At 67.9% G+C, this 227,454-nt stretch carries 207 protein-coding genes, 1 tRNA gene, 4 pseudogenes and 1 riboswitch (2 of these 213 only partly in view); of the genes and pseudogenes, 100 read left to right on the forward strand and 112 right to left on the reverse strand.

What is annotated here, in order from left to right:
- The 4 genes from CFB50_RS14080 to CFB50_RS40625 form a co-directional block, all read left to right on the forward strand.
- Positions 1–348, forward strand: partial view of a DUF192 domain-containing protein gene (locus CFB50_RS14080; protein WP_069248670.1) — the 3' portion only. It extends 153 nt beyond the left edge of the window; the window shows 348 of its 501 coding nt (coding positions 154–501); its start codon lies beyond the left edge, outside the window; the stop codon is at positions 346–348.
- A gap of 216 nt (positions 349–564) precedes the next feature.
- Positions 565–2,676 carry an elongation factor G gene (gene fusA, locus CFB50_RS14085; protein ID WP_069248671.1) on the forward strand — a complete coding sequence of 704 codons (2,112 nt, stop codon included), beginning with the start codon at positions 565–567 and terminating at the stop codon, positions 2,674–2,676.
- 163 nt (positions 2,677–2,839) lie between these two features.
- Entirely contained in the window at positions 2,840–3,850 is a 1,011-nt protein-coding gene (locus CFB50_RS14090; RefSeq protein ID WP_179254192.1) for a HoxN/HupN/NixA family nickel/cobalt transporter, read from the forward strand.
- A 290-nt stretch (positions 3,851–4,140) separates the two neighbouring features.
- Positions 4,141–5,931: a hypothetical protein gene (locus CFB50_RS40625; RefSeq protein WP_306427273.1), complete on the forward strand. Its 1,791-nt coding sequence runs from the start codon at positions 4,141–4,143 to the stop codon at positions 5,929–5,931.
- A gap of 27 nt (positions 5,932–5,958) precedes the next feature.
- Here the strand turns inward: CFB50_RS40625 and CFB50_RS14105 are convergent, their stop codons facing one another.
- On the reverse strand, positions 5,959–6,804 hold the full coding sequence (locus tag CFB50_RS14105) for an aldo/keto reductase (protein ID WP_089446274.1): 846 nt from the start codon (positions 6,802–6,804) through the stop codon (positions 5,959–5,961).
- A gap of 166 nt (positions 6,805–6,970) precedes the next feature.
- Between CFB50_RS14105 and CFB50_RS14110 the strand changes: the two genes are divergently transcribed.
- Positions 6,971–7,717 carry a GntR family transcriptional regulator gene (locus tag CFB50_RS14110; protein WP_011352976.1) on the forward strand — a complete coding sequence of 249 codons (747 nt, stop codon included), beginning with the start codon at positions 6,971–6,973 and terminating at the stop codon, positions 7,715–7,717.
- A 21-nt stretch (positions 7,718–7,738) separates the two neighbouring features.
- Here the strand turns inward: CFB50_RS14110 and CFB50_RS14115 are convergent, their stop codons facing one another.
- A complete protein-coding gene (locus CFB50_RS14115; RefSeq protein ID WP_089446275.1) occupies positions 7,739–9,130 on the reverse strand; it encodes a CoA transferase in 1,392 nt (463 codons plus the stop codon).
- A gap of 426 nt (positions 9,131–9,556) precedes the next feature.
- On the reverse strand, positions 9,557–9,880 hold the full coding sequence (locus CFB50_RS14120) for a DUF2917 domain-containing protein (protein ID WP_089446276.1): 324 nt from the start codon (positions 9,878–9,880) through the stop codon (positions 9,557–9,559).
- A 217-nt stretch (positions 9,881–10,097) separates the two neighbouring features.
- Between CFB50_RS14120 and mdtD the strand changes: the two genes are divergently transcribed.
- On the forward strand, positions 10,098–11,534 hold the full coding sequence (gene mdtD, locus CFB50_RS14125; RefSeq protein WP_089446277.1) for a multidrug transporter subunit MdtD: 1,437 nt from the start codon (positions 10,098–10,100) through the stop codon (positions 11,532–11,534).
- Between the two features lie 192 nt (positions 11,535–11,726).
- A complete protein-coding gene (locus CFB50_RS14130; RefSeq protein WP_089446278.1) occupies positions 11,727–13,001 on the forward strand; it encodes an EAL domain-containing protein in 1,275 nt (424 codons plus the stop codon).
- Between the two features lie 22 nt (positions 13,002–13,023).
- Here CFB50_RS14130 and CFB50_RS14135 read toward each other — a convergent pair whose 3' ends face one another.
- The 3 genes from CFB50_RS14135 to CFB50_RS14145 all read right to left on the reverse strand — a co-directional run bounded on the left by CFB50_RS14135 (position 13,024) and on the right by CFB50_RS14145 (position 15,283).
- On the reverse strand, positions 13,024–13,626 hold the full coding sequence (locus CFB50_RS14135) for a methyltransferase domain-containing protein (protein WP_089446279.1): 603 nt from the start codon (positions 13,624–13,626) through the stop codon (positions 13,024–13,026).
- Positions 13,627–13,719: 93 nt separating this feature from the next.
- Positions 13,720–14,766, reverse strand: coding sequence for a 2-dehydropantoate 2-reductase (locus tag CFB50_RS14140; RefSeq protein ID WP_089446685.1), 1,047 nt, complete (start codon positions 14,764–14,766; stop codon positions 13,720–13,722).
- Positions 14,759–15,283 (reverse strand): Mpo1 family 2-hydroxy fatty acid dioxygenase, encoded by a 525-nt coding sequence (locus tag CFB50_RS14145; RefSeq protein ID WP_089446280.1) that lies wholly within the window; start codon positions 15,281–15,283, stop codon positions 14,759–14,761. Before CFB50_RS14145 ends, CFB50_RS14140 begins: the two co-directional genes overlap by 8 nt.
- A gap of 81 nt (positions 15,284–15,364) precedes the next feature.
- Between CFB50_RS14145 and CFB50_RS14150 the strand changes: the two genes are divergently transcribed.
- Positions 15,365–16,072, forward strand: a complete 708-nt coding sequence (locus CFB50_RS14150) for a Crp/Fnr family transcriptional regulator (protein ID WP_089446281.1) — start codon at positions 15,365–15,367, stop codon at positions 16,070–16,072.
- Positions 16,073–16,158: 86 nt separating this feature from the next.
- Positions 16,159–17,370, forward strand: coding sequence for a chromate efflux transporter (chrA, locus tag CFB50_RS14155; RefSeq protein WP_089446282.1), 1,212 nt, complete (start codon positions 16,159–16,161; stop codon positions 17,368–17,370).
- A 105-nt stretch (positions 17,371–17,475) separates the two neighbouring features.
- On the opposite strand, the gene sodB is transcribed toward chrA, so the two are convergent.
- Both sodB and xseA read right to left on the reverse strand, forming a co-directional pair.
- Positions 17,476–18,054 carry a superoxide dismutase [Fe] gene (sodB, locus tag CFB50_RS14160; protein ID WP_011352986.1) on the reverse strand — a complete coding sequence of 193 codons (579 nt, stop codon included), beginning with the start codon at positions 18,052–18,054 and terminating at the stop codon, positions 17,476–17,478.
- A gap of 231 nt (positions 18,055–18,285) precedes the next feature.
- The gene (gene xseA, locus CFB50_RS14165) at positions 18,286–19,668 is read right to left on the reverse strand and encodes an exodeoxyribonuclease VII large subunit (RefSeq protein WP_089446283.1); all 1,383 of its coding nucleotides are present in this window, start codon (positions 19,666–19,668) and stop codon (positions 18,286–18,288) included.
- A 450-nt stretch (positions 19,669–20,118) separates the two neighbouring features.
- Here xseA and lpxK point away from each other — a divergent pair, with 450 nt between their 5' ends.
- From lpxK to CFB50_RS14190, 5 genes are all read left to right on the forward strand, one after another.
- On the forward strand, positions 20,119–21,147 hold the full coding sequence (gene lpxK / locus CFB50_RS14170; RefSeq protein ID WP_069248685.1) for a tetraacyldisaccharide 4'-kinase: 1,029 nt from the start codon (positions 20,119–20,121) through the stop codon (positions 21,145–21,147).
- Entirely contained in the window at positions 21,128–21,322 is a 195-nt protein-coding gene (locus CFB50_RS14175; RefSeq protein WP_010090898.1) for a Trm112 family protein, read from the forward strand. The genes lpxK and CFB50_RS14175 overlap by 20 nt, the downstream gene beginning before the upstream one ends.
- A gap of 109 nt (positions 21,323–21,431) precedes the next feature.
- Positions 21,432–22,217, forward strand: coding sequence for a 3-deoxy-manno-octulosonate cytidylyltransferase (gene kdsB / locus CFB50_RS14180; protein WP_069248686.1), 786 nt, complete (start codon positions 21,432–21,434; stop codon positions 22,215–22,217).
- Positions 22,218–22,425: 208 nt separating this feature from the next.
- Positions 22,426–23,088, forward strand: coding sequence for an adenylate kinase (adk, locus tag CFB50_RS14185; RefSeq protein ID WP_011352990.1), 663 nt, complete (start codon positions 22,426–22,428; stop codon positions 23,086–23,088).
- A 283-nt stretch (positions 23,089–23,371) separates the two neighbouring features.
- Positions 23,372–24,130, forward strand: a complete 759-nt coding sequence (locus CFB50_RS14190) for an SDR family NAD(P)-dependent oxidoreductase (protein ID WP_089446284.1) — start codon at positions 23,372–23,374, stop codon at positions 24,128–24,130.
- Positions 24,131–24,194: 64 nt separating this feature from the next.
- Here the strand turns inward: CFB50_RS14190 and CFB50_RS14195 are convergent, their stop codons facing one another.
- Positions 24,195–25,037 (reverse strand): SirB1 family protein, encoded by an 843-nt coding sequence (locus tag CFB50_RS14195; RefSeq protein ID WP_089446686.1) that lies wholly within the window; start codon positions 25,035–25,037, stop codon positions 24,195–24,197.
- A gap of 8 nt (positions 25,038–25,045) precedes the next feature.
- The gene (gene murJ, locus CFB50_RS14200) at positions 25,046–26,596 is read right to left on the reverse strand and encodes a murein biosynthesis integral membrane protein MurJ (protein WP_089446285.1); all 1,551 of its coding nucleotides are present in this window, start codon (positions 26,594–26,596) and stop codon (positions 25,046–25,048) included.
- A gap of 304 nt (positions 26,597–26,900) precedes the next feature.
- On the opposite strand from murJ, the gene rpsT reads away from it, so the two are divergent.
- Positions 26,901–27,173 carry a 30S ribosomal protein S20 gene (gene rpsT, locus CFB50_RS14205; protein ID WP_006482211.1) on the forward strand — a complete coding sequence of 91 codons (273 nt, stop codon included), beginning with the start codon at positions 26,901–26,903 and terminating at the stop codon, positions 27,171–27,173.
- A 143-nt stretch (positions 27,174–27,316) separates the two neighbouring features.
- Positions 27,317–28,342: an IS110 family transposase gene (locus CFB50_RS14210; protein ID WP_089445757.1), complete on the forward strand. Its 1,026-nt coding sequence runs from the start codon at positions 27,317–27,319 to the stop codon at positions 28,340–28,342.
- Between the two features lie 351 nt (positions 28,343–28,693).
- Here the strand turns inward: CFB50_RS14210 and CFB50_RS14215 are convergent, their stop codons facing one another.
- Positions 28,694–29,014, reverse strand: a complete 321-nt coding sequence (locus CFB50_RS14215; protein WP_089426173.1) for a DUF3579 domain-containing protein — start codon at positions 29,012–29,014, stop codon at positions 28,694–28,696.
- A 413-nt stretch (positions 29,015–29,427) separates the two neighbouring features.
- Here CFB50_RS14215 and argF point away from each other — a divergent pair, with 413 nt between their 5' ends.
- Positions 29,428–30,357 carry an ornithine carbamoyltransferase gene (gene argF / locus CFB50_RS14225; RefSeq protein WP_089446687.1) on the forward strand — a complete coding sequence of 310 codons (930 nt, stop codon included), beginning with the start codon at positions 29,428–29,430 and terminating at the stop codon, positions 30,355–30,357.
- A 90-nt stretch (positions 30,358–30,447) separates the two neighbouring features.
- Here the strand turns inward: argF and murB are convergent, their stop codons facing one another.
- Complete coding sequence (murB, locus tag CFB50_RS14230; protein ID WP_089446286.1) at positions 30,448–31,497, reverse strand: UDP-N-acetylmuramate dehydrogenase; 1,050 nt, start codon at positions 31,495–31,497, stop codon at positions 30,448–30,450.
- A 137-nt stretch (positions 31,498–31,634) separates the two neighbouring features.
- On the opposite strand from murB, the gene CFB50_RS14235 reads away from it, so the two are divergent.
- A complete protein-coding gene (locus CFB50_RS14235; protein WP_039368282.1) occupies positions 31,635–32,120 on the forward strand; it encodes a YajQ family cyclic di-GMP-binding protein in 486 nt (161 codons plus the stop codon).
- A gap of 79 nt (positions 32,121–32,199) precedes the next feature.
- Here CFB50_RS14235 and plsY read toward each other — a convergent pair whose 3' ends face one another.
- Both plsY and ybaK read right to left on the reverse strand, forming a co-directional pair.
- Positions 32,200–32,838, reverse strand: a complete 639-nt coding sequence (plsY, locus tag CFB50_RS14240) for a glycerol-3-phosphate 1-O-acyltransferase PlsY (protein WP_089446287.1) — start codon at positions 32,836–32,838, stop codon at positions 32,200–32,202.
- 108 nt (positions 32,839–32,946) lie between these two features.
- Positions 32,947–33,438, reverse strand: a complete 492-nt coding sequence (ybaK, locus tag CFB50_RS14245; protein ID WP_027789278.1) for a Cys-tRNA(Pro) deacylase — start codon at positions 33,436–33,438, stop codon at positions 32,947–32,949.
- A gap of 245 nt (positions 33,439–33,683) precedes the next feature.
- Between ybaK and CFB50_RS14250 the strand changes: the two genes are divergently transcribed.
- Positions 33,684–35,246: a class I adenylate-forming enzyme family protein gene (locus CFB50_RS14250; protein ID WP_089446288.1), complete on the forward strand. Its 1,563-nt coding sequence runs from the start codon at positions 33,684–33,686 to the stop codon at positions 35,244–35,246.
- 48 nt (positions 35,247–35,294) lie between these two features.
- Here CFB50_RS14250 and xerD read toward each other — a convergent pair whose 3' ends face one another.
- The 3 genes from xerD to queG all read right to left on the reverse strand — a co-directional run bounded on the left by xerD (position 35,295) and on the right by queG (position 38,012).
- On the reverse strand, positions 35,295–36,245 hold the full coding sequence (xerD, locus tag CFB50_RS14255) for a site-specific tyrosine recombinase XerD (RefSeq protein ID WP_089446289.1): 951 nt from the start codon (positions 36,243–36,245) through the stop codon (positions 35,295–35,297).
- A complete protein-coding gene (locus CFB50_RS14260) occupies positions 36,245–36,712 on the reverse strand; it encodes a methylated-DNA--[protein]-cysteine S-methyltransferase (RefSeq protein WP_034190552.1) in 468 nt (155 codons plus the stop codon). The genes xerD and CFB50_RS14260 overlap by 1 nt, the downstream gene beginning before the upstream one ends.
- Before the next feature lie 64 nt (positions 36,713–36,776).
- Positions 36,777–38,012 (reverse strand): tRNA epoxyqueuosine(34) reductase QueG, encoded by a 1,236-nt coding sequence (gene queG, locus CFB50_RS14265; protein WP_089446290.1) that lies wholly within the window; start codon positions 38,010–38,012, stop codon positions 36,777–36,779.
- A gap of 17 nt (positions 38,013–38,029) precedes the next feature.
- Between queG and tsaE the strand changes: the two genes are divergently transcribed.
- Both tsaE and CFB50_RS14275 read left to right on the forward strand, forming a co-directional pair.
- Positions 38,030–38,584, forward strand: coding sequence for a tRNA (adenosine(37)-N6)-threonylcarbamoyltransferase complex ATPase subunit type 1 TsaE (gene tsaE, locus CFB50_RS14270; RefSeq protein ID WP_089446291.1), 555 nt, complete (start codon positions 38,030–38,032; stop codon positions 38,582–38,584).
- Positions 38,566–40,086 (forward strand): N-acetylmuramoyl-L-alanine amidase, encoded by a 1,521-nt coding sequence (locus tag CFB50_RS14275; RefSeq protein ID WP_089446292.1) that lies wholly within the window; start codon positions 38,566–38,568, stop codon positions 40,084–40,086. Before tsaE ends, CFB50_RS14275 begins: the two co-directional genes overlap by 19 nt.
- 45 nt (positions 40,087–40,131) lie before the next feature.
- Here the strand turns inward: CFB50_RS14275 and CFB50_RS14280 are convergent, their stop codons facing one another.
- Entirely contained in the window at positions 40,132–41,010 is an 879-nt protein-coding gene (locus tag CFB50_RS14280) for an EamA family transporter (protein ID WP_179254199.1), read from the reverse strand.
- A 247-nt stretch (positions 41,011–41,257) separates the two neighbouring features.
- On the opposite strand from CFB50_RS14280, the gene CFB50_RS14285 reads away from it, so the two are divergent.
- Both CFB50_RS14285 and trxA read left to right on the forward strand, forming a co-directional pair.
- Positions 41,258–42,139: a pirin family protein gene (locus CFB50_RS14285; protein ID WP_069248700.1), complete on the forward strand. Its 882-nt coding sequence runs from the start codon at positions 41,258–41,260 to the stop codon at positions 42,137–42,139.
- Positions 42,140–42,191: 52 nt separating this feature from the next.
- Entirely contained in the window at positions 42,192–43,040 is an 849-nt protein-coding gene (gene trxA, locus CFB50_RS14290; RefSeq protein WP_069248701.1) for a thioredoxin, read from the forward strand.
- Between the two features lie 113 nt (positions 43,041–43,153).
- On the opposite strand, the gene CFB50_RS14295 is transcribed toward trxA, so the two are convergent.
- Positions 43,154–44,011, reverse strand: a complete 858-nt coding sequence (locus tag CFB50_RS14295) for a tRNA threonylcarbamoyladenosine dehydratase (protein ID WP_069248702.1) — start codon at positions 44,009–44,011, stop codon at positions 43,154–43,156.
- 110 nt (positions 44,012–44,121) lie between these two features.
- Here CFB50_RS14295 and pdxH point away from each other — a divergent pair, with 110 nt between their 5' ends.
- From pdxH to CFB50_RS14310, 3 genes are all read left to right on the forward strand, one after another.
- Positions 44,122–44,766 carry a pyridoxamine 5'-phosphate oxidase gene (gene pdxH / locus CFB50_RS14300; protein ID WP_069248703.1) on the forward strand — a complete coding sequence of 215 codons (645 nt, stop codon included), beginning with the start codon at positions 44,122–44,124 and terminating at the stop codon, positions 44,764–44,766.
- A gap of 121 nt (positions 44,767–44,887) precedes the next feature.
- Positions 44,888–46,108, forward strand: coding sequence for an SAM-dependent methyltransferase (locus CFB50_RS14305; protein ID WP_069248704.1), 1,221 nt, complete (start codon positions 44,888–44,890; stop codon positions 46,106–46,108).
- Positions 46,109–46,131: 23 nt separating this feature from the next.
- A complete protein-coding gene (locus tag CFB50_RS14310) occupies positions 46,132–47,391 on the forward strand; it encodes a DUF72 domain-containing protein (RefSeq protein WP_089446293.1) in 1,260 nt (419 codons plus the stop codon).
- 42 nt (positions 47,392–47,433) lie between these two features.
- Here the strand turns inward: CFB50_RS14310 and msrA are convergent, their stop codons facing one another.
- Positions 47,434–47,994 carry a peptide-methionine (S)-S-oxide reductase MsrA gene (gene msrA, locus CFB50_RS14315; protein ID WP_046544550.1) on the reverse strand — a complete coding sequence of 187 codons (561 nt, stop codon included), beginning with the start codon at positions 47,992–47,994 and terminating at the stop codon, positions 47,434–47,436.
- 580 nt (positions 47,995–48,574) lie between these two features.
- Between msrA and CFB50_RS14320 the strand changes: the two genes are divergently transcribed.
- The 3 genes from CFB50_RS14320 to CFB50_RS14330 all read left to right on the forward strand — a co-directional run bounded on the left by CFB50_RS14320 (position 48,575) and on the right by CFB50_RS14330 (position 51,457).
- On the forward strand, positions 48,575–49,981 hold the full coding sequence (locus CFB50_RS14320) for a selenium-binding protein SBP56-related protein (protein ID WP_069248706.1): 1,407 nt from the start codon (positions 48,575–48,577) through the stop codon (positions 49,979–49,981).
- A complete protein-coding gene (locus CFB50_RS14325; protein WP_089446294.1) occupies positions 49,978–50,643 on the forward strand; it encodes a hypothetical protein in 666 nt (221 codons plus the stop codon). Before CFB50_RS14320 ends, CFB50_RS14325 begins: the two co-directional genes overlap by 4 nt.
- A gap of 304 nt (positions 50,644–50,947) precedes the next feature.
- Positions 50,948–51,457, forward strand: coding sequence for a flavin reductase family protein (locus CFB50_RS14330; protein ID WP_069248708.1), 510 nt, complete (start codon positions 50,948–50,950; stop codon positions 51,455–51,457).
- On the opposite strand, the gene CFB50_RS14335 is transcribed toward CFB50_RS14330, so the two are convergent.
- On the reverse strand, positions 51,444–51,944 hold the full coding sequence (locus CFB50_RS14335) for an Lrp/AsnC family transcriptional regulator (RefSeq protein WP_006477992.1): 501 nt from the start codon (positions 51,942–51,944) through the stop codon (positions 51,444–51,446). The two genes, CFB50_RS14330 and CFB50_RS14335, sit on opposite strands and share 14 nt — an antisense overlap.
- Before the next feature lie 130 nt (positions 51,945–52,074).
- Between CFB50_RS14335 and kynB the strand changes: the two genes are divergently transcribed.
- From kynB to kynA, 3 genes are all read left to right on the forward strand, one after another.
- Entirely contained in the window at positions 52,075–52,716 is a 642-nt protein-coding gene (gene kynB / locus CFB50_RS14340; RefSeq protein ID WP_089446295.1) for an arylformamidase, read from the forward strand.
- Positions 52,717–52,741: 25 nt separating this feature from the next.
- Positions 52,742–53,995, forward strand: coding sequence for a kynureninase (gene kynU / locus CFB50_RS14345; RefSeq protein ID WP_373452959.1), 1,254 nt, complete (start codon positions 52,742–52,744; stop codon positions 53,993–53,995).
- 78 nt (positions 53,996–54,073) lie between these two features.
- On the forward strand, positions 54,074–55,006 hold the full coding sequence (kynA, locus tag CFB50_RS14350; protein ID WP_069248711.1) for a tryptophan 2,3-dioxygenase: 933 nt from the start codon (positions 54,074–54,076) through the stop codon (positions 55,004–55,006).
- Positions 55,007–55,036: 30 nt separating this feature from the next.
- Here the strand turns inward: kynA and CFB50_RS14355 are convergent, their stop codons facing one another.
- From CFB50_RS14355 to mdlC, 4 genes are all read right to left on the reverse strand, one after another.
- On the reverse strand, positions 55,037–56,434 hold the full coding sequence (locus CFB50_RS14355) for an MFS transporter (RefSeq protein ID WP_089446296.1): 1,398 nt from the start codon (positions 56,432–56,434) through the stop codon (positions 55,037–55,039).
- A gap of 266 nt (positions 56,435–56,700) precedes the next feature.
- Positions 56,701–57,639, reverse strand: coding sequence for a ketopantoate reductase family protein (locus tag CFB50_RS14360; protein WP_089446297.1), 939 nt, complete (start codon positions 57,637–57,639; stop codon positions 56,701–56,703).
- A 14-nt stretch (positions 57,640–57,653) separates the two neighbouring features.
- The gene (locus CFB50_RS14365; RefSeq protein ID WP_089446298.1) at positions 57,654–59,105 is read right to left on the reverse strand and encodes an aldehyde dehydrogenase; all 1,452 of its coding nucleotides are present in this window, start codon (positions 59,103–59,105) and stop codon (positions 57,654–57,656) included.
- 38 nt (positions 59,106–59,143) lie between these two features.
- Positions 59,144–60,751, reverse strand: coding sequence for a benzoylformate decarboxylase (gene mdlC / locus CFB50_RS14370; RefSeq protein ID WP_089446299.1), 1,608 nt, complete (start codon positions 60,749–60,751; stop codon positions 59,144–59,146).
- A 99-nt stretch (positions 60,752–60,850) separates the two neighbouring features.
- Between mdlC and CFB50_RS14375 the strand changes: the two genes are divergently transcribed.
- The 4 genes from CFB50_RS14375 (at position 60,851) to CFB50_RS14390 (ending at position 65,979) form a co-directional block, all read left to right on the forward strand.
- Positions 60,851–61,762, forward strand: coding sequence for a LysR family transcriptional regulator (locus CFB50_RS14375; RefSeq protein WP_089446300.1), 912 nt, complete (start codon positions 60,851–60,853; stop codon positions 61,760–61,762).
- 187 nt (positions 61,763–61,949) lie between these two features.
- Positions 61,950–63,344, forward strand: coding sequence for a D-arabinitol 4-dehydrogenase (gene dalD, locus CFB50_RS14380; protein ID WP_089446301.1), 1,395 nt, complete (start codon positions 61,950–61,952; stop codon positions 63,342–63,344).
- A gap of 83 nt (positions 63,345–63,427) precedes the next feature.
- Entirely contained in the window at positions 63,428–64,909 is a 1,482-nt protein-coding gene (xylB, locus tag CFB50_RS14385; RefSeq protein ID WP_089446302.1) for a xylulokinase, read from the forward strand.
- A gap of 65 nt (positions 64,910–64,974) precedes the next feature.
- Entirely contained in the window at positions 64,975–65,979 is a 1,005-nt protein-coding gene (locus CFB50_RS14390; protein WP_089446303.1) for a sugar-binding transcriptional regulator, read from the forward strand.
- A 43-nt stretch (positions 65,980–66,022) separates the two neighbouring features.
- Here CFB50_RS14390 and CFB50_RS14395 read toward each other — a convergent pair whose 3' ends face one another.
- Entirely contained in the window at positions 66,023–67,270 is a 1,248-nt protein-coding gene (locus tag CFB50_RS14395) for an MFS transporter (RefSeq protein WP_089446304.1), read from the reverse strand.
- Positions 67,267–68,463 (reverse strand): serine hydrolase domain-containing protein, encoded by a 1,197-nt coding sequence (locus CFB50_RS14400; RefSeq protein ID WP_089446305.1) that lies wholly within the window; start codon positions 68,461–68,463, stop codon positions 67,267–67,269. The genes CFB50_RS14395 and CFB50_RS14400 overlap by 4 nt, the downstream gene beginning before the upstream one ends.
- 113 nt (positions 68,464–68,576) lie before the next feature.
- Here CFB50_RS14400 and CFB50_RS14405 point away from each other — a divergent pair, with 113 nt between their 5' ends.
- The gene (locus CFB50_RS14405) at positions 68,577–69,461 is read left to right on the forward strand and encodes a LysR family transcriptional regulator (RefSeq protein ID WP_089446306.1); all 885 of its coding nucleotides are present in this window, start codon (positions 68,577–68,579) and stop codon (positions 69,459–69,461) included.
- Positions 69,462–69,487: 26 nt separating this feature from the next.
- On the opposite strand, the gene CFB50_RS14410 is transcribed toward CFB50_RS14405, so the two are convergent.
- The 8 genes from CFB50_RS14410 to CFB50_RS14445 form a co-directional block, all read right to left on the reverse strand.
- Entirely contained in the window at positions 69,488–70,597 is a 1,110-nt protein-coding gene (locus CFB50_RS14410) for an ABC transporter ATP-binding protein (RefSeq protein ID WP_089446307.1), read from the reverse strand.
- 62 nt (positions 70,598–70,659) lie between these two features.
- Positions 70,660–71,346, reverse strand: a complete 687-nt coding sequence (locus CFB50_RS14415; RefSeq protein WP_089446308.1) for an HAD family hydrolase — start codon at positions 71,344–71,346, stop codon at positions 70,660–70,662.
- Positions 71,343–72,194: a carbohydrate ABC transporter permease gene (locus CFB50_RS14420; protein WP_011353034.1), complete on the reverse strand. Its 852-nt coding sequence runs from the start codon at positions 72,192–72,194 to the stop codon at positions 71,343–71,345. The genes CFB50_RS14415 and CFB50_RS14420 overlap by 4 nt, the downstream gene beginning before the upstream one ends.
- A complete protein-coding gene (locus CFB50_RS14425) occupies positions 72,191–73,144 on the reverse strand; it encodes a carbohydrate ABC transporter permease (protein WP_069248726.1) in 954 nt (317 codons plus the stop codon). The genes CFB50_RS14420 and CFB50_RS14425 overlap by 4 nt, the downstream gene beginning before the upstream one ends.
- 99 nt (positions 73,145–73,243) lie before the next feature.
- Positions 73,244–74,569: an ABC transporter substrate-binding protein gene (locus CFB50_RS14430; protein ID WP_089446309.1), complete on the reverse strand. Its 1,326-nt coding sequence runs from the start codon at positions 74,567–74,569 to the stop codon at positions 73,244–73,246.
- A gap of 58 nt (positions 74,570–74,627) precedes the next feature.
- Positions 74,628–75,992: a D-tagatose-bisphosphate aldolase, class II, non-catalytic subunit gene (locus CFB50_RS14435; protein WP_089446310.1), complete on the reverse strand. Its 1,365-nt coding sequence runs from the start codon at positions 75,990–75,992 to the stop codon at positions 74,628–74,630.
- Positions 75,980–76,936, reverse strand: a complete 957-nt coding sequence (locus CFB50_RS14440) for a sugar kinase (protein ID WP_089446311.1) — start codon at positions 76,934–76,936, stop codon at positions 75,980–75,982. Before CFB50_RS14440 ends, CFB50_RS14435 begins: the two co-directional genes overlap by 13 nt.
- Before the next feature lie 96 nt (positions 76,937–77,032).
- Positions 77,033–77,809 carry an L-iditol 2-dehydrogenase gene (locus CFB50_RS14445; protein WP_089446312.1) on the reverse strand — a complete coding sequence of 259 codons (777 nt, stop codon included), beginning with the start codon at positions 77,807–77,809 and terminating at the stop codon, positions 77,033–77,035.
- Positions 77,810–78,136: 327 nt separating this feature from the next.
- Here CFB50_RS14445 and CFB50_RS14450 point away from each other — a divergent pair, with 327 nt between their 5' ends.
- Genes CFB50_RS14450 through CFB50_RS14465 form a run of 4 tightly spaced genes read left to right on the forward strand, consistent with a single transcriptional unit; the run spans position 78,137 to position 81,240 of the window.
- Entirely contained in the window at positions 78,137–78,598 is a 462-nt protein-coding gene (locus tag CFB50_RS14450) for a Fur family transcriptional regulator (protein WP_011353040.1), read from the forward strand.
- A 46-nt stretch (positions 78,599–78,644) separates the two neighbouring features.
- Entirely contained in the window at positions 78,645–79,559 is a 915-nt protein-coding gene (locus CFB50_RS14455) for a metal ABC transporter solute-binding protein, Zn/Mn family (protein WP_089446313.1), read from the forward strand.
- A 15-nt stretch (positions 79,560–79,574) separates the two neighbouring features.
- Positions 79,575–80,465, forward strand: a complete 891-nt coding sequence (locus CFB50_RS14460; protein WP_089446314.1) for an ABC transporter ATP-binding protein — start codon at positions 79,575–79,577, stop codon at positions 80,463–80,465.
- Positions 80,458–81,240: a metal ABC transporter permease gene (locus CFB50_RS14465; RefSeq protein ID WP_089446690.1), complete on the forward strand. Its 783-nt coding sequence runs from the start codon at positions 80,458–80,460 to the stop codon at positions 81,238–81,240. The genes CFB50_RS14460 and CFB50_RS14465 overlap by 8 nt, the downstream gene beginning before the upstream one ends.
- 138 nt (positions 81,241–81,378) lie before the next feature.
- Here CFB50_RS14465 and fghA read toward each other — a convergent pair whose 3' ends face one another.
- From fghA to CFB50_RS14485, 3 genes are all read right to left on the reverse strand, one after another.
- Positions 81,379–82,227, reverse strand: a complete 849-nt coding sequence (fghA, locus tag CFB50_RS14470; RefSeq protein ID WP_089446315.1) for an S-formylglutathione hydrolase — start codon at positions 82,225–82,227, stop codon at positions 81,379–81,381.
- 16 nt (positions 82,228–82,243) lie between these two features.
- Positions 82,244–83,350 carry an S-(hydroxymethyl)glutathione dehydrogenase/class III alcohol dehydrogenase gene (locus tag CFB50_RS14475; protein WP_011353045.1) on the reverse strand — a complete coding sequence of 369 codons (1,107 nt, stop codon included), beginning with the start codon at positions 83,348–83,350 and terminating at the stop codon, positions 82,244–82,246.
- A gap of 275 nt (positions 83,351–83,625) precedes the next feature.
- On the reverse strand, positions 83,626–85,077 hold the full coding sequence (locus CFB50_RS14485) for a xylulokinase (protein WP_089446317.1): 1,452 nt from the start codon (positions 85,075–85,077) through the stop codon (positions 83,626–83,628).
- 439 nt (positions 85,078–85,516) lie between these two features.
- Here CFB50_RS14485 and CFB50_RS14490 point away from each other — a divergent pair, with 439 nt between their 5' ends.
- On the forward strand, positions 85,517–86,893 hold the full coding sequence (locus tag CFB50_RS14490; protein ID WP_166897537.1) for a nucleobase:cation symporter-2 family protein: 1,377 nt from the start codon (positions 85,517–85,519) through the stop codon (positions 86,891–86,893).
- Positions 86,894–87,255: 362 nt separating this feature from the next.
- Here CFB50_RS14490 and CFB50_RS14495 read toward each other — a convergent pair whose 3' ends face one another.
- Genes CFB50_RS14495 through CFB50_RS14505 form a run of 3 tightly spaced genes read right to left on the reverse strand, consistent with a single transcriptional unit; the run spans position 87,256 to position 93,269 of the window.
- Positions 87,256–88,779: an efflux transporter outer membrane subunit gene (locus tag CFB50_RS14495; protein WP_089446319.1), complete on the reverse strand. Its 1,524-nt coding sequence runs from the start codon at positions 88,777–88,779 to the stop codon at positions 87,256–87,258.
- Positions 88,779–91,979, reverse strand: coding sequence for an efflux RND transporter permease BpeB (bpeB, locus tag CFB50_RS14500; RefSeq protein WP_089446320.1), 3,201 nt, complete (start codon positions 91,977–91,979; stop codon positions 88,779–88,781). The genes CFB50_RS14495 and bpeB overlap by 1 nt, the downstream gene beginning before the upstream one ends.
- Positions 91,980–91,994: 15 nt before the next feature.
- Positions 91,995–93,269 (reverse strand): efflux RND transporter periplasmic adaptor subunit, encoded by a 1,275-nt coding sequence (locus tag CFB50_RS14505; RefSeq protein WP_089446321.1) that lies wholly within the window; start codon positions 93,267–93,269, stop codon positions 91,995–91,997.
- Positions 93,270–93,670: 401 nt separating this feature from the next.
- Between CFB50_RS14505 and CFB50_RS14510 the strand changes: the two genes are divergently transcribed.
- The gene (locus CFB50_RS14510) at positions 93,671–94,312 is read left to right on the forward strand and encodes a TetR family transcriptional regulator (RefSeq protein ID WP_069248739.1); all 642 of its coding nucleotides are present in this window, start codon (positions 93,671–93,673) and stop codon (positions 94,310–94,312) included.
- A gap of 97 nt (positions 94,313–94,409) precedes the next feature.
- On the opposite strand, the gene CFB50_RS14515 is transcribed toward CFB50_RS14510, so the two are convergent.
- Positions 94,410–95,075, reverse strand: a complete 666-nt coding sequence (locus CFB50_RS14515; RefSeq protein WP_089446691.1) for a cysteine hydrolase family protein — start codon at positions 95,073–95,075, stop codon at positions 94,410–94,412.
- A 152-nt stretch (positions 95,076–95,227) separates the two neighbouring features.
- Between CFB50_RS14515 and CFB50_RS14520 the strand changes: the two genes are divergently transcribed.
- The gene (locus CFB50_RS14520) at positions 95,228–96,244 is read left to right on the forward strand and encodes a helix-turn-helix domain-containing protein (protein WP_089446322.1); all 1,017 of its coding nucleotides are present in this window, start codon (positions 95,228–95,230) and stop codon (positions 96,242–96,244) included.
- Positions 96,245–96,286: 42 nt separating this feature from the next.
- Here CFB50_RS14520 and CFB50_RS14525 read toward each other — a convergent pair whose 3' ends face one another.
- The 6 genes from CFB50_RS14525 to CFB50_RS14550 form a co-directional block, all read right to left on the reverse strand.
- A complete protein-coding gene (locus CFB50_RS14525; RefSeq protein WP_089446323.1) occupies positions 96,287–96,994 on the reverse strand; it encodes a CoxG family protein in 708 nt (235 codons plus the stop codon).
- 28 nt (positions 96,995–97,022) lie between these two features.
- On the reverse strand, positions 97,023–97,382 hold the full coding sequence (locus CFB50_RS14530; protein WP_069248742.1) for a DUF427 domain-containing protein: 360 nt from the start codon (positions 97,380–97,382) through the stop codon (positions 97,023–97,025).
- Between the two features lie 132 nt (positions 97,383–97,514).
- The gene (locus tag CFB50_RS14535; RefSeq protein ID WP_069248743.1) at positions 97,515–97,952 is read right to left on the reverse strand and encodes a carboxypeptidase-like regulatory domain-containing protein; all 438 of its coding nucleotides are present in this window, start codon (positions 97,950–97,952) and stop codon (positions 97,515–97,517) included.
- Between the two features lie 105 nt (positions 97,953–98,057).
- Positions 98,058–99,542: a DegQ family serine endoprotease gene (locus tag CFB50_RS14540; protein WP_069248744.1), complete on the reverse strand. Its 1,485-nt coding sequence runs from the start codon at positions 99,540–99,542 to the stop codon at positions 98,058–98,060.
- 111 nt (positions 99,543–99,653) lie between these two features.
- The gene (locus CFB50_RS14545) at positions 99,654–101,000 is read right to left on the reverse strand and encodes an ATP-binding protein (protein ID WP_069248745.1); all 1,347 of its coding nucleotides are present in this window, start codon (positions 100,998–101,000) and stop codon (positions 99,654–99,656) included.
- Positions 101,001–101,003: 3 nt separating this feature from the next.
- Positions 101,004–101,666: a response regulator gene (locus CFB50_RS14550; RefSeq protein ID WP_021164091.1), complete on the reverse strand. Its 663-nt coding sequence runs from the start codon at positions 101,664–101,666 to the stop codon at positions 101,004–101,006.
- Positions 101,667–101,852: 186 nt separating this feature from the next.
- Between CFB50_RS14550 and dacB the strand changes: the two genes are divergently transcribed.
- The 3 genes from dacB (at position 101,853) to CFB50_RS14565 (ending at position 105,929) form a co-directional block, all read left to right on the forward strand.
- Positions 101,853–103,385 carry a D-alanyl-D-alanine carboxypeptidase/D-alanyl-D-alanine endopeptidase gene (gene dacB / locus CFB50_RS14555; RefSeq protein WP_089446692.1) on the forward strand — a complete coding sequence of 511 codons (1,533 nt, stop codon included), beginning with the start codon at positions 101,853–101,855 and terminating at the stop codon, positions 103,383–103,385.
- A gap of 403 nt (positions 103,386–103,788) precedes the next feature.
- Positions 103,789–104,703, forward strand: a complete 915-nt coding sequence (locus CFB50_RS14560) for a sterol desaturase family protein (RefSeq protein ID WP_089446324.1) — start codon at positions 103,789–103,791, stop codon at positions 104,701–104,703.
- A 95-nt stretch (positions 104,704–104,798) separates the two neighbouring features.
- A complete protein-coding gene (locus CFB50_RS14565; RefSeq protein ID WP_069248748.1) occupies positions 104,799–105,929 on the forward strand; it encodes an SGNH/GDSL hydrolase family protein in 1,131 nt (376 codons plus the stop codon).
- Between the two features lie 81 nt (positions 105,930–106,010).
- Here CFB50_RS14565 and CFB50_RS14570 read toward each other — a convergent pair whose 3' ends face one another.
- The 6 genes from CFB50_RS14570 to pyk all read right to left on the reverse strand — a co-directional run bounded on the left by CFB50_RS14570 (position 106,011) and on the right by pyk (position 112,809).
- Positions 106,011–107,039, reverse strand: coding sequence for an L-threonylcarbamoyladenylate synthase (locus CFB50_RS14570; protein ID WP_089446325.1), 1,029 nt, complete (start codon positions 107,037–107,039; stop codon positions 106,011–106,013).
- Positions 107,040–107,050: 11 nt separating this feature from the next.
- Positions 107,051–108,247, reverse strand: coding sequence for a 5-(carboxyamino)imidazole ribonucleotide synthase (locus CFB50_RS14575; RefSeq protein ID WP_089446326.1), 1,197 nt, complete (start codon positions 108,245–108,247; stop codon positions 107,051–107,053).
- A gap of 90 nt (positions 108,248–108,337) precedes the next feature.
- Positions 108,338–108,859: a 5-(carboxyamino)imidazole ribonucleotide mutase gene (purE, locus tag CFB50_RS14580; RefSeq protein ID WP_039360624.1), complete on the reverse strand. Its 522-nt coding sequence runs from the start codon at positions 108,857–108,859 to the stop codon at positions 108,338–108,340.
- 16 nt (positions 108,860–108,875) lie between these two features.
- A complete protein-coding gene (locus CFB50_RS14585) occupies positions 108,876–109,766 on the reverse strand; it encodes a phosphoribosylaminoimidazolesuccinocarboxamide synthase (protein WP_089426236.1) in 891 nt (296 codons plus the stop codon).
- Positions 109,767–109,990: 224 nt separating this feature from the next.
- A complete protein-coding gene (gene fba, locus CFB50_RS14590; RefSeq protein WP_034189083.1) occupies positions 109,991–111,055 on the reverse strand; it encodes a class II fructose-bisphosphate aldolase in 1,065 nt (354 codons plus the stop codon).
- Between the two features lie 317 nt (positions 111,056–111,372).
- Entirely contained in the window at positions 111,373–112,809 is a 1,437-nt protein-coding gene (gene pyk / locus CFB50_RS14595; RefSeq protein WP_089446693.1) for a pyruvate kinase, read from the reverse strand.
- Here pyk and CFB50_RS39995 point away from each other — a divergent pair.
- Positions 112,808–112,936, forward strand: coding sequence for a hypothetical protein (locus CFB50_RS39995; protein WP_256093618.1), 129 nt, complete (start codon positions 112,808–112,810; stop codon positions 112,934–112,936). The genes pyk and CFB50_RS39995 overlap by 2 nt on opposite strands.
- A 157-nt stretch (positions 112,937–113,093) precedes the next feature.
- Here CFB50_RS39995 and CFB50_RS14600 read toward each other — a convergent pair whose 3' ends face one another.
- The 3 genes from CFB50_RS14600 to CFB50_RS14610 all read right to left on the reverse strand — a co-directional run bounded on the left by CFB50_RS14600 (position 113,094) and on the right by CFB50_RS14610 (position 115,645).
- On the reverse strand, positions 113,094–114,290 hold the full coding sequence (locus CFB50_RS14600) for a phosphoglycerate kinase (RefSeq protein WP_089446327.1): 1,197 nt from the start codon (positions 114,288–114,290) through the stop codon (positions 113,094–113,096).
- Between the two features lie 279 nt (positions 114,291–114,569).
- Entirely contained in the window at positions 114,570–114,893 is a 324-nt protein-coding gene (locus CFB50_RS14605) for an AzlD domain-containing protein (RefSeq protein WP_069248754.1), read from the reverse strand.
- Positions 114,890–115,645, reverse strand: a complete 756-nt coding sequence (locus tag CFB50_RS14610) for an AzlC family ABC transporter permease (RefSeq protein ID WP_089446328.1) — start codon at positions 115,643–115,645, stop codon at positions 114,890–114,892. The genes CFB50_RS14605 and CFB50_RS14610 overlap by 4 nt, the downstream gene beginning before the upstream one ends.
- Positions 115,646–115,838: 193 nt before the next feature.
- Here CFB50_RS14610 and CFB50_RS14615 point away from each other — a divergent pair, with 193 nt between their 5' ends.
- The 6 genes from CFB50_RS14615 (at position 115,839) to CFB50_RS14640 (ending at position 120,407) form a co-directional block, all read left to right on the forward strand.
- A complete protein-coding gene (locus tag CFB50_RS14615) occupies positions 115,839–116,762 on the forward strand; it encodes a branched-chain amino acid transaminase (protein ID WP_083265912.1) in 924 nt (307 codons plus the stop codon).
- Positions 116,763–116,812: 50 nt separating this feature from the next.
- Entirely contained in the window at positions 116,813–117,007 is a 195-nt protein-coding gene (locus CFB50_RS14620) for a zinc-finger domain-containing protein (RefSeq protein ID WP_006749970.1), read from the forward strand.
- Positions 117,008–117,155: 148 nt separating this feature from the next.
- Complete coding sequence (gene waaF, locus CFB50_RS14625) at positions 117,156–118,193, forward strand: lipopolysaccharide heptosyltransferase II (RefSeq protein ID WP_041492938.1); 1,038 nt, start codon at positions 117,156–117,158, stop codon at positions 118,191–118,193.
- A gap of 115 nt (positions 118,194–118,308) precedes the next feature.
- Positions 118,309–118,755: a nuclear transport factor 2 family protein gene (locus CFB50_RS14630; protein WP_006749968.1), complete on the forward strand. Its 447-nt coding sequence runs from the start codon at positions 118,309–118,311 to the stop codon at positions 118,753–118,755.
- Positions 118,756–118,789: 34 nt separating this feature from the next.
- Positions 118,790–119,827, forward strand: coding sequence for a hydrolase (locus tag CFB50_RS14635; protein WP_089446329.1), 1,038 nt, complete (start codon positions 118,790–118,792; stop codon positions 119,825–119,827).
- On the forward strand, positions 119,820–120,407 hold the full coding sequence (locus tag CFB50_RS14640) for a DUF2946 family protein (RefSeq protein ID WP_089446330.1): 588 nt from the start codon (positions 119,820–119,822) through the stop codon (positions 120,405–120,407). The genes CFB50_RS14635 and CFB50_RS14640 overlap by 8 nt, the downstream gene beginning before the upstream one ends.
- 39 nt (positions 120,408–120,446) lie before the next feature.
- On the opposite strand, the gene CFB50_RS14645 is transcribed toward CFB50_RS14640, so the two are convergent.
- Positions 120,447–122,141 carry a M48 family metalloprotease gene (locus CFB50_RS14645; RefSeq protein WP_089446331.1) on the reverse strand — a complete coding sequence of 565 codons (1,695 nt, stop codon included), beginning with the start codon at positions 122,139–122,141 and terminating at the stop codon, positions 120,447–120,449.
- A gap of 270 nt (positions 122,142–122,411) precedes the next feature.
- On the opposite strand from CFB50_RS14645, the gene moaC reads away from it, so the two are divergent.
- Positions 122,412–122,900 carry a cyclic pyranopterin monophosphate synthase MoaC gene (gene moaC / locus CFB50_RS14650; RefSeq protein ID WP_089446332.1) on the forward strand — a complete coding sequence of 163 codons (489 nt, stop codon included), beginning with the start codon at positions 122,412–122,414 and terminating at the stop codon, positions 122,898–122,900.
- Positions 122,901–123,046: 146 nt separating this feature from the next.
- Here the strand turns inward: moaC and CFB50_RS14655 are convergent, their stop codons facing one another.
- The 9 genes from CFB50_RS14655 to recA form a co-directional block, all read right to left on the reverse strand.
- The gene (locus CFB50_RS14655) at positions 123,047–123,397 is read right to left on the reverse strand and encodes a TonB family protein (RefSeq protein ID WP_089446333.1); all 351 of its coding nucleotides are present in this window, start codon (positions 123,395–123,397) and stop codon (positions 123,047–123,049) included.
- 453 nt (positions 123,398–123,850) lie between these two features.
- Complete coding sequence (locus CFB50_RS14660; RefSeq protein WP_089446694.1) at positions 123,851–125,629, reverse strand: PglL family O-oligosaccharyltransferase; 1,779 nt, start codon at positions 125,627–125,629, stop codon at positions 123,851–123,853.
- Between the two features lie 153 nt (positions 125,630–125,782).
- A complete protein-coding gene (locus CFB50_RS14665) occupies positions 125,783–126,379 on the reverse strand; it encodes a pilin (protein WP_069248768.1) in 597 nt (198 codons plus the stop codon).
- A 97-nt stretch (positions 126,380–126,476) separates the two neighbouring features.
- Complete coding sequence (locus CFB50_RS14670) at positions 126,477–127,181, reverse strand: TerC family protein (protein WP_089446334.1); 705 nt, start codon at positions 127,179–127,181, stop codon at positions 126,477–126,479.
- 156 nt (positions 127,182–127,337) lie between these two features.
- Positions 127,338–128,219, reverse strand: coding sequence for a succinate--CoA ligase subunit alpha (sucD, locus tag CFB50_RS14675; protein ID WP_006477916.1), 882 nt, complete (start codon positions 128,217–128,219; stop codon positions 127,338–127,340).
- Between the two features lie 69 nt (positions 128,220–128,288).
- On the reverse strand, positions 128,289–129,455 hold the full coding sequence (sucC, locus tag CFB50_RS14680; RefSeq protein ID WP_011353083.1) for an ADP-forming succinate--CoA ligase subunit beta: 1,167 nt from the start codon (positions 129,453–129,455) through the stop codon (positions 128,289–128,291).
- Between the two features lie 68 nt (positions 129,456–129,523).
- A complete protein-coding gene (locus CFB50_RS14685; protein WP_089446335.1) occupies positions 129,524–130,132 on the reverse strand; it encodes a DUF2889 domain-containing protein in 609 nt (202 codons plus the stop codon).
- A 146-nt stretch (positions 130,133–130,278) separates the two neighbouring features.
- On the reverse strand, positions 130,279–131,148 hold the full coding sequence (gene recX / locus CFB50_RS14690) for a recombination regulator RecX (protein WP_089446336.1): 870 nt from the start codon (positions 131,146–131,148) through the stop codon (positions 130,279–130,281).
- Positions 131,148–132,221 carry a recombinase RecA gene (recA, locus tag CFB50_RS14695; RefSeq protein WP_089446337.1) on the reverse strand — a complete coding sequence of 358 codons (1,074 nt, stop codon included), beginning with the start codon at positions 132,219–132,221 and terminating at the stop codon, positions 131,148–131,150. Before recA ends, recX begins: the two co-directional genes overlap by 1 nt.
- A 186-nt stretch (positions 132,222–132,407) precedes the next feature.
- Here recA and CFB50_RS14700 point away from each other — a divergent pair, with 186 nt between their 5' ends.
- The 6 genes from CFB50_RS14700 to CFB50_RS14730 all read left to right on the forward strand — a co-directional run bounded on the left by CFB50_RS14700 (position 132,408) and on the right by CFB50_RS14730 (position 137,731).
- On the forward strand, positions 132,408–133,136 hold the full coding sequence (locus CFB50_RS14700) for a response regulator transcription factor (RefSeq protein WP_041492943.1): 729 nt from the start codon (positions 132,408–132,410) through the stop codon (positions 133,134–133,136).
- A 17-nt stretch (positions 133,137–133,153) separates the two neighbouring features.
- Positions 133,154–134,710, forward strand: coding sequence for a sensor histidine kinase (locus CFB50_RS14705; RefSeq protein ID WP_089446338.1), 1,557 nt, complete (start codon positions 133,154–133,156; stop codon positions 134,708–134,710).
- 236 nt (positions 134,711–134,946) lie between these two features.
- Positions 134,947–136,605, forward strand: a complete 1,659-nt coding sequence (locus tag CFB50_RS14710; RefSeq protein ID WP_069248773.1) for an MFS transporter — start codon at positions 134,947–134,949, stop codon at positions 136,603–136,605.
- Positions 136,606–136,763: 158 nt separating this feature from the next.
- Positions 136,764–136,840 (forward strand) — tRNA-Met (locus CFB50_RS14720).
- A 168-nt stretch (positions 136,841–137,008) separates the two neighbouring features.
- Positions 137,009–137,383, forward strand: a complete 375-nt coding sequence (locus tag CFB50_RS14725) for a hypothetical protein (RefSeq protein ID WP_089446340.1) — start codon at positions 137,009–137,011, stop codon at positions 137,381–137,383.
- A gap of 18 nt (positions 137,384–137,401) precedes the next feature.
- Positions 137,402–137,731: a hypothetical protein gene (locus CFB50_RS14730; protein WP_144020656.1), complete on the forward strand. Its 330-nt coding sequence runs from the start codon at positions 137,402–137,404 to the stop codon at positions 137,729–137,731.
- Between the two features lie 60 nt (positions 137,732–137,791).
- Here the strand turns inward: CFB50_RS14730 and CFB50_RS14735 are convergent, their stop codons facing one another.
- From CFB50_RS14735 to CFB50_RS14745, 3 genes are all read right to left on the reverse strand, one after another.
- Complete coding sequence (locus tag CFB50_RS14735) at positions 137,792–138,592, reverse strand: hypothetical protein (RefSeq protein WP_144020657.1); 801 nt, start codon at positions 138,590–138,592, stop codon at positions 137,792–137,794.
- Positions 138,593–138,955: 363 nt separating this feature from the next.
- Positions 138,956–139,930 carry a LysR family transcriptional regulator gene (locus CFB50_RS14740; RefSeq protein ID WP_069248776.1) on the reverse strand — a complete coding sequence of 325 codons (975 nt, stop codon included), beginning with the start codon at positions 139,928–139,930 and terminating at the stop codon, positions 138,956–138,958.
- Between the two features lie 186 nt (positions 139,931–140,116).
- Positions 140,117–141,088: a GlxA family transcriptional regulator gene (locus CFB50_RS14745; RefSeq protein ID WP_089446343.1), complete on the reverse strand. Its 972-nt coding sequence runs from the start codon at positions 141,086–141,088 to the stop codon at positions 140,117–140,119.
- 117 nt (positions 141,089–141,205) lie between these two features.
- On the opposite strand from CFB50_RS14745, the gene CFB50_RS14750 reads away from it, so the two are divergent.
- Together CFB50_RS14750 and CFB50_RS14755 are read left to right on the forward strand one after the other, a co-directional pair.
- On the forward strand, positions 141,206–141,889 hold the full coding sequence (locus CFB50_RS14750; protein WP_089446344.1) for a DJ-1/PfpI family protein: 684 nt from the start codon (positions 141,206–141,208) through the stop codon (positions 141,887–141,889).
- Between the two features lie 67 nt (positions 141,890–141,956).
- Positions 141,957–142,268, forward strand: a complete 312-nt coding sequence (locus CFB50_RS14755) for a cupin domain-containing protein (protein ID WP_089446345.1) — start codon at positions 141,957–141,959, stop codon at positions 142,266–142,268.
- Positions 142,269–142,346: 78 nt separating this feature from the next.
- Here the strand turns inward: CFB50_RS14755 and CFB50_RS40000 are convergent.
- Positions 142,347–142,462, reverse strand: a pseudogene (locus CFB50_RS40000) (PAAR domain-containing protein); the annotation flags it as partial.
- 414 nt (positions 142,463–142,876) lie between these two features.
- Here CFB50_RS40000 and CFB50_RS14760 point away from each other — a divergent pair.
- The 3 pseudogenes from CFB50_RS14760 to CFB50_RS14770 form a co-directional block, all read left to right on the forward strand.
- A pseudogene (locus tag CFB50_RS14760) lies at positions 142,877–143,821 on the forward strand (LysR family transcriptional regulator).
- A gap of 51 nt (positions 143,822–143,872) precedes the next feature.
- Positions 143,873–144,115, forward strand: a pseudogene (locus CFB50_RS40520) (DJ-1/PfpI family protein); the annotation flags it as partial.
- Positions 144,112–144,420 (forward strand): annotated as a pseudogene (locus CFB50_RS14770) (cupin domain-containing protein); the annotation flags it as partial. The pseudogenes CFB50_RS40520 and CFB50_RS14770, both read left to right, overlap by 4 nt.
- A gap of 61 nt (positions 144,421–144,481) precedes the next feature.
- Here the strand turns inward: CFB50_RS14770 and CFB50_RS14775 are convergent.
- On the reverse strand, positions 144,482–144,766 hold the full coding sequence (locus tag CFB50_RS14775; protein WP_048242675.1) for a PAAR domain-containing protein: 285 nt from the start codon (positions 144,764–144,766) through the stop codon (positions 144,482–144,484).
- A gap of 156 nt (positions 144,767–144,922) precedes the next feature.
- On the reverse strand, positions 144,923–145,315 hold the full coding sequence (locus CFB50_RS14780) for an MAPEG family protein (protein WP_089446346.1): 393 nt from the start codon (positions 145,313–145,315) through the stop codon (positions 144,923–144,925).
- Between the two features lie 422 nt (positions 145,316–145,737).
- On the opposite strand from CFB50_RS14780, the gene CFB50_RS14785 reads away from it, so the two are divergent.
- On the forward strand, positions 145,738–148,839 hold the full coding sequence (locus tag CFB50_RS14785) for a transglycosylase domain-containing protein (protein WP_089446347.1): 3,102 nt from the start codon (positions 145,738–145,740) through the stop codon (positions 148,837–148,839).
- Between the two features lie 34 nt (positions 148,840–148,873).
- Here the strand turns inward: CFB50_RS14785 and CFB50_RS14790 are convergent, their stop codons facing one another.
- Complete coding sequence (locus CFB50_RS14790; RefSeq protein WP_089446695.1) at positions 148,874–149,221, reverse strand: GFA family protein; 348 nt, start codon at positions 149,219–149,221, stop codon at positions 148,874–148,876.
- Positions 149,222–149,376: 155 nt separating this feature from the next.
- On the opposite strand from CFB50_RS14790, the gene CFB50_RS14795 reads away from it, so the two are divergent.
- The gene (locus CFB50_RS14795; protein WP_069248784.1) at positions 149,377–149,622 is read left to right on the forward strand and encodes a DUF1272 domain-containing protein; all 246 of its coding nucleotides are present in this window, start codon (positions 149,377–149,379) and stop codon (positions 149,620–149,622) included.
- Positions 149,623–149,649: 27 nt separating this feature from the next.
- Here CFB50_RS14795 and CFB50_RS14800 read toward each other — a convergent pair whose 3' ends face one another.
- A complete protein-coding gene (locus CFB50_RS14800; RefSeq protein WP_083265915.1) occupies positions 149,650–150,333 on the reverse strand; it encodes a FadR/GntR family transcriptional regulator in 684 nt (227 codons plus the stop codon).
- Between the two features lie 163 nt (positions 150,334–150,496).
- Between CFB50_RS14800 and dgoD the strand changes: the two genes are divergently transcribed.
- Positions 150,497–151,645: a galactonate dehydratase gene (dgoD, locus tag CFB50_RS14805; RefSeq protein ID WP_011353101.1), complete on the forward strand. Its 1,149-nt coding sequence runs from the start codon at positions 150,497–150,499 to the stop codon at positions 151,643–151,645.
- Between the two features lie 154 nt (positions 151,646–151,799).
- Here the strand turns inward: dgoD and CFB50_RS14810 are convergent, their stop codons facing one another.
- Positions 151,800–152,732 carry a CopD family protein gene (locus CFB50_RS14810; RefSeq protein WP_089446348.1) on the reverse strand — a complete coding sequence of 311 codons (933 nt, stop codon included), beginning with the start codon at positions 152,730–152,732 and terminating at the stop codon, positions 151,800–151,802.
- Between the two features lie 379 nt (positions 152,733–153,111).
- Between CFB50_RS14810 and CFB50_RS14815 the strand changes: the two genes are divergently transcribed.
- The 3 genes from CFB50_RS14815 to CFB50_RS14825 all read left to right on the forward strand — a co-directional run bounded on the left by CFB50_RS14815 (position 153,112) and on the right by CFB50_RS14825 (position 156,792).
- Entirely contained in the window at positions 153,112–153,876 is a 765-nt protein-coding gene (locus CFB50_RS14815; RefSeq protein ID WP_046544481.1) for a c-type cytochrome, read from the forward strand.
- Positions 153,877–153,895: 19 nt separating this feature from the next.
- Entirely contained in the window at positions 153,896–155,194 is a 1,299-nt protein-coding gene (locus tag CFB50_RS14820; protein WP_069248787.1) for a c-type cytochrome, read from the forward strand.
- A 134-nt stretch (positions 155,195–155,328) separates the two neighbouring features.
- Positions 155,329–156,792: a DEAD/DEAH box helicase gene (locus CFB50_RS14825; RefSeq protein WP_089446349.1), complete on the forward strand. Its 1,464-nt coding sequence runs from the start codon at positions 155,329–155,331 to the stop codon at positions 156,790–156,792.
- Here CFB50_RS14825 and CFB50_RS14830 read toward each other — a convergent pair.
- From CFB50_RS14830 to CFB50_RS14840, 3 genes are all read right to left on the reverse strand, one after another.
- Complete coding sequence (locus CFB50_RS14830; protein WP_089446350.1) at positions 156,786–157,292, reverse strand: hypothetical protein; 507 nt, start codon at positions 157,290–157,292, stop codon at positions 156,786–156,788. The genes CFB50_RS14825 and CFB50_RS14830 overlap by 7 nt on opposite strands.
- Positions 157,293–157,363: 71 nt before the next feature.
- Positions 157,364–158,191 carry a ferritin-like domain-containing protein gene (locus CFB50_RS14835; protein ID WP_039360322.1) on the reverse strand — a complete coding sequence of 276 codons (828 nt, stop codon included), beginning with the start codon at positions 158,189–158,191 and terminating at the stop codon, positions 157,364–157,366.
- A 328-nt stretch (positions 158,192–158,519) separates the two neighbouring features.
- Positions 158,520–160,160: a gamma-glutamyltransferase family protein gene (locus CFB50_RS14840; RefSeq protein WP_089446696.1), complete on the reverse strand. Its 1,641-nt coding sequence runs from the start codon at positions 160,158–160,160 to the stop codon at positions 158,520–158,522.
- 222 nt (positions 160,161–160,382) lie between these two features.
- Between CFB50_RS14840 and CFB50_RS14845 the strand changes: the two genes are divergently transcribed.
- Both CFB50_RS14845 and CFB50_RS14850 read left to right on the forward strand, forming a co-directional pair.
- On the forward strand, positions 160,383–161,162 hold the full coding sequence (locus CFB50_RS14845; RefSeq protein ID WP_089446351.1) for a DeoR/GlpR family DNA-binding transcription regulator: 780 nt from the start codon (positions 160,383–160,385) through the stop codon (positions 161,160–161,162).
- A gap of 301 nt (positions 161,163–161,463) precedes the next feature.
- Entirely contained in the window at positions 161,464–161,661 is a 198-nt protein-coding gene (locus CFB50_RS14850; RefSeq protein ID WP_011353109.1) for a hypothetical protein, read from the forward strand.
- 91 nt (positions 161,662–161,752) lie between these two features.
- On the opposite strand, the gene CFB50_RS14855 is transcribed toward CFB50_RS14850, so the two are convergent.
- Positions 161,753–162,121, reverse strand: a complete 369-nt coding sequence (locus CFB50_RS14855; protein ID WP_089446352.1) for a hypothetical protein — start codon at positions 162,119–162,121, stop codon at positions 161,753–161,755.
- A gap of 162 nt (positions 162,122–162,283) precedes the next feature.
- Here CFB50_RS14855 and glpD point away from each other — a divergent pair, with 162 nt between their 5' ends.
- The 3 genes from glpD to CFB50_RS14870 all read left to right on the forward strand — a co-directional run bounded on the left by glpD (position 162,284) and on the right by CFB50_RS14870 (position 166,215).
- Positions 162,284–163,807 (forward strand): glycerol-3-phosphate dehydrogenase, encoded by a 1,524-nt coding sequence (glpD, locus tag CFB50_RS14860; RefSeq protein WP_069248792.1) that lies wholly within the window; start codon positions 162,284–162,286, stop codon positions 163,805–163,807.
- A 106-nt stretch (positions 163,808–163,913) separates the two neighbouring features.
- Positions 163,914–165,416, forward strand: a complete 1,503-nt coding sequence (gene glpK / locus CFB50_RS14865) for a glycerol kinase GlpK (protein WP_089446353.1) — start codon at positions 163,914–163,916, stop codon at positions 165,414–165,416.
- Positions 165,417–165,498: 82 nt separating this feature from the next.
- Positions 165,499–166,215: an MIP/aquaporin family protein gene (locus CFB50_RS14870; protein ID WP_006484467.1), complete on the forward strand. Its 717-nt coding sequence runs from the start codon at positions 165,499–165,501 to the stop codon at positions 166,213–166,215.
- Positions 166,216–166,310: 95 nt separating this feature from the next.
- On the opposite strand, the gene CFB50_RS14875 is transcribed toward CFB50_RS14870, so the two are convergent.
- Genes CFB50_RS14875 through CFB50_RS14885 form a run of 3 tightly spaced genes read right to left on the reverse strand, consistent with a single transcriptional unit; the run spans position 166,311 to position 168,993 of the window.
- The gene (locus CFB50_RS14875; RefSeq protein ID WP_089446354.1) at positions 166,311–167,561 is read right to left on the reverse strand and encodes an NAD(P)/FAD-dependent oxidoreductase; all 1,251 of its coding nucleotides are present in this window, start codon (positions 167,559–167,561) and stop codon (positions 166,311–166,313) included.
- Positions 167,562–167,565: 4 nt separating this feature from the next.
- Positions 167,566–167,874 carry a non-heme iron oxygenase ferredoxin subunit gene (locus CFB50_RS14880; RefSeq protein WP_089446355.1) on the reverse strand — a complete coding sequence of 103 codons (309 nt, stop codon included), beginning with the start codon at positions 167,872–167,874 and terminating at the stop codon, positions 167,566–167,568.
- 36 nt (positions 167,875–167,910) lie between these two features.
- Complete coding sequence (locus tag CFB50_RS14885) at positions 167,911–168,993, reverse strand: fatty acid desaturase family protein (protein WP_089446356.1); 1,083 nt, start codon at positions 168,991–168,993, stop codon at positions 167,911–167,913.
- A 172-nt stretch (positions 168,994–169,165) separates the two neighbouring features.
- Here CFB50_RS14885 and CFB50_RS14890 point away from each other — a divergent pair, with 172 nt between their 5' ends.
- The 5 genes from CFB50_RS14890 (at position 169,166) to CFB50_RS14910 (ending at position 174,212) form a co-directional block, all read left to right on the forward strand.
- Positions 169,166–170,230 (forward strand): LacI family DNA-binding transcriptional regulator, encoded by a 1,065-nt coding sequence (locus CFB50_RS14890; RefSeq protein ID WP_089446357.1) that lies wholly within the window; start codon positions 169,166–169,168, stop codon positions 170,228–170,230.
- A gap of 156 nt (positions 170,231–170,386) precedes the next feature.
- Positions 170,387–171,409 carry a xylose isomerase gene (locus CFB50_RS14895; protein WP_089446358.1) on the forward strand — a complete coding sequence of 341 codons (1,023 nt, stop codon included), beginning with the start codon at positions 170,387–170,389 and terminating at the stop codon, positions 171,407–171,409.
- Between the two features lie 38 nt (positions 171,410–171,447).
- A complete protein-coding gene (locus CFB50_RS14900) occupies positions 171,448–172,275 on the forward strand; it encodes a TIM barrel protein (RefSeq protein ID WP_089446359.1) in 828 nt (275 codons plus the stop codon).
- 71 nt (positions 172,276–172,346) lie between these two features.
- Positions 172,347–173,333: an inositol 2-dehydrogenase gene (iolG, locus tag CFB50_RS14905; RefSeq protein WP_089446360.1), complete on the forward strand. Its 987-nt coding sequence runs from the start codon at positions 172,347–172,349 to the stop codon at positions 173,331–173,333.
- 192 nt (positions 173,334–173,525) lie between these two features.
- A complete protein-coding gene (locus CFB50_RS14910) occupies positions 173,526–174,212 on the forward strand; it encodes an HAD family hydrolase (RefSeq protein ID WP_069248801.1) in 687 nt (228 codons plus the stop codon).
- A 99-nt stretch (positions 174,213–174,311) separates the two neighbouring features.
- Here CFB50_RS14910 and ribB read toward each other — a convergent pair whose 3' ends face one another.
- From ribB to CFB50_RS14925, 3 genes are all read right to left on the reverse strand, one after another.
- Complete coding sequence (gene ribB, locus CFB50_RS14915; protein WP_039360016.1) at positions 174,312–175,022, reverse strand: 3,4-dihydroxy-2-butanone-4-phosphate synthase; 711 nt, start codon at positions 175,020–175,022, stop codon at positions 174,312–174,314.
- Positions 175,023–175,140: 118 nt separating this feature from the next.
- Positions 175,141–175,289: riboswitch (FMN riboswitch) on the reverse strand.
- 185 nt (positions 175,290–175,474) lie between these two features.
- Positions 175,475–176,176 carry a helix-turn-helix domain-containing protein gene (locus CFB50_RS14920; RefSeq protein WP_089446361.1) on the reverse strand — a complete coding sequence of 234 codons (702 nt, stop codon included), beginning with the start codon at positions 176,174–176,176 and terminating at the stop codon, positions 175,475–175,477.
- A 218-nt stretch (positions 176,177–176,394) separates the two neighbouring features.
- On the reverse strand, positions 176,395–177,570 hold the full coding sequence (locus tag CFB50_RS14925) for an MFS transporter (protein WP_089446362.1): 1,176 nt from the start codon (positions 177,568–177,570) through the stop codon (positions 176,395–176,397).
- Positions 177,571–177,714: 144 nt separating this feature from the next.
- On the opposite strand from CFB50_RS14925, the gene CFB50_RS14930 reads away from it, so the two are divergent.
- The 8 genes from CFB50_RS14930 to lnt all read left to right on the forward strand — a co-directional run bounded on the left by CFB50_RS14930 (position 177,715) and on the right by lnt (position 186,044).
- A complete protein-coding gene (locus tag CFB50_RS14930; protein ID WP_089446363.1) occupies positions 177,715–178,656 on the forward strand; it encodes a LysR family transcriptional regulator in 942 nt (313 codons plus the stop codon).
- A gap of 216 nt (positions 178,657–178,872) precedes the next feature.
- Entirely contained in the window at positions 178,873–180,246 is a 1,374-nt protein-coding gene (miaB, locus tag CFB50_RS14935) for a tRNA (N6-isopentenyl adenosine(37)-C2)-methylthiotransferase MiaB (RefSeq protein WP_039360028.1), read from the forward strand.
- Between the two features lie 25 nt (positions 180,247–180,271).
- The gene (locus CFB50_RS14940; RefSeq protein WP_069248806.1) at positions 180,272–181,318 is read left to right on the forward strand and encodes a PhoH family protein; all 1,047 of its coding nucleotides are present in this window, start codon (positions 180,272–180,274) and stop codon (positions 181,316–181,318) included.
- Between the two features lie 144 nt (positions 181,319–181,462).
- Entirely contained in the window at positions 181,463–182,239 is a 777-nt protein-coding gene (gene ybeY, locus CFB50_RS14945) for an rRNA maturation RNase YbeY (protein ID WP_069248807.1), read from the forward strand.
- 12 nt (positions 182,240–182,251) lie between these two features.
- Complete coding sequence (locus CFB50_RS14950) at positions 182,252–182,884, forward strand: gamma-glutamylcyclotransferase (protein ID WP_089446364.1); 633 nt, start codon at positions 182,252–182,254, stop codon at positions 182,882–182,884.
- 70 nt (positions 182,885–182,954) lie between these two features.
- A complete protein-coding gene (locus tag CFB50_RS39515) occupies positions 182,955–183,107 on the forward strand; it encodes a hypothetical protein (RefSeq protein WP_166896662.1) in 153 nt (50 codons plus the stop codon).
- Positions 183,108–183,415: 308 nt separating this feature from the next.
- A complete protein-coding gene (locus CFB50_RS14955) occupies positions 183,416–184,303 on the forward strand; it encodes an HlyC/CorC family transporter (RefSeq protein ID WP_089446365.1) in 888 nt (295 codons plus the stop codon).
- A gap of 52 nt (positions 184,304–184,355) precedes the next feature.
- Positions 184,356–186,044: an apolipoprotein N-acyltransferase gene (gene lnt / locus CFB50_RS14960; protein WP_089446366.1), complete on the forward strand. Its 1,689-nt coding sequence runs from the start codon at positions 184,356–184,358 to the stop codon at positions 186,042–186,044.
- 52 nt (positions 186,045–186,096) lie between these two features.
- On the opposite strand, the gene CFB50_RS14965 is transcribed toward lnt, so the two are convergent.
- Positions 186,097–187,752 (reverse strand): hypothetical protein, encoded by a 1,656-nt coding sequence (locus CFB50_RS14965; RefSeq protein WP_089446367.1) that lies wholly within the window; start codon positions 187,750–187,752, stop codon positions 186,097–186,099.
- 321 nt (positions 187,753–188,073) lie between these two features.
- Between CFB50_RS14965 and glyQ the strand changes: the two genes are divergently transcribed.
- Genes glyQ through CFB50_RS14990 form a run of 5 tightly spaced genes read left to right on the forward strand, consistent with a single transcriptional unit; the run spans position 188,074 to position 193,516 of the window.
- A complete protein-coding gene (gene glyQ / locus CFB50_RS14970) occupies positions 188,074–189,078 on the forward strand; it encodes a glycine--tRNA ligase subunit alpha (protein WP_011885965.1) in 1,005 nt (334 codons plus the stop codon).
- Positions 189,079–189,100: 22 nt separating this feature from the next.
- Positions 189,101–191,200, forward strand: coding sequence for a glycine--tRNA ligase subunit beta (gene glyS / locus CFB50_RS14975; RefSeq protein WP_089446368.1), 2,100 nt, complete (start codon positions 189,101–189,103; stop codon positions 191,198–191,200).
- A gap of 10 nt (positions 191,201–191,210) precedes the next feature.
- Positions 191,211–191,774 (forward strand): D-glycero-beta-D-manno-heptose 1,7-bisphosphate 7-phosphatase, encoded by a 564-nt coding sequence (gmhB, locus tag CFB50_RS14980; protein WP_089446369.1) that lies wholly within the window; start codon positions 191,211–191,213, stop codon positions 191,772–191,774.
- 43 nt (positions 191,775–191,817) lie between these two features.
- Positions 191,818–192,582, forward strand: a complete 765-nt coding sequence (locus CFB50_RS14985; protein WP_011353136.1) for a lysophospholipid acyltransferase family protein — start codon at positions 191,818–191,820, stop codon at positions 192,580–192,582.
- Positions 192,583–192,628: 46 nt separating this feature from the next.
- Complete coding sequence (locus tag CFB50_RS14990; protein ID WP_089446370.1) at positions 192,629–193,516, forward strand: M48 family metallopeptidase; 888 nt, start codon at positions 192,629–192,631, stop codon at positions 193,514–193,516.
- Positions 193,517–193,624: 108 nt separating this feature from the next.
- Here the strand turns inward: CFB50_RS14990 and gloA are convergent, their stop codons facing one another.
- Positions 193,625–194,014 (reverse strand): lactoylglutathione lyase, encoded by a 390-nt coding sequence (gloA, locus tag CFB50_RS14995; RefSeq protein WP_069248815.1) that lies wholly within the window; start codon positions 194,012–194,014, stop codon positions 193,625–193,627.
- 395 nt (positions 194,015–194,409) lie between these two features.
- On the opposite strand from gloA, the gene CFB50_RS15000 reads away from it, so the two are divergent.
- Positions 194,410–195,345: a DMT family transporter gene (locus CFB50_RS15000; protein ID WP_089446371.1), complete on the forward strand. Its 936-nt coding sequence runs from the start codon at positions 194,410–194,412 to the stop codon at positions 195,343–195,345.
- A 95-nt stretch (positions 195,346–195,440) separates the two neighbouring features.
- On the opposite strand, the gene rsmA is transcribed toward CFB50_RS15000, so the two are convergent.
- From rsmA to CFB50_RS15020, 4 genes are read right to left on the reverse strand one after another with little or no spacing between them, the layout of a single operon-like run.
- A complete protein-coding gene (gene rsmA / locus CFB50_RS15005) occupies positions 195,441–196,268 on the reverse strand; it encodes a 16S rRNA (adenine(1518)-N(6)/adenine(1519)-N(6))-dimethyltransferase RsmA (protein ID WP_047852199.1) in 828 nt (275 codons plus the stop codon).
- A 49-nt stretch (positions 196,269–196,317) separates the two neighbouring features.
- The gene (pdxA, locus tag CFB50_RS15010; protein ID WP_089446372.1) at positions 196,318–197,307 is read right to left on the reverse strand and encodes a 4-hydroxythreonine-4-phosphate dehydrogenase PdxA; all 990 of its coding nucleotides are present in this window, start codon (positions 197,305–197,307) and stop codon (positions 196,318–196,320) included.
- An 11-nt stretch (positions 197,308–197,318) separates the two neighbouring features.
- Positions 197,319–198,677: a peptidylprolyl isomerase gene (locus CFB50_RS15015; protein ID WP_089446373.1), complete on the reverse strand. Its 1,359-nt coding sequence runs from the start codon at positions 198,675–198,677 to the stop codon at positions 197,319–197,321.
- 51 nt (positions 198,678–198,728) lie between these two features.
- The gene (locus CFB50_RS15020) at positions 198,729–201,089 is read right to left on the reverse strand and encodes an LPS-assembly protein LptD (protein WP_089446374.1); all 2,361 of its coding nucleotides are present in this window, start codon (positions 201,087–201,089) and stop codon (positions 198,729–198,731) included.
- A gap of 223 nt (positions 201,090–201,312) precedes the next feature.
- Between CFB50_RS15020 and CFB50_RS15025 the strand changes: the two genes are divergently transcribed.
- Entirely contained in the window at positions 201,313–202,362 is a 1,050-nt protein-coding gene (locus CFB50_RS15025; protein ID WP_089446375.1) for an aminoglycoside phosphotransferase family protein, read from the forward strand.
- Positions 202,363–202,393: 31 nt separating this feature from the next.
- On the forward strand, positions 202,394–203,113 hold the full coding sequence (gene murU / locus CFB50_RS15030) for an N-acetylmuramate alpha-1-phosphate uridylyltransferase MurU (protein WP_089446376.1): 720 nt from the start codon (positions 202,394–202,396) through the stop codon (positions 203,111–203,113).
- Positions 203,114–203,337: 224 nt separating this feature from the next.
- Here murU and CFB50_RS15035 read toward each other — a convergent pair whose 3' ends face one another.
- A complete protein-coding gene (locus tag CFB50_RS15035; protein WP_046546241.1) occupies positions 203,338–205,209 on the reverse strand; it encodes an ABCB family ABC transporter ATP-binding protein/permease in 1,872 nt (623 codons plus the stop codon).
- A gap of 175 nt (positions 205,210–205,384) precedes the next feature.
- Between CFB50_RS15035 and CFB50_RS15045 the strand changes: the two genes are divergently transcribed.
- Complete coding sequence (locus tag CFB50_RS15045) at positions 205,385–205,780, forward strand: acyl-CoA thioesterase (protein ID WP_041492954.1); 396 nt, start codon at positions 205,385–205,387, stop codon at positions 205,778–205,780.
- 44 nt (positions 205,781–205,824) lie between these two features.
- Here the strand turns inward: CFB50_RS15045 and CFB50_RS15050 are convergent, their stop codons facing one another.
- Positions 205,825–206,307 (reverse strand): nitrate reductase associated protein, encoded by a 483-nt coding sequence (locus CFB50_RS15050; RefSeq protein ID WP_089446377.1) that lies wholly within the window; start codon positions 206,305–206,307, stop codon positions 205,825–205,827.
- 115 nt (positions 206,308–206,422) lie between these two features.
- On the opposite strand from CFB50_RS15050, the gene fdhD reads away from it, so the two are divergent.
- Positions 206,423–207,265, forward strand: coding sequence for a formate dehydrogenase accessory sulfurtransferase FdhD (gene fdhD / locus CFB50_RS15055; protein ID WP_373452960.1), 843 nt, complete (start codon positions 206,423–206,425; stop codon positions 207,263–207,265).
- Positions 207,266–207,324: 59 nt separating this feature from the next.
- On the opposite strand, the gene CFB50_RS15060 is transcribed toward fdhD, so the two are convergent.
- The 18 genes from CFB50_RS15060 to CFB50_RS15145 form a co-directional block, all read right to left on the reverse strand.
- Complete coding sequence (locus tag CFB50_RS15060; RefSeq protein WP_089446378.1) at positions 207,325–208,092, reverse strand: enoyl-CoA hydratase; 768 nt, start codon at positions 208,090–208,092, stop codon at positions 207,325–207,327.
- A gap of 92 nt (positions 208,093–208,184) precedes the next feature.
- Positions 208,185–209,384, reverse strand: a complete 1,200-nt coding sequence (locus tag CFB50_RS15065; protein ID WP_039360089.1) for an acetyl-CoA C-acyltransferase — start codon at positions 209,382–209,384, stop codon at positions 208,185–208,187.
- A gap of 27 nt (positions 209,385–209,411) precedes the next feature.
- Entirely contained in the window at positions 209,412–211,847 is a 2,436-nt protein-coding gene (locus CFB50_RS15070; RefSeq protein ID WP_089446379.1) for a 3-hydroxyacyl-CoA dehydrogenase/enoyl-CoA hydratase family protein, read from the reverse strand.
- 113 nt (positions 211,848–211,960) lie between these two features.
- Positions 211,961–213,748, reverse strand: a complete 1,788-nt coding sequence (locus CFB50_RS15075) for an acyl-CoA dehydrogenase C-terminal domain-containing protein (protein WP_089446380.1) — start codon at positions 213,746–213,748, stop codon at positions 211,961–211,963.
- Positions 213,749–213,806: 58 nt separating this feature from the next.
- Positions 213,807–214,406: a TetR/AcrR family transcriptional regulator gene (locus CFB50_RS15080; RefSeq protein WP_006751498.1), complete on the reverse strand. Its 600-nt coding sequence runs from the start codon at positions 214,404–214,406 to the stop codon at positions 213,807–213,809.
- Positions 214,407–214,607: 201 nt separating this feature from the next.
- Positions 214,608–215,882: a cardiolipin synthase ClsB gene (gene clsB / locus CFB50_RS15085; protein WP_089446381.1), complete on the reverse strand. Its 1,275-nt coding sequence runs from the start codon at positions 215,880–215,882 to the stop codon at positions 214,608–214,610.
- Positions 215,879–216,373 carry a dihydroneopterin triphosphate diphosphatase gene (gene nudB, locus CFB50_RS15090; RefSeq protein WP_089446382.1) on the reverse strand — a complete coding sequence of 165 codons (495 nt, stop codon included), beginning with the start codon at positions 216,371–216,373 and terminating at the stop codon, positions 215,879–215,881. Before nudB ends, clsB begins: the two co-directional genes overlap by 4 nt.
- Positions 216,374–216,532: 159 nt before the next feature.
- Positions 216,533–218,335, reverse strand: a complete 1,803-nt coding sequence (gene aspS / locus CFB50_RS15095; protein ID WP_069248828.1) for an aspartate--tRNA ligase — start codon at positions 218,333–218,335, stop codon at positions 216,533–216,535.
- A gap of 67 nt (positions 218,336–218,402) precedes the next feature.
- Complete coding sequence (locus CFB50_RS15100; RefSeq protein ID WP_069248829.1) at positions 218,403–219,053, reverse strand: DUF502 domain-containing protein; 651 nt, start codon at positions 219,051–219,053, stop codon at positions 218,403–218,405.
- A 61-nt stretch (positions 219,054–219,114) separates the two neighbouring features.
- Positions 219,115–219,462: an FmdB family zinc ribbon protein gene (locus CFB50_RS15105; protein WP_011353158.1), complete on the reverse strand. Its 348-nt coding sequence runs from the start codon at positions 219,460–219,462 to the stop codon at positions 219,115–219,117.
- 95 nt (positions 219,463–219,557) lie between these two features.
- Positions 219,558–220,184: an SAM-dependent methyltransferase gene (locus CFB50_RS15110; protein WP_089446383.1), complete on the reverse strand. Its 627-nt coding sequence runs from the start codon at positions 220,182–220,184 to the stop codon at positions 219,558–219,560.
- A 17-nt stretch (positions 220,185–220,201) separates the two neighbouring features.
- The gene (gene ubiB, locus CFB50_RS15115; RefSeq protein ID WP_069248830.1) at positions 220,202–221,779 is read right to left on the reverse strand and encodes a ubiquinone biosynthesis regulatory protein kinase UbiB; all 1,578 of its coding nucleotides are present in this window, start codon (positions 221,777–221,779) and stop codon (positions 220,202–220,204) included.
- 13 nt (positions 221,780–221,792) lie between these two features.
- Complete coding sequence (locus CFB50_RS15120; protein ID WP_089446384.1) at positions 221,793–222,419, reverse strand: ubiquinone biosynthesis accessory factor UbiJ; 627 nt, start codon at positions 222,417–222,419, stop codon at positions 221,793–221,795.
- Positions 222,420–222,582: 163 nt separating this feature from the next.
- Positions 222,583–223,617: a Tim44 domain-containing protein gene (locus tag CFB50_RS15125; RefSeq protein WP_089446385.1), complete on the reverse strand. Its 1,035-nt coding sequence runs from the start codon at positions 223,615–223,617 to the stop codon at positions 222,583–222,585.
- Between the two features lie 41 nt (positions 223,618–223,658).
- Positions 223,659–224,390, reverse strand: a complete 732-nt coding sequence (gene ubiE / locus CFB50_RS15130; protein ID WP_039360112.1) for a bifunctional demethylmenaquinone methyltransferase/2-methoxy-6-polyprenyl-1,4-benzoquinol methylase UbiE — start codon at positions 224,388–224,390, stop codon at positions 223,659–223,661.
- A gap of 53 nt (positions 224,391–224,443) precedes the next feature.
- On the reverse strand, positions 224,444–224,857 hold the full coding sequence (locus CFB50_RS15135) for a gamma-butyrobetaine hydroxylase-like domain-containing protein (protein ID WP_089446386.1): 414 nt from the start codon (positions 224,855–224,857) through the stop codon (positions 224,444–224,446).
- A complete protein-coding gene (locus CFB50_RS15140) occupies positions 224,854–225,297 on the reverse strand; it encodes an HIT family protein (protein ID WP_089446697.1) in 444 nt (147 codons plus the stop codon). The genes CFB50_RS15135 and CFB50_RS15140 overlap by 4 nt, the downstream gene beginning before the upstream one ends.
- An 85-nt stretch (positions 225,298–225,382) precedes the next feature.
- A protein-coding gene (locus CFB50_RS15145) for a DUF3683 domain-containing protein (RefSeq protein ID WP_089446387.1) crosses the window boundary here: on the reverse strand, positions 225,383–227,454 show its 3' portion. The gene runs 1,954 nt beyond the window's last position; 2,072 of the gene's 4,026 nt are visible here — the last part of the coding sequence; its start codon lies off the right edge, out of view — the gene reads right to left on this strand; it ends in the stop codon at positions 225,383–225,385.

Raw genomic sequence — 227,454 nt, forward strand, 5'->3', positions numbered from 1 at the left:
CGCGCCGGCATGTACGTGATCGACGCGGCCGTCGCCGCGAACGACCCCGACCGCGAACAGGGGCTGATGTACCGTTCGCAGCTCGCGCCGAACGAAGGCATGCTGTTCGTGTTCAACGAGAACGCGGTGCATTGCTTCTGGATGAAGAACACGCTGATTCCGCTGTCGATCGCGTTCGTCCGCGCGGACGGCACGATCACCGACATCGACGAGATGAAGGCCGAGACGACCGACAACCACTGCCCGCGCAACAACGGCGTCTATGCGCTCGAAATGAGCAAGGGCTGGTTCGCCGCGAAGGGCATCAAGCCCGGCATGAAGCTCGAAGGCCTGCCGAAGGCCCAGTAACGGCCATTGCCGCGGCGCCGTGCCGCGCACCGACCGAAGCCGGCCGCCCGTTGCGCGCCGGCTTTTTTTCGCCCGCCGGCGGTGGCGCCCGGCTTGATTCCGCCGCTGCCGGCCGCATCTGCAAAAGCCACGCGCAAGCGCTATGCTTTAAGTCTCGCTTGTCCAGCCCGGGCCGCCACTGTCGGCCCGCTTACATCCGAACCTAAGGAGGTTCACGTGCCCCGCAAAACCCCCATCGAGCGCTATCGAAATATCGGGATCAGCGCTCACATCGATGCCGGCAAAACCACGACGACCGAGCGCATCCTGTTTTACACCGGCGTGAGCCACAAGATCGGTGAAGTGCACGACGGCGCGGCCACGATGGACTGGATGGAGCAGGAGCAGGAACGCGGCATCACGATCACGTCGGCCGCGACCACGGCCTTCTGGAAGGGCATGGCCGGCAACTATCCGGAGCACCGGATCAACATCATCGACACCCCGGGCCACGTCGACTTCACCATTGAAGTCGAACGCTCGATGCGTGTGCTCGACGGCGCGTGCATGGTCTACGACTCGGTCGGCGGCGTGCAGCCGCAGTCCGAGACCGTCTGGCGCCAGGCCAACAAGTACAAGGTGCCGCGTATCGCGTTCGTCAACAAGATGGACCGCATCGGCGCCGATTTCTTCCGCGTGCAGAAGCAGATCGGCGAGCGCCTGAAGGGCGTCGCCGTGCCGATCCAGATTCCGATCGGCGCGGAAGATCATTTCCAGGGCGTCGTCGATCTCGTGAAGATGAAGGCGATCGTGTGGGACGACGAAAGCCAGGGCGTGAAGTTCTCGTACGAGGACATCCCGGCGAATCTCGTCGAGCTCGCACACGAATGGCGCGAAAAGATGGTCGAGGCCGCGGCGGAAGCGAGCGAGGAACTGCTCGAGAAATACCTGCACGACCATGAATCGCTGACCGAGGACGAGATCAAGGCCGCGCTGCGCAAGCGCACGATCGCGAACGAGATCGTGCCGATGCTGTGCGGCAGTGCGTTCAAGAACAAGGGCGTGCAGGCGATGCTCGACGCGGTGATCGACTACCTGCCGTCGCCGGTCGACGTGCCGGCGATCCTCGGCCACGACTTCGCCGATCCGGAAAAGCCGGCGGAACGCCATCCGAGCGATGACGAGCCGTTCTCGTCGCTCGCGTTCAAGATCATGACCGACCCGTTCGTCGGCCAGCTGATCTTCTTCCGCGTGTATTCGGGTGTCGTCGAATCCGGCGACACGGTGCTCAACGCGACCAAGGACAAGAAGGAACGGCTCGGCCGGATCCTGCAGATGCATGCGAACGAGCGCAAGGAAATCAAGGAAGTGCGCGCGGGCGACATCGCGGCGGCCGTCGGCCTGAAGGAAGCGACCACCGGCGACACGCTGTGCGATCCGGCGAAGCCGATCATCCTCGAGAAGATGGAATTCCCGGAGCCGGTGATCTCGCAGGCCGTCGAGCCGAAGACGAAGGCCGACCAGGAAAAGATGGGCCTGGCGCTGAACCGCCTCGCGCAGGAAGATCCGTCGTTCCGCGTGCAGACCGACGAAGAATCCGGCCAGACGATCATTTCGGGGATGGGCGAGCTTCACCTCGAAATCCTGGTCGACCGGATGAAGCGCGAATTCGGCGTCGAGGCGACGGTCGGCAAGCCGCAGGTCGCGTATCGCGAGACGGTGCGCACGACGGCGTCCGACGTCGAGGGCAAGTTCGTCAAGCAGTCGGGTGGTCGCGGCCAGTACGGCCACGCGGTGATCACGCTCGAGCCGAACCCCGGCAAGGGCTACGAGTTCCTCGACGAGATCAAGGGCGGCGTGATTCCGCGCGAATTCATCCCGGCCGTCGACAAGGGCATCACCGAGACGCTGAAGAGCGGCGTGCTCGCGGGCTACCCGGTCGTCGACGTGAAAGTGCACCTGACGTTCGGCTCGTACCACGACGTCGACTCGAACGAAAACGCGTTCCGGATGGCCGGCTCGATGGCGTTCAAGGAAGCGATGCGCAAGGCAAAGCCCGTGCTGCTCGAGCCGATGATGGCCGTCGAGGTCGAGACGCCCGAGGACTTCATGGGCAACGTGATGGGCGACTTGTCGAGCCGGCGCGGCATCGTGCAGGGGATGGAGGACATCGCGGGCGGCGGCGGCAAGCTGGTGCGTGCCGAGGTGCCGCTCGCGGAGATGTTCGGCTATTCGACGTCGCTGCGCTCGGCCACGCAGGGCCGTGCGACGTACACGATGGAGTTCAAGCACTACGCGGAAACGCCGGCGAACGTGTCGGAAGCCGTGATCAACGCGAAAGTGAAGTAAGCGCCGCTCGCCCGCGCTCCGGCGCATGCGCGCAAAGCCCGTCCGGTTCCGGACGGGCTTTTTTTCATCCGGCGCGCATCGCGTTCGCGGCTTGTTGATCGGCGCGCCGAGCTTTTTTTCGCGTGCCACAATGGATGGCGATTCGTCAGATGGAACCCGCCCGATGCCGCCCACCCCTGCCCTGCGCCGCCTGCTGACCCTCTATGCCGGCCTGATCGCCGCGAACGTCGCCGTCTGGCTGTGGGCATTCGCGGTGCTGCGCGACCATCCGCTGCTGCTCGGCACCGCGGCGATCGCGTACGGGCTCGGGCTGCGTCATGCGGTCGACGCGGATCACATCGCCGCGATCGACGTTGCGACGCGCAAGCTGATGCAGGAAGGCCAGCGTCCGGTGAGCGTCGGCCTGTTCTTCTCGCTCGGCCATTCGACGATCGTGATCGCCGCGACGCTCGGCATCGCGCTGACCGCGTTCGCGCTGCGCGACCGGTTCGATGCATTCCGCGAGATCGGCGGCACGATCGGCACGGCGGTGTCGGCCACCTTCCTGCTCGTGCTCGCGTGCGTGAACCTGGTGATCCTGCGCGACGTGTGGCGGCGCTATCGCGGCACGCACGGGCATGCACACGATGCCGCGCATGTGCACCGCCCTGCCGGGCTCGTGTCCCGGCTGCTGCGTCCGCTGTTCCGGTTCGTGTCGAAGAGCTGGCACATGTACCCGGTCGGCGTGTTGTTCGGACTAGGTTTCGATACTGCAACCGAAATCGGCCTGCTCGCGATCGCCGCGGCGCAGGCGAGCCAGGGGCTGCCGGTCTATACGGTCATGCTGTTTCCCGCGCTTTTCACCGCCGGCATGACGCTGATCGACTCGACCGACAACGTGCTGATGATTCACGCGTACGGCTGGGCGATGGACGATCCGCAGCGCAAGCTGCTCTACAACGCGAGCATCACGTTCGTGTCCGCGGCCGTCGCGCTGGCGATCGGCGGGATCGAGGCGGCCGGCCTGCTGGCCGACAAGCTGTCTCTGACAGGCCCCGTGCGCGACGCGCTCGATGCGCTCGGCGAACGCTTCGGCTCGATCGGCTACGGCATCGTCGCCCTGTTCCTCGTCTGCTGGATCGCGTCGATCCTGTTCCACCGCTGGCAGCGCGCGGCCGATGCGCCTGCGCGCTGAACATAGCTCAGACGTTTCATTCCGGAAACAAAACTCCCCCCAAAGACGTTGCAGGCGCCGTCGCGCGCTCGCGTGCGCCTTGCGCGACGGGCGCAGGCGGCCGGTGGCACGAATCTCGCAGATAGGGATTCGCACGGCGGGCCCGCATACCGTTCCGCGCTCGCGGCTGGCGTCCAGCGCCCGCCCGAAAGCGATCGGCTTCCGATAGGACTACGAACCTTTACCGGCTCCCTGCACCACACCTAGGTAACCGCGCGGCGACGAGGCATCGCGCGCATGGGGAGGCCATGATGCTCAAGAAGAAACAACCGTTCCGTACGCCGGGACGGCGCTATCGCGCAACCTTGTTCGCCGCAGCCGCGTTCGCGTGCTGCTGCTCGTATGCCGTCGCACAGGATGCGACACCGGACGCCGCGGCCAATGCAGTAGCCAGCGCGGACGCCATCATGACGCTGGTCGACGACGCTTCGCCGTGCAAAGCCAATCCGGCTGCGTGCGCGGTGCACGTTTTCGCCGGCGGGCGCGTTGGCGGAAATGGCGCAGGCTCGGGCGGCAATGGCAGCGGCGGCAGCCCCGGTACCGGAAATGGCAACGCTAGCGGTAGCGGCAACAACGGGAACGGTACCGTCGGGCCTGCTGGTGTCGGCGGAACGACAAGCGGAACATCCGGTGGCACGAGTGGTACGGGCGGCTCGGGCCGCGGAGGCAATGCGTCTGGCAGCGGGGGTTCGGGTGGAGGTTCTTCCGGGGGTGGTTCTTCGGGGGGCGGCACTTCGGGTGGCGGTACTTCCGGTGGCGGCACTTCCGGTGGCGGCACTTCCGGTGGCGGCACTTCCGGTGGCGGCACTTCGGGTGGCGGTACTTCCGGTGGCGGTACTTCGGGAGGCGGTACTTCGGGAGGCGGTACTTCGGGTGGCGGTACTTCCGGTGGCGGTACTTCGGGAGGCGGTACTTCGGGAGGCGGTACTTCGGGAGGCGGTACTTCGGGTGGCGGTACTTCCGGTGGCGGTACTTCCGGTGGCGGTACTTCGGGAGGCGGGACTTCCGGTGGTGGTACTTCCGGTGGTGGTACTTCCGGTGGCGGAGGCCATGGCGGACACGGAGGCGGTGGCGACGGTGACGGCGGTGGCCATGGCGACGGCGGTGGTCACGGCAACGGTGGTGGCCACGGCGACGGCGGTGGTCACGGCGACGGTGGTGGTCACGGCGACGGTGGTGGCCACGGCGACGGCGGTGGTCACGGCGACGGCGGTGGTCACGGCGACGGCGGTGGTCACGGCGACGGTGGTGGCCATGGCGACGGCGGTGGTCACGGCGACGGCGGTGGTCACGGTGACGGCGGTGGTCACGGCGACGGTGGTGGCCATGGCAACGGTGGTGGCCATGGCGACGGCGGGGGTCACGGCGACGGTGGTGGCCATGGCAACGGCGGCGGCCATGGCGACGGCGGTGGTCACGGCGACGGTGGTGGCCACGGCGACGGTGGTGGCCATGGCAACGGTGGTGGCCATGGCGACGGCGGTGGTCACGGCAACGGTGGTGGCCACGGCAACGGTGGTGGCCACGGCAACGGTGGTGGCCACGGCGACGGTGGTGGCCATGGCGACGGCGGTGGTCACGGCGACGGTGGTGGCCATGGCAACGGTGGTGGCCACGGCGACGGCGGTGGTCACGGCGACGGTGGTGGCCACGGCAACGGTGGCGGCCATGGCGACGGCGGTGGCCACGGCAACGGTGGCGGCCATGGCGACGGCGGTGGTCACGGCGACGGTGGTGGCCACGGCAACGGTGGCGGCCATGGCGACGGCGGTGGTCACGGCGACGGTGGTGGCCACGGCAACGGTGGTGGCCATGGCGACGGCGGTGGTCACGGCAACGGTGACGGCGGCGGCCATGGCACCGGTGGTCACGGCAATGGCGGTGGCAATGGCAATGGCAACGGCAGTGGTGGCGCTGGCAATGGTGGTGCCAATGGCGTTGGCAACGGCAACGGCGGCTCAGGCAACGGTGCTGGCGGCAACGGTGGCAACGGCAATGGCGGCGGTCACGGCAACGGCGGCTCGTCCGGCGGCAACCACTGACCGGACGCGTTGCCCGACCGGGTATCGTCAGAGCATCTCGAGCGCGCGCTTGCTGCGCGGCGGACGGAAATATGCGTCAAGCTGCGCGCGCTCGTCATCGCTCAATTCGAAATCGAGCGCGGCCCGGTTGTCGCGCACGTGTTCGAGCCGCGACGCCTTCGGGATCGCGAGCACCCCCGGCTGCGCGAGCACCCACGCGAGCGCGACGCGCATCACCGACACGCCGCGCTGCCGCGCGATCTCGTCGAGCGGCGAGTGCTTCGGCAACCGCCCGTGATCGACCGGACTGTAGGCCATCGCCGGCATCCGGTGCTCGGCAAGCCACGGCAGCAGGTCGAACTCGGGGCCGCGCCGCGCGATGTTGTAAAGGATCTGGTTGGTCGCGCACGCGCCGCCACCGGCATCATCGACGAGCTCGGCCATGTCGGCCGTATCGAAGTTGCTCACGCCCCAGTGGCGGATCTTGCCCGCGCGCTGCAGCGCCTCGAAGCCTTCGACCGTCTCCTCGAGCGGCACCGAGCCGCGCCAGTGCAGCAGGTACAGGTCGAGCCGATCCGTACGCAAGCGCTTGAGGCTCGCGTCGCATGCGGCGACGACGCCGCGCCGGCTCGCATGGTGCGGATAGACCTTGCTGACGAGGAACACGTCGTCGCGCAAGCCCGCGAGTGCTTCTCCGACCAGCTCCTCGGTCGCGCCGTCACCGTACATCTCGGCCGTATCGACCAGCGTCATCCCGAGCGCGACGCCTTCGCGCAGCGCGGCGATCTCGTCCGCGCGCCGGGCGGGCCGTTCGCCCATTTCCCACGTGCCCAGGCCAAGCTTCGGAATCGTCTCGCCATCCGGCAGGACGACCGTGGCGATCGTGTCTGTCATGCGTTCCTCGTTGCGGATTCGTGGCCGCGCACCGCGGCCCAGCCATGGAATACGACGCATCAGTGTAGTCAATCGGCGCGCCATTCACCTATTGCACGGCAAAAACCGGCTATAACGGCGCCACGTGATGACTTAGAATGGCCGCAATCAGATCGATACCCACTCCATGAAGGCATCCACGGACGACCGCTGGCAGGACCTGCGCCCCGACCCCGACAACGACACGCCGCTCTACCTGCAGCTCGCCCGCAAGCTCGGCGACGCGATCCACGACAACCGCTGGACGGCCGGCGAGGCATTGCCCTCCGAGCGCGTGCTGTCCGATGCGCTCGGCGTCTCGCGCATCACCGCGCGCAAGGCGATCGCGCTGCTCGTCGAACAAGGCCTGATTCGCCGCACGCAGGGCGCCGGCAACTTCATCCAGCCGCGCTACGAAGATCCGCTGTCGCGGCTGTCGAGCTTCAGCGAAATGCTCGAACGGCGCGGCTTCAAGCCGAGCTCGCAATGGCTCGCGCGCGAGATCCAGCCGGCGAACCGCGACGAAGTGATCCAGCTCGGGCTGTCGCCGGCCGCATCGGTTACGCGCCTGAAACGCCTGCGCCTCGCCGACGGCATCGTGATGGCCGTCGAGAATTCGACGTTCCCCGCGACGCTGATCCCCGATCCGCAGGCGATCGGCGGCTCGCTGTACAGCTATCTCGAAGCGCGCGGCACGCCGATCGTGCGCGCACTGCAGCATTTCCGCGCGGTCAACGCGACCGACGAGATCGCCGAGCAGATGGGCATCGCGCCGCACGACGCGCTGCTGCTGATCACACGAATCGGCTATACGTCGGACCAGCGCGCGATCGAACTGACCGATACCTACTGCCGCAACGACTACTACGACTTCGTCGTCGAGCTGCGCAAGTAACGCCCGCCGCGCGGCCGGCCCTCACAGCCAGCGCGCGTCGTCGGTGCCGAGCGGCACGGGCGGGCGCGCAAGCGACGGCGGGGTCGCCGACAACCGCTCGGCCGGCCGCACCGCGTCGAGCGTGCCGAACGGCGACGCGATGCGCTCGATCCGGTCGCTCACGTCGGTGCGCGCGAAATCGGGTGCCTGCAGGCCGTCCGGCACGATGCCGAACGACTGCAGCCAGCGTCCCGTCTGCGCGAGCGACAGCCGCACGTGCCAGCTTCCCCCTTCGCGCGCCCGGCGCGCGAGCGCGATCATCGCGCCGAACGCCGCGAGATAGCCCGTTGCATGATCGAGCGCCTGGCACGGCAGGTGGCGCGGCCCGTCCGCGTGCGCAGCCTGCTGCTCCTGCCATGCGATCCCGCTCGCCGACTGCACGAGGCTGTCGAAGCCGCGCCGCTGCGCCCACGGCCCCGCATGCCCGTACGCGGATATCGATACGTACACGATGCCGGGCCGCCGCATCGCCAGCGCGTGCGGCGCGAAGCCGCGCGCCGCGAGCGCGCCGGGCCGGTACGACTGCAGGAACACATCCGCGTCGTGTGCGAGCGCGTGCAGCGTATCGATGCCCGCCGCATCGCGCAGGTCGATCCACGTCGAACGCTTGCCGCGCCCGTTGTCGATCACGAGCGGCGCGATGTTCGGCAGGTGCGGGCCGTTGACGAGCAGCGTCTGCGCGCCGTGCGACGCCAGCGTGCGGCCCGCGACCGGCCCCGCGATGATGCGCGTGAGATCGAGCACGCGCACTCCCGTGAGCGGCTGGCCGGCTTCGCCGCGGCCGATCGGCTCGACCGGCGCGTCGCCGATCCGCTCGATCTCGAACAGCGTCAGCGACGCGATCGCGCGCGCCTGCTCGAGTGACGCCCACTCGTCAGGTGTTCTGATCAATGCCGCGCACATCCCGGCCTCGGCCAGCGCAGTATCGAGTGCCGCGCCGTCCCGCGTGCGGATCGCCGCGGCGACATCGTCCCGCTGCGCGCTGCAGCCAAGTACGTCGAGAATTCCATTCAGGTGATGCGGGAAGTTCGCGTGCAGCTGGATCCAGCGGCCGTCGCCCGTCTCGAAGAAGCCCGTCACCGGATGACGCAACTCCGGCGGCGGACCATCGTCCACGCGCAGGTAGCGTTCGCTGCGGAATGCGATGAGCGCGTCGCGCACCGACACGTCGACGGATTGCGCGACGCCCGTGCGAAGCCGGTGGCATTCGGCCGCCGCGAGCCCGGCTGCCGCGATCGTCGCCGCGGCCAGCGTGCCGACGCGGAAGGTCGACGGCAGCGTCGGGTCCTGCCCCGTCACGGTCGCACGGGCCAGCGCGCCGGGGCCGCCGTGTGCGAGCCGCCACAGATGCGCCAGCGCGAGTTCGGGTGTCATGGCGGAATGGGCGATGAGGAAGACAAGATCGAGTCTAGGATCGGCGGCGGTCGCGAGCAATCCTCATTGCGCGAATCCGAACATCGCGCGGTCGTATCCCCTGCGTTCCGGCAGAAGCGGCCGACCTCGCACCTTCGAGTGCGCAGGAAGCCTGCCAGTATCCGCGATACCGGCGTGCCCCCTGCGCAGGTGAAACGCGACCTGCTGCGCTTACGACCGGATCACGCAACCGGGCACTGCTAACATCCCGCGGACAGCGTGCGGCTGCCCGCACGCTGCCGTGCCGACGCGAAATGCTCGCGCGACCGAGACGTACCGGAGCCGGACTCGCCGATCGCGCAGATCGCTGCATGACCACACGGCCGGCTGAATCACGCATGCGCTCGAACGATGCATGGACGGAGCACTGATCCAGCCCCGGGCGCGCTACGTCGGCAGCGATACGGGCGCATGACGCCGGCCGTCGCGCCACGCGACGAGCGGCCGCCACCACGCCTGCGCGGCGCGATTCGCCGGCACCTCGAGCGGACCGAACGCGAACGTCGCACGCTGCGACCCCGCGCTGACCCATACGCGCATGCCGGGCATCAGCATCAACGAATCCCCGGCACCGAGCCAGTGATCGTCGTGCCGCCCCTCGACCGTCACCCAGACATCACCGTCGGCCACCTCCAGCGAGGTGCGATCGACGATCCGCCACCGACCGGCCGGCTCGTCGCCATCGATCACATAAAGTCGCAGTTCGCGCATGGCAGCCTCCTGGTCGCACGGGTCCGATGGCATCAGTATTTCGGACAGCGGCAGCACACGGACAGATACGGCTGCAGACACTTTTGGCTGAACTGTACTGGTCATTCAACGGGGACGGCACCCGCCGGCGGGACTGCGCACCGCCCTTGCGCCGAAGCTGCACGGCGCAATGGCTTTCCCTACAATGTCGGCTGTCCCGCGCCACCATCCCGCCCCCATGTTCCAGCGCCCGCCTGCCGCCGCTCCCGGCGAAAAGAACCTCACCGTGATGCTCTGGCTCGTCGCAACGGGCTTCTTCATGCAGACGCTCGATTCGACGATCGTCAACACGGCGCTGCCGTCGATGGCCGCGAGCCTCGGCGAATCGCCGCTGCGCATGCAGTCGGTCGTGATCGCGTACTCGCTGACGATGGCGGTGATGATCCCCGTGTCGGGCTGGCTCGCTGACACCTTCGGCACTCGGCGGGTGTTCTTCAGCGCGATCCTGGTGTTCTCGCTCGGCTCGCTGCTGTGCGCAAACGCGCATACGCTGACGCAGTTGGTCGCGTTCCGCGTCGTGCAGGGCGTCGGCGGCGCGATGCTGCTGCCGGTCGGACGGCTCGCGGTGCTGCGCACGTTCCCGGCCGAACGCTACCTGCCCGCGCTGTCGTTCGTCGCGATTCCGGGCCTGATCGGCCCGCTGATCGGGCCGACGCTCGGCGGCTGGCTCGTGAAGATCGCGTCGTGGCACTGGATCTTCCTGATCAACGTGCCGGTCGGCGTCGCGGGCTGCATCGCAACCTTCTATTCGATGCCCGATTCGCGCAACCCGGCCGTCGGCCGCTTCGACCTGAAGGGCTATCTGCTGCTGACGATCGGCATGGTCGCGATTTCGCTGTCGCTCGACGGGCTCGCCGATCTCGGAATGCAGCACGCGGCCGTGCTCGTGCTGCTGATCCTGAGCCTCGCGTGCTTCGTCGCGTACGGGCTGTATGCGGTGCGCGCGCCGCAACCGATCTTCTCGCTCGACCTGTTCCGGATCCACACGTTCAGCGTCGGGCTGCTCGGCAACCTGTTCGCGCGGATCGGCAGCGGCGCGATGCCGTACCTGATTCCGCTGCTGCTGCAGGTGAGCCTCGGCTACTCGGCCTTCGAGGCCGGGCTGATGATGCTGCCGGTGGCCGCCGCCGGAATGTTCTCGAAGCGGATCATCACGCGCCTGATCACGCGGCACGGCTACCGCAAGGTGCTGCTCGCGAACACGATCATGGTCGGCGTGATGATGGCGAGCTTCGCGCTGATGCGCGACACGGTGCCCGTCTGTGTGAAGGTCGTGCATCTCGCGCTGTTCGGCGGCTTCAACTCGATGCAGTTCACCGCGATGAACACGCTGACGCTGAAAGATCTCGGCACGGGCGGTGCGAGCAGCGGCAACAGCCTGTTCTCGCTCGTGCAGATGCTGTCGATGAGCCTCGGCGTCACGGTGGCAGGCGCGCTGCTCGCGACGTTCACGGGCATGCTGCGCACCGTGACGCCGAGCAACACGCTGCCGGCGTTCCATGCGACGTTCATCTGCGTCGGGATCATCACGGCGGCTTCCGCGTGGATCTTCGCGCAGCTCGCGCCCGAGATCCGCAGTACCGCGCGCAAGACCGACCCGTCCGAACGCGCGTGATGCGTGGCGCGCGCCGAACCGGATCGGCGCGCACCATCACGGTGCAGCGCGGCCCCGCGATGTGCATTTGAAACGCCGACGATGCCCCGCGGCTCGGCCGCGCGACGCGTCGCCGCACGCGATACGACGCCGTGCACGCTTCTTGCTCGCCTATTCTCTAGGTAAACTGGCAGTCTTCCTTCGGCCGACATCATGAGCATGATCGAAATCGATCCCCCCGGCTTTCAGCCGCCCCGCCCCGTCGCGGGCGACGACGGGAACCGGCGCACCGTGCTGTACGGCGGCTACACCGTGTTCAGCGTGTTCCAGCCCGTTTTCTCGGTGTCGCACCGCCGCGCGATCGGCTATCACGCGTCGCTGCGTGCGCACGACGAGGAAAGCCGCCAGGTGGCGTCGCACGAGGTGTTCACGCAGGCGGCGCGGCGCGGCGACCTGCTCGAGCTCGGCCGGCTCGCCGAATCGCTGCATCTCGGCAACTTCCACGCCTTCGACAGCCATGACGAATGGCTCTTCCTGAGCCTGCATCCGGCCGCGCTGATGGACACCATCTACAGCGACGCGCTGCTCGCGAACCTGAAGGCGCTCGGGCTGCCGCCGCACCGCGTGGTGCTCGAGGTGCCCGAACAGGCAGGCGGCGAGACGCCGCGCTACGCGGCGATCGTCGACGGGCTGCGCAAGGCCGGCTTCCTGATCGCACTGGTCGGATTCGGCGCGAAGCATTCGAACATTGACCGCGTGTGGCACCTGCATCCCGACATCGTCACGCTCGACCGCGGCATTCTCGCGCAGGCGAGCGAGCACTCACATCTCGAACGCGTGCTCCCGGGGCTCGTGTCGCTGCTGCACGAATCCGGGCAGCTCGTGCTGATGGGCGGGCTCGCGACCGAGCGCGACGCGCTGATCGCACTGGAGTGCGACGTCGATTTCGTGCAGGGCCAGTACTTCGCGGGGCCGAGCGTCGAACCGGTGCAGCCGCAGGCCGCCGCGGGCTGCATGGACACGCTGTCGGCCGCGTTGCGGCTGCGCGTCGCGGAACGCGAGCGCACGCAGGCGGAACGGCTCGCACCGTACGTCGCGGCGCTCGAGGAAGCGAGCCGCAAGCTCGGCGCGGGCGAGCCGCTCACCGACGCGGCAGCCGTCGTACTCGGGCTGCCCGAGACCGCGCGCTGCTTCCTGCTCGATGCATCGGGACGCCAGATCGGCGACAACGTGCTCGCCCGCGGCAGCGTCTCGCAGCGCGCGAAGCGCTTCCGGCCGCTGCTGCACTCCGAAGGCGCGAGCTGGGAACGTCGCCCGTACTTCATCGACGCGATGCGCGCACCGGGCCGCGTGCACCTGACGTCGCCCTACCTGTCGATCAACGAGGCGCACCTGTGCGTGACCGCGTCGATCGCCGCGCCGGTCGCGACCGGCATGCAGGTGCTCTGCGTCGACATCAACTGGGAAGCGGCACTCAACCGCGAATGAACGTGCCGCCGCACCGCCTTACCTAGGCGGCGACGGTCTTGCGTACGATCAGCCGGTGCACGCGCTTGCCGGACGATGCGCTGACGACCTCGTGCTCGTCGATCACCTGCGTGCCGGCGCCCAGCGCCGCCCGCATCCGCGCCGAATCGAGCGGCGTGTAGAGGCGGCCGCGCTCGTCGCGCAGCGCGCCGGTTCCGGCCACCCGCCAGCTCATGTACAACGTGCCGCCCGGCATCAGCAGGTCGGCCAGCCGCGCGGCGGCGGCGGCCGCTTCCGCCTGTTCGAGATGCATGACGACCGTTTCGCACAGCACGTTGCGAAACGCGCCGGACGGCACGCCGGCCAGCACCGGCAGGGCGGCCAGCTCGAAGGTGAGATCCGGATGGCGGCGTCGCGCCTCGTCGAGCAGCGCGGCGCTCGCGTCGTAGCCGCGCACGTCGAAGCCGCGCGACGCGAGCCAGGCCGTATCGCGCCCGGCCCCGCAGCCGACGTCCGCGGTCGGCCCCGGCGAGAAATGCTGCTCCAGCAGCGCGTACATGTCGTCGGGCGCAGCCTGGTCGAGCCAGTCCTGCGCGTATTGCGCGGCATGGGCGTCGTAGGCATCGAGAGTCGGGCGATCCACCATGGTGACGGCTCCGCATAGGCGTCGTATGACGCACCCCGCATCTTAGCCGTTGCGCCCCCCGTGCGGCACCTCGCGCGACGGGCTGCGTCGCCCCTACGCGGCCCGCACGTCGCCCGCGCGCGGCGCCTGCGCGGTCAGTTCGGCCCACAGCGCATCGCCGCGCCAGGCCGGGCGCGCCGCCGCACGTTCCGTGTCGTGCACGAGCGCGCACAGTCGCGCATTGACGGGCGCGTGCCCGCCGAAGTGCGCGGCCAGCCGCACGACCTCGCCGTTGATCCACTCGACTTCCGTCGCCCGCCCCGCCGCAAGATCGTCGGACATCGACGAACGCGCGAGCGGGTCGATCGCGAGCATCCGGCCGCCGAGCACGCGAAACGCCGGATCGGGCAAGTCGAGCACGGCCGGGAGCCACCCGGCCGGCAACGGCGTCAGCCGCGCGGGCCGGATCGCGGCCCGCGCCAGCCAGTGCAGCGCTTCGCGCTGCGCAAGCGCAACACAGCGCCGGTACGCACGTTGCGCGAGTTCGTCGCGCAGCGGCAGGTTCGCGAGCGCGTTGACCGCGTTGTTCAGGTTGAGCAGCAGCTTCGCCCATTGCACGGCCCGCATGTCGCGGTGCAGCACGAGCGGCAGCCCGGCGCGCGCGAATGCGTCGGCGAACGGCGTCAGCGCGGGGGAGGCTTCGGCCGCCAGCGCACCGGCCGAACCCTGGTGAAACGCACCGGGCTCGCGCTCGATCACGTTGAACGGCACCATGCCGGCCAGCACGGTGGCATGCGGCAGGGCTTCGCGCAGCACGTCGGCGTTGTGCAGGCCGTTCTGGAAACTGATCACGACCGTGCCGGGCCGCAGCACGCCGGCAAGCTGCACCGCGGCCTCACGCGTCGCGGCCGATTTCACCGCCACGAGCACGAGCCGCGCGGCGGCCGCAGCCGCCGGATCGGTCTCGAACACGACGTCGGCCGGCGCGAGCGTCGCGCGATAGCCGCGCTGGTCAGTCAGCGTCAACCCGTGCCGATGAATCGCGTCACCGATCCGTGCGCGGCCGACGAGCGTCACATGCGTGCCGGCCGCCGCAAGCCGGCCACCGAGATAGCAGCCGACGGCGCCCGCGCCGAACACGCAAACCGGGGTGTCAGACATGCGAATGCGCGCCGCCGTGCACGGGGCCGGCCCGACGCTCGACTTCGCGGCGCACGTCACCGCGCAGCCCCGCGAAGAACGCGACCTCGGCAACGACGAACAGCGGCCCGACCATCAGGCCGACCAGATCGTCGACGAACGCGGGCTTGCGCCCCTCGAACCAGTGCCCGACGAACTGCACGATCCAGCCGACGACGAACGCGCCGATGCCGATCGCGAGCCATTGCGCGGTCGGCAGCGACGCGAGCGCCTGTGCGGCCCACAGGCCGAGCGCGAACAGTGCGGTCATCACTATCCCGAACCGCAGGTCGAGACGCAGGTAGAACACCGCGAACGCGACGGCCAGCAGCAGCGCCGGCGACAGCGCGATGCCGGCCAGCATCCCGAGCGCCGGCCTCGACAGCAGCACCTCGACCGCGAACACGATCATCGGAATGCCGACCAGATGCGTCGCGATGTTGCGCGCGTCGCGATGGTAGGCCGCATACTGGGAAAGATGGTCTTCGAGGGTCTTCATCGCGTCTCCTGATCGGTTATTGAGCGCTATGATGCGCGTCACGCCCGAGAACCTCTGTCAGCTACCCGACATCGCGTGCCCATGCCTGCCTCGCTCGCCCCGTACCTGCCGCAGATCGAAGCGAACCCGTGGTTCGCCGCGCTGCCGCCCGCGCTGCGCGCCGACCTGATCGCGCACGCGACGCTGCGCCGTCTGCCGGCCGGCCATGCGTTGTTCCGGCGCGGCGACCCGCCATGCGGGCTGTACGCGGTACTGGCCGGTTCACTCACGATAGGTGCGGTCGACCCGCAGGGCAAGGAAGCGCTGCTGACGGTGGCCGAGCCCGTCACCTGGTTCGGCGAAATCGCGCTGTTCGACGGCCAGCCGCGCACGCACGACGCGATCGCCCTCGACGACGCGCTCCTGCTGCGCGTCCCGCAGGCCGCGCTGCTCGCGATCCTCGATGCGACGCCGCAATACTGGCGGCAATTCGCGCTGCTGATGGCGCAGAAACTGCGCCTGAGCTTCCTGACCGTCGAATCGATGAGCGTGATGCCGGCCGCGCAGCGGCTCGCCGCCCGGCTGCTGATGATCGCCGACGGCTACGGCGGAATCAGCGCCGGCCGCACCCGCATCCGGCTGTCGCAGGAAAAACTCGCGGCGATGCTGTCGCTGACGCGGCAGACCACCAACCAGTTGCTGAAGGCGCTGCAGGCCGACGGCGTCGTGCGGCTGCACGTCGGCGCGATCGAGCTCGTCGACGTCGCTGCGCTGCGGCGCGCGAGCGGGTTGCCCGACGGCATGCGCTGAGGTTCAGCACCACCGCCACGCGGCCTCCTCGCCGTCACCGCGATGCGCTATCGTGGCGGCTCGTCCGTTCTTCCGCCCGCACCGCCTTGAGCACGTCGACCGCCTCCGCTCCCTCCCGCCATCCGTGGCCGGTGTTCATCGCGTTCCTGCGGCTCGGCCTCACGTCGTTCGGCGGCCCGGTCGCGCATCTCGGCTACTTCCGCACCGAATTCGTCACGCGGCGCGGCTGGCTCACCGAGCGCACGTACGCGGATCTCGTCGGGCTGTGCCAGTTCCTGCCGGGGCCCGCGAGCAGCCAGGTCGGGATGGCGATCGGCCTCGCGCGCGCCGGCTACGCGGGCATGTTCGCCGCATGGCTCGGCTTCACGCTGCCGTCGGCGCTGCTGATGATGCTGTTCGCGCTCGGCGTGCATGCAACGGGCGCGCCGATCGAAGCCGGCGCACTGCACGGGCTGCGCATCGTGTCGGTCGCCGTGATCGCGCAAGCCGTATGGGGCATGGCGCGCACGCTGTGCCCGGATGCGCGCCGCGTCACGCTGATGGCCGCGGCCGCCTGCGTTGCGCTGCTCGCACCGGCCGCGTGGACCCAGGTTGCGGTGATCGTCGCGGCCGGGTTGGCCGGCCTCGTGTTGCTGCCGCAGCCGGCACGCGGCGCGCACGACCCGTTGCCGCTGCACGTGTCGCCTCGCGCGGGCGTGCTGTGGCTCGCGCTGTTCGCGGCGCTCCTCGTCGTCCTGCCGTTCGCTGCCCGCGCGCTGCGCTCCGACACGCTTGCCGTCGTCGATGCGTTCTTCCGCACGGGTGCGCTCGTGTTCGGCGGCGGCCACGTGGTGCTGCCGCTGCTGCAGGCGGCCGTGGTCGCACCCGGCTGGGTCGGCGATGCGGCGTTCCTGGCCGGATATGGCGTCGCGCAGGCCGTGCCGGGGCCGCTGTTCACGTTCTCGGCGTTCCTCGGCGCGTCGCTGCGCCACGCGCCGAACGGCTGGCTCGGCGGCACGATCGCGCTGGTGTCGATCTTCGCGCCGTCGTTCCTGCTGGTGGCCGGCACCGCGCCGTTCTGGGAGCGCCTGCGCCGCAGCACGCGGATGCAGGCCGCGCTCGCAGGCGTGAACGCGGCCGTCGTCGGGCTGCTGGTCGCCGCGCTCTATCACCCGGTCTGGACCGACACGATCGTGGCGCCGCGCGATCTGGCCGCCGCGCTCGTCGCATTCGTCGCGCTGGTGTTCTGGCGCGTGCCGCCGTGGGCCGTCGTGATCGCGAGCGCCGGGCTCGGGTGGGGGTTCGGCCTGCTGGCCTGATCGGGCACGCGCGGCACGTTCGCAGGCGACAAAAAACAAAAAGCCCTCGTTTCGAGGGCTTTTTGCTGGGTGCCGCGCGCCGTAGCGGCGCGCAGGCGCCGGACCTTACGCGAAGTTCTTCGCTGCGAAGTCCCAGTTCACGATGTTCCAGAACGCTTCGACGAACTTCGGACGTGCGTTGCGGTAGTCGATGTAGTACGCGTGTTCCCACACGTCGATCGTCAGCAGTGCCTTGTCGGCGGTCGTCAGCGGCGTTGCTGCGTTGCTCGTCGACACGATGTCGAGCGAACCGTCAGCCTTCTTCACGAGCCATGCCCAGCCCGAGCCGAACGTGCCGACTGCAGCCTTCGTGAAAGCTTCCTTGAATGCGTCGTACGAACCCCACTTCGCGTTGATCGCGTCGCCCAGCGCGCCCGTCGGTGCGCCGCCGCCGTTCGGCGACAGGCTGTTCCAGAAGAACGTGTGGTTCCAGATTTGCGCGGCGTTGTTGAAGATGCCGCCCGACGACTTCTTCACGATCTCTTCCAGCGACAGGTTTTCGAATTCCGTGCCCGGGATCAGATTGTTCAGGTTCGTCACATAAGCCTGATGGTGCTTGCCGTAGTGGTACTGGATCGTCTCGAGCGAGATGGTCGGCGCGAGTGCGTCTTCAGCGTACGGGAGCGGCGGGAGCGTATGAGCCATGGCGATTCCTTCGTTGAGTATGTAGGGAGGCTGTGTTGAATGCTGCCGAGCGTCCGATTGTAGGCGAGGACGAATAACCCCGCAAACTCACGGGCCATTTATCCGCGGTATGCGGAAAAGCGATGTTTGCGCAACGTCCGGCAGGACGAACCCGACGATGCGCAGCATCCGTTCCCGCCACGATGCATGTGCTGCGACGACGCTCGTTTCGCTCGCGCCGCTTCGCTTAAGTCAGATCGTATCCGTCAGCCGCGGCTGCACGTCGGCGATCGACACGTCGGCCGAGCCTTCCGCGAGATGCACGGTCAGGCGGCGCTGCGGCTTCAGCGCGTTCGGCGTGCGCACCGCGCGGCCCGTCTGCGCATCGATCAGCGCCGCATAACCGCGCTCGAGCGTGCGCTGCGGGCTCAATACCTCGAGCCTTGCCGCACAGGCTGACACGCGAGCCGTGTCGCGTTCGTGACGGCGCTGCAAGGCCAGCGCAAGACGCTGCGACAGCCCCGCGAGCACCTGGCGCGCCTGCGACGGATCGGGGCGTGCGCGCTGCCAGCGCAACTGCGCGAGCGCGAACCGCGCGCGCGCGTCGCGCACCGGCCGCGACGCCGCCGACGCCAGCCGCACCGCGAGCTGCTCGACGTGCGTGCGCTGCCGCTGCAGCCGCTCGGCCGGGCTCACCAGCCGGCGCGCGAGCCAGTCGAGCTGCTGCGCGCGCTGTTCGAGCCGGCGCTCCATGCCCCGCGCGAGCGCGCGCTGGCGCTCGCCGACCTCGCGCAGCAGCAGCGCGCGCTGCGGGCTCGCCAGCTCGGCGGCACCGGTCGGCGTCGGTGCACGCACGTCGGCCGCGAAGTCCGCGATCGTGAAATCGGTTTCGTGCCCGACGCCGCTGACGACCGGCAGCTCGCTCGCCGCGATCGCACGCGCCAGCGCCTCGTCGTTGAACGACCACAGATCCTCGATCGAGCCGCCGCCGCGACAGACCAGCAGCACGTCGACCTCGCGGCGCGCATTCGCGGTCTCGACGGCGGCGACGAGCTTTTCGGCGGAACCCGCACCCTGCACGGGCGCCGGATAGACGATCACCGGAATGTGCGGCGCGCGACGGGCGAGCGTGGTCAGCACGTCGCGCAGCGCCGCCGCCTGCAGCGACGTGACGATGCCGATCGCGCGCGGATGGGCCGGCAGCGGCCGCTTGCGCTCAGGCGCGAACAGCCCTTCGCTTTCGAGCTGCGCCTTCAGCCGCAGGAACGCCTCGTACAGGCGCCCCTGCCCGGTGCGCCGCACGGCCTCGACGTTGAGCTGCACTTCGCCGCGCGGCTCGTACATCGTGACGACCGCGCGCACCTCGATCCGGTCACCTTCGCGCGGCGTGAACTCCGCGTATTGCGCGCGGCCGCGGAACATCACGCAGCGCATCTGCGCCTGCTGGTCCTTGATCGAGAAATACCAGTGGCCGCTTGCGGCGCGCGTGAAATTCGACACTTCGCCCGAAATCCACAGCAGCGGAAACGAGCGCTCGAGCATCGTCGAAATCGCGCGATTGAGCGCCGAAACGGGAATCACTTCGTCGCCGCCGCGGGTCGCGCCCGGTGCGGCAAATGGGGAGTCGGAAGGCATGGACGATCGGATGAATGCTGGCGGCGACACGATAGTCCGACACGCGCGCGACGTCCAGCGCCGGGCGCATGTCCCGTGACGTTCGGAAGGTGTCCACACTTTGGCAATCATCGGCCCAAAACGCGTGAAAACCGCTGAAAAATCCAGACAATTCTCTCCAACACATTGATTTTTATACATTTTTAAATCTTTCTGAATGATTCTCATCCGATTCGAGGCCCACCCGGCGGGCGTTTGACGCCATCGAACGAGGAGTTTTTCACAGAGTTATCCACAAGCCGCCACGATCCGGCCCCGCAGGCTGCGGCTGCCGGTCGCGCTTGCCGCGCCCGCCTGCGGCGCGCTAGAGTGCCGCCTTCCGCAGACCCCGCGGCATGCGCCGCCCAACGGAGAATCCGCCTTGACGAATCCGTCCCACGACGCGGCGCACGAGATGCCGCGCCCGGCCCGATGAGCGCGCCCGACGGCCCGCTCGCCCGGCTCGAAGCCCGCCTGACGCGCGAATGGCAGCGCCGCGGCGCGCTCGCGTGGGCGCTCACGCCGTTCGCCTGCGTGTTCGGCCTGTGCGCGGCGCTGCGGCGCACCGCCTACGCGCAGGGCTGGAAGAAACCGGTCGACGTCGGCGTGCCCGTCGTCGTGGTCGGCAACGTGACCGTCGGCGGCACCGGCAAGACGCCGACCGTGATCGCACTCGTCGACGCGTTGCGCGCGGCCGGCTTCACGCCCGGCATCGTGTCGCGCGGCTACGGTGCGAACGTGAAGGCGCCGACCGCCGTCACGCCCGCGTCGCGCGCCAGCGCGGGCGGCGACGAACCGCTCCTGATCGCACGCCGCACCGGCGCACCCGTCTGGGTCTGCCCGGATCGCGTCGCGGCCGCGCAGGCGCTGCGCGCCGCGCATCCGGACGTCGACGTGATCGTCAGCGACGACGGCCTGCAGCACTACCGCCTCGCGCGCACGGTCGAGCTCGTCGTGTTCGACCACCGGCTCGGCGGCAACGGCTTCCTGCTGCCGGCCGGGCCGTTGCGCGAACCGCTGTCGCGGCACCGCGACGCCACGCTCGTCAACGATCCGTACAGCGGCGCGCTGCCGCCGTGGCCCGACACCTATTCGCTCGCGCTCACACCGGGCGCCGCGTGGCACCTCGACCAGCCCGCGCTGCGCCGCCCGCTGTCGCAATTCGCGCACGAGCGCGTGCTCGCCGCGGCCGGCATCGGCGCGCCGGAACGCTTCTTCGCGACGCTGCGCGCGGCCGGTCTCGCGCCGGCCACGCGCGCGCTGCCCGACCACTACGCGTTCGCCGACAATCCATTCGTCGACGACGCCGTCGATGCGATCCTGATCACCGAGAAGGATGCAGTAAAATTGGGCGCTTCCTGGCGCGACGCCCGACTGTGGGTGGTCCCCGTCGAAGCCGCGCTCGACCCTCGCCTCATTGCCCTCGTTGTGGAGAAACTCCGTGGACGCTCGCCTGCTTGAAATCCTTGTGTGCCCTATCTGCAAAGGCCCGCTCCACTATGACCGTGCCGCGCAGGAGCTGATCTGCAATGCGGACAAGCTCGCCTACCCGATCCGCGACGGCATCCCCGTGATGCTGGTCGACGAGGCGCGCCAGACCGTCGAAGGCACGCCGGTCGACCCGGCCGGCCGCTAAGCCGCCCGACCCGGCCCTCGCCGCGGCGTATCCGCTGCGAGGGCGCCGAACCCGCCGGGCGGCCCGCACCCGACGCGCCGCCCGCTCCGTTCTTCTCACCGCCTCCCCGATGACTCAACCCTTCATCGCCGTCATTCCCGCCCGGCTCGCGTCGACGCGGCTCCCCAACAAGCCGCTCGCCGATCTCGGCGGCAAGCCGATGGTCGTGCGCGTCGCCGAGCGCGCGCGCGAAGCAGGCGCGCAGCAGGTGCTGGTTGCGTCCGACGCACAGAGCGTGCTCGATGCGGCCCGCGATCACGGCTTCGAAGCGGTGCTGACACGCGCCGACCATCCGTCCGGCACCGACCGGCTCGCGGAAGTCGCGGCGACGTTCGGGTGGAGCGACGACACCGTCGTCGTCAACGTACAGGGCGACGAGCCGCTGATCGACCCCGTGCTCGTGCGCGACGTAGCGTCGCACCTCGCCGCGCATCCGGCCTGCGCGATTGCGACGGCCGCCCACCCGATCCACGATGCGGCCGACGTGTTCAACCCGAACGTGGTGAAGGTCGCGCTCGACGCGCAGAGCGTCGCGCTGTACTTCTCGCGCGCGCCGATTCCGTGGAGCCGGGATGCGTACCAGCCGCACTGGCCCGACGTCGCGGCCCTGCCTGCACCGGCCTTCCCGGTCTACCGGCACATCGGCCTCTATGCCTATCGCGCGCGTTTCCTGCGCACCTATCCGACGCTCGCGCAGGCGCCGATCGAACAGGCCGAGCAGCTCGAACAGCTGCGCGCGCTCTGGCACGGCGAGCGCATTGCCGTGCTGATCACCGAGTCCGCGCCGGAAGCCGGAATCGACACGCCGGCCGATCTCGCACGCGTGCAGGCCCTTTTTCAGCCGTCATCAAAATAACCCGTGGCATAATCAGGCGATTGTGCGAGCCGTCCGCGACCAGCGCGTCCTCGCTTGACCCCGCCCGCGGCCCGCCGGCAGCCGCGCGTCGCCCAACCCGACGCGCCGCATCAGACCGGTCCGCCACGCGCCAGGCAAGCCCCGCGCACACCGTCGCCGGCGCTTTTTTTCGTCTCGCCACACGAATCTACATACTGGAGATATCACCATGCGTTTGATCCTGTTGGGCGCGCCCGGCGCGGGAAAGGGCACCCAGGCAAACTTCATCAAGGAAAAATTCGGCATCCCGCAAATCTCGACGGGCGACATGCTGCGCGCGGCCGTGAAGGCCGGCACGCCGCTCGGCGTCGAGGCGAAGGGCTACATGGACGCCGGCAAGCTCGTACCGGACGCGCTGATCATCGGCCTCGTCAAGGAGCGCCTGAAGGAATCCGACTGCGCGAACGGCTATCTGTTCGACGGTTTCCCGCGCACGATCGCGCAGGCTGACGCGATGAAGGAAGCCGGCGTCGCGATCGACTACGTGCTCGAGATCGACGTGCCGTTCTCGGAAATCATCGAGCGCATGAGCGGTCGCCGCACGCACCCGGCATCGGGCCGCACATACCACGTCAAGTTCAACCCGCCGAAGGTCGAAGGCCACGACGACGTGACGGGCGAACCGCTGATCCAGCGCGACGACGACAAGGAAGAAACCGTCAAGAAGCGCCTCGAAGTGTACGAAGCGCAGACCAAGCCGCTGATCACGTACTACGGCGACTGGGCGCAGCGGGGCGAGGAAAACGGCCTGAAGGCACCGCAGTATCGCAAGATCTCGGGCCTCGGCAGCGTCGAGGAAATCCGCGAACGCGCGTTTGGCGCACTGAAGTAAGCAGCGCATCGCGCACCCGCAAGCCGCCCTTTCCGGGCGGCTTTTTTTTTTGGTTCATCGCAGGAAACCGAGGAGGGTTCGAGAGCGCCCCGTACAATCGGTCGGGTGCGGGCGCTCCCTTTACCCGGGCGCCGGCATTTCAACCGATCGCACGACATCGAACCATACAACCGCTTTGCGCGGCACCGCAGCCAGCGCCGCAACGCCAACAGCGCTCGACCACTTTGGATGGGCCCGCCCCTGAGCACTGAAGCGTCAGGGGCGCTCAACAACGGAGACAGTCATGGATATTCGCGGCAACGTGTTTCTGATCACGGGCGGCGCATCGGGCCTCGGCGCCGGCACGGCGCGGATGCTTGCGCAGGCAGGCGGCACGGTCGTGCTCGCCGACCTGAACGACGCGGCGGGCACCGCGCTCGCGACCGAGCTGGGCGGCATCTTCGTGCACTGCGACGTGTCGAGCGAAGCCGACGCGCAGGCGGCCGTCGGCGCGGCGACGCAAGCCGGCACGCTGCGCGGCCTCGTGAATTGCGCAGGCATCGCGCCCGCCGCGAAGACCGTCGGCAAGGACGGCGCGCATCCGCTCGACGTGTTCGTGAAGACGATCAACGTGAACCTCGTGGGCACGTTCAACATGATCCGGCTCGCGGCCGCCGCGATGGCTGCCACCGCGCCGACCGCGGACGGGGAGCGCGGCGTGATCGTCAGCACCGCGTCGGTTGCCGCGTTCGACGGGCAGATCGGCCACGCCGCGTACGCGGCGTCGAAAGCCGGCGTCGCGGGCATGACGCTGCCGATCGCGCGCGACCTGTCGCGCAGCGGCATCCGCGTGATGACGATCGCGCCCGGCCTGTTCGAGACGCCGATGCTGCTCGGCATGCCGCAGGACGTGCAGGACGCGCTCGGCGCGATGGTGCCGTTCCCGCCGCGGCTCGGCAAACCGGCCGAATACGCGCTGCTGGTACGCCAGATCGTCGAGAACCCGATGCTCAACGGCGAAGTGATCCGCCTCGACGGCGCGATCCGGATGCAGCCGAAATAGGCACAAAAAAACGCCCGCGATGCGGGCGTCTTTTCATTCAGGGTTCCGGCAGCGTGGCGATGGCTCAGTCCTCGCCGTCGCGCTGCATCCGCTGCCGCAATTCGGTCACCTGCGACTCGACGACGGTGGCGTCGTCCGCGTCCGGCCGCTCGCCGAGATACTGCTCGAGATCCTCCAGCGCGGGGCGCAGGTAATCGAGCCGCGCATACGCGAATCCGCGGTCGCGGACTTCATCGACGTGCTCGGGCAACAGGATCACGAGCCGCTGCTGTACCGCGAGCAGGCGCTGCCAGCGTTCCGTCTGAAGATAGATCGTCTTCAGGTTGCGCAGCATCCGCGCGATGATCTCGCGGCTCGTCGCCGGCTGCAGCAGCGCGCGCAACGCGCTGTCGACCGCACCGGCCGCACGCGCGACATACGGCTCGAGCATCTCGACCATCTCGGCTTCGGACAGCGAATGGCCGTTGGCCGGATCGATGATCAGGTCGCCGTCCGGCAGCGTGACGCGCAACAGGAAGTGGCCGGGGAACGACACGCCGCGCGCCGGCACGCCGATCTGCTCGGCGAGCTCCAGGTACAGCACCGACAGCGAGATCGGGATCCCGCGCCGCCGCTTCAGCACGGCGTTCAGGTGGCTGTTATCGGGGTCGTAGTAGTCGTTGTGATTGCACGCGAAGCCGAGCTCGCGGAAGAAGAAATCGTTCAGTGCGGCGACGCGGCCCTTCAGGTCCGCATCGTCCGTGAGCCGCCGGCGCAGCCGCGCGGCCAGCATGTCGAGTTCGGCCAGCGTGCCCTGCAGGTCGAGGTCGGGATACGCGTCCTGCGCCAGCGACAGCGCCGCTTCCGTGACGGGCAGGCTGTCGTCGTCTGCCACGAGCGTGCTGAAGTAGTCGAGGACGCGGGTCATTGCGGTCGTCACTTGGCGCGCCTTCTGAAATAAGCGTATTTGAAGCCCATCACCCACAACATACCGAAATATAGTGCAGCGAACAGCACGAGGCACGCGGCCATCAGCGCAATGCGATCGAGCGGCTGCGCACGCATCCCGGTCCAGTCGAAGCTGATCGACAGCCAGTGCATCAGGCCGGCGAGCACGAGCGCCGCGCCGATCAGCTGCACGAAGAAGCGCAGCCAGCCCGGCGACGGCTGGTAGATGCCGCGCTTGCGCAGCCCGATGAACAGCAGCAGCGAGTTCAGGCACGCGCCGACGCCGATGCTCAGCGTCAGGCCCGCGTGGCCGATCAGCGGCACAAACACGTAGTTCGAGATCTGCGTGACGATCAGTACGCCGATCGCGATCTTCACGGGCGTCTTGATGTCCTGCTTCGCATAGAAGCCCGGCGCGAGGATCTTAATCAGGATGATGCCGACGAGGCCGATCCCGTAGGTCGCCAGCGCGCGCGCGACCATCGTGACGGTGTGCGCGTCGAACTTGCCGTAGTTGAACAGGGTCGCGGTGAGCGGCGTCGCGAAGAAGAACAGCGCGAGCGCACTCGGCGCCGCGAGCAGGAACGTGACGCGCAGGCCCCAGTCGAGCAGCGCCGAATACTCGTGCGAATCGGCATCGACGTGCGCCTTCGACAGGCTCGGCAGCAGGATCGTGCCGAGCGCGACGCCGAGCAGCGCCGTCGGGAATTCCATCAGGCGGTCGGCGTAGTTGATCCACGACACGGCGCCCTGCCCGAGCCGCGACGCGATGTTGGTGTTGATGATCAGCGACAGTTGCGCGACCGACACCGCGAACGTCGCGGGCACCATCTTCGCGAGCACGCGCTTCACGCCCGGGTGGCGCAACGCACGCAGCGGGTTGAGGCCGATCAGCGGCACCATGTCGATCTTCTTCAGGCCCGGCAACTGCACGAGGAACTGCAGCACGCCGCCGACGATGACGGCCCACGCGAGCGCGAACACCGGCACCTTCAGGTGCGGCGCGACGAACACGGCCGCGGCGATGAACGCGACGTTGAGCAGCACCGGCGCGAACGCGGGCAGCGAGAAGCTCTTGTACGTGTTCAGCACGCCGGAGGCGAGCGTCGTCAGCGAGATGAACACGATGTACGGGAACATGATCCGCGTCATCGTGACCGCGAGCGGGAACGCCTGCCCGTCGGTGTGCAGGCCGGACGCGACGGCGAACACGACCCACGATGCGCCGGCGATCCCGACCACCGACAGCGCGGCAAGCGCCCACGCAAGCACGGTGGACATCGCGTCGACGAGCGCTTTCGTCGCGTCATGCCCCTGCTGGTTCTTGAACTCGGCAAGGATCGGCACGAACGCCTGCGAGAACGCGCCTTCGGCAGACAGGCGGCGCAGCAGGTTCGGGATACGGAAGGCGACGTAGAACGCGTCGGTGTATTGACTGGCGCCGAACGCACGGGCGATCAGCGTCTCGCGGGCCAGTCCGGTCACGCGCGACAGCAGCGTGAAGCCGCTGACCGTCAGCAGGGCTCGGAATAGATTCATGGGGCGCTTATTATACGGACGTTGCGTGGCCCGGCCAGCGGCCGATGCCGAAAAGCGCGCACGCGTCCGGCGCCCTCCTCGGCGGGTGTCACGTTGAACTTGCCACGCGCTTGATTTTGTTGCTATAATCGCCGGTTTCTGGGCTCGTACATGCACGGCAACTGCCGTTTTCATGTCCCTGCCTCGGTTAAAATCACCGTTTTTTTATGCGCCCCTGGGCAATCGTTCTCAGGGGACGGATCGAAAAGCAGCGCTTGGCCGTCAGGCTCCAAGCTCTGGAAACAGGACAGGATAAGGAACCGTCATGGCTAACTCCGCACAAGCACGCAAGCGCGCCCGCCAGGCCGCGAAGGCAAACTCGCACAACTCGGCGCTGCGCTCGAAATTCCGTACCGCGATCAAGTCGGTTCGCAAGGCTGTTGAAGCCGGCGACCAGGCAAAGGCTGCCGAGCTGTTCAAGGCTGCCGTGAAGACGATCGACACGATCGCCGACAAGAAGATCGTTCACAAGAACAAGGCCGCTCGCAGCAAGAGCCGCCTGGCCGCAGCCGTCAAGGGTCTGCAGGCAGCAGCGTAAATCCGGTGCGCCCGCTCACGCGGGCGTTCCTGTTTCCTGCGATCGCAAAAAAGCCCGCCTAGGCGGGCTTAATAGGATGGTCAGCCCGATCCTCACTCAGTGGACTACGCTGAGTGAGGATTTTGTCCTTCTGGAGGGCCATCATGGACACGGTATCGCTGATCGGAATCGATCTCGGCAAGCACTGCTTCCACCTGCATGGACAGGATGCGTCAGGCAGGATGGTGTTCCGTAAAAAGCTCACGCGTAGCCAGATGTTCACGCTGCTGGGCAATTTTCCGCGTTGTATTGTGGTCATGGAGGCCTGCGCCGGTGCTCACTGGATCGCACGTCGACTTCAAGCGCTGGGCCATGAGGCCAAGCTGATTTCTCCGCAATTCGTCAAACCGTTCCGGCAAGGCAACAAGAACGATTTCGCGGACGCCCAGGCGATCTGCGAAGCAGCCGCTCGTTCGAGCATGCGTTTCGTGAGCCCGCACAACGAAGCCCAGCAGATCGTTTCAGCCTTGCACCGTGTGCGCGAGCGGCTGGTGCGTGACCGCACCGGCACGATCAATCAGATTCATGCGTTTCTGTTGGAGTTCGGTATCAGCTTGCCGCGCGGCATGGCAGTGATCCGGCGACTGCCTGCCGTGCTCGAGGCAGAATCGTTGCCGCCGAGGCTGGTGGTCGTGCTCGAACGTTTGCAGGCGCACTTCAGGTATCTGGACGAGCAGATCCACCAGCTCGAACGTGAGTTGCTTACCCAGCTACACGAGGATGAACGCAGCGAACGACTGCTCGAGATTCCTGGCATTGGCCCGATGACCGCCAGCGTGTTGATGTCAGAGTTGGGCGATGCCCAGCAATATGGCTCAGCAAGGCAGTTTGCAGCTTCGGTCGGTCTGGTGCCGCGGCAGTACAGCACCGGCGGCAAACCAACGCTACTGGGCATCAGCAAGCGTGGCGACAAGGAACTGCGACGGCTGCTGGTGCAATGTGCGCGGGCCATCATGCAGCGCATCGAGCACCGCACGGATGCATTGGGCGTCTGGATTCGCAGCCTGTTGGCGCGACGACACTCGAACGTGGTGGCCTGTGCCCTGGCCAACAAACTGGCGAGGATCGCCTGGGCCATCCTCGCCAAAGGGACACACTACCGGAGCATCGAGGCTGTTCCCTCAGTCTGACGCTTCCTATCGCTTACGGCTTCAGCTTCAGTAGTCACCTCTGGTTTTGCGACGCGAGATACGTGAAGGCATAAACGACTCAACGGCCGGGCAAGTAACCTGACACAAAAAACAGCACCTCAATGCTGTGGGCTTTTTGAGGTTTGCCCGGCGCGGCTCCCATCATGGGGCGGGATCTTTCCCATCCGCGACCCCGGATAGATTCGAGCAAGTCCACTTTAGGTCAACACTGCCTCGCTTGCAAAAATCGGGCTGACCATAGATTTTTGTTGCCTGTCGCCGGCGCATCCTGCCAGCCGACGACAGTTGCCACGAGGGCGGGCGCGGCAAGCGCCCTCGCCCGCGCCGGCATCACTTCTTCGCGTCGTAGTCCGGCAGTTCGCACGCCTCGGTCACGACGAGGTTGTTGTCCTTCGCGAAATTCAGCACGAAATCGAACGCCATCGGCTCGACGTCGCGCAGCCGGGAATCGAGGATCACGCATTTCAGGTCGCCGAGCATCGTCGGACGCACGTAGAGCGAATACTGGAGACGCGCGTTCCGCCCGCTCGCCCCCGGCCCGAAGCAGGCCATCACACCGGCCAGACGTTCCGACCAGTCGCTCGGGCGAAACTTTTTCCCGTCTTTCGTGATGCCCTGGATGAAGAATTCGGTCGGAGGGGTTTCAGCCATGTGGGTACCCAAGTGACGGCCCGGCGATGTCCAGACAACGGCGCCTGGATACGCGAACACAAAGCTGAAACGGACGGCGGCACAAGCAGTCCGATATCCCGAAAACGGGACGTCGGTGCGCGCCACCGGCGGACTGCACCGGATTTGTGCAGCGCACGGCTTGTGTCCGGCAGAGCGCTAAAAGGCTTGCCTGCCGGGCTGGAGAAAACTTTTGGATTATACCGCAGCGCGCCATCGCGCGCCGTCCCGACACCCCTCCTCCTGCGTCGCTTGCCGCGCGCGGCGATCGAGCCCCGGTTCTTTCCGCGGCTCGTCAAAGCACAGAAAATCCTTTATGCTGCTTTGAGTTATCCACACCCGACGGCGGCGCCGTCCGGCCTTGCTGCCGGGTGCAACCCGCCGCATTTCGCTTCATGACCGCCAAAACCATTCGTCACTACCTGCAGTTCAAGGATTTCTCGCTGGAAGACTACGAGTACGTGCTCGAACGCACGGGTATCCTGAAGCGCAAGTTCAAGAACTACGAGACCTATCACCCGCTGCACGACCGCACGCTCGCGATGATCTTCGAGAAGAGCTCGACGCGCACGCGCCTGTCGTTCGAAGCCGGGATCTTCCAGCTCGGCGGCCATGCCGTCTTCATGAGCACGCGCGACACGCAGCTCGGCCGCGGCGAGCCCGTCGAGGATTCCGCGCAGGTCATCTCGCGGATGGTCGACATCATCATGATCCGCACGTTCGAGCAGGACGTCATCAAGCGCTTCGCGGACAATTCCCGCGTGCCGGTGATCAACGGCCTGACGAACGAGTACCACCCGTGCCAGGTGCTCGCCGACATCTTCACGTATTACGAGCACCGCGGCCCGATCGCCGGCAAGACCGTCGCGTGGGTCGGCGATGCGAACAACATGCTCTACACGTGGATCGAAGCCGCGCAGATCCTCGGCTTCAAGCTGCGCCTGTCCACGCCGCCCGGCTACGCGCTCGACATGAAGCTCGTATCGCCCGACAGCGCGCCGTTCTACGAAGTGTTCGACGATCCGAACGAAGCGTGCAAGGGCGCCGATCTCGTCACCACCGACGTATGGACGAGCATGGGCTTCGAGGCCGAGAACGAGGCCCGCATGCAGGCGTTCGCCGACTGGTGCGTCGACGAGGAAATGATGGGGCACGCGAACCCGGACGCCCTCTTCATGCACTGCCTGCCCGCGCACCGCGGCGAGGAAGTGACGGCCGGCGTGATCGACGGCCCGCAAAGCGTCGTGTGGGACGAAGCGGAAAACCGCCTGCACGTGCAGAAGGCACTGATGGAGTTCCTGCTGCTCGGCCGCCTCAAGCACTGACGCGCCGGCAACGGGCCATCCATGAAAAAAGCGCCGATCGACGATCGGCGCTTTTTGTTTGGGCGCGAGAAAAGCTGCGCCAAACCCGCGTTACAGGCAGACCGGTTCGGGCTCGAGTTCGACGCCGAAACGTGCGCGTACGTCGGCCTGGATCGCCTGCGCCAGCGCGAGCACGTCGGCACCCGTCGCGCCGCCGCGATTGACGAGCACGAGCGCCTGGCGGTCGTGCACGGCCGCCGCGCCCAGCGCGCGCCCCTTCCAGCCGCAGCGGTCGATCAGCCAGCCGGCCGCGAGCTTGACCTGCCCGTCCGGCTGCGGATACGACACGACTTCCGGCGCGCGGGCGCGCAGCGCATCGAATTGCGCGGCATCGATCACCGGATTCTTGAAGAAACTGCCCGCGTTGCCGAGGACGAGCGGATCGGGCAGCTTCGCGCGGCGGATCGCGACGACCGCGTCGAACACGTCGCGCGCCGTGGCCGCGTCGGCTGCCATGCCGCGTGCGTCGAGTTCGCGCGTGACGTCCGCGTAGCCGAGCCGCGGCGCCCATTGCTTCGGCAACCGGAACGTCACCGACACGATCGCGAACCGGCCGCGCCCTTCCCGCTTGAAGAAGCTGTCGCGATAGCCGAACGCGCAGCGCGCGGCATCGAAGCGCTCGCTACGTCCCGTCGCCAGCTCGACCGCGACCAGCGAGTCGAAATACGCCTTCATCTCGAGGCCGTACGCACCGATGTTCTGGATCGGCGCGGCGCCGACCGTGCCGGGAATCAGCGCGAGGTTCTCGAGGCCCGCCATCCCGTGCTCGAGCGTCCATGCGACGAATGCGTGCCAGTTCTCGCCGCCGCCGGCCTCGACGTACCACGCGTCGTCGTCCTCGCGCACGACGCGGCGGCCCGCGATCTCGTCGAGCAGCACGACGCCGTCGAAGTCGCGCGTGAACACGACGTTGCTGCCGCCGCCGAGCACCAGCTGCGGCAGGTTCGCGACGCGCGGGTCGCGATGGAGCGCCTCGAACTGCGACGCGTGCGTAATGCGCGCGGCAAAGCGCGCGGTCGCGGCGATGCCGAACGTGTTGTGCGCGGCGAGCGGATGGTCGGGAAGCAGCGACAGGGTGGAATCGTCAGGAGGCATCGGCATTCGCGGTCACGTCCGCCCGGGCGGCGCATGGCCGGCCTTGGGCAAACGGAGGGGCATCGGTAAAATGGCAAACAGTCCGCAATTATAGCGAGTGCCCGCGCGCGAGCCGGGTGCCCGCATCTCAAGGGAGGAATGCCATGCCATCGTTCGACGTCGTTTCCGAAGCGAACATGATCGAAGTGAAGAACGCCATCGAGCAGTCGAACAAGGAAATTTCGACGCGCTTCGACTTCAAGGGCTCCGACGCGCGCGTCGAGCAGAAGGAACGCGAGCTGACGCTGTTCGCCGATGACGATTTCAAGCTCGGCCAGGTCAAGGACGTGCTGATCGGCAAGCTGGCCAAGCGCAACGTCGACGTGCGCTTCCTCGACTACGGCAAGGTCGAGAAGATCGGCGGCGACAAGGTCAAGCAGATCGTCACCGTGAAGAAAGGCGTGACCGGCGATCTCGCGAAGAAAATCGTGCGCCTCGTGAAGGACAGCAAGATCAAGGTGCAGGCGAGCATCCAGGGCGACGCAGTGCGCGTGAACGGCACGAAGCGCGACGACCTGCAGAGCGTGATCGCGATGCTGCGCAAGGACGTGACCGACACGCCGCTCGACTTCAACAACTTCCGCGACTGATCGCCGGGCGATCCGTCACGTCATCCCGCCGGGCCCCGCACACGCGGCGCGCCCGGCTGCGGCCAAGCGCCGCGCTTCCTCAGGCTTTCCCGCCGTCCTGCGCGCCGCCATCCGCGGCCGCCTTCTTCTTGTCGCCGATCCGGCTTTCCTGCCCCGCCAGCAGCTTCGAAATGTTGCCGCGGTGGCGCCACACGAGCAGCACGCTCATTGCGAGCACGGCCCACGCGACCGGGTTGTGGCCCGTGCCGAACAGGAACACGTCGAACACCGGCGCGAACACGGCCGCCACCAGCGCCGCGAGCGACGAATAGCGGAAGAAGAACGCGATGATCAGCCAGGTCAGCGCGGTCGCGAGCCCGAGCACCGGGTGCACCGCGAGCAGCACGCCGGCCGCGGTCGCGACGCCCTTGCCGCCCTGGAAGCGGAAGAACACCGGATACAGGTGGCCGAGGAACACGGCGATCGCGACCCATGCGACCGCGACGTCGGGCAGGCCGAAGCGCCGGGCGAGCCAGACGGCAATCCAGCCCTTGAATGCATCGCCCACGAGCGTCAGGATCGCGGCCTTCTTGTTGCCGCTGCGCAGCACGTTGGTCGCGCCGGGATTCTTCGACCCGTACGAACGCGGGTCGGCCAGGCCCATCGCGCCACTGACGACGACGGCGAATGACACCGAACCGATCAGGTAGGCAACGAGGGCGGCGAGCAGGATCTGCATGCGGAGGACTCTTCTTTCAACGTATCGGTAAAGGGACGGCTGTGCGCGGCACGCCGAAACGGCGCCCATTCTACCGAACGCGCGCGGCCTGCCACGAAGGTGAAACCCTCAGTCGACACTGGCGCACTGCACGGGTTGCGCGCCGAGCAGCGACGTGAGCACGGCCGGCGCGAGGCTGACGAGGTAGCCGCGACGCCCGCCGTTCAGGTAGATCGTCGGTAGCTCGAGGATCGTCGCCTCGACGTAGACGGGCATCGTCTTGCGCGTGCCGAACGGCGACGTGCCGCCGACGAGATAGCCCGAATGGCGGTTCGCGACCTCGGGCTTGCACGGCTCGACGCGCTTCGCGCCGATCTGCCGCGCGAGGTTCTTCGTCGACACGGTGCGGTCGCCGTGCATCAGCACGATCAGCGGCTTCGCGTGCTCGTCTTCCATCACGAGTGTCTTCACGACGCTGTGCTCGTCGACGCCGAGCTGGCGCGCCGATTCGCCGGTGCCGCCGTGCTCGACGTAGTCGTACGGATGCTCGCCGAACGCAACGCCGTGGCGGCGCAGCAACTGGGTCGCGGGGGTTTCGGACACATGCCTGGATTTGCTCATGGCGGCATTTTAATGGTGAACGACCGGCACGCGCGCGATAACGCCCTCGCGCCGGCCCGGCGGTATACTCGCGGCCCGTTTTTTCGCCGGGCGGCCTGCTGCGGCGCCGCAACGATTCCGTCCATCATCATTGCGGACATCGCGAAGCGCTATTGCCCGAATGGCCGATTGTGGCGCGCGCGCCGTCATGGCACGATCGTTCGCCAACCTCGTCAGCCGCCGCCCGCCCTTTTTCTGGAGACGCCATGCTCTCGTCCCTCCGTTCTTCCGAGCCGCTCGACGTCGACGCCCTGCTCGCCGCGCTGCCTCGCCGCATCGCCGACGTGCCCGCACGCTGGGCCGCGCAGGCGCCCGCGCATCCGGCGCTGATCGAGGACGCGCGCCGCCTGTCGTACGGCGACCTGTCGCGGGCCGTCGATGCGGCCGCCGCGCTGCTTGCCAACCTCGGCGTGCAAGGCGGCGATCGCGTGATGATCGTCGCCGAAAACTGCATCGCGCAGATCGTGCTGCTGTTCGCAGTCGCCCGCCTCGACGCGTGGGCACTCGTGTCGAACGCGCGGTTGTCCGCCGGCGAGCTCGACGCGATCGCCGCGCATGCGCGGCCTAAGCTGATCGCGTTCACCACCGACGCATCGCCCGACGCGCGCACGCATGCCGCGCGGTACGCCGCAACGCCCGCCGGCGCACTGCCGGTCGACATCGGCGCATGGTCGTACCACGTCGACGCGAGCGCGCGGAGCGAACCGGTCGCCGCCGACGGCGCCGCGCAATGCGCGGCGCTGATCTACACGACCGGCACGACCGGCACGCCGAAAGGCGTGATGCTGTCGCATCGCAACCTGCTGTTCATCGCGGCGACGTCGAGCACGCTGCGCCGCGTGTCGCCCGACGACGTCGTCTACACGGTGCTGCCCGTGTCGCACGTGTACGGGCTCGCGTCGGTCTGCCTCGGCAGCCTGTACGCGGGCGCGACGCTGCGGCTCGCGCCGCGCTTCTCGCCCGAAGCCGTGCGCGTCGCGCTCGCCGACGAAGGCGTCACGATCTTCCAGGGCGTACCCGCGATGCACGCCAAGCTGCTCGAACACCTGCACACGCACGGCCATGCGTGGCGCGCACCGCGCCTGCGCTTCGCGTATTCGGGCGGCTCGCCGCTCGACGCGAACCTGAAGGCGCGTGTCGAGCGCCTGTACGGCGTGCCGCTGCACAACGGCTACGGGATGACCGAAAGCAGCCCGACGATCACGCAGACGCCGCTCGACGCGCCGCGCACCGACAGCTCGGTCGGCGTGCCGATTCCCGGCGTGGAGATGCGGATCGTCGCGCCGGACGGCACCGACGTACCGCCGGGTGAAGTCGGCGAGATCCGCGTGCGCGGGCCGAACGTGATGCTCGGCTACTACCGCAACGCGGACGCCACGCGCGCGGCCGTGTCGCCGGACGGCTGGCTCAGCACCGGCGATCTCGCGCGGCAGGAGGCGGACGGCGCGGTGACGATCGCGGGCCGCAGCAAGGAGCTGATCATCCGGTCGGGCTTCAACGTCTATCCGGTCGAAGTCGAGCAGGTACTGAACGCGCATCCGGACGTCGTGCAGGCGGCCGTCATCGGCCGCGCGATCGAAGGCAACGAGGAAGTGCTCGCGTTCGTCGAGCTCGTGCCCGGCGCGACGGCGGACGAAGCGGCATTGCACGCCTGGTGTGCGGAGCGGCTCGCGCCTTACAAACGCCCCGCACATATCCGCGTACTCGACGCGCTGCCGGCCGCATCGACCGGCAAGGTGCTGAAGCACAAGTTGCGCGAGCTGGTCTGAATTGGGCAGGCCGTCGCACGTGGCGCGGGCGGCGCCGCGCCGGATGCGCTAACCGCGCGGGTGGTGTTCCGCGTGCAACGTCTTCAACCGCTCGCGCGCGACGTGCGTATAGATCTGCGTGGTCGAGATATCGCTGTGGCCGAGCAGCAGCTGCACGACACGCAGGTCGGCGCCATGGTTCAGCAGGTGCGTCGCGAACGCGTGCCGCAGCGTGTGCGGCGACAGGTGCGCGCGCACGTCCGCGTGCTGCGCGTGGCGCTTGATGATGTTCCAGAACTGCTGGCGCGTCATCCCGTCGCCGCGCGCGGTCACGAACAGCGCGTCGGCCGCGCGCGCACCGAGCAGCGCCGGCCGCGCCTCGCGCAGGTAGCGCTCGATCCACCCTTGCGCGACTTCGCCGAACGGCACGAGCCGCTCCTTCGAGCCCTTGCCCATCACGCGCACGACGCCCTCGTTGAGCCCGACCTCGACGGTCTTCAGCATCACGAGCTCGCTCACGCGCAGCCCGCTCGCATACATCAGCTCGAGCATCGTACGATCGCGCAGGCCGAGCGGCGTGCCGACGTCGGGTGCACCGAGCAGCGCCTCGACCTGCGCCTCCGACAGCGTCGACGGAAACCGGGCGGCCTGTTTCGCGGACAGGATCCGCAGCGTCGGGTCGGCGCTCGCGCGATGCTCGCGCACGGCCCAGCCGTAATAGCGCCGGAACACGGAAAGCCGCCGGTTCGACGACGTCGCCTTGCCGTCGCTGCGCGCGGCGATGTAGCCCGTCACCATCGCTTCGTCGACCGAATCGAGCGACGCGTCGTGCGTCTCCGCCAGCCATTGTGAAAACAGCACCAGATCGCGCCGATACGCATCGAGCGTGTTGCGCGCAAGCCCGTGCTCGAGCCACAGCGCATCGCAAAACACGTCGATCGACGCGCGGCTCGCGAGCAACGCGGGCGACATCTCGACGGCATCGCCGTCGGCTTCGGGGGACATCAGCGATTCACTCATCAGTACGGCACGCCTTCGTGCGCCAGCAGCCAGCGCTTCACTTTCTGGTAATAACCGTTGTCGTCGTGGTTCGCGAAGCCGCCGAGTCCACCCGCCGCGACGACGCGATGGCACGGGATCACGAGCGGGAAGTAGTTCGCGCCGCATGCCTGGCCGACCGCGCGCGGCGCGCTGCCGATCCGCTTCGCGACCTGCCCGTAGGTCAGCACCGTGCCGGGCGGAATATCGCTGATCACGTCCCACACGCGGTGCTGGAACGCGCTGCCGACTTCGGCGAGCGGCAGGTCGAAGCGCGCCGACGCACGCTCGAAATAACGTTCGATCTGCTTGACCGCGCGCTTCGCGAGCGGCGAATCCGGATCGACCGACTTCACCGATTCGGGCAGATAGACGATCTCGCGCACCACCGCGGCATCCGTGCGGATGCCGACCTTGCCGAACGGCGCGTCGATGACTGCATTGAACATGGCCCTCTCCTGACCGATGGATGCGCGCGGCACCCCCGCGCGCCGACGACACTTTACGCCGCCTTCACGCAGCACGCAGCGCCCATTCGACGTGCTCGCGCACGACCGGCGACGGATCGTCGGCCCGCGCACGCAACGCGGCGACGATCGCATCGCGCGCCTGCGGCGTGAGCCGGCCCGCGTCCGCGCGCAGCGCATTGCCGAGCCCGACCGCGAGATTGCGCAGCCAGCTTTCGTAGCCGATGCGCCGGATCGCACTGCCCTGCATCCGCGTATCGAACGCGTCCGCATCCCACGCAAACAGCTCGACGAGCGTCGCGCGATCGAGGCCGTGCCGCACGTCGAAATCGGCGACGGGCGCGGCCTGCGCGAACTTGTTCCACGGGCACACGAGCTGGCAGTCGTCACAGCCGTACACGCGATTGCCGATCATCGGCCGCAGCGGCTCGGGGATACTGCCTTTCAGTTCGATCGTCAGGTACGAGATGCAGCGGCGCGCATCGACGCGGTACGGCTCGACGATCGCACCGGTCGGGCAGGCGTCGATGCAGCGCGTGCAGCTGCCGCAGTGCGCGCCGGGCGTCTCGGGCGCGGTGTCGGGGGACGTGTGCGCGTCGGTCGGCAGCGGAACGTCGACGTAGATCTCGCCGAGGAAGAACAGCGAGCCCGCATCGCGCTGCAGCAGCAACGTGTGCTTGCCGCGCCAGCCGACGCCGGCCTTCTGCGCGAGCTCGACCTCGAGCACGGGTGCCGAATCGGTGAACACGCGGTAGCCGAACGCGCCGATCTCCTGCTCGATGCGCTCGGCGAGCGTCTGCAGGCGGTTGCGCAGCACCTTGTGATAGTCGCGGCCGCGCGCATAGATCGACACGACGGCCGCCTGCGGATCGTCGAGCCGCGCCCGTTCGCGTGCGCGCCAGTCGTGCAGTACGAGCGCGCCCGGCGCGCTTTCAGCCACGTCGGCGGCGAGCGTTTCGGCCGGTAAATAGGCGAGCCGGGCGGAGATCACGCGTCGCGTACCGGCCACAAGTTCGGCCGGACGCGCGCGTTTCATCCCATGTTTCGCCATATAATCCATTTCGCCGTGGTATCCGGCTTCCAGCCAGGCGGCGAGGCCTGCTTCGGCATCCGAGAGATCGGTATCGCTGATGCCGATCGCCCCGAAACCCAATTCGCGCCCCCACGCCCTGATGCGCGCGGCGAGCGCAGTCAACGCCGCATCGTCGAGCGCGCACGGTGCCGCGCCTTCGGCACGAGTCGAAGGTCTGTCGGATGCGGCGAGTTCCGGTAATCGGTTCATCGCACTATTTTACGAGAATGCCAGCCACGCCCAGCCATCCGCCTCACGACGCCATGCTGCCCGCCCTGCTCGCGGAGCGCGTGATCGCGCTCGCCGACGAAGCGGCGACCGAGGCCTTCGGCATCCGCTTCGCGCACGCGCTCGACGCGGCGCGCACCGAGCTCGCCCGCGCGCATGCGTTCGACGGGCTGCAGATCCAGCTGGTCGGCGATCTCGGCGCGGGCAAGACGTCCCTCGTGCGCGCGATCCTGCGCGGCCTCGGCCACACGGGGCGCGTGCGCAGCCCGACCTATACGCTCGTCGAGCCGTACGCGCTCGAACGCGACGATGGGGAACTCGAGGTCTATCACTTCGATCTGTATCGTTTCAACGATCCGGCCGAATGGTCCGACGCGGGCTTTCGCGAATATTTCAATTCCAGCGCGATCTGCCTCGTCGAATGGCCACAACAGGCAGGCACGCTGCTCGGCGTACCCGATCTGGTTTTCTCGCTCGACGTGGACGGCGACGGCCGCTCCCTCACCGTCCGGGCGTACAGCGCTTCAGGAAAGGCATGTCTCGAAAGATGTTGATCAAACCGTTCCGCTCGATCGAATCGGCGGCCACCGCGACGCACAACTGGCGGCGCCGCCAGATCCTGTGCGCGGGCGCGTCGACGCTGGTGCTCGGTCTCGTCGCACCGCGGCTCGCACGCGCGTCGTCGGTGCTCGGCGTGCGCGTGTGGCCCGCTCGCGATTACACGCGCGTGACGATCGAATCCGACCAGCCGCTGCAGAATAGCCAACAGCTGCTGCAGGGTCCCGACCGTCTCGTCGTCGACCTGACCGGCCTCGACCTCGACCAGGCGCTGCGCGACCTCGTGTCGAAGATCGCGCCGAACGATCCGCAGATCCAGTCGGTGCGCGTCGGCCAGTATCAGCCGCACGTCGTGCGGATGGTGTTCGACCTGAAAGGCTCGGTGAAGCCGCAAGTGTTCACGCTGCCGCCGGTCGGCACCTACAAGTACCGGCTCGTGTTCGACCTGTATCCGGCCGTCGCGCCCGATCCGCTGTCCGACCTGATCGCGCAGACGGAACGCAAGGAACAGGCGCTCAACGACAACGCGCGCGCGCAGCAGATGCAGCCGCCGACCACGCTGTCCGGCCCGGGTACCCCGCCGCCCGCCGCGGGCGACAACAGCGACGCGTTCTTCCAGCGCTTCGCGCAGAACACGCCGGCCACGCCGCACACGCCGCCCGCCACGCCTTCGACGCCCGCGAAGCCGGCCGTCAAGCCGCCGCCCGTCATCGCACGCCGCGACGACAGCGACGACGATGGCGACACCTACAAGTTCACCGCGCCGAAATCCGGCAAGGGCAGCACCGTTCGCCTGCTGACGGTGGCGATCGATCCGGGCCACGGCGGCGAGGATCCGGGCGCGATCGGCGGCGGCGGCACGTACGAGAAGCATATCGCGCTCGACATCGCGAAGAAGCTGCGCGCGAAGATCGACGGCGCGCCGAACATGCGCGCGATGATGACGCGCGACGCCGACTTCTTCGTGCCGCTGAACGTGCGCGTGCAGAAGGCGCGCCGCGTGGGCGCCGACCTGTTCGTGTCGATCCACGCCGATGCATTCACGACGCCGTCCGCACGCGGCTCGTCGGTGTTCGCGCTGTCCGACCACGGCGCGACGAGCGCCGCGGCGCGCTGGATGGCGAACAAGGAGAATTCGTCCGACCTGATCGGCGGCATCAACATCAAGACGGCGGACGCGGCCGTGAACCGCGCGCTGTTCGACATGTCGACGACCGCGCAGATCCGCGATTCGCTGCGCTACGGCAACTACGTGCTGAAGGAAGTCGGCGGCATCAACAAGCTGCACAAGGGCTCGGTCGAGCAGGCCGGGTTCGCGGTGCTGAAGGCGCCCGACATTCCGTCGATCCTCGTCGAGACGGCCTTCATCAGCAACCCGGAAGAAGAGAGCCGGCTGAACGACGACGGCTATCGCGACCAGATGGCCGACGCGATCTTCCGCGGTATCAAGCGCTATTTCGCCGCGAATCCGCCGCTCGCGAAGAGCCGGATGGCCTGACGGCCATACCCGCCCCGCCGCCGGCACGCAGTGCGTGCCGGCGCGTCACGACGCCGCGAAGCGGCGCATCAGTTTCCCGCCGAACACGTTCACCGCGAGCCCGCCCATCACGAGCGCGGTGCCGATCAGTTGCGTGTGCGTCAGATGCTCGTCGAGCAGCAGCGACGACGACGCGAGGCCGACGATCGGCACCAGCAGCGAGAACTGCGCGACCTGCGCGGCCGGATAGCGCGACAGCAGGCGGCTCCACAGCCCGTAGCCGAGCAGCGTCGCGACGAACGCAAGATAGACGACCGCGAAGATCGACGCACCGTTCAGCCCGGCGAGCGCGGTCGCGATCCGCTGCGGCCCTTCGAACCACAGCGACAGCAGGAAGAACGGCACGGGCGGCACGAGGCTGGCCCACACCACGAGCGACACGAGGTTCGCACGGCCGACCTTCTTCGTGACGATGTTGCCGAACGCCCACATCGCGGCCGAGCAGATCGTCAGCAGGAAGCCCGCGAGCGTCATCGCGCGGCCGCCCTGCGCCGCGATCACGACGAGCCCGCCCGCGGCGATCGCGAGCCCGAGCAGGTTCTGCATGCGCAGCCGCTCGCCGAGGAACAGCATCGCGAACACGAGCGTGAAGAACGCCTGCGACTGCAGCACGAGCGACGCGAGGCCGGCCGGCATGCCGACGTACATGCCGGTGAACAGGAACACGAACTGGCCGAGCTGGATCGTCGCGCCGTACAGCACCAGCAGGCGCCACGGAATCTGCGGCCGGCGCACGAAGAACACCGCGGGCACGGCCGCGAGCGTGAAGCGCAGCGCGCCGAGCAACATCGGCGGCATCCCGTGCAGGCCGACCTTGATCACGACGAAGTTCACGCCCCACGCCAGGATCACGACCAGCGCAAGCAGCAAGTCCTTCGGGGCCATCATCGGCGTCTCCTCGATTGTCGAATGGTCGTGCAAGGTGCACTCAGGCCCTGTCGCGTTGCGCCGGGCGCCCCGAGAAGACTGCCTTCGAGGCGGAAAACCCGGGGCGGCCCGGCATTTTCCTCTGAGAAGCCGGTCAGTCTACCGGGTTTCAGCCCCCGGCCCGATACCCGCGCGGCCCACATGGAATCGGCGGCGGAGGCCAGTACAATGACCGGCATCCCCCGCCGCCCCCACAGGATCCGTCATGACCGCTCCGATCAAAGCCCTGCTGAAGCCGCACGTGCGCGACATCGGCAACCTGCAGGTGCGCCGCACGCTGCCCGCACTCGCCGCTCGCCTCGTCGGCCCGTTCATCTTCTTCGATCACATGGGGCCCGCCACGCTGCCGCCGGGCACGGGGCTCGACGTGCGCCCGCACCCGCATATCGGCCTCGCCACCGTCACCTACCTGTTCGACGGCGCGATCCTGCACCGCGACAGCCTCGGTTCGCTGCAGGAGATCGTGCCGGGCGACGTGAACTGGATGACGGCCGGCCGCGGGATCGTCCACTCCGAACGCACGCCCGACGCGCAGCGCGAACACGGCCACACCGTGCACGGGATTCAGACCTGGGTCGCACTGCCGCGCGCGCACGAGACGACCGAGCCGTCGTTCGAGCACCATGCGGCCGACACGCTGCCGAAGCGCAACGAGGACGGCGTATCGCTGACGGTGATCGCCGGCGACGCGTTCGGGCTGCGCTCGCCGGTCACGACGTTCTCGCGCACGCTGTACGTCGCGGCTGAATTCGCGGCCGGCGGCCGTCTCGCACTCGACGCGTCGCACGAGGAGCGCGCGGTCTACGTGGTCGATGGCGAGCTCGCGATCGACGGCACGCCCGTGCCGGCCGAGCAGATGGCCGTGCTCGCCCCCGGCGCCGCGGTCACGCTGACGAGCGGCAGCGGCGCGCGTGCGATGCTGCTCGGCGGCGACAAGATCGACGGCGAGCGCTTCATCGAATGGAATTTCGTCGCCAGCAGCCGCGAGGCGATCGAGCGCGCGAAAGAAGCCTGGACGCGCCAGGAAATGGGCAAGGTGCCGGGCGAGACGGAGTGGATTCCGCTGCCCGAGTCGAAGCCGCGTTGAAAAAGGGGCGCGCCGCCCCCATCCTGACGACATTCGAACGGAAGAGAACGACATGGACACCACGCTTGCCACATTCGAGAAAGACGTCATCGAGGCGTCGCTGGACGCACCCGTGCTGGTCGACTTCTGGGCGCCGTGGTGCGGCCCCTGCAAGACGCTCGGCCCGCTGCTGGAAAAGCTCGAAGGCGACTACGAAGGCCGCTGGAAGCTCGTGAAGGTCAACGTCGACGAGAACCAGGAACTGGCCGCGCACTTCCAGACGCGCAGCATCCCGCACGTGATCGCGTTCGCCGACGGGCGCCCGGTCGACCAGTTCGTCGGCGTGCTGCCCGAAGGCCAGCTGCGCGCCTTCCTCGACCGGCTGCTGCCGGCACCCGAGGAAGCCGAACGGCGTGCCGCGCAGTACGCGATGGCCGAGGCGCGCTACGACGACGCGCTCACGCACCTCGAGGCGGCGCTCGCGCTGAACCCCGGCTTCGACGACGCCCGCCTCGATTTGATCGAACTGCTGCTCGCGAACAACCAGGTCGACGCCGCACGCGCCGAGACCGAGCGCCTGTCGCCGCAGACCGTGCAGAACGGCGATCCGCGCTACCAGGCGATCAAGACCCGTTTCGACGCACTCGACGCCACGGCCGACCTGCCGCCGACCGATGCGCTCGAAGCGCGCATCGCGGCGAACCCGGCCGACCTCGACGCGCGCTTCGATCTCGCGCAGAGCCTGATCGCGCGGCGCGCGTACGAAGGCGCGGTGGAGCAGTTGCTGGAAATCGTCACGCGCGACCGCGCGTACGGCGACGATCTCGGCCGCCGCACGCTGATCTCGGTGTTCGAGCTGGCCGGCGATCGCCCGGATCTCGTCGCCGGGTGGCGGCGCAGGCTGAGCATGGCGCTCAACTGAACGGATGTGTGACCGGCCGGGCCGCAACGGCCCGGCTGCGGGATCGCCCCGCATGACGGACGACGGCGCGCGTCACGTGCCGCAACGCCTCGACGACCGCGATTCTCAGCGGCTCAGCCGGCAGCCTGCGCCGCGATCGCGCGCAACGCATGCGCGGCGGCCGCGAAGCCGAAGCTCGCGGTCACGCACACGCTCGAACCGAACCCCGCACAGTTGAGCCCCGCGACGTGCGCGGCCGCGGACGGCTCAGTGCCGTCCTCGAGGTCGCACGCGGCTGCTTCCGGATAGATCAGCGGCTCGTCCGAATACACGGCGCTGACCTTGAAACGCGCCTTCGGCCCGCGCGGAAAGCCGTGCTGCTTGCGCAATTGCGCGCGCACTTTCGACAGCAGCGGATCCTGGATCGTCAGCGCGAGATCGTCGATCCGGATGCGCGTCGGGTCGAGCTGGCCGCCCGCGCCGCCGACCACGACGAGCGGCTGGCGCTTCGCGACGCACCATGCGATCAGCGCGACCTTCGTGCGCACGCTGTCGATCGCGTCGATCACGTAGTCGAAGCCGCCGCCGAGCAGCGCGTCGAAGTTGTCGGGCTCGACGAAATCCTCGATCCGGTTCACGCGGCACGCGGGATCGATCAGCGCGATCCGCTCGGCCATCGCGTCGACCTTCGGCTTGCCGTAATTGCCGTCGAGCGCATGGATCTGCCGGTTCGTATTGCTTTCGGCAACGTTGTCGAGATCGATCAGCGTCAGCGTGCCGACCGCGTTGCGCGCGAGCGCCTCGGCCACCCACGAGCCGACGCCGCCGATCCCGATCACCGCGACGTGCGCGCGCTCGAACGCGGCGGCGGCCGGCGCGCCGTACAGGCGCGCAACGCCGCCGAAACGCCGCGCGCGATCCACGTCAAGCTGGATTTCCGGGGTCGGGGTAAGATCAGAGGAACTGGGCGGGGCAGCGTCGGCGACGGACATGGCAGCAAGGAAAACGTAAGTCGTGCAGCCCTCTATTTTGCCTGAACTCCCCGCTCGCACGCGCCACTCGCGTTGGCTACAATGGTTCCAGATTGAAGCGTTTGCATAACATGACGACTCTCGCCGATCTCCGCATCAATTACTCACGTGCTTCGCTCGACGAGGCCGACGTCGCCCACGACCCGTTCGCCCAGTTCGACCGCTGGTTCAAGGAGGCGCTCGCCGCCAAGCTGCCCGAGCCGAACACGATGACGCTCGCGACCGTCGGCGCCGACGGCCGGCCATCGGCACGCATCGTGCTCATCAAGGGCGTCGACGAGCGCGGGTTCGTCTTCTTTACCAATTACGAAAGCCGCAAGGGGCGCGATCTCGCCGCGCATCCGCAGGCCGCGCTGCTGTTCTACTGGATCGAGCTCGAACGCCAGGTGCGCATCGAAGGCCGGATCGAGAAAACCAGCGCAGAAGAAAGCGACCGCTATTTCGCATCGCGCCCGCTCGGCTCGCGCATCGGCGCCTGGGCATCCGCGCAGAGCGCGGTGATCGACAGCCGCGCGACGCTCGAAGCGCAGGAAAAGGCCGTCAGCGAACGCTACGGCGACAACCCGCCGCGCCCGCCGCACTGGGGCGGCTACCGCCTCGTGCCCGACTCGATCGAGTTCTGGCAGGGCCGCCCGTCGCGGCTGCACGACCGCCTGCTGTACACGCGCGACGCCGGCACGTCGACGGGCTGGTCGATTTCGCGCCTGTCGCCTTAAGCGCGGCGCCGGCGCACGCCGGTCGTGTCTCGTGTTGCATTCGGGCGCCCGCCTCGCAAGCGGCGGGCGCCGGTCAAGATACTTGGCTGTATTCGATTCAACGAACAAACGGAGAATCCAAATGTTCTGGGAAAAGAAGCTGGCACAGTGGGCGGACGAAGTACGGGCGAAGGCGAACATACCGGCGCGCCTCGTGCTGTGGAACGGCGACCAACTCGATTTCGGCACCTTCAGCGCGCCGCAGGTCACGCTGAAGGTCAACAGCGCGTCGGCGTTGCCGCTCCTGCTCGAACCGAGCCTCGACAATCTCGGCGAGGCGTACGTGAAGGGCAAGATCGACATCGAAGGCAAGCTGTCGGACATCATCAACATCGGCTACTCGCTCGCGCGCAGCACGGTGACGAGCGCGAGCAAGCTGGCGCGCGTGAAGCGCTACTTCAATCACTCGAAGAGCACCGACAAGAAGGCGATCCAGTATCACTACGACGTCTCGAACGAGTTCTACAAACTGTGGCTCGACGAGAACATGGTGTACTCGTGCGCGTACTTCGAGAACGGCGACGAGGATCTCGCCACCGCGCAGATCAAGAAGATCGACCACATCCTGACGAAGATCCGGCTCCAACCCGGCCAGCGCCTGCTCGACATCGGCTGCGGCTGGGGCGCGCTCGTGCTGCGCGCCGCGCAGAAGTTCGGCGCGCAGTGCCTCGGCGTCACGCTGTCGCAGAACCAGTTCGACCTCGCGACCGCGCGCGTGAAGGCCGCCGGGCTGGAAGACAGGATCGAGATCCGGCTGCAGGACTACCGCGAGATCGACGGGCAATTCGACCGCATCACGAGCGTCGGGATGTTCGAGCACGTCGGGCGCAAGAACCTGCCGCTCTATTTCTCGCGAATCCATGACCTGCTCACCGACGACGGCATCGCGATGAACCACGGGATCACGTCGACCGACGCGGAAAGCGGCGAGACGGCGCTCGGCGGCGGCGAGTTCATCGACCGCTACGTGTTCCCGGACGGCGAACTGCCGCACATCAGCCTCGCGCTGGAAGCCGCACAGCGCGGCGGGCTCGAAGCGATTGACGTCGAAAGCCTGCGCCGGCACTATGCGCGCACGCTCGACATCTGGACGGAAAACTTCGAGGCGAAGGCCGACGCCGCGCGACAACTCGTCGACGACGAAAAATTCCGCATCTGGCGCGTGTATCTGGCCGGCTGCGCGTATGCGTTCGAGCACGACGACGTGTCGATCTTCCAGATCGTGTGCCGCAAGGCCGGGCAGAGCGCGAAAACGCTGCCGTGGTCGCGGCGCTATATGTACGAACACGCGCTGCCGCGCTAGGCGGCGCTTCACGCTGGGCATGCATGGGTGACGGCAGGACGCGGCGCAAGGCGCCGCCGGAACGACAGCAGCACGACGACGCCAACTCGCCGCACGCCGACGGGCAATTCGACCTGTTCGGCGTGCCGGCCGACGCCGCACGCGCGTCGCCCGAGAACGATGGCGCGCCTGACGACGCGCAGCCGGCACCGCGCACCCGCCCCGCCCCCCGATCTTCGGACGAAACACCGCCCGCCGCTTCCGGCCTGCTGTGGGACGAGCCGTCCCCGCCCGCTGAGCCGCCGACGAAAGGCCGGCGCCGGCGCGGCGTGCTGCCCGCACCGATCGCGCCGGATGTGGCCGACGCAGCGGCCGGCCTGCCGCCGAACGTCCGGCTCGGCACGTCGTCGTGGTATTTCCCGGGCTGGGACGGCATCGTCTACGACGGCGATTTTGCTCAGACGAAACTCTCGCGCGAAGGGCTCGAAGCGTATGGCGCGCATCCGCTGCTGAAGAGCGTGAGCCTCGACCGGTCGTTCTACGGCCCGCTGTCGGTGGCCGACTACCTGCGTTATGCGCAGCAGGTACCCGACGATTTCCGCTTCGTCGTGAAGGCGCCGGCCTCCGTGACCGACGCGGTGATCCGCGGCCGGCGCGGCGAACCGTCGGGACCGAACCCGACCTTCCTCGACGCGGATCTCGCCACCCGGGAATTCGTGCAGCCGTGCCTCGACGGGCTCGGCCGGAAAGCCGGCGTGCTCGTGTTCCAGTTCTCGCCGTTGCCCGACCAGATGCTTGCCCAGCCCGCTGCGCTGATCGACCGGCTGGCCGCGTTCTTCGCGGCGCTGCCGCCGCTGCCGCCGGAAGCCGACGGCACCCGCTACGCGATCGAGATTCGCGACGCGAGCCTGCTCACGCCGCGCTTCATCCGCGCGCTCGCCGCGCTCGGCGTGCGCTACTGCGTCGGCCTGCACGCGCGGATGCCCGACCCGCTGCGCCAGGCGGCCGCGCTCGCGCTGCTCGACGGCGACGCGCCGGGCCCGCTGATCGTGCGCTGGAGCCTGCACGGCGGCTTCAAGTATGAACAGGCGAAAGCGAAGTACGAGCCGTTCGACAAGCTCGTCGACGAGGATCCGGCCACGCGCTCGGCGCTCGCCGAGCTGGCCGCGCGCTATGCGCTGGCCGGGCAGCCGGTGATCATCACGATCAACAACAAGGCGGAAGGCTCCGCGCCGCTGTCGTGCATCGCGCTTGCGCGCGAGATCGCCGCCGCGTGCGCGCAGTGGCGCAACGAGGCGGCTTGATATCCGCTTGATACCGGCTTGCGCCGGCCGCGGTCACGACGCTTACGCGCCGCGCAGCGACTTCAGCCGGTGCGAGAACTTCTGCCGGAATTTCGCGAGCTTCGGCCCGATCACGACCGAGCAATAGCCCTGCCCCGGGTTACGCGCGTAATAGTTCTGGTGATAGTCCTCGGCCGGCCAGTAGTTGTCGTCGAGCGGCACGACCTGCGTGACGATCGGCTGCCCGAACACCTGCTCGCGCTCCAGTTCGCGGATCACGTCGAGCGCCGTGTCGCGCTGCGCGTCCGAATGGGTGAACACGACCGAACGGTACTGCGTGCCGACGTCGTTGCCCTGCCGGTTCAACTGGGTCGGATCGTGCGTCGCGAAGAAGATCTCGAGGATCTCGCGATAGCCGATGCGCGCCGGATCGAACGTCACGTTGACGACTTCCGCGTGGCCCGTGTCGCCCTCGCAGATGTCGCGATAGCCGGGATTGCGCGTATGGCCGCCCGCGTAGCCCGACTGGACGGCCGTCACGCCGTCGACGTCGAGAAACACCGCCTCCGTGCACCAGAAACACCCGCCTCCCAATGTCGCGGTTTCAAGCATCTCGTTCACCATGAAATCAGTCCCTCGTTGATGTCGGCAGCCGGCACGCATGCGCCGGCGCCACCGTTCCGTCTCGCCGCTGCCCACCCGCACGCGGGTCGCAACGGCACGTCGGCAAGTATCTCACTCGCGCGCGAACCTGACAGAGTGCACAGGTGCCGCGCACGACCGGCCGCCCGTTTTCTCGACTACACTTAGGCACGCGCGGGCGCGGCGGCAAACCCGCTGTCTCGCGCAAAGCGCCCGATGCATGCCCGACCCTGATGCAAACATCATCTGCCGGAACATCGCTATGCATGCCTTAACAGACATCACCCGCGTCACGCGTCCGGCCGTCGCCGCGTCGCGGGCCGCGGCTTCGATTGCATCACCCCCTGGCCGCGCATCCGCCTCGCCCCGCGGGCGGCGATCCGGAACACCGCCTTTATCCGCTTTCACGATCTGATGCACGGCGTCGCACGCGCGCCGACGCGTGCGTCCGCCTGCCGATCGCTCCCGCCGGCGTGATGCGCGCCGTGCGGCAACCCCGACTCGCACGCCCGCAACGAACGGCCGTGCGACCACGATCCGACACCATCGAGAGGGCATCACCATGAGCATGCGGCCTGACCCGACGTTTCACGCTTCGCCGGAACTTGCGATGCAGGCGCCGCCGGAAGCGTTTGCCTATACGTTGTTGCTGAGCCCCGATTTTTCCAGACCCGACGCGCTCGCCGTGATCGACGTGAAGCCTGGTTCGCCGACCTACGGAAAGATCGTGCATACGGTGACGATGCCGAACACCGGCGACGAGTTTCACCACTTCGGCTGGAATGCGTGCTCGTCGTCGCTGTCGCCGCTGACCGGCCATGCGTTCCTCGAACGTCGCTTCCTGATCATCCCGGGCCTGCGCTCGTCGCGCATCTACGTGATCGACACGAAGCCGCATCCGACGCAGGCGCGCATCCACAAGATCATCGAGCCCGACGAGATCTTCTCGAAGACCGGCTATTCGCGGCCGCACACCGTGCACTGCGGGCCCGAGGGCATTTACGTGAGCACGCTCGGCGGCGCAGGCAAGGACGGCACCGACGGTGCGCCCGGCATCTTCATCATGGATTGCGAGACCTTCGACGTGCTCGGCCGCTGGGAGATCGACCGCGGCCCGCAGGACAAGCATTACGACTTCTGGTGGAACCTGCCGCGCGACTACATGGTGTCGAGCGAATGGGCGCTGCCGCCGCAATTCGAGAACGGGATCGTGCCCGAGGACCTGCTCGCGAACAAATACGGGCATCGCCTGCATTTCTGGGACCTGCGCGCGCGGCGCAACGTGCAGACGATCGATCTCGGCGCGCAGCACCAGATGGCGCTCGAGGTGCGGCCCGCGCACGACCCGGCGCGCGAATACGGGTTCGTCGGCGTCGTGGTCGACACGACCAATCTCGAAGGCTCGATCTGGACCTGGTGGCGCGAAGGCGGCAAGTTCCATGTGAAGAAGACGGCGACGATCCCGGCCGAGCCGGCCTCGGCCGACGAACTGCCGCCGCTGCTGCAAGGATTCGGTGCGGTGCCGCCGCTCGTGACCGACATCGACCTGTCGCTCGACGATCGCTTCCTCTACGTGTCCTGCTGGGGCACCGGCGAGATGCGCCAGTACGACGTGTCGGACCCGCACAACCCGGTGCTCGCGGGGTCGGTCCGGATCGGCGGCATCGCACGCCGCGCGCCGCACTCGAACGGCCGCACGTTCGCGGGCGGCCCGCAGATGGTCGAGATCAGCCGCGACGGGAAGCGCGTGTACTGGACCAACTCGCTGTATTCGACGTGGGACGACCAGTTCTATCCGGACGGGGTGCCGGGCGCGCAGGTGCTCGCGCACGTGGGGCCGGAAGGCGGGCTGACGCTCGCCGACGATTACTGGGTCGAGTTCCCCGACGGCTATCGCGCGCACCAGATCCGGCTCGAAGGCGGCGACTGCTCGACCGACTCGTTCTGCTATCCGTCGGTCAAGCGTTGAACGCCGTGGTTCACGCCCCGTTCGCGCTGTGGGCGGCCGTACTCGCGAGCGGGGTGTATCACGGGCTCAACCCCGCGATGGGCTGGCCGCTCGCGGTGTCGAACGCGCTGATGACGCGCCGCGGCGGCGCGCTCGTCGCGGCGCTCGGCTATCTCGCGCTCGGCCATGCGCTCGCCGTGTTCGCGGTGATGCTGCCGTTCGGGCTGCTCGCCGCGCTGCTCGCGTGGCAAACGGCGATCCGGATCGGCGCGAGCGCGCTCGTGATCGGCTTCGGCGCCGTGCTGCTGATCCGGCGCCGGCATCCGCGGGCGCTTGCGCGGATCCCGCCCGCGCGGCTCGGCCTGTGGTCGTTCGCGGTCGCGATCGCGCATGGCGCGGGGCTGATGCTGGTACCGATCTACCTCGGGCTGTGCGGGCTCGACCAGGACGCCGGCCATCGCGCGGCGGCCACGCTCGTCGATGCGCATCTCGGGATGGCGCTCGTCGTCGCGGCCGTGCATGCCATCGCGATGATCGGCGCCGGCGGCGGACTCGCCTGGCTCGTGTACCGCTATCTCGGGCTGAAGTTCGTATCGCGGAGCTGGTTCAATCTCGACGCGGTGTGGGCGTCGAGCCTGATCGTGACGGGCGCGTTGTCGCTCGGGCTGGCGGCGGCGCGATAGTGCGGGGGGACCTGCGGCCGATGTCGAGCAAGGGTGCCGGGCGGAGCGGCGATGCCGCACGAAAAACGCGACAGAACGGCCGTGCCGGCAGCGTGCAATCGCGCATCCGGCAGCGCGCCGCAGTGTTCGCTACGTCACCCTGCTCCCGCAATGCGCCGTCCGGCCGGGCCCGGCGGCCCCGATTCCGCTAAAATCGGGCCATGCGCACCCCTTCCCCCTCGACCGCCTTGTCGCCTTTCGTCCGCCGTGCCCGCCCCATCCGCGTCGCGCCGCGCCCGCCCGTCTCGTTCCGGATGGCCGCGCGATGAGCCACGCCAATCCTCCGGATTTCGACTCGGCCGCCTTCCGGCAAGCCCTCGGCCAGTTCGCCACGGGCGTGACGGTGATCACGACGCGCGCGCCGTCCGGCCAGCTGATCGGCATCACCGCCAGCTCGTTCAACTCGGTCTCGCTGGATCCGCCGCTCGTGCTGTGGAGCCTCGCGCACAAATCGGCGTCGACGCCCGTGTTCCGCGGCAACAGCCACTACGTGGTGAACGTGCTCGCGGCCTCGCAGCTCGACCTGTGCAAGCGCTTCTCGACCTACAAGGGCGACCGCTTCGAAGGGATCGCGCATGCGGCCGGCAACTCGGGGATGCCCGTGCTCGACGGCGCGCTCGCGTGGTTCGAATGCCACAACCGCAGCCGCTACGATGAAGGCGACCACGTGATCTTCGTCGGCGAAGTGGAGCGCTGCGGCGTGCGCACGGAATCGGACACGGCACCGCCGCTCGTGTTCCACGGCGGCGGCTTCCACGGCCTTACACCGCTTTGATCGCCCCCGTGCGCGCCAGCCCGACCGGCGCGCCGGCTTCATCCTTCAGCGTCTGCAGCACGATGTTGGACCGGATGTCCATCACGCCCGGCGCCTTGTAGAGCCGGTTCAGCACGAAATCCGAATAGTGCTTGAGGTTGTGCGCGAGCACGCGCAGCAGATAGTGGCTCTCGCCCGTCACGACGAACGCGCCGACTACCTCCGGCCATTCGCGCAGCGCTTCCGCGAAGCGCTCGTGCCATTGATTCTCTTCGTTGCGCATCGACACCTGAACGAACGCCTCGAGCTCGAAGCCGAGCTTCTCGCGGCTCAGGCACGCGCGATAGTGCTCGATCACGCCCTGCTCCTCGAGCAGGCGCATGCGGCGCAGACAGGCGGATGGCGAAAGCGAAATCCGTTCCGCCAGGTCGAGATTGCTGATTCTGCCCTCCTCCTGCAGTACCGCCAGAATCCGGCAGTCGGTGGCATCGAGCGTGATCGCGTGCATTTTTGGTCCCCGTTTTCCCTCTGAGTCGAATTATCTGCCAATCCGGCGGATTGTCCATGTTTATTTCGCAAGCACTTTCTGCGAGCGTCCACCTATCATTCGAAGGATCGAGTCACCGAATCGTCATGCCATGGACACCCTCTGGGACATCTCGCCGCCTGTCAGCCCCGCCACCCCCGTGTGGCCGGGCGATACGCCGGTTTCCGTCGAACGCGTGTGGCGGATGGAGGCCGGCTCGCCGGTCAACGTCGCACGCCTGACGCTGTCGCCGCATACGGGCGCGCACTGCGACGCGCCGCTGCACTATGACGCCGACGGCGCGCCGATCGGCGCCGTGCCGCTCGACACTTACCTCGGCCCGTGCCGCGTGATCCATTGCATCGGCGCATCGCCGGTCGTGCGGCCGGCCGATGTCGCGGCCGCGCTCGACGGCGTACCGCCGCGCGTGCTGCTTCGCACCTGTGCACGCGCCAGCGTCGAGCAGTGGGACAGCAACTTCTGCGCGGTCGCGCCCGAGACCGTCGACCTGCTCGCCGCGCACGGCGTGAAGCTGATCGGCATCGACACGCCGTCGCTCGACCCGCAGGAGTCGAAGACGATGGATGCGCATCACCGCGTGCGCGCGCACCGGATGGCAATCCTCGAAGGCATCGTGCTCGACGACGTGCCGCCCGGCGACTATGAACTGATCGCACTGCCGCTGAAGTTCGCGACGCTCGACGCGAGCCCCGTGCGCGCAGTGCTGCGCGCGCTGCCCGCGCGTGCCGCCTGATTACCCCGACTGACGACCCCACATCATGATCAAGACCCGTGAAGACGCGCTCGCGCTCGACCGCGACGACCCGCTCGCCCCGCTGCGCGACCAGTTCTCCCTGCCCGACGGCGTGATCTACCTCGACGGCAACTCGCTCGGCGCGCAGCCGCGCGCCTCGGCCGCCCGCGCGCAGCAGGTGATCGGCGCCGAATGGGGCGAAGGCCTGATCCGCAGCTGGAACACGGCCGGCTGGTTCGCGCTGCCGCGCCGTCTCGGCGACAAGCTCGCGACGCTGATCGGCGGCGCCCCCGGCGAGACGGTCGTGACCGACACGATCTCGATCAACCTGTTCAAGCTGCTGTCGGCGATGGTGCGCCACCAGGCCGGGCGCGCGCCCGAACGCCGCGTGATCGTGTCGGAACGCTCGAACTTCCCGACCGACCTGTATATCGCGCAAGGGCTGATCGAGCAGCTCGGCGGCGACTACGAACTGCGCCTGATCGACGACCCGGCCGACCTGCCCGGCGCGCTCGGCGCGGACACGGCCGTCGCGATGATCACGCACGTGAACTACCGCACCGGCTACATGCACGACATGCCGGCCGTCACGCAGCTCGTGCACGACGCAGGCGGTCTGATGCTGTGGGATCTCGCGCACTCGGCCGGCGCGGTGCCGGTCGACCTGAACGGCGCACGCGCGGACGGCGCAGTCGGCTGCACGTACAAGTACCTGAACGGCGGCCCCGGTTCGCCCGCCTTCGTGTGGGTGCCGCAGCGCCATCACGCGCACTTCTCGCAGCCGCTGTCCGGCTGGTGGGGCCACCGCGCACCGTTCGCGATGCAGCCGGGCTTCGCGCCCGATCCGGGCATCGCCCGCTTCCTGTGCGGCACGCAGCCGATCGTGTCGATGTCGATGGTCGAATGCGGGCTCGACGTGTTCCTGCAGACCGACATGCACGCGATCCGCCGCAAGTCGCTCGCGCTGACCGATGCGTTCATCGCGCTCGTCGAGGCACGCTGCGCAGGCCTGTCGCTGAAGCTCGTCACGCCGCGCGCGCATCACCAGCGCGGCTCGCAGGCGAGCTTCGAGCATCCGCACGGCTATGAAGTGATGCAGGCGCTGATCGCACGCGGCGTGATCGGCGACTACCGCGAGCCGTACGTGCTGCGCTTCGGCTTCACACCGCTCTATACGCGCTTCGTCGACGTGTGGGACGCCGTCGAGACGCTGCGCGACATCCTCGCCACCGACGCGTGGAAGGCGCCCGAGTTCGCCGAACGCGGCGCGGTGACCTGATCGGCCTTGCCCGGTGCGCGACAGCCGCGCGCCGCGCCCCGTCATTCAAATCTGGAGAGAGTCGTGAATTCTGGTCATATGCAGCCACCCGGCGACGACGCGCCGGCGGGCTGCCCGTTCTCGGGCGCACGCGCCACTCATTCGGCACCAGCGGCCCAGGTGGCGCACGAAGCGTCGCACGTGCCCGGCGATGCCGGCTGGCACAACGCGCAACTCGACTTCTCGAAGTCGATGAGCTACGGCGACTACCTGTCGCTGAATTCGATCCTCGACGCGCAGCATCCGCTGTCGCCCGATCACAACGAAATGCTGTTCATCATCCAGCATCAGACGAGCGAGCTGTGGATGAAGCTCGCGCTGTTCGAACTGCGCGGCGCCCTCGACGCGGTGCGCACCGACGCGCTGCCGCCGGCGTTCAAGATGCTCGCGCGTGTGTCGCGCATCCTCGAGCAACTGGTACAGGCGTGGAACGTGCTGTCGACGATGACGCCGTCCGAGTATTCGGCGATGCGGCCGTATCTCGGGCAGTCGTCGGGTTTCCAGTCGTACCAGTACCGGCAGCTCGAATTCCTGCTCGGCAACAAGAACGTGCAGATGCTGCAGCCACATGCGCACCGGCCCGACATCCTCGAACAGGTGCGTGCGACGCTCGAGGCGCCGTCGTTCTACGACGAAGTCGTGCGCCTGCTCGCGCGGCGCGGCTTCCCGATCGCGGCGGAGCGGCTCGAGCGCGACTGGACGCAGCCGACCCGGCACGACGAGACGGTCGAAGCCGCGTGGCTCGAGGTGTACCGTCACCCGCAGCAGCACTGGGAGCTCTACGAGATGGCCGAGGAACTCGTCGATCTCGAGGATGCGTTCCGCCAGTGGCGCTTCCGTCACGTGACGACCGTCGAGCGCATCATCGGCTTCAAGCAGGGTACGGGCGGCACCAGCGGCGCGCCGTACCTGCGCAAGATGCTCGACGTCGTGCTGTTCCCTGAACTCTGGCACGTACGCACCACGCTGTAACGTGCGACGCACCCCCGGGCCCGCCCGCCGTCACGACGACGTGCGGGCCAGCTCCTCCCCGTCGCGCGGCTGCACCGCCGCGCGCGACAGTCGCGGAATATGCCGTCGCACGACGAGCAGCGCGACGCAGACAATCCCCATCGCAATCGCCAGCATCGTCAGATAGGCCGTGGCGCCGCCCGTGGTGATCACGATCGCGCCCGCGAACGCGCTGAGGATCGCGCCGAGCCGGCCGAACGCAAGCGCGCTCGCGGTGCCGGTCGCGCGCACGGCCGTCGGGTAGATGTACGCGCAGAGCGCATACATCGTCGACTGCACCGCGTTGACGAACAACCCGTGCAGGCCGAGCCCGACGATCAGCCAGCCCGTGTGGCGGCTCGCGTCGACACCCATCAGCCACACCGCACTCGCCGCGCCGCCGATACTGCACAGCACGAGCGGCCAGCGCGACCCGGCATGCGCGATCGTCCACGCACAAAACAGCGCGCCGATCACGCCGCCGAGGTTGTACGCGGTGAGCCCCGTCCCCGCGACCGACACGCTCAGCCCGCTCGCCGCCAGCATCGTCGGCAGCCAGCTGAACGCCGCATACACGGCGAGCAGGCACATGAAGAACGCACACCACAGCGCGATCGTGTCGCGCGCCTGGCCGCTCGCGAACAGCGCGCCGAAGCCGCCGCGACCGCCTGCCGCGCGTGCGTCCCTCAGGTCGGTGAAGGCGGTGCCCGGCGCGACGGGCCGCTCCATCCGCGCGAGCAGCGCGCCGAGTTCCGGCCAGCGCGCGAGGCGCCGCGCGAGATAGCGCGGCGATTCGGGCAGCGCACGCACGAGCACGAAGCCGAGCACGAGCGGCAACGCACCGCCCGCGAAGAACAGCCCGCGCCAGCCATAGCGCGGCAGCACCTCGTGCGCGAACAGGCCGGCCAGCATTCCGCCGAGCGGCACGCAGACGATCGTCGCGGTCACCATCATCGTGCGACGCCGCGCGGGCGTATATTCGGCCGTCATCGTCGTGGCGGTCGGCAATGCGCCGCCGATCCCGAGGCCCGCGACAAAACGCAGCACCGCGATCGCCGTGACGTCCGGTGCGAAGCCGATCGCACAGGTCGCGATGCCGAACAGGAACACGCTGCCGATCACGGCCTGGCGGCGGCCGAAGCGGTCCGCGACGATCCCCGCGCACGCACTGCCGATGCCCATCCCGACCAGCCCGGCCGCCACCGCCGGCGCGAACGCACCACGCGTGATGCCCCATTCGCGGATCAGCACCGGGATCGCGAAGCCGATCAGCTGGCCGTCGAAGCCGTCGAGCACGATCGCGAGCGCGGCGAGCAGCACCACGCAGCGCTGCATCGTCGTGAACGGCCCGTCGTCGAGCGTCGCGCCGATGTCGACGGACGGCGGCAACAATCCGTCGCGCGTGCTCATGCGACCTCCCGTGCGCCGCGCTCGGGCGGCAACATGCGCAAGCGGCGCGCGGCAAGACAACGGCATTCGATGGCGTTCATGGCGTCTCCGGTTGCCCGGGCTGGCGCAGCGGCGCGTGCCCGGATCTCGTGCTGCGCAGGCGGCCGGCGTCGACGCATCGGCGCCGCCTCCGGTGTCTCGTCCAACCTGTCCCGATCCGGCGCCGTCGCCTGCGCGCGACGCGCTCGTCTCGTCGTGCGACGCAAGCCGCGCCGCACGCCTGATGCTCAGTTCACCCGCGCGTCGATCAGCCTGACCAGCGCGAGCAGCGTCTCCGCATGCGGCACCGCGACGCCTGCTTCACGCGCTGCCGCGACGACCTTGCCGCTGATCGCGTCGATTTCCGTGCGACGGCCCGCGAGCACGTCCTGCAGCATCGACGGGCGATGACCGCGATGCGCGCGGATCGCATGCTCGACGTTGCGCGCGATGCGTTCGCCGTCGACCGCGATGCCCTTCGCGCGCGCGACCGCCGCCGTCTCGGCGGCGATCGCCTGCGCAAGCCGCGGCCCGTCGTGATGTTCGCCGAGCTGGTCGACCGTGCAGCCCGTCACCGCGCACAGCGTGTTGAGCGCCGCATTGAACGCGACCTTCTCCCAGATCGCGGCCCACACGTCTTCATCGAGCGAGCAAGCCAGCCCCGCGCGCGACAGCGCGTCGGCGACGGCTGCCGCGAACGAGCGCTCCGCGCCGTCGGCCGTCATCATCCTGACGACGCCCGCGCCGTGCGAATGCACATGGCCAGGCCCGGCGAGATCGGCCGGCCAGGTCGTGACGCCGACGAGAATGCGCTCGATCGGCACGAACGCATTCAGCGTCTCGACGTTGCCGAGCCCGTTCTGCAGCGTCAGCACGTACGTGAAGGGGCTCAGCAGCGCGCGCACGCCGTCCAGCGCGTGGCGCGTGTGCAGCGACTTCGTGAAGACGATCAGCAGGTCGAATGGTGTGTCGGGCGACGCCTGCGCGTTCGCAGCTTCCGGCCGGAGCACGTGCAGCGCGCGGAGGGTACGTTCACCACGATCGTCGTCGATGCGCAGCCCGTCGCGGCGAATCGCGTCGAGATGCGCGTCGTTCACGTCGATCAGCGTGACGGCCTCGCCGCTTTCGGCCAGCAGCCCGCCGAACAGCGAGCCCATCGCGCCGGCGCCCAGAATCGCAATCCTCATCGTCGTCGGCCTCGTCAGAACGGATAGTGGCGCGGTGCGGTCTGCACCGTGATCCAGCGCAGGTCCGTGAACGCCGCGATGCCGGCCTTGCCGCCGAAGTGGCCGAAGCCGCTGTCCTTCACGCCGCCGAACGGCATCTGCGCCTCGTCGTGCACGGTCGGACCGTTCACGTGGCAGATGCCCGATTCGATGCGCGCCGCGACGCGCATCGCACGCGCGACATCACGGCTGAACACGGCCGACGACAGCCCGAACGCGTTGTCGTTCGCGCAACGGATCGCGGCGTCCTCGCCATCGACGCGCACGATGCCCTTCACCGGGCCGAACGACTCCTCGGCATAGATGCGCATCGCCGGCGTCACATGGTCGAGCAGCGTGGCCGGGAACAGCGTGCTGTCGGCCTTGCCGCCGCACACGAGCGTCGCGCCGTGCGCGAGCGCGTCGTCGATCAGCGCGTTGCAGCGCTCGACGGCCTTCATGTCGATCAGCGAACCGAGCACGACCGGCCCGTTGCGAGGATCGCCGAGCGGCAGCGACGCGGCCTTGTCGGCAAGCTTCGCGACGAACGCATCGGCGATCGAGGCGTCGACGACGATGCGCTCGGTCGACATGCAGATCTGCCCGGAATTCGCAAACGCGCCGAACGCGGCCGCCGCGACCGCCGCGTCGAGATCGGCATCGTCGAGCACGACGAACGGCGCCTTGCCGCCGAGCTCCAGCACCGACGGCTTCAGATGGCGCGCGCAGGCTTCGGCGACGATCCTGCCGACTCGCGTCGAGCCCGTGAAATTCACGCGGCGCACGGCCGGATGTGCGATCAGTGCATCGACGATGGCGCCCGCATCCTCGGGCGCGTTCGTCACGAAATTGACGACGCCCGCCGGCAGCCCGGCTTCCTGCAGCGCCTCGACGATCAGACCGTGCGTGACGGGACACAGCTCCGAGCCCTTCAGCACGACCGTGTTGCCGCACGCGAGCGGCAGCGCGAGCGCGCGCGTCGCAAGGATCACCGGCGCATTCCACGGCGCGATGCCGAGCACGACGCCGGCCGGCTGCCGTACGCCCATCGCGAGCGACCCGGGCACGTCGGACGGGATCAGCTCGCCGCCGACCTGCGTGGTCAGCGACGCGGCCTCGACGAGCCCGCTCGCGGCAAGCTGCACGTTGAAGCCGGCCCACAGCGCGGACGCGCCCGTCTCCGCCGCCATCGCGGCGACGAACTGTTCGTGCTTCGCTTCGAGCGCGGCGGCCGCTTTCAGCAACAGCGCGCGCCGTGCGCCGGGGCCGAGCGCGGCCCAACCAGGAAATGCGCGGGCGGCCGCGTCGGCCGCCGCGCGCGCATCGTCGACGGTGCACGCGGGCGCTGCGGACGCGACTTCGCCATCAAGCGGGTTGCGGCGCACGAAGGTCGCGCCGCTGGATGAATGACGGCGTTCGCCGCCGATCAGCATCGATACGGTTTGCATGGAATCTCCGGAAGGACGCGCGCTGCGCATCACGTAATTCAGGCAATCTCGACTTCGACTACGACCGGCGTCGCGGCACGCAGTGCGTCGGCCAGCGTGTCGCGCAGGTGCGCGGCGGCGGTCACGCGCACGCCACGGCAGCCCATCCCTTGCGCGAGCGCGACGAAATCCAGGTTCGGCAGATCGGTGCCCTGCACGGGATCGTCCGGGCCGAAGCCGAACACGGGTGCGAAATCCTGCAGCGCCGCGTAGCGCCGGTTGTTCAGGATCACGAACGTGATCGGCAGCTTCAACTGCGCGGCGCTCCACAACGCCTGGATCGAATACAGGCTCGACCCGTCGCCGATCAGCCCGATCACGCGCCGGCCCGGCTGCGCGAGCGCGACGCCGACGGCGGCCGGCATCCCGTAGCCGAGCCCGCCACTGTCCATCGTGTAGAACGTGCCGCTGCGCGTGAACGGCAGGTGCTCCTGCATCACGGGCCGTGCACTCGGCGCTTCCTCGACGACGATGTCGTGCGCGTCGCGCACGTCCGCGAGCGTCTGCAGCGCGAACGCAACCGACATGCGCTCGCCGGCGGCGGGTGGCTCGACGCGCGCACGCGGCGGCCGCGGCGCGGGCATCGGCCGCTCGGGCGGTGCCGGGCGCGCGAGCAGGTCGCGCGCGGCGAGCCGCAGGTTGCCGACGACCGCATCGCCCGACGGCGTCCACGCGGCGATGCCCGGATCATCGACGAGCTGCACGAGCGTCGCGCCCGGCGGCACGTGCGGGCCGAAGCCCTCGATGTGATAGGTGAACGCGGGCGCGCCGAACGCGAACACGAGGTCGTGCCCGTCGAGCCGCGCGACGATCTTCTCGCGGATCGCGGGCAGGAAGCCGGCGAACAGCGGATGGTCCTCGGGGAAACTGCAGCGCCCCGACATCGGTGCGACGTACACGCGCGCACGATGCCGCTCGGCGAGCCGCACGACGTCGTCCCACGCACCGGCGCGATCGACGGCCGCCCCGACCACGAACGCAGGACGCCGCGCGGCGTCGAGCGTGTCGCCAAGCCGCGCGAGTGCGTCCGGGTCGGGCCGCACGACGCTGCTGACGTCGCGGCGCGGCAGCCGCTCGGCCGGCTGGTCCCAGTCGTCGACCGGAATCGACACGAACACGGGGCCGCGCGGTTCCTGCATCGCGATGCGGTACGCACGCGCGATCGCGGCCGGCACGTCCTGCGCGCGCGCAGGCTCGATGCTCCATTTCACGTACGGCTTCGGCAGCTCGGCGGCCTGCGTCGCGCCGAGGAACGGGTCGAACGGCAGGATCGCGCGCGCCTGCTGGCCCGCGGTGACGATCAGCGGCGTGCGGTTCTTGAAGGCGGTGAAGAGATTGCCCATCGCGTTGCCGACGCCCGCCGCCGAATGCAGGTTGACGACCGCCGCATTGCCGGTGGCCTGCGCGTGGCCGTCGGCCATCCCGACCACGACGGCTTCATGCAGGCCGAGCACGTAGCGGAAATCGTCCGGGAAGTCGCGGAACATCGGCAGCTCGGTCGAGCCGGGATTGCCGAACACGCGGTCGATGCCGAACTGGCGAAGCAGGTCGATCACCGCATCGCGAACGGTGATCGGTGCGGCGGAAGGGGGCGGATGGCCGGACATGCTTGGGTGTCTCCTCGATGGCTTGGCGGTTTCCACAGTATCGAAGCGCAAGCCATTCTCGGATACTGTATTTTTTGCGAAAAGCCATACCGATCCGACATGACTTTCGATCTCCGACAATTGCGCGCCTTCACGACGATCGTCGCGTGCGGCAGCCTCGGCCGCGCCGCCGACGCGCTGCACGTGACGCAGCCGGCGCTGAGCCGGATCCTGAAGCGGCTCGAGGAGCAGGTCGGCGCGCCCTTGTTCGAGCGCCATTCGAAGGGGGTGCAGCTCACCGCGTTCGGCGAGGCGCTGCTGCCGCACGCGACACTGCTGCAGCACGAGGCCGAGCACGCGCGCGAGGAGCTCGACGCGATGCGCGGGCTCGCGAAAGGCACGATCAAGGTCGGCACGGTGGGCAGCATCGCGAGCCTCGTGCTGCCGGTCGCGGTGGGCCGCGTGCTCGACCGCTGGCCGAACCTGCGCGTCGAGATCATCGAAGGCGTGTGGGACCGGCTCGCGGAAGGGCTGAACAAGCACGAGATCGATCTCGCGCTGTCCGCGCACGGGCCCGACACCGACGAGATCGTTGCGATTCCCGAGTGCCGCTGGGAAGATCGCAGCCACATCGTTGCGGCGCCGCACCATCCGCTGCGCGGCCTCGGCCGCGCGCCGACGCTCGCCGATACGCTGCACGCGCGCTGGGCGATTCCGCCGCGCGGCACCGCGCCGTTCGACCACATGCGCGCGACCTTCGACGCACACGGGCTGGCGCTGCCCGACATCGCGGTCGAGACGCGCTCGGTGACGACGCTGAAAAGCCTCGTCGCGCATGCCGGCTTCCTGAGCTGGATGGCCGAGCCGATGTACGGCGCCGAGCGGCGCGCCGGCACGATCGACACGCTGCCCGTACGCGAAGTCGTCGCGGTGCGCACGCTCACCGCATTCCGGCGCCGCCACGGGATCCTGCCGGGGCCGGCCGGCAAGCTGCTCGACGAACTCGTCGCGTTGACGCGCGAAGGTCGCTGACGGCGCTTTCCGCACCGGCCGCCCGTTCGCGGCCTCCCCACCCTGCTGCCCGCACGCCACCGCAGCGCACCATCGAAATGCCGTTTCCCCGCCTTGACTTTCGCTCGCCCGAATACGATCATTCGCTCACACAAAGAGCAAATGATCGTATTCGACAGGACTGTCAGGCACGAACAGGAGACACCAGATGAGCGCATCGTCCTCCGCCCGCACGCCCGTGCTGCTGCACATCGGCGCGGGCTCGTTTCACCGCGCGCATCAGGCGTGGTATCTGCATCGCGTGAACGCGGCCGTCCCGGCCGACGAGCGCTGGTCGCTGACCGTCGGCAACATCCGCGACGACATGCACGCGACGATGGACGCGCTCGCCGCGCAGCACGGCGCCTACACGCTCGAAACCGTCACGCCGCAAGGCGAGCGCGCGTACGAGACGATCCGCGCGATCACGCGCGTGCTGCCGTGGTCGATCGACCTCGCCGCGCTGATCGACGCCGGCGCCGACCCGGCCTGCCGGATCGTGTCGTTCACCGTTACCGAAGGCGGCTACTACCTCGACGAACACAACCGGCTCGACCTCGCGAACGCCGATCTCGCGGCCGACCTGCAGGGCGCGCGCACGACGCTGTACGGCGCGCTTGCCGCGCTGCTCGCCGAACGCGTGAAGCGCAACGCGGGCCCGCTCACGCTGCAGAGCTGCGACAACCTGCGCAACAACGGCGCGCGCTTTCGCGCGGGGATGCGTGAATTCCTCGAACGGCGCGGGCTGCCCGACCTGCTCGCATGGTTCGATGCGAACGTCGCCACGCCGAGCGCGATGGTCGACCGCATCACGCCGCGCCCGACCGCCGACGTGCGCGAACGCGTGCTGGCCGCCACCGGCTTCGACGACGCATGCCCGGTGATGGGCGAATCGTTCATCCAGTGGGTGATCGAGGACCGCTTCGCGGCCGGCCGTCCGCGCTGGGAGCTGGCCGGCGCCGAACTCGTCGACGACGTGCACCCGTACGAGGAAGCGAAGATCCGCATCCTCAACGCGACGCACAGCTGCATCGCATGGGCCGGCACGCTCGCGGGCCATACGTATATCCACGAAGGCACGCACGACGCGGCGATCCGCCGCTTCGCCCACGACTACGTGACGCAGGACGTGATCCCGTGCCTCACGCCGAGCCCGCTCGATCTCGCGCGCTACCGCGACGTCGTGCTCGAACGCTTCGGCAACCCGTACGTGCTCGACACCAACCAGCGCGTCGCGGCCGACGGCTTCTCGAAGATCCCCGGCTTCATCGCGCCGACGCTCGTCGAATCGTTCGCGCGCGGCGCGGCGCCGGTCGCCACCGCCGTGCTGCCCGCGCTGTTCCTGCGCTTTCTCGAACGCTGGGCGCGCGGCGCGTTGCCGTACGCGTACCAGGACGGCGTGATGGACGAAAGCGTCGCGCGGGCGATCGTCCTGGCCGACGACCCGGTTGTCGCGCTGTGCGCCAACCGGCAGCTGTGGGGCTCGCTCGCCGGCAACGCCGCGCTGTTCGAGGCCATGCGCGGCGGACTCCGGCGTGTCGACGCATGGCTCGCGGCACGCTGACCGACATCCGGGCGAACCTGCCTTGGCACGGGCGCGGCCGCGCGGCTAAAGTAGCGACTCCCCACTGACGGAACGGATCGCTCATGTATCTCGGCATCGACCTCGGCACCTCGGAAGTGAAGGTGCTGCTGCTCGCCCCGGACGGCACGGTCGTCGGCACCGCCGGCTCGCCGTTCACCGTGTCGCGGCCGCATCCGCGCTGGGCCGAACAGCATCCGGACGACTGGTGGCAAGGCACGCTCGCCGCGCTCGCGGCGCTGCGCGAACGGCACCGCGACGCGTTCGCGGCCGTGCGCGGCATCGGCCTGTCGGGCCAGATGCACGGCGCCGTGCTGCTCGGCCGCGACGACCGCGTGCTGCGCCCCGCGATCCTGTGGAACGACATGCGCAGCGCCGACGAATGCGCGCTGCTCACCGAACGCGCGCCCGATCTTCACGCACTGGCCGGCAACCTCGCGATGCCGGGCTTCACCGCGCCGAAACTGCTGTGGGTCGCGAAGCACGAACCCGACGTGTTCGCGGCGACCGCCTGCGTGCTGATGCCGAAGGATTACCTGCGGTTCCGGCTGACCGGCGCGAAGGTGTCCGATCCGTCGGATGCGGCCGGCACGCTGTGGCTCGACGTCGCGCGCCGCGACTGGTCCGACGCGCTGCTCGCCGCGTGCGGGATGACGCGTGACCAGATGCCCCGCATCGTCGAAGGCAACGCGCCGTCCGGCACGCTGCGCGCGGACATCGCACGCGAACTCGGGCTGTCGGAAGCCGTCGTGGTGGCGGGCGGCGGCGGCGACAACGCGACGAGCGCGCTCGGCATCGGCGCGATCCACGCGGGCGACGGCTTCGTCTCGCTCGGCACCTCCGGCGTGCTGAGCGTGGTCGGCGATCGCTTCATGCCGAACCCCGCATCGGCCGTGCATGCGTTCTGCCATGCGATTCCCGATCGCTGGCAATTGATGAGCGTCGTGCTGTCGGCCGCGAGCTGCCTGCGCTGGGTCTGCAAGCTGACCGGCACCGACGAGCCCGCGCTGCTCGCCGAAGTCGAAACACTCGACGCCGACGCGCTCGCGACGGCCCCGCTGTTCCTGCCCTACCTGTCCGGCGAGCGCACGCCGCACAACGATCCGTACGCGCAAGGCGTGTTCTTCGGGATGACGCATGCGACCGAACGCGCGCATCTCGGCTATGCGGTGCTCGAAGGCGTGACGCTCGGCCTCGCCGACGGCCTCGACGCGCTGCATGCGGCCGGTGTCGAAACCGACCAGCTGTCGCTGATCGGCGGCGGCGCGCGCAGCGCGTTCTGGGCGCAACTGATCGCCGATGCGCTGAACGTGCGCACGCGCCAGCACGGCGGCGGCGAAACCGGCGCGGCGCTCGGCGCGGCGCGGCTCGGCTGGCTGGCCGTCGGCGGCGATCCGCATGCGGTGCTGGCCAAGCCGCCGGTGCGTGCCGAATACGCGCCGGATGCGGCACGCCATGCGCTGCTGCGCGAACGCCTCGATGCGTTCCGCGCGCTGTATCGTCACGTGCAGCCGCTGTACGAACCGTCGCGCACGCGGCTCGCATAAGCGCCGCACGTCACGCGTGGCGGCCATCGGCCGCGTGCGTGACATGCGGTACAGTGGATGCCGTCATGCGGCCCGCGGGGCGGCCCCCCCCAGATCCGAACCGAATCGCTATCGTGTCCAAGTCCTCAGAAAAACTCGATCTCGCCACGCGTGCCGCGTGGCTCTACTACGTCGCGGGCGACACGCAGAACGAAATCGCGGAAAAGCTGCAGGTGTCGCGCCCGGTCGCGCAGCGCCTCGTCGCGTTCGCGGTCGAGAAGAACCTGATCCGCGTGCGCGTCGATCACCAGCTCGCCGACTGTCTCGATCTCGGCGCGCAATTGTCGAAGCGCTACGGCCTCGCGATGTGCGAAGTCGTGCCCGTCGATGCCGATGCGCCCGACGCGATCGACCGCAAGCTCGCGGTCGCCGGCGCGCAGGTAATGGAACGCTACCTCAACGAAACGCGGCCGATGGTGATCGCGGTCAGCAGCGGCCGGACGCTGAAGGCCGCGGTCGCGCAGATCGCGCAGATCGACCGCCCGCAGCACCGGCTCGTGTCGATGGTCGGCGCGATCGCGGCCGACGGTTCGTCGAACCGCTACGACGTCGCGCAGTACATCTCCGAGAAAACCGGCAGCAAGCACTTCCTGCTGCCCGCGCCGCTGTTCGCCGACAGCGACGCCGAGCGCGCGCAGTGGTGCAATCACCGGCTGTACCGGATCGTCGAGGCGCTGTCGGGCAAGGCCGACGTTGCGTTCGTCGGGATCGGCAACATCGGCCCGCACTGCCCGCTCTACGAAGACGGCTTCATCACCGAACAGGAGCGCGACGAGATGACCGCGCTCGGCGCGGTGGCCGAGTTGCTCGGCGTGCCGATCGACGCGCAGGGCACGCAGATCACCGTGTCGACGAGCGCACGCGTGACGAGCGTCGCGCTCGCCACGCCGCCGAAGCTGCCGACGATCGCGTTCGCCGGCGGCCCGAAGAAACACGACGCGGTGATTGCCGCGCTGCGCGGCGGCTGGCTGTCGGGGCTCGTCACCGACGAAGCGTGCGCGCGCGCCGCGCTCGCCGCGAAAGCGGCCTGACGCCGAAGCCGCGCACGGCGCACCGCGCGCGGCTGTCGAACGCTCACGCTGCTTGCGGCGCCGGAAACGCATGTCGGCGCGCACGCCACGCACCGACCCACGCAGCCGCCAGCAGCGCGACGAGCACCCACGGAATCGCACCGGCGCCCGTTGCGCCGAGCAGCATCCCGCCTGCGATGCCGCCGCCCGCGATCGCGAGGTTCCACACCGTCACGAGCATCGACTGCGCAACGTCGGCCGCCTCCCCCGCCGCATTCGCGGCGGCCGTCTGGAACAGCGTCGGCGCACCGCCGAACGCGAGCCCCCACAACGCGACGCCCGCATAGACGATCGCCACGCCGGAACCTGCGCCGAGCATCGCCGCCGCGATCGCGAACAGCGCGATGCTGGCGAGCGTCAGGCGTCGCTGCGCGGCGCCGATCCACGCGCCCGTCAGCGCGATGCCGACCAGCGACGCGAGACCGAACACGAGCAGCACCGCATCGACCTGCGCCCCCATCCGCACGCCCGCGAGAAACGGCGCGACGTACGTATACAGCATGTTGTGCGCCAGCACGTACGCGAACATCACGGTTAGCACCGGCCGCACGCCGGGCAGCGTCATCACGCCGAGCACCGGCTCGCGCGCGCCGGCCTGCTGGCCCGGGTAGTCGGGCACGCGTACGCGAATCCAGCCAATCAGCGCCAGCGCCGCGACCGTGATCCCCGCGAACGCGACGCGCCAGCCGAACAGCGCGCCGAGCGCGGTGCCGGCCGGAATGCCGATCGACATTGCTGCCGGTATGCCGAGCATCGCGACCGCGATCGCCCGACCGCGCAGCGACGGGTCGACCAGCCGGCTCGCGTAGCCCGCCAGCAGCGCCCACAGCAGCCCCGCCGACATCCCGGCGACGAAGCGCGCGGCCAGCGTGAGCGCGTAGTACGGCGACGCGGCCGTCACCGCATTCGACACGACGAACCCGGCGAGCGCCGCGAGCAACAGGCCGCGCCGGCGCATCGCACGTGTCGCGGCGACGAGCGGAATCGCCGCGACGATCGAGCCGAGCGCATAGACGGTCACCAGTTGGCCGATCAGCGCCTCGGTCACGTGCAGGTCGACGCTCATCAGTGGCAGCAGGCCGGCCGGCAGGGCTTCGGTGAGCACCGTGATGAAGCCGGCAGTGGCAAGCGCGAGCAGGTTCGCGACGGGCAGGCGCGCGCGGCCCGGTGCAGACGAGCCGGCTGCAGAATCGGCAGCCCGGTCGGCGGCGGACGCGGAAGCGGACGGAGAAGCGGATACGCATTCGCTCATGCCGCGCTCCGGTCGTCGACGCCATACACCGCATCGCGCACGTCGGTGACGATGCGCCCGTGCATCCCTTCGTACAACGTATTGGTCAGCGCGACGACCGTCAGCCCGGCCGCACGGTCGACGAACCACGCATGCCCGTACGCGCCGCCCCAGCGCCAGGTGCCGACCGACTCCGGCGACTGCGCGGCCGCCGGATCGCGCAGCACCGAAAAGCCGAGCCCGAAACCGAATCCCGGCGCATCCGGCAAGTCGTGCGCGCCCGGCTGCACCCGCGCCATCTCGTCGATCCAGCGCGGTGCGAGCCAGCCGTCGAGGCCCGTGCGCAGCGTATCGAGCAGCGTCAGGCAATCGTGCGCGGTGCCGACCATGCCCGCGCCGCCCGACGGCCACGCGGTGGCATCGAACGCGCGCGCCGGCTCGAAGCGGATACCGACCGTGCCGTCGAAAACCGGCACGAGATCGTCGTCGGCCATCCGGCGCGGCGCGCCCGGCGTGCTCACGTAAGGCGTCGCGACGCGCGCGGCGTCATGCGCGACGAATCCGGTATCGGCCATCCCGAGCGGTGTCGTGACGAGCGCGGCCACGGCCTGCGCGAGCGGGCGGCCGTCGACCGCCTCGATCAGCGCGCCCACCACGTCGGTCGCGAGCGAGTAGCCCCACGACGTGCCGGGCGCGAACTGCAGCGGCACGCCGGCGATGCGCCCGACGTTTTCCGCCAGCGACAGGCCCGCGCGATCCATCCCGTCGGACACGCCAGCGCGCGCATACGGGCCGTCGCCATCGGCTTCGAGGAAGCGGTAGCCGAGGCCGGCCGTATGCGACAGCAGATGCCGCAACGTGATGTTCACCGGCGTGCCGCCTGCGAGCGTCGGCGTGAACGCGGGCAACCAGCGCGCGACCGGCTCGTCGAGCCCGATGCGGCCTGCCGCGACCAGCCGCATCGCGGCGGCCGTCACGATCGGCTTCGACACCGACGCGAGCCGGAACACCGTGTCCTCGCGCATCGGCGTGCCGGCTTCGCGATCGGCCAGCCCGGCCGCGCGTGCATAACGCAATTCCCCGTCGCGGGCGACCCGCACGACCGCGCCGACCACGCGCGCGTCGGCCAGCGCGCGATCGAGCACGGCGTCGAGCCGGTCCCGCAGCGCGGCGTCCGGTTCTGAGCGGTGGGCGGTGACAGGCAGGGATGACATGGCGTGACCTCGAACGATGAAGGAACGCCCATCGTAGGGAGCCAGCGCGGGAAGAAAAACCGGGGTAGAGTTCCGGACACTCCGGACACCGATGTCCGCAATCGGGAACCTGCATGGAAAATCTGGGCGGTTTCGTCGTATTCGTTCAGGTCGCGGAAACGCGCAGCTTCGTCGCGGCCGGCCGCGCGCTCGGGCTGTCGGCGTCGGCGATCGGCAAGCGCATCGCACGCCTGGAAGCGCGCCTCAACGTGCGACTGTTTCACCGCAGCACGCGCAGCATCACGCTGACGGCCGAAGGCGCGCGCTTTCTCGAACGGTGCCGGCGCGTGATCGCGGAGATCGACGCGGCCGAGCAGGAACTGACGCACAGCGCCGAAGCGCCGCGCGGGCGGCTGCGCGTGAGCCTGCCGACGATCGGCACGCTGCTGCTGCCGGTGCTCGCCGATTTCATGGCCGCGTATCCGGAGATCGAGCTCGACATCGATTTCAGCGACCGGCTCGTCGACGTGGTCGACGAAGGGTTCGACGCGGTGCTGCGCACCGGCCAGCCGTCGGATTCGCGGCTGTCGTCGCGGCTGCTCGGCCATTTCCGCCAGCACCTCGTCGCGTCGCCCGACTACCTCGAGCGGCACGGTACGCCGCGCACGCCGGCCGATCTCGCGCGGCACCGCTGCCTGCACTACCGCTTCCCCAGCAGCGGCCGGCTCGAGATCTGGCCGTTGCGCGCGTCGCGCGCCGGCACGCCGCCGGAGGTGCCGGTATCGATGGTCAGCAACAACGCGGAAACACGGCTGTGCTTCGCGCTGCGCGGGCTCGGCATCGCATGCCTGCCCGAGTTTTTCGTACACGGCGCGCTGGCCGACGGCACGCTGCGCACGGTGCTCGACGAACACGTCGAGAGCCGCACGCCGTTCTACGTACTGTGGCCGTCAGGCCGCCATCCGACGCCGAAGCTGCGCGCGTTCGTCGACTACGTGGCCGAGCACCTGCGCCTCTGAGCACCGCAGGCGCACGTGCCGACGCGTCACGCCGCCTTCGCGTGCACGCTCAGCCGCCGGAACGCCTGCCCGTTTTCGTCGAACAGATGGCAGTGCTCGGCCTGCGCATGCACGCGCAGCGCGTCGCCGGTCCGGTACGTGTCGAGCGGCGGAATCCGCGCGATCAGCCCGTCCGGCGCGACAGCTGACTCCGCATACAGATACGCGGCGTCACCGAGCGACTCGACGGCCATCGTCCGCGCGGCGACGCCCGCCGCCGCCGCATCGACCAGCAGATGCTCGGGCCGCACGCCGACCGTCACCGCCGCGCCACGCTGCAACCCAGCCGCGTCGACCGCGACGCGCTGCGTCTCGCCGCTGTCGAAGCGCACGAGCACACCGCCCGCGTCGACCGATTCGACGGTGCCCTTCAGGAAGTTCATCTTCGGCGAACCGATGAAGCCCGCGACGAACTGGTTCGCCGGCGCGTGGTACAGCTCGTTCGGTGTGCCGACCTGCTGCACCGCGCCGCCCGACAGCACGACGATCTTGTCGGCGAGCGTCATCGCCTCGACCTGATCGTGCGTCACGTAGATCATCGTCGTCTTCAGCTCGTCGTGCAGCCGCGCGAACTCCAGCCGCATCTTCACGCGCAGCGCCGCGTCGAGGTTCGACAGCGGCTCGTCGAACAGGAACACCTTCGGCTTGCGCGTGATCGCGCGGCCGATCGCGACGCGCTGCCGCTGGCCGCCCGACAGCTGCTTCGGCTTGCGGTCGAGCAGGTGATCGATGTGCAGGATCTTCGCGGCCTGCTTCACGGCCTGGTCGATCTCGGGCTTCTTCGCACCGGCGAGCTTGAGGCCGAACGCCATGTTGTCGTACAGCGTCATGTGCGGGTACAGCGCATACGACTGGAACACCATCGCGATGCCGCGCTTCGCGCTCGGCACGTCGTTGACCTTCGCGCCGTCGATCACCAGGTCGCCGCTCGAAATATCCTCGAGGCCGGCGATCATCCGCATCAGCGTGGATTTGCCGCAGCCGCTCGGGCCGACGAACACGACGAATTCGCCGTCGGCGATGTCGAGGTTCACGTTGCGCAGTACTTCGGTGTCGTCGTAGCGCTTCGCGATGTTGCGCAGGAGCACGCTTGCCATGATCTGTCTCCGTTCGTTCGTGATGCGCCGCGTCGAACGCGGCGCGCATTCATTCGTGGTGGCTAGTTCGGCAGCACCGCGCCGGTCGCCTGCCAGCGCGCGACGTAGCCGGGCAACTCGTGCATGTCGTCGAAGACGTGACGCGCGCCGATGCCGCGCAGCGCATCGATCTGCGCGGCCGACGCATGCCCGCCGCCGACGAAGCCGAGCACGGTCATGCCGGCCGCGGCGGCCGCGGTGATGCCGGTCACGCTGTCCTCGACCACGAGGCACTGGGCCGGCGCGACGCCGAGCGTGCGCGCCGCCGCGAGATACACGTCGGGCGCCGGCTTCGGCCGCGCGACGGCGTCCGCGCAGAACAGCCGGTCGCCGAAGAAGCGCGCGAGTCCCGTGCGGCTCAGCGCCGCCTCGACGTACGCGCGGTAGCTGTTGCTCGCGCAGGCCGTCGTCAGTTCAATCGCGGCCAGCGCCGCATCGATGCCGTCGACCATCGGCGCATTGACGGCCGCCGCCTCGACCGCGGCGCGGATCTCGACGACGTCGTCGTTCGACAGCGCGCGTCCGAGCGCGTCGCTCGCGCCGGCCAGCACGCGCTCGATGCGCAGCCCGAGCAGCGGCATCACGGCCGGACGCGCATCGACGCCCGGCCATCGGGCATCGAGTTCGCGCACGAGCACGTCGGCCGCCACCGCCTCGCTGTCGATCAGCACGCCGTCGCAATCGCAGATCAGGACGTTCGTCGCGGTCATTTGACGGCTCCGAACGTGAGCCCGCGCACGAGCTGCTTCTGCGACAGCCAGCCGACGATCAGGATCGGCGCGACCGCGAGCAGCGACGCGGCGGACAGCTTCGCCCAGAACAGCCCCTCGGGGCTCGAGTACGACGCGATGAACACGGTCAGCGGCGCCGCGTTCGAGCTCGACAGGTTGATGCTCCAGAACGCCTCGTTCCACGACAGGATCACGAGCAGCAGCGCAGTGGACGCGAGCCCCGGCAGAGCCATCGGCATCAGCAGGTAGACGATCTCCTGCCAGGTCGACGCGCCATCGATACGCCCGGCTTCCAGGATGTCCTTCGGGATCTCGTTGAAGTACGTGAAGGTCATCCACACCGCGATCGGCAGGTTGATCAGCGTGTAGACGATCACGAGGCCCGACACGGTATCGAGCAGCCCCGCGTTCTTCCACAGCAGGTAGATCGGCACCAGCACGCCGACCGACGGCATCATCTTCGTCGACAGCATCCACAGCAGCACCTTCTGCGTGCGGTGGTTCGGGAAGAACGCCATCGCGTACGCGGCCGGCACCGCGAACAGCAGCGAGATCACCGTGACGCCCGCCGAGATCAGCACCGAGTTCCATGCGAACGCGAAGTAGTTGCTGCGCGCGAACACCTCGCGGAAGCTGTCGAGCGTCGGGATGAAGAACAGCGTCGACGCATACGCCTGCTGCTCGGTCTTGAACGCGGTGATCGCCATCCAGAAGATCGGGAAGAACAGCAGGAGCGCGATCAGCCACGCGAGCGTGCCGGGCAGCGCGCGCCGCACGAGGTCGAACACGGCCGGCACGCGCCGGCCTTCGAAGGTCAGGTCGCTCATTTCTCGTACTCTCCCTTCAGGTTGCGCGCGAGCATCCGCACGAGGAAGAACGACACGACGTTCGCGACCACGACGGCGATGATGCCGCCCGCGGACGCAAGGCCGACGTCGAACTGCTGCAGGCCGAGCGCGTAGATCAGGTACGACAGGTTGGTCGTCGCGTCGCCGGGACCGCCGCCGGTCGTCGTGTAGATCTCCGCGAAGATCGACAGCAGGAAGATCGTCTCCATCATCACGACCACCGCGATCGCGCGCTTCAGGTGCGGCAGCGTGATGTAGAAGAACATCGCGATCGGGCCCGCGCCGTCGATGCGCGCCGCTTCCTTCTGCTCCTGGTCGAGCGACTGGATCGCGGTGAACAGGATCAGGAACGCGAACGGCAGCCACTGCCACGCGACGATGATGATCACCGCGGTGAGCGGGTAATCGGCGAACCAGTCGATCGGCGTCATCCCGAGCGCGCGCATCGCGTTCGCGACGAGCCCGTACACCGGGTGCAGGATCATGTTCTTCCAGATCAGCGCGGACACGGTCGGCATCACGAAGAACGGCGCGATCGCGAGCAGGCGTGCGACACCCTGCCCGTAGAACTTGCGGTCGAACAGCACGGACATCAGCACGCCGCCGATCACCGTGATCGCGAGCACCGCGCCGATCAGCACGAGCGTGTGCCAGATCGCGGGCAGGAACGACGGATCGGTCGCGAGGAAGCGGTAGTTGTCGAACCCGGCGAAGCCCTTCACGTCCGGGTTCAGCAGGTTGTAGCGCGAGAACGAATACCAGATCGTCATCGCGAGCGGAATCGACATCCACAGCAGCAGCACCGCGACGGACGGCGAGACGAGCCAGCTCGCGCCGCCGCGCGCGCGGCGCGGCGCGCCGGGCGGCGACGACGCGTCGCCGACCGACGGCGCGTGAGCGTGGCTCAGGGGAAGACGCAGGTGACGCATGATCGGAGTCCCTCCGGTTGATGCGCGGGCGAGAAGGCCTGCCCGCCTGTCAGCTTCGACGACGCGCACCGTGCGCCACCGCGCACGGTACGGGCCGCGTTACTTCTTGTAGCCGGCCTGCCGCACCGCGCGGTCAGCGGCGGCCTGCCCGGCGGCAAGCGCCTGGTCGACCGACATCTGGCCGGCCACCGCACCCGCGATCGACTGGCCGACCACCGTGCCGAACGACTGGAATTCAGGAATCCCGACGTACTGCACACCCGTGTACGGCACCTTCTTCAGCGACGGATCGTTCGGATCGGCCGTCTCGATCGCCTTCAGCACGAAGTCCGAGAACGGCGCGGCGGCCTTGTACTCGGGGCGCTGATACGTCGACGTGCGCGTGCCCGGCGGCACCGACGCCCAGCCTTCGTCCTTGCCGACCATCTCGATGTACTGCTTCGACGTCGCCCACGCGATGAACTTGCGTGCGGCGTCCTGCTGCTTCGATGTCTTCGGCACGGCCAGCGCCCACGCCCACAGCCAGTGCGAGCCCTTCGGCGTGGCGGCGACCGGCGCGGCCGCGAAGCCAATCTTGTCGGCCACCTGCGACTGCTGTTTGTTATAGAGCATCCCGGCCGCGACCGTCGCGTCGATCCACATCGCGCACTTGCCCGACGCGGTGAGGGTCAGGTTCTCGTTGAAGCCGTTCGAGCTCGCTCCCGGCGGGCCGTTCTTCTTCAGCAGGTTCACGTAGAAATTGATCGCCTTCTTCCACTCGGGCGACGTGAGCTGCGCATTCCAGTTCTCGTCGAACCAGCGGCCGCCGTACGTGTTCACGACCGTCGACACGTACGCCATGTTCTCGCCCCACCCGGCCTTGCCGCGCAGGCAGATCCCGTAGGTGCCCTTCGCCTTGTCGGTGAGCTTGTCCGCGAATTCGGCGATCTGGTCGTAGGTCGGCTGGTCGGGCATCTTCAGCCCCTTCGCCGCGAACAGGTCCTTGCGGTAGAACGTCATCGAGCTCTCGACGTAGAACGGCAGCGCGTACAGCTGGCCGTTGTACGACAGGCTGTCGCGCGCGGTCTTCACGATGTCGTTCAGGTCGTAGTCGGCGGGCAGGCCCGTCATCGGCGCGAGCCAGCCGCGCTTGCCCCACTGCGGCGTCTCGTAGGTGCCGATCGCCATCACGTCGAACTGGCCGCTGCCGGTCGTGATGTCGGTCGTCGCGCGCTGGCGCAGCACGTTCTCCTCGAGGATCACCCAGTTCAGCTTGATGTCCGGGTTCGCCTTCTCGAAAGCCGGCGACAGCTTCTTCAGCTCGATCATGTCGGGATTGTTCAGCGTCGCGATCGTCAGCGTGCCGGCGGACGCGGCGCAGGCCGCCGTCGCGAGCGCGGCTCCGGCGAAGCAGCGTGCGGCGGCGTCGAGCATCTTTCGTTGCATGGCATGTCTCCTGTGTTTGTTCGAAGTGTCGTCGGTACTGCGTTTCCTTCGCGGCCCGTCACGCCGGCCGCTGCATTCCGCACGCGCGCGCATAGTGCGCGATCACGTCGCGTATCCGGTGCCGCACCCAGGCACGCGGCTCTTTCGCCAGGCCGCCCGCGCGGCAAGCCGCGTAGACGTCCGGCAACCACTGCGCGACGAGCGTTTCCGGCACCGGCTGCCGCGCAAGGTTGTCGAACAGTTGCTCGACCGCGGCTGCGACGGCCGGCTGCAGCCAGTAGTAGCGGATCCGGTCGCTGTAGCTGAACTGGCGCGCGAGCCGCTGCTCGGTTTCGTCGCCGCGGTAGTACGGTGCCCAGTGCTCGGGCTGCGCGCGCATCGCGGCGTCGACGACTTCGCGCAACCGCGAGCGCTGCGCGACATCGTCGATCAGCGCGTCCTCGATGAAGGTCAGCGCGAACAGCGCCTCGCGCAGCGCGAACGTCAGCGCGGGGCCAACTTTCAGCACCGCGAAGTGGTCGCGCACGAGCGCGGCGAGTGCACCCTCGGTCTGGTAGTCGGTCGAATGCGCCTCGAACACGAGGCCCGGTGTCTGCAGGATACTCGCGCCGAGTGACGCGGCCTTGGCGCTGTCGTAGTCGAGCACGTGGCGATCGTCGAAGTCGACACCCGGCTGCGCGACGATCGCGACGACACGCGTCCACGCATCGTCGAGCCCGGCCGCGGCAAACGCGTGGCGGTGCGCATCGAGCGTCGCCGCGATGCTGTCGCTGCGCGTGACGACGATCTGCGCGATCGCTGCGTCGCCGTCGCCATCGTCGCCGCTGCCACTGACTTCGCCGCCCGGCGTCGGCACCTCGGTGCCGATCACGTAGACGGGCGCGATACCGGCACGTGCCGCCGCGTCTTCCGCGACGCGGCACAGCTCGGCCGCCCGTGCGGCGATCGTGCGATCGTCGAGCCGCGCCGGATCGTCCACGCACGCCATGCTCGCATCGAGGTGGATCTTTTCGAAGCCGGCTTCGACGTACGCGGCGACCATCGCCGTCGCTTCGCGCATCGCATCGGCCGCGCGGCGATGCCGCCACGGGTTCGGGCCAAGATGGTCGCCGCCGAGCACGAGCGCCGACGGCGGCAGCCCGCAACGCTGCGCGATCGCGTCGACGTCACGGCGGAAATCGGCAGGCGTCATACCCGTATAGCCGCCGAGATGGTTGACCTGGTTGCAGGTCGCCTCGATCAGCAATGGCGAACCGTCCGCGCGCGCCGCTTCGCACGCGGCCTCCAGCACGAGCCGGTGCGCGCTGCAGATCGAATAGATGCCGCGCTGCGCGTCCGCGCGGTTCGCGTCGAAGATCATCCGCAGCACGGCGTCCGCGTGCGCGGTACGCGAACGTTCGGCGAAGGTCGTCAGGCCGGACATGCGATACCTCGTTCGGTCAGGAAGCGGTCGATTTCGGCTGCGCTGCTGTTGCCCTCCATCGGGCCGCGCCGCGTGACCGCGATCGCCCCGGCCGCGTTCGCGCGGCGCAGCGCGACCTCGATCGGCACGCCGGCGACGAGGCTCGCGACCAGCGTGCCGCCGAAGCAGTCGCCGGCGCCGGTCGGGTCGACTTCGTCGACCTGAAACGCCGGCGCTTCCGCACGGTTCGCGCGGTCGAACGCGACACTGCCCTGCGCGCCGCGCTTCAGCACGACACGCTCGAGCAGCGGATGCGTCGCGAGCAGGCCCGCGATCGCGCGCTCGGCCGGCTGCGGCCCGCAGAAGAACGGCAGGTCGGCTTCGCTCGGCAGGAACAGGTGGCACGCGGCGAGCATCGCGTCGAGCGCCGCGCGCATCGGGCGAAAGCTCAGCATTTCGGGCCGCACGTTCGGATCGAACGACACCTTCGCGCCGGCGCGCGCGGCCTCGATCACGCCGCGCTGCACCGCCGCGATCGCCGATTCGCTCGTCAGCGACGAGCCCATCACGTGGAAATAGCGGCAGCCGTCGAACATCGCGGTATCGACATCGGACGCGTCGACACACGCGGCCGCGCTGGTGGACAGCGTGAACACGAAGCTGCGCGAGCCGTCGTCGCGATACGCGACGAACGCGGTGCCGGTCGGGCGCGCGACGCGGCGGATGCGCGCGACGTCGACACCGTCGCGTTCGAGCCGCGCAACGATCGCGTCACCGAACGCGTCACGGCCGACGCAGCCCGCATACGCAACGCGTGCGCCGAGCCGCGCGGCCTGGTCGGCGAAGATCGCCGGTGCGCCGCTCGGGAACGGCCCCTCGAACAGGCCCGGCGTCTCGAAACCCTGGCCGCGCTCGGCGGCGACGAATTCGGCGAGCAGTTCGCCGGCCACGACGATCTCGGCCATCAGGCGTGCCCTCCTCGTTCGACGGCGGCCGCGACGTGCGGGTCGGCCGCCTCATCGCAGGCCGGCCGGCAGGTGGCGCGTGCGAGCGGCGCCATTTCAGCTCATCCAGTTGCCGCCGTCGACGTTCAGCGTCTGGGCGGTGATGTAGTCGGCATCGGACGACGCGAGGAACAGCGCGGCGCCGGTCAGGTCGCCCGGCACGCCCATGCGGCCGAGCGGCACGGCTTCACCCACCAGCCGCTTCTTCTCGCCGAGCGGCCGGTTCTCGTAGCGCGCGAACAGTGCGTCGACCTGCTCCCACATCGGCGTGTCGACGACGCCCGGTGCGATGCCGTTCACGTTGATCCGGTGCGGCGCGAGCGCGAGCGCGGCCGACTGCGTGTAGCTGATCACCGCGGCCTTGGTCGCACAGTAGTGCGAAACGAGCGCCTCGCCACGACGCCCGGCCTGCGACGACATGTTGACGATCTTGCCGCCACGGCCCTGCTCGACCATCCGCTGCGCGACGGCCTGCATCAGGAAGAACAGCCCTTTCACGTTGACCGAGAACAGCCGGTCGAACACGTCCCACGATTCGTCGAGGATCGGGCGCATGTCGAACAGCGCCGCGTTGTTGAACAGGATGTCGACGCCGCCGAAGCGCTCGACCGTCGTGGTGACGATCCGCTCGATGTCGTCGCGGCGCGTGACGTCCGCGGTGATGGCCACCGCGCGGCCGGGGTTCGCCTCGACGAGCCGCGCGAGCGAGCCGCCTGCCGGCTTCAGGTCGACGAGGACGCAGCGGGCGCCCTCGTCCAGATAGCGTTGCGCGACCGCCTCGCCGATGCCGCTTGCGGCGCCCGTCAGGATCGCGACCTTGTCTTCCAGTCTCACTGGCTGTCTCCGGTTCGTTCTGCTTCGACGGTGGCGAGGTGAGCGAACGCTCGTCAACCGATCAATTGCTCTGTTGGTGATCGAATGATCGGATACGCGATTCGCGCTGTCAAGGCGACGTGACGGCTTTCTATGACGCGCTGCGGCACAACGGCGCGGCGTGGCGGCCCGCCGCGCACGCCCGGCAAGGCGCGGCGCGCACGGTGCGGCGCGGTCGGATCGACGATGAAGGGGACGGAGCAAGGACGGGAACGGGATTTCGCGCTGCACGGCGCGGCGATACGTTATATCATCGCCGTACTTTGTTTCATCGCCCTGCTTCACGCCATGGCTACCTCCTCGTCCATTGACGCCCGGCTGTCCCGGGCCGACGCATTCGCCGCCGAGCACGGGCTCGCGTGGACGCCGCTGCGCCGCCAGGTCTACGAACGCGTGCTGGCCGCGCAGCGCCCGATCGGCGCGTACGACCTGCTCGCCGAGCTCGAGCCGCAGCGCGGCCGCGTGCCGCCCACGACCGTCTACCGCGCGCTGGATTTCCTCGTCGAGCACGGCTTCATCCACCGGATCGAATCGAAGAACGCGTTCTTCGCGTGCTGCGAGATCGGCGTGCCGCACGAAGGCCAGTTCCTGATCTGCGACTCGTGCGGCGACACCGTCGAGATTCCCGGCGGCGACCTCGCGAAGCAGTTGTCCGCGAGCGAGCCCGCGCACGGTTTCGAAGTCCACCACCAGGTCGTCGAGCTGAGCGGCCTGTGCGGGCACTGCAAGCACAAGCCCGTGCAACGCTGACGCGTTTCGCGCGGCGCCCGCGCCGCCCCTTCCAACGAGGAGTTCCATGTCCATTGCCCTGAAGCGCACGCCGCGGCGTGCCCTGTCGCCTGTCCGCTGGCTCGCCGCCGCCGTTGCCGCCCTGTCGCTCGCGGCCCCCGCGTTCGCGCAGGCCGCGACCGTCAACGTCGTGGCCGCCGAGAATTTCTACGGCGACGTCGCGTCGCAAATCGGCGGCAGCCACGTCGCGGTGACCAGCATTCTCAGCAATCCGGACCAGGACCCGCACCTGTTCGAAGCGAGCCCGAAGACCGCCCGCGCGCTCCAGCACGCGCAGGTCGTGATCTACAACGGCGCCAACTACGATCCGTGGATGAGCAAGCTGCTCGGCGCGTCGAAGCAGGCGAAGCGCGCGACGATCGTCGTCGCCGATCTGGTCGGCAAGAAGGCCGGCGACAACCCGCACCTGTGGTACGACCCGGCGACGATGCCGGCGGCCGCGCGCGCGATCGCGGCCGAGCTCGGCCGCGCCGACCCGGCGAACAAGGCCGACTACGACGCGAACCTGCAGAAGTTCGTTGCGTCGCTGAAGTCCGTCGACGACAAGGTCGCCGCGCTGCGCGCGCAGTACAAGGGCGTGCCGGTCACGGCCACCGAGCCCGTGTTCGGCTACATGTCCGACGCGATCGGCCTCGACATGCGCAACCAGCGCTTCCAGCTCGCGACGATGAACGACACCGAGGCGAGCGCGCAGGATGTCGCCGCGTTCGAGAACGACCTGCGCAAGAAGCAGGTGCGCGTGCTGATCTACAACAGCCAGGCCGAAGAACCGATGACCAAGCGCATGCTGAAGATCGCGCGCGACGGCGGCGTGCCGAACGTCAGCGTCACCGAGACGCAGCCGGCCGGCAAGACCTTCCAGCAATGGATGGCCGGCCAGCTCGACGCGCTCTCGACCGCGCTGGCCGCCGGCAAGAAATAAACACTCCGTAACGAAATGACCGTCACTCCTCACGCACTCGCCGTCGATCGCGTCACGCTCGAACTGGGCGGACGCACGATCCTGCGCGACGTCAGCTTCTCGATCGAACCCGGCGAATTCGTCGGCGTGCTCGGGCCGAACGGCGCGGGCAAGACGACGCTGATGCGCGCGGTGCTCGGCCTCGTGCCCGTGTCGGCCGGCACACTGTCCGTCGGCGGTGCGCCGGTCGTGCGCGGCAACGCGTCGATCGGCTACATGCCGCAGATCAGAAGCGGCCTCGCGAACCGCCGGATGCGCGGCTACGACTTCGTCGCGATGGCCGCCGACGGCCACCGCTGGGGGCTGCCGCACACGAACGCGGCGACGCGCCGCGACGTCGATCGCGTGCTCGACCTCGTCGGCGGCCAGACGCTCGCGCGCCGGCCGCTGTCGGAACTGTCCGGCGGCGAGCGGCAGCGCCTGCTGCTCGCACAGTGCCTGCTCGGCAACCCGAAGCTGCTGCTGCTCGACGAGCCGCTGATCAGCCTCGACCCGAATCACCAGCGCGGCGTCGTCGAACTCGTGCGCAACGTGCAGCGCGAGCTCGGCATCACCGTGCTGTTCTCCGCGCACGAACTGAATCCGCTGCTGAACGCACTCGACCGCGTGCTGTATCTCGGCAACGGCGTCGCGGCGCTCGGCACCGTCGACGAGGTGATCACGAAGCCGGTGCTGTCGCGGCTCTACGGTTCGCCGATCGACGTGATGCGCGTGAACGGCAAGATCTTCGTGATGTCGGGCGACGTCGAGATCGAGAAGCACGACCACGAACACGAGGACGACGACGGTCACTCGCACGGCGGTGGCGGCGGCCACGGCCATCACCACCACGGACACGCTCATCCCGGGCATTCGCACGATGTTTGAATACGACTTCATGATCAACGCCTTCGCGGCGTCGGGGATCGTCGCGGTGCTCGCGGGCATCGTCGGCTATTTCCTGGTGCTGCGCGGGCAGACCTTCGCCGGCCATGCGCTGTCGCACGTCGGCTTCACCGGCGCGACGGGCGCGGTGCTGCTCGGCATCTCGCCGATCTGGGGGATGGTCGGCTTCACGCTCGCGGCCGGGATCGGGATGGGCGCGCTCGGCGAGAAGCTCGCGGGCCGTGACGTCGCGATCGGCGTGATCCTGTCCGGCGCGCTCGGCTTCGGCCTGCTGTTCCTGCATTTCTATACGTCGTTCGCGACGCAGGTCACCGCGCTGCTGTTCGGCAACGTGCTCGCGGTGAGCCACGACACGCTCGCGGTGCTCGCCGGCATCGGCGCGGTGAGCCTGCTCGCGCTCGCGCTGATCGCACGGCCGCTGCTGTTCGCGTCGCTGCAGCCCGAACTGGCCGAAGCCAAGGGCGTGTCGCTGCGCACGGTGTCGATGCTGTTCCTCGCGGTGTGCGCGCTCGCGGTGGCCGCGGCGACGCAGATCGTCGGCGTGCTGCTGGTGTTCACGCTGCTGGTCGGGCCAGCTGCCGCCGCGCAGAACGTGACGACGCGGCTGTCGACCGGCGTGCTGCTTGCCGCGCTGTTCGCGTTGTTCGAAGCGTGGCTCGGCATCGTGCTCGCGTATCACACCGACTGGCCGACGAGCTTCTGGATCACCGCGCTGTCGGCGCTCGTGTACGGCACGAGCCTGTTGCGGCGCCACTGATCGCCGCCAGGCGGATCGCCACCCGAAGGAAATGAAAAACGCCGGCGTGCCCGAGGGCAGCGCCGGCGTTTTTGCATATGCTCGCGATCGTGCCGCGCGCGGTATGCCGCCGTGCGCGTTACCTGCTTCCCTTCCCGCTCATCGTGCGAGCACGCGCGCGTGATGCGCGAGGTGATCGGCGATGAACGTCGAGATGAAGTAGTACCCGTGGTCGTAGCCCGGATGGCGGCGCAGCGTCAGCGGCTGGCCGGCCTTCGCGCACGCGGCCTCGAACACGTCGGGGTTCAGCTGGTTCGCGAGGAACTGATCGTCGAGGCCCTGATCGATGAGGATGCCGTCCGCGAACTTCGGCGCATCGGCGCGCGCGACGAGTTCGCTCGCGTCGTGTGCCTTCCATGCTTCGCGATCGGCGCCCAGATAACCCGAGAACGCCTTCTCGCCCCACGGGCAGCGCGTCGGCGCGGCGATCGGCGCGAACGCCGACACCGACCGGTACAGGCCCGGATGGCGCAGCGCAAGCGTCAGCGCGCCGTGCCCGCCCATCGAGTGGCCGAAAATCCCCAACCGTGCGCCGTCGATCGGCAGCTCGGCCGTGACCAGCTCGCGCAGCTCGCCCGTCACGTACGACTCCATCCGGTAATGCGCGGACCACGGCGCCTCGGTCGCATCGACGTAGAAGCCCGCGCCGACACCGAAGTCCCACGCATCGGTCTCGCCCGGCACGCCCGCGCCGCGCGGGCTCGTATCGGGCATCACGAGCGCGATGCCGTGCTGCGCCGCGTATTGCTGCGCGCCGGCCTTGATCGCGAACGTCTCGTCGGTGCACGTGAGCCCCGCGAGATAGAACAGCGCCGGCACGCGGCCGCGCGCGGCCTGCGGCGGCAGGTACACCGAGAACTTCATCGGCAGGCCGATGGCCGCCGAATCGTGACGGTAGAAACGCTGCTCGCCGCCGTGGCACGCATGCGAGGAAACGAGTTCGAGCATCGCGGTGCGCTCCCGGTCAGTACAGCACGACCGAACGGATCGACTCGCCGGCCTTCATCAGGTCGAAGCCTTCGTTGATCCGCTCGAGCGGCAGCGTGTGCGTGATCAGGTCGTCGATGTTGATCTTGCCTTCCATGTACCAGTCGACGATCTTCGGCACGTCGGTGCGGCCGCGCGCGCCGCCGAACGCCGAACCCTTCCATTCGCGGCCCGTCACGAGCTGGAACGGACGCGTGCTGATTTCCTCGCCCGCTGCCGCCACGCCGATGATGAACGACTGGCCCCAGCCCTTGTGCGTGCACTCGAGCGCCTGGCGCATCAGCTTCACGTTGCCCACGCATTCGAACGAGTAGTCCGCGCCGCCGTCGGTCAGCTGCACGATGTGGTCGACCACGTTCTCGACTTCGTTCGGGTTGATGAAGTGCGTCATCCCGAACTTCTTCGCGAGCTCGACGCGCTTCGGGTTGATGTCGACGCCGATGATCTTGTCCGCGCCGACCATCTTCGCGCCCTGGATCACGTTCAGGCCGATGCCGCCGAGGCCGAACACGACGACGTTCGCGCCCGCCTCGACCTTCGCCGAGTACACGACCGCGCCGACGCCCGTCGTCACGCCGCAGCCGATGTAGCAGATCTTGTCGAACGGCGCGTCCTCGCGCACCTTCGCGACCGCGATTTCCGGCACGACGATGTAGTTCGAGAACGTGGACGTGCCCATGTAGTGGAACAACGGCTTGCCGTCGAGCGAGAAGCGCGACGTCGCGTCGGGCATCAGGCCCTTGCCCTGCGTCGCGCGGATCTTCTGGCACAGGTTGGTCTTGCGCGACAGGCAGAACTTGCACTCGCGGCATTCCGGCGTGTAGAGCGGGATCACGTGGTCGCCCTTGCGCAGGGTGCCGACGCCGGGGCCGACGTCGACCACGACGCCCGCGCCTTCATGGCCGAGGATCGCCGGGAAGATCCCTTCCGGATCGGCGCCCGACAGCGTGTAGTAGTCGGTGTGACAGATGCCCGTCGCCTTCACCTCGATCAGCACTTCGCCTGCGCGCGGCCCTTCCAGATCGACTTCCTCGATCGTCAGCGGCGCGCCCGCCTTCCATGCAATCGCTGCTTTCGTCTTCATCGTGTGACTCCTGTCTGTGTGTGAGGTCGGCCCGGGTCGGCGCGTCAGCGCGCATGTCGGCCGGCGTGGGTGCGCGAGCACCCACGCCGGCCTCATGCTTCGCACCGGGTTCCATGCAAAGCTGTCGAAGCCGTGCCGTGCGGCATCGCGCACGGCACGGCGAAAGAATCTCGTGCTCGCCATGATGGCCGGTCCGGCCGCGCATCGCGTGCGGGAAACGGTCGCCGGCTTGCCACGATGCGTCATCGCTGGCGCAAAAGAACAAGTGTTCGAGTTTAAACGCCCGTCGTGAACCATGCATCCGTTCGCGCATACAGATCGACGAAGCGCGCGTGGCGCGCGGCCAGCGCGCGATCGTCGCGCGGCGCGGCAACCGGCGACGCGGCCGGCGCCAGCGCGTGCAGCGCGTCTTCCCGCCAGTGCCCGATCGCGACGCCCGCGAGCAGCGCGGCGCCGCGCGTCGCGGCGTTCGGGCAGTCGATCGCGTGGAGCGACGCGCCCAGCGCATCGGCCAGCAGCTGGCGCCAGCGCGGATCGACCGAGCCGCCGCCCGCGAGACGCAGCATCGCGACCGGGTCGCCGCGATCGGCGTCGCGGATCGCATCGAGCCCCGCGCGCAACGCGAACGCGACGCCTTCGAACGCGGCGCGCATCATCGCGCCGCGCGTGTCGCCGAGCCCGAGGCCGAGCCAGCCGCCGCGCGCATCGGGGTTCATCCACGGCGAACGCTCGCCCGTCAGGTACGGCAGGAAGCACAGGCGTTCCGACGCCGCGTGAGCGAACGCATCGTCATACGCATCGGCCCACTGCGCGTAGCCGACCCAGCCGCGCGCGGCTTCGAGCGCGAGCCCGACGTTCTGCATCGCGGCCATCGTGTAATAGCCGCCGCCGGCCGCCGCGCGATAGCGATGCAGCCCACGTCGCGCGGGCGGCAGCGCATCCGCGAGCACGACGATCTGGCCGCCGCTGCCGGTCGTCAGCAGCGCGTCGCCGGCGGCAGCAAGCCCGCTGCCGAGCGCCGCGCATGCGGTGTCGGCCGCGCCCGTCGCCAGCGGCACGCCGGCCGGCAGGCCAAGCGCCTTGGCAGCCTGCGCGCCGAGCGTGCCGCAGCGCGCGGTCGACGGAAGGACCGGTGCGAACCGGTCGGCAGGCAGGCCGAGCGCGTCGATCAATGCGCCATCCCATGCGCCGTCGGGCGTCGCGAGCGCGGTCGCGCACGCGTCGCTCGGATCGGCGGCGACGTCGCCGCCCAGCGCGATGCGCAACCAGTCCTTCGGCTGCACGGCCCAGCGCGCAGCGCGCAGCGCTTCGGGTTCATGCGTGGCCAACCAGCGCAACAGCGGGCCGGCCATGCCCGGCGCGACAGGGTTCGGTGCGATGGCCAAACCGGCGGTGCGCCAATCGGCCGCCTCCGCTTCGCGCACCGCGCGTGTGTCGGGCCACAGCAGCGCGGGCCGCACCGGCTGCCCCGCCGCGTCGATCAGCACGACACCGTGCATCTGCCCCGAGAACCCGATCGCCGCCACCTGCGCACGCTCGTCGGCCGGCAGCCGCGCGGCCGCGCGCACGAGCGCCTGCCACCACGTGTCCGGCGCGATCTCCGCCCAGCCGGGCTGCGGCGACGACAGCGCATAAGGTTCGCTCGCGACCGCCCGCTCGACGCCGTCGGCGTCGAGCGTGACGAGTTTGACGGAGCCGGTGCCGAGGTCGATTCCGAGCAGGCGCATGACGTGAGGGCGAATTCGAATGAACGGATGTCGATGATAACGGGATCGCGATGCGCGCCCCGTTTTTTGCCGCTACCGCGGCAGGCCGAAAGCGCGGTCGCCGGCCGGGTTCCACCCGGCTGCACCTTGCGGGCCAAAGCGGCCGTTCACGGGTTAACCCGGCACGATTTTTCCCAGGCACTTTTTGCCACTATGCCGCCCGCCCGATACACACCATAAAGCGGCCGATATTTGGCACGCGGGCCAGCGCTATTTTGAAGGGCTATAAAACCGGGAAACCTCACTCCTGCGGCTGTTTCCCGATGATCGACACCCTGTTGCATGCCGAAATGGCATATCGAACCAGCAAAGAACGGAATAGTACCCAGCGCTCTTGTTGCGTTGATTCATTCCGCATAACTTCGTATCACCCCGAAAACAAGATCATGGAGTGAGACAGATGCAACCGAACACGGTCCATCCGTGCGATGAGGTGCTGCCGACCGGCAAGCTGGTAACGCTTGGCCTGCAACACGTCCTCGTCATGTACGCCGGCGCTGTCGCCGTGCCGCTTATCGTCGGCGCCGCGCTCAAGCTGCCGAAAGACCAGATCGCGTTCCTGATCAGCGCCGATCTGTTTTCGTGCGGCATCGCCACGCTGATCCAGACGCTCGGCCTGTGGATCTTCGGGATCCGCCTGCCCGTCATCATGGGCTGCACGTTCGCGGCAGTCGGCCCGATGATCGCGATCGGCACCAACCCCGGCCTCGGCATCCTCGACATCTTCGGCTCGACCATCGCGGCCGGCATCATCGGCATCGTGCTCGCGCCGACGATCGGCAAGCTGTTGCGGTTCTTCCCGCCCGTGGTCGTCGGCACGGTGATCGCGGTGATCGGGCTGTCGCTGATGGAAGTGGGCATCAACTGGGCGGCCGGCGGTGTCGGCAACCCCGAATACGGCAGCCCCGTCTATCTCGGCCTGTCGCTGCTCGTGCTCACGCTGATCCTGCTGATCAACAAGTACGGCCGCGGCTTCGTCGCGAACATCTCGGTGCTGCTCGGCATCGTCGCCGGCTTCGCGATCGCCTTCGCGATCGGCCGCGTGAACACCGACGGCGTCGCGCACGCACCGTGGGTCGGCTTCGTGATGCCGTTCCACTTCGGCCTGCCGCACTTCGACCCGCTGTCGATCGTGACGATGGTCACGGTGATGTTCGTCACGTTCATCGAATCGACCGGCATGTTCCTCGCGGTCGGCGACATGGTCGATCGCCCGGTCAACCAGGAGCGCCTCGTGCGCGGCCTGCGCGTCGACGGCCTCGGCACGCTGATCGGCGGCATCTTCAACTCGTTCCCGCATACGTCGTTCTCGCAGAACGTCGGCCTGATCGGCGTGACGGGGGTGAAGAGCCGTTTCGTGTGTGCCACCGGCGGCGTGATCCTCGTGCTGCTCGGCCTGTTCCCGAAGATGGCGCAGGTCGTCGCATCGGTGCCGCCGTTCGTGCTCGGCGGTGCGGGCATCGTGATGTTCGGGATGGTGGCGGCGAACGGCATCAAGGTGCTGTCGAAGGTCGACTTCGTGAACAACACGCACAACCTGTTCATCGTCGCCGTGAGCGTCGGCATGGGCCTCGTCCCGGTCGTGTCGCCGCACTTCTTCTCGAAGCTGCCGCCCGCGCTCGCCCCGATCCTGCACAGCGGCATCCTGCTGGCATCGGCGACGGCCGTGATCCTGAACATCGTGTTCAACGGCGTGAAAGGCGAGAAGGACGCACGCTGCGACATCCGCCGGGCCGGACACGACTTCGACGGGCGTCCCGCCGACGTGCATCACTGATCGCCTCACGCCGGACGACGGCGCGGAGAAGCGGTAACGAAAAACGCCACGGCATGCCGTGGCGTTTTGCTTTGCGGGGCTGTACCGTGCGCGGTAATCGGTCGGACGGTCATCGCGCGCGAAAGCGGGTCGCCCACCGGCGTGGCACGGGATGCTCGCTGGCGACGCAGGATGACTGGACCGGCGCGATAAGCGGCACCGGAGCCCGATGCGCGCATCGTCACCCAACCGTCTTCGCGCCACGCGATTCGAGCACGCAAAAGAAAACGCCACGGACTTTCGTCCGCGGCGTTCTTGTTTCCGCAACCAGCCGGCTCGAAGAGCAAGCGCATTAGACCGCGCCTGCCCTTCCTTGCTTGCGCTTACCCGTTCGTCGCCACCGCCGACGCAGGCGCAGGAACGGCCGCCTTGTCGTAGTCGACCGGTGCATCCGGCGCGCGCGGCGTTTCGCCGGCCCGCTGGATCCACCCGCCGCCCAGTGCGCGGTAGAGGGTGACCAGGTTCGTCCAGCGTGCCAGACGCGCGCTGATCAGCGTCTGCTGCGCGGAGTACAGATCCGTCTGCGCGGTCAGCACCGACAGATAGCTGTCGACGCCGTTCTTGTAACGCAGGTCCGACAGGTCGAAGCGCCGCTGCTGCGCGTGCTCGTTACGCTCCAGCGCCGCGATCTGCTGGTCGTACGTGCCGCGTGCGGCGAGACCATCCGACACTTCGCGGAATGCCGACTGGATCGCCTTCTCGTAGTTCGCGATCTCGATGCGCTTCTGCACATGCGCGAGGTTCAGGTTCGCGATGTTCTGACCACCTTCGAAGATCGGCATCGTGATCTGCGGCGCGAACGACCATGCCGCCGTGCCGGCCTTGAACAGGCCGCCGAGCGTCGGGCTGCCGGTGCCGAACGCGCCCGTCAGCGAGATCTTCGGGAAGAACGCCGCGCGCGCCGCGCCGATGTTCGCGTTCGCGGCGAGCAGCGTCTGCTCGGCCTGCATCACGTCAGGACGACGCGTGAGCAGATCCGACGGCAACCCGGCCGGCACGTCCGTCAGCAGGTTCTGCGCGTCGAGCGGCATGCCCGCCGGCAGATCGTCCGGCAGCGGCTCGCCGATCAGCAGCACCAGCGCGTTCAGCGCCTGCGCACGCGCACGTGCCTGCGCCTGCTGGTTCGCGAGCGCCGTCTCGACCACCGTCTGCGCCTGACGCAGCTCGAGCTCGGAGCCCGTGCCGTTGTCGAATTGCAGCTTGGTCAGGTCGTACGACGCCTGCGCGGTCTTCAGCGTGTTCTCCGTGACCTTCAACAGATCGTCGGTCGACAGCAGCGTCAGGTATTGATCCGCCACCTGCGACACCAGCGAGATTTCCGACGCCTGCCGCGCGTACGACGTCGACAGGTACTGCGCGAGCGCCTGATCCTTCAGGCTCTGCACGCGGCCGAACAGGTCGAGTTCCCACGACGCCGACAGCCCGACGTTGTAGGCGCGCGAGATGTACGGCGCACCGGTCTGCGAAAGACCCTGCGGCACGCGCTGGATATTGCCCGTGCCCGTACCGTCGAGCGTCGGGAACAGCCCCGCGCGCGTGATCTGGTACTGCGCGCGCGCCGCCTCGATATTCAGCACCGACACGCGCAGGTCGCGGTTGTTCTTCAGCGCGATCTCGATCAGCCGCTGCAGGCGCGGATCGACGAAGAACTCGCGCCAGCCGATGGCGGTCGCAGCTTGCCCGTTCGCGCTGCGCGCGCCGGCCGCACCCGGCTGCGTCGCGTAGACGCCGTCGGCCGGGTACGCCTGCGCGACGGGCGCATCGGGCCGCTTGTAATGCGGCGCCATCGTGCAGCCCGTGGCGAAGAGCGCGACCGCGATTGCAGTCAAAGCGTGTTTTTGCATCATCACTGTCCCTTGTTGCCTTCGTCGCCGTTGCCCGGCTTCTCTTCGTGGTGCGAGTGCTCCTGAGCCAGGCGCAGCGCCTCGTCGACGTCTTCCTTCTCGCCGCTGAAGATCGCGCGGATCTTCACGAAGAACATCGGGATCATGAAGATCGCGAGGAACGTCGCCGTGATCATCCCGCCGATCACGCCCGTACCGATTGCGTGCTGGCTGGCCGAACCCGCGCCGTTGCTGATCGCGAGCGGCATCACGCCGAGAATGAACGCGAGCGACGTCATCAGGATCGGACGCAGCCGCAGGCGCGCCGCTTCCAGCGCGGCCTCGATCGGCCCCATCTTCTCCGTCATCTGCAGTTCGCGCGCGAACTCCACGATCAGAATCGCGTTCTTCGCGGACAAGCCCACGGTCGTCAGCAGGCCGACCTGGAAGAACACGTCGTTCTCTAGGCCGCGCATCGTTGCCGCAAGCAGTGCACCGATCACGCCGAGCGGCACCACCATGATCACCGAGAACGGGATCGACCAGCTTTCATACAGCGCCGCGAGACACAGGAACACGACGAGGATCGAGATCGCGTACAGGATCGGCGCCTGCGAACCGGACTGGATTTCCTGGAACGACAGGCCGGTCCACGAATAGCCGATACCGACCGGCAGCTTCTTCGCGATCTGTTCCATCGCAGCCATCGCCTGACCGGTCGACTTGCCCGGTGCGGCCTGACCCTGGATTTCCATCGCCGACACGCCGTTGTAACGCTCGAGTTTCGGCGAACCGTACGTCCAGTGACCGGTCGCGAACGAGCTGAACGGCACCATCCCGCCCGACCCGTTGCGCACGTACCAGATGTTCATGTCTTCCGGCGTCATCCGGAACGGTGCGTCTGCCTGCACGTAGACCTTCTTGATCCGGCCGTCGGTATCCAGGAAGTTGTTCACGTACTTCGACGCCCATGCGATCGAGAACGTCTGGTCGATCGCATCCGCCGTCACGCCGAGCGCGTTCGCCTTCTCGCGATCGATGTCGACCTTGTACTGCGGCGTATCGTTCAGGCCGTTCGGACGCACACCCTGCAGCGTCGGATCCTTCGAGGCCATCCCGAGCAACTGGTTACGTGCGGCCATCAGCGCATCGTGGCCGAGACCCGCATTGTCCGTCAGCTCGAAGTCGAAGCCGGCAGCGGTGCCGAGTTCAGGAATCGACGGCGGGTTGAACGGGATCACGATCGCGTCCTTGTAGCCCGCGTAGCGCCCGAACATCCGGCCGATCAGCGCCTGCACCTTCTGGTTCGCATGCTGACGCTGCGAATAGTCCTTCAGGCGAACGAACACGAGACCGGAGTTCTGGCCGCGGCCGGCGAAGCTGAAGCCGTTGACCGTGAACGCCGATTCGACGATTTCCTTCTCGTCCTTCAGCAGGTAGTCGGAAATGTTCGCGAGCGTCTTCGCGGTCGTTTCCTGCGTCGAGCCCGACGGCGTCTGCACGATCACGAACATCAGGCCCTGGTCTTCATCCGGCAGGAACGACTTCGGCAGGCGCACGAACAGCAGGCCGACCGCGACGATCACGACCAGGTAGATGATGAGCCAGCGGCCCGAGCGCTTGATCACGTGGTGCACGCCGACGTGGTACTTGTCGCGGCTGTTGTTGAACGTGCGGTTGAACCAGCCGAAGAAGCCCTTCTTCTCTTCGTGATGCCCTTGCGGGATCGGCTTGAGGATCGTCGCGCACAGTGCCGGCGTCAGAATCAACGCGACGAGCACGGACAGCACCATCGCCGACACGATCGTCAGCGAGAACTGACGATAGATCGCGCCGACCGAACCGCCCGAGAACGCCACCGGCACGAACACCGCCGACAGCACGAGCGCCACGCCGACGAGTGCGCCGGTGATCTGGCCCATTGCCTTGCGGGTCGCCTCCTTCGGTGACAGGCCCTCTTCCGCCATCACCCGCTCGACGTTCTCCACGACCACGATCGCATCGTCCACCAGCAGGCCGATGGCGAGCACGAGGCCGAACATCGACAGCGTGTTGATCGAGAAGCCCACCATCGACATGATCGCGAACGTGCCCAGCAACACGACCGGCACCGCGATCGTCGGGATGATCGTCGCCCGCAGGTTCTGCAGGAACAGATACATCACGAGGAACACCAGCACGATACCTTCGAGCAGCGTCTTGACCACTTCCTCGATCGACAGCTTCACGAACGGCGTCGTGTCGTACGGGTACTTCACGACGAGGCCGTGCGGGAAGAACGGCGCCAGTTCGTCGATCTTCGCGCGCACGGCCTTCGCGGTCGCCAGCGCGTTCGCGTTGGTTGCGAGCTGGATACCGAGTGCCGCGGTCGGCTGACCGTTGTACTTCGTGTCGAAGTTGTAGTTTTCGCCGCCGAGTTCGATCTTCGCGACATCCTTCAGGCGAACCTGCGAGCCGTCCTGGTTGACCTTCAGCAGGATGTTGCCGAACTGCTCGGGCGTCTGCAGCAGCGTCGATTCGGTGATCGTCGCCTGCAGCATCGTGCCCGGCGTGGACGGCGTGCCGCCGATCTGGCCGCCTGCGATCTGCACGTTCTGTGCGGAGATCGCGGTCGACACGTCGACCGGCGTGAGGCCGTAGTTCGTCAGCCGGGTCGCATCGAGCCAGACCCGCATCGCGTACTGCGAGCCGAACAGCGTGACGGTACCGACGCCGTTCAACCGGCTGATCGGGTCCTTCACGTGCGACGCCACGAAGTTCGCGAGGTCGTACTTGTTCATGCTGCCGTCTTCGGAGTTGAAGGCGAGCACCAGCAGGAAGCTGCTGCTCGACTTCGTCACCGAGAGGCCGAGCTGCTGCACGACCTGCGGCAGAATCGGCGTCGCGAGCGACAGCTTGTTCTGCACCTGGACCTGTGCGATGTCGGCGTTGGTACCCGGCGCGAAGGTCAGCGTGATCGTCGCGTTGCCCGAGTCGTCACTGGTCGACGACATGTACAGGAAGTTGTCGAGACCGCTCATCTGCTGCTCGATCACCTGCGTCACCGTGTCTTCCACCGTCTTCGCGGAAGCGCCCGGGTAGTTCGCGGTGATCTGGATCGAGGGCGGCGCGATCGTCGGATACTGCGAGATCGGCAGCGTGAAGATCGCCGCAACCCCGGCCAGCATCAGGATGATGGCGATCACCCACGCGAAGATCGGGCGATCGATAAAAAACTTTGCCATGAAACAGGCTCCCTGTTATTGCGCGCTCGAAGCAGCGGCAGCACTCGCCGGCGCGGCGCCCGATGCGGCGGCACCGGAAGCGGCAGCGGCGCCGGAACCGGCGGCAGCCGGCGCGGTGGTGGCGGCGGCGCTCGATGCGGCTCCGGCCGCCGGTGCGAGCTGTGCCGGTACCGACTTCACGGTCGCACCCGGGCGCACCTTCTCGCCGCCCTGCACGATCACGTGGTCGCCCGCCTGCAGACCGCCTTCGACGATCCAGTTCGGGCCCTGCATACCGGTGGTCTTCAGCGGACGCGGCTCGACCTTGTTGCTGGCGTTCACCACCATCGCGATCGCCTGGCCCTTCTGGTCATGCGTGACGCCGATCTGCGGCACCAGGAACGCGTTCTCGTTCACGCCTTCCTCGATCCGTGCGCGCACGAACATGCCCGGCAGCAGCACGCGGCCCGGGTTCGGGAACACCGCGCGGATCGTCACCGAACCGGTGGCCTGGTCGACCGTCACGTCCGAGAACTGCAGCTTGCCGGCTTCCGAGTAGGTCTTGCCGTCTTCCAGGATCAGCGACACCTTCGCGGCGCCCGGGCCGCTCGTCTTCAGGCGGCCGCTCTGCACGTCCTGGCGCAGCTTCAGGCCTTCGAGGCTCGACTGCGTGAGGTCGACGTACACCGGATCGAGCTGCTGCACCGTCGACATCAGCGTGGCCTGGCTCGCCTGCACGTACGCGCCCGGCGTCACTTGCGAAATGCCGACGCGGCCGGTGATCGGCGACACGACGTCGGTATAGCCGAGGTTGATCTGCGCGGTATCGACCGCCGCCTTGCCGGCCGCGACGTCCGCCGCGGCCTGGCCCTGCGTGGCCACCGCGTTGTCGTAGTCCTGCTTGCTGACCGCGTTCGCGGCCACCAGCACCTTGTAGCGCGCGACCAGTGCGTTCTGCGTGACGAGGTTCGCCTGCGCCTTCGCGAGCGTTGCCTTCGCGCTGTTCAGTGCGGCGACGTACGGCGCCGGATCGATCTTGTACAGACGCTGGCCGGCCTTGACGTCGGTGCCTTCGGTGAATTCACGACGCAGCACGATGCCGTCGACTCGTGCGCGCACCTGCGCGACGAGGAATGCGCTGGTGCGGCCCGGCAGTTCGCTGAAGACCGGTACGGCTTGCGGTTGGACGGTGACGACGCCGACTTCCGGCGTTTGCGGCGGCGGTGCCGATTCTTTTTTCCCGCACGCGGCCAGGAAAACGGCGGCCGTCGCGACAGTGATTAAGCGGTATGGAACCCGTTCGACGCGCATGGAGCGACCTCTGTGTATAACCAATGGAATAAGTGCCGCACCCGACCGGAGCGAGCGCAACACGGATGCGCCTCACGGCGCAGATCGAACACCTGAAATACTGGACTGCTAGATACAGCAAGCGGCACGAAACCTCCGTGCCGACAGGTTGCCCCGCACTGCGGACTGGTACTTTGGCGGGAATCAGCAGAGTGGGATATTAACTGATTGCCACTTGGGTCATTCGATCGTAGGGTGGTATTGTATATACATTCATGAATGTATGTAAAAAGCCAGTTTGTGCCCCGCCCGCTGTCCAGTCTTACAGATTGTTACCAGCCGCAAGCATAGCCAGTCTATATGACTGCGCAGAGGGTTGCAGACCCTATATTCACCTACGATCATTCCAATCAGGCCTGCACATGGTCAGACGTACCAAGGAGGAGGCGCTCGAGACGCGTAACCGCATTCTCGACGCCGCCGAACACGTGTTCTTCGAGAAGGGCGTGTCGCACACGTCGCTCGCGGACATCGCCCAGCATGCCGGCGTGACGCGCGGTGCGATCTACTGGCATTTCGCGAACAAGAGCGAACTGTTCGACGCGATGTTCGACCGCGTGTTTCTGCCGATCGACGAGCTGAAGCGGATGCCGCTCGACGCGCCGGGCGGCAATCCGCTCGAGAAGATCCGGCAGATCCTGATCTGGTGCCTGCTCGGCGTGCAACGCGACGCGCAGTTGCGCCGCGTATTCAGCATCCTGTTCATGAAGTGCGAGTACGTCGCGGATCTCGAGCCGCTGCTCCAGCGCAACCGTGCGGGCATGAGCGAGGCGCTGCACGCGATCGATGCCGATCTCGCGGGGGCCGTGCGGCTCAAGCTGCTGCCCGAGCGGCTCGATACCTGGCGCGCGACGCTGATGCTGCACACGCTCGTCAGCGGTTTCGTGCGCGACATGCTGATGCTGCCCGACGAGATCGACGCCGAGCAGCACGCGGAAAAGCTCGTCGACGGCTGTTTCGACATGCTGCGCTTCAGCCCGGCGATGCTGAAGAACGGCGACTGACCGCGCGACGAGCGCTCGCTTGTGGTGTTTGTTTCATCGGGCGGCGCGCCAACCTCGCCAACGCGCTGCCCACGCCCTCTCCCATCTCCCTCCAGTTTCAGGCCGCCTTCGCGCGCTGCGCGCGGGCCCGCCGGTTCGACGCGGCGACCGAATCGCGCTTCGGCATCGGCGCACCGGCCAGTCCCGCGATCCACGCGTCGGTCGACATCACGGCTGCGAAATTCGACTGGAACACGACCGCGTACGTGCGGTGAATCTCCTCGGCGCTTACCGCGCCTGCTTCGTTCTCGTACGGCAGCGCACCCGTCGCGTCATTGAGGTACTCGACATTCAACCCCGCGTGCGCCGCGTGATAAACCGTCGACGCGTTGCAGTTGTGCGTCATGTAGCCGGCCACCGCGAGCGTGTCGATCCCGTGTGCCTCGAGCCACGCGGCGAGGTCGGTACCGGCAAACGAGCTTGCCTGCTTCTTCTCGATCAGGTGCGCGTATGGCCGGCCGGCGACGACCGCGTGCAGTGCGACGCCATCGGAGCCGGGCGCGAAGATCGGCGCGCCGGCCGGTGCGACGTGCTGGACGACAATCACGGGTACGCCGGCCGCATGCGCGGCATCGATTGCGCGGCCGATGTTCGCGAGCGACACGTCGAGCGGCGGATATTCGATCGGCAGGTTGCCCGTCACGTATTCGTTCTGGACGTCGATCACGATCAGTGCGCGACGGGAAACGGCTTGGGAAGCGGAATGCGGGACGGTGTTCGACATGGCGGGCTCCTGGTCCGGGCGCGCGACCCCGCCCCGGAACGGGACGGCCAGCGGCGCGATGCGATGCATTGTCGGCGCGCATCGTTCGCGGGGACAGTGGCCCGATAGCCATTCTTCGATAGAATCGGGCCATCGCCATTCCGGAGCCCGCCATGACCGCCGCCGCCTCGTCCACCCGGACCGCCCAGCCTGCTCCGACCGTCGTTGCCGTGATCGCCTACGACGGCATCAGCCCGTTCCACCTGTCGGTGCCGTCGGTCGTGTTCGGCAAGGAACGCGACGCGGCCGCCTCGCCCGTGTTCGAGTTCCGCGTCTGCTCGGCCGAACGTGGCCCGCTGTCGACGACGGGCGGCTTCACGATCACCGCGCCGTACGGGCTCGACGGGCTCGAGGACGCGGACATCGTCATCGTGCCGGCATGGCGCGATCCGGACGAAGCGCCGCCCGACGTGCTGCTCGACGCCGTCCGCGCGGCCGCCGCACGAGGCGCGCAGCTCGTCGGGCTGTGCCTCGGCGCCTACGTGCTCGCCGCGGCCGGACTGCTCGACGGCCGCCCGGCCACCACGCACTGGGCGTGGGCCGACGACTTCGCACAACGCTTTCCGCGCGTGAAGCTCGATCCGGACGTGCTGTACGTGGACGACGGCAACCTGATGACGTCGGCCGGCACGGCCGCCGGGCTCGACTGCTGCCTGCACGTCGTCCGGCTGCGCTTCGGCTCGGACGCCGCGAACCAGATCGCGCGCCGCCTCGTGATCCCGCCGCACCGGCAGGGCGGGCAGGCGCAATACGTGCCGCAGCCGGTGGCCGCGCACCCGCGCGATGCACGGCTCGCGGGCCTGCTCGACTGGGTGCGCGCCCACCTCGACGCCGCACACAGCGTCGATTCGCTCGCCGAACGCGTGCTGATGAGCCGGCGCACGTTCACGCGCCACTTCCGCCAGGCGACCGGCACGACCGTCACCGCGTGGCTGCAGGCCGAGCGGCTCGCGCGCGCGCAGCATCTGCTGGAAACCACCGGGCAATCGATCGATGCGATCGCGCAGGCAGCCGGCTACGGGTCGAGCGTGTCGCTGCGCCAGCATTTCGCGGGCACGCTCGGCACGTCGCCGTCGGCATATCGAAGGGAATTTCGCGGCGCCGGAGCCGGCGCCGATGTCGTGCGGTAGCGCGCGCGGCGCGCAGGCCTTGCAGCGGAACCGGCCGGCCGCTCAGCCGCCGTTGATCCAGCGCGCCGCGTAAAGCAGCAGCGCGACGAACACGATCATCGCGGCCCACGCCCACACGGGCACCGTGCCGGCGCCGCGATGCGGGAGCGCGCCGGCGGCACGCCCGGTCAGCGCGCCGCCGAGGTGCGGCGGCAACGCACGCTTCGTCGCGGCCACCAGCGACGCCGGCCGCAGGAACACGTGCTGGCGCCGTGGCGCGGCCGAGCGCGCTCGGTTCGGCGCGAGACCGTGCTTCGCCTGCACGACCGCGCAAAATTCACGGAAGAAATCGTCGGTCCATTCGCGCAGCGTATTTTCGATCTGCCGCCCCGGCAGCTCGGTGAGCGGGCCGCTCGCCGTCGCCCAGACCACATACTCGATGCGCGTGGCGTTCGCGTCGTCGTCCGGCATCAGCACGAGTTCGACCTGGCCGCGCAGCGCGCCGAGCCCGTCGGCCCGCGCCTTGAAGTTGATCACGCGGCGCGGCTGCCCTTCCGCGTCGCCCTGCTCGGCGGCCGCATGTGCACGCACGTCGTAGCGGGCGCGCAGCGGGCCGAGCGGCACCGTGATCGTCAGCGCAAACTCGCCGTGCGCAAGCTTCACGAAGGATTCGCAATGGTCGAAGCTCGCGCGCAGCAACGCGAGATCCTCGAACGCCTCCCGCACGACGGGCGGGGCGAGCGGTATGCGTAACGAGTCGTTCAGTTCCATGGCGCCTCCCCGATGAACACGCGCCGCATCAGGACGTCTCGACGAGACTGTCGATCCGTGCAGTGTCGAAGGCAACGTAGTGCGCGAGCGCCAGCGCAGCCGCCTTCGGTTCCTCATAACTCCATGCGGCGTTCTCGATCACGCCGTCTTCGGTCTGCAAGTCGAAGTGCACGGCCTCGCCCCTGAACGGGCAGGCCGACGTGACGCCCGACTTCACGAGCCGGCGCATGTTGACGTCGCGGCGCGGCAGGTAGTGGGTGTCCGGCAGGCCCGTTTCGCGCACGGTCAGCGCGCCGTGCGAATCGGCGTACGTGATGCCGCGATGGATCACCCGCACGCGATGGCGGTTCGGCACGATTTCGAGACGAGGGTCGGCTGCGTCGGACATCGTTTCTCCTTGGGGCGCCCAGGCCAAGCCGGGCTCAGGAAACGAAAAAGCCACGGCACGGGTGCCGTGGCTTTCATTATGGGCGAAACCGCAGCCGAATGCGCAACCCCGGCCGGGGCCGCGCGCGGCGGGCTACTGCGCGCTCCACTGGAAGGCGGCTTTCGCGCCGCCCTTCTCGCCGACCGTGACGGCGCGGGATTCCTCGTTGCCCTGGTACGACGCCTGCACCGTATAGCGGCCCGGCGGCACCTTCACGAGCATGTACGGCCCGCGCGCGTCGGTCTTCAGCACTTCGGCACCCTTGCCGTCAACGATCCGCACATGGACGTCGGCCAGGAACTCACCGCCCTTGCCGGTGAACCGCAGCGCCAGCGGCCAACTCGGCTCGTTGCGCTGGAACGCCGTCGATTCGTCCAGCCCGACGCCGCCGGACACGAAGGTGACGTCGCCCTGCTGGCGCGCGGCGGGCAAGCCGTCCGACTGCGCGTACGCGCCGGTCGCTCCGGCTGCGAGGCCGGCGGCCAGCGCCGCGGCGACGGCAAATCGGGACACGTTGCGTAGATATTGCATGGCTCTCTCCTTGGGGTCGGAACACATACAGGGCGCCGCGTCACATATCCAGAACGGCGGGGGCGCCCGCCGCGGCCGGCCTGGCCGGCCGTCGGCCGTAGCCGGTCAGCTCAGGTCGACCGGCACGAAGATCTGTGCATTATCGCGCTGGATCAGCAGAGCAAGACTGTTGCCTGCCCCCTTGACCGCGTCGCGCAACTGCTCGGGGCTCGTGACCGGGCGGCCGTTGACCGCGAGGATCACGTCGCCGGGCTGGATGCCCGCGTTGGCGGCCGGCCCGCCGGCCTGCTGCACGATCAAACCATGCGACAGGTTGTTGGCACTGCGCTCCTGCGGCGACAGCGGACGCACCGCGACGCCCAGGCGCCCCTGCTCGACCGGCCCGCCGTCGTTCGATGCGAGCTTCGCGTCGGCCATCGCGCCGAGCGTCACGCTGATCGACTTCTTCGACTTGTCGCGCCAGATCTGCAGGTCGGCCTTCGAACCCGGTTTCAGGTTCGCGATCTGCGCGGGCAGCGACGTCGAATCGGCGACCGGCGAGCCGTTGACCGACAGGATCACGTCGCCCGGCTGCAGGCCGGCCTTCGCGGCCGGACCGTTGGCGTCGACCGAGCTGACGAGCGCGCCGTCCGGCTTCTGCAGTCCGAACGAGCTCGCGAGCGTCTGGTTCAGCCCCTGCACGGCGACGCCGAGGCGGCCGCGGCTCACGTGGCCCGTCTTTACGAGCTCGTCCTTCACCTTGATCGCCTCGTTGATCGGGATCGCGAACGACAGGCCCTGGAAGCCGCCCGTCTGCGAGTAGATCATCGAGTTGATGCCGATCACCTCGCCCTGCAGGTTGAACAGCGGGCCGCCCGAGTTGCCGGGGTTCACCGGCACGTCGGTCTGGATGAACGGCGTGTAGTTCTCGTCCGGCAGCGCGCGCGACTTCGCGCTGATGATGCCCGACGTGACCGTGTTGTCGAAGCCGTAAGGCGAACCGATCGCGACGACCCACTGGCCGACCTTGCTCTGCGCCGGGTCGCCGATCTTCACGGTCGGCAGGCCGCTCGCGTCGATCTTCAGCACCGCGACGTCGGACTGCTTGTCGGAACCGACGACCTTCGCCTTGTATTCGCGCTTGTCGGTCAGCTTGACCGTGACGACGTTCGCGCCGTCGATCACGTGCGCATTGGTGAGGATGTACCCGTCGGAGCTGATGACGAACCCGGAACCGAGGCTCGCGCTCGGCTGGTCGTCCGGCTGCGCGTCACCGCCCATGCCCGGCACCTGGCCGTAGAAGTGCTTGAAGAACTGGTAGAACGGATCGCTCGGATCGATCGGCAGCTGCGGCTGCGGCACGCGCCGCGACACCTGCTTCACGACGTGCTTCGCGCTGATGTTCACGACCGCGGGACCGTAGGTCTCGACGAGCCCGGAGAAATCGGGGATGCCGGTCTTCGCGGCCGCTTCGGCCGGCATCAGTGCGGCGGCCTGCGCGGGCGTGATGATCTGCGGATCGGCGCGGCGGGTGCCGGCGACATAACCGGCGGACAGGGCGGCCGCCACGGCGACCGCGACGGCGCCGCGCGCAAGGAATCGGGTGTTCATCGTAGGACCTCCTCTTTGTTAGGACGCAGCGTAACGACCCTGACTTAAAGGAGGCTTAATCCGCCTTAAGCGGGGCTTAAGCGGCCGCCGGCGCCCGCCCGGGGGCGTTCTTCACACGGATTCGGACGGCTGCGGCGCCTCGGCCGGCATCTCGGCATCGCGGAACACGACGCTGACGAGCAGGCCGCCCGCGGCCGCGTCGCCGAGCGACACCGTCGCGCCCTGCTGCGCGGCCACGCGCTTGACGATCGCGAGCCCGAGCCCGCTGCCCGACACGTCGGTGCGCGCCCGCGCGGAGCTGTCGCGGTAGAAGCGGTCGAACACGCGTTCGCGCTCGTCGGCCGGAATGCCGGGCCCGCTGTCGCCGATCTGCACGCACGCGCGGCCGGCCGCGTCGCGGGTCAGCGACACGTCGATGCGGCCGCCGTCCGGCGTGTACTTCACCGCGTTGTCGAGCAGGTTGCCGAACATCACGCGCAGCGCACCGACGTCCGCGACGACGCTCGCCGCGCGCGTCTCCTCGAAGCCGAGATCGATGTCGCGCCGTTGCGCGAGCGGCGCAAGCGCGGCCACGCATTCGGTGAGGAGTGCCTGCAGGTCGACCGGCTCGCGCATCGTCGCGCCATCCGGTTCGGCGCGGGCGAGCGCAAGCAGCTGCTCCGTGAGACGCGTCGCACGCGACACGCCATCCTGGAGATCGGCGACCGCCTCGCGGCGCGACGCGTCATCCTTCGCGCGGGCGACGAGCTGCGCCTGGATCTGCACGGCCGCGAGCGGCGTGCGCAGTTCGTGCGCGGCGTCGGCCACGAAGGCCTTCTGCGTATCGAGCGCGGCCGCCAGCCGCGCGAGCAGCCCGTTCAGCGCCCGGACGAGCGGCTGCACCTCGAGCGGCAGGCGCGCATCGGGCAACGGATCGAGCGCTTCCGGCCGGCGCGCCTCGACCGCGCGCGTCACGCGGGCGAGCGGCGCGAGCCCGCGCCCGACGATCACCCACACGGCCGCGCCGAGGAACGGCAGCAGCACGATCAGCGGCCACAGCGTGCGCAGCGCGACGTTCGCCGCGAGCCGGTTGCGCACCGACAGCGGCTGCGCGAGCTGCACGACGTTGTCGCCGACGATCGCGCCGTACACGCGCCATTCGCCGCGATCGGTGCGTTCGGTCGAGAAGCCGAGCTCCGCGCGCGGCGCGATCGGCGCACGCGGATGCGAAAAGTACATCAGCACGCCGTTGCGGTTCCAGATCTGGATCACGATGCCTTCGTCGCCGTTGGTGCGCGAGCCGAACACCTGCGAGAACGGCTCGGACGGCAAGGCCGCGGCGATTTCCTGCAACTGGTAGTCGAACAGTTCGTTCGCTTCGGCGAGCGCCTGCCGGTAGATGAGCCAGCCCGCGATGCCCACGCCCGCGACGACGATCGCGAGCAGCCAGATCAGCAATTGATGACGAATCGACCTCACGCGTCAGCTTTCCTTGACGACCATGTAGCCGAGCCCGCGCACGTTGCGGATCAGGTCCGAGCCGAGCTTCTTGCGCAACGCGTGGATGTAGACCTCGACCGTGTTGCTGCCGATCTCCTCGCCCCAGCCGTACATCTTCTCCTCGAGCTGGCTCTTCGACAGCACCGCGCCGGGCCGCGCGAGCAGCGCCTCGAGCAGCGCGAACTCGCGCGCCGACAGCGCGACGGGCGCGCCGTCGAGCGTCACCTGGTGCGAAGCGGGATCGAGCGTCAGCGCGCCGTGGCGGATCAGCGATTCGCTGCGCCCGGCCTGGCGGCGGATCAGCGCGCGCATCCGCGCGCCCAGTTCGTCGAGGTCGAACGGCTTGACGAGGTAGTCGTCGGCGCCCGCGTCGAGCCCCTTCACGCGATCGGCCACCGCGTCGCGCGCGGTGACGATCAGCACCGGCAGCGCCAGCCCGCGTGCGCGCAGCGTGCGCAGCACGTCGATGCCATCGCGCTTCGGCAGGCCGAGATCGAGCAGCAGCAGGTCGTACGTCTCGCCGCCGAGCGCCGTCAGCGCGGCGTCGCCGTCCTGCACCCAGTCGACCGCAAAGCCGTCCGAGCGCAGCGCCTTGCGCACGCCTTCGGCAATCATTCGATCATCTTCGACAAGCAGAATCCGCATCGGGACAGGCATCCATGGGGCGAGTCAAACACGGCGACCATTGTAGCGCCGCGAACCGGGCGCGCGGCACCGTGCAATGCAACAGAAAGGCGGATTGCAAGGGGGCTGTCCGGACTTGTCTCTACAATGTGCGCTTTGGCGCCGCGCGCGCCCTGCCCGAACGTCGTGCTTCTCCCGTATTCGCTCATGCCGATTTCCGATCTTTCCACCCGGTTCGCCCCCCGCGCCCGCGTCTGCCTGAAAGCGGCCGCCATCGTCGCCACCTGCACGGCCCTCGCCTTCGCGCCGTCCGCGCAGGCCCGCAAGAAATCCCACAAGGAAGCGCGCAAGACCACGGTCGTGTCGCCCGCCGCGCGCGCGGCCGGCCTGCCGGCGTCCGTGCTCGTCGCGCTGCAGCGCGCGAAGGTGCCGGCGTCGGCGATGAGCGTCGTCGTCGAGCGCGTCGGCGATCCGGAACCGCTGATCGCGTGGAATGCGAGCCGGCCGATGATGCCGGCCTCGACGATGAAGCTCGTGACGACCTTCTCGGGCCTGTCGATCCTCGGCCCCGACTACCGCTGGCGCACGACCGCCTACACGGACGGCACGGTCGACCCGGACGGCACGCTGCAGGGCAACCTGTACATCAAGGGCACCGGCGATCCGAAGCTCGTGCCCGAAGAGCTGATCGATCTCGTCGACAAGCTCCGCAAGGCCGGCGTCAAGCGCGTGGCCGGCGGCCTCGTGCTCGACAAGAGCTACTTCGCGACCTCGACGCGCGATCTCCCTTCGTTCGACGACGACGCGAGCGCGCCGTACAACGTCGGCCCCGACCCGCTGCTGTACGCATTCAAGGCCGTGTCGTTCACCGTCACGCCGGGCGACGACGGCAAGGTGGCCGTCGACGTGCTGCCGCCGCTCGCGGACCTGTCGATCGACAACCAGCTGGTCGAAGGCACGGGCTCGTGCAGCGCGGCCGCCGCAGCCGCGCGCCCGACGCTGACGGCCGGCGGCGGGATCATGACTGCCTCGTTCGCGGGCGACTACCCGCTGCGCTGCGGCGCGCACACGACCAACCTCGCGATCCTCGATCACACCACGTTCTTCGCGCGCGGCTTCCTCGCGCTGTGGCAGCAGGACGGCGGCACGATCGCGGGGCCGGTGAGCGAAGGCAAGGTGCCGACCACCGCGCGGCCCCTCGCCGTGCATCACAGCCCGGTGCTCGGCAGCATCGTCTACGACATCAACAAGTTCAGCAACAACGTGATGGCGCGCAACCTGTTCCTGACGATCGGCGCGGTCAGCGGCAAGCCGCCCGCGACGCCCGAGCAGTCGAGCCGCGTGATCCAGGCGTTCCTGCAGAAGAACGGCATCGCGATGCCCGACCTCTTGCTCGAGAACGGTTCGGGCCTGTCGCGCGAAGAGCACGTGAGCGCGCTGTCACTCGCCGCGCTGCTGCAGGCCGCGAACGCGAGCCCCGTCGCGCAGGCGTTCGTCGATTCGCTGCCGATCGCCGGCATCGACGGCACGATGAAGAACCGCCTCACCAACGCCGGCGTGCTCGGCAACGCGCACATCAAGACCGGCACGCTGCGCGACGTGCGCGCGATCGCCGGCTACGTCGCCGGTGCGGACGGCCAGAGCTACATCGTCGTGAGCTTCATCAACAACGATCACGCGGAAGCCGCGCGCGCCGCGCACGACTCGCTGCTCGAGTGGATCTACGCCGGCGCGCACTGACGTTGCCGCACGCCGCGACACACACGGCGCGCCCATGACCTGCTGCCGGCGCGCGTCGGCCCGTCTCGGCATCGCCGGCGGCACCGCGCAACGGGTCGCCCTGACGCGCCGCCGGGGCGGCCTGCCAGCGCCTCCGCGCACCGAATCCCGCCCTCCCCGGTTTGAAACGCCAGCCGCCACCAGCGCACGACACCCCGCGCGCCACCCACGCCCACAAAACAGGGCCACACCGCCCGCCCCCGTGCGGCGTGGCTTCCGTAAAAACCCTGTCCTCAGAGGGAACCCTCTACGCTGCCCCCTCGCCTAGCGCGTGGCGATTGCGTAGGCTGTTGGCCTGACCGATATCTACAATGGGCCACACGCCCGGCCTCAAGGCTTGCAGGGGAAAGAAGGAGACACGCCCATGCGATTCGACGTCGAATTGCTTCTGCTCGCGCTGGCGCCCGTCTTCCTGCTCTGCATCGCGTGGGAGGCCTGGCACCTCGCCCGCACCCGTGCGCAGGACCCTGTCTATGCGTGGCGCGACACGCTGTGCAACGCGGCGCTCGCGCTGATGCACCAGGGCGCCGACAAGATCGCGTGGCTGTTCGTGATCCCCGTCTATGCGTACTGCTACCAGCACTATCGGCTGTTCACGTGGCACGACGGCTGGCTGTCGTTCGCGATGCTGTTCGTCGCGCAGGATTTCCTCTACTACGTCTTTCATCGCGCGAGCCATCGCGTGCGCTGGCTGTGGGCCGCGCACGTCGTGCACCACTCGTCCGAGCGAATGAATTTCTCGACCGCGTTCCGCCAGAGCCTGATGTACCCGGTCGCGGGGATGTGGGTGTTCTGGCTGCCGCTCGCGTTCGCCGGCTTTCCGCCGCAACAGGTCGTCGGCATCGTGCTGATCAACCTCGCGTTCCAGTTCTTCGTGCACACGCAGGCGATCGGCAAGCTCGGCTGGCTCGAATACGTGCTGAACACGCCGTCGATCCACCGTGCGCACCATGCGCGCAACGCGCGCTACATCGACCGCAATTACGCAGGTGTCCTGGTGATCTGGGATCGCCTGTTCGGCAGCTATGTCGAGGAAACGCCCGACGATCCGCCGCAGTACGGGATCGTCGAGCGGCTCGGCTCGAACAACCCGCTCGTCGCGACGTTCCACGAGTGGGTATCGATGGCCGGTGACGCGTTGCGCGTCGACGGCTGGCGCAACAAGCTGCGCGCGATTTTCGGCCCGCCCGAATGGGCGAGCGCTTATCATGCGCAGATTGCCGAGGCCGCGAACCCGGATCCGCGCACCGTGCCGCTTGCGGCTGCGCGAGACCAATAAACCGTTTCAGCCAACGGCCGCCGCGCAGCCCGGAACCGGGCAGGCACGCGGCAGATGAGAAACACATCAGGCCATATCTACGAGGAGATCGAACGATGCAGACACAACGACACGCACCCGCCCGCACCCGTCAGCGCATGCTGCGCACCGCGCAGGTCGCGATCGCCGGCGCCGCGCTCGCGCTGCTCGCCGCATGCGGCGGCGGTGACGACAACAACAGCAACAGCGCATCGAACACGCCGCCGTCTGGCGTGAAAATGCAGGTCGTGTCGTTCGGCGACAGCCTGTCCGACGCGGGCACCTACTCGCAGATCAAGCTCGGCTTCGGCGGCGGCCGCTTCACGACCAACCCGGGCCAGGTGTGGACGCAGAACGTCGCGCAGTACTACGGCGACACGCTGCAGCCTGCGAATCAGGGCGGCTTCGGCATTCCGCTGCAGGCCACCGGCGGTCTCGGCTACGCACAGGGCGGCTCGCGCGTGACGCAGCAGCCGGGCATCGGCCACGCGGACGCCAGCGTGCCGAACGCCGATTACGCGCAAGCGACCACGACGCCGATCGCCGACCAGGTCAAGCAATACGTGTCGCAGCACGGCAGCTTCAACGCCGGCCAGATCGTGCTGCTGAACGGCGGCGCGAACGACATCTTCTACCAGGTCGCGGCGCTGCAGGCCGGCGCGATCACGCCGACGCAGCTGCAGCAGAACATCGGCGCCGCCGCGCAACAGCTCGCGGGCATCGTGCAGCAGATCGTCGCCGCCGGCGCGACGCACGTGTTCGTGTCGAACGTGCCGGATATCGGCGGCACGCCGCTCGCGCTCCAGGGCGGCTCGCAGACGACCCTCACGCAACTGTCGATGCTGTTCAACGGCACGCTCGCCGCAACGCTGCAGGCGCTCAAGGTCGACACGACCAAGTACGTGCTGCTCGACACGTTCACGTGGCAGGACGGCATCCTCGCGAACTACAAGGCGAACGGCTTCGACGTATCGAACACCGACACCGCGTGTAACCTGAAGGCGATGGTCCAGGCCGCCACGCAATACGGCGTCGCGAACGCAACCGCATTCGGCTCGTCGCTGTTCTGCTCGCCGCAGACCTACACGGTCGCGAACGCGGACCAGACCTACATGTTCGCCGACACGGTCCACCCGACGACGCACCTGCATGCGCTGTTCGCACAGTTCGCCGAACAGCAGATCGCGAAATCCGGCGTCGGCAAGTAAGCCGCCGGCCACGCGCCCAAACGAAAACGCCCGACCGGTTTGCCGGTCGGGCGTTTTTTCATTCGTGAACCGCGACGGGTATCAGTCGCGCGCTTCGAACGCAGCCGCCGCGCGGCCGAGGCGATCGTTGACCGCGATCCACTCGACGGTCTCGGGCAGCTTCTCGACCAGAATCCGCGCCACCTGCGCGCGGTCGAGCGCACGCAGCATCCCGTACAGGTCGCGCGCATACGCCTGCGGATCTTCCGGCGCCGCGACGAAATGCACGCCGTCGGCCTGCGCCCAGCGTCCCGCGCGCGATGCGCGTGCGACGAGCGCGACGCGCTCGCCGTCGGTTTGCGCGGCCGCGAGCAGCGGCTCGAGCGCGTCGAACGGCAGCAGCGCGAGCGGCGTGCGCGGCGCGTAATGCGCTTTCAGCGTGCCCGACGCGCGCGGCGCGGTCGCGTCGCTGCCGTCCGGCAGTTGCGGTGCGCGGCCGAGCACGTCGGCGATCTGCTGCGGCGTCACGTGGCCCGGGCGCAGCAGCGCCGGGAAGCCGCGCGACAGGTCGAGGATCGTCGATTCGATCCCGACTTCCGATGCGCCGCCGTCGAGCACGTGCACGGTGTCGCCGAATTCGTCGCGTACGTGCTGTGCGGTGGTCGGGCTCACATGGCCGAACCGGTTCGCGGACGGCGCAGCCACGCCGCCATGCCCGTCGCGCCGCGCGCTGAACGCGGCCAGCAGCGCCTGTGCGACCGGATGCGACGGGCAGCGCAGCCCGACCGAATCCTGGCCGCCGCTCACGGCGTCCGGAATGCGCGCGTGGCGCTTCAGGATCAGCGTCAGCGGGCCCGGCCAGAACGCATCGATCAACGCCTGCGCGTCGGCCGGCAGATCGTCGGCCCAGTAGCCGGGATCGCCGCCCGGCGGCAGGTGCACGATCACCGGATGATTCGCGGGCCGCCCCTTCGCCGCGTAGATGCGCGCGACGGCCTCGGGATTCGCCGCATCGCCGCCAAGCCCGTAGACGGTTTCGGTCGGAAAGGCGACGAGCTGGCCCGCGTCGAGCAACGCGGCGGCCGCGTCGATCTGCGCGGCCGTCACGGTGTTCGGGAGGTCGATGGACATCGGCTGGCGTCTCAGTCGAGCGGCACGCGCAGCAGCTGCGCGCACGCGGTGGCCGCGGCAACGGCTTCGTCGCGCGTTTCGGCCGTGAAGTTCACGTGGCCCATCTTGCGGCCGACGCGCGCGTCTTCCTTGCCGTACAGGTGCAAATGCGCGGCCGGCATCGCCGCGACCGTATCCCACGGCGGCGTGACGGCATCAGCCGCCGCACCGTTCGGGAACCACACGTCGCCGAGGATGTTCAGCATCGCGGCCGGCGAATGCTGGCGCGGGTTGCCGAGCGGCATGCGCGTCATTGCACGCACCTGCTGCTCGAACTGGCTCGTTGCGCATGCATCGACCGTGTAGTGGCCGGAGTTGTGCGGGCGCGGCGCCATCTCGTTCGCGACGAACGAACCGTCTTCCAGCACGAAGAATTCGACGCACAGCACGCCGACGTAGCCGAGCGTATCGGCGATCCGCACGGCGGCCTGCTGCGCCTCTTCGACACGCGCGGCATCGGCGGCCGGCGCGGGCACGACCGTCAGCGCGAGGATGCCGTTGTGGTGCGCGTTCTGCGCGAGCGGGAACGCGGCCGAGCGGCCGTCCGCGCCGCGCGCGATCAGCGCCGACACTTCGTATTTCAGCGGCAGGCGCTTCTCGAGCACGCATGGCACGCCGTTCAGCGCCGCATGCGCGTCGCGCGCTTCCTGCGCGGTGCTCACACGCACCTGGCCCTTGCCGTCGTAGCCGAGCCGCGCCGTCTTCAGGATGCCCGGCAGCACCGCGTCGAGCGCGGCGTCGTCGAGTGCGGCAAGCGCCGCCGACGATTCGATCACGACGTGCGGCGCGACGGGCACGCCCGACGCTTCGATGAAGCGCTTCTCCGCGATCCGGTCCTGCGCGACCGCGACGCAGCGGCCGGCCGGCGCGACGAACGTCGTGCGCGCGAGGAAATCGAGGCTCGCGGCCGGCACGTTCTCGAACTCCGTCGACACCGCCTCGCACAGGTCGGCCAGTTCGGCGAGTGCGACTTCGTCGTCGTAGGCCGCGCGCAGGTGGCGGTCGGCGACCGCGCCGGCGGGGCTCGTCGGATCGGGATCGAGCACGGCGACGCGATAGCCCATCGACTGGGCGGCAAAGCAGAACATGCGGCCGAGCTGGCCACCACCGACCATGCCAAGCCACGCGCCGGGCAGGATCGGGGAAACGGAATCAGGAGTTGCGGTCATGTCAGTGGTCGGTCGCGGCGGAACGCGGAAATGCCCGCCGCTGTGGGAAAATCCGGCGCCGGCCGCGTCGTGCGGCCGCGCGCCATGCCGTCATTCCAGCGGCGGCAGCACCATCGCGTGCGCGGCTTCGTTCTGGCGCACGCGGAACGCGGCGAGCCGGTTCGCATAGTCGACCGAGTTGCCGGACAGGATCGACACCGCGAACAGCGCGGCATTCGCGGCACCGGCCTCGCCGATCGCGAACGTCGCGACGGGCACGCCCTTCGGCATCTGCACGATCGAGTGCAGCGAATCGACACCCTTCAGGTACTTGCTCGCGACCGGTACGCCGAGCACCGGCACCGTGGTTTTCGCGGCCAGCATGCCGGGCAGGTGCGCCGCGCCGCCGGCGCCCGCGATGATCGCGCGCAGCCCGCGCTCGCGCGCCTTCTCCGCATAGTCGAACATCTCGTCGGGCATCCGGTGCGCGGACACGACCTTCGCTTCGTACGGCACGCCGAATTCCTGCAGGATGGCGACCGCATGCTTCATCACGTCCCAGTCGGAACTCGAACCCATCAGCACGCCGACGAGCGGCGCGCTGTGCGTGTGGGCAGTCTGAACTTCGCTCATGTGTTCCGTTCCCCGATCAGGCCAGCGACTGGCCCGTGATGCGCTCGAGCGCTTCCTGGTACTTCGCGGCCGTCTTCTCGACCACGTCGGCCGGCAACGCCGGCGCCGGTGCCGTCTTGCCCCACGGCTGCGCCTCGAGCCAGTCGCGCACGAACTGCTTGTCGAACGACGGCGGGTTCGTGCCGACTTCGTACTGATCGGCCGGCCAGAAGCGCGACGAATCGGCGGTCAGCACTTCGTCCATCAGGTACAGCTGGCCGTGGTTGTCGAGGCCGAATTCGAACTTCGTGTCGGCGATGATGATGCCGCGCGTGGCCGCGTAGTCGGCCGCTTCCTTGTACAGCTTGATCGAGATGTCGCGGATCGTCGCGGCCAGCTCGGTGCCGATGCGGCGCTCGGTTTCCTCGAACGTGATGTTCTCGTCGTGCTCGCCCATCTCGGCCTTCGCGGCCGGCGTGAAGATCGGCTCGGGCAGCTTCTGCGCGTTCTGCAGGCCTTCCGGCAGCTGCACGCCGCACACGGCGCCCGACGCCTGGTATTCCTTCCAGCCGCTGCCGGCCAGGTAGCCGCGCACGACCGCTTCGATCATGATCGGCTCGAGGCGCTTGACGACCACGCCGCGGCCCTTCACCTGCTCGACCTCGTCGGCCGCGACAACCGTTTCCGGCGCGTCGCCCGTCAGGTGGTTCGGCACGATGTGCGCGAGCTTGTCGAACCAGAAGTTCGCCATCTGGTTCAGCACGCGGCCCTTGTTCGGAATCGGCTCGCCCATCACCACGTCGAATGCCGACAGGCGATCGGTCGTGACGATCAGGAGCTTGTCGTTGCCGACCGCGTAGTTATCGCGGACCTTGCCGCGACCGAGGAGCGGCAGCGAGCGGAGCGTGGATTCGTAGAGGGTAGACATCGTCTTTTCGCAGATAAGGAGCCAAACAAAAAGGGAAACGCCGTTCCCCGCGGCAGGCGGGAACGGCGGTCTTGCAATACGTCGGCGAACCGGCCGGGCGACGGCGCCCGGGCGGTTGCCGGCCGGCCCTCGTTCGGCCGGACGGAGCGGCTGCGGGGCCGGATCAGATCCGGCCGGACAGCCTTGCCGTTGCCCACATCGGGCGCGGCAATCGTACTACAGTCTCAGCGCACGACCTGCGCGAGCGCGCCGGACTTGTACTGCTCGGCGATCTTGTCGAGCGCCACCGGCTTGATCTTGCCGGCCTGGCCTTCGCAGCCGAACGCGAGGTAGCGATCGACGCAGACCTGCTTCGCCGCTTCGCGCGCGGGCTTCAGGTAGTCGCGCGGATCGAACTTGCCCGGGTTCTCGAACAGGTAGCGGCGGATCGCACCGGTAATCGCCAGACGCAGGTCGGTGTCGATGTTGATCTTGCGCACGCCGTGCTTGATGCCTTCCTGGATTTCCTCGACCGGCACGCCGTAGGTTTCCTTCATGTCGCCGCCGAATTCGCGGATCTCGGCCAGCAGTTCCTGCGGCACCGACGACGAACCGTGCATCACCAGGTGGGTGTTCGGGATGCGCGCGTGGATTTCCTTGATGCGCTGGATCGACAGGATGTCGCCCGTCGGCTTCTTCGAGAACTTGTACGCGCCGTGCGACGTGCCGATCGCGATCGCGAGTGCATCGCACTGCGTGAGCTTCACGAAGTCGGCGGCCTGCTCCGGATCGGTCAGCAGCTGCTCGCGGGTCATCGTGCCTTCCGCGCCGTGGCCGTCTTCCTTGTCGCCCTTCATCGTCTCGAGCGAGCCGAGCACGCCGAGTTCGGCTTCGACCGTCACCCCGATCGAGTGCGCCATCTCGACGACCTTGCGCGACACGTCGACGTTGTACTCGTACGACGCGACCGTCTTGCCGTCGGCTTCCAGCGAACCGTCCATCATCACGCTGGTGAAGCCGCTGCGGATCGCGGCCATGCAGACTGCCGGCGACTGGCCGTGATCCTGGTGCATCACGACCGGGATGTGCGGGTACGACTCGACTGCTGCTTCGATCAGGTGGCGCAGGAACGGCTCGCCCGCGTACTTACGCGCGCCGGCCGATGCCTGCATGATCACGGGCGCGCCGACCTGGTCCGCCGCCGCCATGATCGCCTGGACCTGCTCCAGGTTGTTCACGTTGAAGGCCGGCAGGCCGTAACCGTGCTCTGCCGCGTGGTCCAGCAATTGACGCATTGATACGAGAGGCATTGTGGAACTCCATGGAATGAAAACCGGTGCGCCCTGACGCCGGCGCGGCGCTCGCTCCCGGTCGAACCCGGGGTGGCGCGGCGCGGCTGAGCGTCGAATAGCCGCATTTTATCGCGAAGCGCCTCCGATTCCGACCGCCCGGTGGCGCCGACTCGCAATTTGTTACGTTCGCACGGCACAATGCGGGCAAAAATGAGAAAAAAAGCCGCGCGGGGCTTCGGACCCTACGCGGCTTTCGTATCAAAAACGGTGCCGGATCGATTCCTCAGCCGATCCGGGCGGCCGGCCCGCAGGCCGGCCCGATGCGCGGTCGGCGCTCAATAGTGCTCGCCGACCCGCACGATCTTCAGCGTATTGGTGCCGCCCGCCTGCCCCATCGGCTCGCCGACGGTCAGCACGACCATGTCGCCGTGCTGCACGTAGCCCTGCTTGACGACGATCTCGAGCGCCGCCTGCAGCGCCGAGTCGCGGTCGCTGTTGAAGTCGACGTGCAGCGGCGTCACGTTGCGGTACAGCGCCATCGTGCGCTCGCTGCCGACGCGCGGCGTCAGCGCGAAGATCGGCACGTGCGTGTAGTGACGCGACATCCACAGCGCGGTCGCGCCCGATTCGGTCAACGCGATGATCGCCTTCGCGCCCAGGTGGTAGGCGGTGAACAGCGCGCCCATCGCGATCGACTGGTCGATCCGCGTGAACGTGCGGTCGAGGAAATCCTTGTCCAGCTCGACTTCTTCCGACTTTTCCGCTTCGACGCACACGGCCGCCATCGTCTCGATCGTGACGACCGGATACTTGCCGGCGGCCGTCTCGGCCGACAGCATCACCGCGTCGGTGCCGTCGAGCACCGCGTTCGCGACGTCCGACACTTCCGCGCGGGTCGGCACCGGCGCGTAGATCATCGATTCCATCATCTGCGTCGCGGTGATCACGAGCTTGTTCGACTCGCGCGCCATCCGGATCATCCGCTTCTGCAGCGCCGGCACGGCCGCGTTGCCCACTTCCACCGCGAGGTCGCCGCGCGCGACCATGATGCCGTCGGACGCATCAAGAATGCTCTGCAGCGCAGGAATCGCCTCCGCGCGCTCGATCTTCGCGATCATCTTCGGCTTGATGCCGTACGGCGCGCCCGCGATGTTCGCGAGCTGGCGCGCCATTTCCATGTCGGTCGCGTTCTTCGGGAACGACACCGCCACGAGGTCCGCGCCGAGCGACATCGCGGTGCGGATGTCTTCCATGTCCTTCGCGGTCAGCGCGGGCGCCGACAGCCCGCCGCCCTGGCGGTTGATGCCCTTGTTGTTCGACAGCTCGCCGCCCACCTTGACGATCGTGTGGATCTCGTCGCCGAGCACGCGCTCGACGGTCAGCACGATCAGGCCGTCGTTCAGCAGCAGCAGGTCGCCCGTGCGCAGGTCACGCGGCAGCTCCTTGTAGTCGAGCCCGACGCGCTCGTCGTTGCCCATCTCGCAGCCCGCGTCGAGGATGAAGGCCTGGCCCGGCTCGAGCGTCGTCTTGCCGTTCTCGAACTTGCCGACGCGGATCTTCGGGCCCTGGAGGTCGGCCATGATCGCGATCTCGCGGCCGACCTTGCGGGCGGCCTCGCGCACCATCTCGGCGCGCTGGCGGTGATCGTCGGCCGTGCCGTGCGAAAAATTGAGCCGCACGACGTCGAGGCCCGCCTGCATCATCTGCAGCAGAATCTCCGGCGAACTGGAAGCCGGGCCGATCGTGGCGACTATCTTGGTGGCGCGCTGCATGAAACTCCTCATCTGGATCAAGGTGGATGCGCTGGGTGAAACGCTGCGAGAGCCGGAAGCGGCAGGCCCAGCGGCCGCCGCTCCGGGGGGCGTGCCGGTGCTTGCGCCCGGCATCGCTTTGTTCTGAATCTCGTGGTGCTGCTCGGCCGCGTCGCCGGCGGCCGCCGGTGCGCGCGGGGCGGTGTTCGCCCGCGCGGGCGCGCGTTTGCGCTTGCCCGCGCCGGCCGTCGGCTCCGCTTTCGCGGAGCGCGCGGCCTTCGTCACCCCTGCGCGCGCCGCCACGCTCAGGCCGCCCGCGTTTCCAGCACTTCCACCGCCGGCAGCTTCTTCCCCTCGAGGAACTCGAGGAAGGCGCCGCCGCCCGTCGAGATGTAGCTGACCTGGTCATGGATGCCGTACTTCGCGATGGCCGCGAGCGTGTCGCCGCCGCCCGCGATCGAGAACGCGGACGATTTGGCGATCGCTTCAGCGAGCGTCTTGGTGCCGTTGCCGAACTGGTCGAACTCGAACACGCCGACCGGGCCGTTCCACACGATCGTGCCGGCCTTCTCGAGCTGGCTCGCGAGCGCCTTGGCCGTATCCGGGCCGATGTCGAGGATCATGTCGTCCGCTTCGATGTCGGCGACCTGCTTCACCGTGGCGACCGCCGTCGGCGAGAATTCCTTGGCGGTGACGACGTCGGTCGGGATCGGTACCGACGCGCCGCGCTCGCGCGCTTCGTCGATGATCGCCTCCGCTTCCGCGACGAGGTCGGCTTCCGCCAGCGACTTGCCGATCGACAGGCCGGCCGCGAGCATGAACGTGTTCGCGATGCCGCCGCCGACGATCAACTGGTCGACCTTGCCGGCCAGCGACTTCAGGATCGTGAGCTTGGTCGACACCTTCGAGCCGGCGACGATCGCCACCAGCGGGCGGGCCGGGTTGCCGAGCGCCTTGCCGAGCGCGTCGAGTTCGGCGGCCAGCAGCGGGCCCGCGCACGCGACCGGCGCGTACTTCGCGATCCCGTGCGTGGTCGCTTCCGCGCGGTGCGCGGTGCCGAACGCGTCGTTCACGTACACGTCGCAGAGCTTCGCCATCTTCTGCGCGAGCTCGTCCGAATTCTTCTTCTCGCCCTTGTTCACGCGGCAGTTCTCGAGCAGCACGACCTGGCCCGGTGCGACGTTCACGCCGTTCTCGACCCAGTTCGAGACGAGCGGCACGTCACGGCCGAGCAGCTCGGCGAGGCGCTTCGCGACCGGCGCGAGCGAATCTTCCGGCTTGAATTCGCCTTCGGTCGGACGGCCGAGGTGCGACGTGACCATCACGGCCGCGCCGGCGTCGAGCGCGGCCTGGATGGCCGGCACGGACGCGCGCACGCGCGTGTCTTCGGTGATGTTGCCCTGGTCGTCCTGCGGGACGTTCAGGTCGGCGCGGATGAATACCCGCTTGCCGGCGAGCTGGCCGGCGGCGATCAGGTCGGTAAGACGCTTGACTTGGCTCATGTTGAACAAATTGAAGTAGTGGATGGGGAAAGGGGGTTCACGCTGGACGTGCGCGGGCTGCCGCGAAAGGGCGCCGGATGCGGCCGTGGCTGGCGGTTCGCATGACGCGCACGGGTAAAAAATCTCGAACGGGCATTCTAGCCGATCCACCCGGCAGACTGACCCGCGGGCGGCGAATTCCGCCTATTTGGGATCGCGCGCGGGAACGGACACATTGCCGCAACGCAGCAATGCACCCGCGCGCGCGGCCGGTACCCGGCGGGCCCGAACGGCGCCCCATCAAAAGACCAGGCGCAGCGCGGTGAAGACGAGCATCCCGACGACGATCGTGCCGAGCATGCTGCGCCGCCACAAAAACCAGCCGAGGCCGGCGAGCGCCGCGTAGAACGGATGGTTGGACAGCGCGAACGACAGCCCGGCCGGCGTTTCGAGCACGTCGGGCAGCACGACGGCGACCAGTGCCGCCGCCGGCGCGTAGCGCATGGCGCGCTGCGCGCGCTCGGGCAGCACGGTGCGTTCGCCGCCGATCAGGAACAGCGCGCGCGTGACGGCCGTGACGATCGTCATCCCGATGATGACGATCCAGATTTCCGTCGCGCTCATTCGATTTCCTTTTCGTGCACGGTTTCGGTGCGAATGCGCCGCCAGTCGGCCCGCTCGACGAAGAAATCGGCCGTGCAGCCCGCCGCGAGCGCGGCGAGCACCGCAACGGGCAGCGCGAGCCGGTACGGCAGGTCGAACGCGATGAGCGACACGATACCGGCGACCGCGACGGCCGCGAGCGTCGAGCGGTTCGCGACCGCCGACACCATGATCGGGATCAGCGCGAGCGTGCCGGCCAGTTCCAGCCCCCAGCTCGCGGGAAAGACACTCGCGAGCAGGATGCCGGCGAGCGACGACACCTGCCACGACAGCCAGCTCGCGAGCGCCATCCCCCAGAAATACGCTTCCTTGCCGGGCACGTGGCCGTACGCGAAGCCCTGTTTCTGGAACAGCAGGTAGATCACGTCGCCGTTGAAATAGCCGATCGCGAGGCGCCGCCACAGCGGCAGGTAGGAAAAATGGGGAGCAAGACCGGCGCTGAAGATCACGAAGCGCGTGTTGACCATCGCGGCCGTGAGCAGGATGGTCCAGATCGGCAGCTTCGCCGCGAGGAGCGGCAGCACCGCGAGCTGCGACGAGCCCGCGTAGACCAGCAGCGACATCGCGCTCGCCTGCCCGAGGGTCATGACCGACTTGCTCATCGCGACGCCGGTGACGAGCCCCCACGAGAAAATCGCCATCAGCGTCGGGGAATAGTCGCGCGCGCCCTGGATCAGCGCGAAGCGGTCGGTGGCGGACAATCGAGCAAGCATGGGAAGCGGGCCGCAGCGGGCGGTTCGTCGGGGCGCCGGCGCCTCCTGCCGGTACGACCCGTCGTTATTGGAATCGGTACCGGGCGATTATAGCGCCGGCCCCGCGCCGACCGACCGGATCGCCTTCAAATGACGCTAAAATACGCGTCTTTCCGGCTCAACGCTGCATACAACCGCATCCCAGGAGAAATCTATGTCAATGGCCGACCGCGACGGCAAGATCTGGATGGACGGCAAGCTGATCGACTGGCGCGACGCCAAGATCCACGTCCTGACCCACACGCTGCACTACGGCATGGGCGTCTTCGAGGGCGTGCGCGCGTACAAGTCGGCCGACGGCAGCACCGCGATCTTCCGCCTGTACGAGCACACGAAACGTCTGCTGAATTCGGCGAAGATCTTCCAGATGGACGTGCCGTTCGACCGGGAAACGCTCGAAGCCGCGCAGCTTGAAGTCGTGCGCGAGAACAAGCTCGAGTCGTGCTACCTGCGCCCGATCATCTGGGTCGGCTCGGAAAAGCTCGGCGTGGCCGCGAAGGGCAACACGATCCACGTCGCGATCGCCGCCTGGCCGTGGGGCGCGTACCTCGGCGAGGAAGGCCTCGCGAAAGGCATCCGCGTGAAGACGTCGTCGTTCACGCGCCACCACGTGAACGTGTCGATGGTGCGCGCGAAGGCGTCGGGCTGGTACGTGAACTCGATCCTGGCGAACCAGGAAGCCACCGCCGACGGCTACGACGAAGCGCTGCTGCTCGACGTCGACGGCTACGTGTCGGAAGGCTCCGGCGAGAACTTCTTCCTGGTGAACAACGGCAAGCTGTACACGCCCGACCTGTCGTCGTGCCTCGACGGCATCACGCGCGATACCGTCATCACGCTCGCGAAGGACGCCGGCATCGAGGTGATCGAGAAGCGCATCACGCGCGACGAGGTCTACACGGCCGACGAGGCGTTCTTCACCGGCACGGCCGCTGAAGTCACGCCGATCCGCGAGCTCGACAACCGCACGATCGGCAGCGGCGCGCGCGGCCCCGTCACGGAAAAGCTCCAGTCGGCGTTTTTCGATATCGTGTCGGGCAAGAACGCGAAGTACGCGAACTGGCTGACGAAGGTCTGAGCGCACCGCGCCACCGACCGCCCCACAAAAGAGTGATAAGAGAAAGTCTCATGAGTGAAATCAAGGAAATGCCGCTGGTCGAGCTGACGGCCAAGGATCTTCCCGCGTACTGCCCGAACCCGGCCATGGCGCGCTGGAGCGCCCACCCGCGCGTCTTCATCGACGTCTCGCACGGCGAAGCGCGCTGCCCGTACTGCGGCACGCGCTACAAGCTGCGTGACGGCGAGGTCGTCAAGGGCCACTGACCCCGGCGGCCGGGCCTGCAGGCGGATGCAGGCCGCCGCCCACCCAGGCGGCGCCGCCGGATTGCCGGCGCGCCGCCGTTCTCCATTCTGGCAACCCGAACGCGGCGCCTGAGCGCCGTGCTTCATTACGACATCGGAAGTCGACCTGATGCGTCGAGCGCTGGTTATCGCACCGAACTGGATCGGTGACGCATTGATGGCACAGCCGCTTTTTGCGCTGCTGAAGAAAAACCATCCCCGCATCGCGATCGATGCCGTCGCGCCCTCGTGGGTCGCGCCCGTGCTCGAGCGGATGCCCGAGATCCACGATGTCTACGCGACCGATCTCGCGCACGGCAAGCTGCAGTTGCTGCGCCGCTGGCAGCTCGCGAGCGACCTGCGCGACGTCGGCTACGACGCGGCGTACGTGCTGCCGAATTCGCTGAAATCCGCGGTGATCCCGTGGCTCGCGAACATCCCGCTGCGGGTCGGCTACACGGGCGAGCACCGCTACGGGCTGCTGAACGTGCGGCACGCGAACCCGGACAAATCGGGCGAGCGGCCGCCGATGACGACCCACTACGCGGCGCTCGCGTATGCGCCGGGCGCGAAGCTGCCCGAGTCGATGAAGACGCTGCCCGCGCCGCGCCTCGACGCCGATCTCAACGAGACGGCGCGCGTTTCCGCACGTTTCAATCTCGATACGCGCAAGCCGCTCGTCGTGTTCTGCCCGGGCGCGGAATACGGCCCGGCCAAGCGCTGGCCGCCCGAGCACTTCGCATCGCTCGCCACCATCGTCCATCAGTCGTTCCCGTACACGCAGATCGTCGCGCTCGGCTCGCAGAAGGACGCCGCAGCCGCGCAGGCGATCGCCGACCACGCACCGAACGTGCGCAACCTGTGCGGCCAGACGTCGCTGTCGGAGGCGTGCGCGCTGATCGCGCGCGCGAACGCGGTGGTCACCAACGATTCGGGGCTGATGCACGTTGCCGCCGCGCTACGCCGGCCGCTCGTCGCGCTGTACGGATCGACCGATCCGCGCCACACCCCTCCGCTGTCGGACCTGGCGAAGGTACAATGGCTTCATCTCGAATGCAGTCCCTGCTTCGAACGCGAGTGCCCGCTCGGCCACCTGAAGTGCCTGCGCGAACTCGGTCCCGAGCAGGTATTCGGCGATTTGCGCGGCATGCTCGTCGGGCAGCGCTGACCCTGGCCGGCAGCGTCGCACGGCGCGCCGGGCAATCCGATTCACCGGTGTACGGCGGCTCCATCCGGGCCGCCGTGCTGAATACGGCGCGCGACGCGCGCGAGAGATAACCCCGATGCCACGTTTTGCCCGCCTCTTCGAAGCCGCCGCCGATACGCTGAACGCCTACTACCAGGCCGTCGCCGATGCCAATCTCGACGCGCTGCTGGGACTGTGGATCGACGAGGATTTCGCCAGCTGCGTATGGGCGGACGGCGAGCATCTGCATGGCCTCGACCAGATCCGCAGCGGGCTCGCCAACCGGCTCGCCACGCGCCCCGTGACGATCGAGCCGCTCGACATCCGCGTGTACGACAGCCTCGGCACGGTCGTCTATACGATCGCCGAAGCGCATCAGCAGGCCGACCTGACGGCCGAACCCGACATGGTTTTCGCGACGTACGTGATGATTCACGAACGTGGCGAGTGGCGCATCGCGCATATTCACGCGAGCCCGATTCCCGAACAAGCGGCCGGACAATTCGCCGCGAAGATCCGTCATGGGCAGGGTCCGCTGCACTGACGAAAAGACGAAGCAACGCATACGCGGGGCGATCATGAGTACGGCTTCTCCGCCCACCTCGCCGCTGACCGGGGCCCCGGCCCCCGACGACGACATACTGCGCTATCGCGCACCACGCTGGCTGCCCAACAGCCATGCGCAAACCATCGTGCCCGCGCTGTTCGCGCGGCGTCCGGTCGTCGCTTACCGACGAGAGCGATGGGAAACCCCCGACCACGACTTCATCGATCTCGACTGGGTCGCCCATCTCGACAGCGCCGCGCCGGCGCCCGATGCGCCGCTGTTCGTGCTGTTCCACGGCCTCGAGGGCAGCTCCGGCTCGCACTACGCGCTCGCGATGATGGCCGCCGCGCGCGCGAAGGGCTGGCATGCCGTCGTGCCGCACTTTCGCAGTTGCAGCGGCGAGATCAACCGCCAGCCGCGCTTCTACCATCTCGCCGACAGTGCCGAGGTCGACTGGATCCTGCGCCGGCTTGCCGCGCAGCATCGCGGGCCGCTCGTCGCGGCCGGTGTGTCGCTCGGCGGCAATGTGCTGCTGCGCTGGCTCGGCGAGCATCGCAGCGACACGTCGATCCTGCGGGCGGCCGCCGCGATCTCAACGCCGATCGACGTGCACGCCGGTGGACGCGCGCTGTCGCAAGGCTTTGCGATGGTCTACACGCGCAGCTTCCTGAAGACGCTCAAGCGCAAGGCACTCGCGAAGCTCGACCAGTACCCGGGGCTGTTCGACCGCGAAGCAATGCTGCAGGCCGTGACGATGCGCGACTTCGACGAGGTCGTGACCGCGCCGCTGCACGGTTTCGCGAACGCGGACGACTACTGGACCAAGGCGACCACGCGGCCGCTGCTCCCCGCGATCGATGTGCCGACGCTGATCCTCAACGCCCGCAACGACCCGTTCCTGCCCGAATCGGCATTGCCGGGCCCGGCCGACGTATCGCCGGCCGTCGAACTCGACCAGCCCGCGGCGGGTGGGCACGCGGGATTCATGACCGGGCCGTTCCCCGGCCGCCTCGACTGGCTGTCGGCGCGGGTGTTCGGCTATTGCTCCCAATTCGTCGACCATGGATGACATCGTCAGGCAGGCCCTCGCCAAATGGCCGAACGTGCCGCACTGTACGGGCTGGCTGCTGCTCGACCGGCGCGGCGAATGGCGGCTGCGCGACGACGCGGCCCAGGCGGCCGGCGAGCTCGGCTCGCCGATCCGGCATGCGGCGCTGAACGCGTTCATCGGCCGCAACTACGAATGCGACGCGCACGGCCAGTGGTTCTTCCAGAACGGGCCGCAGCGCGTGTACGTCGAGCTCGCCTATACGCCGTGGGTCGTCCGGCTCGCCGAGCGCGACGGGCAGCTCACGCTCACCGACCAGACCGGCGCGCCGTTCGAACCGGACGAAGCCTGGCTCGACGACGCAGGCGGCGTGCTGTTTCGCGCGGCCGGCACGCCGCCGCGCATCGCGGCGCTGCACGATCACGACCTCGGGCTGCTCGCCGATCACGCCGATTTCGATGCCGCGCCGCCCGTGCTGCGCTGGCGCAACGGCCGCACGCTGCCGCTCGGCAGCATCGTCGGTGCGGACGTGCCCACGCGGTTCGGCTACGTCGCAAGCCCGGCGCAACAGGCCCGCAATACAGCTGACAGCGGCAACTGACCCGCAGCGGCCTCGCGCGCGCTTCCCGTGTATCGGCCGCTACCCGCGGCCGTTCTTCTCGTCCTCGCGCTCTTCCTTGTAGCGCGCCTCGAATTCCAGCAGCCGCGCGCCGATCATCGACTGCTCGTAGAACGACACGTCCTTCGCGTCGCGCGCTTCCTTCAGCTGGCGAATCGCCGACGGCCACGCGCCGTCGAGCGCGAGCTTCTCCGCGAGCGCACGGCGCCGCGCCAGCAGGTCACCCTTGCCGTCGCTCGCCTTCGCGAGATAGTCCCACCAGTCCGGCTGCTCGGGATCGGCCTTCGCCTGCGCGCGTGCCTGCACCTGCGCTTCCGCGAAACGGCGCGCCGCGATCAGCGCCTGAAGATGCGCGACGATCGCCGCGTGCGACGCCGGCCAGCGTCGCTGCGCGAGCGCCGCGAGCCGCACCGCGTCGTCGGCCCGCCCCGCGCGGCGCGCGATGTCGGCGGCCAGCACGTCGAGGCTCGGCGAGCTCGTCGCCGGATCGTCCTCGCGCCGCTCGCGCGCGTCGAACGCGCTGCGTGCCGACGCGAGCGCCTTGCCGGCCGCGTCGTATTCGCCGAGCAGCGCATCCGCGAGCGCGATGCCGTACCAGTTCGCCGCGACGTTCGGCGCGGTGCGATCGTCGATCTCGAACTGCATCCGCCGCGCCTCGGCCGCGATGTCGGTCGGCGCGCGGTTCTGCAGGACGCGCAGCCGCGCACGCACGAACCCGTATTCGGGCGACTGGCGCGGCTGCCGGTACGGCGCGCGGCGCGCGCGATCCTCCATGTCGGCGATCCGCTCGCCGGTCAGCGGGTGCGTGCGCGCGTACGCCGGCACGCCCGCATCGCCCATCGACGCGCGGTCGAGCCGCTCGAAGAAGCCCGGCATCCCGTACGGGTCGTAGCCCGCGCCCACGAGCAGCTGGAAGCCGACGCGATCGGCCTCGCGCTCGGCCGAACGCGAGAAGCGCAGCTGGTTGTCCACCGCATACGCCTGCCCGCCCACCGCGATCGCGCTGCCGAGGTCGCCGCTTCTCGCGAGCACGCCTGCCAGCACGCCGAGCAGCATCGTCGCGAGCGCCGTATAGCCGGTCTTCTCGTTTGCACCGATCATCCGCGCGATGTGCCGCTGCAGCACGTGCCCCATCTCGTGGCCGACCACCGATGCGAGTTCCGACTCCGTCTGTGTCGTGACGACGAGCCCGCTGTTGATCCCGATGAAGCCGCCCGGCATCGAGAACGCGTTGATCTGTGGATCGCGCACGGGGAACAGGTCGAAGTCCGGCGTGTAGCCGCCGATGAAGCGCGCGGCCGCCGCGGCCGCGAGCCGCGCCGCCATCGCGTTCAGGTAGTCGCGCACGAGCCAGTCGTCGAGATAGTCGGGATCGCGCCGCACTTCGCGCATCACGCGCTCGCCGAGCCGGCGCTCGGCCTGCGGCGTCAGCGACCCGCCGGAACCGTCGCCCAGGTCGGGCAGTTCCAGCGAGCGAAGCGGCGCACGCAGGCTCGCGGCGGGCGCGGACGCGCCACCCGTATCCGAAAACCGGCTCTCCGCGCCGCCGTACGTGCCGAACACGCCGGCCGCGATGCCGGACGGCACGGTGGAAATCGACCGGGCGCCACCGGCCGCCGATTCGAGCGGCGGCGCGGACGCGCTCTGCGCATGGCCGCTCGGCGGCAATGCGAGCGCCACCGACAGCGACACGGCAAGCAACTGTTTGACACGCATGGCAGGATGAAAACGACGCCGTCCCGCGCGCCGGGCGCGCATCGCGGCGTTTGGTCTGAATATTCGGGTCATTGTACCGGCGGCAACGTGACTGTCCCGTGCGGCATCGGCGCCATCTGCATACCCGGCGCCGCGAATGCCACTGCTATGATAGGCGCCCGTTGAACCGTTGGATCGGATCGGGGCGCAGAGACGGGATTCGATGCCCCGGCCAATCGCGATGCGCGATCGCGGGACGTGCTCGCGCACGCCGTTCCACTAGAGGAAGACATGTCAGGACTCACCCATTTCGACGCCGCCGGCCATGCGCACATGGTCGACGTCGGCGGCAAGCAGGAAACCCAACGCATCGCGATCGCGCGCGGCACGATCCGGATGCTGCCGGCCACGTTCGCGCTGATCCGCGACGGCAAGGCCAAGAAAGGCGACGTGCTCGGCGTCGCGCGCATCGCGGCCATCCAGGGCGCCAAGCGCACAGCCGACCTGATCCCGCTGTGCCATCCGCTCGCGCTCACGCGCGTGGCCGTCGAGTTCGAACTCGACGACGCGCTGCCGGGCGTCCAATGCGTCGTGCAGGTCGAGACGTTCGGGCGCACCGGCGTCGAGATGGAAGCGCTGACCGCCGTGCAGGTGGGGCTGCTGACCGTCTACGACATGTGCAAGGCGGTCGATCGCGGGATGGTGATCACCGACGTGAGCGTGCGCGAGAAGCGCGGCGGGAAGTCGGGGGACTGGAAGGCGGAAGATACGGCGGGTTAAGCACCCACATCAACAGCAGCCGTTCACCGGGGCATCGTCGGCCGTAGCGACCGCATGCGTCGACAGTCGGCGGCCATGCACCACGAAGTGGCCAACAGGGAACGAAACCGGACGACAACCCGTGTGCGGGCCGCCCCCCTCACGCATCACTGGCCGCGCTGCGGCTCGAACACGAACGGTTGGGTCAGCAGGAACGGGTTCGCGGTCGCGCCCGTCTGCACGCAGCTCGCGTGCGTCATCGCGTCGACGGCCGCGCGATCGGCCGCCGCATTGCGGCTGCTCGTCGTCACGGTGACGTTTTGCGCTTCGCCGGACGTCGTCATCAGCGCGCGCACGAGCACGGTCGCCGGGCGCGTGAGCGGCTTCGCGGTATCCGGATAGACGGCGCGTGGAATGTGACAGGTCAGCTTGCTTTCCTGCGACGACGACAGCATCGCGCAGCCGGAAAACAGCATCGCGACGGCGGGCAGGATCAGGTAGGTCGAGCGAATAGCCATGGTCGAATATCGTTCTTGAGCACTGTTCCGGACACACGCGCCGCGCACCGGAACACGTCGCCCGGCCGCATTGCATGCATCACACTGCGCCGCGGCCATCGGACCGGCGCCCCGTTACGGCCGCACGGCCGATCGATGCTCGGCCGCGATCCTGCATGGCGGACTTCCCGGGTGGCCGGGGTGTTGCCTGTGTTCGCGCTGCCCTCGCCTCACACGGGTCGGCACGCTAGCGCTTTCGCGCATTGTGCACGCCCAGCCCGGCGAGCGGCGGCAATTTGACAATGGTTGACGCGAATCGCCGGGTCTTCAGCCGGAATCCATGCAATCCGCGAGGTAATCGATGCGCGGCCGGATTCGCCGGGTTGCGCCGGGCGCTGACGCCGGACGCGCACCGCTGCTCCGTCACGGCGCGGCACATGCCGGAATTCCCCGTTCCGGCAGGTGCTGCGCGCATCAATCCGAATCGTCGTCGTCCTCGTCGTCGGCCGCATCGGCCGGCACTTCGCCGTATTTCGCGACGACCGCCGCCTTGAACGGCTTCAGCGCCGGCTGCTGATCGCACAGCTTGTACAGCGCGGCCAGTTGTTGCGGCCAGTCCTTCAACTCCTTCGCAAACACGTGCAGGCGCGCGACGGTGTCGAGCGCGTCGGCCTCGCGGCCGGCCAACGCCTGCAGCACCGCATAGCGGCGCAGCACCGTCTCGCCGGGCAACAGCGCGATCGCGCGCTCATGCGCGGCGAGCTTGGCCGGCAGGTCGTCCGCCGAAATCGGGAGCAGCGTGGCCGCACCGTATTCGCCCCACGCGCCGAACAGCAGCGACGGCGCATCGCGGTACTGCGCAGCCGGATCGCTGCCGTAATACAGCACTTCCGCGCGCTGGTAGTCGCGCAGCACCGGCACCGCCGCCAGCACGCCGCCGACCGACAGCACCGCGAACAGCCCGAACGCCGCACGCCCTGGCAGGATGCGCAGCGACTTCACCTCGAGCAGCCCGATCACGAACATGGCCGGCAACAGGAAGAACATGTACTGCTGCGGATACTCGACCAGCGCGTGCATCAGCAGGATGCCGATCAGCGCGAAGCCGAACACGCGCATGCTCGACTGCGGCGCGCGCACCGCACGCACGAACCACGTCACGAGCGCGACGACGAGCACGCCCAGGCCGACGAGGCCGGATTTCGCGAGCAGGTCGATGAAGATGTCGTGCGAGTTGTTCGCGATCTCGACGCCGCCGAGCGAGCGCACGAGCGCGAACTGGTGCGACGGGAATTCGCCCCAGCCGACACCGAGCAGCGGATGTTCGCGGAACATCGCGAGCCCGTACTTCCACAGCGCGAGGCGCGGCGCGATCTGCCCCGCGTCACGCATCCGGTCGGCCGCGGATTCCGCGAGACCCAGGTGATAGTGGACGTTCGCCCAGCGCACCGCGACGTTCACCGCGATGAACGCCACCGCGAGCACGACCGGAATCGCCCACGCACGCGCATTGCCCGGCGCGCGGCGCGATTCGAGCCACGCCATCCAGAAGCCCGCGACGACCATCACCGCGACCTGCAGCCACGGCCCGCGTGACACCGTCAGCGCCAGACCGACGGACAGCACGATCGACAGCGCGAGCCATGCCCATACCGCGAGCCGGCGCGTCTGCACGAGATACAGCGCGCCCGCGAGCGCGAACGCGATGTAGCTGGCCAGATGGTTCGCCTGCGCCATGTTGCCGTACGGACGGCGATCGACCGCGATGTTGTACACCACGACGAACGGCGACAGCGCCGACTCGAGGTGGAACAACTGCACGATCTGCGTTCCGACCGCGAACACGCCGCCGATGAGCAGCGCGCCGGCCATCATCCGCGACACGGCCTCGGCCAGCCCGTCGCGCGCGAGCGCATAGCCGGCCTGCATCGCGACCAGCGCGGCGGCGAGATAGCCGACCGCCAGCCAGTTCATCGACGGCACCTTGAGCGGGATCAGCGCCACCTGCGCGATGAGCACCACGGCGAACCCAAGCGGCGCGACGAACGCGGCCGGCGCCGCAAACGGCTCGGCCGGGCGGCCCGTGCGCGCGAGCAGCACGACGGACACCCCCACCAGCAGATACAGCACCAGCGCGGAAAACTCGGAATAGAAGGTCGGGATCGGATACGTGTGATTCGTGATCGCGTACGGCACGATCAGGGCGACAGCCAGCGCAACGAGCGGCAACGAACGGGAAAAAGTAGAAGGCATGAGCGAACCGGATGTCAGCAACCGGCGCACTATACAAAACTTTCCCCCCTCTGTGCGGAGCCTTCGCGCCACGACCCGACGCGGTGCGAAGGCTTCGGCCGGCTGAAGCGGCGGCCGGCATGCCGCCCGCGCCGCCCTGCTCCGCCACCGGCGCTACGCGCGGCACTCCGCCGGCGCATATTTCGCGGGCAGCGTCGCCGCTTCGCCCGGCAGTGGCCCGGCCCCCGGCGCGGGCAGTGATGACGCCCCCTTGCCGGCGGCGAAGCACTCCCACGCGATCGCGCCGGCCTGCATCGCGCCCTTTTTGAGCGGCACGCGTGCGGTGGGCGCGTCGGCCTTGTCGGGCGCGGACGGCACGAGCACCAGCGTATTGGTGCCGGCCGCGGCGACGCGCGTGGTGAACGCGACCGTGATCTGGCCGGTCTCGCCATCGATCACAACCGATTCGACGTTGCGGGTCGCGGCCGGCGGGCTGTAGCCGCCGTCGAGGCTCGCGCCGCTTGCGGCGTTGTCTGCAACGGCGAGCCGCGCGGACGACGCAAGCGCGAGCCCTTCGCCGACGCGCGAGCGCGCGAGGTAATCCTGGTACGCGGGAATCGCATAGGCCGCGATCACACCGACGATCGCCAGCACGATCATCAGTTCGATCAGCGTGAAGCCGGCCGGCCGCCAGCGCGGCGACGGCCGGTTCGCGCGCCGCAGATCGGCGGCGACGCGACGGAACAGGGAAACGGAAAAGGCTTCGAACATGGCAGGCTCCGGAAACGAAAAACGCCTGCCGATAAAGGCAGGCGTCTCGATCGTAGCCAGCGGGCCGTGAATCCGGCAGTCGGCCGGACGGCCAATGTCAGTGCGCGTGTGGTACGTCGCGGCGCTTCCTGAGCGTGTAACCGATCGCCACGACAAACAGCGCGCCCGCGATGCTCGCGCCGTAGAGGACCTCCGGCGTATCGAGCACCGGCCAGCGGTCGCCGACCGGGTCATTCACGATCAGCCCGCCCGCGATCCAGCCGAGCAGGCCCGCGCCGAATGCCACGAAGATCGGGAAACGGTCGAGCAGCTTCAGCACCAGCGTGCTGCCCCACACGATGATCGGCACGCTGACGACGAGCCCGAAGATCACGAGCGCGATCCGGTGCGACGGGTCGGCCTGTTCGGCCGCGCCCGCGATCGCGATCACGTTGTCGAGGCTCATCACCGCATCGGCAATCACGATCGTCTTCACGGCGTCCCACAGCCGGCTGGCCGGCTTGACGTCGTCGTGCGCGCCCTCGACCGGCGCCATCAGCTTGATGCCGATCCACAGCAGCAACAACCCGCCACCGAGCTTCAGGAACGGCATGTCGAGCATGGCGACCGCGAACGTGATCAGCGCGACACGCAGCAGGATCGCCCCCGCGGTGCCCCAGATGACGCCGCGCAGCCGCTGGTTCGCGGGCAGGTTGCGGCATGCGAGCGCGATCACGACGGCGTTGTCGCCGCCGAGCAGGATATCGATGATGACGATCTGGAGAACGGCGCCCCAGTGGAGCGACGTGAGGAATTCGAGCATGGCGTGACGGGCAGGACGGCGGCCGCCGGCGGGCGACCCGGTTCATTGCCGGCACATGCGCGATGCATGCCCGGTGCTTACGAATTCATTGCGCGAGCATAACAAAAAACGCCGGCAAAGCCGGCGTTTTCTGCAGGACGAACCCAGGTGGAAATATTACAGCGCCTTCTTCAGCAGACGGCCCATTTCCGACGGGTTGCGCGTGACGGTGATGCCGCACGCTTCCATGATTTCCAGCTTCGCTTCGGCCGTATCCGCACCGCCCGAGATCAGCGCGCCGGCGTGGCCCATGCGCTTGCCCGGAGGCGCCGTGACGCCAGCGATGAAGCCGACCACCGGCTTCTTCATGTTGTCCTTGATCCACTCTGCCGCATTGGCTTCGTCCGGACCACCGATTTCGCCGATCATCACGACTGCGTCCGTATCCGGATCGTCGTTGAACATCTTCATCACGTCGATGTGCTTCAGACCGTTGATCGGGTCGCCGCCGATACCGACTGCCGACGACTGGCCGAGGCCGAGTGCCGTCAGCTGCGCAACCGCTTCATACGTCAGCGTGCCCGAACGCGACACGACGCCGATGCGGCCCTTGCGGTGGATGTGACCCGGCATGATGCCGATCTTCAGTTCGTCCGGCGTGATCGTGCCCGGGCAGTTCGGCCCGAGCAGCAGCGTCTTGCGGCCTTCGCGACGCATGCGGTCCTTCACTTCGATCATGTCGCGCACGGGAATGCCTTCCGTGATGCAGATCGCGAGATCCAGGTCGGCTTCGACCGCTTCCCAGATCGCAGCCGCTGCGCCTGCCGGCGGAACGTAGATGACCGACACGGTCGCGCCGGTTTCTGCCTTCGCTTCCTTGACGCTTGCGTAGATCGGAATGCCTTCGAAGTCTTCGCCGGCCTTCTTCGGGTTCACGCCCGCGACGAATGCTTCGCGGCCGTTTGCGTATTCACGGCAGGCGCGCGTATGGAACTGACCGGTTTTGCCGGTAATGCCCTGCGTGATGACCTTCGTGTCCTTGTTGATCAGAATCGACATGTATTTTGACCTCTGTTCGATTGGCGTCGCGTATGAACCGCGCCGCCATGCGTGTTCATTAGCGCGCGCTTACTTGCCTGCGGCTGCCGCGACGACCTTCTGCGCAGCTTCTTCCATGCTGTCCGCCGAGATGATCGGCAGGCCCGAATCGGCCAGCATCTTCTTGCCGAGGTCCTCGTTCGTGCCCTTCATGCGCACGACGAGCGGCACGTTCAGGTTCACGGCCTTCGAACCGGCGATCACGCCTTCCGCGATCACGTCGCAGCGCATGATGCCGCCGAAGATGTTCACGAGGATCGCCTTCAGGTCCGGGTTCTTCAGCATCAGCTTGAACGCTTCGGTAACCTTCTCGGTCGTCGCGCCACCGCCGACGTCCAGGAAGTTCGCCGGCTCGCCGCCGAACAGCTTGATGGTGTCCATCGTCGCCATTGCCAGGCCTGCGCCGTTCACGAGACAGCCGATGTTGCCGTCGAGCGAGATGTACGCGAGGTCGAACTTCGACGCTTCGATTTCAGCCGGATCTTCTTCGTCCAGGTCGCGGTACGCGACGATTTCCGGGTGGCGGAACAGCGCGTTCGAGTCGAAGTTGAACTTCGCGTCGAGTGCGATGACCTTGCCGTCGCTGGAGACGTTCAGCGGGTTGATTTCAGCCAGCGATGCGTCGGTTTCCCAGAATGCCTTGTACAGGCCTTGCAGGATCGCGCGTGCTTGCGGAATCGAAGCAGCCGGCACGCCGATCTTCGCGGCGAGGTCGTCGGCTTGCGCGTCGAGCAGGCCCGTCGACGGCTCGACGATGACCTTGTGGATCAGTTCCGGGTGCTTTTCGGCGACTTCCTCGATGTCCATGCCGCCTTCGCTCGAACCCATCAGAACGATCTTTTGCGTCACGCGATCGACGACGAGGCTGACATACAGCTCCTGCTTGATGTCGGCGCCTTCTTCGACCATCAGGCGGTTGACCTTCTGGCCTTCCGGACCGGTCTGGTGCGTGACGAGCTGCATGCCGAGGATCTGGTTCGCGTATTCGCGAACCTGCTCGATCGACTTCGCCACCTTCACGCCGCCGCCCTTGCCACGGCCACCTGCGTGAATCTGAGCCTTCACGACCCATACCGGGCCGCCGAGCTCTTCTGCCACCTTGACGGCCTCGTCAACCGAGAACGCCGGCTTGCCGCGCGGTACCGCGACTCCGAATTTCCGCAGGATTTCCTTACCCTGGTACTCGTGAATCTTCATGCGTGATTCCCTTCAGTCTGAGAGTTGGATGAAAAGTCGCTTTAGACGCTTCTTCGAATGATTTCCGTTCATTCCTTCGTGCTGCCTTCACCGGGCACGTCCGGCCCGCTCGCGCCATACCAGCGCGGGTAGTACTGCCGCACGATCTCGCCGTCGAACCGCAACGCCCGGCAGCGGCCGAGCTGGAAAGGCGCTTCGTCGTGCACGCCGTCATGATCCGGCCCTTCGCCCCCCTCCTCGCGCACGTTCCACACGTCACCGGCGAACGCCTGGATCGCTGCCGTCGGCAGCACGGCGCACAGTTCGGTGAGATGGGAGCAGCCTGCGACGCCGGCGAGCAGCCGGTTCGCGTTGCGGCGGAAATTGCGGAAGAGATTGAGCCCGATGAGGGCCCGATAGGCGGGAGTGGCGGATTGACAGTGACCGGGATAGGGAACCCATTCCGAAGACGCTTCGGCGTCGACGACATTGAGGTCACGATCGATAGTCACGCGCAGCCAGAGTTCGTGGATCGGCAGGCCCTGGGGCCGGATGCCCGACGCAAGCGCGACATCGCGCGGCTTGTGGTCGGTCAGGCAGGCTTCGATGTCCCACAAGCCGTCGCCGCGCTCGTAAGCTTCCGCTCGGATTGCGCGTTGATGTCGCAACTGACGGGGCACGGGCTCGGATAGCGGCATGCTGGAGGTTGAGGCCGAAGAGGAAAACCCGTGGATTTTAGCATATTGGGTATTTGAGACAGGTGGACGCGACGGCGGGTATTCCCGCCTGTCCGGAAGCGGTTGCGTTGCAGCAAAATCGCGCGCCACGCGCGCGATCGGCGCGGTCAGTCGTCGATCAGGAAATCGTCGCCGACCTTCAGCAACTTCACGATGGTCGCACTCGAGAAGCCGCGTGCGGCGAGAAAACGCGCCTGCTTCGCACGCTCGGCCGGCGTTTGCGGCAGTGCACCGAATTTCTTGCGCCAGACCGCCTGCGCACGCGCCCATTCGGTCTCGCGGAGTTGGGCATTCACCTCCTCGACGAGCGTGTCGCCCACCGCATGACGCTTCAGCTCGCTGACGATGCGTGCGACGCCGACACGCGACGCGCGACGATGCACGAGACTCTCGGCAAAGCGCGCATCGGACAGCCAGCCTTCCTTTTCCAGCGCATCGAGCACAGGGTCGACGGACTCGTCTTCGCCGACGTAGGGCGCGAGCTTGCGCGCGAGTTCCGTGCGACTGTATTCACGGCGGGATAGATAGCCGAGCGCGCGGCCCTTCAGCGATCGCTGAGGCTTCGATGACTTGCGCTCGGTAGCGCCCGGGGCGTCACCTGATGACGTGCTGGAAGAAGCACCCGGCGCGCGACGTGTGCGGCGCGGATGCTGACTGCTGCGCGTATAAACATCCTCCCTGGCCGGCGCCGATGCATCGGCTGCGCGATCGCCCGGGAAGCTGACACCGGAAACACGACGGCGGGAGCGGTCGTGCGCGTCGAACGATTCATCGTCGTCGAACGGATCGTCCGGTGCGGCAATCTCAAACGAAACGAGGGCATCGTCGGATGCCCTCGTCGCGGTGCGGTTCGCGGCATCGCTGCCTGCGCCCCGCCGATCGGCGTCCGAGGATCCGGCTCGCCGGCCGGAGCGACCCGCCGCTTCGGGCACGTCGCTCTCCTCCGGCTCGCCAGCCTGACCTCGGCGCCCGACCATCACTCTTCTTCGTCCATCGCCTCGGCTTCGTCCTGGCCTGCACCATCGGGCATGGCGACCACGCCAAGCGATTCGCGAATGCGGTTCTCGATCTCGCGTGCGATTTCCGGATTCTCGCGCAGGAATTCACGCGCGTTGTCCTTGCCTTGGCCGATCTTCTCGCCGTTGTAGCTGTACCAGGCGCCGGCCTTGTCGACGATCTTCGCCTGCACGCCGAGATCGATAATCTCGCCCTGACGCGAAATGCCTTCGCCATACAGGATGTCGAAGATCGCTTCGCGGAACGGCGGCGACACCTTGTTCTTGACGACCTTCACGCGGGTTTCGTTGCCGATCACCTCGTCGTTCTTCTTGATCGAGCCGATCCGGCGGATGTCGAGACGCACCGACGAGTAGAACTTCAGCGCGTTGCCGCCCGTCGTGGTTTCCGGGTTGCCGAACATCACGCCGATCTTCATCCGGATCTGGTTGATGAAGATCACCAGGCAGTTCGTGCGCTTGATCGTGCCGGTCAGCTTGCGCAGCGCCTGCGACATCAGGCGGGCCTGCAGACCCGGCAGCGAATCGCCCATCTCGCCTTCGATTTCGGCCTTCGGCACAAGCGCCGCGACCGAGTCGATGACGATCATGTCGATCGAGCCCGAGCGCACCAGCGCGTCGGTGATTTCAAGCGCCTGCTCGCCGGTGTCCGGCTGCGAGATCAGCAGCTCCGGCACGTTCACGCCGAGCTTCGACGCGTACTGGACGTCGAGCGCGTGCTCGGCGTCGATGAAGGCTGCGGTGCCGCCGATCTTCTGCAGTTCGGCGATGACCTGCAGCGTGAGCGTGGTTTTACCGGACGATTCCGGGCCGTAGATTTCGACCACCCGGCCGCGCGGCAGGCCGCCGACGCCGAGCGCGATATCGAGACCGAGCGAGCCCGTGGACACGACCTGGATGTTCTCGGCCGCCTCGCCGTCGCCCATGCGCATGATCGAGCCCTTGCCGAACTGCTTCTCGATCTGGGCAAGCGCGGCGGCCAGCGCCTTGCTCTTCTCGGCGGTCATCCCGGAGCCCTTCTTGCTATCTTCCATGAATCGTCCTTTGCTATGATGAGCAGCGTCTGTTAGAGGCGCGCCACTTTCAAGCGCTGCCCACGAATGCAGACACTGTATAAAAAAACAGTGTTTTGTGCAAGCCCGCAATGCAGAGCGTTGTACACGAATAACTTCGGAGACAGCCGGCCGGCGCGAACGCCCCGCCGGCCATCGGTCAGCACCATGCGAATTCTCATCGCGGAAGACGACAGCATACTCGCGGACGGCCTCACCCGGTCACTCCGCCAATCGGGCTATGCGGTCGACCACGTGAAGACCGGTGTCGACGCCGATACCGCGCTGTCGATGCAGACATTCGACCTGCTGATCCTCGATCTCGGGCTCCCGAAAATGCCCGGGCTCGACGTGCTCAAGCGCCTGCGCGCCCGCAATTCCAATCTCCCCGTGCTGATCCTGACGGCCGCCGACAGCGTCGACGAGCGCGTGAAGGGGCTCGACCTCGGCGCCGACGACTACATGGCCAAGCCGTTCGCGCTCAACGAGCTCGAGGCGCGCGTGCGCGCGCTGACCCGGCGCGGCGCGGGCGGCGGCCCGACCGTCGTGCGCCACGGCTCGCTCGCGTTCGACCAGGTCGGCCGGATCGCGTATGCGAACGATCACGTGCTCGACCTCTCCGCCCGCGAGCTCGGCCTGCTCGAGGTGCTGCTGCAGCGGATCGGCCGGCTCGTGTCGAAGGAGCAGCTCGTCGACCATCTCTGTGAGTGGGGCGAGGAAGTCAGCAACAACGCGATCGAAGTCTACGTGCACCGGCTGCGCAAGAAGATCGAACCCAGCGGCGTACGAATCTCGACCGTGCGCGGCCTCGGCTATTGCCTCGAAAAGGTCGCGCCCGCCGCGCCGGCCGACACGGCAGCGCCCCAGCCCGCGGTGGCCGGCACGCCGCTGCGCTGAACCCGGGCGTCGCCGCGATGGCCACGCCGGCCCATACCCGCCCCCCGACCGGCGCGCCGTCGTCGGCCGCCGACGAAGCGCGCGACGCGCGCTACGAGAACCCGTTCGCGCCGCCCGACGAAACCGATGCGCCCGAGGCGCCGCGCCCGCGCTCGCTGTTCGGCGAGATCCTCGACTGGATGCTCGCGCCGCTGCTGCTGCTGTGGCCGATGAGCATCGCCGTCACCTATCTGGTCGCGAAGACGATCGCGAACGGCCCGTTCGACCGCGCGCTCGAGACCAACGCCTATGTGCTCGCGCGGCAGATCCATCCGGTGAATGGTGTCGCCGAGCTGACGCTGCCGGAGCAGACCCGCGACTTCCTGCGCGCGGACAACGTCGACAGCGTGTACTTCCAGGTGCTCGGCACACGCGGCGAGCTGGTCGCGGGCGAAGCCGACATGCCGCTGCCGCGCGACGAGGACCGCCCGCCGCCAGGCGTCGTCATGTTCCGCGACGACCTGCTGCGCGGCAACGACGTGCGCGTCGCGTATACGACGGTCGCGCTGCCGCAATCGGGCAACCCGCAGCCCGTGCTCGTGCAGGTCGGCGAAACGCTGGACAAGCGCAACGCGCTCGCGAACGACATCATCAAGGGCGTGATCCTGCCGCAGTTCGTGATCCTGCCGCTCGCGATCCTGCTGGTCTGGTTCGGGCTGTCGCGCGGGCTCGCGCCGCTCAACGCGCTGCAGGCGCACATCCGCGCGCGGCGGCCCGACGACCTGTCGCCGGTCGAGGCGCAGCGCGCGCCGCCCGAGATCGAGCCGCTCGTCACGTCGTTCAACGACCTGCTCGCCCGCCTCGAACAGAACATGGCGCTGCAGAAGCGCTTCATCGCCGACGCCGCCCATCAGATGAAGACGCCGCTCGCGGGCCTGCGCACGCAGGCCGAGTTCGCGCTGCGCCACCCCGTCCCGCCCGACGTGCAGCGCTCGCTCGAGCAGATCGCGACGAGCTCCGAGCAGGCCGCGCGGCTCGTCACGCAGTTGCTTGCGCTGGCGCGCGCCGAGAACCGCGCGAGCGGGCTGACGTTCGAGCCGGTCGAGATCGCCACGCTCGCGCGGCGCGCGGTGCGCGACTGGGTGCAGGCCGCGCTCGCGAAACGGATGGATCTCGGCTACGAAGGCCCGCCGGACTCGACGGACGACACGCCGCTCGACGTCGACGGCAATCCGGTGATGCTGCGCGAGATGCTCGGCAACCTGATCGACAACGCGATCCGCTACACGCCGGACGGCGGCCGCATCACGGTGCGCGTGCGCGCCGAGCCCGCGGCGCGACTCGTGCATCTCGAAGTCGAGGACACGGGGCCGGGCATCCCGGCCGCCGAACGCGAGCGCGTCGTCGAGCGCTTCTACCGGATCCTCGGCCGCGAGGGCGACGGCAGCGGCCTCGGACTCGCGATCGTGCGCGAGATCGCCACGCAGCACGGCGGCACGCTGACGCTCGACGATCATGTGTACCAGCACGCACCGCGCCTCGCCGGCACGCTCGTGCGCGTCAGCTTGCCGCTGGCCGAAACCGCCCCGGATTAACCCTGACGTGCGCCGCCGCAGCACGCCCCGACTGGGTCAAAATCTGAGATTTACCAGAAGTTCAAAGCACTTCGCGCCACGATGGGCGCACGAAACAATCGATTCGGCGCGGGTTAACCTGCAGTCGTTTTGCACGCGCGAGTCAGTCGGCCGTAAGTTTCCGTACCAATAATCCTCGACAGGCCCGTCCACCCAAGGCGGCCGCACATCTATATCAAGGGACTTGGAGACGACTCATGGCAACGTTAGGCGGGCAAATTTCCCACTCGCCGATGACGGGCGAAGAGAAGAAAGTGATCTTCGCGTCGTCGCTCGGCACCGTGTTCGAGTGGTACGACTTTTACCTGGCCGGCTCGCTCGCGGCCTACATCAGCAAGAGCTTCTTCTCCGGCGTCAATCCAACCGCCGCCTTCATCTTCACGCTGCTCGGCTTCGCGGCCGGCTTCGCGGTGCGGCCGTTCGGTGCGATCGTGTTCGGCCGCCTCGGCGACCTCGTCGGCCGCAAGCACACGTTCCTCGTGACGATCGTGATCATGGGCCTCTCGACGTTCGTGGTCGGCTTCCTGCCCGGCTACGCGTCGATCGGCATCGCCGCCCCCGTGATCTTCATCGCGATGCGGCTGTTGCAGGGCCTCGCGCTCGGCGGCGAGTACGGCGGCGCGGCGACCTACGTCGCCGAGCATGCGCCGGCCAACCGTCGCGGCTTCTACACCGCGTGGATCCAGACGACCGCCACGCTCGGCCTGTTCCTGTCGCTGCTCGTGATCCTGGGCATCCGCACGCTCATCGGCGAGGAAGCGTTCGGCAGCTGGGGCTGGCGCGTGCCATTCGTCGCGTCGATCCTGCTGCTCGCGGTGTCGGTGTGGATCCGGTTGCAGTTGAACGAATCGCCGGTGTTCCTGCGCATCAAGGCGGAAGGCAAGACGTCGAAGGCGCCGCTGACCGAAGCGTTCGGCCAGTGGAAGAACCTGAAGATCGTGATCCTCGCGCTCGTCGGCCTGACCGCCGGCCAGGCCGTCGTGTGGTACACGGGCCAGTTCTACGCGCTGTTCTTCCTCACGCAGACGCTGAAGGTGGATGGTGCGAGTGCGAACATCCTGATCGCGATCGCACTCCTGATCGGCACGCCGTTCTTCCTGTTCTTCGGCTCGCTGTCGGACAAGATCGGCCGCAAGCCGATCATCCTCGCGGGCTGCCTGATCGCGGCACTGACCTACTTCCCGCTGTTCAAGGCGCTCACGCACTACGCGAACCCGCAGCTCGAGGTCGCGACGCAGAAGGCGCCGATCACGGTCATCGCCGATCCGGCCGCCTGCTCGTTCCAGTTCAACCCGGTGGGCACGTCGAAGTTCACGAACTCGTGCGACGTCGCAAAGAGCGCGCTCGCGAAGGCCGGCCTGAACTACGAGAACGTCGCGGCACCGGCTGGCGCGACGGCCCAGATCAAGGTCGGCGACACGGTGATCCCCGCCTATGAAGGCAAGGCAGCCGACGCGAAGGCGCAGGGCGCGGCGTTCGACAAGACGCTCGCGTCGACGCTGAAATCGGCCGGCTACCCGGCGAAGGCCGACCCGGCGCAGCTCAACTGGCCGATGACGATCGTGATCCTGACGATCCTCGTGATCTACGTGACGATGGTCTACGGCCCGATCGCGGCGATGCTGGTCGAGATGTTCCCGACGCGGATCCGCTACACGTCGATGTCGCTGCCCTATCACATCGGCAACGGCTGGTTCGGCGGCTTCCTGCCGGCCACCGCGTTCGCGATCGTCGCGGCGAAGGGCAACATCTACTCGGGCCTCTGGTATCCGATCGTGATCGCGCTGGCCACGTTCGTGATCGGCCTGCTGTTCGTCAAGGAGACGAAGGACTCGAACATCTACGCGCAGGATTGATGGCGGGTGCGCAGCGGGGACGGTCGGCGGAAAGTCGCCTTCCGGGGACCGGCTCCCGCCCGCCATGAAGGCCGGCACGGGCCGCCGGCAACTTTTTTCGGGAAAGATGGAAAAAGGTATTGACAGCCGACCGTCCGATCGACATAATTCAAGTCTTCGGCGAATTAGCTCAGTCGGTTAGAGCGACGGAATCATAATCCGCAGGTCCGGGGTTCGAATCCCTGATTCGCCACCAAATGCGAGAGCCGCTGTTTCGAAAGGAACAGCGGCTTTTTCATTTGCATCTTCCGATGCGCCGGTTCCGCTTTCACGAGCCGACCTTCGCGCCGCCTCGGTCGCGCATCAACACCGCCCTGCTTCGCAGGCACAATGACGCCGTCCAGTACACGGCCGACGTCACCCGATGATTCCGAGCATCCCCGACAAAACATGGCGCACCGCCGCCCTCGCCCTTGCGGCGGTCGCGCTTTGCTATACCGGTGCCGGTGCGCCGACGCTCTCCCGCCTGCTCGACCCCGCCGTGATCAGCGAAGGCCTCGCCCTCAAACCGATCACCTATCACTGGCTCAATCACGTCGACCGCGCGATCCCCGAGGCTGACCTGTTCGCCAGCCGCTTCTACGTACTGGCGCTGGCCTCACTCAACGCCATGGCCGCGCTGTTTGCACTTGACGCCCATCGCAGCCGCAGGCGCTTCGCGCTCGTGCTCGGCTGGGCCTTCGTCATGCTGATCGTGCTCGTCAACGCGCAGATCCAGGCGTTCTACAACGTGGGGTGACCGATGAAGCGGCGCATCATGATCGTCATCGCCACGCTGCTCACGCTGATCGGGCTCGTGTTCGTCGCCGGCACGTTCGTCAACCTGTCGACGCCCGACCAGTTGCATCGCCTGCTGAGCTACGACTACATGAGCTTCGCGGACAGCCTCGTCGAACGCGACCCGGGCGATTTCGCCAACAGCTTCTACGTCGGCGTGGCGCTGATGCTCGTCGGCGGCACGCTCTTCATCCGGATCGAGCGCACCCGCACGGCCGCCCGAATCGTCACGTCGCTGCTGTTCGCACTGCTCGCCTTCAGCCTCGTCTACGCGTGCCTGAATCCGCGCATCGGCATACTGCCGTCCTGACCGGCGCCATCCGCGCGGCCAATCACGCACACCGCCCCCCGCTGCGAAGAACCGAGCGCACTACTTAGACCGAACCGGGTCATAAACGCTGTCGATACGTTGATACGTATAGGAAATCTTCTTGTACTCGGGATCGTAAAGGCGCTGATACGCATGATCGCACGCGTCATCCAGCTTCACCGGGTAACTCGGCGGCCATGCCGCGATAGGCTGACACGTGAAATCGTCGGCGCCCGCGCCGTTCTTTTTGAAACGCAGGACCATCAGGCTTTCCTGAATCTCCTGTGCCGCCTTTTCGTAGTAATGCTTGTTGTTCAAGGCAACGCCGACCGGAAAATAGTCCGATTCGAGGCCTTCCGCCATTTCCGGCTCGGCCACCATGACGGCAGCCTTGCGCAGAAAGGCTTCGGCCGCCCCCGGATCCGACTCCATCAAGCGTCGTCCCTTGTATTCGTAGGCCACCGCCACGACGGGAAGCTGACCGGGCGTCGGATGCTCGCCCCACCACGCGATGATCTGATTGAGGCTGCGCACGAAGAGCTGCTCAAACTCGTCCGAGTTGGACTGAGTCACATGCAACGGTAACCGGCAGTCGATCACGCATTCCGCGACGACCGGCGGATCGCCCGCTTTCCACCGCTTCCAGGTTTCCTCTTTGCGCGCATTTTGCCGGTGCTTGTCGATTGCGTCGGACACCAGCGCATAGGGTGCGAGGACCACCATCGCGGCTCCCCACGCAAGATCGCACGACGTCGAATGATTGCCGGAAAGGATGTTGCTGCAGTCTTTCGAGCATGCCCCGAGCGCCAGTGCGCACAGCAGGCACGCCAGGCGTCGAATGATCGTCATGGACTTCGACACGGTTCCCTCTCCCCGGTGATCGTGAGCATTTCTCGTGGCTGCAGTCAGCCCGGCCGCAGCCTCTCCACGGAATGCGGAAAGCCGCTGCGCGAATTTAACGAATCGGCCGGTCAAAAGATATCTGTCGGGGTTGCCAGGGGCTCAACCACCTCGGGCGGAATTGCCGCACGAAAAATACGGCGAGAAAGGTGAAACGCCGGTCAAACGACAGATCGCTCGAGTCGTGAAGGCCCCAGCCTGCATGCCCGGTCGGGTACAACGCGCTTCGCACGCGTACCCGGCCGCATCGCCATCACATCTCTTCCAAGCATCGATGCGCTCGCGCATGCACGTCAGCGCGGACGTCGCACGCCATGCAGCACTTCACGCCGCCACCGCCCCTCTCTGCACCTTCGCCGCCTGCGCCCCCACCCGCCCACGCCAGTTCTCCCCACCTTCCAGCGACGGCGTCGACTCGAACACCTCCGCGATCCAGTCGGCGAACACGCGCACCTTCTGCGACAGATGCCGGTTGTGCGGATAGACGATCGAGATCGGCTTCGGCTTCGGATTGCAGTCCGGCAGCACCTCGACCAGCGAGCCGTCGAGCAGGTTCGGCAGCACCATGAACAGCGTCGGCTGGATCATCCCGAACCCTTCCAGCCCGCACGTCACATAGGCATCCGAATCGTTGACCGTGACGGTCCCGTTCATCCGCACCTCGAACGGCTTTCCGTCGATCATGAACACCCACGGAATCGCCCGCGCGCCGTGGCTCGATCGAAAGTTCACCGCATGATGCTCGGCGAGATCGGCAATCTCGTGCGGCTCGCCGTGACGCGCGAGGTAATCGGGCGACGCGCAGGTCACGCGCTTCAGCATCCCGATCCGCCGCGCGACCATCGACGAATCCTCGAGCGGCCCGACCCGGATCATGCAGTCGATACCCTCCTCGACCGGATCCACGTAGCGGTCGGAGAGCCCCAGTTCGAGCGTGATGTCCGGGTAGCGCTGCCGGAAAATCGACAGCGACGGCAGCACGATGCGCCGCCCGAGCGAACTCGGCATGTGGACACGCAGCACGCCGCTCGGCTTGCGGTTGCCGGTCTGGAAACTCGCGTCGGCCTCCGCGATCTCCGAGATGATCTTCATGCAATGCTCGTAGTACGCCGCCCCCTCCGGCGTCAGCGACAGCCGGCGCGTCGTCCGGTGCATCAGGCGCACGCCGAGCAGCGCCTCGAGATTCTGAATGATGGTCGTCACCGACGCACGCGGCATCGCGAGCGTGTCGGCCGCGCGCGTGAAGCTGTTCGCGTCGACGACGCGGGTAAAAACTTCCATTGCCTGGATTCGGTCCATGCTGCTCCCCCCTTCGAATCGCCAACGAAACAGAATAGAGCGCGCGGCGGGCGCGGCACAAGCCCCCACCTATTGTTCTCCGATCCTGAATAGTTTCTGCGTTTCGGACTGGAAAGCGATCGATTTCCGCTCAGTCCCGCGCGGCGATCGCTCCGGCCCCACTCGGTCGCTGCCGCACGCGGGGCGTTACGGCACGAATCGCTCGCGATACCCCTGCGGCGATACACCCAGCACGCGCACGAAACAGCGGCGCAGCGTCTCCTCCGAGCCGAAGCCGCAACGCGCGGCGATCCGCTTGACGGGCCATACCGTTTCGCCGAGCAGGCGTTGCGCCGCCTCGACGCGGATCTGCTCGACCGCGCGCGCGGGCGTGCGGCCGGTGCCGGCGCGGTAGTGACGCACGAAGCTGCGCTCGCTCATGCGCACGCGCTCGGCCAGCGCGGGCACCGACAGGTCGGCCGTCAGGTGCTCGGCCATCCATGCGTGCAGTTCGCCGAACCGGTCGTCGGTGCGCTGCATCGACAGCATCGTGCTGAACTGGGCCTGCCCGCCCGGACGCTTAAGGAACACGACGAGTTCGCGCGCGACGTCGAGCGCGGTTGCCCGCCCGAGGTCCTCCTCGACCAGCGCGAGCGCGAGATCGATGCCGGCCGTCACGCCGGCCGAAGTCCACAGCGCACCTTCGCGGATGAAGATCGGATCGGACTCGACGCGCACGTTCGGATAGCGCGTCGCGAATTCGTCGCAGCGCGCCCAGTGCGTGACCGCGCGCCGCCCGTCGAGCAGGCCGGCCTCAGCGAGCAGGAACGCGCCGGTGCAGACCGATGCCACACGCCGTGTGCGCGCCGCCTGCTGCCGTACCCAGCGCACGAGCCGCGCATCCTTCGATGCCGCATGCACGCCCTTGCCGCCGGCGACGATCAGCGTATCGGGGTGGCGCGCCGCCGAACGCAGCGATTCCGCCATCACGACCAAGCCCGACGACGTCTCGACGGGCCCCGCCTCGGCCGCGATGACGCGTGGCGCATACGGCGCCAACTGGCCGCGCTCCAGCGCGAGCTCGTTGACGGACGCGAACACCTGCAGCGGCCCCGACACATCGAGCAGTTGCGCACGAGGAAACGCGAGGACCAGGATCGAACGCGGGGCGGCAGGCATGGCGATTGGCTGAAAACGTGGGAGATATGGCAATTTCGCCAAACACTACGCGCCTAGAATCGATCTGTCCATCCCGTGCCCGCAACGGTTCGCTCCCCTTCCTCTCGGAGTCTTCGCATGACCCTGCATATCGGCTTTCTCGTGTTTCCGGGCGTCCAGCAACTCGATCTCACCGGCCCGCACGACGTGCTCGCGTCGCTGCCCGACGCCACCGTCCACCTGGTCTGGAAGTCGCGCGACACCGTCGCGTCGAGCAGCGGGCTCGCGCTCGCGCCGACCTGCACGTTCGACGACTGCCCGCCGCTCGACGTGATCTGCATTCCGGGCGGGATCGGAATCAACGCGCTGCTGCTCGATGCCGAAACGATCGCGTTCGTGCAGCAGCGCGCGGCCGCCGCGCGCTACGTGACATCGGTCTGCACGGGCGCGCTGCTGCTGGGCGTGGCCGGCCTGCTGCGCGGGCGGCGCGCGACGACGCACTGGGCGTTCCACTCGCTGCTCGAACCGCTCGGCGCGGTGCCCGTGCGCGAGCGCGTGGTGCGCGACGGCAACCTGATCACGGGCGGCGGCGTCACGGCCGGCATCGACTTCGCACTGACGATCGCCGCGGAACTGGCCGGCGACGAAGAAGCGCAGGCGATCCAGCTGCAACTCGAATACGCGCCCGCCCCGCCGTTCGACGCCGGTTCGCCCGACACCGCGCCGGCAGCGGTCGTGATGCGCGTCACCGAACGTTCGGCCGCCGGTTTCGCGACGCGCAAGGCGACGATCGAACAGGCGCTGCGCGCGATGTCGCGCTGAATGCGGACGCCGGGAAATTGACGCGAAGATTGGAAGACGACGCGCATCCGCGCCGGAGAACCCATCGATGAACATCATCCGCAGCGCCGCGTTCACCGCAGACCGTGCATGGGGCGCGCTCGACATCGCGAACCTGAACGGCATCACGGTCCGCCTGCACTGGACCGACCAGCCGTATCGATGGCATGTGAACGACGGCGAGGAAGTGTTCGCGGTGCTCGACGGTCGCGTCGAGATGCGCTATCGCGAAGCAGGCGTCGAGCACGCGACGGTGCTCGAAACGGGTGACGTGTTCCACGCGTCGGCCGGCACCGAGCACGTCGCGCATCCGCTCGGTGAAGCACGCATCCTCGTGATCGAAACCGAAGGCAGCGTCTGAGATCGGGCGGGCATTCCGCCTGCGTTGCACACGCGGAACGCCCGCCTGCACGGCGGGTTCTATCCGGAGTTCGTCCCGCTGCGACGCGACGAGTTTGGGCCGCGGCGCGCACCGACACGGGCACAGGTCGTGTTCGAGCGCGACGACCTTGCCCATCACGGTCACGTGCGCTCGCCGCCGTCCGACACGATCACGCGAAGCGGCTATGGCAATGGCGGCACGTGCGGGCGCGAAGGGCAATCGCATTGCGCAATGCAACCCGATATCGCCAGAACAACTCTCGTACAATTCCTAAAATTGATTTAGTACAAGTACGAAAATCAACCCACATAATTCAGTCAGCCCGATTATCTCAATAAATTTCCAGCCAATTATCCCGAAAATCTGGCGCGAAAAAATCACGCGAGCACGCCCGTCAAACAACGCCCACAAGGCTTCAGCGCGCCACAAAACCTTTCAGAATCTCGCCGCCTCCACCTTGAATTCTTACCCGGTTCGATAAAACACAATTGCCTCATGGCGTTTCGTTAATTAAAAAACAGAGGAATACAATTCAATAAAGATAAATTCACTGATCAACATCAAAAAACATGGATGAACTCCAGTCGATGCGCTTGTTCGTCAAGGTCGCCGAAATGCAGAGCTTCGCAAAAGCCGCCGCCGACCTGCACATTTCCAACTCGTCCGCCACCCGCCTGCTCCTGAGCCTGGAAAACCGGCTCGGCGCGCGCCTGCTGAACCGCACGACGCGCAACCTGTCGCTCACCGACGCCGGACGCCTGTATTTCGAGCAGGTGCGCCGCTTGATCGACGAGATCGATTGCGTCGAAGAGAGGATCGCATCGCTGAATCATGAGCCGATCGGCTCGCTCAAGATCGTTGCGCCCGTGATGTTCGGCATCCAGATGCTCGCCCCGGCGCTCGACACATTCAAGCGCCAGCATCCCAAAGTCGTGCCCGAAGTGACGGTCGTCGACAGGCATGTCGACCTCGTGTCGGAAGGATTCGACGTCGGGCTGCTGATCACGCAGCGCATCACCGGCGCCAGCACCGTGCGGCGAGTCCTCACGCGATTCGGCCTCGTCATCTGCGCGTCGCGCGAATACGTCGACCGGCATGGTCAGCCCGTGCATCCGCGCGATCTCGAGCATCATGCGTGCCTGCTGTTCCAGTCGGACTACGCGGGCGAATCGGTGTCGTTCGACCTCGGCAATATGCGCTTCGCCGTGCGCCCGAACAAGTAGGCAGCATCGAACAACCTGGGCCTGATCCGGCAATTCGCCTTGAACGGCATGGGCGTCGCGATCCTCCCGCGCTTCCTCGTCGAGGACGACCTCCGCGACGGCCGGCTGCTGCCGCTGCTCGGCGGCTATTGCGTCGACGATCTCGAGATGAACATCGCGTATCCGAGCCGCCGGCACTTCCCGCGCAAGACGCGCCTTTTCGTCGATCACGTGATCGAATATTTCACGTGCACGCACCCAAACCCCGAGCTCACTTATCCGGCCTGCCGTTCCGGCAGCCCGTCGGACACCCAGGAACCGCCGGCCTGAACCCGGTTCGGCCGCCGCCTGCGCCGCATGGCTGCATTGCTGGCGTGCACCGAGCGCGTGGTGCGCGACGGCAACCTGATCACGGGCGGCGGCGTCACGGCCGGAACCGACTTCGCACTGACGATCGCCGCGGAACTGGCCGGCGACGAAGCAGCACAGGCGATCCAGCTCCAACTCGAATACGCGCCCGCCCCCACAGGCGCTGCGCGCGATGTCGCGCTGAATACGGACACCGGAAAATTGACGCGAAGACTGGAAGACGACGCGCATCCGCGCCGGAGAACCCATCGATGAACATCATCCGCAGCGCCGCGTTCACCGCAGACCGTGCATGGGGCGCGCTCGACGTCGCAAACCTGAACGGCATCACGGTCCGCCTGCACTGGACCGACCAGCCGTATCGATGGCACGTGAACGACGGCGAGGAAGTGTTCGCGGTGCTCGACGGTCGCATCGAGATGCGCTATCGCGAAGCAAGCGTCGAGCACGCGACGGTGCTCGAAACGGGCGATGTGTTCCACGCCACGGCCGGCACCGAGCACGTCGCGCATCCGCTCGGCGAAGCACGCATCCTCGTGATCGAAACCGAAGGCAGCGTCTGGCGGCCGGCGGCCGTGCGTCGATGCCGCGCGGATGGCAACCGCCTCCGCGCGGCGGGTTTCATCCGGTGATCGTCCCTGTGGCCTGCGACGCGATCAGCTTCGGCTGCGGCGTGCACAGGCACTGGCACAGGTCGTGTTCGAGCGCAACGACCTTGCCCATCACGGTCATCGTCCGCTCGCCGCCGTCGGACACGATCACGCCCGGCGACTTGCAGGCGGCGCAGAACACCGGCGCGCCGAGATAGGCGAGTTCGCGTCCGTCGAACGACGAATTGGCGATCCCTTCGAGCACGACGCCGCCGTGGTCGGTCGTGTCGCCCTTCAGAATGAATTTGCGGCTCATGTTGTCGGTTCTTCCCTCGGAAATGCCGTGCATCGCGGCAGCGCGCAGGCAGTCGGAATCTGCCCGTCGATCGCGGGCGTCCCGCGAGCATATCACCGCTCGTCGCAGCCGCCTCCCGGATCAGGCGCCGTGCCGTATGCCGCCGGCCGCCACCACTCAGACGAACAGCGCGAGACACAGTGCGGCGCCGCACAGATACGTACCGAGCGCGCCGACGAAACGCATGGGATTCGGGTTGGCCATCGTCGGCCACGCGAGCAAACCGATCACGAGCAGGCAACGGCACGCGGTCGCCGCGACGATCAGCGCCAGGATCGTGCGCGATGGATCGTGTGCGCCGAAGTAGAGAAACAGCACCGCGAGGAACGGCGCGTATTCGGCCGTGTTGCCGTGCGCGCGCACGATCTTGTGCAACCCGTTCGCCGGATCGGCCGCACACCCGGAACCGGTGGTGCACCGGAAGCGCGTCACGGACACGACGAGCCCGAGCCCGAACAGCAGCAGCCCGAGGATGGCCGTGCAAACGAGCGCGACGGGGTGGATCGGCATGGGACTCCCGGCAAAAGCGGAAATGCGCCGCATATCCCGCGATCGTACCCGTGACCGACCCGCGCGACCATCACGGAAACCCGCAGCATCGCCGTGCGCCGGACACAATTTTACGGTCGGGTTCCGATCCCAATTGTCGCTCCGACGCACCGCACGAAACCGGTGCATTGCCCGCCTGCCCGGCCTTCCGGGCCGGCCAGCCGACCCATCCCGCCACACGCGCGCCCCCGGCACGAAACGCGCAAACGTTACGCTGCGACGGCATGCACCACTGCAGCGCGACGCGGGTGACAGCGCGTCCCAGGCACGTGCGTTGCGCCCACGCATCTCGGTAGTGAACGTCCTTGGCAGCCCGCTGCGGAGGACTACACTAATCCTTAATGGGGTGCGGCCGGAGCCCGCGCCTTCAGGGAGACGCCGCCATGAATCGGCCGCTGAATCGTATCGTGCCGCGCGTGACCGGTCCCGCATCGGTCTGGACGTGGGTCAAGTGGTCTTTGCTGGCCGCGCTGCTGATCGCCGTGGCGATCGTTGCACGACTCGTGCAGAGCGAGATCGAAACGTCCCGGCTGCAGGCGCGCTACCTGTCCGAGCTCACCCGCGACGTCGGCTACACGGTCGAGACGGGCCCGAGCGATCACATCCGCTTCCCCGCGAACGGCCCATACGACCAGCGCCTCGGCTACGCGATGATTCCGGCGTTCCAGGAGCGGCTGCTCGCGCGCGGCTTCGTCGTCGGCAAGCAGGCGCGCGATTCGCAGCGGATGCTGTCGCTCGGCGAGCGCGGATTGTTCCTCCCGTTTGAAGAAAAGGATCAGGCGGGCCTGATGCTGTTCGACTCGACCGGCGCGCCGCTGTTCGCGACCGTGTTCCCGCAGCGCGTCTACGCCGATTTCGACCTGGTGCCGCGCGTGGTGGCCGATTCGCTGCTGTTCATCGAGGATCGCTACCTGCTCGACGCGAACCAACCGAACCGCAACCCGGCAATCGACTGGGGGCGCTTCGGCCGCGCGGTCGCCGACCAGGCGCTGCACGTCGTCAACCGCCATCAGGCGCGCCCGGGCGGCAGCACGCTCGCGACGCAGATCGAGAAGTTCCGCCATTCGCCCGACGGGCGCACCGCGACGCCACCCGAAAAGCTGCGGCAGATCGCGTCCGCGTCGGTGCGCGCGTACCTGAACGGCCCGCAGACGATGCTCGCGCGCCGCACCATCGTCGTGCGCTACCTGAACTCGGTACCGCTCGCCGCGCGGCCGCATATCGGCGAAATCACCGGCCTCGGCGACGGCCTCGCCGCGTGGTACGGCCGCGACTTCAACGACGTGAACCGGATCCTGTCCGCGCCGACGACCGGCGACAACGTCGACGAACAGGGCAAGGCGTTCCGCGAGGTGCTGTCGCTGATCATCGCGCAGCGCGCGCCGTCGTACTTCCTCAACAGCGGCTACCCGGCGCTGCAGAAGCTGACCGACAGCTACCTGCGGCTGCTGTCGAACGGCGGCGTGATCTCGCCCGCGCTGCGCGACGCCGCGCTTGACGCTCAGATCGAACGCAGCGCGCCGCCGGCCGCCGCGCACGTGCAGTCGTTCGTGTCGCGCAAGGCCGTGACGTCCGCGCGCGCGTCGCTGCTGTCGGCGCTCGGCATCAGCGACCTGTACCAGCTCGACCAGTTCGACCTGCAGGCGACCAGCACGCTCGACAACGGCGTGCAGCAGGCGGTCGCCGAACGGCTCGCCCAGGCGTCGACGCGCGACGGGGCGCAGAAGGCCGGCCTGTACGGTTACGAGATGCTCGCGCCGAAGGACGACCCGTCGCACCTCACGTACAGCTTCACGCTGTACGAACGCCGCAACGGCGCGAACCTGCTGCGCGTGCAGACGGACAGCGTGAACGAGCCGTTCGACGTGAATCGCGGCGGCCGCATCAACCTCGGCTCGACCGCGAAACTGCGTACGCTGATCACCTACCTGCAGATCGTGTCCGACCTGCACGCGCGCTACGCGAACCTGTCGAACGCGGAGCTGGCGCGCGTGAAGCCCGACCCGATCGACGGGCTGTCGCGCTGGGCGCTCGACTACTTGTCACATACGCGCGACCGCTCGCTGCAGGCAATGCTCGACGCGGCCGTCGAACGCAAGTATTCGGCGAGCCCGGACGTGTTCTACACGGGTGGCGGCGCGCAGGTGTTCTCGAACTTCGAGAAATCGGACAACGGCCGCATCCTGACGCTGCACACGGCGTTCGAGCATTCGGTGAACCTGGTGTTCGTGCGGCTGATGCGCGACATCGTCCACTACGAGACGCTCCAGGCGGCCGGCCCGTCGTCATCGTGGCTCGGCGATCCCGACCAGCGCCGGCATTACCTGCAGCAGTTCGTCGACGGCGAAAGCCAGGTCTACGTGAAGCGCTACTACACGCGCTATGCGGGCAAGGCGCCCGACGACGCGCTCGCGCTGATGCTGAAGGACGTGCGCAAATCGCCGCCGAAGATCGCGACGGTGTTGCGCAGCGTCGCGCCGAACGAATCGCTCGCGTGGTTCGACGCGCAGATGCGCGTGCAACTGAAGGGCACGCCGGCCGCGACGCTGTCCGACGACGATCTCGCCAGGCTCTACGCGAAGTACGCGATCGACCGCTTCAACCTCAACGATCGCGGCTACATCGCGAGCGTGCATCCGCTCGCGCTGTGGACGCTCAACTACCTGCGTGCGCACCCGGCAGCGCCGCTCGCCGACGTCCAGCGCGACAGCCGCGATGCACGCTTCTACACGTATTCGTGGCTGTACAAGACGCGCTACCACGCGACCCAGGACCGCCGCATCCGCCGCATGGTCGAGCTGCGCGCGTACGCGGAAATCACGAAGTCGTGGCGTGCGCTCGGCTACCCGTTCGCGGAAGTCACGCCGTCGTACGCGGCCGCGATCGGCGCATCGGGCGACCAGCCCGACGCACTCGCGAAACTGATCGGCCTGATCGCGAACGACGGCCAGAAAGCACCGACCGAGACGATCACGCGGCTCGACTTCGCGAAGGGCACGCCGTACGAAACGCGCTTCGTGCGCGCGACCGCGCAGCCGCAGCCGACGCTGTCGCCGGAGATCGTCAACGTGGCGCACACGCTGCTGCGCGACGTCGTGCTCAACGGCACCGCGCGCCGCCTCGCGGGCGGCTTCACGCTGCCCGACGGCAAGACGCTCGACGTGTACGGCAAGACGGGGACGGGCGACCAGCGCTTCAACGTCTATGCGCGCGGCGCGCGGCTGATCGAGTCGCGCAAGGTGAACCGCAGCGGCACCTTCGTGTTCGTGCTCGGCGACCGGTTCTTCGGGGTCCTGACCGCAACGGCGCACGAGCCGTATGCGGCGCGCTACGACTTCACGAGCGCGATGGCCGTGCAGCTGCTGAAATCGATGGCGCCGGCGCTCGCGCCGCTGATCGAGCGCCCGGCCGGCACGCGCACCGCGGGCCCCGCCCCGCAGGCGGAGACGCCCGCGCCGGGCGCCGCTACCGCGCAACCGTCCTGACGGCCGCGCGTCCGTTCATGCGCCGGTGCGCCGCTCAGTGCGAGCGGCCGTCGTAGTGCGTGACCGGCAGCGCGTCGATATCGACACCCTCGAGACAGCGCACGTTGATCGCGGCCATCGCGGTGCCGTTCGGGTGGACGCCCTCGCCGAACGTGTGAATCCCGCAGCGCTTGCAGAAGCGGTGCTGGATCACGTGCTTGTTGAACATGTAGGTGGCGAGATGTTCGTCGGGCGTGAGGAGCGTCATGTGGTCGCGCGGCACGAACCACATCAGCGCGCCCTTGCGCTGGCAGATCGAGCAGTTGCACGCCATCACGCCCTGCAGGTCGCCTTCCGCCTCGAACTTCACGTCGCCGCAGTGACAGCTTCCGCGATAAAGCATGGTCGTCTCCCGGTGCGGCCCGTGCGCATCGACGGCGCCCCGGCGGAACACCGTTGGCCGGGCCGATCCATGCAGGTACAGTAGCGCGCACATGCGCCGCACGCAATGTCCGTGCGGCGCCCGTCCCGACCCTGCCCAAACCAAGGAAAACCGTCATGCTCGAACTGCGCCCCGGCTGCGAATGCTGCGACAAGGACCTGCCGCCCGATTCGGCCGATGCACGCATCTGTACGTTCGAATGCACGTTCTGCGCGACCTGCGCCGACGACGTGCTGAAGGGCCGCTGCCCGAACTGCGGCGGCGACCTAGTCGTGCGCCCGCGACGGCCGGCGAGCCTGCTCGCGAAGTACCCGGCGTCCACCGAACGCATCCACAAGCCGGGCGGCTGCGCGAACGCCTGACGGCGCCGTACGGCCGGCCCCTCCCCGTCACGACATCTCGATCCGTGCGCGCGTCACCGCGAGCAGCGCCGCCATCGCGCGGCGCGCACCGTCCTCGTCGCGCACGCGGATCGCGTCGCTGACGGCCGTGTGCTCGGCGAGCGACGCGTTGTACACGTCCGCGCGGCGCGCATTCAGATGCAGTTGCGCCTCGAGCGTGCGATCGATCAGCGTGCCGAGCGGCACCAGCAGTTCGTTGCCGCCGGCCTCGAGCACGCTCAGGTGAAAGCGCAGGTCGGCGCGCACCCATTCGTCGACGTTGCGCGCGGCGGCCATCGCACGGGCCGCGCCGTCGATCGCGTCGAACGTCTCCGGCGTATGCATGCGCGCGGCAAGCGCGGCCGCGTACGGCTCGACCATCTCGCGCATTTCCTGCAGCTTCAGCGCAAACGCGATCGGCGGCGCGACACGCGCGTACCAGTCGAGCAGGTCGGCGTCGAGCAGGTTCCATACGCCGCGCGGCCGCACGCGCGTGCCGATCTTCGGCCGCGACTCGACGAGCCCTTTCGACGTGAGCGTACGCAGCGCCTCGCGCATCACCGTCCGGCTCACACCGTACATCACCATCAGGTCGGGTTCCCTCGGCAGCAGCGACTCGGGCGGGTAGTCGCCGCGCAGGATCGCCGTGGCGAGCCGGAAGGCCGTTTGTCCATGCAGGTCGCGTCGAATGATCGTTCTCCGTTATGCCGGTACCCGGGCGTGCCGGCTGCCCACTATCTGCACAATAGTGCTATTAATACTATTTTTTAACGGGCTGCGCTAGGATAACCATGAAAGCACGCGACCGTGCGCCGCGCCCGACTGCCCGCGCCGGTCAACCCTGGAGACTCGCACCGTGAAAATCACCCGCCTCGAAACCTTCGTCGTCCCGCCACGCTGGCTGTTCCTCAAGATCGAAACCGACGAGGGCATCGTCGGCTGGGGCGAGCCGATCGTCGAAGGTCGCGCGCACACGGTCGAGGCCGCCGTGCAGGAACTGGCCGACTACCTCGTCGGCCGCGATCCGCTGCTGATCGAGGATCACTGGCAGGTGATGTACCGCGCGGGCTTCTACCGCGGCGGCCCGATCATGATGAGCGCGATCGCGGGCGTCGACCAGGCGCTGTGGGACATCAAGGGCAAGCACCACGGCGTGCCCGTGCACGCGCTGCTCGGCGGCCAGGTGCGCGATCGCATCAAGGTGTATTCGTGGATCGGCGGCGACCGGCCGAGCGACGTCGCGAACAATGCGCGCGCGGTGGTCGAGCGCGGCTTCAAGGCCGTGAAGATGAACGGCTCCGAGGAGCTGCAGATCGTCGACACCTACGACAAGGTCGAGCAGGTGATCGCGAACGTCGCGGCGGTGCGCGATGCGGTCGGCCCGCATGTCGGGATCGGCGTCGACTTCCACGGCCGCGTGCACAAGCCGATGGCGAAGGTGCTCGCGAAGGAGCTCGACCCGTACAAGCTGATGTTCATCGAGGAGCCGGTGCTGTCGGAGAACGCCGAGGCGCTGCGCGACATCGTCAACCAGACCAACACGCCGATCGCGCTCGGCGAGCGGCTGTACTCGCGCTGGGATTTCAAGCACATCCTCGCGGGCGGCTACGTCGACATCATCCAGCCGGACGCGTCGCACGCGGGCGGCATCACCGAGTGCCGCAAGATCGCGACGCTCGCGGAGAGCTACGACGTCGCGCTCGCGCTGCACTGCCCGCTTGGGCCCATTGCACTCGCCGCGTGCCTGCAGCTCGACGCGGTCAGCTACAACGCGTTCATCCAGGAGCAGAGCCTCGGCATCCACTACAACCAGGGCAACGATCTGCTCGACTACCTGCGCAACCCCGAGGTGTTCCGCTACGAAGACGGCTTCGTCGCGATCCCGCAGGGCCCGGGGCTCGGCATCGACGTGAACGAGGAGAAGGTGCGCGAGATGGCGAAGACGGGGCACCGCTGGCGCAACCCGGTGTGGCGTCACGAGGACGGCAGCGTCGCCGAGTGGTGAGCGCAATGCGCAGCGCGCGGCTGCGACCCGCGCGGTCAGTATCGATTCGACAACGGCTGCCCGACGGGCAGCCGTTTTTGCATGCGCAGTGTGGTGTCCGGCACGTGCCGGGTGCGCGACGGCGGCCTTGCGCCGCGCCGCGCGCGCCCTGCCGTCAGCCGAGTGCCGCGAACCCCGGCACGCTGAACGACAGCACGGCGGCCGCGACGAACACGCCGATCATCGTCAGCGCTTCGAGATGCAGGATGTTGCGGAACGTGTGCGCATCCTCGGTCGACGCGGTGCGGCGCAGGCGCGGCAGCGCCGCGAAGCGGTTCAGGCCGCCGAGCACGAGCGCAAGCGCGACGAGCAGCAGCTTCAGCAGCAACACGCGCCCCCACGTGCTGCCGTCGAGCGGCACGAGCGAACCGCCGAGCCCGCGGATCGCATTGAGTGCGCCGGTGCCGAGCAAGAAGACGACCGCGACGATCGACGTGCGCGACAGGTGCTGGCCGATGCGAATCAGCGCACCGCGCGCGACCGACGAACCGAGCGCCGGCAGCACCGCGAGCCCGCCCGCGAGCACGAGGCCACCCCACACGGCCGTTGCGAGCAGGTGCAGCGTCTGCACGCCGACCGCCGCGGACAGCGCGCCCGTATCGGCCGCATGGCCGAGCGACGCCTTGCCGGCCGCGACCACGATCACCGCGAGCCACAGCACCGCGTGCGCGGCCGGGCCCTCCGGCTTCGCCAGCGCGACGATCGCGAGCACGACGGCGCCGGCGAACGCGACGCTCCACGCGAAGCCCGTATGCGTCTGCATCAGCATCACGGGAATCGCGGCGAACGCGCCGCCGAGCCCCGCCCCGCTCATCGTCGCCGCCTCGTAGACGAGCCAGCCGAGATCCGCGAGCACCAGCGCCAGCGCCGCCGCGACGAGCGAATGTTGCGCGCGCAGCCATGCGGGATGCGACGGCGCGACGACCGGACGCGCACCGTCCTTGCCGAGCCATGCCGTGAGCAGCGCCGAGCCGACCGCCATCGCGAACGCGGCGTCCATCAGCGCCGCGAGCGCGACCTGACCGATCCACAAGCTGTCGAACTTCATCGCGCACACCCTCCCGAAAGCGGCAGGCCGACGGAGCGACGGCAACGGGAAGGACAGCGTGAGGAAGGCAACGGCACGGTAGAAAACGTCATCGATGAATCCGGAAACGGGAGAAATGACAGGACCTGCGGCGGAGGCGGCGCCGCGCGACCCGCGAGTGTACGGTCTTCGATGGTGAAAACGCACGCCGGTTCACACCGACACTTCGCAATGCGCGTCAAATTGTCGCAAGTCGCAAACGGACAGGAACCGATGTCCTTTTGCCAAATAGCCGTCATTACCCATCGATGATAGAATGCCGCGTCGCAGCAGCCCGGCTGCCTTGCCGTCATGCGCCGAGCCGATCGTAGCCCGGACAACAGGTCCCCGTCGAATAAACATGGAGTCTCGTGTGTCTTCAAGACGCCTCTTCCGTCCGCTGCTCGCCGTTCTGATGTTCGGCAGCGCGGGCCTTATGAGCGCTGCCCAAGCGCAGACCAAGCCCACGGAGCAAGCGCACGCCCAGCAGGCGCCGCTCAAGGCGCCCGATACCATGGCCGAGCGCGTGCGCGGCTGTACGGCCTGCCACGGCGTCCATGGCCAGGGCACGGACAACGACTACTTCCCGCGTCTTGCCGGCAAGCCGGCCGAGTACCTGTACAACCAGCTCGTCAACTTCCGTGATGGCCGGCGCAAGTACCCGCCGATGAACTACCTGCTGACGTACCTGAACGACGACTACCTGCGTGAAATGGCCGAGCACTTCTCGGCCGAACGCCCGCCGTACCCGGCGCCGGCGAAGCCGACGCTGCCGGCCGCGACGCTCGCGCGCGGCAAGCAGCTCGTCACGCAAGGCGACCCGTCCCGCAAGCTGCCGGCCTGCGTGGCCTGCCACGGCGCGACGCTGACCGGCATGCAGCCGGCGATCCCGGGCCTGGTCGGCCTGCACGCCGACTACCTGAGCGCGCAGATCGGTGCATGGCGTTCGGGCAACCGCCACGCGAAGGCGCCCGACTGCATGCATGAAGTCGCTTCGAAGCTTTCCGACGAAGACGTGACGGCCGTGACCGCATGGCTCGCCGCGCAACCGGCGCCCGCCAACCCCGTGCCGGCTCCGGCGCGTTCGATGAAGACTCCGCTCGCCTGCGGCAGCGAACCGCAATAAGGCAAGGGAGACAGACACAATGAAACGCAAGTCCCTGTTTGCACTCTCGGCCGTCGCGATCGTCGCGGCTGCCGCCCTCGTGCCGGTCCTGTGGCCGGGCAACGACACGCTGCACGGCGCTTCCGCCGTCGCGGCCACGCCGGCCGACCAGGCCGCGCTGATCAAGAAGGGCGAATACCTCGCGCGCGTCGGCGACTGTATCGCGTGCCACACCGTGCGCGGCGGCAAGTCGTTCGCGGGCGGCCTGCCGATGGCGACGCCGTTCGGCACGATGTACACGCCGAACATCACGCCGGACGACAAGGATGGCATCGGCAAGTGGACGTCGGACGACTTCTACCGCGCGATGCACACTGGTCGTTCGAAGGACGGCAGCCTGCTCTACCCGGGCTTCCCGTTCGCGAGCTACACGAAGGTCACGCGTGCGGATTCGGACGCGATCTACGCGTACCTGCGTTCGGTCCCGCCGGTGTCGGTGCCGAGCCGTCCGCACGAACTGAAGTTCCCGTTCAACAACCGCAACCTGCTGATCGGCTGGCGTACGCTGTTCTTCAAGGAAGGCGAATACAAGCCGGATCCGACCAAGTCGGTCGAATGGAACCGCGGCGCGTACCTCGTCGAAGGCCTCGGCCACTGCTCGATGTGCCATACGTCGATCAACATGATGGGCGGCCCGGTGACGGGGTCGGCGTTTGCCGGCGGCCTGATCCCGCTGCAGAACTGGTATGCGCCGTCGCTGACGAACGACAAGGAACTCGGCCTCGGCGACTGGCACGTGCAGGAGCTGTCCGACCTGCTGCAGGCCGGCGTGTCGCAGAAGGGCGCGGTATTCGGCCCGATGGCGGACGTGGTTCACAACAGCCTGCAGTACATGACCGACGAAGATACGCGCGCAATGTCGACGTACCTGAAGTCGATTCCGCAGAAGGCTGAAGCGCCGAAGAACATGCAGTACGAGCCGTCGAAGCAGTTCGGCAACGCGCTGTTCGACCAGGGCAAGAAGATCTACGCGGACAACTGCGCGACCTGCCACGCCGAAACCGGCGCAGGCAAGCCGCCGGCCTATCCGCCGCTCGCGGGCAACCACTCGATCATGATGGAATCAGCCGTCAACCCGATCCGCATGGTGCTGAACGGTGGCTATCCGCCGAGCACGTTCAAGAATCCGCGTCCGTATGGGATGCCGCCGTTCGCACAGTCGCTGTCGAACCAGGAAGTGGCGGCGGTCGTCACGTATATCCGGATGTCGTGGGGCAACAACGGTACGCCGATCTCGCCGCAACAGGTGAGCGACCTGCGTTCCGCGCCGCTCGACTAAGAAGCGGCGGACACACACGGGGCGCGGCTGCGGGAAACCGCGGCCGCGCCCTTTTGCATTTTGCTTTTTGCGATGTCACCTCCCGCGCGGGCCGCGCGAGACGTCGCCGATCATAAAACTGAAGAGTGGTATCTATGTCTTTCGAATCTCTCGGCTTGGCCGAACCGCTGGTCAAGGCGGTCAACGAGCTCGGCTACACGTCGCCGACCCCGATCCAGCAACAGGCGATCCCCGCCGTCCTCGGCGGCGGCGACCTGCTCGCCGGCGCGCAAACGGGCACCGGCAAGACCGCCGGCTTCACGCTGCCGATCCTGCAACGCCTGCATACGTTCTACGCCGAGCATCGCGGCGCGAAGCGCGCAGTGCGCGCGCTGATCCTCACGCCGACGCGCGAACTCGCCGCCCAGGTCGAGGAAAGCGTGCGTGCCTATAGCAAGTACCTGAAGCTGCGCTCGACCGTGATGTTCGGCGGCGTCAGCATCAATCCGCAGATCGATGCGCTCAAGCGCGGCGTCGACATCGTCGTCGCGACGCCGGGCCGCCTGCTCGATCACATGCAGCAGAAGACGATCGACCTGTCGGACCTCGACATCCTCGTGCTCGACGAAGCCGACCGGATGCTCGACATGGGCTTCATCCACGACATCAAGCGCGTGCTCGCGAAGCTGCCGCCGCAGCGCCAGAACCTGCTGTTCTCGGCCACCTTCTCCGACGAGATCAAGGCGCTCGCCGACAGCCTGCTCGACTCGCCTGCACTGATCGAAGTCGCACGCCGCAACACGACCGCCGAAAGCGTCGCGCAGAAGATCCACCCGGTCGACCGCGACCGCAAGCGCGAACTGCTCACGCACCTGATCCGCGAACACAACTGGTTCCAGGTGCTCGTGTTCACGCGCACGAAGCACGGCGCGAACCGGCTCGCCGAGCAGCTGACGAAGGACGGCATCAGCGCGATGGCGATCCACGGCAACAAGAGCCAGTCGGCCCGCACGCGCGCGCTGGCGGAGTTCAAGAACAGCACGCTGCAGGTGCTCGTCGCGACCGATATCGCCGCGCGCGGGATCGACATCGACCAGCTGCCGCACGTCGTCAACTTCGACCTGCCGAACGTGCCGGAAGACTACGTGCACCGGATCGGCCGCACGGGCCGCGCGGGTGCGACCGGCGAAGCCGTGTCGCTCGTGTGCGTCGACGAGAAGCAGTTGCTGCGCGACATCGAGCGGCTGATCAAGCGCGAGATTCCTCAGGAAGTGATCGCGGGCTTCGAACCCGATCCGAACGCGAAGCCGGAGCCGATCCAGCAGCGCCGCGGGCAGCAACAGCCGCGCGGCGGTGGCGGTGGTGGCGGCAATCGCCAGCCGCGCGCGGGCGGCTCAGGCCAGCCGGCCGCGAAGCGCGACGGCAACGCGCAATCGAAGGCATCGCAACCGAAGGCGGCGCAGCAGAAAGCCGCGAAGCCGCGCACGCAAGGGCAAGGCGGCGCCGGCGACAACGGCGGACGTCCGGCCGGCGGTGGCAACAGCGCACGCCCGGCGAACGGCAATGCCGCGCACGCGAACCGCAACCGTTCGTCGCGCAGCGGCCAGCGCGGTCACTGAAGCCGTGCGGCTGCGCGCCGCAGGTGCTCGACCTGGCGTTGCCAACGCGCGAGCACCTCGGTGCGCTCCCCTTCCAGCGTGAACGTGACACCTGTCGCGAGACGCGCATAGCCGACCCGCTGCGCATCGCCGTGCGCGATCGTCGCAGCGAATCCGGCCAGTCCGCCGAAGTCTCCTTCGAGCGGCACCATCCTCAATTGCGCCTGAAAGAACGCGCCGTCCGCGACGAGCGTCAACGCGGCCGTGCGCCGCTGCGCGATCGCGCGCGCCGCACGCGATTGCGGCCAGAGCGCCAGCAGCAGCGTGCGCGCATCGTGTGCATAGATCTCGCCGACGCCGAGCAGCGTCGTGCGCAACTGGCCATCGTCGGTCGCGACGATCAGCGAGGCGGCGAAGTCGGCATGACGTTCGAGCGCGGTACCGTCGAACAATGAGACGACGGCCGGCGGCCACGCATCGAACGTCCATTGTTCGAGCGCGTGGCGATGGGTATCGGTCATGATGGCGTGGCCCCGGTGGACAAGCGGATGAAGAAGCCCGAGCATACGCGCGTCGGGCCACGCTGCGGCGATCAGCGCAGGAACACGTGCCGCGTGATCTTCGTGAGCGGATAGTGAACGCCCGGCTGGATCTTCGCGGGCAGGTCGAGCGGCTTGAGCAGCATCTTCACGCACATGTCGGCTGACAGGTTGCGCCGCACGAGCGTGCTGATGCGCGCGGCGCGTTCGCGGTTGTACTGGCTGTCGCCGACACGATCCGGATAGCGGACCGCGAACACGTGGCGCAGCGCGATCTCCGAATCCTCGTTCTTGATTTCCATCACGCGGCGCGCCAGCGCGCCGAGCACCGCAAGGCGGCCATTGCCTTCGACCTGGTTGTACTTCTTGAAGAACTTGAAGAAGTGCTTGTAGTGGCGCACTTCGTCGGTGCGGATGTTGTCGGTGATTTCCTTCAGCACGGGCTCGTCCGAGCATTCGTTGATCGCGCGATAGAGCGTGGCCGTGCCCGTCTCGACGACGCAGCGCGCGACCATCTCGAGCGCGCGGGTCTTCTCGAACGCCTCGACCTTGCAGGTCTGCGAATACTCGGCGAAGAAGTTCGCGAACGCGGTATCCCAGTCGAACTCCGGCCACACGTGCGCGATGTACGCCTTCAGCGCGCGACCGTGCTGCAATTCTTCGTGCTCCCATGCATTGTTGAGCCATGCGGAGACTTCCGGATCGTCGTTGAAGAACTGGCTCAGATTGCTCGTGTAGAGATCCGAGCCGCTTTCGATGAACGACGACGCGCACAGCAGCAGCAACAGATCCTCGTTCGCGGCGGCACGTTGACGATCGATCCGGTTCAGGTCGATGTCCTCGATTCGCCACGGCATCACATGCGTCGTTTTGGTGTCCATGGTGGTGCGCTCCCAGTCGTCGCGCGGGGGCCGGCCCATGCCTTCGGCACAGGCGCCGACCCTCCCGCTGGCGGCGTTTTACTTGCGTTTATAGTGGATTGGTCCGGCCGAACCATGCTGGCATCTTAGCCGGACTTTGATGTTCGTGCTCCAGAGCACTGACCATACCTGACAGGCGCAGTTCCACGGCGTCTGTTGCCGTTCGTTAGACGAGTCCTTCAAACCGCTTGCACCCGCGCGGCGATACGGGCTTGCCGAAAACGAAACGGGCGACCATTCGGCCGCCCGCGAAGCGCACGACATGCCGGCGAAAGCCGGCGGCAATCCGTCAGAAACCGGCCGCCAGACCGTCGCGCCGGCTGTCGCTCGCGGCCACGTAGCCGCGCTCGCGATCGTCGCGGTCGAGACGCCAGATGAACTGCCCCGAACCGAAATCCATGTAAGGATCGTCGATCGACTTGATCGTATGGCCGCGTGCGGCCAGCGCATCGACGGTCGCGCGGTTCATCGTTGCCTCGACGTCGAGCGTGAAGTCGCGGTTGACCTTCCAGCGCGGCGCATCACAGGCGGCCTGCGGTTGCTGCCCATAGCCGAGCATCCGCACGACGGTCTGCAGGTGTCCTTGCGGCTGCATGTCGCCGCCCATCACGCCGAAGCTCATCACGGCCTCGGTGCGACCGTCGACCTCCTCGGTGACGAACGCCGGGATGATCGTGTGGAACGGCCGCTTGCCGCCCGCGACGACGTTCGGCGAAGCCGGGTCCATCGAGAAGCCGTGCCCGCGATTCTGCAACGCGATGCCGGTGCCGGGCACGACGACGCCCGAGCCGAAGCCCATGTAGTTCGACTGAATGAAGCTCACCATCATCCCGCGTTCGTCGGCCGCCGACAGGTAGACCGTGCCGCCCGAATGCGGCCGGCCGGCGGCGAAGTGCGTCGCGCGCGCGGGATCGATCAGCTTCGCGCGCTCGGCGAGATATGCGTCGTCGAGCATCTGTTCAGGCGTGACCGCCATCGCGCGCGGATCGGCGACGTAGCGATAGACATCCGCGAACGCGAGCTTCATCGCCTCGATCTGCAGATGCTGCGAGTCGACCGAATCGACTGGCCACTCGGTCACGCCCGCGTGCTCGGCGATCCCGAGCGCGATCAGCGCGGCGATGCCCTGCCCGTTCGGCGGAATCTCGTGGATCGTGTGACGGCCGAAGCGCTTGCCGATCGGCTCGACCCATTCGGGCCGGTAAGACTGCAGGTCGGCTGCGGTCAGCGCGCCCCCGCCTTCGCGGGAGAACGCGGCGATGCGCTCGGCGAGCGCCCCCTCGTAGAACGCGCGCGCACCATCCTTCTGCAGCGTGCGCAACGTCCGCGCATGGCCCGGCAGGCACACGCGCTCGCCCACCTGCGGTGCGCGGCCGTGCGGCATGAAGGTGTCCGCGAAACCCGGCAGCGCCTTGAGTTCCGGCACCGCGGCCGCCCACTTGTGCGCGACGATCGGCGGCACCGCATAGCCGCGCTCCGCGATCTCGATCGCCGGTTCGAGCAGGTCCGCGAACGGCAGCGAACCGAACTTCGCATGCAGCGCTTCCCAGCCCGCGATCACGCCCGGCACGGTGACGGTATCCCAGCCGCGCGTCGGCTTGTTCGCGATGCCGTTGCCCGCCTCGCCGTGGCGCTTGCGGAAATAGTCGACGTTCCATGCGGCCGGCGCGACGCCCGATGCGTTCAGCCCGGACAGCCGCTCGCCGTCCCACACGAGCGCGAACGCGTCGCCGCCGAGCCCGCACGATACGGGCTCGACGACCGTGAGCGCGGCCGCGGCGGCCAGCGCCGCGTCGACCGCGTTGCCCCCCTTCCACAGCATCCGCAGCCCCGCCTGCGCGGCGAGCGGGTGCGACGTCGACACGACGTTGCGCGCGAACACCGGGATGCGGGTCGTCGGATACGGGTTGTGCCAGTTGAAGCCAGTCATCGGTTCCACCTCGTCGAAAGCTGAATGATCGCGCCGGACGCGCCCCCGCGTGCGCGGGCAATCCGCCATTGCAGCGCGATCAGCGCAATCGCACAAATTCATTTGTGAAATGAATCCATGCAATTTCCGCATGAATATCCGGCAACCCTGCGGGCCGGGCCGGCCTAACGCCGTTGCCGCCCTTACAATACCCGCTCCGTCTCACGACACGACCATCGAGCCATGACCCGAGATCCCCGCCTCACCCTCAACGCGCGCCAGCAGGAATTGCTCGAATGGGTGCAGCGCGACGGCTTCGTGACCGTCGACGATCTCGCCGCGCACTTCTCGGTGACGCCGCAGACGATCCGCCGCGACGTGAACTGGCTCGCCGACCTGAACCTGCTGCGCCGCTACCACGGCGGCGCGAGCCTGCCGACCAGCTCGGAGAACGTGTCGTACACCGCGCGCCAGCGGATGTTCCACGACGAGAAGCGGCGCATCGCGGCGCTCGCGGCGTCGCACATTCCCGACCAGGCATCGCTGTTCATCAACCTCGGCACGACCACCGAGGAAGTCGCACGCGCGCTGAACCGCCACCACGGGCTGCACGTGATCACGAACAACCTGAACGTCGCGTCGATGATGAGCGGCTACCCCGACTGCGAGGTGCTGATCACGGGCGGCATCGTGCGGCCGTGGGACAAGGGGATCGTCGGCGAACTCGCGATCGACTTCATCCGCCAGTTCAAGGTCGACTACGCGATCATCGGCACGTCGGCAATCGAGGCCGACGGCACGCTGCGCGACTTCGACACGCGCGAGGTGCGCGTGGCCGAGGCGATCATGCAGCATGCGCGCACCGTCTATCTTGTCACCGACCATTCGAAGGTCGGCCGTCCCGCGCTGGTGCGCCAGGGCCACCTGAGCCAGGTGCATGCGCTCTTCACCGACAAGCCGCTGCCGCCCGAGATGGCCGACACCGTGGCGGCCGCCGGCACCCAGGTGTACGTCGCCGAGTGACGGTTCCGATGCTGCACCGCACCCGAAACTTCAAGTGAAATCAAGAAGTTGGCGTCGCGAGCAAACCGCTTGCGCGTGGCACGGCTGTCAAAGGGAAAATTAACGGGGTCCGATTTGTCGTTGCCTGCGCGCTCGACTAGACTCCAGTTCCCCGGCCCATTTCGACCGTTCCGCCTGTGCCAGGGCGCGGACGAATGGCATGGCCGGCGAATACAGCTTTCCCCCCAAGCCATACCCCGATGGGTATCGCGCGTCGGCCCGCGCCGGCCGCGCGGGCTGACTGGTCGCCATGGAGAGAACGATGCTGAGTCCGCATGAATTCGCCACGCTATTGCTTGTGAAGGACGCTCCCGATCAAACCCACATGGATCGGGACGAAATCGACGCACTGCTCGAACAGCAGCTCGTCCGTCTGGAAGGACTCGGTTCGGGGCGCAAATACTGCGTGACCGAAACCGGCGACGCCGCGCTGCGATCCATCAAGTACCGCTATTCGTAAAACCATACCGCTCCTGACCTGACCGCGCCGCCCGGATGCCGGGCCGCGCGGCCCTTCCCGCTTCCCGCTCGCCGCCCCGCCGCAGCCTGCTTCAGCCGCCGCGCAGTGTCGGATCGACCGCCGCCCGCCAGCTGATGGCCTGCGCGCGCGCACCGTTGAAATACGCGATCCAGCCGGCACGCGTCGCCGCATCGGGCGCCGCATAGTGCGTCGAAAGTTCGTTTACGAACGCACAATAGTTCGCATCGGTCAGCCCGCGATACCGTTTCGCCACGTACGCGTCATACAGCGTCGAGTAGACCGGCTGCGCGTCCGCGCCCCAGTCCCGCGCCGTGCCGCCGCATGACGTCTGCAGGTCGACGAACGACGGCGTGCGCCAGTTGCCGGCGAGCGGCGGCATCCCGGCAGTGCACCCCGCCAGAAGGACGGCGCACACGCCGGCCCACATCCCAATACGCATGATTCACCTCGCGAAACGGTCGATTCCGCCAGTATCGTCCGGGATCGCGCCGCACGCTACTGGCCCCGCTTTTTCGAACTTTACTTTTTCGATTTCGTTCGTTAAATTTCGAATTCGAACATTTTCTGTTCAACCATTTCCCTCAGACGATAAGGACAGCAGGTGACCCAACCGAATCGCTACGATCTGCTCGTCGTCGGCGGCGGCATCAACGGCGCGGGCATCGCGCGCGATGCGGCCGGCCGCGGCCTGTCGGTCATGCTCTGCGAGCAGGACGATCTCGCGTCGCACACGTCGTCGTCCAGCACGAAGCTGATTCACGGCGGCCTGCGCTATCTCGAGTACAACGAGTTCGGGCTCGTGCGCAAGGCGCTGCAGGAGCGCGAGACGCTGCTGCGCGCGGCGCCGCACATCATGTGGCCGCTGCGCTTCGTGATGCCGCACATGCCGAACCTGCGTCCGGCCTGGCTGATCCGCATCGGCCTGTTCCTCTACGATCACCTCGCGAAACGCGAACTGCTGCCCGGCTCGCGCGGCATCGACATGCGCCGCCATGCAGCCGGCGCGCCGCTGATCGATTCGATCAAGCGCGGCTTCGTCTATTCGGACGGCTGGGTCGACGACGCGCGCCTCGTCGTGCTGAACGCGATGGATGCGAAGGAGCGCGGCGCCCAGATCCTGACGCGCACGAAGCTGGTGTCCGCCGAACGCCGCGGCGACGAATGGGAAGCGCGACTGCAGCACGCCGACGGCTCGATCCGCGTCGTGCATGCGCGCGCGATCGCGAACGCCGCCGGCCCGTGGGTCGGCGAGGTGCTGAAAGGCGCGCTCGGCCGCGGCGCGCACCACAGCGTGCGGCTCGTGAAGGGCAGCCACATCATTACGCGGCGCCTGTTCGATCACGACCACGCGTACATCTTCCAGAACCCGGACAAGCGGATCATCTTCGCGATTCCGTACGAACACGATTTCACGCTGATCGGCACGACCGACGTCGAATACACGAACGATCCCGCGAAGGTCGCGATCGATCGCGACGAGACGCAGTACCTGTGCGATTCGATCAACCGCTACTTCAAGCGCAAGATCTCGCCGGCCGACGTGCACTGGACCTACTCGGGCGTGCGCCCGCTGCTGGAAGACGAGAACGCCGCGAACGCATCGGCCGTCACGCGCGACTACCGCCTCGAGCTGGACGACGGCGCGGGCGCCCCGCTGCTGTCGGTGTTCGGCGGCAAGATCACGACGTTCCGCAAGCTCGCGGAAGAAGCCGGCGACATGCTGTGCAGCGTGCTCGGCCGTGACGCGAAGACCTGGACGGCCGGCGTCGCGCTGCCGGGCGGCGACATCGCGAACGCGAAGTTCGACGCATTCGCCGATACGTTCGCCAAACGCCATGCGTGGCTGCCCGCCGCGCTCGCCCGCCGCTATGCCCGCGCATACGGCACGCGCGCGGAGCGCGTGATCGACGGCGCGAAGTCGCTCGCCGATCTCGGCACAGAAATCGCACCGGGCCTCTACGACGCCGAACTGCGCTACCTGCGCGACGCCGAATGGGCGACCTGCGCGCAGGACGTGCTGTGGCGCCGCTCGAAGCTCGGCCTGCACGTCGCGCCCGGCACGCTCGACGCGGTGACCGCCGCGGTCGACGCGTGGTTCGCCGCCGCGCACGCGCCGCAAGCCTGACCGGAATGCAGTTGCAGTTGCCGTACCGACGTTGACTCACCGACGCGCCGCCCCACATGCGGCGCGCATCACAACTAAGCCAAATCCACGGATGGAGATGAGAGACATGCAGGATCAGTACATCCTCGCGCTTGACCAGGGCACCACGAGTTCCCGCGCGATGCTGTTCGATCGCCAGGGCAATATCGTATCGATCGCCCAGAAGGAATTCGAGCAGATCTACCCGCAACCCGGCTGGGTCGAGCACGACCCGCAGGAAATCTGGTCGACGCAAGCCGGCGTCGCCGCCGAAGCCGTCACGCGCACGGGCCTGAACGGCACGTCGATCGCCGCGATCGGCATCACCAACCAGCGTGAAACCACGATCGTCTGGGATCGCGAAACGGGCCAGCCCGTCTACAACGCGATCGTCTGGCAGGATCGCCGCACGGCCGACTTCTGCGATGCGCTGAAGGCACAGGGCTTCGAGGCGAAGGTGCGCGCGAAGACCGGCCTGCCGATCGATTCGTACTTCTCTGGGACCAAGATCCGCTGGATTCTCGACAACGTGCCGGGCGCACGCGAGAAGGCCAAGCAGGGCAAGCTCGCGTTCGGCACCGTCGACAGCTGGCTCGTATGGAACTTCACGAAGCACGAACTGCACGTGACCGACGTGACGAACGCTTCGCGCACGATGCTGTTCAACATCCACACGCGCGAGTGGGACAACGAACTGCTCGACATGCTCGACATCCCGCGCAGCATGCTGCCGGAAGTGAAGGCATCGTCGGAAATCTACGGCCACACGAAGACCACCGTGTTCGCGTCGAAGATCCCGCTCGCGGGCATCGCAGGCGACCAGCACGCGGCGCTGTTCGGCCAGATGTGCACGACGTCCGGCATGGTGAAGAACACCTACGGCACCGGCTGCTTCCTGATGATGAACACCGGCGACAAGCCGATCGAGTCGAAGAACAACCTCGTCACGACGATCGCGTGGCAGATCGGCGACGACGTGCAGTACGCGCTCGAAGGCAGCATCTTCATCGCGGGCGCGGTCGTGCAGTGGCTGCGCGACGGCGTCGGCATCATCAAGTCGGCCGCTGAAATCGAAGCGCTCGCCGCGAGCGTGCCGCACACCGACGGCGTCTACCTGGTGCCCGCGTTCGCCGGCCTCGGCGCACCGCACTGGAACGCGCGGGCGCGCGGCTCGGTGTTCGGCGTCACGCGCGGCACGACCTCCGCGCACCTCGCACGCGCGGCGCTCGATTCGATCGCGTACCAGTCGCTCGACGTGCTGGCCGCGATGGAAGCCGATTCGGGCATCAGCATCGGCGAGCTGCGCGTGGACGGCGGCGCGAGCGCGAACGACCTGCTGATGCAGTTCCAGGCGGACCTGCTCGGCGTCGACGCGGTGCGTCCGCAGATCACCGAGACGACCGCGCTCGGCGCGGCCTACCTCGCGGGCCTCGCGATCGGCTACTGGAAGAACCTCGACGAAGTGCGCGACCAGTGGCAGCTCGATCGCCGCTTCTCGCCGTCGATGCCGAAGGAGCACGTCGAACGCTGCATGTCGGGCTGGCAGCGTGCGGTGCGTGCCGCGAAGGCATGGGCCGACGACACCCAGTAATCCCAAGCAATCCAGACGAAATACAACAACACCGGCGGACCGCGCGATGCGCGAGTCCGCCGTGACTCAAGAGAGACAATCAATGTCACCTTATATTGCAGAGTTCATCGGCACAGCGATCCTCGTGCTGCTCGGCAACGGCGCGGTCGCAAACGTGCTGCTTGCAAAGACCAAGGGCAAAGGCGCGGACCTGATCGTGATCGTGATGGGCTGGGCGATGGCCGTATTCGTCGCCGTCTACGTGACCGCGTCGTTCAGCGGCGCGCACCTGAACCCGATCGTCACCATCAGTCTCGCGCTCGCGGGCAAGTTCGCGTGGTCGAAAGTCGGCGGCTACGTCCTCGCGCAGATGCTCGGCGGGATGGCCGGCGCGCTGCTCGTGTGGCTCGCCTATCGCCAGCACTTCGCGAAGGAAGCCGATGCGGACCTGAAGCTCGCGGTGTTCTGCACGGCGCCCGCGATCCGCAGCGTCACGCACAACGTGCTGACCGAAGCGATCTGCACGTTCGTGCTGATCCTCGGCGTGCTGTACCTCGCGTCGCCGCAAGTCGGCCTCGGCGCGCTCGACGCACTGCCCGTCGGCCTGCTCGTGCTCGGCATCGGCATCTCGCTCGGCGGGCCGACCGGATATGCGATGAGCCCCGCGCGCGACCTGTCGCCGCGCATCATGCACGCGCTGCTGCCGATCCCCGGCAAGCGCGACAGCGACTGGCGCTATGCATGGGTGCCCGTCGTCGGCCCGCTGCTTGGCGGCGCCGCGGCGGCCGGCCTGTACCTGCACCTGCACACGACGATCTGATCGTCGCTTGACAGAAACGCGCGGCAATCTTCGCCGCGCGTTTTGCTTTCCTTCCTTCGTTCCCCTTCCCTCGCGCTTCGCCGCTTCGCTTTTCGCTACCGGTCACCTTCGGCCGATACCAGCGACTTCAGCTTCACCCCCGTATCCGCGACAGCCGACGGGCTCACGTCGATCCCGCGCTCGACCAGCATTCTCGCCACCCGCATGTCCTTGACGAACCCGGACACGCGGCCGAAACCGCTCGCGGCGACGAGCCGCGCACCGGCGTCGAAATGGAAATGGATTTCCGCGTCGTCGCCGAGCACGCGCGCGACCGATCGCTCGCCAAGCGCCGGCTCACCGGCCACCTGCAACTGCGCGTCGTATTGATCCGACCAGAACCATGGCGTCTCGCGATACGGCTCGTCGGCGCCGAGCATGTTGCGCGCGGCGACGCGCGCCTGGGTCTCGGCGCCGTGCCACGTCTCCTGCCGGACGAGTCGCCCTGACAGCACACTCGGAAACACCGCGACGTCACCGGCTGCGTAAATGCCGCGCGCCGACGTCTCGAGCCGATCGTTCACGACGATGCCGCGCTCTACGGTGAGGCCCGCCTCACGCGCCAGCTCGTCGGCCGGCTCGATGCCGATGCCGGTGACGACCGTGTCGGCGATCAGCGTGTCGCCGTCGTCGAGCACGACGGCCAGCGCGCCGCCCGCCGTCCGCTCGATCGCAACCGGCTTCCGGTTCACGCGAACGGCCACGCCCTGCCGTTCGTGAAGCGCATGCACGCGCGCCGCGATCGCCTCCGGCACCGCGCGCCCGAGCAGGCGCGACGCCGCATCGAGCACCGTCACGCGGCACCCGCGCAGTCGCGCCGACGCCGCGACTTCGAGGCCGACGAAGCCGCCGCCGATCAGCACGACCCGCGCCTCGGGCACGAGCCGCGTGCCGAGCGCCGCCGCGTCGTCGAGCGTGCGCAACGCGAACACGCCGTCCAGCGTCGCGCCCGGAATCGCGAGGCGACGCGCGCGGGCGCCGGTCGCGAGCAGCAGCGCGTCGTAGCCGAACACGCGCCCACCCGACACGCGCACTTCGCGTGCGCCCGGATCGATGCGCTCGACCGTCGCGACGACCGGCTCGATACGATCGGCCGCCCACGCTTCCGGATCGCGCAACCGGCACTGCGCCGCGCTGCGTGCGCCGGTCAACACGCCCTTCGACAACGGCGGCCGCTCGTACGGCAGGTGCGCCTCCGCGCCGATCAGCACGATCCGCCCGCCCCAGCCGGATTCGCGCAACACCTGCGCCGCGCGGCCGCCCGCGTGGCCCGCACCGACGATCGCCATCACCCGGTCGTTCGTCATCGCGTCACACCTCGATCAGGATGCGGCCGCCTTCGATCTTCGCGCGATACGTGCGCAGCTTCTCGCAGGCGGGCGCGGACAACGGCCGTCCGTCGCGCACGTCGAAGCGCCCGTTGTGCTTCGGGCATTCGATCACGTGGTCGATCACGAGCCCATCCGCGAGATGTACTTGCTCGTGCGTGCACAGGCCGTCGCTCGCATAGACTTCGCCGTCGATGCGGTAGATCGCGTACGTGTGGCCGGCATGGTCGAAGCGCGCGACGTCTTCGTCGTCGATATCGTCGAGCGCGCCGGTGTCGATCCATTGCGTCATGTTGCATGTCTCCTGGGTTGGAAGAGTCGATGTCGGTCAGGCGCGCGCGGCATCCGGCACGGGCCGCACGACGTAATCGGTCGGGTCGCGCGTCTGCCGGACCAGCGCCGGCACGATCTCCGCATACGCGGCCAGCGTGCTGCGGTACGGCGGCGGCATGTCGGCCTTCACGGCCTCGTGCAGCTTCGGCAGCGCGTGGAACGGCACCATCGGGAACATGTGGTGCTCGACGTGGTAGTTCATGTTCCAGTACAGGAAGCGGAACACCGGATTCATCATCACGGTCCGGCAGTTGCGCCGGTGATCGAGCACGTTCTCGGGCATGCCCGCGTGCTGCGTGAGGCCGAAATACAGGTACAGCCACGCGCCGTAGAGGCTCGGCAGCCCGATGTAGAGCAGCGGCAGGATCGTGTGCCAGTAGAGCGACGCACCGGTCACGAGCGCGTACACCGCGAGATGGATGCGAGACTCGCGCACCACCTTCCGCCGTTCCGATTCGGGCACGTAGGTGCGCTCCTCGTCGTCGAGCCGGCCGGTGAACGCAGTCGCGATCATCTTGCGCAGCTCGCCGGCCACATGCTTCAGCGCAACGATGTTCAACGCGAGCGAGAGCCAGTCGGTCGGCTTCGGTGCGGCGATTTCGGGATCGCGCCCGACGACCAGCGTATCGGTGTGATGGCGTGCATGGCTCCAGCGCCACGCCGTCGCGCGGCGGAATACCTGGAACGACGCGACCTGGTACAGCACGTCGTTCATCCAGCGCGTGCGGAACGCGGTGCCGTGCCCGCATTCGTGCCAGCGCGAGTCGGCCGGGCTGCAGTAGAGCGTGCCGTACACGAAGAACGCGGGAATCGCCCATGCCGAATGTGCGCGCCACGCCAGCCATGCGAGCATGCCGCTGATCGCGATCGCCGCGTACCAGATCAGCGTGTCGCGGATCGCTCGCGCATCGCCACGCTGCATCAGCTGCTTCATCAGCGGTCGCGGCACCGGGCATCGATACCACTCGGCGTTGGCGAGCCCGGCCGCCTGCGCGCGCTCGCCGGCGCCGCCGATCATCCGGTATGCCTGACGGCGCGCCGCCGCGCGGTCGTGCGCCTGATCGTCGATTTGAGCCACGTGCGTCTCCTGGATTCCTTGTTCGTAGGAAGCGCGGCAAGCGCTTCGGCATGGAATCAAAATTAGGCCCGCGGCCTCCCCCGCTCAATTGAAACGTTGACGAAATTTCGCCATCGCTTTAGCGTTCCCCGCATCGCCACGTCTCGATGGCGACACCACGATGGAGACAACCATGGCAGGCGAATCCGGGCCGCGCTGGCGCAAGCGCACCGCACGCTTCGACGAGATCGCGGCGCTCGCCGGCGTCAGCACGACCACCGTCGACCGCGTGCTGAACGAGCGCGGCAGCGTCTCGGCGCAGGCCCGCGAACGCGTGGTGGCGGCCGCGCGGCAGCTCGGCGTGCCGCGCCAGCTGCCCGACACGCGGCACGGGCTGCTCCACGTCGACGTGCTGCTGCCGGATACCGACGCGGCGTTCTTCCGGCGGCTGCAGCTGGCGCTGCAGCGCTCGCTGCAGATGCTCGACCGGCGCGTGGTCGTGCACCGGACGATCCTGCCCGCCGCCGACGACGAGCGGGCCGCCGCCCTGATCGAGCGGCCCGCCTACCGGCGCGCGGCGCTGATCGTCACGGCGCGCGACACGGCACGCGTGCGCGACGCGCTGGCCGGCGCGATCGCGCGCGGCGAGACCGTCGTGACAATGGTCACCGACATCGGCGGCATCGACCGCGCGCACTTCGCCGGCATCGACAACTACCGGGCCGGGCGCACGGCCGGCTATTACATCGGCCGCCTGGCGGCACGCCCCGGCCGCGTGCTGCTGCTCGGCGGGCGCATGGGCTACCGCGCGCACGCCGACCGGATGGCCGGCTGCCGCGACCAGCTCGCCGAAGCGTTCGCGGCCGTCCGCTGCGACGACGAGCCGGTCGAGACGCTCGACCAGGACGATCGCTGCTACCGCGCGGTGACGAAGGCGCTGCAGGCGCACGACGACGTGGTCGCGATCTACAACAGCGGCGCCGGCTCGGCCGGCATCGAAGCGGCGCTGCGCAAGGCCGGCGCGGCCGGCCGCGTCGTGTGGATCGGCCACGAGATGATCGACCTGCACCGCAGCTTCATCGAATCCGGCGCGATGGATCTCGCGATCGACCAGGATCCGGACGGCCAGGTGATTTCCGCGCTGCAGCACGTGCTGCATGCGTGCGGGATCGTCGAACAGCCGCCACCGGCCGATCCGGTCGAATTCCGCGTGTTCTGTCCGGCAAACGTGAGAACGAGCGCGTACCTGCCGGCCTGAATTCGAACACCCGGCACACCGTCTGTCGCGCCGCATGCGCATTGCGAAAAAATCGACCGCCGCATTGGCGATTTTTCGTCAACGTTTGTCATGCAGCCCGCGCCGCGCGTCCGTACATTGGGCAGCCAATCCCATGACAACGGCGGACAGGAGACGATGGCTGAACCGATCCTCATCGGCGTGAACCTCGACGGCGTGCTCGAACACGACGGCCTGCCGTTGCCCGCGCCCGCCGAACGCTTCCGGAGGGTCGCCGGCGCCGGTGTGTTCGACTACGTCGAGAAGAACCCGACGCGCGGCGAGGACCTGTCGCCGTATTTCGCGCTGGTCGAACGCCATGCGCTGCCGATTCGTGTGATCGGCGGCATCTGGTGCGCGGGACGTGACGAAGCACACGTCGCCGAGATCGTCGACGCGGGCGCGCGCTTCGGCAGCACGGTGCTCAACTGCCAGCTGCATGCGCATCACGCGGACGGCCATCCGCTGTCCGACCGCGAGGTCGCCGATTTCTACCTGCGGACCTACGAGCGCGGCGAGCCGGCTGGCTGCCTGCCGAGCCTCGAAGTGCACGTCGACATGTGGAGCGAGGATTTCACGCGCATCGCACGCGTCGCACGGCTTGTCGAGCAGGCCGGCGTGCCGTTCCGGATCACGCTCGATCATTCGCACCTGCTGTTCAAGATCGGCAACCACACCGAACTCGATGCGTCGGGCATCCGCGACGCGGCCGACGGCGGCCGGCGGTTGCTCGACCCCGCATCGCCCGACGCCCTCTACGCCGACTGGATCGCGCGCGGCTGGGTCCGGCATGCACATGCGCGCAGCGTGATGCCGAACAATCCGGACAACCCGTGGATGCGCCGCGCCGACGGCAGGCCCGGGCGCGGCATCCAGTACCCGTTCGTCGCGCCGGCTCCAGGCACCTATCACGGCGCATGGCGCGCGGATGAACTCGACACGTGGAAGGCCGCGCTTCGGCAGTTGCTGCACGCGCAGGCCCACGTACAGCCGGCGCGCGTCGAGCAGATCAGTTGCGAATTCATCCCGTTTCCCGACTACGGCGGCGGCGCGCGCTATTCGATCTTCGACAACAACGTCGCGTGCGCGCATTGGCTGCGCGACACGTGGCGAGCCCTCGCCGCGCCGCCGGCAGCCGACGTCGCGCACACCGGCACCTGATTCGCCCCCGCCCCCACTCGAGACCCAAGGACAGAACGATGACGCAAGCCCTCCATTTTTCGCTGAACCGGATGAGCGCACCGCGCTTGCCGTTCGACCGTTACGTCGCGCTGTGCCAGCGCCTCGGCGTCGACACGATCGAGATCCGCAACGATCTCGACGGCGTCGAGATCAACGATGGCACGCCGGCCGCCGCCGTGCGCGCAACGGCCGAGGCCGGCGGCGTGACGATCCTGACGATCAACGCGCTGCAGCGCTTCGAGCAATGGAACGCCGAACGCGCGGACGAGGCGTCCGTGCTGGCCGACTACGCGGCGCAATGCAGCGCGCGTGCGCTGGTGCTGTGCCCGACCAACAGCCGGAGCGACACGCGCAGCGCGGACGTGCGCCACGCGGATCTCGTGAAGGCGCTGAAGGCGCTCAAACCGATTCTCGACACGCGCGGCCTGCTCGGCTTCATCGAACCGCTCGGCTTCGAGGAATGCGCGCTGCGGCGCAAGTCGGATGCGGTAAAAGGCATCTACGATGCGGCGGGCGAACACGTGTTCCGCCTCGTGCACGACACGTTTCATCATCACCTGTCGGGCGAGGACATCTTCTTCCCGAACCTGACGGGCCTCGTGCACATCTCGGGCGTCGAGGAGGACGACCTGCCGGTCGACCGGATGCGCGACGGCCATCGCGTGCTGGTCGGCGGCGCCGACCGGCTCGGCAATATCCGGCAACTGCGCGAACTGCTTGCGCGCGGCTACCGCGGCGCGTTCTCGTTCGAGCCGTTCGCGCAAGAAATCGCCGAAGCCGACGACATCGAGAACCGGCTGCGGGCGAGCATCGACTACGTGCGCGGCGCACTGGCGAATCAATGACCGCCACCACGGTACACAGCCAACTGCAACTGCGTACCGGCGCAAATCCACGAAATCAACAGGAGAACGGAATGATCGAATTCGCGTTGTTCGGCGCGGGACGGATCGGCAAGATCCACGCGGCGAATCTCGCGCGCCATCCGGGCGCGAAGCTGAAGTACGTCGTCGACCGGCATGCGCCGTCGGCTGAAGCGCTGGCTCACGCGCACGGCGCGCAGGTGGCCGACGTCGAGCGCGCACTCGGCGATCCGGACGTCCGGGCGGTCGTGATCGCATCGAGCACCGACACGCATGCGGACCTGATCGTCGCGGCCGCGAATGCGGGCAAGGCCATATTCTGCGAGAAGCCCGTCGACCTGACCGTCGAGCGCTCGCGTGCGTGCGCGGACGCCGTCCGGCGCAACGGCGTGACCTGCATGATCGGCTTCCAACGCCGCTTCGACCCGACGTTCGCCGCGCTGAAGGCGCGCGTCGAGCGCGGCGAGATCGGCGCGCCCGAAATGCTGGTCGTCACGAGCCGCGATCCGGGCGCGCCGCCCGTCGACTACATCCGCAGCTCGGGCGGCATCTTCAAGGACATGCTGATCCACGATTTCGACGTGTTCCGCTGGATCCTCGGTGACGAAGCGCAGACGCTGCACGCGACCGGCAGCTGCCTGACCGATCCGGCCGTGCAGGATGCGGGCGACATCGATTCGACGGCCGTGACGATCCGCACGCTGCGCGGGCTGCTGTGCCAGATCAACACGTCGCGGCGCGCCGCGTACGGCTACGACCAGCGTTTCGAGCTGCTCGGCAGCAACGGGATGCTGCAGGCCGGCAACGTGCGGCCGACCGAGGTGAGTGCGTGGCTCGCGGCCGGCATCGCGACGGATGTGCCGGAGCCGTTCTTCCTCGAACGCTACCGGCATGCGTATGCGGCCGAGATCGCGCACTTCGTCGATGCGCTGCGCGACGGCACGCCGGTCCGCACGACGATCGACGACGGGCTCGCCGCGCTCGAACTGGCCGAGGCCGCGATGACGTCGTGGAAAACGGGGCGCGTAATCGAGCTGTAACGTCACCGGCGACAGGTGACGGCGAACCGCGCAAGCGGGCCGCCGCCGGACGATCGGCAACCCACCCGGACGAGACGCGCTCAGCATGCGACCGCGTCGGGAAAATTTGCCGAAGCGTCGCGCGGCGTGCGCGTGAAAGCACGTATGATGGCGACTTGATCTGCGTCGCCGACATCCCGCTTTTTCACCACCATGCTCGATCACCTCATCTGCGACTGCGACGGCGTGCTCGTCGACAGCGAAATCATTGCCGACCGCGTCCTGCTCGACACGCTGTCCGCCACGTTCCCGAATCTCGATTTCGAAGCCGCCGCCAAGTCGGCGTTCGGCCAGCAGACGTCGCGCTTCCTGGCGGGAATCGAATCCCGCTTCGGGATCGAAATGCCGGCCAACTTCATCGAGACCATCGAGCACAACATCGAGAGCGCACTCGCGCAATCGCTCGCGCCGATCTCCGGCGTGCGCGACGCGCTGCTGAAGGTGAGCCTGCCGGCGGCCGTCGTGTCGAACAGCCGGCTCGCACGCGTGCGCAGCTCGCTGAAGCGCGCGGCGCTCACCGAGATCTTCGGCGATCGCGTGTTCAGCTCCGAACAGGTGGCACGGCCGAAGCCCTACCCCGACGTCTACCTGCATGCGGCGCACACGCTCGGCGTCGCGCCGGAGCGCTGCATCGTCGTCGAGGACAGCGTGTCGGGGCTGAATGCCGCGCGGGCGGCAGGCATGAAGACGATCGCGTTCGTCGGCGCGAGCCACATCCCCGACAATTACGCGGATGCACTGCGCGCGATGGGCATCACGCGGATCATGCGCAGGATGGACGAACTGCCGGCGTTCGTCGAAGCCGGCATGCGCGGCGAATTCGGGGACGTACAGTCCTGATGGTCGTGCCGGCCCGATCACGCTGATCGGGCCGATCCGGCGTGCGCCGGTTCACGCACGCCGTGTCATGGGCGCGACCGCGCCCGCCCTTCCTTTCCCTCAGGCCGGTTCGCAGCAGCGCTCGCGCGCGGCGGCCAGCGCCTCGCGGAACTCGACGAGCTCCGCGATCGTCAGCATCGGCAGCCCGTGCTGTTGCGCGAAACGCTCGACATCGTCGCCGCGCGTCATCGTGCCATCCGGATTCATCAGTTCGCACAGCACGCCGGCCGGCTTCAGGCCCGCGAGAATCGACAGGTCGACCGTGCCTTCGGTGTGACCGCGGCGCGCCAGCACGCCGCCCGGTTGCGCACGCAACGGAAACACGTGGCCCGGGCGCACGATGTCGTGCGGCTTCGCCCCTTCTGCGATCGCCGCGCGGATCGTCGTGACGCGATCGGCCGCCGATACGCCCGTATGCACGCCTTCGCGCGCCTCGATCGACACGGTGAACGCAGTGCCGTTGCGGCTCTCGTTGGTCTGCACCATCGGCGGCAGCTCGAGCGCACGCACGGTATCGTCGGTCAGGCACAGGCACACGATGCCGCTGCATTCGCGGATCAGCAGTGCCATCGTCTCGGGCGTGATGCGCTCGGCGGCAACGATCAGGTCGGCTTCGTTCTCGCGGTCGTGGTCGTCCTGCAGCACCACGGCACGGCCGGCGCGCATCGCTTCGAGCGCGGCGGCGATGCGCGGCGGCACCGGTTCGGAATCCAGCAACGGGAGATCGGCAAAGGCGTCGGCGGGTGCCGACGAAACGGACATCAAGGACATGTGAAACGCTCCTCGCAAATACGATTTGGGCGAAAAACGTTTCAGGGCATTGCAAACAGACAGAACGACAACCCGCTTCGCACACATCGCGAAGCGGCCCTGACGGACATGACTATCTGCACATCTTCTCTCATCCGGACTATGACCGTCGGCTCTGGCATTCGACCAGATCTGCTGACCCCGCGCGGATGCGCGGGCGCTCGCGGGCTCGCCGGCTTACGCCAGCCTACCGCCGGTGGGGAATTTCACCCCGCCCTGAAGACGCACTGATTGCCGGATGGGCCAACCCCATCGACGGCGGGCCAAGCATACAACAGCTGCGCAGCGAACACTGCGTAAAACCTTACTGACGACTCCGTCTAACGGCATCGTCCAACCGGCCGACGGACGACCCGCGTGCTCGTCCGAACGGCGAGCACGCGGGCCGCTTCCGTGCGGCCTGCGTTGCGCGGTCAGCCGGCCGCGTGCGCGGCATGTGCCGCATGCGCCGCATCGGGCACGAGCCAGCGCGGCGGCACCTCGGGACTCACCGTCACGCGGAATGCGCGCGCCTCGCTGTCGCCCGGGTTGCGCAGGCTGTACGGCTGGTCGGCATCGAACACGATCGCGTCGCCGGTCGCGAGCAACTGGCGGCGGTCGTGCACGCTGACTTCGAGCGTGCCCTCGCTGACGACGAGGTTGACCGTCGTGCCGGGCGCGCGGCGGGCGCCGGGCTCCGTATGCAGCGGCGCGATCCGCAGCTCGTGGAACTCGGCCGCGGCCGGTTCGCCTTCCGGGTACAGCGCCCGCGCCGAGAAGCGGCCGTTCGAGCTGACGACCCGCGACGCACGCTCGGCCGCCAGATGCTCGAAGCCGTTCACCGCATGGCGGCGCAGGAAGGCGGCGACCGATACCTTCAGCGCCGCGGCGATCTTGCAGAGCACCTTGATCGACGGCACGCTGCGCGCCGACTCGATCTGCGCGAGCATCGCGCGCGACACGCCGGACAGCCGCGCGAGCGCATCGAGCGACAGCTGCCGCTCGGCGCGCAACCGCGCGAGGTTCACACCGACGACCTGTTCGAGAGCGTCGAGCGACGCGGACGCCCGCGCATCGGCGGCGTTGCCGGATTCGAAGGAAGACACGTCGCGCACGAGCGCCAGGGATGAAGACATAGCATTGCCTCCGGGCCGCGGTGCAGCCCTGCGTATGGGGTAAGCCGGGATCGGAATCGGGTTGCGCCAGCAACGGCGCGTATCGAGACGCTATCACCCGGTCTTGCACCGGCAAACGAAGTTATCTTCACACCGTTATCAGCATCGCGGAGGAATGCGTTCCTCGCGAACCTTTTCCCGCCGCTATCGCGTCGCGCCGGTGCCGCGCGTTGCACCGTTCATTGCGCCGCCGACGCCGTGCCGCGCGCCGGCCCGCGCGCGTCGAGCCGCATCGCGAACCCCGTGACGACGAGCGCCGCGAACGTCACCGCGACGGCCACCCAGGGCAGTGCATCGAGCGCGAGGCCGTGTTCCAGCGCAAGGCCGCCGAGCCACGCGCCGAGCGCATTGCCGACGTTGAACGCGCCGATGTTCAGCGTCGATGCGAGATGCGGCGCGCTCGCAGCCTTCTCGACCACGTGCGCCTGGAGCGGCGGCACCGTCGCGAATGCGGCGATCCCCCATACGAACACGGTGACGGCCGCGGCGACCGGATGGTGGCTCGTCCTGGCGAACACGACCATCACGGCCATCAGCGCAACGAGGATCGCGATCAGCGACGGCATCAGCGCGCGGTCGGCGAGCTTGCCGCCGAGCGTGTTGCCGATCGTCAGCCCCGCGCCGAACAAGACGAGGATCAGCGCGACCGCACGCGGCGAATAGCCCGACACGGTCTGGAGAATCGGCGCGATGTACGTGAACACGACGAACACGCCGCCGAAGCCGAGCACAGTCATCAGCAGTGCGAGCCACACCTGCGGCTCCTTCAGCACGCGCACTTCGCGGCCGAGTCCGACCGGCCCGCTGTCGTGGCGGTTCGGCACCAGCGCGGCGATGCCGCCGAGCGACAGCACGCCGAGCGCGGCGACGATCCAGAACGACGCGCGCCAGCCGAGCAACTGGCCGACGAAGGTGCCGAACGGCACGCCGAGCACGTTCGACAGCGTGAGCCCCGTGAACATCAGCGCGATCGCGCTCGCACGCTTGTCGGCCGGCACGAGCGACGCGGCGACCACCGCGCCGATCCCGAAGAACGACCCGTGCGCGAACGACGTGACGACGCGTGCGACCATCAGCATCGCGTAGCCGGACGCGGTCGCGCACAGCACGTTGCCGACGATGAAGATCGCCATCAGCCACTGCAGCGCGGCCTTGCGCGGCATGCGGCTCGTCAGCACCGCGAGCAGCGGCGCGCCGGCCGCGACACCGAGCGCGTAGCCCGTGACCAGCAGGCCGGCCGACGGCAGCGACACGGCGAGGTCGCGCGCGACTTCGGGCAACAGGCCCATGATGATGAACTCGGTGGTACCGATGGCGAAGGCGCTGATCGCAAGCGCCAGGAGCGGAATGGGCATGACGTTCTCCGGAAGGGGGCGGCCGCGGCGCCCGGTCGGTGCCGCACCGCACAAAAGGCAGGATGTGCGCATTGTCCCGAAGATGGCGATATTTGATAATTGGCGTGGCATTTGAACCATTTTCAAATATCTCTGGAAAATTGTATGGATCGACTGGGCGATATCCGGCTGTTCGTCGAGGCGGCCGAACTCGGCAGCCTGTCCGCCGCCGGGCGCAAGCTGAACCTCACGCCGGCCGCCGCGAGCGCGCGGCTCGCGAAGCTCGAGGCGGCGGTCGCCACCCGGCTGTTCGACCGTTCGACCCGGCAGTTGCGGCTCACCGACGAGGGCCGCCTGTACCTGACAGGCTGCCGGCAGGCATTGCAGGCGCTCGACGACGCGAACGCGCTGCTGCAGGCCGGCCGCAACGTCGTCGGCGGCCGGGTGCGGCTGTCGGCGACGTCCGATTTCGGCCGCCGCCGGCTGCTCGACTGGCTCGACGAATTCACCGCGCGCTACCCGGACGTGACGTTCTCGCTGACGGCGTCCGACTCGACGGTGAACCTGTGGCAGGACGAGATCGATCTCGCGATCCGCTTCGCGGCGCCGCCCGACGGCGCGCTGATCGCCCGTCGGCTCGCCGCGGACCGGCGCGTGCCGTGCGCGGCGCCGTCTTTCATCGAACGCCACGGCATGCCGAGTGACCCGCACGATCTGGCCCGCTTTCCGTGCAACGTGATCACGGTGGCGTCCGGCCCGATGAACACGTGGCGCTTCACGCGCGGCGACGGAGGCGACGAAATGCAGACCTGCACGGTGCCGCTCGCCACCGCGTTCGAGACCAACGACGGCGGCCTTGCTCGCGAGTGGGCGCTGCGCGGCCGCGGGATCGTGCTGAATTCGATCTGGGATGTCGCCGACGACATCCGCGCCGGGCGGCTCAAGGTCCTGCTCCCGGACTGGCGGCACCAGAGCGCGCCGCTGCACGCGATCTATCCGGGCAAGCGCTACATGGCGCCGCGCGTGCGCGTGCTCCTCGACTTTCTCGCCGAACGCTTCGCGCGCGAGGAAGCCGCGCACGAAGACCTGCTGAACGCGTGCCGCTGACGGCCGGCGCACCGACGCCAAGGGGTCGGAACGTGGTGGACGGCGTCGCGCGGCCGCAACCCGCCGCCGGTCCCGGTCGGCATGAAAAGCTATAATGAAAGGCTTTCCCGACGGCTTTTCGTGCTGGCTGCGCGCCCTTCGCGTGCAGCGCACGGCCGTCCCGATTCACCTTACAGACGACGCCCCCAGGTCAACCACTGCGAACGGCGAACCCCCATGACCAAGAAAGTTTACGTAAAGACCTTCGGCTGCCAGATGAACGAGTACGACTCGGACAAGATGGTGGACGTGCTGAATGCGGCCGAAGGCCTCGAAAAGACCGATACGCCGGAAGACGCGGACATCATCCTGTTCAACACGTGCTCGGTGCGTGAAAAGGCGCAGGAGAAGGTGTTCTCCGATCTCGGCCGCGTGCGCGAGCTGAAGGAAGCGAAGCCCGGCCTGCTGATCGGCGTCGGCGGCTGCGTGGCCAGCCAGGAAGGCGCATCGATCGTGTCGCGCGCGCCGTACGTCGACCTCGTGTTCGGCCCGCAAACCCTGCACCGCCTGCCGCAGATGATCGACGCGCGCCGCGAAAGCGGCCGTGCGCAGGTCGACATCTCGTTCCCCGAAATCGAGAAGTTCGACCACCTGCCGCCCGCGCGCGTCGAGGGGCCGAGCGCGTTCGTGTCGATCATGGAAGGCTGCTCGAAGTACTGCAGCTACTGCGTGGTGCCGTACACGCGCGGCGATGAAGTGTCGCGCCCGCTCGACGACGTGCTGACCGAAGTCGCCGGCCTCGCCGACCAGGGCGTGCGCGAAGTCACGCTGCTCGGCCAGAACGTGAACGCGTATCGCGGCGCGCTGGCGGCCGGCTCGTCGGAAATCGCCGATTTCGCGACGCTGATCGAATACGTCGCCGACATCCCCGGCATCGAGCGGATCCGCTACACGACGTCGCACCCGAAGGAATTCACGCAGCGCCTGATCGACACCTACGCAAAGGTGCCGAAGCTCGTGAGCCACCTGCACCTGCCCGTCCAGCACGGCTCCGACCGCATCCTGATGGCGATGAAGCGCGGCTACACGGTGCTCGAATACAAGTCGGTGATCCGCAAGCTGCGCGCGATCCGCCCGGACCTGTCGCTGTCGACCGACATGATCGTCGGCTTCCCCGGCGAGACCGAGGACGATTTCGACAAGATGATGGCGCTCGTGCACGAGATGAGCTACGACACCAGCTTCTCGTTCATCTACAGCCCGCGCCCCGGCACGCCGGCCGCAAACCTGCACGACGACACGCCGCGCGAAGTGAAGCTCAAACGCCTGCAACATCTGCAGGCGACCATCGAGGAAAACGTCGCGCGCATCAGCCAGTCGATGGTCGGGAAGGTCGAGCGGATCCTCGTCGAGGGCCCGTCGCGCAAGGACCCGAACGAACTCGCGGGCCGTACCGAGAACAACCGGGTCGTGAATTTCCCGGCGCCGCTCGCGTCGCACCCGCGCCTGATCGGCCAGATGATCGACGTGAAGATCAACCACGCCTACCCGCATTCGCTGCGTGGCGAGCTCGTGCTCGTCAGCGACGACGCGAGCGCGGCCACGCACTGACGCTCAACAGGAGCCCGACGCCACTTTGAAGCCGACCCAAGCACTGGAATTCGTCGCGCCGCGCGACGACAACGCGCGCCTCGCCAACCTCTGCGGCCCGCTCGACGAGAACCTGCGGCAGATCGAACAGGCGCTCGACGTCACGCTGTCGCGACGCGGCCACCGGATCGCGATCCGCGGGCGCGGCGCCAAGCTCGCGCTCACCGCACTCGAGAACTTCTACAACCGCGCGCGCGATGCGCTGTCGGTCGACGACATCCAGCTCGCGCTGGTCGAAGTGCGCCACACGTCCGGCAACGGCCGCCAGGACACGCTCGACGTGCGCTTTCGCGGCGACCCCGACCATCCGTTCGACGAGCCCGTCGTGCAGCTCGACGCCAGCGAGCCGGACGAGGAGCCCGCGCCGAAGCTCTACACGCGGCGCGCCGACCTGCGCGGCCGCACGCCGGCGCAGCGCGAGTACCTGAAGCAGATCCTGTCGCACGACGTGACGTTCGGCATCGGGCCCGCCGGCACCGGCAAGACCTACCTCGCGGTCGCGTGCGCGGTCGACGCGCTCGAGCGCGACCAGGTCAAGCGGATCGTGCTGACGCGCCCGGCCGTCGAGGCCGGCGAGCGGCTCGGCTTCCTGCCGGGCGATCTCGCGCAGAAGGTCGACCCGTACCTGCGTCCGCTGTACGACGCGCTGTACGACCTGCTCGGCTTCGACAAGACGGCGAAGATGTTCGAGCGCCAGATGATCGAGATCGCGCCGCTCGCGTACATGCGCGGCCGCACGCTGAACCACGCGTTCATCATCCTCGACGAGGCGCAGAACACGACGCCCGAGCAGATGAAGATGTTCCTCACGCGGATCGGCTTCGGCTCGAAGGCGGTAGTGACCGGCGACACGAGCCAGGTCGACCTGCCGCGCGGCCACAAGAGCGGCCTCGTCGAGGCGCAGCAGGTGCTCGGCGGCGTGCGCGGCATTGCGCTCACGCGCTTCACGAGCGCGGACGTCGTGCGCCATCCGCTCGTCGCGCGCATCGTCGAGGCGTACGACGAATTCCACGCGCAGCACCAGGACGGCTGAGCGGCCGGCGGCACCTGTACGCGCCGCCCCGGCATGACGGCCCGGCCCGCCAGACGGCGCGCCGGGCTTTTTTTCGCCTGTGTGAATTCGGGTGCGATCGGCCGTTTGGTGTATCCTCAACGCGTCCTAATCGCCGCACGCGTCATGAAATCCTCCCGTTCCCGCAAGTCCGAGCGCGCCAAGTCCGCCGCGCCCGCCTCCCCCCGCCTGTCGCTGTTCGATGCGAAGGGCAAGGCCCGGACCGTCAACGCGCAAGGGCTGCGAATCGACTTCCCGGATGGCCGCAGCCTGATGTTCGACCTGTCGGGCAGTTCGGGAGAAGCCGCCGTCGCGATCGTCGCGCAGCACAACGATCCGGCCATGCGCGCGAAGCTCGCGCTGCAGCCCGAGCACTACGACAGCGTGACGCTGCACGTGGGCGCCGAGCCCGCCCCGCGCGAAGACGACACAGAAGACGCGCTGCGCGAGCCGGAGCTCGACCTGTCCGTGCAATACGGTGATGAAATCACGAGCGACGTGCGCAAGACGCTGCCGAAGCGCAAGCTGATCGCCGAGTGGATCGAGCCGGCGCTGTTCGCCAGCGCGCAGCTCACCGTGCGCTTCGTCGGCGAAGAAGAAGGCCGCACGCTGAACGCCGGCTACCGCCACAAGGACTACCCGACCAACGTGCTGACCTTCGCGTACGACGCGGCACCCGACGGCACCGTGATCGGCGACCTCGTGCTGTGCTGCCCGGTCGTCGAGAAGGAAGCGCACGACCAGGGCAAGCCGCTCACGGCCCACTACGCGCACCTGCTGGTGCACGGCGCGCTGCACGCGCAGGGCTACGACCACGAGACGAGCGACGAGGACGCAGCCGAAATGGAAGCGCTCGAAGTCGACATCCTCGCGAAGCTGGGTTTCCCGAACCCGTACCAGTAAGCCCTCCGCCCGATGCGCAACGCCGCGATGCTGCCGCCCGCCTACCCGCCGTCGATCGGCGAAGGCCGTCTGCTGACGGAAGACGAGCTCGCGGCGTCGCTCGCGCACACGATGCGCGACTGGGACGGCCAGCAGGATCTCTGGCTGTTCGGCTATGGCTCGCTGATCTGGAACCCGGGGTTGCCGACCGTCGCCGCTGTGCGCGGCAAGGTGCACGGCTATCACCGCGGGCTCTACCTGTGGTCGCGCGTGAACCGCGGCACCCCCGAACGCCCGGGCCTCGTGCTCGCGCTCGATCGCGGCGGCTCCTGCTCGGGCATCGCGTTCCGGCTCGCCGGCCCGACTGCGCAACCGCACCTCGAAACGTTGTGGAAGCGCGAAATGCCGATGGGTTCATACCGGCCTGCGTGGCTGCCATGCTCGCTGGAAAACGGCGAACGCGTGAACGCGCTCGCGTTCGTGATGCGCCGCGATGCGCCCACCTACACGGGCAAGCTGACCGATCCCGTCGTGAAGGAAGTGTTCAGCTGCGCGGCCGGCCGTTACGGCACGACGCTCGACTACGTGAGCCGCACGGTCGACGCGCTGCGCGCGAGCGGCATCCCCGATCGCGCACTCGAAGGGCTGCTCGCGCGATGCCGGTGATGCGGCACGGCGCCCGGCTTGCCACCACGCGCTGCCGCGCCGCGTGCGCAGTCGAACGAGGGCACTCCCGATGATGAAACCGTCACGCTGGTCGCATTGCAAGATTGCCGCGCTGATCGTCGCCGCGAGCGTCGCGCTGTCCGGCTGCGGAATCCTGGGCTGCGGCGGCGCCGCGACCAACGGCGCGGCCGCCGGCGGCTGCTCGGCCGGCATGCGGTTCTGAACCGCGGCGCGGCGACACAACCCGCGTGCGACAGAATGCCGCCCCGGGCCGCCTCCGCCGGACGTTTTCCCGCGTCACGGCGCCCCGCCCCTTCCGCACCCGTTTTTTGCCGCCGCTGCCCCGCCGCGCTTTTCTGAGATAGGATGGAACCGAGGACGATGCCGCGCCCGGCGCGGCCGTCCGCGAGCGGGCCCGCGCGAGCCGCCCACCCTGGCCGTGCGGCCGGTGTGACACGGTCGCGTCGTGCCCTTGGTGTATCCTTGCCTACTCCGTGACAGCGCGCTCCGGCATGACCCGGGCGCACCACCATGAACGATTCGTATCCCAGTCGTAAGCTAACCGACAAACCGCAAGAAAAGCGCTCGCTGCTCGAGCGCCTGACCGACTTCATCTCGCCCGAGCCCGAATCCCGCGGCGAGTTGCTGGAAATCCTCCAGGATGCCCACGAGCGCAACCTGATCGACGCCGATTCGCTGTCGATGATCGAAGGCGTTTTCCAGGTATCCGACCTGTGCGCACGCGACATCATGGTGCCGCGCGCCCAGATGGACGCGATCAACATCGCCGACAAGCCCGAAGATTTCATCCCGTTCGTCCTCGAGAAGGCGCACTCGCGCTACCCCGTGTACGAGGAGAACCGCGACAACGTCATCGGCGTGCTGCTCGCGAAGGATCTGCTGCGTTTCTATGCCGAAGAGGAATTCGACGTGCGCGGGATGCTGCGCCCGGCCGTGTTCATTCCCGAATCGAAGCGCCTGAACGTGCTGCTGCACGACTTCCGCGTGAACCGCAATCACCTCGCGATCGTCGTCGACGAATACGGCGGCGTCGCGGGCCTGATCACGATCGAGGACGTGCTCGAGCAGATCGTCGGCGACATCGAGGACGAATACGACTTCGACGAGGAAGCCGGCAACATCATCTCGGGGCCCGACGGCCGCTACCGCGTGCGCGCGCTCACCGAGATCGAGCAGTTCAACGAGACGTTCGGCACCGATTTCCCCGACGACGAAGTCGACACGATCGGCGGGCTGATCACGCATCATTTCGGCCGCGTCCCGCATCGCGGCGAGAAGCTGCAGCTCGGCAACCTCGTGTTCGAGATCCAGCGCGGCGATGCACGCCAGATCCACGTACTGCTGGTGCGCCGCAACCCGCTCGCCAGCCGTCGCGCCGAAGCCTCGCACGAGGACTGACCGTCGCGCGCCAGCCGCGCGTTCCACAACCGCTCGCCCTCTTCCGCTTCACATGGACGATCCGATCCTGTCCCGCCCGGCTGGCGGCCTTCTCGCGCCGACACCCGGCCGCGCGCTGCCGCGCTGGCACTATCCGGCCGCGCTGCTCGCCGGCGCAGCCAATACGCTCAGCTTCGCACCGACGCCGCATGGCGGCTGGCTGCAACTCGTCGTATTCGTCTGGTTTTTCGCGCAGCTCACACGTACCGCAAGCTGGCGCAGCGCCGCGCTCACCGGTGGCGCGTTCGGCTTCGGCAACTTCATCACCGGCGTCTGGTGGCTCTACATCAGCATGCACGTGTACGGCGAGATGGCCGCGCCGCTCGCGGGCGGCGCGCTCGTGCTGTTCTCGCTGTACCTGTCGCTGTACCCGGCGTTCTCCGCCGGGCTGTGGTCGTTCTGCGCGGGCCATGCGTGGCATCGCCGCACGCCCGACCCGCGGCCGTTCTCGCCGACCTGGCACGGCGCATTCGCGTTCGCGAGCGCCTGGGCACTCGGCGAATGGCTGCGCGGCACCGTCCTCACCGGCTTCCCGTGGCTCGCCAGCGGCTATCCGCAGGTCGACGGCCCATTCGCGGGCTTCGCGCCGGTCGCCGGCGTGTACGGAATCGCGTGGGTGCTCGCGCTGTTCGCCGCGCTCGTCGTGCAGGCGCTCGCCGCCGCCCGGCCGTCGCCGCTCGCCGAGCCCCGCGCCGGCAATGCGCGCGTGCGCATCGCCGCGCCGGCCGGCATCGCGGTCGCGCTGATCGCGGTCGGTCTCGGCCTGTCGCAGGTCACCTGGACGGTGCCCGCGAACAAGCCGCTCACGGTGCGGCTGCTGCAGGGCAACGTGAAGCAGGACATCAAGTTCGAGGAAGCGGGCATCGACGCGGCGATCAAGATGTACACGCAGATGATCATCGAGAAGCCGGCCGACCTGATCGTCACGCCCGAAACCGCGATCGCGGTGATGATCCAGGAGCTGCCCGAGCCGTTCGCCGTCGCGATCCGCAAGTTCAGCGACACGACGGGCTCGTCCGTGCTGTTCGGCGCGGTCGGCGCATCGGTGACCGAGGACGGCCACTACGTCGACTATACGAACAGCCTGTACGGCGTGACGCCGAATTCGCGCGACATCTATCACTACGACAAGCACCACCTCGTGCCCTTCGGCGAATTCATCCCGTGGGGCTTCCGGTGGTTCGTCGACCTGATGAAGATGCCGCTCGGCGACTTCGCGCGCGGCGCACTCGTGCAGAAGCCGTTCCTCGTGCACAACCAGCCCGTGATGGCCGACATCTGCTACGAGGACTTGTTCGGCGAGGAAATCGCCGCGACGATCCGCGACAATCCGCAGCCGCCGGGCGTGCTCGTCAACGTGACGAACCTCGCGTGGTTCGGCGACACGATCGCGCTCGACCAGCACCTGCAGATCGCGCGGATGCGCTCGCTCGAGACGGGCCGGCCGATGCTGCGCTCGACCAACACGGGGATGACGGCCGCGATCGATGCGCATGGCCGCGTGCTCGGGCAGCTGAAGCCGTTCACGATCGGCTCGCTCGACGTGCGGATCGAAGGCACCAGCGGCTTCACGCCCTACGTGACGAGCGGCAACAACATCGTGCTCGCGGTGTCGCTCGTGCTGCTCGCGTTCGGCTTCACGTTCGGCCCCGGGCTGCGCCGGCGCAACGGCAACAAGAACGGCGACGACCAGCCAGAATGACGCAACGGGCGGCCGCTGCGCAGTGCGTGGCGGCCGCGAAACGGCCGGCCGCTCAGGCCTGCCGGGTCGCCTCCTCCGATTGAACCGGCTGCGCGGCGAGGCGCCGCAGGTCGCGGCTCACCGCCTCCATCACCGGTTCCCACGCGCCGAACACCGGTTGCCGGTACAGCGTCGCGGTCGGGTACCACGGGCTGTCCTTGCGTTCGAGCAGCCACGGCCAGTGCGGATTCACGTCGAGCAGCACCCAGGTGCGCGCGCCGAGCGCACCCGCCAGGTGCGCGACCGACGTGCACACGGTGATCACGAGATCCAGCGCACCGATGAACGCGGCCGTATCGTCGAAGCTCGTCAGTTCCGCCGTGACGTCCTCGATCGCGAAGCCGGCCGCGCGCGCCGCCTCGACATCCGCGTTCGCGCCCGGCTGCAGCGAATAAAACGCGACGCCGTCGATCCCGCGGAACGCGTCGGCATAGCGCTCGAGCCCGACCCGCCGGAACGGATTGCGCTGGTGCCCCGCGCTGCCCGTCCATACGAGCCCGACCTTCAGCCGGCGGTCGCCCGCGAGCCGCGCGCGCCACGCATCGCGCGCATGCGGATCGGCCCGCAGATACGGCACCGACGACGCGAGCGTCGACGCTTCCATGCCGAGCATCAGCGGCAGGCCGATCAGCGGTACTTCGTAATCGAAGGCCGGCAGCAATTCGACGCCGCCGCCCGCGCTGAACGCATCCGCATGCGCGCCGAGGCTGCGCTGCATCAGCGTGCCCACCAGCGGGAACGTATTCCAGATGAGCCGGCCGCCCTCGCGATGCACGCGCTCGGCGAGCGGCGCGACGAAGCGGCAGAACTGCAGCACGTCACCGAGCCCCTGCTCGCCCCACACGAGCAGCGTCTTGCCGGCGAGCGGCTCGCCCTGCCAGCGCGGGCCCGGCAGCACCGGCCGGCGGCCGCGCAACTCGCCCGCGCCGTCCCAGCGCGCCTCGTGGCCGCGCCAGCCGGCCGCGTAATTGCCGCGCACGAGCTGGATGATCGCCAGGTTGAAACGGTACGACGCGTCGTGGGGCGCCAACTCGCACGCGCGCGCCGCGTAGCGCTCGGCGTCGTCCCAGCGCTGCGCCTCCTTCATCGCCAGCGCGACGTTGTTCATCGCGAGCGCGTTGTCGGGCGCGAGCTCGACGAGCCGCGCCGCGCACGCGAGCGCGGCGTCCAGGTCGTGCGTCGCGAGCCGCGCGACGACGAGATTGATCCATGCCTGCACGTCGCGTGGATCGAAGCGCACCGCCGCTTCGAGCAGCGCGATCTCCTCCGCGCGGCCGCTACCCGATAGCCGCAGCGCGATCGCGAGGTTGTTGCGCAGCGATGGCCGGTCGGCATCGAGCGCCAGCGCCGCGCGATACGGCGCCACGGCATCCGCGTGCCGGCCCGCCATCTGCAGCGCGTAGCCGTGATTGAAGTGCGCGGTCGCGCCCGGCTGCACGCGCGCCGCGCATTCGGCGAGCGCGACCGCATCGGCCGTACGCTGACGCGACACGAGCGCGCCGGTGAGTTGCGCGAGCGCATCGGCGTCGACCGCATGCAGATGCGCGGCGGCGGCGAGCCACAGATCGTGCGCGGCATGCTCGCCGCGCGCCTTCGCATCGGCGGCCTGCCCGAGCAGCGCGAGGAAGGGCGGAAGCAGCTGAATGAGGATATCGGTCGGATCGTCCATGCAATCGGAGTCGGCTAGCGGTGGCGCGGCACGCGTCGCACGCACCGCAATACGCGCATCTTAACGCCCGCGCGAAGCCGCGCGGCACGCGCGTCGCGACAGGCCGTGCGCGGCCACCCGGCGGGCGCCGGTCACGTCCGCGCAGGCCGCCCGAACGGGGCCGACGGTGTGCCCGCCCGCGTTCCGGCCGCATCCGCTCGCCGATCCGGTAAAATTACGCGTTTCAGCACACTAACAAGCCGCGCCGCCGCGCGAGCCGACCCTCCGGGCCCCGCCCGGAGCGCCGCCCGCAACGGAGCGCCAGCGCCACGAAGGCTCTTCATGCTTACGTTTCAGCAAATCATCCTGACGCTGCAGTCCTACTGGGACAAGCAGGGTTGCGCCCTGCTCCAGCCCATCGACATGGAAGTCGGCGCGGGCACCTCGCACGTCCACACGTTCCTGCGCGCGGTCGGCCCCGAGCCGTGGCGTGCCGCGTACGTGCAGCCGTCGCGCCGCCCGAAGGACGGCCGTTACGGCGAGAACCCGAACCGCCTGCAGCACTACTACCAGTACCAGGTCGTGCTCAAGCCGGCGCCGGAGAACATCCTCGACCTGTACCTCGGCTCGCTCGAGGCGCTCGGCTTCGACCTGCAGCAGAACGACGTCCGTTTCGTCGAGGACGACTGGGAAAACCCGACGCTCGGCGCGTGGGGCCTCGGCTGGGAAGTGTGGCTGAACGGGATGGAAGTCACGCAGTTCACGTATTTCCAGCAGGTCGGCGGCCTCGACTGCAAGCCGGTGCTCGGCGAGATCACGTACGGCCTCGAGCGCCTCGCGATGTACCTGCAGAAGGTCGAGAACGTGTACGACCTCGTGTGGACCGAATGGGAAGAGCAAGGCCCGAACGGCCCCGAGCTGCGCCGCCTGTCGTACGGCGACGTCTACCACCAGAACGAGGTCGAGCAATCGACCTACAACTTCGAGCACGCGAACGTCGACCTGCTGTTCACGTTCTTCAACAGCTACGAAGCGGAAGCGAAGAAGATGATCGACGCGCAGCTCGCGCTGCCCGCGTACGAGCTCGTGCTGAAGGCCGGCCACACGTTCAACCTGCTCGACGCGCGCGGCGCGATCTCGGTCACCGAGCGCGCGGCGTACATCGGCCGCATCCGCGCGCTGTCGCGTCTCGTCGCGCAGGCTTACTACGACTCGCGCGAGAAGCTCGGCTTCCCGATGCTCGGCAACCCGCCGGGCGTGCCGGGCCTCACCACCGACGCCCAGGACGCCGCACAGCCGGCGTGGGCGCCGCCGCTCAAGGTCGAACGCAAGATCGATCAGGACTGACGAGACGAGATTCACTCCAAACATGACGCACAATCATCCCGCCCCCCTGCTCGTCGAACTGCTGACCGAAGAGCTGCCGCCGAAGGCCCTCGCGCGCCTCGGCGACGCATTCGCCGAAGGTCTCGCGCAACGCCTCGCGGCGCGCGACCTCATCGAAGGCGAACTCGTGTTCGAACGCTATGCCACGCCGCGCCGCCTCGCCGTCGTCGTACAGAACGTGCGCGCCGTCGCCCCTGAAAAGCAGGTCCGCGAAAAGGTCCTGCCCGTGTCGGTCGCGCTCGACGCCGAAGGCAAGCCGACCGCGCCGCTCGCGAAGAAGCTCGCGGCGCTCGGCCACCCGAACCTGTCGATCGCCGATCTCGAGCGCGCGCAGGACGGCAAGGCCGAAGCGTTCTTCATCAATTATTCGGCAGCCGGCGCGACGCTCGCCGACGGCCTGCAGACCGCGCTCGACGAAACGCTCGAGAAGCTGCCGATCCCGAAGGTGATGACCTACCAGCGCCCGGACGGCTCCGACGTGAAGTTCGTGCGCCCGGTGCATCGCCTGACGGTGCTGCACGACGATCGCGTCGTGCCCGTCACCGCATTCGGCGTCGACGCCGGCGACACCACGCTCGGCCACCGCTTCCTGTCCGACGGCCTCGTCGCGATCCAGCATGCGCGCACCTACGCCGACACGCTGCGCGACAAGGGCCGCGTGATCGCGCACTTCGCCGATCGCCGCGAAACGATCCGCACGCAGCTGAACGAGCACGCGAACGGCGATACCGTCGTGATGCCCGAGTCGCTGCTCGACGAAGTGACGTCGCTGGTCGAATGGCCGGTCGTCTACCCGTGCCGCTTCGAGGACGAATTCCTGCAGGTCCCGCAGGAATGCCTGATCCTCACGATGCAAACCAACCAGAAGTATTTCGCGCTGACCGACGTCGCCGGCAAGCTGCGCTCGCGCTTCCTGATCGTGTCGAACATCGAGACGAAGACGCCGGGCGAAATCATCGAAGGCAACGAGCGCGTCGTGCGCCCGCGCCTCGCCGATGCGAAGTTCTTCTTCGAGCAGGACAAGAAGAAGCCGCTCGCCGACCGCGTGCCGCAGCTCGCGAACGTCGTGTATCACAACAAGCTCGGTTCGGCGCTCGCACGCGTCGAGCGCCTCGAGGCGCTGGCCGGCGAGATCGCACCCGCGATCGGCGCCGACGCCACGCACGCGAAGCGCGCCGCGCGTCTCGCGAAGGCCGACCTGCTGACCGACATGGTCGGCGAGTTCCCGGAACTGCAGGGCACGATGGGCACGTACTACGCGCGCCACGACGGCGAAGCCGACGACGTCGCGCTCGCCTGCGCCGAGCACTACCAGCCGCGCTTCTCCGGCGACGCGCTGCCGACCACGCCGGTGTCGACCGCCGTCGCGCTGGCCGACAAGCTCGAGACGATCGTCGGCATCTGGGGCATCGGCCTCGCGCCGACCGGCGAGAAGGATCCGTTCGCGCTGCGCCGCCACGCGCTCGGCGTGCTGCGCCTGCTGCTCGAGAAGCAGCTGCCGCTCGATCTCGTGTCGCTGCTGCGCACGGCCCATGCACGCTTCGAAGGCGTGCCGGGCGTGGCCGAATCGACCGATGCGATCCTCGCGTTCTTCATGGATCGCCTGCGCGGCCTGCTGCGCGAGCGCGGCTATTCGGCCGGTGAAATCGACGCGGTGCTGAGCCTGAACCCGACGCGCGTCGACGATCTCGTCGCACGCCTCGACGCGGTGCGCGAGTTCACGCGCCTCGCCGAAGCCGAAGCGCTCGCGGCCGCGAACAAGCGGATCTCGAACATCCTGAAGAAGTCGGAAGGCGGCGCGAACGGCACGGTGCAGCCGACGCTGCTCGTCGAGGCCGCCGAGAAGGCGCTGCACGAACAGCTCGCGGCCGTGACGCCGCACGTGCAGTCGCAGCTCGAGGCGCGTGCGTACACGGGCGCGCTGTCGGCGCTCGCCGCGCTGCGCGCACCGGTCGACACGTTCTTCAACGACGTGATGGTCAACGCGGATGATCCGGCACTGCGCGCGAACCGTCTCGCGCTGCTGTCCGCGCTGCACCAGCAGATGAACTGCGTCGCCGACATCTCGAAGCTCGCTGCATAAGGGCCGCACGATGCCGACCAGCCCCAACCGAAAGCTCGTCGTCCTCGACCGGGACGGCGTGATCAACGTCGATTCGGATGCGTTCATCAAGACGCCCGACGAATGGATCGCGCTGCCCGGCGCCCTCGAGGCGATCGCCCGGCTCAACCACGCGGGGTATCGCGTGGTCGTCGCGACCAACCAGTCCGGCATCGGTCGCGGGCTGTTCGACATGGCTGCGCTCAACGAGATGCATCTGAAGATGCATCGCGCGGCGGCCTCGGTCGGCGCACGTATCGACGCGGTGTTCTTCTGCCCGCACACGGCCGAGGATCACTGCGACTGCCGCAAGCCGAAACCCGGCATGATGCAGATGATCGCCGAGCGCTTCGAGATCGATCCCGGTCACACGCCGGTCGTCGGCGATTCGCTGCGCGACCTGCAGGCCGGCATCGCGGTCGGCTTCCAGCCGCACCTCGTGCTCACCGGCAAGGGCAAGAAGACGCTCGCCGCCGGCAACCTGCCGCCCGGCACGAAGGTCCACGACGACCTGCGCGCGTTCGCGCTCGATTTCCTTTCACACGAACACGAGTGATGCAGCCGCCGCGCGCATCCTCCCTAACGCCAGACTTACGCCGATGCGCTTCGTCCGCTCCCTGCTGCTGCTGATCTACTTCATCCTGTACACGGTGCCGTACGCCACCGCGTGCTTCATCGCCTTTCCGTTCATGCGCTCCGACGCGCGCTACTGGATGGCCGCCGGCTGGTGCAAGTCGACGCTGTGGGTCGTGCGCTGGCTGAACGGCATCCGCTACCGGATCGAAGGGTACGAGAACCTGCCCGACGGCCCGGCGGTGCTGCTGTCGAAGCACCAGTCCGCGTGGGAGACGCTCGCGTTTCCGGCGCTGATGCCGAGGCCGCTTTGCTACGTGTTCAAGCGCGAGCTGCTGTACGTGCCGTTCTTCGGTTGGGCGCTCGGCATGCTGCACATGGTCAACATCAACCGCAAGGAAGGCAAGAACGCGTTCACGTCGGTGATCCGCCAGGGCAAGAAGCGCCTGTCGGAAGGCGCATGGATGATCATGTTCCCGGAAGGCACGCGCACGCCGGTCGGCAAGCAGGGCAAGTACAAGACGGGCGGCGCGCGCTTCGCGATCGAAACCGGCGCACCCGTCGTGCCGATCGCGCACAATGCAGGGCGGGTGTGGCCGCGCAACTCGTTCACGAAATTCCCGGGCGTCGTCACCGTGTCGATCGGCAAGCCGATCCCGAGCGAGGGGCTGACGCCCGATGCATTGAACTCGCAGGTCGAAGCATGGATCGAAGCGGAAATGCGCCGGATCGATCCCGATTCGTATCGCCAGGCGGGCAATGCGGGCACGCGCGATGCCGCGCGTGTCTGACGCCCCCAGGTTGCAGCCGTTGCGTACGACAAAAAGAAGCGAACTGATGAAACAGCGTCCGCGGCCACGGCCTGCCGTCGTGGCCCTCGATCATCGCCAGATGGACCTGCCGCTCTTCGACGGGCCGGCCGCCGCACCGTCGGCGCCCGCCACGCCGCCGGCGCCGCCCGAAGCGGCACCCGCGGCGCCCCTCGATCCGGGCCCGGCGCCCGACCGCTCGCGCGTGCGCACGTTCGCACTCGACAGCCGCGTGCTCGAATACCGCCTGAAGCGCTCCGCGCGCCGCACGATCGGCTTCACGATCGACGGCAGCGGGCTGTCGATCACCGCGCCGCGCTGGGTCACGCTCGCCGACATCGAAGCCGCGATCTCCGAGAAACAGCGCTGGATCTTCGCGAAGCTCGCAGAGTGGAAGACGCGCACCGAACAGCGCGCGCTGCCGCAGATCGACTGGCGCGACGGCGCGGCGCTTCCCTATCTCGGCAAGACGGTGACGATCGCGCTCGGCGCGGGCGCCGTCGCGTTCGATACCGATGCGCTGCGGCTCTCGCTGCCGCTGCCCGTGCAGGCCGACATGCAGCAGATCAAGGATCGCGTGCAGGGCTGGCTGCAGGGCGAAGCGAAGCGGATCTTCGGTGAACGCCTCTCCGTCTATGCGGAGAAACTCGGCGTCACGTATTCGATGTACGCGCTATCGTCGGCCGCGACGCGCTGGGGCAGTTGCTCGAGCGACGGCAAGATCCGGCTGAACTGGCGGCTGATCCATTTCCCGATGTCGATCATCGACTACGTCGTCGCGCACGAGCTGTCGCACCTGCGCGAGATGAACCACAGCCCGGCCTTCTGGCAGACCGTCGAATCGATCTTTCCCGAGTTCCGCGAAGCGCGGCACACACTCAAGCACCATCCTCCCGAGTTGCTGCCGTCGCTGTGACGCGCGCGGCGTCGCCGCCAACGAAAAAGGGCGATGCGGGTCACCCCGCATCGCCCTTTTTTGCTGCCGCGGCGCACATCGCACGCCGCAGCCCGGTTCATCCGGCGCTCAGTGCGCCTTCTTCTGGATGAACTCGATCTTGTAGCCGTCCGGATCCTCGACGAACGCGATCACGGTCGTGCCGTGCTTCATCGGGCCCGCTTCGCGCGTGACCTTGCCGCCTTGCGCCTTGATCTGCTCGCAGGCCTTGTACGCATCGTCGACTTCGAGCGCGAGGTGGCCGAAGCCGTTGCCGAGATCGTAGGCCGGCGTATCCCAGTTATGGGTCAGCTCGATCACCGTGTTGTCGCTTTCATCGCCGTAGCCGACGAATGCGAGCGTGAACTTGCCTTCCGGATAGTCGTCGCGGCGCAGCACCTTCATGCCGAGCAATTCGGTGTAGAACTTGATCGAGCGGTCGAGATCGCCGACTCGCAGCATCGTATGCAGCAATCGCATGTGTTGTACTCCTGTGGGGACTTTCCAGAACCGGGAACTCTACCAGAGTCGGGTGAATTTCGCCGGGGGCGCCCAGCCGAGGGCGCCTAGCCGGGGCCATCCAAGGGCGTCCAGCAGGAGGCGCCTCGCCTGAACGCGGCCGATATGGCCCGTCGGCGCCAACCGGCGCGAGCACGACGGCGTAAAACGGCACGGTCCGGCTCGCCCGGCTACTGCGCCGATCGGGTAACATCCTTTCACCTCGCACCAAAAACGGGCATGCGACCCACTGCCCGAACGCGACCACCCCACCCCCGAGACAGCCACACTGCCGTGCGAAACCGCCGATTCGAGCGCGCCGGATGCGCCGCCCTTCCGACCTTGCAGCCCCCGCGCCGAACCGGCGAGGTTCGCCGATGACCACGCTCGCCGCCGCCCCCATGCGCCGCGCGCTCGACACGCGCGCCGTCGGCCTGATGCTGCTGCTATGCGCGATCTGGGGCTTCCAGCAAGTCGCGATCAAGAGCACGAACGCCGCGATCGCGCCGATGTTCCAGGCCGGGCTGCGCTCGGTGATCGCGGCGGTGCTGCTGTGGGGCTGGGCCCGCTCGCGCGGTACGCCGCTGTTCCAGGCGGACGGCACGTTCGGCGCGGGCCTCGCGGCCGGGGCGCTGTTCGCCGGTGAATTCATCTGCGTGTTCTTCGGGCTGACGCTGACGAGTGCGTCGCACATGGCGATCTTCCTGTACACGGCGCCCTGCTTCACCGCGCTCGGCCTGCATCTGTTCGCACCGGGCGAACGACTGCAGCGCACGCAGTGGGCCGGCGTCGGCCTGGCATTCGCCGGCATCGCGCTCGCATTCGCGGACGGCTTCCTGAAACCGCGCGCACCCGGCGCATCGGTACTGGCCGGGCTCGCCGGCGACGCGCTCGGCATCCTCGGCGGCGCGATGTGGGCCGCGACGACGGTCGTCGTGCGCTCGACTGCACTCGCACGGGCGAGCGCGAGCAAGACGTTGTTCTACCAGCTCGCGGTATCGGCGGTCGTGCTGGTCGCGCTTGCCGCACTGTTCGGCCAGGTGTCGTTCGCGCACGTCACGCCGGTCGCGGTGGCAAGCCTCGCGTACCAGTCGGTGATCGTCGCGTTCGTCAGCTACCTGTCGTGGTTCTGGCTGCTGACACGCTACAGCGCGTCACGGCTGTCGGTCTTCACGTTCCTGTCGCCGCTGTTCGGCGTCGCGTTCGGCGTGCTGCTGCTCGGCGAATCGGTCGGCTGGCGCTTCACGTCCGCGGCCGCGCTCGTGCTGACCGGCATCGCGCTCGTCAACGCGCCACCGCGCCGGCGCGCATGACGACCCGGCGCAACGCGCGCGCACCCACGCAATAAAAAAGGCTGCCTCGCAGGGCAGCCTCTTCGTCACATCCGGTCCCGCTCGCGTGACCGGCCTCAACCGGCCTTGCGCACCGCCGCGAGCGCCTGCGCGACGCCGACGTACTCAGCCACGCTCACATCCTCCGCACGGCGTGCGAGATCGAAGCCGAGCGCGTCGAAATCGATCGTCTCGCGATAGTCGCCGAGCGTATTGCGCAGCATCTTGCGGCGCTGCGAGAACGCGGCGGTGACGATTTCACCGAGCAGCACCGGATCGACGTCCGGCAATTCGTGCGGTTCGTATGGAATCATCCGGACGATCGCCGAATCGACCTTCGGCGGCGGCTGGAACGATTCCGGCGGCACGTCGAGCATCTTCTCCATCACGTAGCGGTACTGCAGCATCACCGACAGACGCGAAAACGCTTTCGTGCCGGGCTCCGCGACCATCCGTTCGACGACTTCGTTCTGCAGCATGAAATGCTGGTCGATGACCGCATCGGCGAACGTCATCAGGTGAAACAGCAGCGGGCTGGAAATGTTGTACGGCAGGTTGCCGACGATCCGCAGCGACGGCTTGTCGCCGGGCGCCGCGAGCGACCGGAAGTCGAACGCGAGCGCGTCGCCCGCGTGCAGCTCGAGCAGCGCGCCGAAGCGTTGCTGCAGGCGCCCGATCAGGTCACGGTCGAGCTCGACCGCATGCAGCGGCGACTCGGGCGTCGCGAGGCGCTCGATCAGCGGCTCGGTCAGCGCGCCGAGCCCGGGGCCGATCTCGACCATGCGCTGGCCGCGCGCGGGGCCGATCGTCGAGACGATCGAGTCGATCACGCCGTGATCGACGAGGAAGTTCTGCCCGAAGCGCTTGCGCGCGAAATGGCCTTGGTGCTGTCTGCTGTTCGACATCGACTGAGTAAAACGAAAAATACGACGAAAGAGGTGAAGCCGGGCCGCGTCAGGCCGTGCGGCGATGGCGCGCCATCGTGACGGCCGTGTCGAGCGCGGCGATCATGCTGCCCGGATCCGCGCGGCCGGTGCCGGCCAGATCGAGTGCCGTGCCGTGATCGACCGACGTCCGGATGATCGGCAGCCCGAGCGTCACGTTGATGCCCTCGCCGAACGTCGCATACTTCAGCACGGGCAGACCCTGGTCATGGAACATCGCGAGCACGCAATCGGCGTCCGCGAGATGGCGCGGCTGGAACAGCGTGTCGGCCGGATACGGGCCGCGCGCGTCGATGCCCTGCGCGTTCGCGCGGGCCAGCGCCGGCGAGATCACGTCGATCTCCTCGCGGCCGAGATAACCGTTCTCGCCCGCGTGCGGGTTCAGGCCCGTCACGAGGATGCGCGGTGCGGCGAGGCCGAAGTCGCGCCGCAGGTCGCGATCGATGATCGCGAGTGTCTCGACGAGCCCGTCGATCGTGAGTGCGGCCGACACGTCCTTCAGCGGCAGGTGCGTGGTCGCGAGCGCGACGCGCAGCGGCTTGTGGCCGGTACCGGCCAGCATCATCACGACACGCGGCGTATGCGTGCGCTCCGCCAGGTATTCGGTATGGCCGGTGAACGGCACGCCCGCATCGTTGATGGTGCTCTTCTGCAGCGGCGCGGTGACGATCGCATCGTACTGGCCTGCCAGCGCACCGTCGATCGCCGCGTCGAGCAACCCGAGCACGTACGGGCCGTTCGCGGCGTCCAGCTTGCCCGCCTGCGCGGGCACGGCGAGCGCGTGATGCGCGACCGACACCGGCCCGCTGCCGGCCAGTGCGGCCCGGTCGGCGCCGACGGCCGCCGCACGCGCGTCGAGCAGCGCCGCATCGCCGAGCACGGTGAAATGCGCGTCGGGCCAGCGCTGCGCGGCATCACGCAGCGCCTGCACGGTCAGCTCCGGGCCGACCCCCGCGGGTTCGCCAGTCGTGATCGCGATCTGCAGCGCGGGCGTGGTCATCTGAAGCTCGCTCAGTTCGCCGGGCCGACGCCGCCGATCTTGTACTGCACGTACGACGAATCGCGCAGCTCGCGCAGCCAGTCGGCATACGCCTGCTCGGCCTTGCGCTGGCCGATCGCCTGACGCGCGATATCCATCTGCTGCTGCACCGAGCCTTCCGCCTCGCGGCGCTCGACCACCTGGATCAGGTGATAGCCGTATTCGGTACGAATCGGCTGGCTGATCTGGCCGGCCTGCAGGTTGTTCATCGCGCGCTCGAATTCCGGCACGGTCTCGCCCGGGCTGATCCAGCCGAGATCGCCGCCCTGCGATGCCGAACCGTCCTGCGAGTAGGTGCGCGCGAACTTCTCGAAATCGCCGCCGGCCTCGACCTGCTTGCGGATGTCCTGCAACTGCTGGCGCGCCTGGCCTTCCGACTTGCCTTCGCCCACGCGCAGCAGGATGTGGCGCACGTGCGTCTGGACGATCTTCGGTGCGGCGGCGGTCGCGCCCTGGCTCTGGCGGCGATCGACGAGACGCACGATCTCGAAGCCGTCCGGCACGCGGATCAGCGTCGGGTTGACCTGGCCCGGGCGCAGCTTCGATGCGGCGTCGACGACGTCGGCCGGCAGCGCGCTCGGTGCCTTGAAGCCGAGGTCGCCGCCCTTCTTCGCGTCGTTCGCTTCCGAATTGTTCTTCGCGAGCTTCTCGAAATCGGCGCCCGACTTCGCCTGCTGCAGCAGCGCGTCAGCCTTCTTCTGCGCGACTTCGATGTCGGCCTGCGGCGCGTTGGTCGGCGCCTTGATGAAGATGTGCTGGAAGCGCAGGTCCTGCTGTTGCGACGCATTCGGCCCGCGCTGGCTCGCGATGTAGTTCGCGACCTCGGCGTCCGACACGGTGATCTTGCCGTCGACCTCGCGCTCGCGCAGCTTCGACAGCATCAGTTCGGTACGCGCGTCGCTCGTGAAGATGCTCCAGGGCACGCCTTGCGCCTCGAGACGCGCGCGGTACTGCTCGAGCGTCATGCCGTTCGCCTGCGCGAGACGCTGCAACGTGGCCTGCACGGTCGCGTCGTCGATGCGGATCCCGTCGTCCTTGGCCTTCTGCACCTGGATACGCTCGAGCACCATCTGGTTCAGCACCTGCGCGCGCAGCTGGTCGGTCGGCGGCACGGGTGCGTTCTGCTGCTGCAGCCGGCGCGCGATCAGGCCGGCACGCTGGTCGAGTTCGCGGCCCGTGATCACGTCGTTGTTGACGACCGCGACGACTTCGTCGGCGAGCTGCGCACCTTGCGAACCGAGCGCCTGCGCCGCGACCGGCGCGGCGGCGAGCAGCGCGGAGGCCGCAGCGAGGCTGGACACGACTGCCGCGAAACGAAGGGTTTTCTTCATTGCCACTGGAACTCCATTGAAATCGTGCTGACCGGTGCAGACAAGCCGGCGTTACTCGTAGTTGCTGAAGCGGGACATCGGCGGCGGCGGCGGCGGCAGCGGCGTGTAGCCCGGCACCCCGGCGCGGAATGCGGACACGAGGCCGTTGTCGACGGTCGACAGGCCCTTGAGCGTCAGCTGCATCATGACTCGCGTCGACGAGTTCTGCTGTCCCGACGAATTGATGCCGTTCGCCGCCCGTTGCACCCCGACCCCGAGCGCCCAGCAGTCCGCGTCGTATTGTAAGCCGACCAGACCGTCGACCACGCGATCGCCGGCGAGGTCGTAGTTGAAGCGGCCGATCGCATACAGGCGGCGCGTGAGCGGCCATTGCGCAGACACCAGGAACTGGTTGATCGGCTGGTTGTCGAGCGTGGTGTTCGATCGCGTGTAGCGGTAGCCGACGTTGATCACGCGGCGCTCGCCCGGGCTGTAGCCGAAACCGACGCTCGACTTCACGAGCTGGTTGTTGTTCTGGTTGTACTGGAACGCCGTCTCCGACATGAAGCCCGAGCCGAGCTTCAGCGCGGCGCCGACGATCAGGTCAGAGTGGCGCGCCAGCACGGCGCTCTGCCCGGGAGTCAGCGTGACGCGCTGATCGGCGAAATAGTACTGCTGCGCGATCACGAAGCGCGCACGCTCGTCGCCGGTGCGCGGGTCGATGAAGCGCGACGTGAGGCCGGCCGTGATCCGGTTCGCGTCGGCGATCCGGTCGTTGCCGACGAACGTGTTCGGCTGGTAGATCTCCGCGAGGCCGAAGTCCGACTCCGCGGTGTCGAACAGCGGCGCGTTCGACTGGTCGCGATACGGCGTGTACACGTAGTACAGGCGCGGCTCGAGGGTCTGGATGAAGTCCTGGCCGAACAGGCGCACCGAGCGGTCGAAGATCAGGCCCGAATCGAAGCTCACGGTCGGGATCGACTCGGTGAAGCGCTTCGGATTGTTCGGCGTGGTCGACGACAGGTAGTTCAGGTCGTACGACGCGAAGTGGTACTGGACCTTCGGCACGACGAAGTAGCCGGGGCCGTATACGCCGTACGCGATGTACGGGTTGAAGACGATCCGGTCACCCTGGGTTGCATCGGCCGTCGTGATGCGGAACCGCGAATAGTCGGCTTCCGCGCCGAAGTCGAAGCCGCCGACGTTGTATTTCGTGTATTTCACGTTCAACTGCGGCTCGCGGCTGTACGGCGCGATCGACGGCGGCAGCGTCTGCCAGTGCTGGTAGCGCGCGAGCACCGACCACGGGCCGTTGTTGTACGTGAGGCCCGCTTCCTGCTGGTACAGCGTCTGCGTCCCGTTGATGAACTGGTTCGCCGACCCGAGGTCTTCGGGATACGTATTGTCCGAGACCTTGTTGTAGTAGACATAGCCGCCGAAGCCGCCGCCGAAGTTCTGCTGGTGCTGCCAGTAAATTGCGTAACGGTTGCGGTGCGCAAGCCGGTCATCCGGCAGGTAATTGGCCGTAAACGTGCCCGAATACGAGGGCGACAGGTAGCGGAACGTCGCCTCGGTCATCACGCCGCGCCGCGAGATGATGCGCGGCGTGAGCGTCAGGTCGCGGTTCGGCGCGATGTTGAAGTAGTACGGCAGCGACAGTTCGAACCCGTTGCTCGAGTTCATCGCGAACGTCGGCGGCAGCAGGCCGCTGCGCCGCTCGCCCGACAGCGGGAATGTCATCCACGGGCTCGCGAAGATCGGCACGCCCTGGAAGAACAGCACGCCGTTGCGCGCGGTGCCTTCGTCGGCGCCCGTATCGAAGTCGAAGCGGCTGCCCTTGATGTACCACGCGGGGTTCGTCGAACACTGGCACGCGGTATAGGTGCCGTTGACGAACACCGAGCGCTCGTTGTCGACCATGTCGACGCGTTCCGCGCTGCCCGACCCGCCCGTCACGTTGAAGTGGTACTTCGGCGCGGTCATGAAGCCCTGGTTCGCCTCGATCTTCAGGTGCGCCTCGGGGCCGGCGAACGACGTGCCGCCATTGACCACCTTGACCTGGCCGTACGCATCGGCCATGTCGGTATCCTGATCGTAGTGGATCGCGTCGGCCTTCACGACGGCGTCACCGCGCCGCAGCTCGGCCGAACCCTTCGCGGCGAGATCCTGCTCGGCCGTGCCGCTCGTGTGGTCGGCGATCACGAAGGCGGCCGGCTTCGCGCCGTCCTTCAGCGGATGATCCTCGAGCTGGGGCGCGAGACGCAGATCCCACGGCGAGTCGAGCGGCTGCGGCTGCGCGGCCGCGCCCGACAGCTGCGCGTACGACACGGCCGGCACGAGGCCGGGCACGGCCAGGAGTGCGAGCGCGAGCCGCCGTTTGCGCGGCGCCCCGTCACCGGGGAAAACATTCGGGAATAGCGGTTTGGGCGGCATCTATCGTTTGGCGAATCGCCCCTTGTCAACCGCGCCGTCGCGGCACATTCGCGCGCGGCGGGCCGCACCGTCGCACCGCGACTGCGGCTGAGCGCAAACCGGGGAGGCGTTCGGGCGACCGCGCGACAGGCGGTGGGCCTGCACGGCGGAAAGCTGACGCGGGGCGCGTCAAAAAAGTCGTGGGGTATTATATGGCAAGACGTTCCCCCCTCCTCCGAGTTTCATGACGCCCCCATCCGCCGCATCCCAGCCCGACGCCCGCCTCGAAGCGCTCACCGCGTGGCTGCACCCGCTCGCCGAACGCTATGCGCTCGACCTGTCGACCCTCGCGCCCGCCTCGTCGGACGCCAGTTTCCGCCGCTATTTCCGTGTCGCGTCGGCCACGAGCGCCGGCGGCACGCTGATCGCCGTCGACGCGCCGCCGCCCGAAAAGTGCCGCGAGTTCGTCCAGGTCGCGCAACTGCTCGCCGCGGCCGGCGACCACGTGCCGGACGTGCTGGCCCACGATTTCGACGCGGGCTTCATGCTCGTAACCGATCTCGGCCGCACGTCGTACATCTCGGTGCTCGATCCGGCCGACCCGGCCGCCGCAAAACCGCTGATGCGCGCGGCGCTCGACGCGCTGATCCGCTTCCAGCTCACGTCGAAGCCTGACGTGCTGCCGCCGTTCGACGAAGCATTCCTGCGCCGCGAGATGGAGCTGATGCCCGAATGGTTCGTCGGCCGCCACCTCGGCAAGCCGGTCACCGACGCGATGCGCGGCACGCTCGACCGCACCTTCGCGTTGCTGGTCGCCAGCGCGCACGCGCAGCCGCAAGGTTTCATGCTGCGCGACTTCATGCCGCGCAACCTGATGGTGTGCGAGCCGAACCCGGGCATCCTCGACTTCCAGGACGCCGTCTACGGGCCGCTGACGTACGACGTCGTGTCGCTGCTGCGCGATGCGTTCATCAGTTGGGACGAGGAATTCGAGCTCGACTGCTTCGCGTACTACTGGGAAAAGGCGAAAAAGGCCGGCCTGCCGGTCGACCCCGACTTCGGCGAGTTCTACCGCCAGCTCGAATGGATGGGGCTGCAGCGCCACATCAAGGTGCTCGGCCTGTTCGCGCGTATCAATTACCGCGACGGCAAGCCGCACTACCTGAACGACCTGCCGCGCTTCATCGCGTATGCGCGCAAGGTCGCGCTGCGCTATCGCCCGCTCGTGCCGTTCGCGAAGCTGCTCGACGAGCTCGAGGGCAACGCGCCGGCCGACGTAGGCTATACGTTCTGATCGTTCCGACTCTCCTGACACCCGGCCGAACATGAGCAACACCCTGACCACGGCGATGATCTTCGCCGCCGGGCGCGGCGAACGGATGCGCCCGCTCACCGACACCCGCCCGAAGCCGCTGCTCGAAGCGGGCGGCAAGCCGCTGATCGTGTGGCAGATCGAAGCGCTCGCGCGTGCGGGCATCGAGACGATCGTGATCAACCACGCGTGGCTCGGCGAGCAGATCGAGGCTGCGCTCGGCGACGGTTCGCGCTGGGGCGTGCGGCTCGCGTATTCGGCCGAGGGCGAGGCGCTGGAAACCGCGGGCGGCATCGCACAGGCGTTGCCGCTGCTCGAGCGCGACGGGCAGCCGGCCGTGTTCGCGGCGGTCAGCGGCGACGTCTACTGCGCGTTCGATTACCGATCGCTCGCGCCCCGCGCCGCCCGGATGGCCGCGCTCGACGCGCCGGCGATGCACCTCGTGATGGTGCCGAACCCGCCGTTCCACCCGGCCGGCGACTTCGCGCTCGGCGACGACGGCCGCCTTGCGCTCGACGGCGCCGCGCGCTTCACGTTCGGCAACATCGGCCTGTACGACACGCGGATGTTCCGCGATCTCGCACCCGGCACACGGCGCGCGCTGACGCCGTACTATCGCGCGGCGATCGAGGCCGGCCGCGCGAGCGGCGAACTGTACGAAGGTATCTGGGAGAACGTCGGCACGCCGGCGCAGCTCGGCGAGCTGGATGCGCGGCTGCGCGCCGCGGAGTGACCGGCTGACGGGTCGTCGGGCTGATTGATCCGCTGGTTGGTTGAGCGGCTGGTCAGTTGGCCGGCTGTTTAGCTGGCTGACTGGCTGGTTGGCTAACCGGCAAACTGGCCGGTTTGGCTTGACCGATCAACAGGTCCAGCGCCAGCCGGACCGTCATGCCGGCCCGACTCTGCCCATCGAGCGAGCCCCCTTCCGCTGCGCGCCCCCGCGCGCAGCACCGCCGCTCACGCGGCTTCCGCCTCTTCCCCGCCCGCCGCCGCGCGCTGCTGCTGCAGCGCCCACATCTGCGCATACAGCCCGTCGGCGCGCACGAGTTCGTCGTGCGTGCCGCGCTCGACGATCCGCCCGTGGTCCATCACGAGGATCTGCTGCGCGTGCACGACCGTCGACAGCCGGTGCGCGATCACGAGCGTCGTGCGATGCCGCGCGATCTGGTCGAGTTCGTGCTGGATCGCGCGCTCCGAGCGCGAGTCGAGCGCCGACGTCGCTTCATCGAACAGCAGCACCGGCGGGTTCTTCAACAGCGTGCGCGCGATCGCGACGCGCTGCTTCTCGCCGCCCGACAGCTTCAGCCCGCGCTCGCCGACCGGCGTGTCATAGCCCTTCGGCAGGCTTTCGATGAAATCGTGGATGTGCGCGGCGCGCGCGGCCGCGATCACCTCGTCGCGGGTCGCGGTCGGCCGGCCGTACGCGATGTTGTAGTAGATCGAGTCGTTGAACAGCACGGTGTCCTGCGGCACGATCCCGATCGACGCGCGCAGCGAATCCTGCGTGACGTCGCGGATGTCCTGGCCGTCGATCCGGATCGCGCCGCCCGCCTGCCGGTCGAGATCGTAGAAGCGGAACAGCAGCCGCGACAGTGTCGACTTCCCGGAGCCGCTGTGGCCGACCACCGCGGTCGTCGTGCCCGCGTCGATCGTGAACGACACATCGTGCAGGATCTGCCGCGCAGGCTCGTACGCGAAATTCACGTGCTCGAAGCGCACCTGTGCGCCGGCGACCGCAAGCGGCCGCGCATCGGGCAAATCGGCCACTTCCTTCGCGGCCGACAGCAGCCCGAACATGCGATCCATGTCGGTGAGGCTCTGCTTCAGCTCGCGATAGACGACGCCGAGAAAATTCAGCGGAATGTACAGCTGCAGCATGAACGTGTTGATCAGGACCAGATCGCCGAGCGTCAGCTTGCCTGCGAGCACGCCCTGCGTCGCGCGCCACAGGATGAACACGAGCCCCGTGCCGATGATCGCCTGCTGGCCGAAGTTCAGCACCGACAGCGAATTCTGCGAACGGATCGCGGCTTTCCGGTAGCGCTTCAGGTTCTCGTCGTAGCGCTGCGCTTCCCACTCCTCGTTGCCGAAATACTTCACCGTCTCGTAGTTGATCAGCGAATCGATCGCCCGCGAGTTCGCGCGCGAATCGAGTTCGTTCATCGTGCGGCGGAAATGCGTGCGCCAGTTGGTGACCTTCACCGTGAACACGATGTACGTGACCAGCGCCGCGAACGTCACGTACGCGTAATAGGCCTCGTACTTGACCACGAAGAAGCCGAGCACGAGCCCGACCTCGACGAGCGTCGGCAGGATGCTGTACAGCGAATATGAAATCAGCTGCTGGATGCCGCGCGTGCCGCGCTCGATGTCGCGCGACATGCCGCCGGTCTGGCGCTCCAGGTGAAACCGCAGCGACAGCCCGTGCAGGTGCCGGAACACCTGCAGCGCGAGCTGGCGCACCGCGCTCTCGGTGACCTTCGAGAACAGGATCTCGCGCAGCTCGGTAAACAGCGACGTGGACAGCCGCACGAGCGCATACGCGACGACCAGCAGCCCCACGCCGCCCGCAAGCACGATGCCGGCCGACTGTTCGGCGCGGCCGATCGCGGTGATCTGCTGGACGTAGGACAAGTGGTCGACGATGCGCTTCATCACGACCGGCACGCCGAGGTTCGCGACCTTCGCGCCGATCAGGCAGCCGAGCGCGAGCGCGACGCGCCATTTGTAGGTGGTCAGGTACGGCAGCAGCGACCGGATGGTCTGCCAGTCGTTGCGGGGCCCGGTCGAAGCCGGCGCGGGCTCGCCGGAAGCAGGAAATCGGCGCATGGGGGGAAGGATCGGCGGCAGTGCCGGACGCGTGCAGCGGCGGCCGGCTCGCTCACTTTCTCGTACAATTTGCGAACGTTGTATTGTCGCAGAAGCCGCTTCGCGCCGCTGCCGGCGCCCTCGCCGGCCGGCCTGCGCGCGGCGGCCTATTTATTACAGGATGAAAGCCCCCGCCATGACCGATTCGACCCTCGAACTCCCGCAAAAGCAGCCCGCGCTGCGCGTCGTCCCGCAACCGCACGACGCGAACGTCCACGGCGACGTGTTCGGCGGCTGGATCATGTCGCAGGTCGACATCGCCGGTTCGATCCCCGCGAGCCAGCGTGCGAACGGTCGCGTCGCGACGGTCGCGGTCAACTCGTTCGTGTTCAAGCAGCCGGTGTTCGTCGGCGATCTGCTGAGCTTCTACGCGACCATCACGCGTACCGGCAACACGTCGATCACGGTCGACGTCGAGGTGTACGCACAGCGCATGCGCCTGATGGGTGAAGTCGTGAAGGTCACCGAAGCGACGCTCACCTACGTCGCGACCGGCACCGACCGCAAGCCGCGGCAACTGCCGCCGCTCTGACGGACGAGCGCCGCGCGGCGGCGCTTCCCCCGCCTTCGGCCACCTCAGTGCGTGGCCGTCAGCCCGAACTCCCGCATCGCGGGCACGAAATCGTGGTTCAGCTTCGGCTTGCGCGACAGCTTCACCAGCACGTAGCGCTGGAACGGCGCGAGCCGCTGCCACTGCGCGAGCTCGGGCGCCGTCAGCCCGGCCAGCGCGCTCTGCTGCACGAGCGCCTCCGGCACGATGTCGGTGGCGCGCCAGGTCGGCTGCTCGTCCGGCTGGAACCACGAGGGTTCCAGGTCCGCGTGCGTGCGCAGCATTTCGAACAGCGCGTGATCGAAGTTGGGCTCGATCGCGGTGTCCTCGTCGGCCGGAAAGCGCGCGAGCAGCTTGCGGTCCTCGAGCGGCAGCAACTGCCACTGCTCCAGTGAAATCCGCAGACCGAAACGGTCGAGATTGAAACGCACGATCATCGGGATGTACGTGAAGTTTTCCGACGAATCGTGTTCGAAGGCGAATAGCAGTGGAGCGTCGCTGAGTCCCATGATCGTTACCTGATGTGGCGGATACCGGCGCGGCCGGCTTGCCTGGGGTATTTTAGAACCTCTGCGCGCGGGCGGCGGATACGATTGCCGCCGGCCGCGTGCTGAATCAACGGGAGTGCTCGTGAATCCGACCGAATCCGGCAACTTGCGCGACGAACCGCGCGGCGCGATCGAACTGTCCGTGCGCCGCACGCGCGGCGGCGCCGTCGAAACCGCACACGACTACGTGGGCCAGGAATGGCCCGTCGCGCTCGTCTTCAACGGCATCTCGCATGCGGTGATGATGTGTACGCCGTGCGACCTCGAAGCGTTCGCGGTCGGTTTCGCGATCTCGGAAGGGATCGTCGCGCGCGGCAGCGACATCAAGGACATCGAGGTGATCCTGCACGCCGACGCACCGCTGCCGCATGCGGAAGTCCACCTGGAGGTCGTCCAGCAGGCGTTCGCCGCGCTGAAGGACCGGCGCCGCGCGCTCGCGGGGCGTACCGGCTGCGGCGTCTGCGGGATCGAAAGCATCGACCTGCTCGACCTCGCGCCCGAACGCGTGCCCGATACGGGCTTTCTCGCACGCCTCGCCCCCGACGCGCTGACGCGCGCGGCGCAGGCGCTGCCGGTTCACCAGGCGCTCACGCGGCTCACGGGCGGCCTGCACGCGGCCGCGTGGTGCGACGCAACAGGCGCGATCCGGATGGCGTTCGAGGATGTCGGCCGCCACAACGCACTCGACAAGCTGATCGGCTCGCTCGTGCTGTCGCGCGCCGACGCGACCGACGGCTTCGTGTTCCTGTCGAGCCGCGCGAGCTACGAGCTCGTGCGCAAGGCCGCACGGGTCGGCATCCCGCTGGTGGCGACGATCTCCGCGCCGTCGTCGCTCGCGATCGAGATCGCGAAAGCGGCCGGCTTGCGGCTCGTCAGCTTCTGCCGCGAAACCGGCCACGTCGACTACGGCACGGCCTGATCGCGATCCCGGGAGCGCGCCGGCGGTCCGCCGCCGGCGCGCCCTGCTCCGTCGACCGGTCAGTCGAACTGACGGAAATCCGGCTTGCGCTTCTCGAAGAACGCCGTCATCGCCTCGCGCGCTTCCGGCGCGCGCAGCATCTCGGCGAAGTGGCCCGCTTCCTCGGCCATCCGCGCCTGCGTCGCCACGCCGCCCGTATCCTTCAGCAGCGCCTTCGTCACGCGCAATGACGCGGCCGGCAGCGCCGCGAGCTTTGCCGCCTGCTTCGCCGCAAACGCGTCGAGCTCCGCCGCCGGCAGCACGCGGTTGACAATGCCGATCCGGTGCGCTTCCAGCGCGTCGAACGCCTCGCCGAGCAGCAGCTTCTCGGCCGCGACCTGATGGCCGGCCAGACGCGGCAGCAGCACGCTTGACGCGGCTTCCGGGCACAGCCCGAGCTGCGTGAACGGCAGCGAGAACGTCGCGGTGTCGGCCGCATAGACCAGATCGCAGTGCAGCAGCATCGTCACGCCGACGCCGATCGCCAGGCCCGGCACCGCGGCCACGATCGGCTTGCTCGCGCTGCTGATCCGCGCGAGAAACTGGAACACCGGAGCGGTGTCGTCCTTCGGCGGCGACTTCAGGAAATCCTCGAGATCGTTCCCCGCGGTGAAGTTGCCGTCGCCGCCGCGCAACAGGATCACGCGAACCGCCTTGTCTTCCTGCGCTTCGGCGAGTGCGTCGGCCATCGTCTGGTACATCGCCGCCGTCAGCGCGTTCTTCTTCGCCGGGCGCGCGATCGTGATCGTCATCACGCCATCGGCGCGTTCCACTTGAATTTCGGCCACAACCGTCTCCTTTGACTTTCCTCTATCGGAATGAAAAAACGGTGCGCGAGCTCGTGGCCCGCGCACCGTCGTAGCTTGTCGTCGCGCTCCGCTTACAGGCGTTCGATGATGCCCGCCGCACCCATGCCGGTGCCGACGCACATCGTGACCATCCCGTACTTCAGGTTGCGGCGACGCAGGCCGTGCACGACGGTCGCCGCGCGGATCGCGCCGGTCGCGCCGAGCGGATGGCCAAGTGCGATCGCGCCGCCCATCGGGTTGACCTTCGACGGGTCGAGGCCGAGATCGCGCATCACCGCCAGCGATTGCGCGGCGAACGCTTCGTTCAGCTCGATCCAGTCGAGATCGTCCTGCTTCAGGCCGGCGGCCTTCAGCGCGGCCGGAATCGCTTCCTTCGGACCGATGCCCATGATTTCCGGCGGCACGCCACGCACCGCGAAGCTCACGAAGCGTGCGAGCGGTGTCAGGTTGAATTCCTTGAGCACCTTCTCCGACACGACGAGCAGCGCGCCCGCGCCGTCCGACGTCTGCGAGCTGTTGCCGGCCGTGACCGAGCCCTTGTTCGCGAACACCGTGCGCAGCTTCGCGAGGCCTTCGATCGACGTATCCGCACGCGGACCTTCGTCGAGCTTGATCTCGCGCGTCTTCACGTCGACTTCACCCGTCGCGAGGTTCGGGAAACGCTCGGTGATCGTGTACGCGGCGATCTCGTCGTTGAACTCGCCGGCCTGCTGGGCGGCAAGCGCCTTGCGGTGCGATTCGACCGAGAATGCGTCCTGGTCTTCGCGGCTCACCTTCCACTGCTCCGCGACACGCTCGGCCGTCAGGCCCATCCCGTACGCGATGCCGAAGTCTTCGTTGCGATCGAAGATGTGCGGCGACATCGACGGCTTGTTGCCCATCATCGGCACCATGCTCATCGATTCGCAGCCACCCGCGAAGATCGCGTCCGATTCGCCGACGCGGATGCGGTCGGCCGCCATGGCCAGCGCCGTGATGCCCGACGCGCAGAAGCGGTTGACCGTCACGCCGCCGACCGTCTGCGGCAGGCCCGCGAGCAGCGCGCCCATCCGCGCGACGTTCAGGCCCTGCTCGGCTTCCGGAATCGCACAACCGATGATCGCGTCTTCGATCAGCTTCGTGTCGAAGCCGGGCACCTGCGCCACCGCCGACTTGAGCGCGTGGACCAGCAGCTCGTCCGGGCGCGTGTTCTTGAAGACACCGCGCGGGGCCTTGCCGATCGGCGTGCGGCTGGCGGCGACGATGTATGCGTCTTGCAATTGTTTGCTCATTTGAGACTCCTTGCCTTATCCGCTCGCTCAGTTACGCACCGGCTTGCCGGTCTGCAACATGCCCATGATCCGTTCCTGCGTCTTCTGCGTGCCGAGCAGCTCGACGAACGCACGGCGCTCCAGCGCGAGCAGCCACTGCTCGTCGACCAGGCTGCCGGCTTCGACGTCGCCGCCGCACACGGCTTCGGCGATGCGGCTCGCGATCAGGTAGTCGTGGTCGCTGATGAAGCGGCCATCACGCATGTTGACGAGCGATGCCTTGATCGTCGCGATCGCCGAACGGCCGGCGACCGGCACGTCCTTCGCGCGCAGCGGTGCGCGGTAGCCGGTTGCGGCCAGCGCACGCGCTTCCTTCTTCGCGGTGTCGAGCAGTTCGAACACGTTGAAGATGATCGTGTCGGACGGCTTCACGTAGCCCATCGCACGGGCATCGTGCGCGGACGCCGACACCTTCGCCATCGCCGCGTTCTCGAACGACTTCGTGACGAACTTCAGGATGTCGGTGGTCGCATTCGCGGCCGTTGCGGCATCCGCTGCGCGCAGCGCGGCTTCCTTCAGACCGCCGCCCGCCGGCACGAGGCCGACACCCACTTCGACGAGACCGATGTAGCTCTCGACGTGCACGACGCGCTTCGCGCTGTGCAGCATCAGTTCGCACCCGCCGCCGAGCGCGATGCCCGACACGGCTGCAACGACCGGCACGTTCGCGTACTTCACGCGCAGCATGCCTTCCTGGAACTTCTTCACGAACGGCTCGATGCCCTTCGCGCCGCCCATCATGAACGCGGGCATCGCCTCTTCGAGGTTCGCACCGGCCGAGAACGGGCCGCCCGGCGTGCCGAGCTTCAGCGACGTCGGCTGCCAGATCACCACGCCCTTGTAGTCCTTCTCCGCGAGTTCGATCGCCTGCACGAGGCCGTCGATCACGCTCGGTCCGATCGTGTTCATCTTCGACTTGAACGACACGATCACGACGTCATCCTCACCCGCACGGTCGTCGACCCATGCACGCACGGCATCGGTCTCGAACAGCGTCTTGCCGTACGTCTTCGGATCGGCACCGGCTTCGCCGAGCAGCGGCGCGCGGAATACCTGCTTGTCGTAGACCGCGAGGTCCGAACGCGGCACGAAGCGCTTCGCTGCCGGCGCCCACGAGCCTTCGGCCGTGTGCACGCCACCCTTTTCCGCAACCGCGCCTTCGAGCACCCACGACGGCAGCGGCACGTTCGCGAGCGCCTTGCCGGCCGCGATGTCTTCCTGCACCCACTCGGCGACCTGCTTCCAGCCGGCGGCCTGCCAGCCTTCGAACGGGCCTTCGTTCCAGCCGAAGCCCCAGCGGATCGCGAGGTCGACGTCGCGCGCGTTGTCGGCGATCGATTCGAGATGCACGCCGATGTAGTGAAACACGTCGCGGAAGATCGACCACAGGAACTGCGCGTGCGGATGGTCCGTTTCACGCAGCAGCTTCAGGCGTTCCGCCGGCGGACGCTTCAGGATGCGGCCGACGGTTTCGTCCGCCTTCGCGCCCGAATCCACGTAGGTGCCCGTCTTCGCGTCGAGCACCTTGATCGCCTTGCCTTCCTTCTTGTAGAAACCGCCGCCGGTCTTCTGGCCGAGCGCGCCCTGCTTCACCAGTTCGGCGAGCACGGCAGGCGTCTGGTAGACCGGGAAGAACGGATCGTCGGCGAGGTTGTCCTGCATCGTCTTGATCACGTGCGCCATCGTGTCGAGGCCGACCACGTCCGCGGTGCGGAACGTCGCCGACTTCGCGCGGCCGAGGCGGCTGCCCGTCAGGTCGTCGACTTCGTCGAAGCGCAGGCCGAACTTCGCGGCCTCCGTGATCACGGCCAGGATCGAGAAGATGCCGACGCGGTTCGCGATGAAGTTCGGCGTGTCCTTCGCGCGCACGACGCCCTTGCCGACGATGGTCGTCAGGAAGGTTTCGAGCTGGTCGAGGATCTCCGGGCGCGTATGCGCGGTCGGGATCAGCTCGACGAGGTGCATGTAGCGCGGCGGGTTGAAGAAGTGCACGCCGCAGAAACGCGCCTTCAGCTCGTCCGAGAACCCTTCGGACAGCTTCGTGATCGACAGGCCCGACGTGTTGGTCGCGAAGATCGCGTTCGGTGCGATGTGCGGCGCGACCTTCTTGTACAGGTCGTGCTTCCAGTCCATCCGTTCGGCGATCGCCTCGATCACGACGTCGCACTCGGCGAGTTTCGCGATGTCGTCTTCGTAGTTCGCTGCCTCGAGGTACTTTGCGTCGTCCTTCACGCCGAACGGCGCGGGCGACAGCTTCTTCAGGTTCTCGATCGCCTTCAGCGCGATCGCGTTTTTCGGGCCTTCCTTGGCCGGCAGGTCGAACAGCAGCACCGGCACGCGCGCGTTGATGAGGTGCGCGGCGATCTGCGCGCCCATCACGCCGGCGCCCAGCACGGCGACCTTGCGAATCAGGAAATTGCTCACGGGATGTCTCCGGATAGTGTCGTGCAGCGCGGAATGTGGGGGCTGCACAGCGAAGTGAGTACCAGGAACCGTTGCGTTCGGGCGGCGCGCATCGCGCCCCGCCCGGACTCGCGTCAGAACAGCGATTCGTCGACTTCCATCAGCGTCTTCGAACCGGCGCGTGCGGCGCGGATCGTCGACGCCGTCTCGGGCAGCAGGCGCGCGAAGTAGAAGCGGGCGGTGGCGAGCTTCGACTTGTAGAACGGATCGCCCGACGCTTCCTTGTCGAGTGCGAGGCGCGCCATGCGCGCCCAGAAGTACGAGAACACCAGGTGGCCGACGGTGCGCAGGTACGGCACGGCGGCAGCGCCGACTTCGTCCGGGTTCTGCATCGCCTTCATGCCGATTTCCATCGTCAGCTTCTGCACCTTGTCGCCGATGTCGGCGAGCGGGTTGACGAACTCGGCCATTTCCGGCTTCACGCCTTCGGCTTCCGCGAATTCCGTGACGAGCTTGCCGAACTTCTTCAGCTTCGCGCCCATGTCGCCGAGCACCTTGCGGCCCAGCAGGTCGAGCGACTGGATCGAGTTCGTGCCTTCGTAGATCATGTTGATCCGCGCGTCGCGCACGTATTGCTCCATGCCCCACTCGGAGATGAAGCCGTGGCCGCCGTAGATCTGCATCGCGTGGTTGGTCGACTCGAATGCGTTGTCGGTCAGGAACGCCTTGATGATCGGCGTGAGCAGCGCGACGAGGTCGGCCGCTTCCTTGCGCACCGCTTCGTCGGCGTGCGACAGTTCCTTGTCGATCTGCAGCGCGGACCAGTACGTGAATGCGCGCGCGCCTTCGGCGTAGGCCTTCTGCGTGAGCAGCATGCGGCGCACGTCCGGGTGCACGATGATCGGGTCGGCCGGCTTGTCCGGTGCCTTCGGGCCCGTCAGCGAGCGCATCTGCAGGCGCTCCTTCGCATACGTGAGCGAGTTCTGGTACGCGACTTCCGTGAGGCCGAGGCCCTGCATGCCGACGCCGAGGCGCGCGGCATTCATCATCACGAACATCGCGTTCAAGCCCTTGTTCGGCTCGCCGACCATCCAGCCCTTCGCGCCGTCGAGGTTCATCACGCACGTCGAGTTGCCGTGGATGCCCATCTTGTGCTCGATCGAGCCGCACTTGATGCCGTTGCGCTCGCCCGGCTCGCCCGCTGCGTCGGGGATGAACTTCGGCACGATGAACAGCGAGATCCCCTTGGTGCCTTGCGGCGCGTCCGGCAGGCGCGCGAGCACGAGGTGGATGATGTTCTTCGACATGTCATGCTCGCCGCTCGAGATGAAGATCTTCGTGCCGCTGATCGAGTACGAGCCGTCGCCGTTGGGTTCAGCCTTGGTGCGCAGGATGCCGAGGTCGGTGCCGCAGTGCGGCTCGGTCAGGCACATCGTGCCGGTCCATTCGCCCGTCACGAGCTTCGGCAGGTAGCGCTGCTGCAGTTCCGGCGCGCCGTGCGCGTGCAGGCACTCGTAGGCGCCGTGCGACAGGCCCGGATACATCGTCCAGGCCTGGTTCGCCGAGTTCAGCATTTCGTAGAGCGCGTTGTTCACGAACGCGGGCAGGCCCTGGCCGCCGTAGTCCGGATCGCAGCCGAGCGCCGGCCAGCCGGCCTCGACGTACTGCTGGTAGGCTTCCTTGAAGCCGGTCGGGGTCTTCACGACGCCGTCGCCTTCATACGTGCAGCCTTCGCGATCGCCGACCTGGTTCAGCGGGAACAGCACCTCGGAGCAGAACTTGCCCGCTTCCTCGAGGACCTGGTTGATCGTGTCGGCGTCGAGGTCCGCATGCTTGGGCATTTGCTTGACTTCGGCTTCGACGTTCAGAAGCTCGTGCAACACGAATTGCATGTCGCGCAGCGGCGCGGCGTACTGTCCCATGACTCTCTCCAAAGGTGGGCAAAACGGCTCGAGCTCCTGGCGGGCGGATCACGCGCCGCTAACGGCTCTCGCTCTGATACGAAACAATCGTCTTTTCCAGCGCGGCCCACGTGAGGCGCACGGCGTCCGGCGAATGCAGGAAGCGTGCGTCGTGATGCAGGCCGAGCGTGAAGCTGTACAACTCGAAGAGCATCAGGTCCGGATCCGTATCCGCACGCAGATGGCCTTCCTCCTTCGCCTGCGAAATGGCACGCAGCATCGCGGCACGCCAGGCCGTCACGCTTGCGATCAACTGCTCGCGCACGGGGCTGTCAGGCCGGTCGTCGTACTCGACCGCACCGCTGATGTAGATGCATCCGGTCGTCACCTCCTGGATGCGCTTCTCCGTCCAGCGGGCCAGCATCGCCCGAAGGCGCGGCAAGCCTCGCGGCTCGCGCAGGCTCGGAAAGAACACCTCGTTTTCGAAACGATGGTGATACTCGCGGACGACCTCGACCTGCAGGTCTTCACGCGATCCGAAGTGCGCGAACACACCGCTCTTGCTCATCTGCATGCGCTCGGCCAGCAGGCCGATCGTCAGCCCCTCCAGCCCGTCACGGCTGGCGAGGTCCAAAGCAGCTTCAAGTATCGCGGCACGCGTCTGTTCGCCTTTTCGCATAGCTATTTCTGTAACCGTTCGGGGGTTCGAATAAAATCGAACGGCCGTACTATTATTGAGTGCGGCCGCTCGCGAAACAAGGAAATTATTAGAAACCGGTGTCTAACCGAGCCGCTATTTTGCGCGATTCCGGCGGGACCGGAGCGGCTTTTCCGCACGAACGTGCGGACAGATTTTATGAAGCGAATACTTAGTCTGCGTTCAGTCGTAACCGCCGACCGTCAGCGCCTTCATCACGAGGCGGTACGTGTTGTACGCAAGCCAGTTCAGCAGCCGCTCGATGCGCGGGCGCGCGGCGTAGCGCGCGGCATCGATCTCCCGGCCTTCGGCGAACGCGGTCGCGATCGCGTCTCGCAACTGGTTCGTCACTGCATCGTAGCGCACCAGCACGACGTTCGCTTCATTGTTCAGCATCAGGCTCAGCGCGTCCAGGTTCGACGAGCCGACCGTCGCCCAGTTGTCGTCGATCACGGCGACCTTGCCGTGCAGGATCGTCTTGTCGTATTCGGCAACGCGCACGCCCGCCCGCAACAGCGAGTGATACAGGAACGGCACGGCCGTATCGAGCGCCGTGAATTCCTTGCGACCGATCAGCACCTGCACGTCGACGCCGCGGCGGGCCGCACCCGTCAGTGCGCGGCGCAGCTTGCGGCCCGGCATGAAATACGGATTCGCGAGCAGGATCCGCTGGCGCGCCTGGCCGATCGCCGCGAGATACGCCTTCTCGATCGCGCGGCGGTTCACGACGTTGTCGCGCGCGACGAACGCGACGCTCGGCTCGGTCACGACCCGCAGTGCGCCGGCCTTGATCCATCGATGGCTGCGCATCCAGCGCCGGAACATGTCGGGGAACGCTTCGCCACCGTGCAGCCCGGCCGCGTACTGCGCATACGGCTTGTGGCCGAACTGGATGCGGTGCCACTGCAACTCGAACGCGGCGCGCACGTCGGCCACCGCGGGCCCGGCCATCTCGACTGCGAAGTCCCAGCGCGCGAACGGCAGCGTCGCGCTGCCCTGCGTGTAGTCGTCGACGATGTTGATGCCGCCGCAGAACGCGACCGCGTGATCGATCACCGCGAGCTTGCGGTGCGTGCGCGAGAAGCCGAAACGGCCGAACAGGAAACGGTTGTAGATGCAGTGCTCGACGCCGGCTTCGGCCCATGTGTCGAACAACGGCAGGCGTGCGGTGCCGATGCCGTCGGTGATCACGCGCACGCGCACGCCGCGCCGCGCCGCGCGGATCAGCGCGTCCGACACCGGCCGGCCGGCCGCGTCGTCGCAGAAGATGTAGGTTTCGAGCATCACCTGCTCGCGCGCGGCGTCGATCCGTTCGATCAGCGCGTGGAAGAATTCGCCGCCGGTTTCGCACAGCCGCACCGTGTTGCCGGCCGTAAACGCGAGCCGCGACGCGGAACCGCGTTCCTGCAGGAACATCTGCCGCAATTGCGCGAAGCGCTTGCGGGCTTCCGCCGTCATGCGGACGAGCCGTGCGGCGCGCGCGACAGTGCCACGCGCGCGGGCAGTTGCAGGATCGCCTCGGCGTTCGACGGCGAGAAACAGCGTGCGGCCGCCTCGCGGAACGGCAGCCACGCATGGTCGACATGCTCGCGCGGCGACAGCGTCACGTCGACGCGATGCGGCACGCACAGGCCGAACCAGTGCTCGACATTGCGCGTGACGCCCGGCGCATAGCGATGCAGGTATTGCGGATAGATCGTGTATTCGATCTTGTGGCGCCAGTCGACGAGCGCACTGGCCGGCACGTCCGGCGTGCCGACTGCGATGCCGGTCTCTTCGATCACTTCGCGCGCGGCGGTGACCGCGAGCGGCTCGTCGAGCGCGTCCTTCGAGCCGGTCACCGATTGCCAGAAATCGGGCTGGTCGGCACGCTTGATCACGAGCACATCGAGGTCGGGCGTGTAGATCACGACAAGAACGGATTCGGGGATTTTCGGCGGCTTCGTCATCTTTGTTTCATGCAGCACAGGGCCGCGCGCCGGGCAAATGCTCCGAACGGGCGGCAAGTGCTGCGACTGTACCGCAAAAAACGAAAAAGGCGCATCGCTGCGCCTTTTTCATGTGCGTCGTGTGCGCGCGAACGCACACACGACCGGGTACGAAGCGCGTTACGCCTTCGGCTGTTCCGGCTGACGCAGACGGATGTGCAGTTCGCGCAGCTGACGCTCGTCGACCGGGCTCGGCGCTTGCGTGAGCAGATCCTGCGCACGCTGCGTCTTCGGGAACGCGATCACGTCGCGGATCGAATCGGCGCCGGCCATCATCGTGACGATGCGGTCGAGACCGAATGCGATACCGCCGTGCGGCGGCGCGCCGTACTGCAGTGCGTCCAGCAGGAAGCCGAACTTGAGCTGTGCTTCTTCAGCACCGATCTTCAGCGCGCGGAACACCTTGCTCTGCACTTCCTCGCGGTGGATACGCACCGAGCCGCCGCCGATTTCCCAGCCGTTCAGCACCATGTCGTAGGCCTTCGCGAGGCAACGGCCCGGATCCGTCTCGAGGTACTCGAGGTGCTCGTCCTTCGGGCTCGTGAACGGGTGGTGAGCCGCGACGTAGCGTGCATCTTCGTCGTCGTATTCGAACATCGGGAAGTCGACGACCCACAGCGGCTTCCAGCCCGCCTGGACGAGGCCGCTCGCCTTGCCGAATTCCGAATGGCCGATCTTCAGGCGCAGCGCGCCGAGGCTGTCGTTGACGACCTTCGCGCGGTCGGCCGCGAAGAAGATGATGTCGCCGTCTTCCGCGCCGGTGCGCTCGAGGATCGCCGCGATCGATGCGTCGTGCAGGTTCTTGACGATCGGGCTCTGCAGGCCGTCACGGCCCTTCGCCTTCTCGTTGACCTTGATCCATGCGAGGCCCTTCGCGCCGTAGATGCGCACGAATTCGGTGTAGCCGTCGATGTCGCCACGCGACAGTTCGCCGCCCTTCGGCACGCGCAGTGCCGCGACACGGCCGTCCTTCGCGTTGGCCGGCGTGCTGAACACCTTGAAGTCGACGTCCTTCATCGCGTCGGTGAGCTCGGTGAATTCGAGCTGCACGCGCAGGTCCGGCTTGTCCGAACCGAAACGCGCCATCGCTTCCGAGTACGGCATCACCGGGAATTTCGCGTCGAGTTCGACGTCGATCGTCGTCTTGAAGATGTGACGGATCATGTCTTCGAACAGGTCACGGATTTCCTGCTCGCCGAGGAACGACGTTTCGCAGTCGATCTGCGTGAATTCCGGCTGACGGTCGGCGCGGAGGTCTTCGTCGCGGAAGCACTTGGTGATCTGGTAGTAACGGTCGAAGTTCGCGACCATCAGCAGCTGCTTGAACAGCTGCGGCGACTGCGGCAGTGCGAAGAACTGGCCCGCGTTCACGCGCGACGGCACGAGGTAGTCGCGCGCGCCTTCCGGCGTGCTCTTCGTCAGCATTGGCGTTTCGATGTCGATGAAGCCCTGCTCGTCGAGGTACTTGCGCGCTTCGATCGCCACACGGTAGCGCAGGCGCAGGTTGTGCTGCATCTGCGGGCGACGCAGGTCGAGCACGCGGTGCGTCAGACGCGTCGTTTCCGACAGGTTGTCGTCGTCGAGCTGGAACGGCGGCGTGACCGACGCGTTCAGCACGTTCAGTTCGTGGCACAGCACTTCGATCTTGCCGCTCTTCAGGCCGGCGTTGACCGTGCCTTCCGGACGGTTGCGCACGAGGCCCTTGATCTGCACGCAGAACTCGTTGCGCACGCCTTCGGCGGTCGCGAACATTTCCGCGCGATCCGGGTCGCACACCACCTGCACGAGGCCTTCACGATCGCGCAGGTCGATGAAGATCACACCGCCGTGATCGCGGCGGCGCTGCACCCAGCCGCACAGCGACACGGTTTGGCCCAGCAGGTGTTCGGTCACGAGACCGCAGTATTCAGTACGCATCGACATGATGTTTGCTTTCGTTCGGTTTGATCAACGGGCGCCGCAACGCGCGGCCCGGGCGATGATTCTTTACTTACAGCGGCGGCTCGACGGGGCGGCGTGCAGGCGCCGGAGCCGGCGCCGGGGGCGCCACCACGCCCATCGAGACGATGTACTTGAGCGCGGCATCGACCGACATGTCGAGTTCGATGACTTCGCTCTTCGGCAGCATCAGGAAGAAGCCCGACGTCGGGTTCGGCGTCGTCGGGATATAGACGCTCACGTATTCTTCCGTCAGATGATTGAGCACGTCGCCGCCCGGCGTGCCGGTCAGAAACGCGATCGTATACGAGCCGCGACGCGGGTATTCGATCAGCAGCGCCTTGCGGAACGCGTTGCCGCTGCTCGACAGCAGCGTGTCCGACACCTGCTTGACGCTCGTGTAGATCGGCCCGACGACCGGGATGTGACGCACCACGGCGTTCCACCACGTGACGAGCTTCTGGCCGATGAAGTTCTGCGTGGCCAGCCCGACGACGAAGATGAACGCGAGCGTCAGCACCGCGCCGATCCCCGGCAGATGGAAGCCGAGCATCCGCTCGGGCTGCCACGATTCGGGCAACAGGAGCAGTGTCTGGTCCATCGTGCCGATGATGAGACCAAGCACCCACAGCGTGATCGCGAGCGGGACGAGAACCAGCAGGCCGGTCAGAAACACCGATTTCAGGGTCGTCTTTTTCATCATCTGCCGTCAATGAACCGCGCCGGCGGCGCGGGTTGGTCGCAGCCCGGCCGGGCCGCGACGGTCAACTGCTGGCGGCGGGCGCTGCAGCCGGGGCGGGCGCTGCGCTCGTCGTCGTGCTTTCGGAACTGCTCGAAGCAGCCGGCGCAGCCGCGGCGGGCGCGGCTTCCGTTGCCGCAGCCGGGGCTGCGTCGCCCGACGCCGTCGCCGGCGCGCTGGTGCCGCCCGAACCGCCACGGAAATCGGTGACATACCAACCCGAACCCTTCAGCTGGAAGCCCGCGGCAGTGACCTGCTTGCGAAATGCATCCTTCCCGCATTCCGGGCACTGCGACAGCGGCGCGTCGCTCATCTTCTGGAGCACGTCCTTCGCGAAACCACACGCTTCGCATCGATAGGCGTAGATCGGCATGATATTTTTCCCGCGGAAACTGGAAACAGCTTGCAAAACCTTGAATTATAGCCGAAACCCCGCCGCGCTCCGGCAATGGCCGCGACACCCGCGCATCAGCGGCGACGCCACGTGAGCCAGCGCTCATGTCCTTCGAACACCGCGAGCGAATCGGTCACGGGCAAATCCTCGACCAGTTCGAAGTGCGGCGTGAGCAGCGCATCGAGTTCGGCACGCTCGATTCCGAACGGCGGCCCCTTCGGTTTCGCCATCAGGAAGAAATAGCCGGCCAGCAATCCGTCAGCAGGCAGCAACTCGGCCATGCGCGTCGCATAGCCGGCACGCATGGCCGGCGGCAGCGCGCACAGGAACGCGCGTTCGTACACCCACTGCACGTCGAACGGCGGCCGGTACGCAAAGAAATCGGCCTGCTCGACGACGCCCGCATGCGCACCGAGCTGCGCCTTCGCGGCAGCCACCGCCTGCGCGGCGAAATCGATCGCACGCACGGGCCAGCCGGCTTCGGCCAGCCACCCGGCCTCCTGCGCACTGCCGCAGCCGGGAATCAGCACCGCGCACGGCTCGAGCCGATTCGCGAACACACTGAAACCCTCGGGCACGCCGCCGAATTCCCACGGCGTCACGCCACGCTCGAAACGCTCGTCCCAGAACGATGCGTTGCCGGGATCGCGCGTCGTGAAATCGGCGGCTGACGGTGTAGCGGGTTGCTTCGGATCGGACATCGCCCTGCTCCTTTCGGTCATGTGCCGTACGCAAGCGCCAGCAGCACACGCGCAACGAGCGCCCCGACGCCGACGGCAAGGCCGAAGATCAGCAGCGCCTGCATCAGCCGGTTCGTCCGCTTCTGCTCGACGAGGATCTGACGCATCAGCTCTTCGCTCGCGGCACGCGGCGCGTCATGGCGCGCGGCCATCGCGTGATGGATCAGGCGCGGCAGTTGCGGCAGCGTCTTGCTCCACTGCGGCGCCTCGACCTTGAAGCGCTCGTACCAGCCGCGCAGGCCGATCTGCTCGGTCATCCAGCGCTCGAGATACGGCTTCGCGGTCTTCCACAGGTCGAGCTCGGGGTCGAGCGAGCGGCCGAGGCCCTCGACGTTCAGCATCGTCTTCTGCAGCAGCACGAGCTGCGGCTGGATCTCGACGTTGAAGCGGCGCGACGTCGAGAACAGGCGCATCAGCACCTGGCCGAGCGAGATGTCCTTCAGCGCGCGGTCGAAATACGGCTCGCACACCGCGCGGATCGCGCTTTCGAGTTCCTCGACGCGCGTTTCGGGCGGCACCCAGCCCGATTCGAGGTGGAGCGTCGCGACGCGGTGGTAGTCGCGCTTGAAGAACGCGAGGAAGTTCTGCGCGAGGTAGTTCTTGTCGAAATCGGACAGCGCGCCGACGATCCCGAAATCGAGCGCGACGTAGCGACCGAACGTATTCGGATCGAGGCTCACCTGGATGTTGCCCGGGTGCATGTCCGCGTGGAAGAAGCCGTCGCGGAACACCTGCGTGAAGAAGATCTCGACGCCTTCGCGCGCGAGCTTCTTGATGTCGACGCCGGCCGAACGCAGCGTCTCGACCTGGCTGATCGGCACGCCGGTCATGCGCTCCATCACGAGCACCTGCGACGTCGAGAAATCCCAGAACATTTCGGGCACGAGCAGCAGGTCGAGGCCCGCGAAGTTGCGGCGCAGCTGGCTGCCGTTGGCGGCCTCGCGCATCAGGTCGAGCTCGTCGTGCAGGTACTTGTCGAATTCGGCGACGACCTCGCGCGGCTTCAGGCGCCGGCCGTCGGCCCACATGCGCTCGGTCCAGATCGCGATGTCGCGCATCAGCGCGAGGTCGGAATCGATCACGGACAGCATGTTCGGGCGCAGCACCTTGACGGCGACGGCCTTGCCCGCGTGCACGCCCTGCTTGAGCTTCGCGAAATGCACCTGCGCGATCGACGCGCTCGCGACCGGCTCGCGCTCGAATTCGTCGAACAGCTCGTCGACCGGCGCACCGAGCGACTTCTCGATGATCCCGATCGCGACCGCCGAATCGAACGGCGGCACCTGGTCCTGCAGCTTCGCGAGTTCGTTCGCGAAATCGACCGACAGCAGGTCGCGGCGCGTCGACAGCACCTGGCCGAACTTCACGAAGATCGGGCCGAGGCTTTCGAGCGCGTGACGCAGCCGCACGGCAGGCGGATCCGAATAGCGGCGGCCGATCGTCGTGATCCGCAACAGCAGCTTCACGCGCCGGTCGTCGATCCGGGACAGCATCACTTCGTCGAGGCCAAAGCGGATGACGGTGTAGACAATCTTGATGAAACGGAAAATGCGCATGCCCTGCGGCCCCTCAGTGCGCGCCGCGCGGGCCGGAACCCGTGCGCGCGCCGATTTTTTGTTCGAGTCGCTCGACCCGCTTTTCGACCCGTGCGAGCGCATCGCGTGCGCGCGCCAGTTCGGCATCGAAGCCGCCGAGCGACGCGCGCCGGACGACTTGCGGGTTCTCGTCGAGCCAGTATTCGGCGACGGAATCGAGCACGTTGCGGCCGGTGCGTCGCGCGCGCGCGCCGGCGTCGCGCACGACCGTCGCGATCCGGTATGCCGCCGCGTCGCCGACCAGCTTCGCGAGATCTTCTTCAGGTTCCCAGCGCAGGTGCTCGGCCAGCTTTGCGATCTGCGTGGCGAACTCCGCGTCGCCCTCGATCTTCACGTGCTTCATCACGGCCGCCTGGCCGCCCTGCAGGAACGCGGCGACCGTGTCGCCGGCAAGCGCGATCGACACGTCGACCTGTTGCGCATCGTGCGCGTCGGCGGCCGACAGATAGCCGTCGGGCTGCACCAGCAGCGTCAGCGTAACCGGGGGCACGTCGATCCGGGCAGTCTTGCCCGAATAGGCAATCAGGCGGTCGCGCGCCCACGATTCGCGGGCGAGCAGGTGATTGACAGCGGCAGCAAAAGGCTTGGCGGCAAAGGTCATCGGGCTGGGAAAGAAAAAACCCGCGCAGGCCGGGCGCCCACGCGGGTTTCTATTGTAACGTCGGATCGTCGGCAGACCGTGCCTGACCGCACACCCGGGCGGCAAGCGGTCGCAGTGCGGCGGCCGTTGCCCGGGTGCCGGCGGCGCCGGCCGCCGGTCACGCTCAGTGCGTGTTGATCTGCTGGATGCCCGCGAGCAGCCAGCCCTGACTGCCCGACTTCGACAGGTTCCACACCTCGTCGAACGGCGCGGCCGACGCGTTCGCCGATTCGCGGATCAGGCCGTGGAAGCGCACGCTCGCCGACTGCTCGATGCCGCGATCCTCGATCGCGACCAGTTCCGCGTCGAGCTGCACGACGTCGGTCTGGTTCGACTCGTTGCCGCGCGAATCGAGGTCGATCTTGATCTCGGCGAACATTTCCGGGGTCGTGAACTCGCGGATGTCGGCCAGGTTGCCCTGGTCCCACGCGGCCTGCAGGCGCACGAAGTAAACCTTCGAGCTGCGCAGGAACGCTTCCGTGTCGAAGCCGGCCGGCACCTGGAGCGGTGCTGCCGCAGCAGCCGCTGCCGCGCCGGTGGCCGCGGCACCGCCGCCGAACACGCCTTGCGCTTCGTTCGCGTAGCTGCTGCCGCTACCCGAGTAGTTGCTGCCGGTGCCGCCCTGCTGGAACGACGGGCTTTGCGAGTAGCCGCCCGACGACGACGCCGAGCCGCCGACCGAGTAAGCCGGCTCGTGCGGACGACGGCGGTTCATGAACTTGCGGATCAGCCAGATGCCGATCGCCGCGAGCAGCGCGATCACGATGACGTTCGCCATCATGCTCGCGAATGCGCCGCCCAGGCCGAAGTGCGACAGCAGCGCCGCGATACCGAGACCGGCCGCGAGGCCGGCGATCGGCCCGAGCCAGCGCGAGCGGTTGGGCTGTGCGGCCGGCGCGGGTGCGGCCGGATTCGCACGCTGCGCCTGCGACGGCGCGGCCTGCTGCATCGGCTGCTGCGCGGGCGGCGTGGCCTGGCGCTGCGTGACGGAGGAGTTCTGGCGGCCGATGCTGCGCCCGCCGCCCATGCGCTTGGCTTCGGCGTCGAGCGATGCGAACGTGCCGGCCGTGAGCAGGCCGACCATCAGCAGCGTGCCGACCCGTCGAGCCCACGGCTTCGACGGCTTGCTACGGTTGAACAACGAACGCGATTCGAACATCAGTTTCTCCGGATGTAAGACAAATGTATGGAAAGAGCCCCTTAATACTTGGCTCCCATGTGTAAAGCTACCACGCCACCTGACAAATTGTAATATTTGACGGCATCGAGGCCCGCTTGTTCCATCATCGTCTTCAGCGTGTCCTGGTCGGGGTGCATCCGAATAGATTCGGCAAGATACCGATAACTTTCGGCATCTTTCGCGAACTTGTCGCCAAGCCACGGTAATACTTTGAAAGAATACAGATCGTACGCTTTTTTCAGCGGATCCCAGACTTTCGAGAATTCCAGCACCATCACGCGGCCGCCGGGCTTCGTCACGCGGCGCATCTCGGCCAGCGCGGCATCCTTGTGCGTCATGTTGCGCAGCCCGAACGCGACCGTGACCACATCGAAGTAGTTGTCCGGAAAGGGAATTTTCTCGGCGTCGCACAGCAGCGACGGCGTCACGATGCCCTTGTCGAGCAGCCGGTCGCGGCCGACGCGCAGCATCGATTCGTTGATGTCCGTATGCCAGACCTCGCCGGTCGGCCCGGCCGCCTTCGCGAACGACCGGGTCAGGTCGCCGGTGCCGGCCGCAAGGTCGAGCACCTTGAAGCCGGGGCGCACGTTCGCCTGCGCGATCGTGAACGCCTTCCACGCGCGGTGCATGCCCGCCGACATCAGGTCGTTCATCAGATCGTAGTTGCTCGCGACCGAATGGAACACACCCGCCACTTTCTTCGCTTTTTCGTTTTCCTCGACGCTTTCGAAGCCGAAGTGGGTTTTGCTCATCGCGTTGATCCTCAGTAAATGGCAAGACGGCGCCGAGCGGGCGCCGTCGAATTTCAGTGGCAGTGGCCGTGCGACGCGTTCGCCGCCGGCATCGGGGCGTCGCGCTCGACGCCCGCCGCCTGCAGTTTGTCGAAATAATCGCGCCACAGCGCATCCTGCTGCGTGGCCAGCTCGTACAGCAGGTCCCACGAATAGATGCCGGTCGAATGGCCGTCGGAAAACGTCGGCTGCAGCGCGTAGTTGCCGACACCCTCGAGCGCGGTGATCGTCACTTCGCGCTTGCCCGTCTGCAACGTCTCCTGGCCGGGCCCGTGGCCGCGCACCTCGGCCGACGGCGAATACACGCGCATCAGCTCGAACGGAATCCGGTAACTCTCGCCGTTCGGGTACTGCAATTCGAGCACGCGCGACACCGCGTGCACGACGACGCCGGACGGAATCGGCGTCGTGGAAGTCAAACCGCTCATGCTTGCCTCGAATCGGTCATGCGTTGAATTTCCTCGCGCACCGCATTGTGCAGCAGCGAGGCCTGCGCTGCGCGCGAGCGCAGCAGCGCCTCGGACACGCTGCGCTGGCGCGGCGCCCAGACGGGCTGCGGGAAGTGTGCGTCGTTGGAAAAGCGCGGGATCACGTGCCAGTGCACGTGCGGCACCATGTTGCCGAGGCTCGCGAGATTCACCTTGTTCGGCTGCATCACGCGGCGCACGGCCCGCTCGACCGCATAGACCACGCGCATCAGATGTGCCCGCTCGGGTTCGCCGAGATCGGAGAATTCGGCCACGTGCGCGCCCCAGATCACCCGGCAGAAGCCCGGGTACTCGTGCTCGCCCGTCGCGAGGACGACACGCACCGCATCGTCCTGCCAGAGCACTTCGCCGCCGTCTTCACGGCAAAACACGCATTCCATCGTCGCTCCCATGTGGACGGGCGCCGGCATTGCTGCGCCGGCGCCCGCTCATTCCTGGCCCGGTCGGGCGGTCGTCATGCCCGCATTAGACCAGCACGCGCTCGATCCCGCCATTGTTCGCGCGTGCGACATAATCGGCCATCCAGTTCTCGCCGAGCACCTGGCGCGCGATTTCGACCACGATGTAGTCGGCTTCGAGGTTCGCGTCCTCGCTGTAGCGCGACAGGCCCTGCAGGCACGACGGGCAGCTCGTCAGGATCTTCACGTCCGGGCCGTTCGCGGCGGCGGCGGCCGGCGCCGGCGCGTTGCCGGCCACGACCGGGATGCTGCGCAGCTTCTCGGCCCCCTTGCGGATCTCCTCTTCCTTGCGGAAGCGGACCTGCGTCGAAATGTCCGGGCGCGTGACCGCGAGCGTGCCCGATTCGCCGCAGCAGCGATCGTTCTTCTCGATCTTGTAGCCGTCCTTCTCGGCGCCCATCAGCTCGTTGACGAGCTTCACCGGGTCCATCGTCTTGATCGGCGTGTGGCACGGGTCGTGATACATGTAGCGCGTGCCCGTCACGCCATCCAGCTTCATCCCCTTCTCGAGCAGGAACTCGTGGATGTCGATGATCCGGCAACCCGGGAAGATCTTGTCGAATTCGTAGCCGGCGAGCTGGTCGTAGCAGGTGCCGCACGACACGACCACCGTCTTGATGTCGAGGTAGTTCAGCGTGTTCGCGACCCGGTGGAACAGCACGCGGTTGTCGGTGACGATCTTCTCCGCCTTGTCGTACTGGCCCGAGCCGCGCTGCGGATAGCCGCAGCACAGGTAGCCCGGCGGCAACACCGTCTGCACGCCGGCTTCCCACAGCATCGCCTGCGTCGCGAGGCCGACCTGCGAGAACAGGCGCTCGGAGCCGCAGCCCGGGAAGTAGAACACCGCTTCCGAATCGACGGTGGTCGACTTCGGATTGCGGATGATCGGCACGATCTTGTTGTCCTCGATGTCGAGCAGCGCGCGCGCCGTCTTCTTCGGCAGGTTGCCCGGCATCTTCTTGTTGACGAAGTGGATCACCTGCTCGACCACGGGCGGCTTGCCGACCGTCGCGGGCGGGTGCTGCGTCTGCTTCGTCACGACCTTCTTCAGCATGTCGTTCGCGAAGCGCTGCACCTTGTAGCCGGCGCCCATCATCACGCTGCGCGCGACGTTGATCGTCTGCGGGTTGGTCGCGTTCAGGAAGAACATGCCCGCCGCATTGCCTGCGTTGAACTTCTTCTTGCCCATCTTGCGCAACAGGTTGCGCATGTTCATCGTGACGTCGCCGAAGTCGATCTTTACCGGGCACGGCGTCGCGCACTTGTGGCACACGGTGCAGTGGTCGGCCACGTCGTTGAACTCGTCCCAGTGCTTGATCGACACGCCGCGGCGCGTCTGTTCCTCGTACAGGAACGCCTCGACCAGCAGCGAGGTTGCAAGGATCTTGTTGCGCGGGCTGTACAGCAGGTTCGCGCGCGGCACGTGGGTCGCGCACACCGGCTTGCACTTGCCGCAGCGCAGGCAGTCCTTCACCGAATCGGCAATCGCGCCGATGTCGGACTGCTTCATGATCAGCGACTCGTACCCCATCAGCCCGAAGCTCGGCGTATAGGCGTTGCGCAGATCGGCGCCTTCGAGCAGCTTGCCCTTGTTGAAGCGGCCGTTCGGGTCGACGCGCTGCTTGTACGCGCGGAATTCGGCGATCTCGTCGTCGGTCAGGAACTCGAGCTTCGTGATGCCGATGCCGTGCTCGCCGGAAATCACGCCGTCGAGCGAACGCGCGAGCGTCATGATGCGTGCGACCGCCGCGTGGGCGTCCTGCAGCATCTCGTAGTTGTCGGAGTTGACCGGCAGGTTGGTGTGGACGTTGCCGTCGCCCGCGTGCATGTGCAGCGCGACGAACACGCGGCCGCGCAGCACCTGCTTGTGGATCGCCTGCGCCTCGTCGAGGATCTGCTTGAACGCGCCGCCGTTGAAGATCGCGCGCAGCTCTGCACGGATCTCCTGCTTCCACGAGATGCGGACCGTGCGGTCTTGCGTGACGTGGAACACGGTCGCGCCCGGTTGATCGTCCGCGCGATCGGCGAACTTCTCGGCAAGCGCCTCGTAGCCGAGCTGCACGAGGTAGTGCTGCGCCT

It is taken from the genome of Burkholderia sp. AU33423 (assembly GCF_002223135.1).
Classification (GTDB): domain Bacteria; phylum Pseudomonadota; class Gammaproteobacteria; order Burkholderiales; family Burkholderiaceae; genus Burkholderia; species Burkholderia lata_D.

Excerpts from the sequence above, each read along its gene's own strand:
- CFB50_RS14920 (WP_089446361.1), bottom strand. The coding sequence starts at position 176,176 with ATGTCTTCATCCCTGGCGCTCGTGCGCGACGTGTCTTCCTTCGAATCC.
- CFB50_RS14600 (WP_089446327.1), bottom strand. The coding sequence starts at position 114,290 with ATGAGCCAAGTCAAGCGTCTTACCGACCTGATCGCCGCCGGCCAGCTC.
- CFB50_RS14985 (WP_011353136.1), top strand. The coding sequence starts at position 191,818 with ATGCGCTTCGTCCGCTCCCTGCTGCTGCTGATCTACTTCATCCTGTAC.
- CFB50_RS14145 (WP_089446280.1), bottom strand. The coding sequence starts at position 15,283 with ATGAAGACCCTCGAAGACCATCTTTCCCAGTATGCGGCCTACCATCGC.
- trxA (WP_069248701.1), top strand. The coding sequence starts at position 42,192 with ATGGACACCACGCTTGCCACATTCGAGAAAGACGTCATCGAGGCGTCG.
- CFB50_RS14280 (WP_179254199.1), bottom strand. The coding sequence starts at position 41,010 with ATGGCCCCGAAGGACTTGCTGCTTGCGCTGGTCGTGATCCTGGCGTGG.
- dalD (WP_089446301.1), top strand. The coding sequence starts at position 61,950 with ATGAGCGCATCGTCCTCCGCCCGCACGCCCGTGCTGCTGCACATCGGC.
- aspS (WP_069248828.1), bottom strand. The coding sequence starts at position 218,335 with ATGTCGATGCGTACTGAATACTGCGGTCTCGTGACCGAACACCTGCTG.
- argF (WP_089446687.1), top strand. The coding sequence starts at position 29,428 with ATGACCGCCAAAACCATTCGTCACTACCTGCAGTTCAAGGATTTCTCG.
- lpxK (WP_069248685.1), top strand. The coding sequence starts at position 20,119 with ATGAGCGCGCCCGACGGCCCGCTCGCCCGGCTCGAAGCCCGCCTGACG.
- CFB50_RS14955 (WP_089446365.1), top strand. The coding sequence starts at position 183,416 with ATGAACGATTCGTATCCCAGTCGTAAGCTAACCGACAAACCGCAAGAA.
- CFB50_RS14890 (WP_089446357.1), top strand. The coding sequence starts at position 169,166 with ATGGCAGGCGAATCCGGGCCGCGCTGGCGCAAGCGCACCGCACGCTTC.
- CFB50_RS14670 (WP_089446334.1), bottom strand. The coding sequence starts at position 127,181 with ATGCTCGAATTCCTCACGTCGCTCCACTGGGGCGCCGTTCTCCAGATC.
- CFB50_RS14140 (WP_089446685.1), bottom strand. The coding sequence starts at position 14,766 with ATGTCTGACACCCCGGTTTGCGTGTTCGGCGCGGGCGCCGTCGGCTGC.
- CFB50_RS14430 (WP_089446309.1), bottom strand. The coding sequence starts at position 74,569 with ATGCAACGAAAGATGCTCGACGCCGCCGCACGCTGCTTCGCCGGAGCC.
- CFB50_RS14330 (WP_069248708.1), top strand. The coding sequence starts at position 50,948 with ATGAGCCACGCCAATCCTCCGGATTTCGACTCGGCCGCCTTCCGGCAA.
- CFB50_RS15110 (WP_089446383.1), bottom strand. The coding sequence starts at position 220,184 with ATGTCCGATCCGAAGCAACCCGCTACACCGTCAGCCGCCGATTTCACG.
- CFB50_RS15125 (WP_089446385.1), bottom strand. The coding sequence starts at position 223,617 with ATGTTCGAATCGCGTTCGTTGTTCAACCGTAGCAAGCCGTCGAAGCCG.
- kynA (WP_069248711.1), top strand. The coding sequence starts at position 54,074 with ATGCAGCCACCCGGCGACGACGCGCCGGCGGGCTGCCCGTTCTCGGGC.
- CFB50_RS14285 (WP_069248700.1), top strand. The coding sequence starts at position 41,258 with ATGACCGCTCCGATCAAAGCCCTGCTGAAGCCGCACGTGCGCGACATC.
- glyS (WP_089446368.1), top strand. The coding sequence starts at position 189,101 with ATGACGCACAATCATCCCGCCCCCCTGCTCGTCGAACTGCTGACCGAA.
- CFB50_RS14550 (WP_021164091.1), bottom strand. The coding sequence starts at position 101,666 with ATGCGGATTCTGCTTGTCGAAGATGATCGAATGATTGCCGAAGGCGTG.
- CFB50_RS14360 (WP_089446297.1), bottom strand. The coding sequence starts at position 57,639 with ATGAGGATTGCGATTCTGGGCGCCGGCGCGATGGGCTCGCTGTTCGGC.
- queG (WP_089446290.1), bottom strand. The coding sequence starts at position 38,012 with ATGAACCGATTACCGGAACTCGCCGCATCCGACAGACCTTCGACTCGT.
- CFB50_RS14455 (WP_089446313.1), top strand. The coding sequence starts at position 78,645 with ATGTCCATTGCCCTGAAGCGCACGCCGCGGCGTGCCCTGTCGCCTGTC.
- CFB50_RS14930 (WP_089446363.1), top strand. The coding sequence starts at position 177,715 with ATGGATCGACTGGGCGATATCCGGCTGTTCGTCGAGGCGGCCGAACTC.
- murJ (WP_089446285.1), bottom strand. The coding sequence starts at position 26,596 with ATGAATCTATTCCGAGCCCTGCTGACGGTCAGCGGCTTCACGCTGCTG.
- CFB50_RS14130 (WP_089446278.1), top strand. The coding sequence starts at position 11,727 with ATGAGCATGATCGAAATCGATCCCCCCGGCTTTCAGCCGCCCCGCCCC.
- CFB50_RS14195 (WP_089446686.1), bottom strand. The coding sequence starts at position 25,037 with ATGACCCGCGTCCTCGACTACTTCAGCACGCTCGTGGCAGACGACGAC.
- CFB50_RS14515 (WP_089446691.1), bottom strand. The coding sequence starts at position 95,075 with ATGTCGAACACCGTCCCGCATTCCGCTTCCCAAGCCGTTTCCCGTCGC.
- CFB50_RS14460 (WP_089446314.1), top strand. The coding sequence starts at position 79,575 with ATGACCGTCACTCCTCACGCACTCGCCGTCGATCGCGTCACGCTCGAA.
- CFB50_RS15135 (WP_089446386.1), bottom strand. The coding sequence starts at position 224,857 with ATGAGCGGTTTGACTTCCACGACGCCGATTCCGTCCGGCGTCGTCGTG.
- recX (WP_089446336.1), bottom strand. The coding sequence starts at position 131,148 with ATGGTCGGGCGCCGAGGTCAGGCTGGCGAGCCGGAGGAGAGCGACGTG.
- CFB50_RS14260 (WP_034190552.1), bottom strand. The coding sequence starts at position 36,712 with ATGTTCAATGCAGTCATCGACGCGCCGTTCGGCAAGGTCGGCATCCGC.
- CFB50_RS14630 (WP_006749968.1), top strand. The coding sequence starts at position 118,309 with ATGCCACGTTTTGCCCGCCTCTTCGAAGCCGCCGCCGATACGCTGAAC.
- xylB (WP_089446302.1), top strand. The coding sequence starts at position 63,428 with ATGTATCTCGGCATCGACCTCGGCACCTCGGAAGTGAAGGTGCTGCTG.
- CFB50_RS14405 (WP_089446306.1), top strand. The coding sequence starts at position 68,577 with ATGGAAAATCTGGGCGGTTTCGTCGTATTCGTTCAGGTCGCGGAAACG.
- mdlC (WP_089446299.1), bottom strand. The coding sequence starts at position 60,751 with ATGTCCGGCCATCCGCCCCCTTCCGCCGCACCGATCACCGTTCGCGAT.
- CFB50_RS14420 (WP_011353034.1), bottom strand. The coding sequence starts at position 72,194 with ATGAGCGACCTGACCTTCGAAGGCCGGCGCGTGCCGGCCGTGTTCGAC.
- CFB50_RS14730 (WP_144020656.1), top strand. The coding sequence starts at position 137,402 with ATGATCGTCATCGCCACGCTGCTCACGCTGATCGGGCTCGTGTTCGTC.
- kynB (WP_089446295.1), top strand. The coding sequence starts at position 52,075 with ATGGACACCCTCTGGGACATCTCGCCGCCTGTCAGCCCCGCCACCCCC.
- CFB50_RS14880 (WP_089446355.1), bottom strand. The coding sequence starts at position 167,874 with ATGACGCAATGGATCGACACCGGCGCGCTCGACGATATCGACGACGAA.
- nudB (WP_089446382.1), bottom strand. The coding sequence starts at position 216,373 with ATGACGAAGCCGCCGAAAATCCCCGAATCCGTTCTTGTCGTGATCTAC.
- CFB50_RS14105 (WP_089446274.1), bottom strand. The coding sequence starts at position 6,804 with ATGACAGACACGATCGCCACGGTCGTCCTGCCGGATGGCGAGACGATT.
- murB (WP_089446286.1), bottom strand. The coding sequence starts at position 31,497 with ATGCCGATGCCTCCTGACGATTCCACCCTGTCGCTGCTTCCCGACCAT.
- glpK (WP_089446353.1), top strand. The coding sequence starts at position 163,914 with ATGCAGGATCAGTACATCCTCGCGCTTGACCAGGGCACCACGAGTTCC.
- CFB50_RS14750 (WP_089446344.1), top strand. The coding sequence starts at position 141,206 with ATGACCCTGCATATCGGCTTTCTCGTGTTTCCGGGCGTCCAGCAACTC.
- CFB50_RS14530 (WP_069248742.1), bottom strand. The coding sequence starts at position 97,382 with ATGTCCGACGCAGCCGACCCTCGTCTCGAAATCGTGCCGAACCGCCAT.
- CFB50_RS14620 (WP_006749970.1), top strand. The coding sequence starts at position 116,813 with ATGAGTGAAATCAAGGAAATGCCGCTGGTCGAGCTGACGGCCAAGGAT.
- CFB50_RS14565 (WP_069248748.1), top strand. The coding sequence starts at position 104,799 with ATGCAGACACAACGACACGCACCCGCCCGCACCCGTCAGCGCATGCTG.
- CFB50_RS14850 (WP_011353109.1), top strand. The coding sequence starts at position 161,464 with ATGCTGAGTCCGCATGAATTCGCCACGCTATTGCTTGTGAAGGACGCT.
- pdxA (WP_089446372.1), bottom strand. The coding sequence starts at position 197,307 with ATGACCACGCCCGCGCTGCAGATCGCGATCACGACTGGCGAACCCGCG.
- CFB50_RS14400 (WP_089446305.1), bottom strand. The coding sequence starts at position 68,463 with ATGTCATCCCTGCCTGTCACCGCCCACCGCTCAGAACCGGACGCCGCG.
- CFB50_RS14495 (WP_089446319.1), bottom strand. The coding sequence starts at position 88,779 with ATGATGCAAAAACACGCTTTGACTGCAATCGCGGTCGCGCTCTTCGCC.
- pyk (WP_089446693.1), bottom strand. The coding sequence starts at position 112,809 with ATGCAGCGCGCCACCAAGATAGTCGCCACGATCGGCCCGGCTTCCAGT.
- CFB50_RS14510 (WP_069248739.1), top strand. The coding sequence starts at position 93,671 with ATGGTCAGACGTACCAAGGAGGAGGCGCTCGAGACGCGTAACCGCATT.
- CFB50_RS14250 (WP_089446288.1), top strand. The coding sequence starts at position 33,684 with ATGCTCTCGTCCCTCCGTTCTTCCGAGCCGCTCGACGTCGACGCCCTG.
- CFB50_RS14740 (WP_069248776.1), bottom strand. The coding sequence starts at position 139,930 with ATGGACCGAATCCAGGCAATGGAAGTTTTTACCCGCGTCGTCGACGCG.
- CFB50_RS15075 (WP_089446380.1), bottom strand. The coding sequence starts at position 213,748 with ATGGGACAGTACGCCGCGCCGCTGCGCGACATGCAATTCGTGTTGCAC.
- CFB50_RS14425 (WP_069248726.1), bottom strand. The coding sequence starts at position 73,144 with ATGCGTCACCTGCGTCTTCCCCTGAGCCACGCTCACGCGCCGTCGGTC.
- CFB50_RS14210 (WP_089445757.1), top strand. The coding sequence starts at position 27,317 with ATGGACACGGTATCGCTGATCGGAATCGATCTCGGCAAGCACTGCTTC.
- CFB50_RS14605 (WP_069248754.1), bottom strand. The coding sequence starts at position 114,893 with ATGAGCGCGACGGAAATCTGGATCGTCATCATCGGGATGACGATCGTC.
- CFB50_RS14610 (WP_089446328.1), bottom strand. The coding sequence starts at position 115,645 with ATGCTTGCTCGATTGTCCGCCACCGACCGCTTCGCGCTGATCCAGGGC.
- msrA (WP_046544550.1), bottom strand. The coding sequence starts at position 47,994 with ATGGTGAACGAGATGCTTGAAACCGCGACATTGGGAGGCGGGTGTTTC.
- ybaK (WP_027789278.1), bottom strand. The coding sequence starts at position 33,438 with ATGAGCAAATCCAGGCATGTGTCCGAAACCCCCGCGACCCAGTTGCTG.
- CFB50_RS14375 (WP_089446300.1), top strand. The coding sequence starts at position 60,851 with ATGACTTTCGATCTCCGACAATTGCGCGCCTTCACGACGATCGTCGCG.
- CFB50_RS14410 (WP_089446307.1), bottom strand. The coding sequence starts at position 70,597 with ATGGCAAGCGTGCTCCTGCGCAACATCGCGAAGCGCTACGACGACACC.
- CFB50_RS14775 (WP_048242675.1), bottom strand. The coding sequence starts at position 144,766 with ATGAGCCGCAAATTCATTCTGAAGGGCGACACGACCGACCACGGCGGC.
- plsY (WP_089446287.1), bottom strand. The coding sequence starts at position 32,838 with ATGCAGATCCTGCTCGCCGCCCTCGTTGCCTACCTGATCGGTTCGGTG.
- murU (WP_089446376.1), top strand. The coding sequence starts at position 202,394 with ATGAGCAACACCCTGACCACGGCGATGATCTTCGCCGCCGGGCGCGGC.
- CFB50_RS14910 (WP_069248801.1), top strand. The coding sequence starts at position 173,526 with ATGCTCGATCACCTCATCTGCGACTGCGACGGCGTGCTCGTCGACAGC.
- ubiB (WP_069248830.1), bottom strand. The coding sequence starts at position 221,779 with ATGCGCATTTTCCGTTTCATCAAGATTGTCTACACCGTCATCCGCTTT.
- sodB (WP_011352986.1), bottom strand. The coding sequence starts at position 18,054 with ATGGCTCATACGCTCCCGCCGCTCCCGTACGCTGAAGACGCACTCGCG.
- CFB50_RS39515 (WP_166896662.1), top strand. The coding sequence starts at position 182,955 with ATGATGAAACCGTCACGCTGGTCGCATTGCAAGATTGCCGCGCTGATC.
- ybeY (WP_069248807.1), top strand. The coding sequence starts at position 181,463 with ATGAAATCCTCCCGTTCCCGCAAGTCCGAGCGCGCCAAGTCCGCCGCG.
- CFB50_RS14745 (WP_089446343.1), bottom strand. The coding sequence starts at position 141,088 with ATGCCTGCCGCCCCGCGTTCGATCCTGGTCCTCGCGTTTCCTCGTGCG.
- CFB50_RS15015 (WP_089446373.1), bottom strand. The coding sequence starts at position 198,677 with ATGAAGAAAACCCTTCGTTTCGCGGCAGTCGTGTCCAGCCTCGCTGCG.
- CFB50_RS15035 (WP_046546241.1), bottom strand. The coding sequence starts at position 205,209 with ATGCGCCGATTTCCTGCTTCCGGCGAGCCCGCGCCGGCTTCGACCGGG.
- CFB50_RS14335 (WP_006477992.1), bottom strand. The coding sequence starts at position 51,944 with ATGCACGCGATCACGCTCGATGCCACCGACTGCCGGATTCTGGCGGTA.
- CFB50_RS14840 (WP_089446696.1), bottom strand. The coding sequence starts at position 160,160 with ATGACTGGCTTCAACTGGCACAACCCGTATCCGACGACCCGCATCCCG.
- CFB50_RS14705 (WP_089446338.1), top strand. The coding sequence starts at position 133,154 with ATGGCCACGCCGGCCCATACCCGCCCCCCGACCGGCGCGCCGTCGTCG.
- gloA (WP_069248815.1), bottom strand. The coding sequence starts at position 194,014 with ATGCGATTGCTGCATACGATGCTGCGAGTCGGCGATCTCGACCGCTCG.
- CFB50_RS14560 (WP_089446324.1), top strand. The coding sequence starts at position 103,789 with ATGCGATTCGACGTCGAATTGCTTCTGCTCGCGCTGGCGCCCGTCTTC.
- CFB50_RS15080 (WP_006751498.1), bottom strand. The coding sequence starts at position 214,406 with ATGCGAAAAGGCGAACAGACGCGTGCCGCGATACTTGAAGCTGCTTTG.
- CFB50_RS14310 (WP_089446293.1), top strand. The coding sequence starts at position 46,132 with ATGGGTGACGGCAGGACGCGGCGCAAGGCGCCGCCGGAACGACAGCAG.
- recA (WP_089446337.1), bottom strand. The coding sequence starts at position 132,221 with ATGGAAGATAGCAAGAAGGGCTCCGGGATGACCGCCGAGAAGAGCAAG.
- CFB50_RS15020 (WP_089446374.1), bottom strand. The coding sequence starts at position 201,089 with ATGCCGCCCAAACCGCTATTCCCGAATGTTTTCCCCGGTGACGGGGCG.
- CFB50_RS14540 (WP_069248744.1), bottom strand. The coding sequence starts at position 99,542 with ATGAACACCCGATTCCTTGCGCGCGGCGCCGTCGCGGTCGCCGTGGCG.
- CFB50_RS14685 (WP_089446335.1), bottom strand. The coding sequence starts at position 130,132 with ATGCCGCTATCCGAGCCCGTGCCCCGTCAGTTGCGACATCAACGCGCA.
- mdtD (WP_089446277.1), top strand. The coding sequence starts at position 10,098 with ATGTTCCAGCGCCCGCCTGCCGCCGCTCCCGGCGAAAAGAACCTCACC.
- CFB50_RS15100 (WP_069248829.1), bottom strand. The coding sequence starts at position 219,053 with ATGATGAAAAAGACGACCCTGAAATCGGTGTTTCTGACCGGCCTGCTG.
- CFB50_RS14790 (WP_089446695.1), bottom strand. The coding sequence starts at position 149,221 with ATGCTTTATCGCGGAAGCTGTCACTGCGGCGACGTGAAGTTCGAGGCG.
- CFB50_RS14575 (WP_089446326.1), bottom strand. The coding sequence starts at position 108,247 with ATGACCGCAACTCCTGATTCCGTTTCCCCGATCCTGCCCGGCGCGTGG.
- CFB50_RS14780 (WP_089446346.1), bottom strand. The coding sequence starts at position 145,315 with ATGCCGATCCACCCCGTCGCGCTCGTTTGCACGGCCATCCTCGGGCTG.
- CFB50_RS14965 (WP_089446367.1), bottom strand. The coding sequence starts at position 187,752 with ATGGACGATCCGACCGATATCCTCATTCAGCTGCTTCCGCCCTTCCTC.
- CFB50_RS14490 (WP_166897537.1), top strand. The coding sequence starts at position 85,517 with ATGCAACCGAACACGGTCCATCCGTGCGATGAGGTGCTGCCGACCGGC.
- CFB50_RS14135 (WP_089446279.1), bottom strand. The coding sequence starts at position 13,626 with ATGGTGGATCGCCCGACTCTCGATGCCTACGACGCCCATGCCGCGCAA.
- bpeB (WP_089446320.1), bottom strand. The coding sequence starts at position 91,979 with ATGGCAAAGTTTTTTATCGATCGCCCGATCTTCGCGTGGGTGATCGCC.
- CFB50_RS14875 (WP_089446354.1), bottom strand. The coding sequence starts at position 167,561 with ATGACGAACGACCGGGTGATGGCGATCGTCGGTGCGGGCCACGCGGGC.
- CFB50_RS14895 (WP_089446358.1), top strand. The coding sequence starts at position 170,387 with ATGGCTGAACCGATCCTCATCGGCGTGAACCTCGACGGCGTGCTCGAA.
- clsB (WP_089446381.1), bottom strand. The coding sequence starts at position 215,882 with ATGACGGCGGAAGCCCGCAAGCGCTTCGCGCAATTGCGGCAGATGTTC.
- kdsB (WP_069248686.1), top strand. The coding sequence starts at position 21,432 with ATGACTCAACCCTTCATCGCCGTCATTCCCGCCCGGCTCGCGTCGACG.
- CFB50_RS14655 (WP_089446333.1), bottom strand. The coding sequence starts at position 123,397 with ATGGCTATTCGCTCGACCTACCTGATCCTGCCCGCCGTCGCGATGCTG.
- CFB50_RS14520 (WP_089446322.1), top strand. The coding sequence starts at position 95,228 with ATGACCGCCGCCGCCTCGTCCACCCGGACCGCCCAGCCTGCTCCGACC.
- lnt (WP_089446366.1), top strand. The coding sequence starts at position 184,356 with ATGGACGATCCGATCCTGTCCCGCCCGGCTGGCGGCCTTCTCGCGCCG.
- CFB50_RS14755 (WP_089446345.1), top strand. The coding sequence starts at position 141,957 with ATGAACATCATCCGCAGCGCCGCGTTCACCGCAGACCGTGCATGGGGC.
- ribB (WP_039360016.1), bottom strand. The coding sequence starts at position 175,022 with ATGTCCTTGATGTCCGTTTCGTCGGCACCCGCCGACGCCTTTGCCGAT.
- CFB50_RS14505 (WP_089446321.1), bottom strand. The coding sequence starts at position 93,269 with ATGCGCGTCGAACGGGTTCCATACCGCTTAATCACTGTCGCGACGGCC.
- CFB50_RS14435 (WP_089446310.1), bottom strand. The coding sequence starts at position 75,992 with ATGTCCGGCCTGACGACCTTCGCCGAACGTTCGCGTACCGCGCACGCG.
- CFB50_RS14355 (WP_089446296.1), bottom strand. The coding sequence starts at position 56,434 with ATGAGCACGCGCGACGGATTGTTGCCGCCGTCCGTCGACATCGGCGCG.
- CFB50_RS14535 (WP_069248743.1), bottom strand. The coding sequence starts at position 97,952 with ATGCAATATCTACGCAACGTGTCCCGATTTGCCGTCGCCGCGGCGCTG.
- CFB50_RS14465 (WP_089446690.1), top strand. The coding sequence starts at position 80,458 with ATGTTTGAATACGACTTCATGATCAACGCCTTCGCGGCGTCGGGGATC.
- adk (WP_011352990.1), top strand. The coding sequence starts at position 22,426 with ATGCGTTTGATCCTGTTGGGCGCGCCCGGCGCGGGAAAGGGCACCCAG.
- CFB50_RS14450 (WP_011353040.1), top strand. The coding sequence starts at position 78,137 with ATGGCTACCTCCTCGTCCATTGACGCCCGGCTGTCCCGGGCCGACGCA.
- CFB50_RS14725 (WP_089446340.1), top strand. The coding sequence starts at position 137,009 with ATGATTCCGAGCATCCCCGACAAAACATGGCGCACCGCCGCCCTCGCC.
- CFB50_RS14585 (WP_089426236.1), bottom strand. The coding sequence starts at position 109,766 with ATGTCTACCCTCTACGAATCCACGCTCCGCTCGCTGCCGCTCCTCGGT.
- CFB50_RS14090 (WP_179254192.1), top strand. The coding sequence starts at position 2,840 with ATGCCGCCCACCCCTGCCCTGCGCCGCCTGCTGACCCTCTATGCCGGC.
- CFB50_RS14925 (WP_089446362.1), bottom strand. The coding sequence starts at position 177,570 with ATGCCCATTCCGCTCCTGGCGCTTGCGATCAGCGCCTTCGCCATCGGT.
- CFB50_RS14635 (WP_089446329.1), top strand. The coding sequence starts at position 118,790 with ATGAGTACGGCTTCTCCGCCCACCTCGCCGCTGACCGGGGCCCCGGCC.
- CFB50_RS14305 (WP_069248704.1), top strand. The coding sequence starts at position 44,888 with ATGTTCTGGGAAAAGAAGCTGGCACAGTGGGCGGACGAAGTACGGGCG.
- sucD (WP_006477916.1), bottom strand. The coding sequence starts at position 128,219 with ATGTCGATTCTGATCAACAAGGACACGAAGGTCATCACGCAGGGCATT.
- CFB50_RS14700 (WP_041492943.1), top strand. The coding sequence starts at position 132,408 with ATGCGAATTCTCATCGCGGAAGACGACAGCATACTCGCGGACGGCCTC.
- CFB50_RS14440 (WP_089446311.1), bottom strand. The coding sequence starts at position 76,936 with ATGGCCGAGATCGTCGTGGCCGGCGAACTGCTCGCCGAATTCGTCGCC.
- rsmA (WP_047852199.1), bottom strand. The coding sequence starts at position 196,268 with ATGTCGAACAGCAGACAGCACCAAGGCCATTTCGCGCGCAAGCGCTTC.
- CFB50_RS15025 (WP_089446375.1), top strand. The coding sequence starts at position 201,313 with ATGACGCCCCCATCCGCCGCATCCCAGCCCGACGCCCGCCTCGAAGCG.
- CFB50_RS14615 (WP_083265912.1), top strand. The coding sequence starts at position 115,839 with ATGTCAATGGCCGACCGCGACGGCAAGATCTGGATGGACGGCAAGCTG.
- CFB50_RS14855 (WP_089446352.1), bottom strand. The coding sequence starts at position 162,121 with ATGCGTATTGGGATGTGGGCCGGCGTGTGCGCCGTCCTTCTGGCGGGG.
- CFB50_RS14120 (WP_089446276.1), bottom strand. The coding sequence starts at position 9,880 with ATGCGCGAACTGCGACTTTATGTGATCGATGGCGACGAGCCGGCCGGT.
- CFB50_RS39995 (WP_256093618.1), top strand. The coding sequence starts at position 112,808 with ATGAAACTCCTCATCTGGATCAAGGTGGATGCGCTGGGTGAAACGCTG.
- CFB50_RS14235 (WP_039368282.1), top strand. The coding sequence starts at position 31,635 with ATGCCATCGTTCGACGTCGTTTCCGAAGCGAACATGATCGAAGTGAAG.
- CFB50_RS15050 (WP_089446377.1), bottom strand. The coding sequence starts at position 206,307 with ATGGGACTCAGCGACGCTCCACTGCTATTCGCCTTCGAACACGATTCG.
- iolG (WP_089446360.1), top strand. The coding sequence starts at position 172,347 with ATGATCGAATTCGCGTTGTTCGGCGCGGGACGGATCGGCAAGATCCAC.
- glyQ (WP_011885965.1), top strand. The coding sequence starts at position 188,074 with ATGCTTACGTTTCAGCAAATCATCCTGACGCTGCAGTCCTACTGGGAC.
- ubiE (WP_039360112.1), bottom strand. The coding sequence starts at position 224,390 with ATGAGCAAAACCCACTTCGGCTTCGAAAGCGTCGAGGAAAACGAAAAA.
- CFB50_RS15000 (WP_089446371.1), top strand. The coding sequence starts at position 194,410 with ATGACCACGCTCGCCGCCGCCCCCATGCGCCGCGCGCTCGACACGCGC.
- CFB50_RS14415 (WP_089446308.1), bottom strand. The coding sequence starts at position 71,346 with ATGACCGCGACGAACGTCCTGATCTGCGATTGCGACGGCGTGCTGATC.
- CFB50_RS14110 (WP_011352976.1), top strand. The coding sequence starts at position 6,971 with ATGAAGGCATCCACGGACGACCGCTGGCAGGACCTGCGCCCCGACCCC.
- pdxH (WP_069248703.1), top strand. The coding sequence starts at position 44,122 with ATGACGACTCTCGCCGATCTCCGCATCAATTACTCACGTGCTTCGCTC.
- CFB50_RS14320 (WP_069248706.1), top strand. The coding sequence starts at position 48,575 with ATGAGCATGCGGCCTGACCCGACGTTTCACGCTTCGCCGGAACTTGCG.
- CFB50_RS14825 (WP_089446349.1), top strand. The coding sequence starts at position 155,329 with ATGTCTTTCGAATCTCTCGGCTTGGCCGAACCGCTGGTCAAGGCGGTC.
- CFB50_RS14150 (WP_089446281.1), top strand. The coding sequence starts at position 15,365 with ATGCCTGCCTCGCTCGCCCCGTACCTGCCGCAGATCGAAGCGAACCCG.
- CFB50_RS14810 (WP_089446348.1), bottom strand. The coding sequence starts at position 152,732 with ATGAAGTTCGACAGCTTGTGGATCGGTCAGGTCGCGCTCGCGGCGCTG.
- moaC (WP_089446332.1), top strand. The coding sequence starts at position 122,412 with ATGTCAGGACTCACCCATTTCGACGCCGCCGGCCATGCGCACATGGTC.
- CFB50_RS14645 (WP_089446331.1), bottom strand. The coding sequence starts at position 122,141 with ATGCGTGTCAAACAGTTGCTTGCCGTGTCGCTGTCGGTGGCGCTCGCA.
- fghA (WP_089446315.1), bottom strand. The coding sequence starts at position 82,227 with ATGCTCGAACTCGTTTCCTCGCATGCGTGCCACGGCGGCGAGCAGCGT.
- CFB50_RS14845 (WP_089446351.1), top strand. The coding sequence starts at position 160,383 with ATGACCCGAGATCCCCGCCTCACCCTCAACGCGCGCCAGCAGGAATTG.
- xseA (WP_089446283.1), bottom strand. The coding sequence starts at position 19,668 with ATGCCTTCCGACTCCCCATTTGCCGCACCGGGCGCGACCCGCGGCGGC.
- CFB50_RS15140 (WP_089446697.1), bottom strand. The coding sequence starts at position 225,297 with ATGGAATGCGTGTTTTGCCGTGAAGACGGCGGCGAAGTGCTCTGGCAG.
- CFB50_RS14525 (WP_089446323.1), bottom strand. The coding sequence starts at position 96,994 with ATGGAACTGAACGACTCGTTACGCATACCGCTCGCCCCGCCCGTCGTG.
- CFB50_RS14640 (WP_089446330.1), top strand. The coding sequence starts at position 119,820 with ATGGATGACATCGTCAGGCAGGCCCTCGCCAAATGGCCGAACGTGCCG.
- miaB (WP_039360028.1), top strand. The coding sequence starts at position 178,873 with ATGACCAAGAAAGTTTACGTAAAGACCTTCGGCTGCCAGATGAACGAG.
- CFB50_RS14950 (WP_089446364.1), top strand. The coding sequence starts at position 182,252 with ATGCGCAACGCCGCGATGCTGCCGCCCGCCTACCCGCCGTCGATCGGC.
- CFB50_RS14830 (WP_089446350.1), bottom strand. The coding sequence starts at position 157,292 with ATGACCGATACCCATCGCCACGCGCTCGAACAATGGACGTTCGATGCG.
- gmhB (WP_089446369.1), top strand. The coding sequence starts at position 191,211 with ATGCCGACCAGCCCCAACCGAAAGCTCGTCGTCCTCGACCGGGACGGC.
- tsaE (WP_089446291.1), top strand. The coding sequence starts at position 38,030 with ATGCCAGCCACGCCCAGCCATCCGCCTCACGACGCCATGCTGCCCGCC.
- CFB50_RS14785 (WP_089446347.1), top strand. The coding sequence starts at position 145,738 with ATGAATCGGCCGCTGAATCGTATCGTGCCGCGCGTGACCGGTCCCGCA.
- CFB50_RS15105 (WP_011353158.1), bottom strand. The coding sequence starts at position 219,462 with ATGCCGATCTACGCCTATCGATGCGAAGCGTGTGGTTTCGCGAAGGAC.
- CFB50_RS14475 (WP_011353045.1), bottom strand. The coding sequence starts at position 83,350 with ATGAAGACGAAAGCAGCGATTGCATGGAAGGCGGGCGCGCCGCTGACG.
- sucC (WP_011353083.1), bottom strand. The coding sequence starts at position 129,455 with ATGAAGATTCACGAGTACCAGGGTAAGGAAATCCTGCGGAAATTCGGA.
- CFB50_RS14870 (WP_006484467.1), top strand. The coding sequence starts at position 165,499 with ATGTCACCTTATATTGCAGAGTTCATCGGCACAGCGATCCTCGTGCTG.
- CFB50_RS14365 (WP_089446298.1), bottom strand. The coding sequence starts at position 59,105 with ATGCAAACCGTATCGATGCTGATCGGCGGCGAACGCCGTCATTCATCC.
- kynU (WP_373452959.1), top strand. The coding sequence starts at position 52,742 with ATGATCAAGACCCGTGAAGACGCGCTCGCGCTCGACCGCGACGACCCG.
- xerD (WP_089446289.1), bottom strand. The coding sequence starts at position 36,245 with ATGAGTGAATCGCTGATGTCCCCCGAAGCCGACGGCGATGCCGTCGAG.
- CFB50_RS15065 (WP_039360089.1), bottom strand. The coding sequence starts at position 209,384 with ATGAGCAAACAATTGCAAGACGCATACATCGTCGCCGCCAGCCGCACG.
- CFB50_RS14710 (WP_069248773.1), top strand. The coding sequence starts at position 134,947 with ATGGCAACGTTAGGCGGGCAAATTTCCCACTCGCCGATGACGGGCGAA.
- CFB50_RS15045 (WP_041492954.1), top strand. The coding sequence starts at position 205,385 with ATGACCGATTCGACCCTCGAACTCCCGCAAAAGCAGCCCGCGCTGCGC.
- CFB50_RS15120 (WP_089446384.1), bottom strand. The coding sequence starts at position 222,419 with ATGACCTTTGCCGCCAAGCCTTTTGCTGCCGCTGTCAATCACCTGCTC.
- CFB50_RS14660 (WP_089446694.1), bottom strand. The coding sequence starts at position 125,629 with ATGCCTTCTACTTTTTCCCGTTCGTTGCCGCTCGTTGCGCTGGCTGTC.
- CFB50_RS14115 (WP_089446275.1), bottom strand. The coding sequence starts at position 9,130 with ATGACACCCGAACTCGCGCTGGCGCATCTGTGGCGGCTCGCACACGGC.
- CFB50_RS14190 (WP_089446284.1), top strand. The coding sequence starts at position 23,372 with ATGGATATTCGCGGCAACGTGTTTCTGATCACGGGCGGCGCATCGGGC.
- fba (WP_034189083.1), bottom strand. The coding sequence starts at position 111,055 with ATGCCTCTCGTATCAATGCGTCAATTGCTGGACCACGCGGCAGAGCAC.
- CFB50_RS14215 (WP_089426173.1), bottom strand. The coding sequence starts at position 29,014 with ATGGCTGAAACCCCTCCGACCGAATTCTTCATCCAGGGCATCACGAAA.
- CFB50_RS14395 (WP_089446304.1), bottom strand. The coding sequence starts at position 67,270 with ATGAGCGAATGCGTATCCGCTTCTCCGTCCGCTTCCGCGTCCGCCGCC.
- CFB50_RS14815 (WP_046544481.1), top strand. The coding sequence starts at position 153,112 with ATGGAGTCTCGTGTGTCTTCAAGACGCCTCTTCCGTCCGCTGCTCGCC.
- dacB (WP_089446692.1), top strand. The coding sequence starts at position 101,853 with ATGCCGATTTCCGATCTTTCCACCCGGTTCGCCCCCCGCGCCCGCGTC.
- CFB50_RS14485 (WP_089446317.1), bottom strand. The coding sequence starts at position 85,077 with ATGCGCCTGCTCGGAATCGACCTCGGCACCGGCTCCGTCAAACTCGTC.
- CFB50_RS14820 (WP_069248787.1), top strand. The coding sequence starts at position 153,896 with ATGAAACGCAAGTCCCTGTTTGCACTCTCGGCCGTCGCGATCGTCGCG.
- purE (WP_039360624.1), bottom strand. The coding sequence starts at position 108,859 with ATGAGCGAAGTTCAGACTGCCCACACGCACAGCGCGCCGCTCGTCGGC.
- CFB50_RS14570 (WP_089446325.1), bottom strand. The coding sequence starts at position 107,039 with ATGTCCATCGACCTCCCGAACACCGTGACGGCCGCGCAGATCGACGCG.
- CFB50_RS14295 (WP_069248702.1), bottom strand. The coding sequence starts at position 44,011 with ATGTCCGTCGCCGACGCTGCCCCGCCCAGTTCCTCTGATCTTACCCCG.
- CFB50_RS14275 (WP_089446292.1), top strand. The coding sequence starts at position 38,566 with ATGTCTCGAAAGATGTTGATCAAACCGTTCCGCTCGATCGAATCGGCG.
- CFB50_RS14990 (WP_089446370.1), top strand. The coding sequence starts at position 192,629 with ATGAAACAGCGTCCGCGGCCACGGCCTGCCGTCGTGGCCCTCGATCAT.
- waaF (WP_041492938.1), top strand. The coding sequence starts at position 117,156 with ATGCGTCGAGCGCTGGTTATCGCACCGAACTGGATCGGTGACGCATTG.
- rpsT (WP_006482211.1), top strand. The coding sequence starts at position 26,901 with ATGGCTAACTCCGCACAAGCACGCAAGCGCGCCCGCCAGGCCGCGAAG.
- CFB50_RS14900 (WP_089446359.1), top strand. The coding sequence starts at position 171,448 with ATGACGCAAGCCCTCCATTTTTCGCTGAACCGGATGAGCGCACCGCGC.
- CFB50_RS14795 (WP_069248784.1), top strand. The coding sequence starts at position 149,377 with ATGCTCGAACTGCGCCCCGGCTGCGAATGCTGCGACAAGGACCTGCCG.
- CFB50_RS14390 (WP_089446303.1), top strand. The coding sequence starts at position 64,975 with ATGCGGCCCGCGGGGCGGCCCCCCCCAGATCCGAACCGAATCGCTATC.
- CFB50_RS14665 (WP_069248768.1), bottom strand. The coding sequence starts at position 126,379 with ATGTTCGAAGCCTTTTCCGTTTCCCTGTTCCGTCGCGTCGCCGCCGAT.
- CFB50_RS40625 (WP_306427273.1), top strand. The coding sequence starts at position 4,141 with ATGCTCAAGAAGAAACAACCGTTCCGTACGCCGGGACGGCGCTATCGC.
- CFB50_RS14835 (WP_039360322.1), bottom strand. The coding sequence starts at position 158,191 with ATGGACACCAAAACGACGCATGTGATGCCGTGGCGAATCGAGGACATC.